Annotated in this window: 214 protein-coding genes and 2 pseudogenes (2 of these 216 cut by a window edge); 135 read left to right on the forward strand and 81 right to left on the reverse strand. The window is 66.9% G+C overall.

Annotated features, from left to right (window positions below):
* Together A9K58_RS06300 and A9K58_RS06305 are read left to right on the forward strand one after the other, a co-directional pair.
* Window positions 1–1,360: the 3' portion of a sugar porter family MFS transporter gene (locus A9K58_RS06300; protein WP_065198549.1), read on the forward strand. Its footprint begins 50 nt before the window's first position; the window shows 1,360 of its 1,410 coding nt (coding positions 51–1,410); its start codon lies beyond the left edge, outside the window; it ends in the stop codon at window positions 1,358–1,360.
* A complete protein-coding gene (locus tag A9K58_RS06305) occupies window positions 1,357–3,915 on the forward strand; it encodes a glycoside hydrolase family 3 protein (protein ID WP_196769162.1) in 2,559 nt (852 codons plus the stop codon). Before A9K58_RS06300 ends, A9K58_RS06305 begins: the two co-directional genes overlap by 4 nt.
* 70 nt (window positions 3,916–3,985) lie before the next feature.
* Here A9K58_RS06305 and A9K58_RS06310 read toward each other — a convergent pair whose 3' ends face one another.
* Window positions 3,986–5,044, reverse strand: coding sequence for a LacI family DNA-binding transcriptional regulator (locus A9K58_RS06310; RefSeq protein ID WP_065198550.1), 1,059 nt, complete (start codon window positions 5,042–5,044; stop codon window positions 3,986–3,988).
* A 93-nt stretch (window positions 5,045–5,137) separates the two neighbouring features.
* On the opposite strand from A9K58_RS06310, the gene A9K58_RS06315 reads away from it, so the two are divergent.
* The 9 genes from A9K58_RS06315 (at window position 5,138) to A9K58_RS06355 (ending at window position 19,756) form a co-directional block, all read left to right on the forward strand.
* Entirely contained in the window at window positions 5,138–7,312 is a 2,175-nt protein-coding gene (locus A9K58_RS06315; protein WP_065198551.1) for an alpha-glucuronidase family glycosyl hydrolase, read from the forward strand.
* A complete protein-coding gene (locus A9K58_RS06320; RefSeq protein ID WP_065198552.1) occupies window positions 7,309–9,288 on the forward strand; it encodes a sialate O-acetylesterase in 1,980 nt (659 codons plus the stop codon). Before A9K58_RS06315 ends, A9K58_RS06320 begins: the two co-directional genes overlap by 4 nt.
* Before the next feature lie 80 nt (window positions 9,289–9,368).
* A complete protein-coding gene (locus A9K58_RS06325; protein ID WP_065198553.1) occupies window positions 9,369–11,039 on the forward strand; it encodes a glycoside hydrolase family 43 protein in 1,671 nt (556 codons plus the stop codon).
* The gene (locus A9K58_RS06330; RefSeq protein WP_081283989.1) at window positions 11,039–13,735 is read left to right on the forward strand and encodes a glycoside hydrolase family 3 protein; all 2,697 of its coding nucleotides are present in this window, start codon (window positions 11,039–11,041) and stop codon (window positions 13,733–13,735) included. The genes A9K58_RS06325 and A9K58_RS06330 overlap by 1 nt, the downstream gene beginning before the upstream one ends.
* 58 nt (window positions 13,736–13,793) lie before the next feature.
* Window positions 13,794–15,278 (forward strand): MFS transporter, encoded by a 1,485-nt coding sequence (locus A9K58_RS06335; RefSeq protein WP_065198554.1) that lies wholly within the window; start codon window positions 13,794–13,796, stop codon window positions 15,276–15,278.
* A gap of 17 nt (window positions 15,279–15,295) precedes the next feature.
* The gene (locus A9K58_RS06340) at window positions 15,296–16,333 is read left to right on the forward strand and encodes a glycoside hydrolase family 43 protein (RefSeq protein WP_065198555.1); all 1,038 of its coding nucleotides are present in this window, start codon (window positions 15,296–15,298) and stop codon (window positions 16,331–16,333) included.
* A complete protein-coding gene (locus A9K58_RS06345; RefSeq protein WP_065198556.1) occupies window positions 16,323–17,168 on the forward strand; it encodes an aldose epimerase family protein in 846 nt (281 codons plus the stop codon). Before A9K58_RS06340 ends, A9K58_RS06345 begins: the two co-directional genes overlap by 11 nt.
* 503 nt (window positions 17,169–17,671) lie before the next feature.
* Window positions 17,672–18,235: a hypothetical protein gene (locus tag A9K58_RS06350; RefSeq protein ID WP_155760444.1), complete on the forward strand. Its 564-nt coding sequence runs from the start codon at window positions 17,672–17,674 to the stop codon at window positions 18,233–18,235.
* 21 nt (window positions 18,236–18,256) lie between these two features.
* Window positions 18,257–19,756 (forward strand): hypothetical protein, encoded by a 1,500-nt coding sequence (locus tag A9K58_RS06355; protein WP_065198558.1) that lies wholly within the window; start codon window positions 18,257–18,259, stop codon window positions 19,754–19,756.
* A 189-nt stretch (window positions 19,757–19,945) separates the two neighbouring features.
* On the opposite strand, the gene A9K58_RS06360 is transcribed toward A9K58_RS06355, so the two are convergent.
* From A9K58_RS06360 to A9K58_RS06375, 4 genes are all read right to left on the reverse strand, one after another.
* Window positions 19,946–20,713: a DUF2238 domain-containing protein gene (locus A9K58_RS06360; RefSeq protein ID WP_081283990.1), complete on the reverse strand. Its 768-nt coding sequence runs from the start codon at window positions 20,711–20,713 to the stop codon at window positions 19,946–19,948.
* A 66-nt stretch (window positions 20,714–20,779) separates the two neighbouring features.
* Window positions 20,780–21,229 (reverse strand): DUF6691 family protein, encoded by a 450-nt coding sequence (locus A9K58_RS06365; protein ID WP_065198560.1) that lies wholly within the window; start codon window positions 21,227–21,229, stop codon window positions 20,780–20,782.
* Entirely contained in the window at window positions 21,226–21,666 is a 441-nt protein-coding gene (locus A9K58_RS06370) for a YeeE/YedE family protein (RefSeq protein WP_065198561.1), read from the reverse strand. The genes A9K58_RS06365 and A9K58_RS06370 overlap by 4 nt, the downstream gene beginning before the upstream one ends.
* Window positions 21,663–22,523, reverse strand: a complete 861-nt coding sequence (locus A9K58_RS06375; protein WP_331250475.1) for an MBL fold metallo-hydrolase — start codon at window positions 22,521–22,523, stop codon at window positions 21,663–21,665. The genes A9K58_RS06370 and A9K58_RS06375 overlap by 4 nt, the downstream gene beginning before the upstream one ends.
* Before the next feature lie 257 nt (window positions 22,524–22,780).
* Here A9K58_RS06375 and A9K58_RS06380 point away from each other — a divergent pair, with 257 nt between their 5' ends.
* Window positions 22,781–23,092: an ArsR/SmtB family transcription factor gene (locus A9K58_RS06380; protein WP_065198740.1), complete on the forward strand. Its 312-nt coding sequence runs from the start codon at window positions 22,781–22,783 to the stop codon at window positions 23,090–23,092.
* A gap of 110 nt (window positions 23,093–23,202) precedes the next feature.
* A complete protein-coding gene (locus tag A9K58_RS06385; RefSeq protein WP_065198562.1) occupies window positions 23,203–23,493 on the forward strand; it encodes a hypothetical protein in 291 nt (96 codons plus the stop codon).
* Window positions 23,494–23,564: 71 nt separating this feature from the next.
* On the opposite strand, the gene A9K58_RS06390 is transcribed toward A9K58_RS06385, so the two are convergent.
* On the reverse strand, window positions 23,565–24,167 hold the full coding sequence (locus tag A9K58_RS06390; protein ID WP_081283991.1) for a DUF4142 domain-containing protein: 603 nt from the start codon (window positions 24,165–24,167) through the stop codon (window positions 23,565–23,567).
* A gap of 371 nt (window positions 24,168–24,538) precedes the next feature.
* Here A9K58_RS06390 and A9K58_RS06395 point away from each other — a divergent pair, with 371 nt between their 5' ends.
* A complete protein-coding gene (locus A9K58_RS06395) occupies window positions 24,539–25,270 on the forward strand; it encodes a hypothetical protein (RefSeq protein WP_065198563.1) in 732 nt (243 codons plus the stop codon).
* 122 nt (window positions 25,271–25,392) lie between these two features.
* Here the strand turns inward: A9K58_RS06395 and A9K58_RS06400 are convergent, their stop codons facing one another.
* Together A9K58_RS06400 and A9K58_RS06405 are read right to left on the reverse strand one after the other, a co-directional pair.
* Entirely contained in the window at window positions 25,393–25,749 is a 357-nt protein-coding gene (locus A9K58_RS06400; protein WP_065198564.1) for a hypothetical protein, read from the reverse strand.
* 455 nt (window positions 25,750–26,204) lie between these two features.
* Complete coding sequence (locus A9K58_RS06405; protein WP_065198565.1) at window positions 26,205–26,960, reverse strand: tetratricopeptide repeat protein; 756 nt, start codon at window positions 26,958–26,960, stop codon at window positions 26,205–26,207.
* 169 nt (window positions 26,961–27,129) lie between these two features.
* Between A9K58_RS06405 and A9K58_RS06410 the strand changes: the two genes are divergently transcribed.
* Both A9K58_RS06410 and A9K58_RS18980 read left to right on the forward strand, forming a co-directional pair.
* Window positions 27,130–27,840, forward strand: a complete 711-nt coding sequence (locus A9K58_RS06410; RefSeq protein WP_065198566.1) for a hypothetical protein — start codon at window positions 27,130–27,132, stop codon at window positions 27,838–27,840.
* A gap of 295 nt (window positions 27,841–28,135) precedes the next feature.
* Window positions 28,136–28,411: a hypothetical protein gene (locus A9K58_RS18980; protein ID WP_081283992.1), complete on the forward strand. Its 276-nt coding sequence runs from the start codon at window positions 28,136–28,138 to the stop codon at window positions 28,409–28,411.
* Window positions 28,412–28,465: 54 nt separating this feature from the next.
* Here the strand turns inward: A9K58_RS18980 and A9K58_RS06415 are convergent, their stop codons facing one another.
* Entirely contained in the window at window positions 28,466–29,332 is an 867-nt protein-coding gene (locus A9K58_RS06415) for an ImmA/IrrE family metallo-endopeptidase (RefSeq protein WP_065198567.1), read from the reverse strand.
* A gap of 20 nt (window positions 29,333–29,352) precedes the next feature.
* On the reverse strand, window positions 29,353–29,673 hold the full coding sequence (locus A9K58_RS06420) for a helix-turn-helix domain-containing protein (protein WP_065198568.1): 321 nt from the start codon (window positions 29,671–29,673) through the stop codon (window positions 29,353–29,355).
* A gap of 658 nt (window positions 29,674–30,331) precedes the next feature.
* On the opposite strand from A9K58_RS06420, the gene A9K58_RS19695 reads away from it, so the two are divergent.
* Window positions 30,332–30,502, forward strand: coding sequence for a hypothetical protein (locus A9K58_RS19695; RefSeq protein ID WP_196769163.1), 171 nt, complete (start codon window positions 30,332–30,334; stop codon window positions 30,500–30,502).
* 370 nt (window positions 30,503–30,872) lie between these two features.
* On the opposite strand, the pseudogene A9K58_RS06425 reads toward A9K58_RS19695, so the two are convergent.
* Window positions 30,873–31,826: pseudogene (locus A9K58_RS06425) on the reverse strand (site-specific integrase); the annotation flags it as partial.
* Between the two features lie 8 nt (window positions 31,827–31,834).
* Here A9K58_RS06425 and A9K58_RS06430 point away from each other — a divergent pair.
* Window positions 31,835–32,752, forward strand: a complete 918-nt coding sequence (locus A9K58_RS06430; RefSeq protein WP_065198569.1) for a DNA-binding protein — start codon at window positions 31,835–31,837, stop codon at window positions 32,750–32,752.
* Between the two features lie 79 nt (window positions 32,753–32,831).
* On the opposite strand, the gene A9K58_RS06435 is transcribed toward A9K58_RS06430, so the two are convergent.
* Window positions 32,832–33,290 (reverse strand): DUF3693 domain-containing protein, encoded by a 459-nt coding sequence (locus tag A9K58_RS06435; RefSeq protein ID WP_065198570.1) that lies wholly within the window; start codon window positions 33,288–33,290, stop codon window positions 32,832–32,834.
* 163 nt (window positions 33,291–33,453) lie between these two features.
* Here A9K58_RS06435 and A9K58_RS06440 point away from each other — a divergent pair, with 163 nt between their 5' ends.
* The 9 genes from A9K58_RS06440 to A9K58_RS06480 all read left to right on the forward strand — a co-directional run bounded on the left by A9K58_RS06440 (window position 33,454) and on the right by A9K58_RS06480 (window position 39,201).
* Window positions 33,454–33,693 carry a hypothetical protein gene (locus A9K58_RS06440; RefSeq protein ID WP_065198571.1) on the forward strand — a complete coding sequence of 80 codons (240 nt, stop codon included), beginning with the start codon at window positions 33,454–33,456 and terminating at the stop codon, window positions 33,691–33,693.
* Window positions 33,690–33,860 (forward strand): hypothetical protein, encoded by a 171-nt coding sequence (locus tag A9K58_RS19445; RefSeq protein ID WP_155760446.1) that lies wholly within the window; start codon window positions 33,690–33,692, stop codon window positions 33,858–33,860. Before A9K58_RS06440 ends, A9K58_RS19445 begins: the two co-directional genes overlap by 4 nt.
* Window positions 33,850–34,599, forward strand: coding sequence for a replication endonuclease (locus A9K58_RS06445; RefSeq protein WP_231109262.1), 750 nt, complete (start codon window positions 33,850–33,852; stop codon window positions 34,597–34,599). Before A9K58_RS19445 ends, A9K58_RS06445 begins: the two co-directional genes overlap by 11 nt.
* Window positions 34,600–34,672: 73 nt before the next feature.
* Entirely contained in the window at window positions 34,673–34,969 is a 297-nt protein-coding gene (locus tag A9K58_RS06450) for a hypothetical protein (RefSeq protein WP_065198572.1), read from the forward strand.
* Between the two features lie 249 nt (window positions 34,970–35,218).
* Window positions 35,219–35,449 (forward strand): hypothetical protein, encoded by a 231-nt coding sequence (locus tag A9K58_RS06460; protein WP_231109263.1) that lies wholly within the window; start codon window positions 35,219–35,221, stop codon window positions 35,447–35,449.
* Window positions 35,450–36,123: 674 nt separating this feature from the next.
* Complete coding sequence (locus tag A9K58_RS19830) at window positions 36,124–37,017, forward strand: virulence factor TspB C-terminal domain-related protein (protein WP_231109264.1); 894 nt, start codon at window positions 36,124–36,126, stop codon at window positions 37,015–37,017.
* Entirely contained in the window at window positions 37,017–37,337 is a 321-nt protein-coding gene (locus tag A9K58_RS06470) for a DUF2523 family protein (RefSeq protein ID WP_065198576.1), read from the forward strand. Before A9K58_RS19830 ends, A9K58_RS06470 begins: the two co-directional genes overlap by 1 nt.
* Entirely contained in the window at window positions 37,334–38,518 is a 1,185-nt protein-coding gene (locus tag A9K58_RS06475; protein WP_065198577.1) for a zonular occludens toxin domain-containing protein, read from the forward strand. Before A9K58_RS06470 ends, A9K58_RS06475 begins: the two co-directional genes overlap by 4 nt.
* Window positions 38,515–39,201, forward strand: coding sequence for a TraX family protein (locus A9K58_RS06480; protein ID WP_065198578.1), 687 nt, complete (start codon window positions 38,515–38,517; stop codon window positions 39,199–39,201). Before A9K58_RS06475 ends, A9K58_RS06480 begins: the two co-directional genes overlap by 4 nt.
* Before the next feature lie 562 nt (window positions 39,202–39,763).
* Here the strand turns inward: A9K58_RS06480 and A9K58_RS06485 are convergent.
* Window positions 39,764–40,117, reverse strand: a complete 354-nt coding sequence (locus A9K58_RS06485) for a DUF3653 domain-containing protein (protein ID WP_021201811.1) — start codon at window positions 40,115–40,117, stop codon at window positions 39,764–39,766.
* Window positions 40,118–40,223: 106 nt separating this feature from the next.
* Here A9K58_RS06485 and A9K58_RS18995 point away from each other — a divergent pair, with 106 nt between their 5' ends.
* Together A9K58_RS18995 and A9K58_RS06490 are read left to right on the forward strand one after the other, a co-directional pair.
* On the forward strand, window positions 40,224–40,694 hold the full coding sequence (locus tag A9K58_RS18995) for a DUF3653 domain-containing protein (RefSeq protein WP_231109265.1): 471 nt from the start codon (window positions 40,224–40,226) through the stop codon (window positions 40,692–40,694).
* A 67-nt stretch (window positions 40,695–40,761) separates the two neighbouring features.
* Window positions 40,762–41,196, forward strand: a complete 435-nt coding sequence (locus tag A9K58_RS06490) for a hypothetical protein (RefSeq protein ID WP_065198579.1) — start codon at window positions 40,762–40,764, stop codon at window positions 41,194–41,196.
* Window positions 41,197–41,289: 93 nt separating this feature from the next.
* Here A9K58_RS06490 and A9K58_RS06495 read toward each other — a convergent pair whose 3' ends face one another.
* The 11 genes from A9K58_RS06495 to A9K58_RS06540 are packed head-to-tail and all read right to left on the reverse strand — an operon-like array spanning window position 41,290 to window position 47,397.
* Window positions 41,290–41,916, reverse strand: a complete 627-nt coding sequence (locus tag A9K58_RS06495; protein WP_065198580.1) for a TraX family protein — start codon at window positions 41,914–41,916, stop codon at window positions 41,290–41,292.
* A complete protein-coding gene (locus tag A9K58_RS06500; RefSeq protein WP_065198581.1) occupies window positions 41,913–43,115 on the reverse strand; it encodes a zonular occludens toxin domain-containing protein in 1,203 nt (400 codons plus the stop codon). Before A9K58_RS06500 ends, A9K58_RS06495 begins: the two co-directional genes overlap by 4 nt.
* Before the next feature lies 1 nt (window position 43,116).
* Complete coding sequence (locus A9K58_RS06505; protein WP_065198582.1) at window positions 43,117–43,428, reverse strand: DUF2523 family protein; 312 nt, start codon at window positions 43,426–43,428, stop codon at window positions 43,117–43,119.
* 2 nt (window positions 43,429–43,430) lie between these two features.
* On the reverse strand, window positions 43,431–44,951 hold the full coding sequence (locus A9K58_RS20120; protein ID WP_331250473.1) for a virulence factor TspB C-terminal domain-related protein: 1,521 nt from the start codon (window positions 44,949–44,951) through the stop codon (window positions 43,431–43,433).
* 44 nt (window positions 44,952–44,995) lie between these two features.
* On the reverse strand, window positions 44,996–45,226 hold the full coding sequence (locus tag A9K58_RS06515; protein ID WP_065198583.1) for a major capsid protein: 231 nt from the start codon (window positions 45,224–45,226) through the stop codon (window positions 44,996–44,998).
* 8 nt (window positions 45,227–45,234) lie between these two features.
* Window positions 45,235–45,438: a hypothetical protein gene (locus A9K58_RS06520; RefSeq protein WP_065198584.1), complete on the reverse strand. Its 204-nt coding sequence runs from the start codon at window positions 45,436–45,438 to the stop codon at window positions 45,235–45,237.
* Window positions 45,439–45,441: 3 nt separating this feature from the next.
* Window positions 45,442–45,705, reverse strand: coding sequence for a G5P family DNA-binding protein (locus tag A9K58_RS06525; RefSeq protein ID WP_231109266.1), 264 nt, complete (start codon window positions 45,703–45,705; stop codon window positions 45,442–45,444).
* Complete coding sequence (locus A9K58_RS06530) at window positions 45,702–46,754, reverse strand: replication initiation factor domain-containing protein (protein ID WP_065198585.1); 1,053 nt, start codon at window positions 46,752–46,754, stop codon at window positions 45,702–45,704. The genes A9K58_RS06525 and A9K58_RS06530 overlap by 4 nt, the downstream gene beginning before the upstream one ends.
* Window positions 46,744–46,866 (reverse strand): hypothetical protein, encoded by a 123-nt coding sequence (locus A9K58_RS20040; RefSeq protein ID WP_260808590.1) that lies wholly within the window; start codon window positions 46,864–46,866, stop codon window positions 46,744–46,746. Before A9K58_RS20040 ends, A9K58_RS06530 begins: the two co-directional genes overlap by 11 nt.
* Window positions 46,856–47,140, reverse strand: a complete 285-nt coding sequence (locus A9K58_RS06535; RefSeq protein ID WP_065198586.1) for a hypothetical protein — start codon at window positions 47,138–47,140, stop codon at window positions 46,856–46,858. Before A9K58_RS06535 ends, A9K58_RS20040 begins: the two co-directional genes overlap by 11 nt.
* On the reverse strand, window positions 47,137–47,397 hold the full coding sequence (locus tag A9K58_RS06540) for a hypothetical protein (protein ID WP_065198587.1): 261 nt from the start codon (window positions 47,395–47,397) through the stop codon (window positions 47,137–47,139). The genes A9K58_RS06535 and A9K58_RS06540 overlap by 4 nt, the downstream gene beginning before the upstream one ends.
* A 126-nt stretch (window positions 47,398–47,523) precedes the next feature.
* On the opposite strand from A9K58_RS06540, the pseudogene A9K58_RS20175 reads away from it, so the two are divergent.
* Together A9K58_RS20175 and A9K58_RS19840 are read left to right on the forward strand one after the other, a co-directional pair.
* Window positions 47,524–47,883 (forward strand): annotated as a pseudogene (locus A9K58_RS20175) (DUF3693 domain-containing protein); the annotation flags it as partial.
* Window positions 47,884–48,142: 259 nt separating this feature from the next.
* Window positions 48,143–48,517 (forward strand): hypothetical protein, encoded by a 375-nt coding sequence (locus tag A9K58_RS19840; RefSeq protein ID WP_231109270.1) that lies wholly within the window; start codon window positions 48,143–48,145, stop codon window positions 48,515–48,517.
* 56 nt (window positions 48,518–48,573) lie between these two features.
* On the opposite strand, the gene A9K58_RS06545 is transcribed toward A9K58_RS19840, so the two are convergent.
* Window positions 48,574–49,053 carry a GNAT family N-acetyltransferase gene (locus A9K58_RS06545; RefSeq protein WP_065198588.1) on the reverse strand — a complete coding sequence of 160 codons (480 nt, stop codon included), beginning with the start codon at window positions 49,051–49,053 and terminating at the stop codon, window positions 48,574–48,576.
* A 152-nt stretch (window positions 49,054–49,205) separates the two neighbouring features.
* Entirely contained in the window at window positions 49,206–50,339 is a 1,134-nt protein-coding gene (locus tag A9K58_RS06550) for a pectate lyase family protein (protein ID WP_155760453.1), read from the reverse strand.
* A 325-nt stretch (window positions 50,340–50,664) separates the two neighbouring features.
* On the opposite strand from A9K58_RS06550, the gene A9K58_RS06555 reads away from it, so the two are divergent.
* Window positions 50,665–51,162, forward strand: a complete 498-nt coding sequence (locus A9K58_RS06555) for a YciE/YciF ferroxidase family protein (protein ID WP_065198589.1) — start codon at window positions 50,665–50,667, stop codon at window positions 51,160–51,162.
* Between the two features lie 36 nt (window positions 51,163–51,198).
* Here A9K58_RS06555 and A9K58_RS06560 read toward each other — a convergent pair whose 3' ends face one another.
* Both A9K58_RS06560 and A9K58_RS06565 read right to left on the reverse strand, forming a co-directional pair.
* The gene (locus A9K58_RS06560) at window positions 51,199–51,933 is read right to left on the reverse strand and encodes a DNA-formamidopyrimidine glycosylase family protein (RefSeq protein ID WP_065198590.1); all 735 of its coding nucleotides are present in this window, start codon (window positions 51,931–51,933) and stop codon (window positions 51,199–51,201) included.
* Entirely contained in the window at window positions 51,926–52,363 is a 438-nt protein-coding gene (locus A9K58_RS06565) for a BLUF domain-containing protein (RefSeq protein ID WP_065198591.1), read from the reverse strand. Before A9K58_RS06565 ends, A9K58_RS06560 begins: the two co-directional genes overlap by 8 nt.
* Before the next feature lie 300 nt (window positions 52,364–52,663).
* Between A9K58_RS06565 and A9K58_RS06570 the strand changes: the two genes are divergently transcribed.
* On the forward strand, window positions 52,664–52,972 hold the full coding sequence (locus A9K58_RS06570; protein ID WP_065198592.1) for a KGG domain-containing protein: 309 nt from the start codon (window positions 52,664–52,666) through the stop codon (window positions 52,970–52,972).
* 83 nt (window positions 52,973–53,055) lie between these two features.
* On the opposite strand, the gene A9K58_RS06575 is transcribed toward A9K58_RS06570, so the two are convergent.
* The 5 genes from A9K58_RS06575 to A9K58_RS06595 all read right to left on the reverse strand — a co-directional run bounded on the left by A9K58_RS06575 (window position 53,056) and on the right by A9K58_RS06595 (window position 56,873).
* Entirely contained in the window at window positions 53,056–54,546 is a 1,491-nt protein-coding gene (locus tag A9K58_RS06575; protein ID WP_065198593.1) for an FAD-dependent oxidoreductase, read from the reverse strand.
* A 95-nt stretch (window positions 54,547–54,641) separates the two neighbouring features.
* Entirely contained in the window at window positions 54,642–54,869 is a 228-nt protein-coding gene (locus tag A9K58_RS06580) for a hypothetical protein (RefSeq protein ID WP_065198594.1), read from the reverse strand.
* A gap of 45 nt (window positions 54,870–54,914) precedes the next feature.
* A complete protein-coding gene (locus A9K58_RS06585; RefSeq protein ID WP_065198595.1) occupies window positions 54,915–55,823 on the reverse strand; it encodes a manganese catalase family protein in 909 nt (302 codons plus the stop codon).
* A gap of 31 nt (window positions 55,824–55,854) precedes the next feature.
* Window positions 55,855–56,376 (reverse strand): ferritin-like domain-containing protein, encoded by a 522-nt coding sequence (locus A9K58_RS06590; protein WP_065198596.1) that lies wholly within the window; start codon window positions 56,374–56,376, stop codon window positions 55,855–55,857.
* A 149-nt stretch (window positions 56,377–56,525) separates the two neighbouring features.
* A complete protein-coding gene (locus A9K58_RS06595; RefSeq protein ID WP_155760447.1) occupies window positions 56,526–56,873 on the reverse strand; it encodes a hypothetical protein in 348 nt (115 codons plus the stop codon).
* A gap of 195 nt (window positions 56,874–57,068) precedes the next feature.
* Here A9K58_RS06595 and A9K58_RS06600 point away from each other — a divergent pair, with 195 nt between their 5' ends.
* Window positions 57,069–57,461 (forward strand): response regulator, encoded by a 393-nt coding sequence (locus tag A9K58_RS06600; protein ID WP_065198597.1) that lies wholly within the window; start codon window positions 57,069–57,071, stop codon window positions 57,459–57,461.
* 24 nt (window positions 57,462–57,485) lie between these two features.
* Here A9K58_RS06600 and A9K58_RS06605 read toward each other — a convergent pair whose 3' ends face one another.
* The 4 genes from A9K58_RS06605 to A9K58_RS06620 all read right to left on the reverse strand — a co-directional run bounded on the left by A9K58_RS06605 (window position 57,486) and on the right by A9K58_RS06620 (window position 60,212).
* Entirely contained in the window at window positions 57,486–57,896 is a 411-nt protein-coding gene (locus A9K58_RS06605; protein WP_065198745.1) for a BLUF domain-containing protein, read from the reverse strand.
* Between the two features lie 135 nt (window positions 57,897–58,031).
* The gene (locus A9K58_RS06610; protein WP_065198746.1) at window positions 58,032–58,460 is read right to left on the reverse strand and encodes a BLUF domain-containing protein; all 429 of its coding nucleotides are present in this window, start codon (window positions 58,458–58,460) and stop codon (window positions 58,032–58,034) included.
* An 82-nt stretch (window positions 58,461–58,542) separates the two neighbouring features.
* Entirely contained in the window at window positions 58,543–59,040 is a 498-nt protein-coding gene (locus A9K58_RS06615; RefSeq protein ID WP_065198598.1) for a hypothetical protein, read from the reverse strand.
* An 8-nt stretch (window positions 59,041–59,048) separates the two neighbouring features.
* Window positions 59,049–60,212 (reverse strand): zinc-dependent alcohol dehydrogenase, encoded by a 1,164-nt coding sequence (locus A9K58_RS06620; RefSeq protein WP_065198599.1) that lies wholly within the window; start codon window positions 60,210–60,212, stop codon window positions 59,049–59,051.
* Window positions 60,213–60,359: 147 nt separating this feature from the next.
* On the opposite strand from A9K58_RS06620, the gene A9K58_RS06625 reads away from it, so the two are divergent.
* From A9K58_RS06625 to A9K58_RS06645, 5 genes are all read left to right on the forward strand, one after another.
* Window positions 60,360–60,548: a hypothetical protein gene (locus A9K58_RS06625; protein ID WP_065198600.1), complete on the forward strand. Its 189-nt coding sequence runs from the start codon at window positions 60,360–60,362 to the stop codon at window positions 60,546–60,548.
* A gap of 88 nt (window positions 60,549–60,636) precedes the next feature.
* Complete coding sequence (locus A9K58_RS06630; RefSeq protein WP_065198601.1) at window positions 60,637–61,275, forward strand: DUF6766 family protein; 639 nt, start codon at window positions 60,637–60,639, stop codon at window positions 61,273–61,275.
* 3 nt (window positions 61,276–61,278) lie between these two features.
* Window positions 61,279–61,866, forward strand: coding sequence for a cysteine hydrolase family protein (locus A9K58_RS06635; RefSeq protein WP_065198602.1), 588 nt, complete (start codon window positions 61,279–61,281; stop codon window positions 61,864–61,866).
* Window positions 61,867–62,034: 168 nt separating this feature from the next.
* Window positions 62,035–62,664: a response regulator transcription factor gene (locus A9K58_RS06640; protein ID WP_065198747.1), complete on the forward strand. Its 630-nt coding sequence runs from the start codon at window positions 62,035–62,037 to the stop codon at window positions 62,662–62,664.
* Between the two features lie 173 nt (window positions 62,665–62,837).
* Window positions 62,838–64,988, forward strand: a complete 2,151-nt coding sequence (locus A9K58_RS06645; protein WP_231109269.1) for an ATP-binding protein — start codon at window positions 62,838–62,840, stop codon at window positions 64,986–64,988.
* On the opposite strand, the gene A9K58_RS06650 is transcribed toward A9K58_RS06645, so the two are convergent.
* The 8 genes from A9K58_RS06650 to A9K58_RS06685 all read right to left on the reverse strand — a co-directional run bounded on the left by A9K58_RS06650 (window position 64,989) and on the right by A9K58_RS06685 (window position 73,604).
* Complete coding sequence (locus A9K58_RS06650) at window positions 64,989–65,744, reverse strand: SapC family protein (RefSeq protein ID WP_065198603.1); 756 nt, start codon at window positions 65,742–65,744, stop codon at window positions 64,989–64,991.
* 110 nt (window positions 65,745–65,854) lie between these two features.
* Window positions 65,855–66,127, reverse strand: a complete 273-nt coding sequence (locus A9K58_RS06655; protein ID WP_065198604.1) for a hypothetical protein — start codon at window positions 66,125–66,127, stop codon at window positions 65,855–65,857.
* Window positions 66,128–66,328: 201 nt separating this feature from the next.
* On the reverse strand, window positions 66,329–68,365 hold the full coding sequence (gene fusA / locus A9K58_RS06660; protein ID WP_065198605.1) for an elongation factor G: 2,037 nt from the start codon (window positions 68,363–68,365) through the stop codon (window positions 66,329–66,331).
* A gap of 446 nt (window positions 68,366–68,811) precedes the next feature.
* Complete coding sequence (locus tag A9K58_RS06665) at window positions 68,812–69,561, reverse strand: hypothetical protein (protein WP_065198606.1); 750 nt, start codon at window positions 69,559–69,561, stop codon at window positions 68,812–68,814.
* A 64-nt stretch (window positions 69,562–69,625) separates the two neighbouring features.
* Window positions 69,626–70,387, reverse strand: coding sequence for a heme ABC transporter ATP-binding protein (locus A9K58_RS06670; RefSeq protein WP_065198607.1), 762 nt, complete (start codon window positions 70,385–70,387; stop codon window positions 69,626–69,628).
* Window positions 70,384–71,427 carry a FecCD family ABC transporter permease gene (locus A9K58_RS06675; RefSeq protein ID WP_065198608.1) on the reverse strand — a complete coding sequence of 348 codons (1,044 nt, stop codon included), beginning with the start codon at window positions 71,425–71,427 and terminating at the stop codon, window positions 70,384–70,386. Before A9K58_RS06675 ends, A9K58_RS06670 begins: the two co-directional genes overlap by 4 nt.
* Window positions 71,424–72,470, reverse strand: coding sequence for a heme/hemin ABC transporter substrate-binding protein (locus tag A9K58_RS06680; protein ID WP_065198609.1), 1,047 nt, complete (start codon window positions 72,468–72,470; stop codon window positions 71,424–71,426). Before A9K58_RS06680 ends, A9K58_RS06675 begins: the two co-directional genes overlap by 4 nt.
* Before the next feature lie 129 nt (window positions 72,471–72,599).
* Window positions 72,600–73,604 carry an alpha/beta hydrolase gene (locus tag A9K58_RS06685; RefSeq protein WP_065198610.1) on the reverse strand — a complete coding sequence of 335 codons (1,005 nt, stop codon included), beginning with the start codon at window positions 73,602–73,604 and terminating at the stop codon, window positions 72,600–72,602.
* A gap of 284 nt (window positions 73,605–73,888) precedes the next feature.
* On the opposite strand from A9K58_RS06685, the gene A9K58_RS06690 reads away from it, so the two are divergent.
* A complete protein-coding gene (locus A9K58_RS06690) occupies window positions 73,889–74,263 on the forward strand; it encodes a hypothetical protein (RefSeq protein WP_065198611.1) in 375 nt (124 codons plus the stop codon).
* 134 nt (window positions 74,264–74,397) lie between these two features.
* On the opposite strand, the gene A9K58_RS06695 is transcribed toward A9K58_RS06690, so the two are convergent.
* The 3 genes from A9K58_RS06695 to A9K58_RS06705 all read right to left on the reverse strand — a co-directional run bounded on the left by A9K58_RS06695 (window position 74,398) and on the right by A9K58_RS06705 (window position 79,094).
* On the reverse strand, window positions 74,398–75,783 hold the full coding sequence (locus A9K58_RS06695) for a replication-associated recombination protein A (RefSeq protein WP_065198612.1): 1,386 nt from the start codon (window positions 75,781–75,783) through the stop codon (window positions 74,398–74,400).
* A gap of 78 nt (window positions 75,784–75,861) precedes the next feature.
* Window positions 75,862–76,500, reverse strand: coding sequence for an outer membrane lipoprotein periplasmic chaperone LolA (gene lolA / locus A9K58_RS06700; protein ID WP_065198613.1), 639 nt, complete (start codon window positions 76,498–76,500; stop codon window positions 75,862–75,864).
* 233 nt (window positions 76,501–76,733) lie between these two features.
* On the reverse strand, window positions 76,734–79,094 hold the full coding sequence (locus tag A9K58_RS06705; protein ID WP_065198614.1) for a DNA translocase FtsK: 2,361 nt from the start codon (window positions 79,092–79,094) through the stop codon (window positions 76,734–76,736).
* Window positions 79,095–79,327: 233 nt separating this feature from the next.
* Here A9K58_RS06705 and trxB point away from each other — a divergent pair, with 233 nt between their 5' ends.
* Together trxB and A9K58_RS06715 are read left to right on the forward strand one after the other, a co-directional pair.
* Window positions 79,328–80,299: a thioredoxin-disulfide reductase gene (gene trxB / locus A9K58_RS06710; RefSeq protein WP_065198615.1), complete on the forward strand. Its 972-nt coding sequence runs from the start codon at window positions 79,328–79,330 to the stop codon at window positions 80,297–80,299.
* A 101-nt stretch (window positions 80,300–80,400) separates the two neighbouring features.
* Entirely contained in the window at window positions 80,401–81,525 is a 1,125-nt protein-coding gene (locus A9K58_RS06715; RefSeq protein ID WP_065198616.1) for a GNAT family N-acetyltransferase, read from the forward strand.
* An 84-nt stretch (window positions 81,526–81,609) separates the two neighbouring features.
* Here A9K58_RS06715 and A9K58_RS06720 read toward each other — a convergent pair whose 3' ends face one another.
* Window positions 81,610–82,878: a hypothetical protein gene (locus tag A9K58_RS06720; RefSeq protein WP_065198617.1), complete on the reverse strand. Its 1,269-nt coding sequence runs from the start codon at window positions 82,876–82,878 to the stop codon at window positions 81,610–81,612.
* 73 nt (window positions 82,879–82,951) lie between these two features.
* Here A9K58_RS06720 and aat point away from each other — a divergent pair, with 73 nt between their 5' ends.
* Together aat and infA are read left to right on the forward strand one after the other, a co-directional pair.
* Entirely contained in the window at window positions 82,952–83,692 is a 741-nt protein-coding gene (gene aat, locus A9K58_RS06725) for a leucyl/phenylalanyl-tRNA--protein transferase (RefSeq protein ID WP_065198749.1), read from the forward strand.
* A gap of 86 nt (window positions 83,693–83,778) precedes the next feature.
* Window positions 83,779–83,997: a translation initiation factor IF-1 gene (gene infA / locus A9K58_RS06730; protein ID WP_005409596.1), complete on the forward strand. Its 219-nt coding sequence runs from the start codon at window positions 83,779–83,781 to the stop codon at window positions 83,995–83,997.
* A 274-nt stretch (window positions 83,998–84,271) separates the two neighbouring features.
* On the opposite strand, the gene clpA is transcribed toward infA, so the two are convergent.
* Complete coding sequence (gene clpA / locus A9K58_RS06735; protein WP_065198618.1) at window positions 84,272–86,557, reverse strand: ATP-dependent Clp protease ATP-binding subunit ClpA; 2,286 nt, start codon at window positions 86,555–86,557, stop codon at window positions 84,272–84,274.
* A 138-nt stretch (window positions 86,558–86,695) separates the two neighbouring features.
* Between clpA and A9K58_RS06740 the strand changes: the two genes are divergently transcribed.
* A complete protein-coding gene (locus tag A9K58_RS06740; protein ID WP_065198619.1) occupies window positions 86,696–87,508 on the forward strand; it encodes an APH(6) family putative aminoglycoside O-phosphotransferase in 813 nt (270 codons plus the stop codon).
* Between the two features lie 100 nt (window positions 87,509–87,608).
* Here A9K58_RS06740 and clpS read toward each other — a convergent pair whose 3' ends face one another.
* Window positions 87,609–87,935, reverse strand: coding sequence for an ATP-dependent Clp protease adapter ClpS (gene clpS, locus A9K58_RS06745; protein WP_065198620.1), 327 nt, complete (start codon window positions 87,933–87,935; stop codon window positions 87,609–87,611).
* 116 nt (window positions 87,936–88,051) lie between these two features.
* Between clpS and A9K58_RS06750 the strand changes: the two genes are divergently transcribed.
* The 8 genes from A9K58_RS06750 to A9K58_RS06785 all read left to right on the forward strand — a co-directional run bounded on the left by A9K58_RS06750 (window position 88,052) and on the right by A9K58_RS06785 (window position 93,489).
* A complete protein-coding gene (locus A9K58_RS06750; protein WP_065198621.1) occupies window positions 88,052–88,525 on the forward strand; it encodes a hypothetical protein in 474 nt (157 codons plus the stop codon).
* Window position 88,526: 1 nt separating this feature from the next.
* Complete coding sequence (locus tag A9K58_RS06755; RefSeq protein WP_065198622.1) at window positions 88,527–88,988, forward strand: NUDIX hydrolase; 462 nt, start codon at window positions 88,527–88,529, stop codon at window positions 88,986–88,988.
* A complete protein-coding gene (gene mnmA, locus A9K58_RS06760) occupies window positions 88,985–90,127 on the forward strand; it encodes a tRNA 2-thiouridine(34) synthase MnmA (RefSeq protein ID WP_065198623.1) in 1,143 nt (380 codons plus the stop codon). Before A9K58_RS06755 ends, mnmA begins: the two co-directional genes overlap by 4 nt.
* A complete protein-coding gene (hflD, locus tag A9K58_RS06765) occupies window positions 90,124–90,738 on the forward strand; it encodes a high frequency lysogenization protein HflD (RefSeq protein ID WP_065198624.1) in 615 nt (204 codons plus the stop codon). Before mnmA ends, hflD begins: the two co-directional genes overlap by 4 nt.
* Window positions 90,739–90,954: 216 nt before the next feature.
* Window positions 90,955–92,145: a methyl-accepting chemotaxis protein gene (locus A9K58_RS06770; RefSeq protein ID WP_065198625.1), complete on the forward strand. Its 1,191-nt coding sequence runs from the start codon at window positions 90,955–90,957 to the stop codon at window positions 92,143–92,145.
* 98 nt (window positions 92,146–92,243) lie between these two features.
* Complete coding sequence (locus A9K58_RS06775) at window positions 92,244–92,459, forward strand: hypothetical protein (protein WP_065198750.1); 216 nt, start codon at window positions 92,244–92,246, stop codon at window positions 92,457–92,459.
* Window positions 92,460–92,571: 112 nt separating this feature from the next.
* The gene (locus tag A9K58_RS06780) at window positions 92,572–92,904 is read left to right on the forward strand and encodes a hypothetical protein (protein WP_065198626.1); all 333 of its coding nucleotides are present in this window, start codon (window positions 92,572–92,574) and stop codon (window positions 92,902–92,904) included.
* 78 nt (window positions 92,905–92,982) lie between these two features.
* Window positions 92,983–93,489 (forward strand): hypothetical protein, encoded by a 507-nt coding sequence (locus tag A9K58_RS06785; protein WP_065198627.1) that lies wholly within the window; start codon window positions 92,983–92,985, stop codon window positions 93,487–93,489.
* A gap of 124 nt (window positions 93,490–93,613) precedes the next feature.
* Here A9K58_RS06785 and A9K58_RS06790 read toward each other — a convergent pair whose 3' ends face one another.
* On the reverse strand, window positions 93,614–96,373 hold the full coding sequence (locus A9K58_RS06790; RefSeq protein WP_065198628.1) for a bifunctional diguanylate cyclase/phosphodiesterase: 2,760 nt from the start codon (window positions 96,371–96,373) through the stop codon (window positions 93,614–93,616).
* Between the two features lie 131 nt (window positions 96,374–96,504).
* On the opposite strand from A9K58_RS06790, the gene A9K58_RS06795 reads away from it, so the two are divergent.
* Together A9K58_RS06795 and A9K58_RS06800 are read left to right on the forward strand one after the other, a co-directional pair.
* The gene (locus A9K58_RS06795; protein WP_065198629.1) at window positions 96,505–98,607 is read left to right on the forward strand and encodes a sensor histidine kinase; all 2,103 of its coding nucleotides are present in this window, start codon (window positions 96,505–96,507) and stop codon (window positions 98,605–98,607) included.
* A gap of 4 nt (window positions 98,608–98,611) precedes the next feature.
* The gene (locus A9K58_RS06800) at window positions 98,612–100,384 is read left to right on the forward strand and encodes an EAL domain-containing protein (protein WP_065198630.1); all 1,773 of its coding nucleotides are present in this window, start codon (window positions 98,612–98,614) and stop codon (window positions 100,382–100,384) included.
* Window positions 100,385–100,428: 44 nt separating this feature from the next.
* On the opposite strand, the gene A9K58_RS06805 is transcribed toward A9K58_RS06800, so the two are convergent.
* The 4 genes from A9K58_RS06805 to flgA all read right to left on the reverse strand — a co-directional run bounded on the left by A9K58_RS06805 (window position 100,429) and on the right by flgA (window position 103,106).
* Complete coding sequence (locus A9K58_RS06805) at window positions 100,429–101,649, reverse strand: ATP-binding protein (protein ID WP_065198631.1); 1,221 nt, start codon at window positions 101,647–101,649, stop codon at window positions 100,429–100,431.
* A gap of 85 nt (window positions 101,650–101,734) precedes the next feature.
* Window positions 101,735–102,073, reverse strand: a complete 339-nt coding sequence (locus tag A9K58_RS06810) for a flagella protein (RefSeq protein WP_065198632.1) — start codon at window positions 102,071–102,073, stop codon at window positions 101,735–101,737.
* Window positions 102,070–102,375: a flagellar biosynthesis anti-sigma factor FlgM gene (gene flgM / locus A9K58_RS06815; RefSeq protein ID WP_065198633.1), complete on the reverse strand. Its 306-nt coding sequence runs from the start codon at window positions 102,373–102,375 to the stop codon at window positions 102,070–102,072. The genes A9K58_RS06810 and flgM overlap by 4 nt, the downstream gene beginning before the upstream one ends.
* Before the next feature lie 74 nt (window positions 102,376–102,449).
* On the reverse strand, window positions 102,450–103,106 hold the full coding sequence (flgA, locus tag A9K58_RS06820; protein ID WP_065198634.1) for a flagellar basal body P-ring formation chaperone FlgA: 657 nt from the start codon (window positions 103,104–103,106) through the stop codon (window positions 102,450–102,452).
* 206 nt (window positions 103,107–103,312) lie between these two features.
* On the opposite strand from flgA, the gene A9K58_RS06825 reads away from it, so the two are divergent.
* The 65 genes from A9K58_RS06825 to A9K58_RS07145 all read left to right on the forward strand — a co-directional run bounded on the left by A9K58_RS06825 (window position 103,313) and on the right by A9K58_RS07145 (window position 173,028).
* A complete protein-coding gene (locus A9K58_RS06825) occupies window positions 103,313–104,257 on the forward strand; it encodes a chemotaxis protein (protein WP_065198635.1) in 945 nt (314 codons plus the stop codon).
* 146 nt (window positions 104,258–104,403) lie between these two features.
* Complete coding sequence (gene flgB / locus A9K58_RS06830; protein WP_065198636.1) at window positions 104,404–104,799, forward strand: flagellar basal body rod protein FlgB; 396 nt, start codon at window positions 104,404–104,406, stop codon at window positions 104,797–104,799.
* A 3-nt stretch (window positions 104,800–104,802) separates the two neighbouring features.
* Window positions 104,803–105,210, forward strand: a complete 408-nt coding sequence (gene flgC / locus A9K58_RS06835; RefSeq protein WP_065198637.1) for a flagellar basal body rod protein FlgC — start codon at window positions 104,803–104,805, stop codon at window positions 105,208–105,210.
* A 23-nt stretch (window positions 105,211–105,233) separates the two neighbouring features.
* Window positions 105,234–105,917: a flagellar hook assembly protein FlgD gene (locus A9K58_RS06840; protein ID WP_065198638.1), complete on the forward strand. Its 684-nt coding sequence runs from the start codon at window positions 105,234–105,236 to the stop codon at window positions 105,915–105,917.
* Window positions 105,918–105,948: 31 nt separating this feature from the next.
* Window positions 105,949–107,172, forward strand: coding sequence for a flagellar hook protein FlgE (flgE, locus tag A9K58_RS06845; protein WP_065198639.1), 1,224 nt, complete (start codon window positions 105,949–105,951; stop codon window positions 107,170–107,172).
* A gap of 32 nt (window positions 107,173–107,204) precedes the next feature.
* Window positions 107,205–107,954, forward strand: coding sequence for a flagellar basal body rod protein FlgF (locus tag A9K58_RS06850; RefSeq protein WP_065198640.1), 750 nt, complete (start codon window positions 107,205–107,207; stop codon window positions 107,952–107,954).
* Window positions 107,955–108,055: 101 nt separating this feature from the next.
* Window positions 108,056–108,841, forward strand: a complete 786-nt coding sequence (gene flgG, locus A9K58_RS06855; protein ID WP_065198641.1) for a flagellar basal-body rod protein FlgG — start codon at window positions 108,056–108,058, stop codon at window positions 108,839–108,841.
* 22 nt (window positions 108,842–108,863) lie between these two features.
* The gene (gene flgH, locus A9K58_RS06860) at window positions 108,864–109,556 is read left to right on the forward strand and encodes a flagellar basal body L-ring protein FlgH (RefSeq protein WP_065198642.1); all 693 of its coding nucleotides are present in this window, start codon (window positions 108,864–108,866) and stop codon (window positions 109,554–109,556) included.
* Between the two features lie 2 nt (window positions 109,557–109,558).
* Window positions 109,559–110,695 carry a flagellar basal body P-ring protein FlgI gene (locus tag A9K58_RS06865; RefSeq protein ID WP_407070823.1) on the forward strand — a complete coding sequence of 379 codons (1,137 nt, stop codon included), beginning with the start codon at window positions 109,559–109,561 and terminating at the stop codon, window positions 110,693–110,695.
* Between the two features lies 1 nt (window position 110,696).
* Window positions 110,697–111,896: a flagellar assembly peptidoglycan hydrolase FlgJ gene (gene flgJ / locus A9K58_RS06870; protein ID WP_065198643.1), complete on the forward strand. Its 1,200-nt coding sequence runs from the start codon at window positions 110,697–110,699 to the stop codon at window positions 111,894–111,896.
* Window positions 111,897–111,904: 8 nt separating this feature from the next.
* Complete coding sequence (gene flgK, locus A9K58_RS06875) at window positions 111,905–113,785, forward strand: flagellar hook-associated protein FlgK (RefSeq protein WP_065198644.1); 1,881 nt, start codon at window positions 111,905–111,907, stop codon at window positions 113,783–113,785.
* Window positions 113,782–114,984 (forward strand): flagellar hook-associated protein FlgL, encoded by a 1,203-nt coding sequence (gene flgL / locus A9K58_RS06880; RefSeq protein ID WP_065198645.1) that lies wholly within the window; start codon window positions 113,782–113,784, stop codon window positions 114,982–114,984. The genes flgK and flgL overlap by 4 nt, the downstream gene beginning before the upstream one ends.
* 453 nt (window positions 114,985–115,437) lie before the next feature.
* Complete coding sequence (locus tag A9K58_RS06885; RefSeq protein WP_065198646.1) at window positions 115,438–116,655, forward strand: flagellin; 1,218 nt, start codon at window positions 115,438–115,440, stop codon at window positions 116,653–116,655.
* 71 nt (window positions 116,656–116,726) lie between these two features.
* Complete coding sequence (locus A9K58_RS06890; RefSeq protein ID WP_065198647.1) at window positions 116,727–117,917, forward strand: flagellin; 1,191 nt, start codon at window positions 116,727–116,729, stop codon at window positions 117,915–117,917.
* Between the two features lie 83 nt (window positions 117,918–118,000).
* Window positions 118,001–119,170, forward strand: a complete 1,170-nt coding sequence (locus A9K58_RS06895; protein ID WP_065198648.1) for a flagellin — start codon at window positions 118,001–118,003, stop codon at window positions 119,168–119,170.
* Between the two features lie 442 nt (window positions 119,171–119,612).
* The gene (gene fliD, locus A9K58_RS06900; protein WP_065198649.1) at window positions 119,613–121,031 is read left to right on the forward strand and encodes a flagellar filament capping protein FliD; all 1,419 of its coding nucleotides are present in this window, start codon (window positions 119,613–119,615) and stop codon (window positions 121,029–121,031) included.
* Window positions 121,032–121,166: 135 nt separating this feature from the next.
* A complete protein-coding gene (fliS, locus tag A9K58_RS06905; RefSeq protein ID WP_065198650.1) occupies window positions 121,167–121,583 on the forward strand; it encodes a flagellar export chaperone FliS in 417 nt (138 codons plus the stop codon).
* The gene (locus A9K58_RS06910) at window positions 121,580–121,873 is read left to right on the forward strand and encodes a hypothetical protein (RefSeq protein ID WP_065198651.1); all 294 of its coding nucleotides are present in this window, start codon (window positions 121,580–121,582) and stop codon (window positions 121,871–121,873) included. The genes fliS and A9K58_RS06910 overlap by 4 nt, the downstream gene beginning before the upstream one ends.
* The gene (locus tag A9K58_RS06915) at window positions 121,870–122,448 is read left to right on the forward strand and encodes a PilZ domain-containing protein (protein ID WP_065198652.1); all 579 of its coding nucleotides are present in this window, start codon (window positions 121,870–121,872) and stop codon (window positions 122,446–122,448) included. The genes A9K58_RS06910 and A9K58_RS06915 overlap by 4 nt, the downstream gene beginning before the upstream one ends.
* Window positions 122,449–122,540: 92 nt before the next feature.
* Window positions 122,541–123,173 (forward strand): response regulator, encoded by a 633-nt coding sequence (locus A9K58_RS06920; RefSeq protein WP_010485918.1) that lies wholly within the window; start codon window positions 122,541–122,543, stop codon window positions 123,171–123,173.
* Between the two features lie 319 nt (window positions 123,174–123,492).
* The gene (rpoN, locus tag A9K58_RS06925) at window positions 123,493–124,902 is read left to right on the forward strand and encodes an RNA polymerase factor sigma-54 (RefSeq protein ID WP_065198653.1); all 1,410 of its coding nucleotides are present in this window, start codon (window positions 123,493–123,495) and stop codon (window positions 124,900–124,902) included.
* A gap of 14 nt (window positions 124,903–124,916) precedes the next feature.
* Window positions 124,917–125,294 carry a response regulator gene (locus A9K58_RS06930; RefSeq protein ID WP_065198654.1) on the forward strand — a complete coding sequence of 126 codons (378 nt, stop codon included), beginning with the start codon at window positions 124,917–124,919 and terminating at the stop codon, window positions 125,292–125,294.
* A complete protein-coding gene (locus A9K58_RS06935; RefSeq protein ID WP_065198655.1) occupies window positions 125,291–126,796 on the forward strand; it encodes a sigma-54 dependent transcriptional regulator in 1,506 nt (501 codons plus the stop codon). The genes A9K58_RS06930 and A9K58_RS06935 overlap by 4 nt, the downstream gene beginning before the upstream one ends.
* A 186-nt stretch (window positions 126,797–126,982) precedes the next feature.
* Window positions 126,983–127,399 (forward strand): hypothetical protein, encoded by a 417-nt coding sequence (locus A9K58_RS06940; RefSeq protein ID WP_065198656.1) that lies wholly within the window; start codon window positions 126,983–126,985, stop codon window positions 127,397–127,399.
* 317 nt (window positions 127,400–127,716) lie between these two features.
* Window positions 127,717–128,082, forward strand: coding sequence for a flagellar hook-basal body complex protein FliE (gene fliE, locus A9K58_RS06945; RefSeq protein ID WP_014037113.1), 366 nt, complete (start codon window positions 127,717–127,719; stop codon window positions 128,080–128,082).
* A 13-nt stretch (window positions 128,083–128,095) separates the two neighbouring features.
* Window positions 128,096–129,742 carry a flagellar basal-body MS-ring/collar protein FliF gene (gene fliF / locus A9K58_RS06950; protein ID WP_065198657.1) on the forward strand — a complete coding sequence of 549 codons (1,647 nt, stop codon included), beginning with the start codon at window positions 128,096–128,098 and terminating at the stop codon, window positions 129,740–129,742.
* 7 nt (window positions 129,743–129,749) lie between these two features.
* A complete protein-coding gene (gene fliG / locus A9K58_RS06955; RefSeq protein ID WP_065198752.1) occupies window positions 129,750–130,736 on the forward strand; it encodes a flagellar motor switch protein FliG in 987 nt (328 codons plus the stop codon).
* Window positions 130,733–131,374, forward strand: a complete 642-nt coding sequence (locus A9K58_RS06960) for a FliH/SctL family protein (protein WP_065198658.1) — start codon at window positions 130,733–130,735, stop codon at window positions 131,372–131,374. The genes fliG and A9K58_RS06960 overlap by 4 nt, the downstream gene beginning before the upstream one ends.
* A complete protein-coding gene (locus A9K58_RS06965) occupies window positions 131,371–132,756 on the forward strand; it encodes a FliI/YscN family ATPase (protein ID WP_065198659.1) in 1,386 nt (461 codons plus the stop codon). Before A9K58_RS06960 ends, A9K58_RS06965 begins: the two co-directional genes overlap by 4 nt.
* Window positions 132,757–132,759: 3 nt before the next feature.
* Window positions 132,760–133,227 (forward strand): flagellar export protein FliJ, encoded by a 468-nt coding sequence (gene fliJ / locus A9K58_RS06970; RefSeq protein WP_065198660.1) that lies wholly within the window; start codon window positions 132,760–132,762, stop codon window positions 133,225–133,227.
* Complete coding sequence (locus A9K58_RS06975; protein ID WP_065198661.1) at window positions 133,227–134,405, forward strand: flagellar hook-length control protein FliK; 1,179 nt, start codon at window positions 133,227–133,229, stop codon at window positions 134,403–134,405. Before fliJ ends, A9K58_RS06975 begins: the two co-directional genes overlap by 1 nt.
* A 168-nt stretch (window positions 134,406–134,573) precedes the next feature.
* The gene (locus A9K58_RS06980) at window positions 134,574–135,089 is read left to right on the forward strand and encodes a flagellar basal body-associated FliL family protein (protein WP_065198662.1); all 516 of its coding nucleotides are present in this window, start codon (window positions 134,574–134,576) and stop codon (window positions 135,087–135,089) included.
* Between the two features lie 10 nt (window positions 135,090–135,099).
* Window positions 135,100–136,104 carry a flagellar motor switch protein FliM gene (gene fliM / locus A9K58_RS06985; protein WP_065198663.1) on the forward strand — a complete coding sequence of 335 codons (1,005 nt, stop codon included), beginning with the start codon at window positions 135,100–135,102 and terminating at the stop codon, window positions 136,102–136,104.
* A complete protein-coding gene (fliN, locus tag A9K58_RS06990; protein WP_005409543.1) occupies window positions 136,101–136,436 on the forward strand; it encodes a flagellar motor switch protein FliN in 336 nt (111 codons plus the stop codon). Before fliM ends, fliN begins: the two co-directional genes overlap by 4 nt.
* Window positions 136,433–136,852 carry a flagellar biosynthetic protein FliO gene (fliO, locus tag A9K58_RS06995; protein ID WP_065198664.1) on the forward strand — a complete coding sequence of 140 codons (420 nt, stop codon included), beginning with the start codon at window positions 136,433–136,435 and terminating at the stop codon, window positions 136,850–136,852. Before fliN ends, fliO begins: the two co-directional genes overlap by 4 nt.
* A gap of 1 nt (window position 136,853) precedes the next feature.
* Window positions 136,854–137,633, forward strand: coding sequence for a flagellar type III secretion system pore protein FliP (gene fliP, locus A9K58_RS07000; protein WP_065198665.1), 780 nt, complete (start codon window positions 136,854–136,856; stop codon window positions 137,631–137,633).
* Window positions 137,634–137,691: 58 nt separating this feature from the next.
* Window positions 137,692–137,961, forward strand: coding sequence for a flagellar biosynthetic protein FliQ (locus tag A9K58_RS07005; RefSeq protein ID WP_005413254.1), 270 nt, complete (start codon window positions 137,692–137,694; stop codon window positions 137,959–137,961).
* A gap of 13 nt (window positions 137,962–137,974) precedes the next feature.
* Window positions 137,975–138,766, forward strand: coding sequence for a flagellar biosynthetic protein FliR (fliR, locus tag A9K58_RS07010; protein ID WP_065198666.1), 792 nt, complete (start codon window positions 137,975–137,977; stop codon window positions 138,764–138,766).
* 251 nt (window positions 138,767–139,017) lie between these two features.
* Window positions 139,018–141,153: a putative bifunctional diguanylate cyclase/phosphodiesterase gene (locus tag A9K58_RS07015; RefSeq protein WP_065198667.1), complete on the forward strand. Its 2,136-nt coding sequence runs from the start codon at window positions 139,018–139,020 to the stop codon at window positions 141,151–141,153.
* A 150-nt stretch (window positions 141,154–141,303) separates the two neighbouring features.
* Window positions 141,304–142,434, forward strand: a complete 1,131-nt coding sequence (gene flhB, locus A9K58_RS07020; protein ID WP_065198668.1) for a flagellar biosynthesis protein FlhB — start codon at window positions 141,304–141,306, stop codon at window positions 142,432–142,434.
* Between the two features lie 44 nt (window positions 142,435–142,478).
* Window positions 142,479–144,539 (forward strand): flagellar biosynthesis protein FlhA, encoded by a 2,061-nt coding sequence (flhA, locus tag A9K58_RS07025; RefSeq protein ID WP_196769169.1) that lies wholly within the window; start codon window positions 142,479–142,481, stop codon window positions 144,537–144,539.
* A gap of 145 nt (window positions 144,540–144,684) precedes the next feature.
* Window positions 144,685–146,301, forward strand: a complete 1,617-nt coding sequence (gene flhF / locus A9K58_RS07030; protein ID WP_065198670.1) for a flagellar biosynthesis GTPase FlhF — start codon at window positions 144,685–144,687, stop codon at window positions 146,299–146,301.
* Entirely contained in the window at window positions 146,288–147,175 is an 888-nt protein-coding gene (locus A9K58_RS07035; protein WP_049426835.1) for a MinD/ParA family ATP-binding protein, read from the forward strand. The genes flhF and A9K58_RS07035 overlap by 14 nt, the downstream gene beginning before the upstream one ends.
* Window positions 147,172–147,915, forward strand: a complete 744-nt coding sequence (locus A9K58_RS07040; protein WP_065198671.1) for an RNA polymerase sigma factor FliA — start codon at window positions 147,172–147,174, stop codon at window positions 147,913–147,915. The genes A9K58_RS07035 and A9K58_RS07040 overlap by 4 nt, the downstream gene beginning before the upstream one ends.
* Window positions 147,916–147,972: 57 nt before the next feature.
* Window positions 147,973–148,365, forward strand: coding sequence for a chemotaxis response regulator CheY (gene cheY, locus A9K58_RS07045; protein ID WP_065198672.1), 393 nt, complete (start codon window positions 147,973–147,975; stop codon window positions 148,363–148,365).
* Entirely contained in the window at window positions 148,365–148,970 is a 606-nt protein-coding gene (locus A9K58_RS07050; RefSeq protein ID WP_065198673.1) for a protein phosphatase CheZ, read from the forward strand. Before cheY ends, A9K58_RS07050 begins: the two co-directional genes overlap by 1 nt.
* Window positions 148,971–148,972: 2 nt before the next feature.
* The gene (locus A9K58_RS07055) at window positions 148,973–150,802 is read left to right on the forward strand and encodes a chemotaxis protein CheA (protein WP_065198674.1); all 1,830 of its coding nucleotides are present in this window, start codon (window positions 148,973–148,975) and stop codon (window positions 150,800–150,802) included.
* Between the two features lie 101 nt (window positions 150,803–150,903).
* Window positions 150,904–151,644, forward strand: a complete 741-nt coding sequence (locus A9K58_RS07060; protein ID WP_065198675.1) for a flagellar motor protein — start codon at window positions 150,904–150,906, stop codon at window positions 151,642–151,644.
* A 1-nt stretch (window position 151,645) separates the two neighbouring features.
* On the forward strand, window positions 151,646–152,659 hold the full coding sequence (motD, locus tag A9K58_RS07065) for a flagellar motor protein MotD (protein WP_065198676.1): 1,014 nt from the start codon (window positions 151,646–151,648) through the stop codon (window positions 152,657–152,659).
* A gap of 4 nt (window positions 152,660–152,663) precedes the next feature.
* Entirely contained in the window at window positions 152,664–153,446 is a 783-nt protein-coding gene (locus tag A9K58_RS07070) for a ParA family protein (RefSeq protein ID WP_065198677.1), read from the forward strand.
* Window positions 153,443–154,690 carry a chemotaxis protein CheW gene (locus tag A9K58_RS07075; protein ID WP_065198678.1) on the forward strand — a complete coding sequence of 416 codons (1,248 nt, stop codon included), beginning with the start codon at window positions 153,443–153,445 and terminating at the stop codon, window positions 154,688–154,690. The genes A9K58_RS07070 and A9K58_RS07075 overlap by 4 nt, the downstream gene beginning before the upstream one ends.
* A 286-nt stretch (window positions 154,691–154,976) precedes the next feature.
* A complete protein-coding gene (locus tag A9K58_RS07080; protein WP_065198679.1) occupies window positions 154,977–155,285 on the forward strand; it encodes an STAS domain-containing protein in 309 nt (102 codons plus the stop codon).
* The gene (locus A9K58_RS07085) at window positions 155,282–155,647 is read left to right on the forward strand and encodes a response regulator (RefSeq protein ID WP_005409521.1); all 366 of its coding nucleotides are present in this window, start codon (window positions 155,282–155,284) and stop codon (window positions 155,645–155,647) included. Before A9K58_RS07080 ends, A9K58_RS07085 begins: the two co-directional genes overlap by 4 nt.
* Window positions 155,648–155,692: 45 nt before the next feature.
* The gene (locus tag A9K58_RS07090) at window positions 155,693–157,681 is read left to right on the forward strand and encodes a chemotaxis protein CheA (protein WP_065198680.1); all 1,989 of its coding nucleotides are present in this window, start codon (window positions 155,693–155,695) and stop codon (window positions 157,679–157,681) included.
* Between the two features lie 380 nt (window positions 157,682–158,061).
* Window positions 158,062–160,314, forward strand: a complete 2,253-nt coding sequence (locus A9K58_RS07095; protein WP_065198681.1) for a methyl-accepting chemotaxis protein — start codon at window positions 158,062–158,064, stop codon at window positions 160,312–160,314.
* Window positions 160,315–160,571: 257 nt separating this feature from the next.
* A complete protein-coding gene (locus A9K58_RS07100; protein WP_065198682.1) occupies window positions 160,572–161,045 on the forward strand; it encodes a hypothetical protein in 474 nt (157 codons plus the stop codon).
* 3 nt (window positions 161,046–161,048) lie between these two features.
* The gene (locus A9K58_RS07105; RefSeq protein ID WP_065198683.1) at window positions 161,049–163,241 is read left to right on the forward strand and encodes a methyl-accepting chemotaxis protein; all 2,193 of its coding nucleotides are present in this window, start codon (window positions 161,049–161,051) and stop codon (window positions 163,239–163,241) included.
* A 155-nt stretch (window positions 163,242–163,396) separates the two neighbouring features.
* On the forward strand, window positions 163,397–164,170 hold the full coding sequence (locus A9K58_RS07110; protein ID WP_065198684.1) for a flagellar brake protein: 774 nt from the start codon (window positions 163,397–163,399) through the stop codon (window positions 164,168–164,170).
* Window positions 164,171–164,296: 126 nt separating this feature from the next.
* Entirely contained in the window at window positions 164,297–164,788 is a 492-nt protein-coding gene (locus A9K58_RS07115; RefSeq protein WP_065198685.1) for a chemotaxis protein CheW, read from the forward strand.
* Window positions 164,789–164,924: 136 nt separating this feature from the next.
* Window positions 164,925–165,308, forward strand: coding sequence for a hypothetical protein (locus A9K58_RS07120; RefSeq protein ID WP_065198686.1), 384 nt, complete (start codon window positions 164,925–164,927; stop codon window positions 165,306–165,308).
* A gap of 100 nt (window positions 165,309–165,408) precedes the next feature.
* Window positions 165,409–167,784 (forward strand): methyl-accepting chemotaxis protein, encoded by a 2,376-nt coding sequence (locus A9K58_RS07125; protein ID WP_065198687.1) that lies wholly within the window; start codon window positions 165,409–165,411, stop codon window positions 167,782–167,784.
* Window positions 167,785–168,232: 448 nt separating this feature from the next.
* Window positions 168,233–170,458 (forward strand): methyl-accepting chemotaxis protein, encoded by a 2,226-nt coding sequence (locus A9K58_RS07130; protein WP_065198688.1) that lies wholly within the window; start codon window positions 168,233–168,235, stop codon window positions 170,456–170,458.
* Between the two features lie 37 nt (window positions 170,459–170,495).
* Entirely contained in the window at window positions 170,496–171,365 is an 870-nt protein-coding gene (locus tag A9K58_RS07135; protein ID WP_065198689.1) for a CheR family methyltransferase, read from the forward strand.
* A complete protein-coding gene (gene cheD, locus A9K58_RS07140; protein ID WP_014037083.1) occupies window positions 171,362–171,958 on the forward strand; it encodes a chemoreceptor glutamine deamidase CheD in 597 nt (198 codons plus the stop codon). The genes A9K58_RS07135 and cheD overlap by 4 nt, the downstream gene beginning before the upstream one ends.
* Entirely contained in the window at window positions 171,955–173,028 is a 1,074-nt protein-coding gene (locus tag A9K58_RS07145) for a protein-glutamate methylesterase/protein-glutamine glutaminase (protein ID WP_065198690.1), read from the forward strand. The genes cheD and A9K58_RS07145 overlap by 4 nt, the downstream gene beginning before the upstream one ends.
* A gap of 138 nt (window positions 173,029–173,166) precedes the next feature.
* Here the strand turns inward: A9K58_RS07145 and acnB are convergent, their stop codons facing one another.
* Genes acnB through A9K58_RS07160 form a run of 3 tightly spaced genes read right to left on the reverse strand, consistent with a single transcriptional unit; the run spans window position 173,167 to window position 176,428 of the window.
* Window positions 173,167–175,758, reverse strand: a complete 2,592-nt coding sequence (gene acnB / locus A9K58_RS07150) for a bifunctional aconitate hydratase 2/2-methylisocitrate dehydratase (protein ID WP_065198691.1) — start codon at window positions 175,756–175,758, stop codon at window positions 173,167–173,169.
* Between the two features lie 40 nt (window positions 175,759–175,798).
* Window positions 175,799–176,197 (reverse strand): type II toxin-antitoxin system VapC family toxin, encoded by a 399-nt coding sequence (locus A9K58_RS07155; protein WP_005416402.1) that lies wholly within the window; start codon window positions 176,195–176,197, stop codon window positions 175,799–175,801.
* 6 nt (window positions 176,198–176,203) lie between these two features.
* Window positions 176,204–176,428, reverse strand: coding sequence for an AbrB/MazE/SpoVT family DNA-binding domain-containing protein (locus A9K58_RS07160; protein WP_065198753.1), 225 nt, complete (start codon window positions 176,426–176,428; stop codon window positions 176,204–176,206).
* A 302-nt stretch (window positions 176,429–176,730) separates the two neighbouring features.
* Here A9K58_RS07160 and acnA point away from each other — a divergent pair, with 302 nt between their 5' ends.
* The gene (acnA, locus tag A9K58_RS07165; RefSeq protein ID WP_065198692.1) at window positions 176,731–179,484 is read left to right on the forward strand and encodes an aconitate hydratase AcnA; all 2,754 of its coding nucleotides are present in this window, start codon (window positions 176,731–176,733) and stop codon (window positions 179,482–179,484) included.
* Between the two features lie 147 nt (window positions 179,485–179,631).
* Here the strand turns inward: acnA and A9K58_RS07170 are convergent, their stop codons facing one another.
* Window positions 179,632–181,182 (reverse strand): BCCT family transporter, encoded by a 1,551-nt coding sequence (locus A9K58_RS07170; RefSeq protein WP_065198693.1) that lies wholly within the window; start codon window positions 181,180–181,182, stop codon window positions 179,632–179,634.
* A gap of 169 nt (window positions 181,183–181,351) precedes the next feature.
* Between A9K58_RS07170 and betI the strand changes: the two genes are divergently transcribed.
* From betI to A9K58_RS07195, 5 genes are all read left to right on the forward strand, one after another.
* A complete protein-coding gene (gene betI, locus A9K58_RS07175) occupies window positions 181,352–181,942 on the forward strand; it encodes a transcriptional regulator BetI (RefSeq protein ID WP_065198694.1) in 591 nt (196 codons plus the stop codon).
* Window positions 181,943–181,981: 39 nt separating this feature from the next.
* Window positions 181,982–183,454: a betaine-aldehyde dehydrogenase gene (gene betB / locus A9K58_RS07180; protein WP_065198695.1), complete on the forward strand. Its 1,473-nt coding sequence runs from the start codon at window positions 181,982–181,984 to the stop codon at window positions 183,452–183,454.
* A 101-nt stretch (window positions 183,455–183,555) separates the two neighbouring features.
* A complete protein-coding gene (betA, locus tag A9K58_RS07185) occupies window positions 183,556–185,238 on the forward strand; it encodes a choline dehydrogenase (RefSeq protein ID WP_065198696.1) in 1,683 nt (560 codons plus the stop codon).
* 226 nt (window positions 185,239–185,464) lie between these two features.
* Window positions 185,465–187,141 (forward strand): long-chain fatty acid--CoA ligase, encoded by a 1,677-nt coding sequence (locus A9K58_RS07190; protein WP_065198697.1) that lies wholly within the window; start codon window positions 185,465–185,467, stop codon window positions 187,139–187,141.
* A 160-nt stretch (window positions 187,142–187,301) separates the two neighbouring features.
* On the forward strand, window positions 187,302–188,174 hold the full coding sequence (locus tag A9K58_RS07195) for a crotonase/enoyl-CoA hydratase family protein (RefSeq protein ID WP_065198698.1): 873 nt from the start codon (window positions 187,302–187,304) through the stop codon (window positions 188,172–188,174).
* A 77-nt stretch (window positions 188,175–188,251) separates the two neighbouring features.
* Here A9K58_RS07195 and A9K58_RS07200 read toward each other — a convergent pair whose 3' ends face one another.
* The 7 genes from A9K58_RS07200 to prfB all read right to left on the reverse strand — a co-directional run bounded on the left by A9K58_RS07200 (window position 188,252) and on the right by prfB (window position 199,311).
* Window positions 188,252–190,426, reverse strand: a complete 2,175-nt coding sequence (locus tag A9K58_RS07200; protein WP_065198699.1) for a response regulator — start codon at window positions 190,424–190,426, stop codon at window positions 188,252–188,254.
* A complete protein-coding gene (gene rpfG, locus A9K58_RS07205; protein WP_065198700.1) occupies window positions 190,423–191,568 on the reverse strand; it encodes a cyclic di-GMP phosphodiesterase response regulator RpfG in 1,146 nt (381 codons plus the stop codon). Before rpfG ends, A9K58_RS07200 begins: the two co-directional genes overlap by 4 nt.
* Before the next feature lie 199 nt (window positions 191,569–191,767).
* Window positions 191,768–193,279: a lysine--tRNA ligase gene (gene lysS / locus A9K58_RS07210; RefSeq protein ID WP_065198701.1), complete on the reverse strand. Its 1,512-nt coding sequence runs from the start codon at window positions 193,277–193,279 to the stop codon at window positions 191,768–191,770.
* Window positions 193,280–193,441: 162 nt separating this feature from the next.
* A complete protein-coding gene (locus tag A9K58_RS07215) occupies window positions 193,442–195,097 on the reverse strand; it encodes an acetolactate synthase large subunit (RefSeq protein ID WP_065198702.1) in 1,656 nt (551 codons plus the stop codon).
* A 63-nt stretch (window positions 195,098–195,160) separates the two neighbouring features.
* The gene (locus tag A9K58_RS07220; RefSeq protein WP_065198703.1) at window positions 195,161–196,546 is read right to left on the reverse strand and encodes an NAD-dependent succinate-semialdehyde dehydrogenase; all 1,386 of its coding nucleotides are present in this window, start codon (window positions 196,544–196,546) and stop codon (window positions 195,161–195,163) included.
* 704 nt (window positions 196,547–197,250) lie between these two features.
* The gene (locus tag A9K58_RS07225; RefSeq protein WP_065198704.1) at window positions 197,251–198,033 is read right to left on the reverse strand and encodes a helix-turn-helix transcriptional regulator; all 783 of its coding nucleotides are present in this window, start codon (window positions 198,031–198,033) and stop codon (window positions 197,251–197,253) included.
* Window positions 198,034–198,185: 152 nt separating this feature from the next.
* Window positions 198,186–199,311, reverse strand: a protein-coding gene (gene prfB, locus A9K58_RS07230) for a peptide chain release factor 2 (RefSeq protein ID WP_155760449.1) whose coding sequence is annotated in 2 segments (ribosomal slippage) — window positions 198,186–199,235 and window positions 199,237–199,311 — 1,125 coding nt in all. Because the reading frame shifts where the segments join, the coding sequence is not laid out codon by codon here.
* A gap of 178 nt (window positions 199,312–199,489) precedes the next feature.
* On the opposite strand from prfB, the gene A9K58_RS07235 reads away from it, so the two are divergent.
* A complete protein-coding gene (locus A9K58_RS07235) occupies window positions 199,490–200,230 on the forward strand; it encodes a M48 family metallopeptidase (protein WP_065198705.1) in 741 nt (246 codons plus the stop codon).
* Between the two features lie 81 nt (window positions 200,231–200,311).
* Here A9K58_RS07235 and A9K58_RS07240 read toward each other — a convergent pair whose 3' ends face one another.
* Window positions 200,312–203,218: a VIT domain-containing protein gene (locus A9K58_RS07240; RefSeq protein ID WP_065198706.1), complete on the reverse strand. Its 2,907-nt coding sequence runs from the start codon at window positions 203,216–203,218 to the stop codon at window positions 200,312–200,314.
* Between the two features lie 191 nt (window positions 203,219–203,409).
* Window positions 203,410–205,167 carry a single-stranded-DNA-specific exonuclease RecJ gene (recJ, locus tag A9K58_RS07245; RefSeq protein WP_065198755.1) on the reverse strand — a complete coding sequence of 586 codons (1,758 nt, stop codon included), beginning with the start codon at window positions 205,165–205,167 and terminating at the stop codon, window positions 203,410–203,412.
* Between the two features lie 156 nt (window positions 205,168–205,323).
* On the opposite strand from recJ, the gene A9K58_RS07250 reads away from it, so the two are divergent.
* On the forward strand, window positions 205,324–206,364 hold the full coding sequence (locus A9K58_RS07250) for a DUF1176 domain-containing protein (RefSeq protein WP_065198707.1): 1,041 nt from the start codon (window positions 205,324–205,326) through the stop codon (window positions 206,362–206,364).
* Window positions 206,365–206,424: 60 nt separating this feature from the next.
* Here the strand turns inward: A9K58_RS07250 and A9K58_RS07255 are convergent, their stop codons facing one another.
* The 8 genes from A9K58_RS07255 to A9K58_RS07290 all read right to left on the reverse strand — a co-directional run bounded on the left by A9K58_RS07255 (window position 206,425) and on the right by A9K58_RS07290 (window position 215,835).
* Entirely contained in the window at window positions 206,425–207,342 is a 918-nt protein-coding gene (locus A9K58_RS07255) for a phosphoglycerate mutase (RefSeq protein WP_065198708.1), read from the reverse strand.
* 4 nt (window positions 207,343–207,346) lie between these two features.
* The gene (gene greA, locus A9K58_RS07260; RefSeq protein WP_475282632.1) at window positions 207,347–207,811 is read right to left on the reverse strand and encodes a transcription elongation factor GreA; all 465 of its coding nucleotides are present in this window, start codon (window positions 207,809–207,811) and stop codon (window positions 207,347–207,349) included.
* Window positions 207,812–207,819: 8 nt separating this feature from the next.
* The gene (carB, locus tag A9K58_RS07265; RefSeq protein ID WP_065198710.1) at window positions 207,820–211,062 is read right to left on the reverse strand and encodes a carbamoyl-phosphate synthase large subunit; all 3,243 of its coding nucleotides are present in this window, start codon (window positions 211,060–211,062) and stop codon (window positions 207,820–207,822) included.
* A gap of 148 nt (window positions 211,063–211,210) precedes the next feature.
* Window positions 211,211–212,338, reverse strand: a complete 1,128-nt coding sequence (carA, locus tag A9K58_RS07270; protein WP_065198711.1) for a glutamine-hydrolyzing carbamoyl-phosphate synthase small subunit — start codon at window positions 212,336–212,338, stop codon at window positions 211,211–211,213.
* Window positions 212,339–212,664: 326 nt separating this feature from the next.
* Entirely contained in the window at window positions 212,665–213,396 is a 732-nt protein-coding gene (gene dapB / locus A9K58_RS07275; RefSeq protein WP_081283998.1) for a 4-hydroxy-tetrahydrodipicolinate reductase, read from the reverse strand.
* A 68-nt stretch (window positions 213,397–213,464) separates the two neighbouring features.
* Window positions 213,465–213,719 (reverse strand): DUF6587 family protein, encoded by a 255-nt coding sequence (locus A9K58_RS07280; protein ID WP_065198713.1) that lies wholly within the window; start codon window positions 213,717–213,719, stop codon window positions 213,465–213,467.
* Window positions 213,719–215,584 (reverse strand): ferrous iron transporter B, encoded by a 1,866-nt coding sequence (gene feoB / locus A9K58_RS07285; RefSeq protein ID WP_065198714.1) that lies wholly within the window; start codon window positions 215,582–215,584, stop codon window positions 213,719–213,721. The genes A9K58_RS07280 and feoB overlap by 1 nt, the downstream gene beginning before the upstream one ends.
* Complete coding sequence (locus A9K58_RS07290) at window positions 215,581–215,835, reverse strand: FeoA family protein (protein WP_065198715.1); 255 nt, start codon at window positions 215,833–215,835, stop codon at window positions 215,581–215,583. Before A9K58_RS07290 ends, feoB begins: the two co-directional genes overlap by 4 nt.
* 119 nt (window positions 215,836–215,954) lie before the next feature.
* Here A9K58_RS07290 and A9K58_RS07295 point away from each other — a divergent pair, with 119 nt between their 5' ends.
* From A9K58_RS07295 to yeiP, 5 genes are all read left to right on the forward strand, one after another.
* Window positions 215,955–216,743 carry an enoyl-CoA hydratase/isomerase family protein gene (locus tag A9K58_RS07295; RefSeq protein ID WP_065198716.1) on the forward strand — a complete coding sequence of 263 codons (789 nt, stop codon included), beginning with the start codon at window positions 215,955–215,957 and terminating at the stop codon, window positions 216,741–216,743.
* A gap of 2 nt (window positions 216,744–216,745) precedes the next feature.
* Window positions 216,746–217,147, forward strand: a complete 402-nt coding sequence (locus A9K58_RS07300; RefSeq protein WP_065198717.1) for a VOC family protein — start codon at window positions 216,746–216,748, stop codon at window positions 217,145–217,147.
* The gene (locus A9K58_RS07305; RefSeq protein WP_065198718.1) at window positions 217,144–218,037 is read left to right on the forward strand and encodes a hydroxymethylglutaryl-CoA lyase; all 894 of its coding nucleotides are present in this window, start codon (window positions 217,144–217,146) and stop codon (window positions 218,035–218,037) included. Before A9K58_RS07300 ends, A9K58_RS07305 begins: the two co-directional genes overlap by 4 nt.
* 96 nt (window positions 218,038–218,133) lie before the next feature.
* Complete coding sequence (locus A9K58_RS07310) at window positions 218,134–218,904, forward strand: SDR family oxidoreductase (RefSeq protein WP_065198719.1); 771 nt, start codon at window positions 218,134–218,136, stop codon at window positions 218,902–218,904.
* 45 nt (window positions 218,905–218,949) lie between these two features.
* Complete coding sequence (gene yeiP, locus A9K58_RS07315) at window positions 218,950–219,516, forward strand: elongation factor P-like protein YeiP (protein WP_065198720.1); 567 nt, start codon at window positions 218,950–218,952, stop codon at window positions 219,514–219,516.
* 164 nt (window positions 219,517–219,680) lie between these two features.
* Here the strand turns inward: yeiP and A9K58_RS07320 are convergent, their stop codons facing one another.
* From A9K58_RS07320 to A9K58_RS07335, 4 genes are all read right to left on the reverse strand, one after another.
* Entirely contained in the window at window positions 219,681–220,370 is a 690-nt protein-coding gene (locus tag A9K58_RS07320) for a COG3650 family protein (RefSeq protein ID WP_065198721.1), read from the reverse strand.
* An 83-nt stretch (window positions 220,371–220,453) separates the two neighbouring features.
* Window positions 220,454–220,846: a nuclear transport factor 2 family protein gene (locus A9K58_RS07325; protein ID WP_065198722.1), complete on the reverse strand. Its 393-nt coding sequence runs from the start codon at window positions 220,844–220,846 to the stop codon at window positions 220,454–220,456.
* Window positions 220,827–223,976: a multidrug efflux RND transporter permease subunit gene (locus A9K58_RS07330; RefSeq protein ID WP_065198723.1), complete on the reverse strand. Its 3,150-nt coding sequence runs from the start codon at window positions 223,974–223,976 to the stop codon at window positions 220,827–220,829. Before A9K58_RS07330 ends, A9K58_RS07325 begins: the two co-directional genes overlap by 20 nt.
* 35 nt (window positions 223,977–224,011) lie before the next feature.
* Window positions 224,012–225,160, reverse strand: a complete 1,149-nt coding sequence (locus A9K58_RS07335; protein ID WP_065198724.1) for an efflux RND transporter periplasmic adaptor subunit — start codon at window positions 225,158–225,160, stop codon at window positions 224,012–224,014.
* 129 nt (window positions 225,161–225,289) lie between these two features.
* Between A9K58_RS07335 and A9K58_RS07340 the strand changes: the two genes are divergently transcribed.
* Window positions 225,290–226,006, forward strand: coding sequence for a response regulator (locus tag A9K58_RS07340; RefSeq protein ID WP_196769164.1), 717 nt, complete (start codon window positions 225,290–225,292; stop codon window positions 226,004–226,006).
* Window positions 226,006–226,846: the 5' portion of an ATP-binding protein gene (locus A9K58_RS07345; RefSeq protein WP_065198726.1), read on the forward strand. The gene runs 236 nt beyond the window's last position; 841 of the gene's 1,077 nt are visible here — the first part of the coding sequence; its start codon is at window positions 226,006–226,008; its stop codon lies beyond the right edge, outside the window. The genes A9K58_RS07340 and A9K58_RS07345 overlap by 1 nt, the downstream gene beginning before the upstream one ends.

Genomic DNA, 226,846 nt, shown 5'->3' on the forward strand with positions numbered 1-226,846 from the left:
CAGTGTGGTCGCGACGATCGGGGGTTTTCTGTTCGGGTTTGACAGTGGCGTCATCAACGGCACCCAGGATGGCCTGCATCAGGCCTTCCGGTCCGGCGAGTGGATGCAGGGCTTCGAGATCGCCTCGATGCTGCTGGGTTGCGCGGTGGGGGCGTTCAGTGCCGGAAGGCTGTCCGACTCGCTCGGGCGGCGCAACGTGCTGATCCTGTCGGCAGTGCTGTTCCTGCTGTCGGCTCTGGGCGCGGGCGCGGCGGCCTCGTCGGCCTGGTTCATCGTGGCGCGGGTGGTGGGCGGCTTCGCAGTGGGTGCTGCCAGCGTCATCTCGCCGGCCTACATTGCGGAAGTGGCGCCGGCCCGCTACCGCGGGCGGCTTGCCACGGTCCAGCAGATCGCGATCATCAGCGGGCTGACGGCGGCCTTCCTGTCCAACTATCTGCTGGCCGCTGCGGCCGGCGCCTCCACCGAACCACTGTGGGGTGGCCACGCGGCATGGCGCTGGATGTTCTGGATGCAGGCGGTGCCATCACTGCTGTTCCTGCTCCTGTTGCTGGCCATTCCCGAGAGCCCGCGCTACCTGGTGGTGAAGCGGCGCAAGGAGGATGCGCTGCGCGTCCTCACCCGGCTGCTTGGCGACGGCAAGGCACGCGCCACGCTCGATGAGATCGAAGCATCGTTGTCCAGCGACCACCATCGCCCGCGGCTGTCCGATCTGCGCAGCAGGGCGACCGGCCGGATCCGCCCGATCGTCTGGGTCGGCATCGGGCTGGCGAGCTTCCAGCAGTTGGTGGGCATCAACGTGGTGTTCTATTACGGCGCGGTGCTCTGGCAGGCGGTCGGGTTCTCGGAGAACGACGCGCTGCTGATCAATGTCCTGTCCGGCGCCCTGAGCATCGGTGCCTGCATCGTTACCGTCCTGCTGATCGATCGCATTGGACGCAAGCCGTTGCTGTGGGTGGGTTCGGCGGGCATGGCGCTGTCGCTGGCGCTGGTGGTGGTGGCCTTCGCCAGCGGCTCGCTGGCCGGCGGGCACCTGCAGCTGCCGGGGCGCATGGGCACGCTGGCGCTGGTGGCGGCCAATGCCTACGTCGTGTTCTTCAACCTGTCCTGGGGCCCGGTGATGTGGGTCATGCTGGGCGAGATGTTCCCCAACCAGATCCGCGGATCGGCACTGGCGGTTGCCGGCGCCGCGCAATGGACCTCCAACTTCGCCGTGACGGTGACCTTCCCGATGCTGCTGGCGGCGGCCGGGCTGGCGGCCACCTACAGCATCTATCTGGTGGCTGCGGTGATCTCGATCTTCTTCGTGGTCCGGTATGTGCACGAGACCAAGGGCAAGGAACTGGAGCAGATGGAGGGATGAGCACCATGACATCGCATGATTCCGCATGCCGTGGCGCCGCGCTCGCGGTCGTGCTGGTGCTGGCATTGGCAGGCTGCAAAGATGGGCAGGCACCTGCACGCCCTGCCGCCACCGCGACCGATCCCTGGCCGCAGGTGGCCTGGCCGCTGGCCGAGGATGCCGACCTGGAGAAGCGCGTCAGCGGCCTGATGGCCACCATGACGGTGGAGGAAAAGGTCGGCCAACTGGTGCAGGGCGATATCGCCAGCATCACTCCCGACGACGTGCGCAGATACCGCCTCGGCTCGATCCTGGCCGGTGGCAATTCCGATCCCGGCGGCCGCTACGATGCCTCGCCTGCCGAGTGGCTGGCGCTGGCCGATGCCTTCTACGACGCCTCCATGGACACGTCGAACGGGGGCAAGGCGATCCCGCCGCTGTTCGGTATCGACGCCGTGCATGGCCAGAGCAACATCGTGGGCGCCACCCTGTTCCCGCACAACATCGGGCTGGGGGCCACGCGCAACCCGGACCTGCTGCGCCGCATCGGCGAGATCACCGCGCTGGAGACCCGGGTGACCGGCATGGAGTGGACCTTTGCACCGACCGTGGCGGTGCCGCAGGATGATCGCTGGGGACGCGCCTACGAGGGATACTCCGAATCCCCGGCGGTGGTAGCCAGTTTCGCCGGTGCCATGGTGGAAGGCCTGCAGGGCAGGATCGGCTCCCGCGAGTTCCTGGATGGCCGCCACGTGATCGCCTCGGTGAAGCATTTCCTCGGTGACGGTGGCACCACCGACGGCAAGGATCAGGGCGACACCCGCATCAGCGAAGTGGACCTGGTGCGGATCCACGCAGCAGGCTACCCGCCGGCGATCGCCGCCGGGGCGCAGACGGCGATGGCCTCGTTCAACAGCGTCAACGGCGAAAAGATGCACGGCCATCGACGGTATCTCACCGATGTGCTCAAGGGGCGCATGCATTTCGGCGGTTTCGTGGTGGGCGACTGGAACGGCCACGGACAAGTCAAAGGCTGTACGACCACCGATTGCCCGGCCGCGATCAACGCCGGCCTGGACATGGCAATGGCCTCGGACAGCTGGAAGGGCTTCTACGAAAGCACGCTGGCCGCAGTGAAGGCCGGCACGATACCCCCGGAACGCCTGGATGATGCGGTGCGCCGCATCCTGCGCGTGAAGTTCCGGCTGGGCCTGTTCGAGGCCGGCCGGCCTTCGACACGGGCAGTCGGCGGCCAGTTTGCGTTGATAGGCGCGCCTGCGCACCGCGCGGTGGCACGGCAGGCGGTGCGCGAGTCGCTGGTGCTGTTGAAGAACCAGGACGGCATCCTGCCGTTGTCGCCGAGGCAGCGGATCCTCGTGGCCGGCGATGGCGCAAACGATGTCGGCAAGCAGGCCGGCGGCTGGACGCTGAACTGGCAGGGCACCGGGACAACCCGCAAGGACTTCCCGAATGCGGAGTCGATCTACGAAGGCCTCGCGCAGCAGGTCACGGCTGCCGGCGGTGAGGCGGTGCTTGCCATCGACGGCGCCTACACGAAGAAACCGGATGTGGCCGTAGTGGTATTTGGCGAGGATCCGTATGCCGAGTTCCAGGGGGACCTGCCAACCCTGGCCTACAAGCCGGGCAACGACTCGGACCTGACACTGATCCGGCGGCTCAAGGCGGAAGGCATTCCGGTGGTCGCGGTGTTCCTGAGCGGGCGGCCGCTGTGGGTGAACCGCGAGATCAACGCCGCAGACGCGTTCGTGGCTGCATGGTTGCCCGGTTCGGAGGGCGGCGGCATTGCCGACGTGCTGCTGCGGCGTCCCGACGGAAGCGTGCAGAATGACTTCAAGGGCACCCTCAGCTTCAGCTGGCCCCGCACCGCAACGCAGTATGCAAACAACGTTGGCCAGAAGGACTACGCCCCGTTGTTCGCCTTCGGCTTCGGCCTGACCTACGCCGACAACGGCAACCTGGCTGCGCTGCCGGAGGTGTCGGGCGTGACGGGCAACGAAGGCGTGGCCGGCGTGTTCTTCGCACGGGGTGATGCCGGCCCGGGGCTGGCGCTTCGGCTGGAGGATGGCGCCGGGCAGGGCATGACCGTGACCAAGGTGCCGGATGTCCTGGAGGGTGGACGGCTGAACGTCAGCGGCGTGGATCATCTGGCGCAGGAAGACGGGCGCCGCTTTGCCTGGTCGGGCAGGGGCCTGGCCGTGGTCGCGCTGCAATCACACACGGCGCTGGACCTGCAGCGCGAGAGCAACGGCGATCTGGTGCTGTTGACCACGCTGCGCGTCGACGCCGCACCGCGTGGCGGGGCGTGGTTGTCCGTAGGCTGCGGCACTGGCTGCTCGGCGCGCATCGCTATCGGGCCGACGCTGGCTATGTTGCCTGCCCATCAGTGGACGCGTGTTGGCGTGCCCCTGAAGTGCCTGGCCGCTGCGGGCGCGAATGTCGGTGCGCTGGATCGCCCGTGGGCAATGGAAAGCGCGGACGCAATGACGGTGTCCGTTTCACGCGTCGCCCTGGGTGCATTGAACGAGGCCGAGATCATCGTCAGGTGCGATGCATGACCGTTGCGCGCCACGCCGCAACAGGTTCCGCGCCCCGCGGGCAGGCCCGGGCATGAGCCTGCGTCGCACGCTATCGCCGCTGGGGGGGCGTCGCCACCGAGTCGCGCATGACCAGGCGGTGCGGCACGACATGGTCGCGCAGCACGGGCGTGCTCTCGGCGGTACGGCGGATGTTGCGCAGCAGGATGTCGACGGCCGCGTTCGCCATGGACGCGATCGGTTGGTGGATCGTGGTGAGTTCCGGCCAGACCGTGGTCGCGGCCGAACTGTCGTCGAAGCCCACCACCGACAGGTCGCGGGGAACGTCCAGGCCGCGGCGGTGGGCTACGGAGATTGCGGCGGCGGCCATGTCGTCGTTGCTGGCGAAGATGGCCGTCGGTGGGCGCCGATGGGACAGCAGCTTCTCGGCGGCGGCAAGCCCGGAGCGGTACGTGTAGTCGCCCTGCTGGACCAGGCTGGGTTCCACCGCCAGCCCGGCTTCGCGCAGGGCGGTAACGAAGCCGTCGTAACGGCGTGCGCTTGCGCTGAGATCCCTGCGTCCACGGATGAAGCCGATGCGGCTGTGCCCTTGCTGGATGAGGTGCTCGGTCATTTCCTTGCCGGCACTGAAGTCATCGATGCGGACGCAGGAAATGGCATCGCTCAAACGCCCGGACGCGATGGCGACAACGGGGACGCCGGCCTTGACCAGTTCGCTCACGGCGGCCTGCGATTCGCACAGGGGAGGGGGCAGGATCACTCCGTCGACGCGGCCGGCCAGGGCCCGCGCGGCAATGCGCTCGGTTTCGGCGTCCAGGTTGTCCCAGTAATCGATGACCAGCTGGAGCGCGGAGCTGGAGGCGACCCGCAACAACCCCACCAGCAGCTCGCGCAGGTAGGCACCACTGGGATTGGTATAGATCAAGGCGATGCGCGTGTGCTGCGCGGCGGCCAGGGAACTGGCGGCCAGGTTGGGCGTGTAGCCCAGCTCGCGCACGGCCCGCATCACGCGCTCGCGGGTGGCGTCGCGGACGTTGCCCTGGTTGATCACCCGCGACACGGTCATCGGCGAAACGCCGGCAAGGGTCGCTACCTCGGCGATCGTCACGCCCGCAGTCTTGCGGCGAACCGATTTCTTCGGCTTGTCCAATACACGATCCCTTTGTTCTTGGTGGCGCTGCTGTGCAGGGGCGGGAAGCGGGGAATGGAGCAGCCTGGCGCCGCTGACAGTCTACCCGGGCGAATGTTAACGCCGTTGCGCCGCGCTGTCGGCACGCGGCTGGCAACGCTCCTCGCACTACTGGCGTGCGTGGGCGGCGTGCGGGCGGAAGACGGTTATGCACTGTGGATGCGCTACGTGCCGGCCGCGCCAACGCTCGCAGGCAGCTATCGCACGCAGCTGGGCGGCATTGTCGCCCCGGACCGGACACCTACCCAACGTGCTGCCCGCGATGAACTGGCACGGGGCCTTGCCGGCCTGCTCGGCGCGACGCCACCACCGCGCCGAACCGTTACCGGCGGCCACGCGGTGGTGCTGGGCACGCCGCACTCCTCGCCGCTGGTTGCCGCCTACCGGCAGGAGATCGATTCGCTGGGCGACGACGGTTACCTGCTGAAGCATGTCCGCAGTGGAGGACGTGAGCTGCTGCTGGTAGCCGCACCCCGGGACATCGGGACCCTCTACGGGGTGTTCCATCTGCTGCGGCTGCTACAGCAGGGGGCATCGCTGCACGGCCTGGACGTGCGCGAGTCGCCACGGGTCGCGTTGCGGGTGCTCAACCACTGGGACGACCTGGACGGCCATGTGGAGCGCGGATATGCCGGACGCTCCCTGTGGGACTGGCAGACGTTGCCGGAATGGCGTGACCCACGCTACACCGACTACGCGCGCGCCAATGCCTCGGTGGGCATCAACGGCACCGTACTGAACAACGTCAACGCCAGTGCGCTGAGCCTTGCGCCCGCCTACCTCGCCAAGGCAGCCGTGTTGGCGGATATGTTCCGTCCCTACGGCATACGCGTGTACCTGAGCGCGCGCTTCAGCGCTCCCATCGAGCTGGGCGGCCTGGCGACGGCTGATCCGCTGGATCCGCAAGTGCAGCGCTGGTGGCGCGGCAAGGCCGAGGAAATCCACGCACTCATTCCGGATTTCGGTGGCTTCCTGGTCAAGGCGAATTCGGAAGGACAACCAGGCCCGCAGGACTATGGCCGTTCGCATGCCGACGGTGCCAACGTGCTGGCCGACGCGCTGGCGCCGTACGGTGGGGTGGTGATGTGGCGTGCCTTCGTCTATTCGCACGCGGTGCCGGAAGACCGTGCCACGCAGGCCTACACCGAGTTTGCCGGACTGGACGGCGCGTTCCGCCCGAACGTGATCGTGCAGGTGAAGAACGGGCCGATCGACTTCCAGCCCCGCGAACCGTTCCATCCGCTGTTTGGCGCCATGCCGCGCACGCCCTTGATGATGGAGTTCCAGATCACCAAGGAGTACCTGGGTTTCGCGACGCACCTGGTGTACCTCGGGCCGCTCTATGAAGAGGTGCTGCAGGCGGACACGCACGCACGGGGTGAAGGCTCCACCGTGGCCCGGGTGGTTGACGGCTCCCTGGAAGGGCACGCGCTGACCGGCATGGCCGGTGTCGCCAACGTCGGGAATGATCGCACCTGGAGCGGCTCCCACTTCGACCAGGCGAACTGGTACGCCTTCGGGCGCCTGGCCTGGAACCCGCAGCTTTCCGCCCGCGACGTCGCCGCAGAGTGGGCAGCGATGACGTTCTCGCCCGATCCCGGCGTGGCAGGCCCGATCGTGGAGATGATGATGGCCTCGCGCGAGGCCGCAGTGGATTACATGACCCCGCTGGGCCTGCATCACCTCATGGCACGCGGCCATCACTATGGTCCCGGGCCCTGGGTGGACGGCGGGCCGCGTGCGGACTGGACATCCGTCTACTACCATCGCGCGGGCCGCGATGGCGTGGGTTTCGATCGCACCGCAGGCGGCAGCAACGCGGTGTCCCAGTATGCGCCGGCGGTCGCGCAGCGCTATGGGGCGCTGGCGCAGGTTCCGGAGTCGCTGTTGTTGTGGTTCCACCACGTGCCGTGGGAGTACCGCATGCGCTCCGGGCGCCCCCTGTGGGATGAACTGGTGAGCCGCTACTCGCGGGGCGTGCGCCAGGTGCAGTCCATGCAGGCGACCTGGGCCCATCTGCAGGGCAGGATCGACCGGCAACGCCATCAGCACGTTGCGTCGTTCCTGCGCATCCAGCAACGCGAGGCGCAGTGGTGGCGCGATGCCAGCGTGGCGTATTTCCAGTCGGTGAGCGGGCGGCCGTTGCCGGCCGGAGAGGCACCGCCGCCGCACCCGCTTTCGTATTACCAGGCGCTGCAGTTTCCTTCGGCACCGGGAGATGGGCGATGAGCAGGATCAGATGGCTGGGTGGCGCGGGACTGCTGGCCGCCCTGGCGTGCTTCGGCACGCCCGCAGCCGCGCAGGCTCCGGTGCGGTTGCTGCATCCGCTGTTCCAGGATCACGCGGTCCTGCAGCGTGATCAGCCGCTGCTGCTCTGGGGCCGGGGAACGCCGGGAGAGATCGTAGCGGTGGCCTTTGCGTCGCAGGCAACCACCGTGCGCGTGGATGCCGAAGGCAACTGGCGGGCATCGCTGCCACCCACCGCGGCAGGCGGGCCGTATACGCTGGACGTCCGGGCCGGCAACGCCCGCCAGGTCGTGCGTGATGTCCTGGTGGGGGACGTGTGGCTGTGCTCGGGGCAGTCGAACATGGAACTGCCTGTATGGCGCACGCTCAACGCCAGCAGCGAGATCGCGTCGGCCACGCTGCCGCAGATCCGCTTGTTCAACGTGCCGCAGGCGGCGAACGTTACGGCGCAGCCGGTATTCCAGAGCGACGTCACCTGGACGCCGGCGTCGCCCGACACCGTGCGTGGCTTCTCCGCCGCCTGTTTCTACTTTGCGCGCGAGTTGCAGCGCACGGTGGCCGTGCCGATGGGGCTGGTGCAGGCTGCGTGGGGCGGCTCGCGGATCGAGGCGTGGACCAGTGCCGCAGCGCTGCGCACGCAGGCGGGCATGGCCGAGCCGTTGGCCGTACTTGCGCAGTACGCCACCGACCCTGCGGCGGCTCGCGCCCGTTGGGGCCGCTACTGGCAGCACTGGTGGACCACGCGCAGTGGGGCGGTACCGGGCGATGCGCCGTGGCTTCCCCGTGACGGCGATAGCGGGTGGCACGCTGCCCCGGCGAGGCTGGGCGCATGGGAGCGGTGGGGCGTGCCGGAGCTCGCCGACTACAACGGCATGGTCTGGTACCGCACGCAGGTCACGCTGACCGACGCACAGGCAGCGCAGGGCGCGACGCTTGCGCTTGGGGCCGCCGACGAGATGGACATGACCTGGGTGAACGGGGTGGCGGTGGGCAGCCAGTACGGTGCTGGCGAAAGGCGCTATCGGTTGCCGGAAGGCCTGTTGAGAGCCGGGTCCAACTCGGTCGTGGTGAATGTGCTGGACACTTACGGCGAGGGTGGGCTGGCGGGCCCCCCGAATGCACACGCGCTGCACTTCGACGACGGCCGCCGCGTGGCCCTGGATCCGGCGTGGCAGTACCGGGTGGCCCCGGGCGGGCAGGCGCCGCCGTTCGCGCCCTGGCACGCGGCTACCGGGCTTTCGACGCTGTACAACGGCATGATTGCGCCGCTCGGCAGCCTCGGCCTGCGCGGCATGCTGTGGTACCAGGGGGAATCGAATACAGCCGACGGAGCCGCTTACGCGGAACGGCTGCGGGCGCTGCGCGACGACTGGCGGCGCCAGTTCGGCGTGCGGTTGCCGCTGCTGGTGGTCCAGCTGGCCGGCTATGGCCAACCGCCGCTGGCCCCGGCGGACAGTGGCTGGGCGCAGGTACGCGAGGCGCAGCGGCGCGTAGCAGCGGAAGACCCGCACAGCGGCCTTGCCGTAGCCATTGATATTGGTGACGCCTACGACATCCATCCGCCGAACAAGCAGGAGCTGGGACGCCGCCTGGCCCGTGTGGTGCGCCACCTCGTATACGGCGAACCGGCGGTGGCGCCTTCCGGGCCGAGGGCGGTAAGCGCATGGCGCGCGCACGACGGCGTGGCAATCAGCTTTGCGGACGTCAGCGGCAGCCTGGCGGCGATCGGTGCGACGCGTCCCGTGGGTTTCGAACTCTGCGACGCCGATGCCCGCCACTGCGACTATGCCGACGCCGTTCTGGACGAGACGCGCGTCGTGCTGCGCAGTCCCCCGGCGGGACCTGCGGCACGCGTCCGCTACTGCTGGGCCGATGGTCCGGTGTGCACGCTGCGCGACAGCAGCGGCGCGCCGGCGGGCCCGTTCGAACTTCCCGTTTCCGATGCCGAGGCCCGATGATGATCCTGCTTCCTCTGCAGTCTCCGCCCGCTGCACGCTGGACCGGGTTGCTGCCCGTGGTGTGCCGGCGGCTGGCGCCAATGCTCCTGCTGCTGGCAGCAGCCACGCAGGCGCAGGCGACCGGCGCCGCGCCGCCGGTGTACTTCGACTGGTTCGAATACAGCGGTCACGATGCCGCCTTCGAAGCTCCGCTGCCGGCCGGCCACTACCGCAACCCGATTCTGGCCGGATTCCACGCGGACCCGAGCATCGTGCGTGCGAACGGCAAGTTCTATCTGGTCAATTCCAGCTTCACCTACTTCCCGGGTATTCCGGTCTTCGAGAGCGCCGACCTGGTGCACTGGAAGCAGATCGGGAACGTGATCGATCGCCCGACGCAGCTGGACTTCGATGGCCTCAGTGTGTCACGCGGCATCTTCGCACCCACCATCGAATACCATGCCGGCACGTTCTATGTGGTCACTACGGCGACCGACAGTGGCGGCAACTTCATCGCCACTGCGCGTGACCCGGCGGGCCCATGGTCCGATCCGCACTGGTTGCCGGGCATCGACGGCATCGATCCGTCGCTGTTCTTCGACGACGACGGCAAGGTCTACCTGGTCAACAATGACGCGCCGCCCGGCCCAGCGCGCTACGACGGCCATCGTGCGATCTGGATGCAGCAGATCGATCTGGCCGCGTTCAAGCCGGTGGGGCCGCGCCGGGTACTGATCGACGGCGGCGTGGAACCGTCGAAGAACCCGATCTGGATCGAAGGGCCGCACATCTACAGGCGTGATGGCTGGTACTACCTGTCCGACGCCGAAGGCGGCACCGGGCCGCAGCATTCCCAGGTGGTGCTGCGCAGCCGCGATGTCTGGGGGCCCTACATTCCGTATGCCGGAAATCCGATCCTGACCCAGCGCGAGCTGCCTGATGACCGGCCGCTGCCGATCACCAACGCCGGGCATGCCGACCTGATCGAAGGCCCGGATGGCTCGTGGTGGGCCGTATTCCTGGCGAGCCGCAATTACCAGAAGCGCCACTACAACACCGGCCGGGAAACCTATCTGCTGCCGGTGCAGTGGCGCGACGGCTGGCCGCAGATCCTGCCTGCCGACCAGCCCATTCCCTACATCGCCAAGGCGCCTGGCTGGATGCAGGGCGAGGCCTCGCAGGCACCGTCGACCGGCAACTTCACCGAGCGCGACACCTTTGACGGCCCAACGCTCGCTCCAGGCTGGCTGCGCGTGCGCGTGCCCCGGCAGACGTGGGCAGACCTGGCCTCGCGGCCCGGCCTGCTGGCCATCCATCCGTTGGCAGAGGACCTGGATACGCTGCGCAATCCCGCCTTCCTGGGCCGCCGACAGCAACACCTGCGCTTCGAGGCCAGTACCGGGATGACCCGCCCTGGCGCAGGCGTCGCGGCTGGACTGGCGGCCTTCCAGAGCGAAGCGTACTGGTACTTCCTCGGCGTCCGCAGCCTGGGCGGGGACCGCGTGGCCGTCTTCCTCGAAGCGCGCGATGGAGGGGGCATCACGCGCACGCTGGCGGTGCAGGAAGTGGACTCGCTGCCGGAGCTGCGCCTGAAGATCGCCGCCGACGAAGGCAGCTATGCGTTCTCGTTCGACAGCGGCGACGGCCGTGGGTGGCAGGCACTGGCACGCAACGTGGACGGCACCGTTCTCAGTACGGATCGTGCAGGCGGCTTCGTGGGCGCCCTGCTGGGACCATTCGCGCGCGACGAGCGCGCCGGGAGGAGCAAATGATGGCATCGACGTTCTCCGTTACCACCGCGCAGCGCGGCCCGGCACGTTGCGCGCTGTCCGTGTGCGCGTTGCTCCTGCTGGCCGGCGGCGTGTCGGCGGGCACGCCCAAGGGCTGGCTGGACGGCACCGCCACCTTCGAGCAGCGCGCCGCGGCGCTGGTCGCACAGATGACCCTGGAGGAGAAGGCCGCGCAGATGCAGAACGCTGCGCCGGCCATCGAGCGCCTCGGAGTACCGGCATACGACTGGTGGAATGAAGGCCTGCATGGCGTGGCGCGGGCAGGGCAGGCCACCGTGTTTCCGCAGGCCATCGGGCTGGCGGCGACCTTCGATGTGCCACTGATGGGCGAGGTCGCCACGACCATCAGCGACGAAGCGCGTGCCAAGCATCACCAGTTCGTGCGCGACGGCGCGCATGGCCGTTACCAGGGCCTGACGTTCTGGTCGCCCAACGTCAACATCTTCCGTGACCCGCGCTGGGGCCGGGGCCAGGAAACCTATGGCGAGGATCCGTTCCTCACCGCGCGCATGGGCGTTGCGTTCGTGCGTGGCCTGCAGGGCGACGATCCGGTGTACCGCAAGCTTGACGCGACGGCCAAGCACCTGGCGGTGCACAGCGGCCCGGAGGCGGACCGTCACCACTTCGACGCACGCCCGAGCAGGCGCGACCTGTATGACACCTACCTGCCGGCATTCGAGGCGCTGGTGAAGGAGGGCGATGTGGATGCCGTCATGGGCGCCTACAACCGCGTCTACGGCGAATCCGCCAGCGCCAGCCGGTTCCTGCTGCGCGATGTGCTGCGACGCGACTGGGGCTTCAAGGGATACGTGGTTTCGGACTGCTGGGCGATCGTCGACATATGGAAACACCACCGGATCGTCGCCAGCCGTGAAGCGGCTGCCGCGCTGGCCGTCAGGAACGGTACCGAGCTCGAGTGCGGCCAGGAATACGCTACGCTGCCCGCGGCGGTGCGCCAGGGCCTGATCACCGAAGCGGAGATCGACGACGCAGTGACACGCCTGTTCACCGCACGGATGCGCCTGGGCATGTTCGATCCACCGGAGCGCGTGCGCTGGGCGCGCATTCCAGCGTCGGTCAACCAGGCCCCGGCGCACGACGCGCTGGCCCTGAAGGCCGCACAGTCCTCTCTGGTACTGCTGAAGAACGATGGCGTGCTGCCACTGTCGCGCGATCTCAAGCGCATTGCCGTGGTAGGCCCGACGGCCGACGACACCATGGCGCTGCTCGGCAACTACTTCGGCACGCCGGCGGCGCCGGTCACGATACTGCAGGGCATACGGGATGCAGCAAAGGGCATCGAGGTGCGTTATGCGCGCGGCGTGGACCTGGTGGAAGGACGCGACGATCCCGATGCGACGCCACTGATCGAGGCGGCGTTCCTGCGGCCCGCGCCCGATTCACCGGAACGCGGGCTGCGCGGCGAGTACTTCCGCACGGCCGACCTGTCCGGAAGCCCCGCACTGGTCCGCACCGACGCACAGATCGGTTTCCGCTGGGATCGGGGTTCGCCGACCGACAACCTGCTTGCGCGCGGCGAAGCGGCACCGGGGCAGGGCATTCCCGCCGACCGTTTCAGCATCCGCTGGCGTGGCCAGCTGCTGCCGCCGGTGTCGGGCCGCTACCGTATCGAGGTGGCCGCCGACGACGGCTTCCGGCTGGTCGTGGACGGCAAGCGCGTGCTGGATCATTGGCAGAACCGCGATGGAATGCATGCCGACGGCGTCGAGCTGGACCTGCAGGCCGGACGCGCCTACGACCTGACCCTGGAGTACTACGACGACCAGCGCGACGCGGGCGTGCGGCTGGGCTGGCGCATGCCCGGCGCCAAGCCCCCGTTCGAAGAGGCGCTCGATGCCGCCCGCGACGCCGACGTCGTGGTCTTCGTCGGTGGCCTGACCGGCGATGTCGAAGGCGAGGAAATGACCGTCAACTATCCCGGTTTCGCCGGGGGCGATCGCACCGATCTTCGCCTGCCGGCGCCGCAGCGTGCCCTGCTGGAGGCGCTGCACGGCACCGGCAAGCCCGTGGTGATGGTGCTCACCGGTGGATCGGCGCTGGCGGTGGATTGGGCCCAGGCGAACCTGCCGGCCATCCTGATGAGCTGGTACCCGGGGCAGCGCGGCGGCACGGCGGTGGGCCAGGCACTGTTTGGCGACATCAATCCTGCGGGCCGGCTGCCGGTCACGTTCTACAAGGCCGACCAGGCGCTGCCTGCATTCGACGACTACCGCATGGAAGGCCGTACCTACCGCTACTTCCGCGGCACCCCGCTGTTTCCGTTCGGTCACGGACTGTCCTACACCCGGTTCGACTACCGGAACCTCCGCCTCGGCGCGGCCACGATCACCCCGGATGGACGCCTCGACGTGCAGGTCGAGGTGACCAATTCCGGCCCACGCAGCGGCGACGAAGTCGTGCAGCTCTACGTACGACGCGCGCAGGGCGGCAGTGCGGAGGCCAACCAGGAACTGCGCGGCTTCCAGCGCATCCACCTCGCCGCTGGCGAGCGGCGTACGGTGTCCTTCGAGCTGGACGCCAAGCAGGCCCTGCGGCATTACGACGAGGCGCAGGGCCGTTACCGAGTGCCACCCGGACGCTACGAGATCCGGATCGGGGGTTCCAGTGCCGACGCCCGCGTGCGTGCCCCGTTCACGGTGGAGGGCAGGCGTGACTGATCCAGGTACCGCTCCTCTACCTTCTTCCGTCCAGCCCTCCCCGCAGGACCTTCGCTGCATGGCACGCACTGAAAATGCTCTCACGGTCCGCGAAAAGCTCGGCTACAGCCTGGGCGATCTCGCAGCAAACCTGATCTTCCAGACGCTGATCACCTACCTGGCGTTCTTCTACACCGATGTCTACCGCCTGCCTGCGGGAACGGCGGCGACCCTCATCTTCGTGATCGGCCTGCTCGGCGCCTTCGTGTTCACGCCCTTGATCGGCATTGCGGCCGATCGCACCGCGACGCGGTGGGGCAGGTTCCGGCCGTGGATCCTGTGGACTGCGGTTCCGTTCGGTGTCCTGTCGCTGCTGGCGTTCAGCACGCCAGACCTGGGGGCGCGCGGCAAGGTCATCTACGCCGCCGCCACTTACGGCCTGCTGATGGCGGTGTATGCAGCGAACAACCTTCCGTACTCTGCGCTCAGTGGCGTGCTGACCGGCAGCATGGCCCAGCGCAACAGCCTGTCGGCCTACCGTTTCGTGGCGGTGATGATCGCCCAGTTCATCATCCAGGTGCTGCTGATGCCGCTGGTGCTGATCCTCGGCGATGGCGACCGGGTGCGTGGCTTCGAACAGGTGATGACCGTGTTCGCCATTGCCGGGACGGCGTTCTTCCTGATCACGTTCTTCACCACGCGCGAACGCATCGTGCCCACCCGCGAGCAGACCGGCGGTGTCCTGCAGGACCTTTCGGATCTGCTGCGCAACCGGCCCTGGCAGGTGATGCTGGCACTCACGGTGCTGGTGTTCATCAACCTGGCGTTGAAAGGGGGCACCTACATCTACTATTTCCAGTACTACATGAGTGAAGCCTCGTTGGCCCGCTTCCTCGAGGCGTCGGGCTTCAATGGACTGGTCAGGGCGCTGAACCTGGCGCTGGGCAGTGCCGGGCTCTCTGGATTCACCTGGCCGGAGGATGCGGCGACCTCTGCATTCAGCCTGTTCAACGCCTGTGGAATCATCTGCATGATCCTGGGCATCGGCGTATCGCGCCGGCTGGCCGACCGCTTCGGGAAGCGCGACGTATTTGGTGGCGCACTGTTTGTCTCGACCCTGTTCCTGCTCGCCTTCTACCTGTTCCCGCCGACGGCGGTCGGGGTAGTGTTCGGCGCGTTCATGCTGCACGGCTTCTGTTACGGCATCACCATCCCGCTGCTGTGGGCCATGATCGCCGACGTGGCCGATTACTCCGAGTGGAAGAACCACCGTCGCGCCACGGCGATCATCTTCTCGGCGATGCTGTGCGGCCTGAAGATCGGCCTCAGTGTCGGCGGCGCGCTGGTTGCCGCCATCCTTGCGCGCTACGGCTACCAGGCCGGCGTGGCGCAGCAGCCTGCGGTGGTGGTCGAAGGCATCCGCCTGACGGTGAGCATCTACTGCTCCATCCCGTTCCTGGTCGCGGTCGCGCTGTTGTTCTTCTACGAGATCGACAAGCGTACGGAAACCCGCATCGAGCAGGATCTCCAGCTGCGCCGCCGTGTTGCCAACGCCTCCATGTAACCCCCAGGACGATGACCATGATCGACCCCCTTCCCGGCGAAGGCCGCCGGGCCGACGAAGCCACGCTTGCGCAACTCGCGGAACGTGCCATTTCCCAGCCCCTGGTGACCCACATCTACACCGCCGATCCCTCCGCGCACGTGTTCGAGGGGCGCCTGTACATCTATCCGTCGCACGACATCGACGCCGGCCAGCCGTTCGATGACGAGGGCGGGCACTTCGGAATGCAGGACTACCATGTGCTGCGCATGGACACGCCGGGAGGCGTGGCCACCGATTGCGGCGAGGTGCTGCATCTCCGCGACGTTCCGTGGGCCCACCAGCAGATGTGGGCACCGGACGCCGCCTGCCGCGAGGGCCGCTATTACCTCTATTTCCCGGCCAAGGATGCCGACGGCCTGTTCCGTATCGGCGTTGCCGTGGGGACGCGCCCGGAAGGGCCGTTCAGTCCCGAACCCGAACCAATGGACGGGACCTATTCGATCGACCCGGCGGTGTTCGAAGACGACGACGGCAGCCATTACCTGTACTTCGGCGGCATCTGGGGAGGGCAGCTGCAGAAATACCGCGACAACCGCTACGACGCGGCGCACCCGGAGCCTGCGGGCGACGCACCGGCGCTCGGCCCGCGCGTGGGCCGCCTGGACCCGTGCATGACCCGGCTCGCCGAGCCCACGCGCGAGGTACGCATCCTGGACGAGCACGGGCACCCCCTGCGCGCCGACGATCATGCGCGCCGCTTCTTCGAGGGGCCCTGGTTGCACAAATACCAGGGGCGGTACTACCTGTCCTATTCCACCGGCAACACGCACCTGCTGTGCTATGCGGTAGGCGACAGCCCCTATGGACCGTTCACCTATGCCGGCGTGATCCTCACCCCGGTGGTGGGCTGGACCACGCACCACTCCATCTGCATGTTCGATGGCCAGTGGTACCTGTTCTACCACGATGCGCTGATGTCCGGCGGCATCACCCATCTGCGCTCGGTGAAGTGCACGCCGCTGCACATGGAGGCCGACGGCAGCATCCGTACCGTGCATCCCTATGGCGCCTGAGCACCTGCGGCCGGTGGACGATGCGCGGGCGCCGATGCCCGCCGGAACACTGCATGTGTTGGGGTCGGGCCCGCTGCAGGTCACGATTGCGCCCGCCGCCGGCGGGCGCATCGCACAGATCCGCTACGAAGGCGTGGACTGGCTTGTCGGCGAGGACGAGGGTGGTCCGGCAGCGATTGCCTGGGGCTGCTACCCGATGGTCCCCTGGGCCGGGCGCATCCGCCAGGGACGCTTCAGCTTCGACGGCAGGCCGTTCGTGCTGCCGTCGAACTTCGGCGCCCACGCGATCCATGGCGTGGGTTTCTCGCGGCCGTGGCACATCGACCGGCTCGACGCGGAGCGCGCCACGCTTTCTCTCGATCTTCCAAGCGACGGCTACTGGCCCTTCGGCGGCGTGGCGACGCAGGCGATACACCTGCAGGCACACAGCCTGCACCTGCTGCTCTCGGTCCAGGCTGGCGCACGGGCCATGCCTGCGGCGCTGGGCTGGCACCCCTGGTTCCGCAAGCCGGACCGGTTGCTGTTCCACCCTGACGCGATGTATCCACGGGACGGGGAGGGCATTGCCACCCTGCCACGGGTGCCACCCGCCCCCGGTCCGTGGGATGACTGCTTCATCGCAGGCGGTGACCTGGTGCTGGTACGCGCCGGGCAACGCCTGCGGCTGCGCTCGGATACCGACCATTGGGTGGTCTACGACGGCGCCGCGCATGCGACCTGTGTTGAACCGCAGAGCGGCCCGCCCGATGCCTTCACCCTGGCGCCCCGTCGCCTGGAGCCGGGCCAGCGGCTGGACCTCTCCTTCAGGCTGGCGTGGGAAGCGGACGACGCCTGAGCCTGCCCAGGCATTTGCCGCGCACCCCATCGCGCGGCTGCGCCACGCAGACCGCTCCGGTCCATGCCGTTGGCGCCCATCGCGGGCTGGGTGCGCGCCAGCCGGCCGGCATACGGGCCAGCCTGGCCAGGATGCAGGGATCGTCACCCAGCGCCGAGCCGAACCGGCGGTACCTTCGCCCGGTCATTGCGCCGCTGGGCTGCTGCATTGCCGGGTGTCACGGTCCAGCCGCCCGGCAATGGCCTGCGGACTGATGTCGCCGGCGCGGTTGATGAGCACGATGACGGTCCGCACCGGGCACGATCAGCCCGGTGCCTGCGGCGAGCAGTGCAGCACACAGGTGGCGGCGGGTCGGGTCATGCGGAATGGGCGGTTTGCCGGTCGTCTCCGTAGCGGGCGATGGGAGCGCGACGGCACGGGCAGGTGCCGGTTCGCACGTTGCGGGCAGAGGATGGGAAGTGTAGGGTCTGATCGCCAGCAGAAGGAGGTTGCGGATGCGGACCATGGGATTGGCAGCAGTCTTGGCGCTCGCCGCGTGCGCCGGGCCGAGCGCCGGGCAGGACGGGAATGCCGCAGCGACGGCGGCTGCCGTGCGCGAGGGGAGCCGGCCGTCGGCCCCACAGGACGAATCCCCCGCATCCGTTCTGCCCGGATCAATGGGCGGAGCGTTCGCAGGCGCGTGGGCGTCCTGCGAGGGTGCGGCATCGCCTGAAGAATGCAGCCGCTACCTGCTGGTGCAACGCGGCGAACGCATCTGCGGGACCTGGTCCTATGTGGCCTCCGGGCAGATCTATGAAGGCCGGGTGATTGCCCGCGCAAGCACACGGACTCTTGCACGGCGCACGCAGATCTGTGGCCGGCCAGGCTCCGAGACCGATACCGAGTGCGCGGATGGCTGGCAGGCGATCGACAAGCCACTGCAACTCTGTGATGGCAAGCTCAGTGACATGGCCGGCGCCGATGGCGCCTGTTTCGCGGATTACGAATCGGTGCCCGCAGCAGAGGCCGAGCGCACGGCGCTGGAAACCCAGCCGTGGCTGCAGGCCTGCCTCGCCGCGGACCCGTAACGACCGACAAGGAGGTGGAGCATGACCAACCGGAACCCGCTTACCGGGAATGAGCTGCGCGCGGCGGCGTACTTTGCCGTCGGTGTTACGTCCGAAGGCAGCATCGGCGGTCGCGACGTGGCCTACCGGCTCAGTTTCGCCGGCAATGTCGCCGCCAACGGGCGCATGGAGCCCGTGGCGAACAGTGGCTACTCGTTCGGCACGTTGCAGATCGATGTGGGACAGCATCCTGAAGTGGCACGCGACCTGCTGGATGGCTACCAGGCGTGGGCTGCCAACCAGCCTGGTCACGCCGGGCTCGCGCTGGGCCCGCGCCAGTATGAAGCGACCCTCACGTCACTGCAGCGCACCGGTCGTGAAATGCGCGCGGCCAATGCGGTCGACATCGATCGCGCGCCGATCAACCGTTTCCTGGCCTCGGATGAGGGGCGCACCTTCGTCCATCGCCTGGATACCGAGCACGTCAATGGGGTGACCGCGACGGACTCGGTCGTTGGCAATCGCGACTCCGCGCTGGAGCGGCTGCAGCGCACCGACCTGTACCGCAACGCCACCGGCGACGACCAGGCCAAGCTGGCCGGCATGTTCATGAAGCTGCAGAACCAGGCGGGGCAAGGGCGCTGGCCCGGCCTGCTGGATCGCGTGGAGGCCGGCAGCCTGGCATCGCCCGCAGAGGTGAAAACCGCGATCGATGAGCTGCTGCCGAATCTGCGCAACGGTGATCCGGACTACCTCCAGAGTGGCGCAGACAACACGCTTCGCGGAATCAGTGTGCTCAACGCGCTGCGCGGTGCGGATGCGCAGAATCCACTCGCCAGCGCCTGGGCCCATGTCGTGGAGGATCCCTTGATGGGACCGGTCGCCGCGCACCAGCCCAACGCCGCACATCCCAACCTGGGCCATGAGTACGATCTGGTGCGGTCCATGTTCCTGACGCCGGAGCAGTCGCGGCGTTTCATTACCGCGCTCGACCACGGCGGCGCACTCGCCGAAGGCAATCCTGCGCGGCAGGCGGACGGCAGCCGCCAGGCCGGTTTCCACGTCTCAGGCAATGACTTCGTGCACTGGGGGCGCAGCGGACAGGGGCAGGCCTTCATTGGTGGGCAGTGGCGCAGCATCCATGCCGACGACCTTACCCGGGTGCGCAACAGTGATGGCAGCACCACGCTCAGCATCAACGAGCATGGGCAGCGATCGGTGCTGCTGCGGGTGGATCCACGAACGCCCGCACTGCGCGCGGATGCGTCCACCGAGGGCGCAACCCCGCATCGGCTGGCGAGCGATGACCACCGCGCCGTCACCGGAACAGCGGCATTCGGCAATCCGCATCTGAACGCCATGGTGGACGCTGCGCGGGCCGGTGACGACGTGGGGGAGCGCCGGGCGATGGAAGGGCTGACGCGCTCGGCGGATGGGTTGGCCTTCGCGCAGCGGGGGGCAGAACACGCCGCAGCCCGTTCGGCGGACGCGCAGCGGCCTGGCCAGCAGGCGCCGGAGCAGGCGGGCATCGAGCGGGGCTGAGCGGAGCATCACCGAGCGCACGCGCCCGGGGCTACCCGGGTGCCCCCTGCAGCACTAGGCTGCCGCCAAAGGCGGCGAGCATCACGGCGATGCTGCACCTGAGCGCATGGCCACGCTCCACACGGCCGGCGCAGTGCCGGTCTTTGCCTGCAAGGCTGCGCCCTGCACGGGTGCGCGGGTTGATCTGGATCAGGATTCCGGTCCGGACCGCTGCGAACGGCCCTGGGCGAGGCGTGGTTCCGGGGCCGGCCCAGCGCTGTGTCGTGTACGCCAGCGCCGTGCCACCATCGAAACGGCCACGCTGATCACTGCACCCAGGCTGGCGAGGGCCATGTCCTTGTGTGCGTCCCAGACATCGCCCTGGATGCCGAGATAGGCCATGCCCAGGTCCTGGTCGACAACCATGACCGCGGCCCATTCCAGCAGTTCGTAGAGCGTCGACGTTGCTGTGATGAACAGGAAACAGATGAAGTCCATCATCATCGGGCCGGCCTGGACCCGGCGTGCCATCAGCTCCCTCACTGCAGGCAGCACCAGCACGCCATAGAGAAAATGCACCAGCCGATCGAAGTGGTTCCGGTCCCAGCCCATCAGGTCGCCCAGCGAATGGCCGGTGATGGCGCGGGTCCAGGCCTCGTAAGGCACCTCGGCATAGGTGTAATGCGCCCCCAGGCTGTGCAGTGACAGGAAGGCCAGCAGGGCCAGATTGACAGGGGGGCTGAAGGGCCGCTTGCGCTGCACCCATACCAGGAAGGGCACGCTCACCGCCGTCAACAGATTCTCCAGAAACCAGTCGCGCGGATACTTCGGGTGTATGGCCGCAATCAACCAGACGCCGGCGAAAACCGCCAGGCAGCGCAGGGCGAACCGTCTATGCCGACACCAGCGGGGTTCAGGACTGGCCATATGCTGACCGGCGGTGCAGGGAAGGGAGGGCGGTTGGGTGAAGGATGCCATTGAATTGCCCACGTGTGCGGCAATGCCGGCGGCTTCCAGTCGCAGGCCGCACCCTCAGGCACTGCGTCACTGAGCGGGACCGCGGTGCCCCGCGCCAGCGGCGCCCCCGGGACGATGCAGGAATCCATGCAGCAGCACGCCGGCGACCATGGCGGTGGCGAAGACCAGCGCGAAAGGCTGGCCGGTACCCAGCAGCGCGATCGCCGGGCCGGGGCATACCCCCGCCAGCCCCCAGCCCACGCCGAACACGGCTGCGCCGGCAACCAGGTTCCGGTCGATCGTGCGATTGCGGGGCACATGCAGCGATGCAGCAAGCACGGGCCGCCCGCGAACGCGCATCCATCGGTAAGCCGCAGCGGACGGGATCAGGGCGCCCGCCATCACCAGCGCCAGGGACGGGTCCCAGGCCCCGGCAACGTCAAGGAAGGCAAGCACGCGCGCCGGGTTGGCCATATCGGAAACGAGCAGCCCGAGCCCGAACAGCGCACCGCAGAGGAACGCCGCCAGGCGGATCATGGCCCGCCTCCGGCAACCGTCCGCACCAGGGTGGCGGTGGCCATGCCCATCAGCATGAACACGACGGTGGCCACCACGGACCGAGGCGAGGCCCTGCCGAGGCCACAGACGCCATGCCCGCTGGTACAGCCGGCACCGAGGCGGGTGCCGTAGCCGACCAGCAGCCCGGCCAGCACCAGCACCATCGTCCCGTCTGCGGAGAGCGCGGGCAGTGGAATGGGCTTGACCGCCAACGCCAGGCCTGACGCCGTGGCCAGCCCAGCCAGGAACAGGGCTGCGAGCCCGCGTCCACCGTCGCCGGGCAGGCCCAGCGTCCTGGCAAGCAGGCCGGAGATCCCAGCGATGCGTCCGGCCAGCACGAGATAGGCCCCGGCGGACGCACCGATCATCAGGCCACCGAGGAGCGGCCAGTACCATGGCAAAGGGGAGGGCGTCATAGCAGGTCCACCGGCAGCTTGAGATAGCGCACGCCGTTATCCTCGGGGTCGGGCAGGTGACCGGCGCGCATGTTGACCTGCACGGAAGGCAGGAGCAGGCGTGGCATCGGGAGCGTCGCATCCCGCGCTTCCCGCATCTCCACGAACTGGGCTTCGGTGACGCCCTCGTGCACGTGCACGTTGGCCGTCCTTTCGGCGCCGATGGTGGTTTCCCATGCGAACTGGTCGCGGCCGGCGGCCGTGTAATCGTGGCAGAGGAAAACACGGGCCTCGTCCGGCAACGCCAGCAGCCGCTGGATCGAGCGGTACAGCTGGCGCGCCGAACCCCCGGGGAAATCGCAGCGGGCGGTGCCGTAGTCGGGCATGAAGAGCGTGTCTCCGGGAAACACGGCGTCTCCGATCACATAGGCCAGGCATGCAGGCGTATGGCCGGGCACGTGCAGCGCCATCGCCTGCAGATTGCCGATGCTGAAGGTGTCGCCATCAGCGAAAAGGCGATCGAACTGGCGGCCATCGCGCTTGAACCCGGTGCCTGCATTGAAGATCTTGCCGAAGGTCTCCTGCACGGCAGTGATGTGCTCGCCGATGGCCAGTGCACCGCCCACTTGTTCCTGCAGCCAGGGCGCCGCCGAGAGATGGTCGGCGTGCGCGTGGGTTTCCAGCAGCCACTGCACCTGCAGGCCTTCCTTGCGCACGTGGTGCAGCAAGGCCGAAGCCGACTCGGTCGAGGTGCGGCCAGCAGCCATGTCGAAGTCAAGGACGCTGTCGATGATGGCGCATGCAGGTGAAGAGGGATCGCGCACGACATGGCTGGCCGTGAAGGTGGCCGGATCGAAGAATGTCTGCACCTGTGGCAACGGCGCGCGCCCGGCGCGGGCGTCGCCGACGATGCGGGCAGCCCCTTGCAGTGAGTCATCTGCGGCTACGGATGGGTTCACGGAGCTCTCCGGCGGGTGGACTGGTTATAGGGTACATAGTTGCGTAAATTATGAAACTATAGAGATCATGATAGAGTGCAGCGGCGCCGCTGGGGCGTTTTCCTGGCACAACCACAGCGCCCATGATGTCCGCACCCGTCACCCGTCCCGCATTCACCCCGGCCGACCTTGCCGCCATGAAGGAGCGCGTGCCCGAAGTAGCCGAGCTGCTGCGCTTCATGGCCACACCCTCGCGCCTGCTGCTGCTGTGCCAGCTCGCCCAAGGGGAAATGACCGTGGGCGGCCTGGAAGAGGCCACCGGCATCCGCCAGCCGGCGCTCTCCCAGCAACTGGCCGAATTGCGCCAACGGCAGCTGGTGGCCACCCGGCGCGAATCGCGCTCGATTTTCTATCGCATGGCCGACCCGCGCGTCGCGGCGCTGCTGGCCGCGATGCATGGCATTTTCTGCACCGACGCGGCATCCGCCGAGCCATTGCCCAGGCGATAGCCTTGGCGATCCGGACGTGATCCGCCGCACTCCATCGCGGCCGGCAGCGACGCGCAGCCCCCTCGCGATACCATCCTCCAGACACTTCAAACAGGGAAGACGGACCAGCCATGGATGACATGCCGAAACGAAACAACAGGGTTCAACGCAAGGACGGGTTCCCGTGGAAGAGCATCATTGCCGTGGTGGTGATCATCGGCATCGTCCTGGCGGTGGCCGAGATGGGTCGGGTGGAGCGGCAATACCGCGAGCAGGCCAACCGCCAGGCGCTTGAGGCCATGCAACGGGTGCTCGAGGGCCAGGAGCCCGTGGTCCGCCCCGCCCAGGATACGCTGCAGGGTAGCGCGGCCGAACCGACGACGCCGGAGTCACAGGCACCCGCCCCCGTCGAAGGGAAGTAGCGGAATGCTCTGCTGCAAGGCGGACTACAGCCTGCTGCCTCTGCTGCTGATGACGTTCCCGATGTGTTTGGTCAACGCTGTGCTTCCGCGGCCTTGCCCGTCATCTGTTCCAGCAGTTGCTGGGCCTGCTGCAGGTGATCGGCCACATGGGTGCGGGTGGTCTTCAGGAAATCGCTGACCGCAGCGTCATGCGCGGCCGGTATCAGCGAACTGTCCAGTGCCCGCAGCGCTGCCTGGTGATCACGCACCATGGTCTTCAGGTAGGCACCGTCGAATGCGGCTCCCTTGGCCTGTCGCAGCATGGCCAGTGTCCTGGTCGCCTCCGCTGCCTTGGCCTTGGCCGGCGGAGCCATGACGTCTGCCTCCCATCTGGCCAGTTTCAGGTTGTTGTCGGTGTGCTCGTCGATCATGTGCTGCGCATAGCGTTGAGTGCGCGCATCGCTGGCCTGGGCGACTGCCAGGCGCCCGGCGTTGATCTCGCCGGTATTGATGGCAGAAAGCACGCCCAGCGCCGATGCCTGGGCGCTGTCCGCGCCCTGGGATTGCCGCAGTTGCTGGGGCTGCTCGGTGGCGGACGTCGAGGGGGTTGGCTGTGATTGGGCGCCAGCCAGGGCGGGCAGCGCCAGCGCGGCGCCGAGTGCGGCGGCAAGCGGGAATGCAGGGGCAAAGCGCATGACGGTGCCTCCATGGGAGAGCTGCCAGCGTCGCGCAGGCCCGGCGATGCGGGCGAGACGCCGGGGTCACGACGATGAAGAGGGAAGCGGGGGCAGCCGTGACGCGCCGCTAACAGGCTGCGGGTTGCTGGCGAGCGGGTGCATAGGTATGCCGTGCTGCAGGCGCTGCATGAGGAGAAGGCGGCCGGCATCTGCCGCGTGACCTGAAACGCCATGGATGCGTCCGTCTGCCCCTTGGGCATCAAGGCTATGGATTGCCCAAGGCGAGCTTGCCGATATGCATTGCGCTCCCGATCAACCCATGGGCATCGGCGCGGCACCTCGGCTAGGATGTGGCAACCCGGCAGCCATGCCGGCGGGGCGGGGGCGCAATGGACATGCAGACCGGGGGCGGACCTGATTCGCCAGGACAGACCCATCCACAGGAACTCACCTTTCACTGGATTTACCAGCGGGTGCAGGCCCTGGCTGAGCACAGCATCTACCCGAAGGCGGGCAGGGTGGAAACGTGGTCGTTTCGTGCCGGCTGGGTTGCTGCCGGCATCGGCATCCTCTGCAGCCAGCTTCCAGAGCGGTGGCTGCCGCTGAGCGTCGCGCTGCTGGTGGTGCGGCTTTGCCTGGCGGTGGAGGTGGGTGGCTTCGTGGTGGGCGGCTTCCTTGCGGCCGGACGGGGAATCCGTCAGTTCACGCAGCCGCGGTTGTCGCATGCGAAGGAAATGGATTTCGAGTTTTCCCGCTGGCATGCAGTGGTCACCGAGCTGCGCAACTTCCCCAGGATCGAGCGCGAGCGCCGCCTCAAGTATGCCAGCCACCTGCGCACCACTATGATCGAGCGCATGGGTTTGATGTACGGCGGGCTGCAGCACCTTGGGGCCTTCCCATTGCTGATCGCGCTCTACCTGCAGTTCCGCGGATGGAAATGGGGCGACTGGGCCGGCGCCTTCGACGTCGGAGTGGTGGGCGCGTTCCTGATCTACATGTTGGTACTGCTGTACCTGGCAGGCTGGATGTTGATTGGCCAGCGCACCCGGCTGGATACCTACGTCGCTCTGCTGGAGGCCTCCACCCGGGAGCCCGAGCCGTCGCAGCCCGCACCGCTGTAGAGCCGAGCCATGCTCGGCTATCGCTCTCCAGCACATCAGGAACTGGACGTCCCGCCGTGGTCGGGCCTCTACCAGCTGCATCGCCTGGCGGCGCACACGCCGCCCCGGTAGTACCGCGCCACTCAGCCGTCTGGCTGCAGCCGTATGCTGGCGTGCGCGGTGAGTCCCACGCCTGCCATGATCAATCCCTCCATCACCCGCGGGCCGACGTACTGCTCCAGTTCGCCGTTCTCGCGGGCACGCTGCGCGGCCAGCAGGATCTCCAGCACCACGCGCAGGCCGGCCAGCGCGCAGTCGGTATCTGCCAGGGCGATGCGTCGGCCCGGCAGCTGATGGCGCTCTGGCCAGGGCTGGCCATCGGAGGCGGCCCCGGCGCCGATGCTGTGCAGCAGGGCAATGAGCGTGTTTGGATCCAGCACGGATCCGTTCGCGGGCGCGTCGTGGATCGAGTGCGGGGAAGGGGCGGAGGGCTGGGTCATGGCTGGGCTCCCTGCGTGCATGCAGAAGCCGCCACCGATAAAGGTGGCGGACGGTGCGAGGTTCGAAACCCGGTGTTCGCTAAACCGGCAGGCACAAGGCCTCCACGCACCGCCCGCCATAGCCGGCCGACGGATTGCCAGCCGGCACCACACGGGGTGATGCCGGCTGGCAAGCGTTTACTTCAGCGAACTACCGGGGTTTCGAATCCCGGCCACCGGTTTCCGGTGGCACGCAAAGGAATACGCCTGGCTGTACGCGATGCCAATGCAGTAATGCTGATGCCGACACCACTTTCAACATTTTCAGAATCGTTGCATGCGGCGCAATGAGGCTGGAGCCTTGCGCTGCAAAGCTATCGGCCATGTCGTTGGTGCAGGGCCGCGGACTGTCGGCATCCGCCCGGCCGGGCTATGGGTGAGGCGGATGCGACATGATTGGCAAACGCTGCCAGGCGTCAGTTGCCCTTCATCGCGGCCTTGCTCCGCTCCAGCCAGGCGGCATTGTGGCTGCGCGCGTGGCGCGACCAGTGCCGGGCATCGTCGATGATGCTGGCGAACAGGCTGCGGGCCTTCTCACGGTCAGCGGGCTGCGGCTGTGCCATCAGCCATTCGGCGTACAGGCAGCGAGCGGCCGCATCGTTTCCGCAGTCCACGGCACGCTCGAACGCGGCGCGGGTGCCGGGCGACCGGGTGGCTGCCAGTGCCTGCGCGTACAGCAGGGTCTGTTCCGGCTTGCGGCGCACATCCGGATGGCGGGCGAACAGGCCGTCCAGCGTCTCCGCCGCCAGCGCGGCATCCCCGGATTCAAGCCGAGCGCGCGCCAGGCCGTTCAGGATGTAGGGGTCGTCACCCAGCGGAGAACTGGCCGCCTGCTCAAGCAGGGTTCTGGCCTCCTCGGCCTGGCCGGCCTCCAGCAACGCCATGCCCAGGCGAAGCCGGTTCTGCACGGTGGGCGTGCGCGCCAGTTCGGCGCGCGCGTTGCGCAGGTCCTGGCCCGGGTCCATCAGCTGCTTGGCCGAGCGGACAACCTGGCGGGCGCCACGCGAATGGCGGACTTCCGGGAAGTAGATCGCCAGGAAGTAGACGATGCTGCCGAGCAGTGGGAAGGAGAAGAGCAGGATGAGCCAGTAGAGGCTCTGGCCCGAGCGGATGGCGTGCACCGCGAAGTAGATGGCTGCCAGTACGTGGAGCCCGATTCCGATATAGGGCATGTGTGCCGCCTCGTCCGTGTGAGGGTTGGCACTATAGTGGGGGAGGGGTGGGGCGCCAATGGGGCGGCGCATGATCCGCCGTGACGCGTCACGTTAATTCCGTTGGACTCTGCGGGGCGGTGCGCTGCGTGCCACTATGTGGCGGGGTTGCATCGATGGAAGGGGATACATGGAACGTACACAGAAGACGCTAACGATGGCTGATGTTGCTGGATGGGGTTCGGCGCTCGTCACGTTCGGATTGATTCAAGGGGCCTTCTATCTGAAGGCGTTTTGGGGGCACTTCGGCCTGGATCCCTTTCAGTTTGTTGCGGTAAGCGAGCTTGCGCTTGCAGGGCTTGCGGGGATCGGCATGGTGTTATTCCTCATGCTGCTGGCCTCGCTGTTTGGCGGCTGGGTGGAGATGAAGGTCACGAGCGGCAGCTCCAAAAGCAAGCTGTTCGCATGGCTGTTTCCAGTGCTTTTCTTCACTGCCCTAGGGCTGCTGCTTTGGTGGTCGAACACGTGGCCTCTTCTGATAGGGGTTCTTCTGACGGTCATCTGTGCGTTGATCGTGCATCTTTCACCGGTGGTGCCCATCGCAGTGAAAGATTCCCCTTGGCTGATCTACGCCTTGGTGATGCTGGTCTACGTCTCGATAGCGTCAGGCATGCTTGGCTCCCAGCGTGCCGAGAAGATTTCCTCTGGCGGCGGCAAGCACGTCACGGCTGTGACTGTTGATGGAAAGGTGCAGGGCGACCTAAGCCTGATTGGTCGTCTTGGTGACAGCTATGCACTGTGGGACCCGGCGCGGAAGGCTACAGTGCTTGTGCCTGTTGGCGACGTTGGGAGGTTGGAGATTCTGCGAAAGGGCGTGATTCCTGTTCCGGCAGCCCAGTAGGGCTGGATCTCGGAAGCGCCAAGCTGAGAGTGGCAGTGCACTTCAGTACGGGGAGTAGCGATAAGGATGATTTATCGAGGGTAGGGCCAGTGTCGTCTCGCAACGAGAAAGGACATTCACCTACCCGCGAACTGGCCTCCTTGCTAGCGAAGCTACGTCCCCTTACGATCCCGCGCGTGCCAGAATGGCAACCTCCAGGGTGATGCATTATGGGTAAAGTCGTAGCCGGCTGCGAGGTCGACCTGGCATTACTTTCGGCGGAGTTGTGACTCGTTACAGGACTTCGGGAGGAAAGATGGATCTGTTTACGAAGAATGGTAAGCCTCTGCAGGTGCGCGGGGAGTTTGTCTACAGCCGCTCGGGCGCAGTGGTCGGCCGCATCAAGGGCGAGCGTGTTTTTGGCCCGGACGGGAAGTATGTGGGCTCCATTGTTAAGGATCGCCTGATTTACCGGTCTACTCATAGCGCAGCAATCAGCTCGCCGTTCTCCCGGGCAAGCCGTGCCGGCACCGCTAGGGCGAACCGGGCAGGCTCGGCCTCTTGGGGCGATGAGCCGACCATTCCCGACTAGGCAGGTCTTATTTTCAGGTCGAACCATCGTGCCGATGGGTGCAAGGACAGGTGCCTAACGCAAATCTATCCGAGGAGCCCACACCTTTGACCCCCTAGGCAGCACCAGAAGCGTCAGGGTGTAGTCAAACTGATCAGCACTGATTTTCATTTCCTTAAGACTGAGCCCTTCCTCTGCATGCTTGAACCAAGCGCGTGCGGGTAGCTCCACGCCCAATCGGTCGTGCACTACCTGACCGTTAGCCGCCAAGGTATCTTCGCCGATGGCGATTACGCTCTGCCGTGCACGGAAGAATGCGCCGCCAGCCCGTGCCGATCGGCTCGAGACCGACCAGTTGATGAAACCATCGGTGTGAGAAATGAGCACAGCGCACTGATCGGTGTGGTCGATCCAGCGCAATGCAGCAGCAGTTAGCGATACGCCATATCGATCGGCGCAGTCGGCGAGGGCCTCAAAGTCGGCACCGTCCTGTGTGCTCTGGCGGAAGTCATCCAGGGGCATCAAAAGCGTTGCCGCAAAGGCGTTGGCCTGGGCTTCCATAGACGCCTCCTGCTCCGTCAGACTCACCATGTCTTGCGTTGCGCACCGAAAGTCGAGGCGATCTTTTCGATGCAGCAAGTAGTGGCCAAGCTCGTGAGCTTGCGTAAAGCGAATGCGACCAGGGGATTTCAATGTCTGGTTGTAAAGCAGCATCCATCTGCTGCACGTGTCGTTGGCGAAAAGTGCACCTTCAAAGGACCTGATGTCGGCCGGTTCGACGTCAGTGATGGGGTCGTCCCAGTGAAAGATCTCCGCCGCCCCCTTGGCCAAAGCCACGACATCAACTGGAAAGCGGGGGTCTCCGTGGGCCTCCGACAGGATGTTGAGCAAGTGCGTCAGACGGTAGGCAGCTTTAGAGGGAGTGAGCACATCAGCATTCATCGGCCAATCCTTTGGCAAAGTTAGGACTTCTTGAATGTTTCCATGATCCTGCGCATTTGCTCCTTGGCGGTTGCGTCAAGTTCGCCGTAGTTCCTAAAGAACGCTTGGTCCAGATGGCGCTCCTCAGGACTTGTTGCCTCCTCATCCAGGAAATAGGACACATCCATGGAGAGCGCCTTTGCTAACGCAGCGAGCTTTTCGACCGAGGGGCGAGGGGACTCTCGGTTCTCCAATTCCCACAAATAGCTCTTACTCATGCCAGCGGCGTCAGCGAGCGAGTCAAGCGTAAATCCCTTCTCTCGCCTTAGGTTCTTGATTTTATTGCCAAAAATAGTGGACATCGACGGTTCCTTGAAGGCCGGCACAGCGCCAAGTGCCACTATACCGAACAAAAGCTTTGACAGGAGCGAACGATACGGGCAAGATCGCTTTGAAGTTCGCTATGCCGAACAAAAAATATCGCTATAAAAACGTGACTCAGTTCACATTTCACCAGAGGGCTGTGCTAGAGTCCAACGCAAAAGGGCCCGACCGCAAGGTCGAGCCCAAGATATAGGGGGTTCCAATTTTTTCAACACAACATGCAGTGGCTTTGAAGGTCACTGCATGGAGCTAAAAACCCCAACTGCAAGGCGTTCAGCCGGCGGGGTCTTCAAGATTGGCTGCCTCGTAAACAGCCGTAAAAGTATAGCGCGCTCCCAAAGAGTGTCAATACACCAGTCTTGAAGTTGTTGGATGAGCGCCCTCAACCAAGAGGACAAACGGCCGTGTCTAAAACGACCGCCACCCCTCGTCCTGGCTACAAGCTTATCTTCCGGGCAGTGATCACCTTGAAGAATGGCAAGAAGCTCCACGCTTCTGCCGCGGGCTTGAAGGCTTGGCCGATCTGGGTTCCTGACGTGTAGTCAGGTGATGTGCGGGGCAGCGATGCTGCCCCGCCTTCAGCGGCCAGGGCCAGTCGCCTCTTGTGCTTTTCTTCCTCAACTACCGAGAACTTCAATGGCTACTAACCCACCGAAAGGCGACGGTCACCGCAATGGCGCGGTGCGCAACCGGTCGCAAACCCAGACACCAGCTGGCAATTTCGTCAAGCGCGACACGGGCACCGGGCGCTTCATAGACGTCAAAGCGGACAAGACGCCTTTCAAGGGCGTGCGCAAGGAAAAGTAAGTGGCGGTCGGTGGTGCTGAGGCGCCACCGATCTCTTAACTGCTATCGATTTTAGGAGAAGCGCTTTGCCGAACTTCATCATCAACCAGAACGCCCAGGCCAACGGCGATCACGAAGTGCATAACACCACTACAGGGTGCGCCTTTATGCCACTGGCAGCCAACCAAATCAGCCTAGGCTCTCATGTCACATGTTGGCAGGCTGTGGCTGATGCCAAAGCCCGATGGCCGCAGAGTCGCATCAATGGGTGCTATTACTGCGCCAATGCGTGCCACACCAGCTAATGTCTCAATCAGAGTGCCGGCATCTAGCCGGCACTCCTTCCGGGCGATCGCTTAAGGTCGTTGATCGAGGAAAATCTCAAGGTCCCTTATTCATCCTCCAATAGACGTGCAGCTGGGTCGGCTGTTGCGCCGCCTGTTTGGAAGTACCCAACGACACTAGCGACCGACCGGTGCTCAGTCAGCTGCATGATCGCCGGCAGCGCCACGCCTTGGCGGCTGGCCTCGGTCACAAACCCTGACCGCAGGCTATGCCCCCCAAAATCCCCCTCCAGCCCGGCCAGACGCGCTCTCCGCTGGACGATCTCACCGACGGCGGCCGGGGAGAGGGCAGGACCGACTCGATTCTTCCAAAGTCGCCGGAAGATCGCCCCTTCGGTGAGGCCTGAGGCCTCCAACCAGTCCTGGAGGGCAAGGGCGGCCCGATCCAGCACCGGCTTATCCGGGGTCGAGGTAGCCGTAACCCCGGCCTGCTGGGTCTTGCTGTGCTCCAGCCTGTAGATGTAGCCCGCCTCGCCAATCCGGCGCAGGTCGCGGAGGTCGGCAGCGGCGATCTCGCTGCGCCGGCGGCCACCACTGGCAAACCCGAAGCAGAGTAGGGCGCGATCCCGAATTCCTTCCAGGCTGTCGTCGCAAGTGGCCAACATGGCCTCCAGCTCGGCCAGGGTGATCGCAGTCTTCTTGCGTGGGCGCTCGCCGCGTTTAACTGCGGCCCGCGCCGCGCGGCTGAGCACGGTGCGAATTGCAGGCTGCTCGCAGGGATTGGCCACGTGCTTGAGCCGGTGCGCAGTGGACAGCACGGCAACGCGATGGCGCACCGTGGCCAAGGTCCACGGGCCGACCTTGGCTTTGAGGCCAGCGGCCACCAAGGCCTGGTCGACGGCTGGTGGAAGTTCCCAGGCCAATTCGCCGTCGGTCGAGCGACGCTGTACGTGATCGACTACGAACTGGAGCACGGTGGCTTCGGGTACCGGCAAGGTCAACTCGATGCCGTAGCGCGCCGCGTGCCAGCCGGCCCAGTAGCGCAGGGCGCCGGTACAGGAGACTTCGCATGGCCCGCGGCATCACCGAATCTGACGTTCACACCTCCGCCGACGAGCTGGTAGCCAAGGGCGAGCGACCAACCGTTGGGCGAACCCGGGCTCACTTGGGGACCGGCTCTCCGAACACCGTCACTCGCTGGCTGGGGACGTGGTGGAACCGGCTCGGCACGCGCCTGCAGCCACGGCGTTCGGATTTTGATGACGCACCAGCTGTGTTGGCGGAACTGGCTGGGCAATGGTGGGAGCTGGCGCTGAAGCACGCTAGGGAGGCGACTCTTCGAGAGTTCGCAGAGACTGAGCTGTCGCTGGCTACCCAACGTGATGCACTGGATGCCAGGTCACGAGTTGTGGCTGATGAACTGAGTCAAATGCGCTCAGAGCGGGCCGCTATCGCCGGCGAACGCCTTGTTAGTACGCAAGCTACAGAACTGGAGCGACTGGTCGATCAGTTGCGCCTGCAGATCTCAGGGCTCACGGAGCAGCGGGATCTCGAGCTTCGGAGAGCCGATCGATCTGAGGCAGCAAGACAGCAACTTGATGCCCTGCTCAATGAAACGCTGGAAACGGCGAAATCTGAGCGAGAGGACTGGACCGAGTACGTCAGATCTGTCGAGAATCGAACGCTCAGCGAATTGGATCGATCTCGCCAGGAGGCGAAAGATCTCCAGACTCAACTCAACAATCAGGCTAAAGCCCAGAGGGAAATTGAGGAGCAGCTACGCAAGGAGTTGCATCCAGCCCAATCTGCAGCCATCTCGGCCGGTCAAGCTACTGATGTTCTCCGGGGCAGATGCGAGGCCCTTGAACAGCAACTCAGCAGCCTGCGACAACTTCCGGCGCAGCTGGAGGCAGCCTTTAAGCGGAATGCACGGAAGGAGGCGGCCCCAACGTCGCGCCCACGGCGGCAGAGCCCGAGGTCGACGTGAGCGTAACCGCCCAGGACAGCCGACACATACTTGCTTACTTAGGATCGTGTCCCTGAGTGCCTCAAAATTCTCAATAGAATCAAAAAGGGGCACGATCCTGAGCAAAAGGACAAGAACCAAGAAAACTGACACCATTGCCATGCGGAGCCGACAAAGCCAACGACGGACCGATACGGAATTTCGCATAATGTATATCGTGCAAGGCGTTACCTGGCTGCGGCATTGCCTGGACGTCATGGGGCAGGGCGAACCCAACTGCCAGCATCAGCGCCATTGCGGTCGCCGCCAGTCTCTTCCAGAAGTGTCGCTCCGGCGAGGTTTGGGCCTCTGACTTCATGATCTGGATTGCCGCTTTCTCCGGCTGCGGATGCCCTTGAATCTTCAAGCATTCCGCGACAACCCATACCTGGGGAACACGCTTCCCGGTGCGGTAATGAGAAATGGCGCCGTCAGAAATTCCGAGCTTCGGCGCGAGCTTCGCAAAGCTCTCAACGCCTGCTGCTTGTCGGGTCTTCTCGAAAAACTCTACCCAGTCCATGACCGTCTCCACCCGTTGACTACGGGCGAAGACTACAGGTGTTGACGGCTACGGGTGTAGCCGGTTATGGTGCGCCCCATCGACTACGCCTGTAGCCGATACCCCCGGTCGGCACCCCAAGGCCGCCCGGGGGCCCCTTGGGGCTTGGGGAGGGGTAGGGCACATGGACGCACTTGTTCTCGCCGTGCTGCTGGGGTGTATCGCAGCCGTGTCGTTGGGGTTGGCTAAATTCGTGACGTGGTGTGTTGATCGGCGTGCGTTCTCCGCTGGTCGCGCTGCACGCGAAAGCGAGTTCATTGCTCAGTCGGTCACTGACCTGCGCCGTCTGGAAATCGAAGCTACGAAGCGCGGCAACCTGCTTGCCGCGGCCGAGCTCGCTGACGAACAGGAGCGCGTCGCATGAGCAGGTACCCGTCATTCGCCGAGCTGGCGGAGTTCGATATGGGCCTTGCGGCACTCGCTGCCTTTGTGGCCGTGGTACTCGGGTTGGCGATCATTTCCATAGTCATTGAGCAGGCGTGGCTGGCACTTCGTCACTGGTTCAAGCGGCGGAAGGGCGATGGCCGATGAACAGTCATTTCCCCAACAGTCCGTGCTACCTGTGCGGGGGCAGCCTACAGATCCTCCGAGCATCGGATGCGACGCTGAACTGCTGCACCAGCTGCGGCACGTTGATTACCAAGCGCAGGGATACGCCGAGCTACTCCAGCGCGTTCCCTGGCAACAATTTTGGACGCTCACGTTCAAGCTCAGTAAGACCAGTCGAACAGGCGGTATGCACGAGGAAGCGGCTGATAAAGCGTTCCGCTACTTCGTCAGCTGCCTCAACCGCAGCATCTACGGTCCCAAGTGGGCATCGCGCTGGCACGGCGGCATTCAGTGGGCACGCGGGCAGGAGTTCCACCGCGATGGCCGCCTCCACTTCCACGCCGTTGCAGCTGCACCTACCGATGACCTTAACCGTCTCGCCAGCCGTTACGAGTGGCACGAATGGTGGTACCGGGAGTTCGGTCGTAATCGGATCGAAGCGCCGCGCAGCCAGGCAGACATTACCGGCTACGTAAGCAAGTACGTCACGAAAGGTGGTGTGGTCGATTTCTCGCGGAACTTCGGGGCATGGAACCCACCGCCCATCGACTACACGCGCCGCCCAGAGCAAGACGCCTTGATCGCAGGCGACAGCAACACGCGATCCGACAGGCCAGGGCGATACCTGGTCACCGGGCGGACTGATGCAAGCATCGCGCAACGGGGCAATAAGCGGTCCACCACGTCTCCCTGCGGGGGGGTAGGGGGGGACTTAGCTTGACCCCACAGTACCGCCCGAAGTTTGCCAACGACGAAACGACAACGCTAATCAAATAGACCAAGGAATCGAACCCATGAACGCTCCGAAGATCACGATCAATACCGCCGTCGAAACCCGCACCGTGACCACCAGCAAGGGCATGCAGAAGCCGATCTACAGTCAGCGTGCAACGCTCGAAACCGAAGCCATGCGCATCCAAATCGAAGTCGAAGTCGATGGCCTGGATAAGGGCTATCCGGTTGGCGCGGTGAAGGAGTGGGACCTCACCACGGACCTGGTGCCGGGCCGCTTCGGTGTGGAGCTCGCTCGCCGCATGACCTTGGTTGATCCGGTAGGCGTGAAGGCGCAGCCGGCTAACAAGGCGGCCTAATCATGTCCGGCCCGGCACCTCTCTACGTGGTCGGTTGCGCTGCTGAGAACGTGCAGCAGGACGGCACGTGCTCGGTGCCGGTCTGGATGCCATACCACCAGCCAATTCTGCCTCCCCTGGATTTGGCCGATGGGACCCTCGTTTCAGGAGCGATTGTTTTGTCCTGGGCGATTGGGTTGAAGGCGCGCCTCGTATTCCGCGCTGCGCGCATAGGGGTCTACTGATGACGAGGAAACCGCAATGAAGCACATGAACACCCTGCGCCGTTTTGGCGCCTCCACCCTCACCAAGATCGGCACCGGTGCCGGTGCCCTGGCCGCATCGGGCGCAGCCCTGGCCTCCGGCAGCACCTCGCCCGGCGCAGCCATCGCTGCCGAGGTCGCGAAGGGCAACGCAGACATGGCAATCGTGATCGGCGCCATCGCCCTGCTGCTCGGCATCTTGGTCGTGTGGGCGTACACCAAGCGGGCCGCCAAGTAACGCCGTGCAACGCGGAGCAGGGGGCGCGCGGAAACGTTCGCCCCCTTTTTATTGGGAGAAGGGATCATGGGCTACTTCGTCATCGTGGCTATCTGTGGTGCATGCTGGCTCGCGTTCGAGGGTCTGTAATGAACTGGTTAGCGCGTGTTCTTGCCAGGGCATTGGTACGGCGAACCGTCTACGCTTTCATGGCGCAGATAGTGCTGTTGTCAGCGTGTGCCGTCGTAGGAAGGGCGGAGGCGGCGAACTGCGCTTCGTACGACGACATGTGTACAGACGGGAATGCGCAATCTCTCGCGGCGGCCTGGGGCGGCGCGCAAGCGCGTTGTATCGCCACTGTTGGCCCTGAGGGCATAGCGCAGTCGAACGTTACCAGTAAGACTGTTGAAGGAACTGGGCGGGGCTACTTCACAGTGAAGGCGGCATGTACGTTTCGGGGGAATGTCATAACGGATGTCGTCCCGGCATTTCCGGATCAGGCGAGGTGGTATTACACAAGAGGATGTTCGTCTGAGCCCAGTAAGGTCACGCCGTTCTTTCCGCCCTCGGGATCCGTGCGCTGCGTGAATGGCTGCGAGGTTTCGTACCGTGATAATGGCGATGACACAACCACGTATTCGCCTAACGGCAGGACATGTGAGAAGAAGCCGGATTGCGATGCCCAAGGTAAGAACATGGTGTGGAATGCCATGCTTGGCGTGTGTCAGCCTGTTGAGCCCGAGTGCCCGGCTGGCAAGGTGAAAGTTGGTAATGCCTGCATTGATGAAAAGCCATGCCCGGATGGTATGGCTCTGGTCAATGGATCCTGCAAGAAAGAAGACAATGAGTGCCCGGCCGGCATGATTCGCAGCCCCCTGGGCAACTGCATCCCAGGCGATGGTCAGTGTGCTCAGGGTGAGGTGCGCGGGCCCGATGGCACGTGTAAACGTGACAGTGACAATGACGGTGACCCTGACCCGACCGGTCCCGATGATCCCGAGACATTCAGCGGTGGCGACGCCTGCAATGCACCGCCTTCGTGTAGCGGTTCTCCGATCATGTGCGGACAGGCCCGCATTCAGTGGCGCATCGACTGCAATACACGTCGAAATAACAACATCAGCGGCGGGCACTGCTCGCAGTCGGGCATGCCCGTCTGCACGGGTGAGAAGTGCAATGCGATGGAGTACGCCGGACTGCTGATGCAGTGGCGTTCTGCATGCGCGCTTGAAAAGATGGCGGGCGAGAAATCGGATACGCCTGGCTCCAGCAAGACGGATGCGAACGGGAACGGTGTGCCTGATGCGCTGGAGGGGAGGGGGGAGGTGACGGGGGTCGGCGACAACGCGGCAGATATCGCTAGCGCCAAGAAGTGGGGCATCGGGCTTTCGACGGACAGCCTTGATACCAGCAACATGTTCGGCGGTGCTGGAACGTGTCCCGAGCCTCCCGCGATCACGATCATGGGCAAAACGGTTACTTCGGCGGATTTCCCCCACTTCTGCCGTATTGCCGCAATCCTTCGCGCATTGATCCTGATTTTTGGTGCCTACTCCGCGATTCGAATTCTCATGGGAGGCCTTTTCTGATGGGCATGATCTCTGACTGGATTACAGATGCAACAACATCGCTGGTCGGCAAGCTGAAGGATGCTGCGGCCGGGCTGGTGGGCAAAGGGCTTGCGACTTTCGGCTTGACCACGGTCACCTTCAATGCGCTATTGCCCAAGCTCAAAGAGTTCGTCATGCAGTTTATTGGCGGAATCGACGGTCCCGCATGGCAGATGCTCAACTATCTGGGTGTCGGCATTTGTTTCTCAATGATCTTCTCTGCATTGACGGTTCGCATGGCTTGGAAAATCTTCATTGTTCCCAAGGCTGTCGCTGACCAGCTGGGGGCGGGCTCATGATCTATTGGTATACCGGCCAACCCGGACACGGCAAGACGCTTCACGCCATCGAGCGCCTGCTTGAGTTCAAAGACCAGGGGCGCATCGTATACGCATGCAACATTCGCGAGTTTGACTACGCGAAGACTGGCGTTTTGGAAATGACGCCGGAGCAGTTCCGTGACTGGCCTAACTTCTTGCCTGATGGCGCGGTCGCCCTGGTCGATGAGGCGTATGAGCACGGCATGCTTCCTAAGCGGCCAGCCGGTGCGAAGGTTCCACACCACGTGGAGCAACTTGCCAAGCACCGGCACAAGGGCTTGGACTTCATTTTCGTAAGCCAATCCCCCGACAAGCAGTGCGATCAGTTCGTGCATGACCTGATCGAGCGCCACGTACATGTGCGCCGCCGCTTCGGAACGAAGTTCGTGCACCTCCGCGAGTTCGATAGGTTCGAGGCTCGGGCCGAGAAGGCGACGCCTCTGACGATCAAGCGCAAGACGCTCCCGACGCGTCCGATGGGCATGTACAAGTCTACTGAGCTCGATACCACCGAGCGCAAGATTCCCTGGTATTACATCGCGCTACCGGTTCTCGCCGTAGTTGCGGTGGTGATGCTGTACGTGGCGTTCGGGCGAATGGACAAGCGCATGAGCGGCGGCGACCTTCCCGCGCCAGGTAGTGCCAGTGGCGCCAGCGCTCCGCGCGACGGAGCGTCAGCGACGGCGGGCGGAGCGGTGGCGGCAAAGTCGGCACAACCGTTGAAGGATTACGTCGACAAGTTCCTGCCGCGTGTCCCATCTCAGCCCTGGAGCGCGCCTGTATACGACGATGCGCTCAGTGTTCCCAGCGAGCCGCCGCGCGTTTTCTGCATGTCGTCGCTCGGTGGCGAGAATGGTCTCGGTGGTCACGACGAACCCAGCTGCAATTGCGTGACGGAGCAGGGCAGTCGTTACGACCTGGACGAGCCGACGTGTCGTTACGTCGCCCGGCGCGGCCAGTATGAGCCCTATCTGCCTCGGCGTGAGAACAGGCTTGTGGATGGTCAGACGCAGATCAATCGCGCCCTGGATCAGATCGAGCAGCGGGGGCAGGGCGTAGCTATTGAGCGGCAGCCTCGCGCAATGGGGAGCTTTCCCGAGTCGCCACCGATCCCGACAAGCAGCTATATGACAACGCCAGCGGGGGAGAATCGGCTATGACCAGTGGCGGGCGTGAACTGCTCAAATGGCTCGCTCTGGTGCTGATGACCGGCGATCACGTTGTGACGGCGTTTGGCTTGGGTCACGTGCAAGTCGTTTCCCAGCTCGGTCGGGTTGCGTTCCCCGTGTTCGCCCTGGTCATGGCTTACAACCTGGCGCAACCTGGCGCCGATGCGGGGAAGTCTGCTCGGCGCCTGGCACTTTGGGGCTTGGTTGCCACTCCCGCGGCTGTGCTGGCATTCGGCCAGGCGTTGCCGCTCAATGTGCTGCTGACGTTCGCCGCCGCGGCCGGCTGCATATGGGCCATGGAACGCCGTCAATGGGCGCTGGCTGCGCTGCTATGTATCGTGGCTCCCGTTGCCCTTGACTACGCTTGGCCCGGCGTATGGCTCGTTCTGGCGGCCTGGGCGTGGTTCAAGAATCATGGAAGGCGCACGCACTTCCTGCTGGGCTCTTGGGACTGGCGTCGCCAACGCCTCTACCTGGTGCTGCCGATCTGGGTATGGGCTTGCATGGGTCTGCTCTGCCTCTACAACGGGAACGGTTGGGCGTTGTTGGCCCTGCCTGTCATCGTCCTGGGCGAACTACCGGCACGGATTCCTCGATCAGGCCGGGCCTTCTACGTGTATTACGTGGGCCACCTGGCAATTTTGGTCGTGCTTGCGGCTATAGTCGGTGCATGAGCAGATTCTTCGACCTGCATTACTGGTTTGCCTGGTGGATGGACCGGGCGTTCAAGCGACGCTAGCCTTGTCGGAGTAATCAAACCTGACAGGGGTAGGGTATGGATATCCGCGCTGGCTTCCTTTTCGTACTACTGGCATTCGCTTTTCCCGCCGCAGCGCAGCTGCAGTCGGCTACCGGCCCCAGGCCGAAGCCTCTCCCGGCGGCCCCGAAGCCTGCTTACAACTCGATGTCAAAGACCACCACGCCGCTCAATTGTCACGAATTGGCCTGGCCGAACCACCCGCACCCGGGCGTAAAGACGTACTGCGAGCACCTCGAAGCCCGTCTGCTTTCAGATGAGGCGCGCCGCGCCGGTCGCCCTGGTCCTTCCGACAGCGTCGTCGTGCTCCCTTCGCTCGGGTCCGAAGCTTCCAAGCGCTCTGGACTCGCCTGTATTGGCGGCCAAGCTTTCCGAAAGCTGTCAAACGGATGGGAACAGGTTTCTTCGCCCGCAGGCGGCTGGCAACGCTGCCGCGAGCAGTGACCGGGGTGTAGGGGCAGCGCCCCTACGGAAACGCTTCACACGCGCTGGCGAGGCCTCGGCCCCTGTACTGGCAGGACTGCCGTCACTGGATCGGCGTCAGGGCCAGCCATCACCCTGGACAACCGCCGTTGGCGCCGTGCCATCAATGTGGCCACGTCGATCACTTCCGCGGAATCCATTGTGCTGGAAGGCTTCTCGGTGGGCGCCGATCGCAACTGCGCCATCATCCGGCGCCATTCCTGTGCTTGGCAGGCGGTGAGCGACAGCCAGGCCAGATCCTGCGGTTCCAGCTCGCGGCCTTCGGGCGTAATCAGGCGGTCGCCGAGGAAAGAAAAACCGGCCCAAGGGCCGGTCAAGTCGATACGGTGGTGCGGGTCGAACTCAATCATGCCGCGATCTCATCCTTGGCCGGGGTTCCAGGTCGCAGGCAAGAGCCGAGCCAGAGGCCCAGGCATTGCCAAGCGGAAGAGACGAACGCTCGGATTCGGCCCACCCATGATTTCGCATAATGTATATTATGTTCGCGAAGCTCCGGGGCTGGCTGGCACGTCTCTTGCCTCGCCCTCTGTCCCTGTTGCGGCATGGAGCCTGATTGTGCGTGATCGGAACCTAACCGGCCCTTGGGCCGGTTTTTCGTTTAGGGCTGGCCGACTGGTCACCCCCGAAGGCCGCGAGCTGGAACCACAGGATCTGGCGTGGCTATCGCTCACTGCTGCTCAAGCTCAGGAATGGCGCCGGATGATGGGCCAACTCCGCGGCAATCCTCGATCGGGACACCCTCGAAACCGTTGCAGCACTGAGGCTGCCAGAAACAGCTTCCCTGCAGTGCCGGCTGACGTGATCGAGGTGGCCACCTTGATGGCCCGCCGCCAAGAGCGGTTGTCCAGGGTGATGGCTGGCCCCGACGCCGAACCGCCAGCAGCAGTCCTGCCGGTACCGGGGCCGAGGCCTCGCCAGCGCGTGTGAGGCGCTTCCGTAGGGGCGCTGCCCCTACACCCCGGCTAGAATGCGCGCAGGACGCCTTGGGGGCCGTATGGAACGCGAACGACCGGACTACCTACAACCCATCCCGCGCTCGCGCTGGGAGTTCCCGTGGCTCGGCCTATGGGCCGTTCTACTACTCGGCATGGCCGCTGCCGGAATCTGGCTGCATCTACAAACGGGCAACGCTTGGAACGAGCGGTTCCAGAAGCAGGACGCCTCCCCAAAGCCCGTGCAGCACGCTGCGCCGTCGCAGCCGACGACGGCGGGTAACGACAGGTTCATGGCTGAAATCAGAGCGCGGCGCGAACTTGCGGAGGCCGAAGCCAAGATGGCGGAAGCAAGACTCAGAGAAGTTGCAGCAGAACGTGCTGCGGCAGGTCGATCAACCTCCGCGAAAAAGGATGAGTACCGCTGCATCAACGGAATCGCGTTCCGGCGCATTCCTGGGGGCTGGGAGAACGTGCCGGGCGACACCTGCCAGTAGGCACTTAGTTCTTCTGGCGCGCCTGCTGACGTGCGAACGCCCGATCCATCCATCGGGCAACCCAGTAGTGAACATTGAGGTAGTCGCGCAGGTTCATGGCCGCAGTATAGGCACCAGCAGCCCAATGCATGCAAGGTGTGCGACGTAGTAACCGTAGAAAGCCCAGCGGCCACGCGGCACAGGCCACACCAGCCGAGACAGGCCCAGCGCCACCGGGATCGCCGCCAGCGCCCAGAGGTTGCCGTTGAACCAGCAGATCGCCGCGAACGCCGGGACCAGTAGCCAGTACTGCCGCCGCCGGAAGGCCAGCCATGCCAGCAATACGAACCCTACCCCAGCCCATTGGTAATCCACGAATGCCGACGGCACCGCCGCGGCGAATGCCAGAACAACCCACCTGCGCTGGCCGGCCGCATAGATGCCAGCGGCGCACAGGGCGAAGGTGAGCAGGATGTTCAACGGCAACCAGTACCCGAACGCCAAGGCGTGAACCGGCTGTGCGATCAATCCCCAAGCGCCGAGCCTCCGCACCGACTTGACCGCGTCGGCGCCGGGCTGCGCGAGGTTATAGGCCATCACCAGCGCGAACAGAGGGAATGCCACCCTGCCCGCCTCGCTTAGTCCAGCCACGTAACCGCCGTAGATGACCTTGGCGACATGGTCACACGTCATGAGAACGACGGCCAGCCACTTCAATATCTCACGTGCGCTGCTGGTCATAGCTTGTTCGGTCCCGGCGCAGTGGTCATGTAGCTATCGGTTGGGAACGACGGCGACTCTGGAAAGCTCCCCATGGCCCGCTCTACGTGCTGCACTACGCTGCCCGCCAGCCCCACCGATTCGACCTGGCGCGGCTGGCTTGCGGCCTCAAAGCGCTGGTCACGCCGATCTTCTGGCCGTTCCCGGTACGGGTTATAGACCGGCCCATTCCGGGCGAGCGTGCGGCACTCTGGCTGGCTCAGTTCGTACGCCGTCCCCTGCTCGGTAAGGCAACGACAGCTCGCCTCTTGGCGCACGCCCTGCGCGTCCAGCCCTTCCATGGATGACATGCACACCAGCTGTGGGTCAGATCGCGCCTGACGATCATCGAATATCGGCGCAGTCCAGGGCATCGTGCTGATGCGCGGAAGATGGTCCTTTGCATAGGCAGCGGCTGAGGGCCAGCGCGGAGCGCCTTCCTTACGCGATCCACCGCCCGGTGGCGAAGGGGCCGCATCGGCTAACGCCGATTGCGTCCCTTCTTTGCCCACGCCATCTGTAAGCGCAGATGGGACGAGAGAACGGTAAGCCATATAGGCGCAGACAGCGCCAACGACGATCACTGCCGGAAGCAGCAACACCCTGAGCGGGATTCGTGCTTTGATCGTGTGAACCTCGGCGGATTTGTACTGTCCGAACACCTGCGAGGGCAGTAGCCGCGTGGTGCGCTGGGCCATGTCGCGCTTCGCAAGTGACTTGATTTCCTCGTTGAGTTCGCCCCAGCGATAGACGTCAAGCATCTTCGTTCCGAAGCGCCGCACCACGTGCGAGTGAGCGCCGATCAGACCACGCACGAACGGATAGAGCTGGTTCGGCTGCTGCGTGGTCCACACGAAGTCCAGGCCACGGTGGCGGTGTTCGGCCAGTTCCAACACGTGCCGGGGCGTCTGCTGTCGCGTGGCATCATGAAGATGGCCGAACCACTTCCATGCCTCGTCCACGAAGATCAATGACCCGTCAGGAATGACGTATTTGCCCTCGGCGTCCTTGTCGTTCCAGCTGCGCGCATCATCGAGCACTGTGGCAAGGCCGGGATCAAGGCCATCGATGCCGATAGCGAAAATCGGGCGAGTCGCCGCTTTTGCTTCCGCAATAAGGCGCTCCATCATGAGCGCAGTTTTGCCGTTGCCGGGCTGGCCGGTGAACAGTTCGATAGGCATGTCAGGTCCGCTTCGTCAGGAACGTCTTCGCGGCACCGACAGCGAACTTAGCCGTCACAGCGGACGCGATCATGGTGCACGCCACATCGAATTTCATGATGCCTGCATAGGACACCAGCAACGCGCCCCACTCGCCTCCCGGCGCACCGGCACGCATTGCGTCTTCCATCTGGCTGATCCATGGATCCACAAGGAACTCATTCGTCGCCCAGGAAATGCCGAGCCAGACCATCGCCTCTGCCACCCATGGGCCCCACTTCGAGCGGAACAGCGCAGCGAGCGCGGTCAGCAACGTGCTGATGAGCATTGGCATGGTTAGGCATCCTTACTGGCGATGATTCGGAGGCAGAACAGCGCGGCGAGGCCCACAACGAAGTAGCTGCCAAGGCCGAGCCACCGGCACAACGGCGTAGTGTCGAACGCAATGGTTCTACCCATGACCTCAATCGCTGGCGGTTGCGGGCATCCCCTGCCCCAGCCGTAACCCGAAGCGTCAGGCCGCGTTGGCTGTCCACTGTTCGGGGCCCACACGTCGGACGCTGGCCGGTCGGCAGGCGTGGTTACAGATCCACCTGTGCCGGTCAGAGCGTCACGAATCGCCTTGACGTCCCCGCTTTCGCCGCCGCCGTTGCCCTGGGCCATCTTTTCCAACGCACACGCGGACCTCCACTGCATCAACAAGGCGGAGTACTCCATCGCGTCACATTTCTCGCCGGTGCATACCGGCATTGCCGCGCAGGTACCACCTGCGACGTTTCGATTCTTTCGGGTATTGCAGTCGATACGCCATTGGATGCGAGCCTGCCCGCACATGATTGGCGAGCCACTGCACGCAGGCGGTGCACTACAGTCATCGCCTCCCGAGAACGACTCCTCGTCGACCGGATCCGGATTCCCGTCGCCATCGCTGTCGCGCTTGCAAGTGCCGTCCGGGCCACGCACCTCACCGGCGGCACACTGGCCGTCCCCGGGCAGACATTTCCCGTCAGGCGAGCGCACTTGGCCGGCAGGACATTCGTTTTCCTTCTTCTTACACGTCCCGTCAGGCTGCTGAGCCATGCCCTCGGGGCACGGTTCTGGAGCGCACTGCCCCAAGGAATTCGGCTTCGCGCCATTAGGGCAGTCCCCACTGGGAGGTTCGCAGACTCGCAATACCGCGTTCCAGTAATGTCCAGGCAGAATGTCACATGCCTTCTTCTGATCGTCCGGACAGGTTTCACCACCTGGCATGCCTTGCCACGTGTACGTACTATCCGCATTCTGAAACCAGCGACCATCGCAACCGTTTCGGCAGCCATAGCTACCGGATCGAGCGCCACCACTGAAGGAGGACCACGGCCCCTGCCCCGTGTAGGAAGGCTCCGCCTCACAGCCCTTCGCGTAGTACCAGCGCGCTTGCTCGCCCGGCGGCGCTGGCGACACATAAGTGACAACGTTCCCGTTCAAAAGGCACTCCGCCTTGACAGTGAAGTACCCCCTGCCCGCACCTTCCGGCATCTTGCTCGGCACATTGCCGCCCGCGCGGCCATTAGGCCCGGCAACCGCTACACACTTCGACTGGGCCCCGCCCCACCCTAACGCCCCCTGCTTGGCCGCGCCCTCGGTGCACTGCTCATCGTAAGAAGCGCAGGCAGCGGCATGCGCACGCCCGGAGAAGCACCAGCCTACAAGCGCGGCAACGAGGAGTATCGCTACTCGCCGAATGATCGCGGAAGCGAACACGCGTACCACCCAGCGCATCAGCTGAAATCCACGAAGATGATCGCGCAGGCCACCAGCCATGCGCAGAGCCAGATCCACCCTTCCATCCCAAGCCCCCTGCCCTGTCCAGGGCATTGAAAGACCGGGGGGAGGGAGTCGGCCCTGCCCCCCGGTTGCCGTTACATCGCGCGGCGCACCCACTTGTAGACCTTGACGCCGACCAGCACCATCAGCACCGCGGCGCCGATCTGACCGACCGGGCCGAGCGCGCCGTTGATCGCCGTGACCACGGGACCCACGTCCACGCCACCACCACCCGACGCGAATGCCGGAGCCGACACCAGTGCGGCGGTGACAGCAGCCGCCAGCGCGGCACGCTTGCCCTTCAGGGCGTTGAACATCTTGTGCATGTGTCCTCCTAGGACTGTTCGATTTTCTTGCGGATGAGCCGGAACACATACGCGACAGCCCACAGCAGCGCGATCTTTGCGCCGATGGCCTGTGCATCCTCAATCGACAGTTCCGGCAGTAGTGCCGGTTGAGGAATCCAGATCACAGCCGTGCAGGTCCCCGTGGCCGTGTCCAGGTCGGCTTCGCGGCACGCGGGGATCAGCACGGCCATGGATTACGGCTTCGCCTGGACGGCTGCGGCCTTCGCCTGCAGCGGAACGAGATCCACGTAGCGCTTCAGGATCAAGTCGCCGTACTGGCTCAGCGCGAAGGACTGGGGATCAATGTCGTACTCGCCCGGCGGGTACGGCGGGCGCGAGCCGAGACCGACACGGAACGGCAGCTCGAAGCCGTTGCCGAAATCGAGGCCGACCATCTGGGAGCGGATGATGGAGTTGGTCTTGCTGTTGTGCCGCTCTTCGACGGCGGCGGACTTCACACGGCAAATGGGCATAGTTCTTCCCTCACGAAACGATGGAGTGCGTCACCCTTGGCAATACCGCGAAAACGTCCGGGGTGACCGTCACGGACGATGCGGGCCTCGCAGAAGTCGGACCATGAATCTCCGAACGCTCCGCGCAGAACACTGAGAGCCGGGCCTACCTGGCGCTCCATCCAGAGCACCATTGCCTCGGCAGAAACTTCGACGTGCTTCCGGATCGTGCGCAGCCGTGTGCACACGCCCTTGATGAGATCGTGCAGCGCGCTGTACGAGCCGCGCAGGTACGCACCCGGGTTCAGCAGCACATCCAGCGGGATTTCCATGTGCTTGCCGTACAGGCGCACTTCGGCGCGCACCCAGCGCGAGGACGGCAGGCCCTCGGCCTTGCCTTTTTCGTACACGCACAGTTCCTTGTGACCTTTGCCGCCGACGTACAACGTGCAGCCGGTGTTATGGCCCTCATCGGAAATGAAGCGGTGACGCGGCGGGCAACCGCCTTCGGTGAAGCCGCCCTGCGCAGCAACCTCGCGGAGCGCATGCACGTCCAGGCGTTCGCCTTCGTAGTCGTCGTGCGCGCAATCAACGCGGGTGATCTTGGCGTCGAGCATGGAGCACTGCTTGTAGACCTGCACCCAGTTGCGGACCCACTTGCAGCCCATGCCGGTCAGGCTTAGGCATACGGTGCTCTTCTTGCCGCCGATACCAACGCGACCAACGACCTCATTTTCCCGGTCGATCAGCACCGCCGACTGCTCGTAGAAGTTCCAGTTCTTCTCCCGAATCGCACCGGCAACAACCTCGCCACGGAAGCCGAAGATGCGGAACAGCAAGAGATCCAGCTTCTTGCAGTTCACTTCTTCAAGGGCGGAGAGCGGGACCACAATGGTCAGGTAGTCGACGATTGCGTCCTGCTGACCCTTTTGGCCCGTGTTACTCCCCGGGCCAATCTCCGCCGCCCTTCGCCCCTTTTCACCGGGCGAAAGCGGGGAAAAGCCCCCTGCCCCGCCCTCTACAGCCATCCGGAAGCGAGCGCGATCAACGGCCATTGCGCCCCCCTTTGCCGCGCAGGGCGAACACCAGCGACCAGTAAAGGCCGGTAAGCAGCACGCCGCCCAGCACGAAAACAACAAGCGGCTCACGCAAGAACTCAGCGAACATCGGCGGCCTCCCGCTGCTCGGCGTAGTTGGCGGCGGCCAGCAGATCGCCGCGCTTGGTGGCAGCGATTTCGGCCTGATAGAGGGTTTCGTGATCGGGGGTCCAGCCCGTTGCGGCCAGTTCGGCGCGTGCCTGGGCTATCAAGGCCGCTTCCTTGGCGCGCCGGACCGCGGCACGGTCACGCCGGTCGAGGCACCACGAAACCAGCTTGGCGCTACCAATCGAAACGGCCACGATGGCCGCCAGCAGCACGAAGGCAATGAACGGATCGATCATGCTGGCAGCCTCGGACTCTGATGACGCAGGCACGCGAGCCGCGAGCGATGGCACCTGGCATCGGGAGCGAACCAGCCCTCGCCGACCCAACGAAGGTTGTCGCCGGACAGTCGCGTGAACTCGAAGCCCCTGCACTGCGGGAAGGTGCGCTGCCCGACCGGCAGTGCGCTCAGCTTGTCGTGGAAGGTTGCGATGAAACGCGCCAGCTTGCGCGCCTCGCGGTACTCAGCGGCCCATGCCGCACGTGTGGTGTTCATGCCCAACCCCCCTGCCCCAAGCCCCAAGGGAACCCGCCAGCGGCCTTGGGGTGCCGGTGGCGGGGTGTTTGTCGATTGCCAAACACGGGCGAATGTATAGTGGCTACCTAACACCATGTCAACCGGATGCCTAACATGACCGCCGTCGCCGATCTTCTTGACAAAGTGAAAGAGGCCTGTTCCATCCCGTCTGACAACGCTCTCAGCCAGAAATTGGGAGTAACCCGTGCTGTGGTGAGTACGTGGCGCAGCGGCGGAACGCCAATGTCCGATGAGCGGATTGCGCAGATTTGCGCCATGGGAAAGCTAGATGGCCCGCTGTGGATCGCGATGATCCATGCCGAGCGTGCGCAGACTCAGACCGAGCGTGCCCTATGGCGTTTGATGCTGGACCGGATCAGCGCGGCGGCTGCGGTCGTCGCGCTGGTAGCGCTGTCGATGCCAGGTCTAGCAAACGCAAAAACCGCCCAAATTCAGGCGGTTAGCGGTGCCGACAACGGCGGTATGTATATTATGTTCTCTACGGCACCCGGGGCGCTTATTGCCTCGGCACCCAACCCTGCTTTGGCATCGTGCCTGATCCCTGATCGATGCGTGTCGTTTGGCAACCCCGCAAACCCGTGTGCCACCTGCAGCAGAACTCCCAGGCCAGGGCCAGAACGCCACGACCCCGTGCGAGGCGTTGCGTACGAGCGGCGCGCCCTGCACCATGCCTACAATGCGCGCAGGACGCCTTGGGGGGCGCATGGAACGCCAACGACCGGATTACCTGGAACCGATCCCACGTACGCGCTGGGAGTTTCCGTGGCTCGGCCTGTGGGCCGTGCTCCTGTTGGGCATGGCCGGTGCTGGAATTTGGCTGCATCTCAAGACCGGAGATGCTTGGAATACTCGATTCAAGGGCGCGACAGCACCATCCGCCGCGGCCGCTCCCATCGAGCCATCAACAGCAGAAATTGATCCGAGTCGTCAGGTGCCTATCGCAGAGATCCGTGCACGCAGAGAACAGGCAGAACGCGAAATCCTGCAGCACCGCGCCGGGATTCGCTGCATCGGCGGCATTGCGTTCCGGCGCATATCGGGTGGATGGGAGAACATTCCCGGCCGGAAATGCTCGTGATGCGTCACGATAATTCCCGGGCAGGGCCGGGCGGCTTCACGAAATATTCCCTCGCATTACAGGAAGCGGTGCATGACATGGACATCGACCAAGCCGAGATCACGATGCCGGAATGCCTTCGGCACCGTGCCGACGACGGCAAAGTCCAGCTTGCGATACAGGGCGACCGCTGAAGTGTTGGTGCTGACCACGTAATTGAACTGCATGGCAAGGAAGCCCTCCGCCCTTGCCTGCTCCAGGCTGTGTTCAACCAGGGCCCGGCCAATGCCGCGGCCTTGTGCGGGCGGATCGACCACGTAGGTCGCGCTCGACACGTGCGCACCCAGGCCCGGGAAATTTGCGCCCATCCTGTACATGCCGGCCACCCGCGAATCCACTACGGCCACGTACGCTGCCTGTGCCTGGAACCAATGGTTGCGAAAGGTCTCGGCCTCGAAGGCGCCGGCAAAAGGAAGGGTGTCCCCTGCGGCGATGGCGGCCCTGAAGATGGCCAGCATGGTGTCGAAGTCGCGCGGGTTGGCGGGGCGGATATCCATGCGCGTGCTGGCGAAGTGACGTAGCGGCCAAGCGGACACTAGCAGAATCCGGCCCGGGCGTACCTGCAGTCCCCTGCCCCATCACCTGGATGGCGTCGGGCCCGCACGGCCGGGGGTGCGGGCCCAGGTTGAGGTGCGCTGCGCGCCCCGGTTCAAAGCTTGCCAGCGCCTGCCTTGGCCAGGACGTCAGAGGCTACCTGCGCGGCGTTCAGCGGGATATAGCTGTAGGGCGGCGTCCATCCAACGTTCCGGTCCCAGCTGCACACCAGGCTGCCGCCATTGAGGATCGAGCCGTCGTCACGGTACACCGTGCCGCCGTAGTTGGCAGCGATCTTGTCGCAACTGCTGACGCCAGCCAACTGGAATACGTTCGATTCGGAACGAATCCTGGATTCCTTGCCGACACCATGCGCGTACACGAACGGGTAGACGGCATGGCTGGTACTGCCCACGTGGTAGTTGTTGTACAGGTGCACCTGGCCAAAGCGTACCCGCGGGCCGCGCGAGCCGATGTTCTCGAACAGGGTGTTGTGGATGGTGACCTTCAGCTTTCCGCTGTCCTTGCTGCCGGCACTGTCACTGGAGCCGATCAGGTTGTTCTTCTCATGCAGCCGGAACACCGAATAGGAAATCGTCACGTAGTTCGCCCCGTTCTTGACGTCCATCGCGCCGTCGTGATGCTGCTTCGGCCGGCCGTTGGCCGAGCCGTTCTGATCGTCGGTCCGGCGGCCGTCGGTGAAGGTCACGTGATCGACCCAGACATTGCTGGCACCGTCCACGGTGAGGCCGTCGAACTCCGAGTTCCAGTTGCCGGCGCTGCCATCATCCGGGTCCCAGACTGGCTGCGGGTCCCAGGGGTTCTCGATGGTCAGGTTGCGCACGATCACGTCGTTGGCCTTGATCATCACGTACGCTTCGCGCAGCTCGGCCGTGGTGCCGACGCCGATCAGCGTGGTCTGCGCGGGAATGTCCAGCCGTCCCCTCGCCTTCATGTCGGCCGTACTGGTGTAGGGCTGGCCTTCGCTCATGTCGATGATGCCATTGATCCGGACGATGCGTCCGCCGCTGCCGACGCTGGCCTTCAGTGCGGCCTTCAGGGCCGCCGCGCTGGACACAGTGAATACCGCCGATGCCGCCGCTGCCGAGCCACCGCGGGTGCCACCATTCTGCGTGGCCCAACCGCTGCTGGCGACCTCGCGGCTGCGATCCGACTGCGCGTGTGCAGGAAGCCCGGCCGCCAGCATCAGCGTGGCTGCCAGCCACAGTCCAGGCATGGGTGTCTTCATCATGGTCGATCCTTGTCGAGTGCGCCCGCGTCATGGGGCACTGCGATCCTCCGCCCGGATCGCGCGGCATCGACTGGATTACGGCGGCTCTGCGACGATCTGCGTGTACGGTCACGGATTGCCCCGTTTCGCGCGGCACTGTCTGCGGCAAGACAGCACGACAGTGCGCACTGTCTCCGGGCTGCCTCGGCTATTCGCGGGACAGGCGCGTAAAGGCACTGCATAGGTGGACGCGTTGCATCCGCATGGATCCATCACGGAAGCTGGGCCTGGTTTCAACCCGATGCTCGATAGCCTCATGGCTCCCCTCAACGTGGAGCCACGCATGGCCATCAAGACCGCAGAAGACCTGTTCATCCATGAACTGTCGGACATCTACAGTGCCGAGAAACAGCTGACCAAGGCCCTGCCCCGTCTGGCCCGTGCGGCCGAAAGCCCGGACCTGGCGGTGGCCTTCGAGACCCATCTGGAGGAAACCCAGGGCCAGGTCGAGCGCATCGATCAGGTCGTGGAAATGCTCGGCATCCGCCTCAAGCGCATCAAGTGTGCCGCGATGGAGGGCTTGGTCGAGGAAGGCAAGGAAGTGATCGACAGCATCGACAAGGGGCCGGTGCGCGACGCCGCGCTGATCGGTGGCGCGCAGAAAGTTGAGCATTACGAGATCGCTGCCTACGGCACCATTGCTGCGCTCGCCAAGCAGTTGGGCTACAAGGACGCCCTGCCCCTGCTGCTGGAAACGCTGGAAGAAGAAAAGGCCACCGACGAGAAGCTGACGCTGCTGGCAAAGGGCGGTGGCAACGCGAAGGCTGCGCAGGCGGCCTGACACGAGGCAGGAGGCCGGCCGCCACGGACGGCGGCCTCAGGGGCCGTACAGAACCTGGTCATCGGGGCAGAAGAACGTGCGGCGCCGGGTCCTGCCCATGTGCAGCTTGCTTATCGGCCCGCCACACAACGGGCATGTCCGTCGCGTATGCACCTGCCAATGCTGTTTCAGCTCGAAACGGCGCTTCCATTCCAGGAAATCAAAGCTGTAGGCACGGGCCTGTTCGATCAGCGCGGACAGCTTTCGCGGCGCCAGGTCGCCTACGCGCGTGCCGGGGTGCACCCGGATCCGGAACAGCACTTCGTTCTTGATGATATTGCCGACGCCGGCAAATACCGCCTGGTCCAGCAGGGCGTCGCAGACCATGACACCGGGCATGGCCTTGAGCTTGCGCCGGGCCAGCTTCGGGTCCCAGGCGTCCGCCATGACGTCCCCGCGCCAGTCATAGACCTCATCCAGCGGCTGGTCGATCAGCCGAACCGAGCAGGCATAGAAATTCAGTTCGCCATTGTCCAGGCGCAACGACACCCGTGCTGGGCCAGGCTTGCGTTCATCGATGCGCCAGCTACCGAACAGCATCAGGTGGATGCGCAACGTCTGCTGGCCGAATTCGAGCAGGAAGTGCTTGCCCCAGCTGCGAACTGCCTTGACCCGACGCCCGCGCAGGGATGACAGATCGACGCGGCTGTTGCCTTCCACATGCTGGACCACGTGCCCCTTGAAGTGGCTGGCCGCCTCACGCAGCAGGACGATGGAAGGACCCTCAGGCATGTTCGCCCTCCACTGGCAGCGCCTGCACCATGGCCTGCAGGCAATCGAGGGCGCTGCTTCCGTTGCCGGGCGTACCTGCACTCCGCACGAAACCGGTCCAGTCGGAGATGGCGACCTTGGCCAGGGCGAGCTGATCGACCCGCACGCTTCGCATCCACCACTGCGGGAACTGGCGGCGCCCGATCCTGCCACGATTGAGTTCGACCACGCCGCTGTGGCTGCTGGCGGCCAGGATCCGCGCGTAGGCGGCGTTGATGCCCGGTTCCGGTCCTTCGATGTACTGCAGGAAGCGTGTGCCGTCGAACAGCAGGACGCCGGTGACTGCGGCGGACTCATTGAACTTCAGCGCGTCGGCCACGAGGCGCCGCATGCGCTCGCCGGACAGGTCCAGAGCGGCTTCACTTGCATAGGCAATCGCACGAAGGGGCATGGCATCACCAGCTGTTGCAGACAGCTCTACCTTAATCTTCGCGGCCAAAGGCCCGGTGACCCCGGTGTGGACGCGATGTCCAGTCGCGCACGCATCCTTCGGCAGTGCGTTGACGGCGCTGCCTGTTGCCCGCCGCATCCGGGCGTTACGGGCGCGCGGACACCTCCGCGTAGAGAAAGCATGAGGAATCGTGGCGCCGCATCTGACATGCCGTTGGCGGACGAGCCACCGCGGGCTAGCGGCGGATCTGGAAGATGGTCCCTGCCGTCGACATGGCGGTTCAACCCAAGGAGACCTTCCATGGCCAACCAGAACCAGAACCAAGGCAACAGCAACCGCGGTTTCGCTTCGATGGACGAGGACAAGCAGCGCGAGATCGCCGCCAAGGGCGGGCGCGCTGCGCACGAATCGGGCAACGCCCACGAATTCAGTTCGGAAGAAGCCCGCGAGGCCGGCCGCAAGGGCGGCGAAGCGGTGAGCCAGGACCGCCAGCACATGGCTGACATCGGTCGCGAAGGCGGCCAGAACAGCCGTGGCGGCAACCAAGGCGGCGGGCAGCAACAGCAGCAGCGCGGCGGTGGCAACAACCGCGGCGGCCAGCAGCGCTGACCCATAGCAGGCCAGCGCATCGGTGGCCGGGTGGGCGGACCTGGAGTCCGCCCACCCCTTTTTTCATCCTCCCCGCGCGGTAATCATGGCCGGTGCGGCGCCAACCCCGTGCGTGCGGGTCCTTCCAGCAGCGCGCCCGTGGCACTGAAACGGCTGCCGTGGCACGGACAGTCCCAGCTCTTCTCCAGTCCGTTCCATTGCACCAGGCACTTCAGGTGCGGGCACACGGCCGACATCACATGCAACCTGCCTTCCTCGTCGCGGTACACGGCGCACCGTTGGCCACCGTGTTCGACGATCGCCCCGCTGCCCTGTGCAATGTTGCCGGCCCCGGCTGGAAGGCTGGCCAGCCGATCCCCCAGCATGTGACGCGCCACCGTTGCATTGCACCGCGCCCAGCCGGCTGCGGACCGCATCGGGGTGAACCGCAAGGGACTGAACAGCCGGGCGGCATCGGATTCGACGCCCTGGATCGCCTCGCTGATCACCTGCGCGGCAACGCCTGCCCAGGTGAGGCCATCGGCACCGAAGCCCGTGGCAACCCATACGTTGTCGTGCGCGCTGCCTCCGATGAACGGCAGCCGATCGGCCGATCTGAACTGCTGCGCCGACCATGACAGGCTCGCGCCAGCCAGCGTGAAGTGCCGGCACGCCTCGTCAGCCAGTTGGCGCTGTGGATCGCGTGCCGGTGCTTCGCCGGCACGGTGCGATTCACCGACGAGCACCAGCCAGGGCTGCCCGTCACTGTCCTTGGCAGCGCGCAGCGAACGACGCTGGTCACCGATCCAGTGGATGCCGGGCTCCGGTGGCGCGACCACCGGCGCTGCGAATGCGTGCTCGCGGTACGCCTCCATTTCCGCCTGCACCAGGTTGAACCCGGCGGGCGAGTGCGTAGCCAGCACGAAGTGATCCGCACGCACGCGGCCGCCGGTAGTAGTGGCCACGCCAGCCGATGCATCGAGGTCGAGCAGCGTGGTGTGCTCGAACAGTCGCACGCGGCCGGACAGCTGCCCGGCCAGCCCACGGCAGAACGCCGCTGGATCCAGCTGCGCCTGTTGAGGGATGCTGAAGGCATGGGCCAGCGCGAATGGCAAGCCGGATTGTCGATGAAGGCATGCCAGGCCGACACGCGCGTAGGCCTGCAGTTCACGCTCGAACTGCGCGATTGCACTGCGTTCGTGGCCCTGCACGCCATACTGCATGGGCACCCGGGCGAAATCGCACTCGAGCGCAAAGCGGTCAACCAGCGCCTCGATCGCGTGCACCGCCTGGGCGCGCAGGCGCACCACCTGGGAAGCCACCTCCACGCCCCAGCGGCCCACCAGGTCAGCCATGCCGGACACCGGTGCATACAGATTGCCGGTGGAAAGGCCGGTATTGCGCGCGGCGATGCGCCCAGCGTCGATCACCACCACGTCCAGCCCGCCATCTGCCAGCCGCGCTGCGGTCAGCAGGCCGGTGATGCCGGCCCCGGCCACCAATACCTGTGTACGAAGATCACCGGACTGGGCCGGGTAGCTGACCGGGGCTGCACGATGCAGCCAGAGGCTGTGACGGGCCGCGAGCGCGTTCATTCGTATCGGTGTCCATGCAGGTCAATTTGTTCTTTATGGCGCAGCCACGGGTGAAGCACCGGTCGCGCGCCCGTATACGCCGCGTCGCGCGCCACTCAACACAGGAACCGGCGGCACCACTCGGCCTGGCCGCTGCGCAGGTGCAGCTTGCCGGTACGGCGCAGGCAGTGGGCGCGGGCGCGCGGATCGGCCCCCAGCGCGATGTAGCACAGGGCCTCGTCAAGCAGGGCCATGAAGGCGGTTTCGTCCAGCATGGTGGCCCAGACTGGCAGCCGCTGGTCGAGCTCCTGCATCATCCGGTCGATTTCATCGGTACTGAACATTGGATCATCCCGATGGGCCCGGCACGCGCCGGGCCCCGCGAGGAATCACGGTTCGCGCGGCGGAACATCCAGCGCCCCGGCACCGGGGCCAGCCCCCAGCTCCGCGCCGGTGGTGGGTCGCGCCTCGGGATCGGACAGGGTGCGCAGGGTCATCGCCTGCACGGCCGCCTGTTCGCGCGCGTCCAGCCCGACCGAGGCGCTTCCGTCGCCGCCATCCACGGCCCACTGGGCATCACGATCGCTGACCCGTTCCCAGAGTTCGCCACTGTTCCAACTGCCCTGCAGGTCACCGGATCCATCGTCCTGCGAGACGTCCATGTACAGGTCGGTGTACGCCGGATCGCCGGGCAGCTTGCCTGGCGGGAAGTTGGGCTGGATGCTGTGCAGCGCCTTCTCGAATGACTTCATGTGCGCGATCTCGCGGGTCATAAGGAAGCGCAGCGCATCCTTGATGCCCGGATCATCGGTGATGTTGATCAGCCGCTCATAGACCAGCTTGGCGCGCGCCTCGGCCGCGATGTTGGAGCGCAGGTCGGCGGTCGGGTCGCCGATCGAATCAATGTAAGCCGCCGTCCACGGCACGCCACTGGAATTGACCAGCGCAGGGCCGCCGCCATACAGGATCTGCCCGGTATGGCTGGTGCTGTTCTGGCCAAGCAGGCGCATGTCCTCGGCTTCGGCCAGGGCCTCGGACTGGATGGCCTTGGGACCCCGGTTGAGCATGGCGATGATCGTGCCGATGATTTCCAGGTGGCCGATCTCTTCGGTGGCGATGTCCATCAGCAGGTCCTTGCGCCCCGGGTCGCACTCGCCCAGGCCCTGGGTGAAATAGCGCATGGCTGCCGCCAGCTCGCCCTGCGGGCCGCCAAACTGCTCGAGCATCAGGCTGGCCAGCTGCGGATTCGATTCGCGCACGCGTACGGTGTACATCAGCTTCTTGTGATGGAAGAACATGGGATCTACCTCCGATGGCGGGCGCCGGGCTTCAGCGCTTGGCTTCCACGCCCGGCGTCTCGTCACGATCAAGGAACGCACCCACCAGGCGATCCTGGTGATCCTCAAGCCAACGCGCCATTGCGATCTCTTCCTGCAGGATCTGGCCGCAGACCGCGGCGATATCGGTGGCGCCGGCGCGCTCGGCCGCGATCACCAGGGCGCGGTAGGTGGCGATCTCGGTGTTCTCGAAGCCGAACGACAGGCCGATGCCCTTCACGACTTCATCCTCCATCATGCTGTTGCCGGCCGCATGGATCGCCGCCGTCATGCTGGCGAACAAGCCCTTGGTGGTCGGCACGCTGCCGCCCAGTGATTCAATGCATTCGCGCAGCGAGGCCGCCTGCTGCTGGGTCTCCTGCACGTGCTGGCCGATCCGGGCAGCCAGTTCGGGATAGTTCTCGATGCGCGAGGCCATGGCCTTCATCATGGTCTCCGCCTCCTGCTCCATCGCATGGGCATCCTGCAGCCACTTCAGCAGGCGTTCGGTGCGGGTACTGTTCTTGTCTGTCATCACGACCTCCGGTGCGGGCGAAATGCCTCCGGAGCCATGCTGGGCGCAGGGCAGTCAGCGCAGGGTCGGCGTTCCCGGCCGAGTGCGCATGCGCGGCGCACGCCATGCTGATGCCACACTAACAGCGCCGCGCGTTGCCGGCGGAGTACTCAGCGGTTGGCGTGCGCGGCCGCCGACCGGGTGCCACGCGTGGGCCGCCCCGCGCTGCCGCCGTCGGCAGCGCCGGCGCTGGCGCTGGACAATGCCTGCAACACGCGATGTTCCGCGCGGTGCTGTGCGCCATCCAGGTCCACCACGTAAACGAACCGCCCGTCGAACCTGGGCTGTGTACTGTCCAGTCCTTCGTCGGCCTGCATGGCCCGTTTCAGTGACTTCGTCCAGGCCCGCGACGGTACCTGGTCGAGCTCGACAACGATCGCGGTACTGCCGCAGTCCAGCGGCATGCTCTCCACGCGCAACACGCGCGGCAACGACCTTCCACCTTCATTCATGCTCATGCCAGGGCTCCATTGATCGAAGACGCCGGCAGTATCCACGCCGATCGCCAACGTCCCGTCAACGCAGCAACGCTCTGCGTGCACGCTGCATCCACGACGCGCGGCCGCCTTCGCGCCGGCCTGACAGGATCCAGCCGGCGCGCTCATGCGCGCCGGTGGACACTGCAATTCCGTTGGTTACAGAGGCAACAATCCATGCAGCCCGCCCCAGGCAGACACCGGTGCAACCTGCTGCTGGTCGAGGACCAGCTCGATCTGGCCGAACTGATGGAGCAGGCCCTGCAGGACGGCGGCGATTCCGTCAGCCACGCGTACAGCGTCTTCGACGCGATGGGACTGCTGGAACGCAGCCACTTCGATGTTGCCGTACTCGACATCGAACTCCGCGACGGCGTGGTCTTTCCGGTGGCGGATCGCCTGGCCGAGCTCGGCGTCCCCTACCTGTTCGTGTCGGCCGTGTATGACCAGATGGTGCCGGTCAGGCATCGGCAGGCACCCTTCGTCGCCAAGCCGTTTCCCATCAGGCTCCTGCAGCAGGCAGTACGGAGCCTGGCCAGTACGCGCGGCTGTGCGCGGCGCGACCATTGACCCGATCCCGCCGGGCGCCGGTCGTCAGCAGCCTATGCCGCTGACGTGCGGCGCCACCACGGCCGTCAGTTGTTGCAGGGCACCGCAGCGGGACAGGCCGTCCCAGTTTCCGTGCGCGACGCCGCGCACCTCTGCCGGTTCCACCGGCAGCAGGCGCATCGACCAGTACGGCATGACACGCGCACTGATACGGCCGCGCCCCAGTTCAACCAGTTCGCGATGGCTGCGTGCCGCGAGGATGCGGCTGTACACCACGTTGATGCTGTCTTCCGGCCCTTCGATGTACTGGAGGAAACGACGTCCATCGTAAAGAAGCACTCCCGTCACGCCGGCTTCGAAGTTGAAGCGGGCAGCACTCCTGGCGAGGCCATCCACATGATCGGCAGACAGCCACGGTATCGCCTCGCTTGCGTAGGCGATCGCTCGGAGAGGCATGGTCATTCCTTAGCGCGCAGGCAGTTCCTGCCATTGCAGGATGCGCCGGGTGCTGTAGGCCGCCATGAGTGTGCGGCGCCAGCCGCTCGCCCTCCCCTCAGGCGCCGCGCACGCTGCGCTAACCCCGGCCTTGGATCAGGCGGCGCGCACGTGCGGTTCGACAATGGCCAGCAGTTGGGCCATCGCGGTGGCATCGGCCTGGTCAGTGGCGGCACGCTGGATGAAACTCGCCCAGTCAGCGCGGGCGATCTGGCGCAGGTCCTCCGGTGTGACCGGCAGGCAGCGCATGGGCCAGAAAGGCAACCGGCGCTGCCCTACCCGGCCGCGTGCCAGTTCAATGATGTCGCCATGGCTGCTTGCGCCGCTGACCCGGGAGAACGCCACGTCGAGCCCGTCCGGAGGGCCTTCCATGTATTGGAGGAAGCGCAGGCCATCAAACAGCAGCACGCCCGTCACGCCGGCGCTGCGGTTGAAACGGACGGCATCGGCCACCAGCGCGTCCAACTGCCTGCGGGGCAGTGCGCGGGCGGCTTCGCTTACATACACGATGGCTCGGTTCGGCATGGATGGCGTGCGCTCGATGCGAGCACCCAACGCTACCCCGGTGAATGTTCATGCGCTGTCTACACCTTCGATGAACGGGCCGTCATTCCGCCGCTGGCCGCCGCGCCGCAAGGCAGCGGCGGAGCTCCCGCAGCCAGGGAAGCACGGTCAGCAGCCCCGCTGGAGCCAGGATGAAGACCCACGCCGGCCAGTCAGCCGGTTGCCAGCCCAGCGTCCATCCGGGTTCCGCCTCCCGCCCGATCCACAACAGGAACAACCACGGCACCACGTCCAGCACACTGTGCACGTGCTGCTCGGCCGGACTGATCCGGCGACGTCCCTCCGCAGCGGCCGTGTCCAGGTAGCCGGCCACCGCATGCACGCTCACCAGCACCGCCAGCAGGGCCACCCGTCCGTAGTTCGCCTCCAGCGCCAGCCACGCGAGTGCCCCGGCCCCGATCAGCAGCAACTGCACGCCATGCAGCGTGCTCTCGCGCAGCCCCGATGAATGCGCCAGATCCGAGCGGCGATGGAAGTGGAAATCCAGCGCACCGGCCCCAAGCCACAGCAGGTACAGGCCGCCGGCCGCCAGTCCGTTCATGCCGGGCCTCACGGTGTCAGCACGATCTTGCGGCAGTCGTCGTCCTTGGCATCGAACATGGCGTAGCCCTGCGCCGCGTCGGCCAGCCGCATGCGGTGGGAAATGATCCCGCCCGGATCCAGCCGGCCCTCCATGATGGCAGTCAGCAGCTCCGGCATCAGCCCCTGCACATGCGTCTGTCCCATCTTGAATGTCAGGCCCTTGTCGAACGCGTCTCCCAGCAGGAACCCGTGGATGAAACCGGCATACACGCCCGGGATGCTGACGATGCCACCCCGGCGCACTGCCGCGATGCACTGGCGGATGGCCACGCCGCTGCTGCCCTCCAGCTTCACTGCCGTCAGTGCCGCCTCCAGCGCACTGCCCTCGGCTTCGAACCCGACGGCCTCGATGCAGGCGTCGACTCCGCGGCCACCGGTCTGGCTGACGATGTAATCGGCGGGATCCTCGATTTCGCGGAAATCGATGGGTGTCACGCCAAAGGCGCGCTGCGCATAGTCCAGGCGATAGCGGAGGTGGTCGACCATGAAGATCGTTTCCGCCCCCAGCAGGCGGCAGCACGCAGCGCTCATCAATCCCACCGGGCCGGCGCCGAAGATGGCCACGGTCGCCCCCGGTTTCACCCCGGCGTTGAGCGCGGCCTGGTAGCCCGTGGGCAGGATGTCGGACAGGAACAGCACCTGTTCGTCGGCGATGCCTTCGGGAATCCGCAACGGGCCGATGTTCGCCTTCGGGACACGCACGAACTCCGCCTGTCCACCGGCCACGCCACCGTAGAGATGGCTATAGCCGAACAGCGCTGCAGGCGGCAGCAGGCCCTTCGGGTTCAATGCGGCACCCCTGCCGGAATTGGTGGTTTCGCAGGCCGCATACTCGGCAAGCCGGCAGTGGAAGCACTCGCCGCAGGCGATGACGAACGGGATGACGACCCGGTCGCCTGGCCGCACCCGGGTGACGGCACTGCCGACCTCTTCCACGATGCCCATGAATTCGTGGCCCAGCACATCGCCGTCGTGCAGGTCCGGAATCTTCCCGCGGTAGAGATGCAGGTCCGAGCCGCAGATCGCGGTGGCGGTCACCCGCAGGATCAGGTCATCGTCGGCGGCCAGCACCGGGTCGGGGACAGTCTCGACGCGCACATCCTTGCGCCCGTGGTAGGTCAATGCCTGCATCGCACGTCTCCGCGGAACGGGACGCCAGCATCGCAGGCCGCCCATGCCCTGAGGGTGACCGCGTGGTGTGCGCGGCGTTCATTCGCCGGCCTCGCCACGTTAACCCGTGCGGGCGCAGCCTTGCAGGCCCCGCTGCAGGAGACCGCAATGAACGACAAGCTGCCCTTCAATCCGACCGTCGACGTGGATGACCAATCCAAGGCGCATACACCCGACAAGCGTCGCAACGATCACGCCCGGTGGAAGGAGCACGACATGCCCGATGACGGCGGCGGCCCCAAGGCGACGCCCGAAGACTACGAGCGGACGGATCCGGACCCCACCGGCAAACGCTGAGTCCGCCTCACATGCCGGATGCGCGGGATTCACGGCCGCACCAGCAGGCTGCAGGAAACGCATCCGGAACCCCCGTGCGAGGTGTGGCATGTGGAAACGCAATGGTCTTTCGCTGGTACTGCTGGTCCTGACCCTGCTGTTCATCACGGGCCAGGCGCTGGCCGGCCTGCAGGTGCACAACCAGGAACTGGTCCAGCATGGCCGGGCGCCACTGGACCTGTGGCATTACCTGGGCAGCGGGCACTTCGTCAGCGCCACGTTCGAAAACTGGGAAAGCGAGTTCCTGCAGATGGGCATGTACGTGCTGCTGACAGTCAGCCTGCGCCAGCGTGGCTCGGCCGAGTCCCGTCCGCTGGATCCCGCGCAGGAGCATGAACGCATCGATCCCGGCCCCGCGCCATGGCCGGTCAGGCGTGGCGGCCTGTGGAAACGGCTGTACGGCCACTCGCTGGCGATCGCCTTCGGCGCGCTGTTCCTGCTCAGCTTCGGCCTGCATGCCGCAGGCAGCTGGCGGGCCGAGCAGCTGGAACGGCAACTGCAGGGCCTCCCGCCGCCCGGCTTCCTCGAACACCTCTGCAGCAGCACGTTCTGGTTCGAATCAATGCAGAACTGGCAGAGTGAATTCCTGGCCGTGCTGTCGCTTGTGGTGCTCACCATCTTCCTGCGCCAGAAGGGCTCGCCGCAGTCCAAGCCGGTCCAGGCCCCGCACGCGCAGACGGGAGACTGACCGATGCCGCGCGAGGCCGCCACCGCATTGCTGGTCATCGACATGTTCAGCCGCTTCGACTTTCCCGATGCGGCCGCCCTGGCGCCGCTGGCCGAGCGGGCCGCCAGGCAGATCCGCCGCCTGCGCGATCATTGCGATGAACACCACTGGCCGGTGATCTATGCCAATGACAACTTCTCGGACTGGAAGCGTGACTTCCGCCAGCAGGTGGAGCAATGCCGGCAGGACGGCGGCCCGGCGGCGCGCATCGCCACGGTGCTTGCACCGGTCCCCGGGCACTATTTCGTGCTCAAGCCCAAGCACTCCGCGTTCCTGGCCACACCCTTGCCGATCCTGCTCGCCAAGCTGGGGGTCCGCCGCCTCTGGCTCAGCGGGATGACCGCCGATTCCTGCGTACTGGCCACGGCGCTGGATGCGAATGCCCGCGAGTACGACATCACCATTGCACGCGAGGCGGTCGCCGCCCTGCCCGCCAGGAAGCGGCATGCACTGGACCTGCTTGCCGCATCCGGTGCCGCACAGGTCATGCCGGTGTCGCGCCTGCTGGCGGGCCCGCGGTCGACCGCAGGGAACGGCGCGCATCGACGCTGAGCACACCGCCGCGCAATTCATTACACCAATGAACGCGCGCGGACTGATCGACTCCGAGCATCGCTTCTTAGGAATAATCGCAAAATTCGAAGTAATTCGATGCCCACTGCGACAGCAGCGCCAGAATGAGCGCCACGCCCCTCGTTGGCGCTGATCACCTCCCCGCGCATGAATGGATTTCCTCCTGCACCGCGCCGGCTGCGCCTGGCGCTCCTGGATGACCACGAAGTCGTCCGCCGCGGCACCGCGCTGCACCTGACCCGCGACGTACGTTTCAGGATCGTCGCCAGCCATGCCCACAGCGATGGATTCATCGCGAGCCTGCAGCAGGTGCCGGTCGACGTCGCCATCATCGACCTGACCCTGGCACGCGGCGACCGCAGCAGCGCCGAACTGGTGCCCCTGTTGCGACAATTGTTCCCGCGCATGCCGCTGCTCGCCTTTGCCACGTGGTCGCCTGCCACTCGCGTCAAGGAGCTGATCAACGCCGGGCTCAGCGGCTTCGTGGGCAAGGCCGAGCCCCTGGACATGCTGTCCGAGGCCATCGTGCGCGTGTTCCAAGGGTTGAGCCGCGTCCCGCCCGATTGCCTGCTTCCGGCCGACTGCGAGGAACTCAGCCGTAACGAACGCGAGGTGCTGGATCTGTTGCTGGCCGGACTGACCGTCTCTGAAATCGCACTGCGCCGGCATCGAAGCGTGAAAACCGTCAGCACGCAGAAGGTTGCCGCGTTGCGCAAGCTGGGGCTGCGGAGCGCGGCGGAAATCTACGCAATGCGCCCGCAGACGGAGTCATCGTGAGGGGCAGCCTGCCAGCACATCGGCGGACCTCGTTCGTCCTGCTGCTGGCGCTGCTCCTGCTCCCGGCGGCGTCGGCGGAGGACGTGCGCTCGCACCGCTGGGCAGCGGGGAGCATCGTACGGGTCGCAACGAACCCGGCACTGCGCCCGCTCCCCGCCGAACTGGCCCGGTCGATGCCACTGCCGACGCTGGCTCACGGTTATGCCGGACTCGTGGCCCGCCATGCCCGGCTGCAGTTCGTCGATCATCCCTACCCGACCACCGGCGCAGCGATTGCTGCCGTCTGCGCACGGGAGGCCGATCTGGTGCTGGTGGTCGGCAACCCCGGGCATCCACCGCCCCCCTGCCCCGGGATGGTGGCCTCGCCCCGCTTTCACGGTGGCAAGACGGTGCTGGCCGGGCGGCCAGGTGAGTGGCTGCCGCGCGACATCAACGACTTCAACGGCCGGGTGCTCGCGGTCGTCGAAGGCGGGCCCTACGCAGGCTGGTTGCGCGCGCATCATCCGCAGATCCAGCTGCTGCACCGGCCAGACCGGCATGCGGCGCTGGCAGCGGTCATCGCCGGCCACGCCGACGCGGCGGTTGGCGTTGAGACCACGCTTCGCCCCATGGTGCGTCGCTACTTCCCGGGCGAGCTTGACCTGCATCCTGTCGACTCCGCCTTTTCCACCGATCTGCGGCTGCTGGCACGCCGCGATGACATCGAGCTGCTGGAACGCATCCAGCAGGGATTGCAGCGGATCACGCTGGAGGAACACGCCAGCCTGTTGCAGCGCTGGGCCGGGCAGATGCTGCCGGAGCCGTTCGGCCGCGCTTTGCACTGGATACGTACCCCCCAGCCCTGGTGGCACCTTGCGGTACTGGCGCTGGTGGCAACGCCGTTCCTCCTGCTGCCCTCGATGCAGTACGCGATCACCCGCGCCTGCCGCGGACAGGCCCGGGCGATCGGCATGCTCAGCCATGAGATACGCAACGCCGCGCAGGCCCTGCTTGCCTCGGTCCGCCTGCTCAGGCAATCGCCGGGGCCGGCGCGGCAGGACCAACTGCTGGCAGCGGCCGACGCCGCCGGCCATTCGCTGCGCAGCCTGCTCGACCGGTCACTGGACTTCTCGCGCCTGCAGAGTGGCACCTTCCAGTCCGATCCCAGGCCGTGCGACCTCACTCAGCTCTGCAGCCAGGCGATTGCTGTCATTCGCCCGCAGGCCGAACTGAAGGGACTGCAGGTGCATCTCGAAGTCCCCCGGCATCCCTCGCTGTGGCTGCACCTTGACCCGGATGCACTGCGCCATATCGTCGACAACCTGTTGGCGAACGCACTGAAATTCACCGACGCAGGGAGCATCCACCTGCGGGTGCGGCTTGTGCCCGGCGCACGCCCCCAGCAGCTGGTCCTGGATGTGATTGACAGCGGCATCGGCATCGGCAGCGCGCGGATGGCCTCCATCTTCGAGCCCTTCCAGCAGGGCGCCGAAGGCGGGGAACGTGGCGGCAGTGGCCTCGGACTGGCCATCGCGCGTGAGCTCGCCGTCGCCATGGGCGGTGCCCTGACCGTTCACAGCGTGCGTGGACGCGGCAGCCGCTTCACGCTGCGGGTGCCTGTGCGCGCAGCCACGCCGGGGCCACGCCGCCCGGACACGGCCCGCCGCCCGGGCATGCCGCTCGCGGGCCTGGAACTGCTGCTGGTCGAAGATCACGCGCTCAACCGTCACCTCATTGCCGGGCAACTGCAACGCCTGGGCGCCGACGTGCTGGCACTGGCCGATGCCGCCAGTGCGATTGCCGAGCAGGCACGCCGGCCACGCGCCGCCGTGCTTCTGGACATCGGCTTGCGCGGAATGGATGGGTATGCCCTCGCCCGCCGCCTCAGGCGCGACGCCCAGGGGCCACTGAGGTTGATCGCGCTGTCCGCGCACACGGGCCGGAGGCACGCGATCCGATGCAGGCAGGCAGGTTTCGACGCCGTGCTGACCAAGCCGCTGCGTACAGGGGTGCTGCTGCAGGTGTTGGGCCTGTCGCCCGAAGAGGCAGAAATCCTTGACGCCCCCACGACGCCGGATCCGGCCTATGCGGTAGACATTGCAGTGGAACTGGGCGAAATCGACCGTGCCCTGGCAGAGGCCGATGCGGAGCGGGTCCGCCACCATGCACATCGACTGCAGGGCACGCTGCAGTTCTGCGGCGCCGTGGAGCAGGCCGGCATCGCAGCCGACCTGTGGGCGCTGGCGCGCCTGGACTCACCCGACTGGGCTGGCGCACGCCACCTGCTGGCGTCACTGCAGCGCTGGCACGGCGACCTGGCCCAGGCCCCCATGCCAGCGCCCTGATCACGCGGCCAGGCGCTCGACCTGGCGACGGGTCAGGTCGTTGAAACGGCCCAGCGACATCAGGTGCTGATGGATCAGCGCGAGCCAGCCGCTACGGTGCCATTCGACCACGGTCGCTTCCGGCAGCGCGACGAACTTCTCGACATCCACGACCTGGAAGCCATTGAGGTTGAACTCGCGACCGTCGGGGGTACGCACCGTGGCGTTGCGCTCCACCAGCAGGCCGTTCTCGATCAGGGCCTTGGAGAAGGCCTGGGTCTGCTCATGCTCGCGGGTGAACTGCCCGCAGAATTCCAGCGCCTGCTGCACCAGTTCGGTGGCCTTGCCATCGACGAACAACGGCTGGCCCTCGTCGCCGCCCTTGACCACGCGCGGGCTCGCTTCATCGATGCCCAGCAGGAAGTCGTTCTCCGCGCCCGTATCGATGAAGATGAAGGGATGGCGGCGCAGGTAGGCCGGGATATAGGCCTCGTCCTCCCACAGCCCGTCCTTGATGAACAGGTTCTGGTCGGAGACGCCCACGGCGGCCATCGGCACAGCGGTCGGGCCAGCGAACAGGATCGGGAAGTGGTGCAGCGCCAGCGAGAACTCGCCCAGCACCAGCGGAATCGCGTTGTTGCCCGCGGCAAACTCGAGCTTGCCAGGCAGGATGCGCAGGTCAGCGTGCACATCGGCCTGCAGCGGCACCGGACGGGTATAGAACAGGGGGGCGCCGCTCTGCGCCGCTTCGGTGGTGGTGTCGCGGGTGGTGGTCATCTTGGAAACCGTTCGATCATGCGCGCCTGCCATCCCGGGCGCGCCAGCGGGAACAACCTGAATCCCGCATTATCAACAAGCTCGACGACAACGGCCAGCCCGACGCCGGACTACTTCAGCTGCAGGGGGTAGCGCTGCCAAAGCACGTGGACCAGGAACCCGGCCAGTTCAGTATCGCGGGCACTGATCGCCGCCCGGATCTTGTCCAGCAGCACCATGTCCGAACAGGAGCGCACGTCCGCATGGTTGGCCTGGCCTGCCCTGCGCGCACGGTAGCGCGCGGCCCGCTGCGCGTCGCTCATTGCGTACCCGAACTTCGGCGGACGGCCGCGCTTTCGCGGCAGGGTCAGCTCCAGGGTTCCGGGGTCTTTGTCATCACGCATGGCGGGTGCGGGCGGCGGCGGGCATCGGGGGGTGCGCAATTTATCGTGAGGCATCACTTTAATCCAGCCTTTTCTGCATGTTTTGTTGCAATGCAATACAGGAACCACGCGTGCCTGCCGCAGATCCGGCCTGCATGGATACACCGACCCAGTCAGCGGCAGAAAAAAAGGGAGCCCGCGTACGGGCTCCCCTGTCCTTCTTCATGCAGCGCGCACCGGCTCATAGCCGTGCAGATGGGCTTCACTGCTGGCCCGGCCCTGGCTGAGCGACCGCAGCGACGTGGTGTAGCCCACCAGCTGCGCAAGCGGCGCAAAACCGCTCACTTCCGCCCGGCCGTCCTGGTCGTCGATGCGGGCCACGCGCCCGTGGCGGCGATTGAGGTCGCCGACCACATCACCCACCGACGCCGACGGCGAATGCACCGTCACCGCCATCACCGGCTCCAGAAGCTGCGTGCCACCTTCTGCCAGCGCCGCCTTGACCGCTTCGGCACCGGCGCGGTGGAACGCCATCTCCGAAGAGTCCTTGGCATGGGTCTGTCCATCGACAAGGCTGACCTCGATACCGACGACCGGATGCCCCTGCGGGCCTTCCGACAGCGCGGCACGCACGCCTTTCTCGACCGCGGCAATGAAGCTGCGGGGAACCACACCGCCGACAATCCGGTCATTGAACACCACCTGGTCATCTTCGCGCGGCGATACGTCCAGCACCACGTGCGCGAACTGGCCCTGGCCACCGCTCTGCTTGACCACGCGCCCGACCACGCCGGCCACTGCACGCAGGGGCGTCTCCTGGTAGGCCACGCGCGGCGCACCCACCGCCACGTCCACCTTCCATTCGCTGCGCAGGCGCTCGACCATGACCTCCAGGTGCAGCTCGCCCATGCCCCAGACCAGGGTCTCCGCCGTCTCGCGGTCGGTCTCGACCCGGAACGAGGGATCTTCCTGGGCCAGGCTGGCCAGGCCCTGCGCCATCCGGATCAGGTCGGCCGCACGTGCAGGCTCCAGCCGCCAGGCCAGTACCGGCGCCTGTGCCTGGATGCTCTCCAGGCGCAGCGGCTGCGCACGGCCACTCAGCGTCTCGCCGCTGACCGCGTCCTTCCAGCCCAGTACCGCGACGATGTCACCGGCCACGGCCTGTTCGATGTCATGGGTCTGGTCGGCCTGCACCCGCACCAGCCGGCTGACGCGCCGCCCCTGTGGATGCTGCGAACTGGCTATGGCCTCGCCCACCTTCAAGGTTCCCGAGTACAGCCGCACGAAACTCAACGCGCCGTGCTGCTGGTGGGTGATCTTGAACAGCAGGCCGGCCAGCGGACCGTCCGGATCCGGAGGCAGCACCACGTCGCCGCTCTCGCCCTCAGCGGTCACGGCAGGACGGTCCAGCGGCGACGGAAGGTAGTCGACCACCGCGTCGAGCAGCGTTTCGATGCCTTTGTCCTTGAACGCAGCGCCGGCCAGCACGGGCACGCCCGCACCCGCCAGCGTCGCCCGTCGGATCGCCGCGCGCAGCGCCTCAGCATCGATCACGCGACCTTCCAGCCACGCATCGGCCAGCCTTTCGTCATGATCGGCCACGGCCTCGACCAGCGCCTCGCGCTGCGACTGCCACGCCGCGCGCATGGCGTCGTCCCAGGCGGTGATCGTGGCCACGCCATCGTCCTGCCAGTGCAGCACGCGCTCGTCGACCAGATCGACCCATCCGTTGAACGCGCTCTCGCTGCCCAGCGGTACGCCCAGTGCCCATGGGCGCGCCTGCAGCTTGTCCCGCAGCTGTTCCAGCACGCGCTCGAAGGAAGCGCCGACACGATCCATCTTGTTGACGAAAGCGATCAGCGGCACGCGATGGCGACGCGCCTGGCGCCACACCGTCTCGGACTGCGACTGCACGCCATCCACGGCCGAAAACACCGCTACGGCACCGTCGAGCACGCGCAGCGACCGCTCCACTTCAATGGCGAAGTCGATGTGGCCGGGGGTATCTATCAGGGTCAGCCTGTGCGGCGGCAGGTCGCGCGGCGCCCATTGCGCCTGCACGGCGGCAGCGCCGATGGTGATGCCACGCTCGCGCTCGATCGCCGAGAAATCGGTGGTCGCATTGCCGTCGTGCACTTCGCCGACGCGGTGGATCTCGCCGCTTTTCCAGAGCAGGCGTTCGGTCAGCGTGGTCTTGCCGGCGTCGATGTGGGCAATGATGCCGAGGTTGCGGCGGCGGGAAAGGACTTGGGTGTTCATGAAATGGGTTCCTGCAAAGCCAACTTCGGGGGCCGCGCACCCCGGTTGGCGACAGGGCGCGCGGCTAGCGTTCGGTCTCGGCGATCTGGTGCATGGCACGTTCTCCTTTGCAGTACTGGGTAGCGTCGGCTGGGCAGAGTCGACTGTCAGTCGACTCACAAGAAACAGAAACGAAAAGAGCGCCCCAGGGGGCGCTCTGTCGAAGGTCCATCGATGGCCGTATCAACGACCTCGGGGGGCTCCAGGCAGACACGCCCGCTCCGCGCTTGCGCGGGCCAGGGTGAAAAACTTCAGGAGCGGCATCCGGTTCATGGGCGCATTCTAGACCTGCCAATCCGGCGCGCAAGTGAATATTGCGCACATGAATGGAACGATGAAGCCGACAATGATCAGGGTCAGATCCCTTTGCCAGGGCAAAAGGATCTGACCCCTCCCCCCGTCAGCCCTTACTTGCAGCCATGCAGCCTGCGGGCCTCGGCCACCGTGGCGGGCTGCTCGTCCCCCAGTGATATCCAGCCCTTCAGGGACATCGCCGGATCCATGCGCGCCTGCTGCGGACCGCCATGGATCACCACCTCGGTCCAGCTGCCGACCGGCGCAAGTTCGGACAGGCGGGCCGCCTGGTCATCTTCGGTGCTGAAGGTGTCGTCCGTCGCTGCGGATGCTGCATTGTTCACGGTTGCGGTCTTGCGCGCGCGGATCCGCAGCGCGCCGTCGCCCATTCTCTGGGTGGCCACGTCATAGCGCTCCACGCCATAGGCCCAACTGCCCTCGCCCGCACGACGGGTCTCGCTGCCATCATCGGCGACCGCGACGCTCTCGCCGGCCAGCCCGGCCACGGCCGCGACCGATCCCTGCCCGGCCATCAGCGCCTGGTAGGCGATCATCTGCCGCTGCTCGGTGGTCAACGACCCGGCATCCACCTTGCCGGGCGGGATCTTCAGGTACACCGCCCGCTCGCACAGCGCCAGCACCTGTTGATCGTCCCAGCTGACCAGCATCTCGCCATTGGCGAAGCGCTGCGTCTTCATCACGGCCACCGGCGCGGTTGCGCCCCGCGAGTGCCGCGTTTCGATCGACGAGGCTCGTTCGGCCTCGTCCATCGGCGTCACCGGGGAGGTCGGCGCGGCGTTGGCGGTGCATGCGGAAACAACCATGGCGGCCACCAGTACACCGCACGAAACGGTACGGATCATTGCATCAGTCCATTGAAGAAAAACGAAGGCGCCATGATACCGATGGCGCGATGCAAAATCCGTTTCAGGTCACCACCACCAGCGGCACCCCGCGCCGCGGATGCTCCAGCACGACCACATCCTGCTGGTAGACCCGCTGCAGGTTGTGCTCGGTCAGCACCTGTTGCGGCGTGCCATCGGCCGCCACCTTGCCGTGCTCCAGCAGCACGATGCGGTCGGCATAGCCTGCGGCCAGGTTCAGGTCGTGCAGCACCACGATCACGCACGCCCCGGCCTTGGCACAGGAACGCACACTACGCAGCGTGCGTTCCTGATGACGCAGATCCAGCGCAGCCGTCGGCTCGTCCAGCAGCAGCAACGGCGTGCCCTGCGCCAGCACACGCGCGAAGGTGGTACGGGCGGATTCGCCACCGGACAACTGCTGCACCTCACGCAGGCGCAGCGCCTGGAGCTCGGCGGCATCAAGCGCCGCTTCAACCCGGGCATCGTCCGCGGTGGGATCGGGAGGATGCGGCAGGCGTCCCATCGCCACCACCTCTTCCACGCTGAAGGCGAAGCGCACGCCATGTTCCTGCGGCATCACCGCTCGCTCACGCGCCAGCGGCCCGGCCCTGTAAGCGGCCAGCGGCCTGCCCAGCAGGCTCACTTCCCCCGCATCGGCACGCAGGTCACCGGCCGCCACCGCCAGCAACGTGGACTTGCCCGCACCATTCGGCCCGACCAGGGCGGTGACGGTGCCTGGCGCGAATGCCAGTGAAATGCCATGCAGGATCTCGCGCTGCTGGCGGCGCACCACCACCTCGTGCAGCTTCAGCAGCACACTCATGGCGCGGCCTTGCGGCGCTGCTGCAGCACCAGCCAGAGGAAGAACGGTGCACCCAGCGCAGCCGAGAACAGGCCCAGCGGAATCTCCGCCGGCGGGTCGAGCGTGCGCGCCGCGGTGTCGGCCATCACGATCAGCAGCGCACCGAGCAGGCCGGACAACGGCAACAGCCAGCGATGCCCAGGGCCGACCAGCAGGCGCGCCACGTGCGGCACCACCAGGCCGACAAAACTGATCGAGCCGGCAAACGCCACGGCCGCACCCACCAGCAACGCACTGAACGCTACCAGGCGGCGGCGCGTGCGGGTGACGTCCAGCCCGAGGTGCTGCGCCTGGCGCTCGCCCAATGCCAGCATGTCCAGTGGCGTTGCCAGCTGCTGCAGTGCGAACACGCCGATCACGAACAGCGGCGCGACCGCCGCCACATCCGTCCAGTTGGCGCGTGCCAGCGAACCCATCTGCCAGAACACCAGTGACTGCAGTTCGCTTTCGCTGGCCACGTAAGTGAGGAAGCCGATCAGCGCCGAGCAGAACGCCGCCATCGCGATTCCGACCAGCAACAGCGTGGCGTTGCCGCTGCCCTTCCCGGGCCGGGCCAGCGCATAGGTCAGGCCGATCGCCAGCGCCCCCCCGACGAACGCGGCCACCGGCACCAGCCAGCCGGCCGCCCCGGCGGCACCTAGCACGATGGCCGCGACCGCGCCCAGCGCTGCGCCCTGGCTGACCCCGACGATGCCGGGATCGGCCAGCGGATTGCCGAACAGGCCCTGCAGGCTGGCACCGGCCATCGCCAGCGACGCGCCCACCATCGCGCCCAGCAGGGCACGCGGAATGCGCAACTGCCAGACAACGGCGAGGTCGCGGCTGCTCACCACCTGCGGATCGAGCAGGCCCAGCTTCACCGCCAACGCCTGCATGACCTCCAGCGGCGGCAGCCGCAGCGGGCCCACGGCGAACGAGGCCAGCACCGCCCCCGCCAGCGCCAGCACCACCACCATCAACATCGTCCGGCCGCGACGGCGGCGCCGATCCGCCGGACTCATGCCTTCGGCAACGCCGCCAGGGCCTTGGCCAGCGCCACCGCACCCGCACCGGAACCGACACTGGTGTACTTCAGCTGCACATCCGGCATCACCCAGACCCGGTTGGCCTGCCCGGCCGGCGTCTGCTTCAGCGTCGGGTACGACTTCCACAGGCCGTCGGCGCCGCCAAACAACTGCAGGTCATGCTCGGTCACCAGGATCACCTCCGGTGCCGCGGCAACCACGCCTTCATTGCTCAGCTGCGAGTAGTTCTTCACCCCCGCCTCGGTGCCGATGTTGATACCGCCGGCCAGTGCGATCAGCTGCGCCGACGCGCTGTCGGCACCTGCAACGGTCGGTGCGCCACCGGCGCCGGTCGCGGAAACATGGACCACGCGTGGTGCATGGCCCAGGCCCTTGCCAATCGCTGCAGCCTCGTCGAGCTGGCGCTGCACCTGTGCGGCAAGCGACTGCCCTGCCCCGGCCAGCCCCAATGCTGCGGCGACCTTGCGTACCTTGTCCGGCGCCGGCTGCAGGTCATCGATGACCACTGCTGGCTCGCCCACTTCGCGCAGCCTTTTCGCCAGCTCGGTGTGGCGGCGCAGGCTGTTGCCGAGGAACAGCGAGCCCTGCAGGCTCAGCACGCCCTCCACGCCGGTGGTGCGGTTGAACAGGAACCGGTGCGGCGCAGCCAGGCCGGCCGGGGTGGTGGTGTTGGTCGGCGCAGCGAATACCTGCCCGCCCAGGCCCAACGCCTCGATCACCGCGATCACGTCATCGCCACCGGCGATGATGCGGCGGGTATCGGCCACTTCGACGTCGGCGCCATCATCGGAATGCACCCGCGCCGGCAGCGCGGCCTTCTGGTCGTGCACGGCGGGTATCCCGGTGCCCGCAACGCGCTGCCAACCGGCCGGCAATGCGGCTTCCGCGGAAGCCGCTGTGGCGGAAGGTCCGGAAGCCTTGGTGGCATCGGAGGGAACCGGCGAGTCACCACAGGCGGCCAGCGCCAGCGACAGGGTCATCGGGAGCGCGCACAGGCGCAGACGGGACGCGATGTTCATGGACGTTTTCCTTGCAGGCAGTGCGACGCGTCTCGCACGTCGTGTGCCCTGCTGTTTCGGGGTGGGGGGCGTGCTTCGGGCCTCGGCGCTACGCGACGTGTCCGGGGTCGCACGACGATGGATGCGACCTCATTCGATCGCGCTGCCCGCGCTGCGGTCGGTAACGCCGTAGAGCTCATGCAGCGCAGCGTGGAACGATGCCGGCAGCATCGGACCATGGCCGAGGCCGGGGAACTCGCGGTACCGCACGCTCAGCCCTGGCACTCTCGCCAGCCGTTCGGACAGCTGCATTGCTGCATCCGGCGTGGCACCACCGATGCGGCGCAGGTGCGCGACCACGCGCGGGTTGCTCATGTCACGCGCGCCGCGGTCACCGACACGCTCCGCGCCGCCCAGCATCAGCCACACGTTTGCCGGCTGGCCATGCACGTTCTGCACGAACTGCTGTTCCGCATCGCCCAGTGCTGCCCCCTGGCTCCACCACAGCGACGGACTCGCCGCCAGGTAGGACTGGAACGCTGCCGGGCGGGTGTAGAGCGCGTTTAGCACGAACAGGCCACCAAGCGAGTGGCCCCACAACGCCTGTTGCTGCGTATCGATGCGAGCGCGACGCTCGACTTCCGGCTTGATGCGGCGCTCGATCATGTCGAGGAACGCTGCGGCGCCACCACCGACCGCCCGGGTGCTGCCGCTCTCGTCATCGGAACGATCGATCCACGCAGTGTAGTCGCGGGTACGCGCCTCCGAATCGATCCGCAGGTCGTTGTCGTAGCCGATCAGCACCAGCACCGGCGGCGCCTTGCGCGCGGCCAGTTCGGCCAGCAGCGGCTGGTCCAGCACCATCGCCACCGCGTTGCCGTCCAGCGCATACAGCACCGGCAAGGGCATCGGCCCGGCCTGGGCCGGAATCGCGACGTTCACCCGCCAGCGGCGTTGCCGATCCGGGCTGTCCACCACGAAATGCTCGAATCGATAGCTGGCCGCAGGCTCATCGAGCACGGTATGGCCGATCTTCTGCAGCGGATTGCGCTGCTGCGCATGGGCATACGGAGTGGCCAGCAACAAACCCATCATCAAGGCGACCAGGCCGTGGACCAGCGGGCCACGGTACGAAGGCGGAATGGAATGCTTCATCAGCGGGGCAGGCGCGGCCGCAAGGGCCACCTGTACACAAGGGACCGCAGTCTAACTCAAACGCGAATGATTATCACATCGATCATGGATGTCACGCTGCACATCACCGCCACACCTGGCCGGATGCGCATGCCATGGCAATCTCCTATTTTGCCGCCCGACGGGGCATTGGATCGCCCCGGTTCCGACGCACCCGCAGACGGCGGCCATCCAGCCGTAGTCCGGGGTGTGTTCCTCTGCGCCATGACCGCCCTGGGATTGGATCCCATGATTGTGAGAACACCTTGAAGCACACCGCACTGATCACCCTCGCCCTCGGCCTGCTCGCACCGTTGGCCGCCCACGCCGCACAGGATCTGCCGACGCTTTACCAGGCATTTGAAGAGGCCGGCAACTCGTCGCTGGGCATGGAAGAGCTCAACCAGACCGTGACATTCACCGCCGTGGCGCTGGGCGTTTCCAGCAATCTCGCGGGCGAACCGCTGGTCGAGGCCGGCGACGACCAGGGCAATGTCATGGCCCGCCTCACGTCCTCCGACGACCAGCAGGCGGCCAAGCTGGGCGCGCTGGAAGAAGGCGCGAGCTTCACCGCCAGTTGCACGCTGCAGTTCAGTTCGGGCACGGACTACCTGTCCTTCGGCGACTGCACCCTGAAATAACGACGAAGCCGGCTGGCCGCCGGCTTCATTTACCTGCCCTGTAGAGTCGAGCCACGCTCGGCTGCTGCTTCTGGAGGTGCTGATGGCCCGGTCCAGAGCGAAGTCGAGCATGGCTCGACTCTACATAAGCTGGGTCAGCGGCCTTTTGCCGCCCGCGCTGCTTCGCGCTCGGCGCGCAGCCGGTCCAGCTTTTCCTTCAGCTTGATCTCCAGGCCGCGCGGCACCGGGTAGTAGTACACCCGTTCGCCCATCGCATCCGGGAAGCCAGTCTGGTCCAGCGCGATGCCACCTTCGGCATCGTGGTCGTACTGATACTCGGCGCCGTAGCCCAGCTCCTTCATCAGCTTGGTCGGCGCATTGCGCAGGTGCAGCGGCACCTCTTCGGTACCGCTCTGGCGCACATCGGCCTTGGCCTGGTTGAAGGCCGCGTAGCCGGCATTGGACTTGGCGGTACTGGCCAGGTACAGCACCAGCTGCGCGAAGGCGAGCTCCCCCTCCGGACTGCCCAGCCGCTCATAGATGTCCCACGCTTCCAGCGCCATGCTCTGGGCACGCGGATCGGCCAGGCCGATATCCTCGATGGCCATGCGGGTCAGGCGGCGCGCCAGATAGGACGGATCGCAGCCGCCATCGAGCATGCGGGTCAGCCAGTACAGCGCGGCATCCGGGTTGGAGCTGCGTACGGACTTATGCAGCGCCGAGATCTGGTCGTAGAACTGCTCGCCGCCCTTGTCGAAGCGACGGGTACGATCGGCCAGTACCTGGGTCAGGGTCTGCGGGGTGATGCGACCGCCCTCCCCGCCCGCCAGTTCGGCGGCAATCTCCAGCAGGGTCAGCGCACGGCGCACGTCACCGTCGGCGGCAGTGGCGATCTCCAGCAACAGCTCGGGGGCGACCTCGATGCCTTCTGCGCCAAGGCCGCGCTCGCGATCCCCCAGCGCACGTTCCAGCGCCTCGACGATATCGGTCGGCGACACCGCTTCCAGCACATGCACGCGGCAGCGCGACAGCAGCGCCGAGTTCAGCTCGAACGACGGGTTCTCGGTGGTGGCGCCGACGAAGAGGATGGTGCCGCGCTCGATATGCGGCAGGAAGGCATCCTGCTGTGCCTTGTTGAAACGGTGCACCTCGTCCACGAACAGCACGGTGCGGCGGCCCTCGGCGAAGCGCTGCGCGGCCTCGGCCAGCACCTGACGCACTTCCGGCAGGCCGGACAGCACGGCGGAGATGGCGCGGAATTCGGCGTCGGAATACTCGGCCAGCAGCAGCGACAGCGTGGTCTTGCCACAGCCCGGAGGACCCCACAGGATCATCGAGTGCACGCGACCGGATTCGACCGCGCGGCGCAGCGCGCTGTCCGGCGCCAGCAGGCGCTTCTGCCCGACCATTTCGTCGAGGGTGCGCGGGCGCATGCGCTCGGCCAGCGGGCGCAGGTGTTCCCGATCGACGCTCAGCAGATCGGGGCCGGGGAAGGAAGTGGAGCGATGTCTTGGCACACGCGCATTGTACCGCGAGAGCATGCCAACCAAGGTTGGCACCCACCAGCGCCGAGCCGGGACCGGTAGTACCGGCCGCTGGCCGGCACTACCGATCCGCCATCAATTACCGATGACGTCGGTGCCCCGGGGCGGGGTGAAGCTGAAGGTGCCGGCGGCGAAGCCCGGGTTGCGCTTCCAGCCGCTGAAGCTGATCACGGTGCGCTGGCCGACGGCGTCGGTGATTTCCATCTTCGCCAGGCCCTGGGCGTTGAAGCCCAGCGCGGCGTACTGGAAGCTGGCTTCGGTATCGCGCTTGGGCGACAGCGAAAGCCACTGCAGGCCCTCGCGCGGTGCGGCCTCCTCGCTGAGGTCGTACTGCTGCTCCAGCAGTGCGGGGTTGATCAGCGCGGTCAGCGGGCTGTTCTGCTCTTCCTTGCCCTGTTCGCGCACGGTGGCCTGCTCCAGGTCCGGTTCGTACATCCACACCTTCCTGCCATCGGCCACGATCAGCTGCTCGTGCGGACGCACGTATTCCCAGCGGAACAGGCGCGGCGCCGACAGCGCCACGCGCCCGCTGGTCGATTCCTTCACCTTGCCGCGGTTGTCGAACACCTGCTGGCTGAACTGGCCGTCCAGGCCCCTCAGGCCACTGGTGAAGCTCTTCAGGTCGTCGCGGGCACCAGCCCAGGCGCTGCCGGCGACGGCGCACGCCATGGCCAGGGTGGTGGTGGCAAGGAAACGGCGGTAGCGGAAGTTCATGCGGGAATCCTGTGGGCGCGGACGCCAGGAAAGATGGTGGCCAGTGTGCCCGGAGAAACATGAATGGGCGATCAGGGCGACATTATGCCGCCGCGCACGTGTATCGGCGATTCAGCCAGCGGATGCCGGCCGCCGCCTGCACAGCATCTGCCGACGGAAGCCCGCCGCAGCGGCCCTGCCGATGCCGGCATCCACGCGCTTGTTACTCGGGGTGCATGCACCGGTTGCGCCGCCTACTTCGGCGGCGGCGGCGCCAGCACCGTGCGGTCGCCATTGTGCTCGGGCGCACTGACCACGCCGGCCGCTTCCATGGCCTCGATCAATCGCGCCGCGCGGTTGTAGCCGATCTTGAGCCGGCGCTGCACGCCGGAGATCGAGGCGCGACGGGTCTCGGTGACCACCCGCAGCGCCTCGTCATACAACGGGTCGGACTCATCGCCGGACGAGCTGTTCTCGGGCAGGCCGGTGGCGCCGACGACCACGCCGTCACCCATGGTCTGCACTTCGTCCAGCACGCCGTCGATATAGTCGGCCGGGCCCATCGCCTTGAGATGCTCGACCACGCGATGCACTTCGTCATCGGACACGAACGCGCCGTGCACGCGTTCGGGCAGCGCGGTGCCGGGCGGCAGGTACAGCATGTCGCCGTGGCCCAGCAGGGTTTCCGCGCCGGACTGGTCGAGGATGGTGCGCGAGTCGATCTTGGAGCTGACCTGGAAGGCGATGCGGGTCGGAATGTTGGCCTTGATCAGGCCGGTGATCACGTCCACCGACGGGCGCTGGGTGGCCAGGATCAGGTGGATGCCGGCCGCACGCGCCTTCTGTGCCAGGCGTGCGATCAGCTCTTCGACCTTCTTGCCGACGATCATCATCATGTCGGCGAATTCGTCGATGAAGATGACGATGAACGGCAGCGTCTCCAGCGGGCGCGGTGCCTCGCCCAGCTCGGGATTGGGCTTGAACAGCGGGTCCATCAACGGCTGGCCCGCATCCTGGGCATCCTTCACCTTCTTGTTGAAGCCCGCCAGGTTGCGCACGCCAACCGCGCTCATCAGCTTGTAGCGGCGCTCCATTTCGGCCACGCACCAGCGCAGGCCGTTGGCGGCCTCCTTCATGTCGGTGACCACGGGTGCCAGCAGGTGCGGGATACCCTGGTAGACGCTCAGTTCGAGCATCTTCGGGTCGATCATCAGCATCCGCAGGTCTTTCGGCGAGGCCTTGTACAACAGGCTCAGCACCATGGCGTTGACCGCCACCGACTTGCCCGAACCAGTGGTACCGGCCACCAGCAGGTGCGGCATGCGCGCCAGGTCGGCCACGGTCGGGCGCCCTGCGATGTCCTTGCCCAGCGCCAGCGTCAGCACGCTGGACGCCTTGTCATACTCCTTCGAGCGCAGCAACTCGGAGAGGAAGATCATCTCGCGGGTGACGTTGGGGATTTCCAGGCCGATCACCGACTTGCCCGGAATGACATCGACCACGCGCACCGACTTCACCGACAGGCCGCGGGCGATGTCCTTGTCCAGCGAGCTGATCTGGCTGACCTTGATGCCCGGCGCCGGCTCGATCTCGAAACGGGTGATGACCGGGCCCGGATAGGCCCCCACCACCTGCGCGTCAATGCGGAAATCCTTCAGCTTGAACTCGATCTGCCGTGACAGGGTCTCCAGCGTTTCCTCGTCATAGCCCTTCGGCTGCGGCTTGGGATCATCCAGCAGGGCCAAGGGCGGCAGATCCGAGCCGTCGCCATTGACGCCGCGGAACATCGGAATCTGGTTGTCGCGTTTGGCCCGATCGCTCTTCTCGATCACGGGTTCCGGACGCGGCTCGATCTTCACCGGTTCGCGCTTGGCCCGCACCTCGGCATCGGCCTTGCGCACTTCCTGGCGCTCCTCGCGCATCACCCGGCTCTGCTTCCACTCGGTGACTTCTTCCTTCTTGCGTTCCAGCAGGGGGGCCAGCGCCATCACGCCACGGCCGATCCTCTCCATCACCAGGAACCAGGACAGGCCGGTGGCCAGCGTGATCGACGCCAGCAGCAGCACCAGCACGAACAGGTTGGCCCCCAGCGCGCCGAAGCCCACCGTCAGCGAGTTGCCCACCAGCTTGCCGAGGATGCCGCCGGCACTGGCGACATCGCCACTGAACAGGCGCACGTGCAGGAAGCCGGTGCCGGCGATCAGGAAGCCGACCAGGCCTACCAGGCGCAGCGCCGGGTCCAGGTCGTTCTCGCCCTTGCTCTCGCGCTTGAGGCCGAACATCGCGATCCACGCCAGCGCGCCCAGCACCACCGGCAGCAGGAAGGCCACGTAGCCGAACAGCTGCAGCAGCACGTCGGCGATCCAGGCACCTGCACGCCCGCCCAGGTTGTGCACCGGCGCGACCACGCTGCCGGTATGCGACCAGCCGGGATCGGTCGCGGAATACGTGAACAGGCTGGCCGTCAGGTACAGCAGGGCCGGGGCGATGGCGATCAGGCCCAGGTCGCGCCAGAGGCGCTGGCGGCGGGGATTGTCGGTCGCCGCCGCCGCGGCCGTGCGACGTGACGCCTTGCTGTCGTCGGACTTGGAGCGTTCGGGGACCTGCTTCGCCACCTTAGACCATACCTTTGGAATGCGCTGTTAGTGATTGATAATAAACGAGACGGCGTCAGTTTTCAGTTATGCCTCATTCGGCGGGGCGTCCAGGGTGCCGGAACCATCGCTGGACGACGGCGTTCCGTTCATCGGCTTGAATCGCCCTGCCCCAGCCGCCACTCTATGACCTGCCGAGGATGCTGCGCAAACTTCGCCAGCGCCTTGTCCCATCTACCTTTTCGCGAGTCTACATGAGCACCAGCCTGCCCTCCCGCCACCAGCGCCTCGTCATCCTCGGTTCCGGACCGGCCGGCTGGACCGCCGCCGTCTACGCCGCCCGCGCCAACCTGAAGCCGGTGGTCATCACCGGCCTGCAGCAGGGCGGCCAGCTGATGACCACCACCGAGGTGGACAACTGGCCGGGCGACGCCCACGGCCTGATGGGCCCGGACCTGATGGCGCGCATGCAGGCCCACGCCGAGCGCTTCGAGACCGAGGTCATCTTCGACCATATCCATACGGCCGATCTGTCGCAGCGCCCGTTCAAGCTGATCGGCGACAGCCACGAATACACCTGCGACGCGCTGATCATCGCCACCGGCGCCACCGCCAAGTACCTGGGCATCCCCACCGAAGAGACCTTCAAGGGCCGCGGCGTCTCCGCCTGCGCGACCTGTGACGGCTTCTTCTACCGTGACCAGGACGTGGTCGTGGTCGGCGGCGGCAACACCGCCGTGGAAGAAGCCCTGTACCTGTCCAACATTGCCCGCAAGGTCTACCTGGTCCACCGCCGCGACACCCTGAAGGCGGAAAAGATCATGCAGGACAAGCTGTTCAAGAAGGTGGCCGAAGGCAGGATCGAGACCGTCTGGCACCATCAGGTGGAGGAAGTGCTGGGCAACGACGCCGGCGTGACCGGCGTGCGCGTGAAGTCCACCCTGGACGGCAGCACCCGCGACATCGACGCCCACGGCTTCTTCGTGGCCATCGGCCACCATCCGAACACCACCCTGTTCGACGGCCAGCTGGCGATGAACAACGGCTATCTGGAAATCCGTTCGGGCCTGGGCGGCAACGCCACCCAGACCTCGGTGGAAGGCGTGTTCGCCGCCGGCGACGTGGCCGACCAGCATTACCGCCAAGCGATCACCTCGGCCGGCTTCGGCTGCATGGCGGCATTGGACGCCGAGCGCTACCTGGATGCGCAGGGCAAGGCCAGCTGAGAGGCGAACCCGTTTCTGTAGCGTCGAGCCATGCTCGACCCAGGCAAAAGGCCGACGCCAATGCGTCGGCCTTTCTGTTTCATCTGCCCTATCCTTTCCCCATGCCCTCCCCCTGCTTCCTCGACGCTCTGCAGTCCATTCCCGCCACTGACTGGGATGCCCTGCACGACGGCCAGAACCCGTTCGTCAGCCACGCCTTCCTCTCGGGCCTGGAACAGCACGGCTGCCTGCGCGAGGACTGGGGTTGGCAACCCCGGCATTTCACACTATGGGAAGGGAGCACCCTGATCGGCGCCATTCCGGGTTACCTGAAGACCAACTCGCACGGCGAGTTCGTGTTCGACCACGCCTGGGCCAATGCCTATGCCCGCCATGGCCGCGACTACTACCCGAAGTGGCTGGGTGCGGTGCCGTACTCGCCGGTCACCGGGCCGCGCCTGCTGGCCCGTCACGATTCAGAGCGCGCAACGTTGCTGTCGGCGTTGCGTGCTGCGCTGCCGGCGCTGGACGTATCGTCGGCCCATATCAACTTCCACGGTGCCACGGAGGAGGCGCTGTTCGGCGATGACTGGCTGCTGCGCGAGGATGTGCAGTTCCAGTGGCAGAACCCCGGTGACTGGGCAACGTTCGAGCAGTTCCTAGGCGCGATGGACCACAAGCACCGCAAGAACATCCGCCAGGAACGGGCCAAGGTCGCCCGCCAGGGCATCACCTTCCGCGTGGTGCACGGCGACGACGCCAGCCGCGCCGACCTGCAGGCGATGTACCGCTTCTACCTGCAGACCTTCCTCGAATACGGCAATGCCCCGGCGCTGACCGAGGCCTTCCTGCGCCATCTGGCCATTTCATTGGGCCGTGGACTGGTGCTGTTCCTGGCCGAGCAGGAGGGCCAGCCGATTGCCGGCGCACTTTGCCTGCGCGGTGGCAACACCCTGTACGGCCGCTACTGGGGCGGCGCTACCCTGCCCGGCCTGCACTTCGAGGCCTGCTATTACCAGGGCATCGAGTACTGCCTGCGCGAAGGGCTCACCCGTTTCGAGCCCGGCGCGCAGGGCGAACACAAGCTGGCTCGTGGTTTCCTGCCAACCCTGGTGCGTAGCCGGCACTGGGTGGCCGACGCGGACTTCGCCGAGGCGCTGCAGGACTGGTGCCGGCAGGAGCGGCGCGATGTACGGCGTTACCAGCAGGAGCTGCAGGGGCATGGGCCGTTCCGCGCCGGACCGTAGCGCCGGGCACGGTCCACCCGGAGGTGCCCGCGGGCCGTGCCAACAAGGTTGGCCCCTGCCAGAACGATGGCGAGGACGCCGCGCTCAGGTGCATTGCCAGAAGTGGGCGCTGACCCGGCATCCTGCGCACCAGAACGTATAGAGCATGCCGCCGCTGCCCCACAACAACGTGCCTTCGGCCTTGGTCGGCAGCGTCGAATCCAGCTGCATCACGAACGGCATTTCTTCGCCGCAGTCGATGCACGCCGGATACCAGGCACCCTGCACCCAACTCGGTGCACCACCCACGCGCGACAGGTTCTGCCGATGGTTGGACTGGCCCCAGTCCTGCTGCCGCCAGCGCGTGCAGTCCATAGCGGCCAGGCCCACGTCGGACGGCAGCAGGTCACCGCTGTCGGTAGGCGTGGCAGGCACCTGCAGATACTGGCCAGGGTGGCAGCTGGGCAGGCCAGCGGCATCGTGGCGATAGAAGCGCACGGGCGGATCTTCCCAGCCGCAGCAGTCCAGGCACAGGCCGAGTGTGATTCCGCCCACCGCGCCCGGCTGCAGCGCGGCGGCGTCAGTCTGCAGCAGCCGTTGCAGCGGCGCATGGCAGCTGCCACACAGCGCCTCCAGCAGTCCGCCCATGCGCCCCGCGTGATGCACCTGCCCGCCATTCCAGGTGGGGTGCAGGCGCCAGATGCGCTGCCGCCAACCGGGCGCGTCGGCCAGTTGCGCACGATGCTGCTCACGGCCGAAACGGACGTGTAGTGGACGTTCACCGTGCAGGCGGCGCGGCTGCGGGCCGTCGGCAACGCCGGCCCAGTGCGCCCAGACCCCAGCGTCCCGTTGCCCCCAATCGGCGAGGTACCCCCGGGCGACCGGGTAGGTCCTGGGCTGGGCGGCGAGCAGCAGCGCCTCCGCCCTCGCCATCTCGCGATCATCGTCGGCCTCGGCCAGCGCCTGTGCCCAGCGCTCGGCCAATGCAGGCGGCAGCGCCTGCCACACCTGCGTGGCCAGCCGCACCTTGCCCTCACAGGCCATCGCCAGCAGTGCGTTCCAATCGTCCTGCAGCACCTGCGGCGCCTGGTAGCTGGCGAACTCCAGCACGCTGGCCAGCAACTCTCCGCGCTCGCCGTCCCGGTAGCGGCGCCACGCGTCTGCGCACAGCGGCGGCACGCTGTCGTCCGGCAACAGATCCAGCGCCATGTCGAGCAAGGCCGAACCGGGGGAGCGCCGCACCAGCGCCTGCCGCATCAGCTCGCCCAGCTGCTGCGGCGCTTCACTGGCCAGCGCCAGCAGCATGCCCTGGCTGTCGGTGCGCGTGCGTGGGCTGTCGTGCACATCAAGGATGGCAACGATCGGGTCGCTCATGCGGGCACTCCCTGCCAAGGAGACGTGATGGTGCCAGACATCAGCCATCGGCAGCACGCCTACAATGCGCAGCATGACCCGCCAGCTGCCCTGGCGCCTGGCCGACGCGCCGGACGCGCCCTTCCCTCCGGCCGAGACCGCCTTGCGCCAACCCGACGGCCTGCTCGCGGTGGGTGGCGACCTGCACCCTGTACGCTTGCTCAACGCGTACGCCGGCGGCATCTTCCCGTGGTTCAGTGACGGCGAGCCGATCCTGTGGTGGTCGCCGGACCCGCGCATGGTGTTCCGTACCGACGGCGTGCACCTGTCCAGCCGCTTCCGGCGCCAGCTGCGCGGCAGCGACTGGGAGGTCACCGCCGATACCGCCTTCCGCCAGGTGATGCGTGCCTGCGCGACGGCGCCGCGCCCCGGCCAGGACGGCACCTGGATCAGCCCTGCCATGATCGAGGCCTACAGCCAGCTGCACGACCTCGGCTTTGCCCATTCCGTGGAGGTCTGGGATCGGCAGACCCTGGTCGGCGGCATCTACGGGGTGGCGATCGGCACCGTGTTCTTCGGCGAGAGCATGTTCAGCGGCGCCAGTGGCGGCTCCAAGATCGCGCTGGCTGCACTGGCGGCTACCCTGCGTGGCTGGGGCTGGCAACTGATCGATGCTCAGGTGGAAAACCCGCACCTGCTGCGGATGGGTGCTGAGCATCTGCCACGCGCAGCGTTTCTCGACCACGTGCGCCAGGCGGTACGCCGCGATGGCCGCGTGGGGCCCTGGACCCGGGCAGTGGGCCGCCTGCCGGCACGGCGCCTGGCCGGGGGTTAACACAAACTTTGCAAGCGGCGCCGGTCGCGCGTAAAATACTGCGCCTTAGGCCCAGCGTGGCCGTTTTCTGAACCGCACAGGACTACATGTCGAAAGACGATTCCATCGAGTTCGAGGGCACCGTCAGCGAGACGCTGCCGAACACGACTTTCCGCGTCCGCCTGGAAAATGGGCACGAGATCATCGCCCACATTTCCGGCCGCATGCGCAAGAACTACATCCGCATCCTCACCGGTGACCGGGTCAAGGTTGAAATGACCCCGTACGACCTGACCAAGGGTCGTATCACCTACCGCATGAAGTAAGCGGCCGGCGCATCGCGCCACTTCGACAAGGCCGGCCTTGGCGGCTGGCCTTTTGTCATGCCTGGAATCCAGCGATGGCGGAGGCCATCGTTGGCCGGACTCCCCGGCGCGCGCGGCAAGGCTCCCGGCCCCCGGCCGATGGCGGATCAAGCCGGGCGGCGGGGCCACGCCCGGGAAAGAGGCCCAGCCGTACCGACGGCAGCGCTGTACATGGCAAGGGCGGCCGAAGCGGCCCCTGTCATTTCAGGCCTGCCGAGCCGGGCCCAGGGTCAGCTCATTCCACCGTGACCGGCAGCAGGCGCTCCGGCTCGGCCTGGGTCTCGACCACCAGCTCGTCGTCGCGGACGTCGATGCTGACCTTGCCGCCGTTGACCAGCTTGCCGAACAGCAGTTCGTCGGCCAGCGGACGCTTGATCTTGTCCTGGATGACGCGCGCCATCGGGCGGGCACCCATCAGCGGATCGAAACCATGGTGCGCCAGCCAGTCGCGGGCCGTCGGGGTGGCCGACAGGCTCACATGCTTCTCCTGCAGGCGCATCTCCAGTTCGATCAGGAACTTGTCGACCACGCGCAGGATGTGCTCGAAGCCCAGCGCCTGGAACTGCACCACTGCGTCGAGGCGGTTGCGGAATTCCGGGGTGAAGCTGCGGCGGATGGTCTCCATCGCATCGGTGGCATGGTCCTGCCTGGTGAAGCCGATCGAACGCCGGGAGGCCTGTGCCGCGCCGGCATTGGTGGTCATCACCAGCACCACGTTCTTGAAGTTGGCTTCGCGACCGTTGGTATCGGTCAGCACGCCCCGGTCCATCACCTGCAGCAGGATGTTGAAGATATCCGGGTGCGCCTTTTCGATCTCGTCCAGCAGCAGCACGCAGTGCGGCGTCTTGACGATCTTCTCGGTCAGCAGGCCACCCTGGTCGAAGCCGACGTAGCCCGGAGGGGCACCGATCAGGCGGCTGATCGAATGCGGTTCCATGTACTCGGACATGTCGAAACGCACCAGCTCGATGCCCAGCTGCAGCGCCAGCTGCTTGGTCACCTCGGTCTTGCCGACACCGGTCGGGCCGGCGAACAGGAAGTTGCCGATCGGTTTCTCGGGGTTGCCCAGGCCCGAGCGGGCCAGCTTGATCGCCGAGGACAGCGTCTCGATGGCCGGATCCTGGCCGAAGATCACCATCTTCAGGTTGCGCTCCAGGTGCTGCAGCACGTCCTTGTCGGTCGCGCTGACCTGCTTGGTCGGGATGCGCGCCATCTTGGCCACGATCGCCTCCACTTCCTCGACGTCGATCAGTTCCTTGCGCTGGTCGTCCGGCAGCAGGCGCTGGCGGGCCCCGGCCTCGTCGATCACGTCGATGGCCTTGTCCGGCAGCAGGCGGTCGCCGATGTGCTTGACCGAGAGGTCGACCGCAGCCTGCAACGCCTCGTCGGAATAGGTCACGCCGTGGTGCAGTTCGTACTTGGACTTCAAGCCCTGCAGGATCTCGTAAGTCTCGCCGACGGTCGGTTCGACGATGTCGATTTTCTGGAAGCGGCGGGCCAGCGCCCGGTCCTTCTCGAAAATACCGCGGTATTCCTGGAACGTGGTCGAGCCGATGCAGCGCAGCTCGCCGGAGGCCAGCGCCGGCTTGATCAGGTTGGAAGCGTCCATGGTGCCGCCCGAGGCTGAACCGGCACCGATGATGGTATGGATCTCGTCGATGAACAGCACCGCGTTGGGGACCTTCTTCAACGCGGTCAGCACGCTCTTAAGGCGCTTTTCGAAGTCGCCCCGATACTTGGTGCCGGCCACCAGCGCGCCCAGGTCGAGCGAAAAGATCACCGCGTCGGCCAGCACCTCAGGCACCGAGCCTTCGATGATGCGCCGGGCCAGCCCCTCTGCGATGGCCGTCTTGCCCACCCCGGCTTCACCGACGTACAGCGGGTTGTTCTTGCGGCGGCGGCACAGGACCTGGATGGTGCGTTCGATCTCGTCGGCACGGCCGACCAGCGGATCGATGCGTCCCGCCCGGGCCTGTTCGTTGAGGTTGCTGGCAAACTCGGTGAGGGCATCCCCCTTCGGTTCGCCCTCCCCCGCCTCGGCACGGCCTTCACCGTCGGGGGAAGAAGAGGGCTGCTCGCCTTCCTCGCCCAGCTTGGCGATGCCGTGGGACAGGTAATTGACCACGTCCAGCCGGGTGACGTCCTGCTGGTTGAGGTAATAGACAGCGTGCGAGTCCTTCTCGCCGAAGATGGCGACCAGCACGTTGGCGCCGGTGACCTCCTTCTTGCCGGAGGACTGCACGTGGTACACGGCTCGCTGCAGCACGCGCTGGAACCCCAGTGTCGGCTGCGTGTCACGATCGTCATCCTCGGCCAGGCGCGAGACGGAGGCCTCGATGGCCTGCTCCAGCTCCTGGCGCAGGCGCTCGGCGTCGGCACCGCAGGCCTTCAGGACCGCCTGGGCGGACGGGTTGTCGAGCAGTGCCAGCAGCAGGTGTTCGACCGTCATGAACTCATGCCGGGCCTCACGGGCGCGCTTGTAGCACTGGCCGATGGTGTGTTCGAGGTCTTTGCTGAACATGGATTACTCCGGCGGCAGATGGAGACAATATGCGGCCTGACTACGCGATTTCCATCACCCTAGCGGATTGCTGCGTTCAGATGGCGTTAGCAGTCGGGATCGCTTGATCTTCATTCACTCCAGGTCCTACCCGCCACCATGAGCGAACCCTACCTGAGCCGCTGGCGATTGCGGCGTGACGGTGACGCCGTCCAAACGCCCCACGCCCGGCTCTGGCCGGTGCTGACCGCCGCCGGCGAGGCAGCAATGCTCAAGGTCAGCAGCGAACCCGAGGAGCAGCACAGCCACCGCCTGCTGCGCTGGTGGGATGGCGATGGCGCGGCCCGCCTGCTGGCCCACGAAGGCCCGGCGATCCTGATCGAACGGGCCCATGGCGACTCGCTGCGCCGCCACGCCATCGCTGGCGCGGACGATGCCTGCACCACGATCCTGTGCCAGGTCCTGCAGCGGCTGCATCGGCCTCGGCGTGACCCGCCCAGCGACCTGGTCCGCCTGCACACATGGTTCGCCGACCTGCTGCTGCCAAGGGCGCCGCTGCCGCCACTGCTGGAACAGTGCAGGTCACTGGCCGGGACCCTGCTGCAGGAGGAACACGAGATCCGGCCACTGCACGGCGATCTTCATCACGACAATGTGCTGGACTTCGGGGCACGGGGTTGGCTGGCCATCGATCCGAAGCGGCTGCTCGGCGACCGGGTATTCGATTACACGACGCTGTTCAGCAATCCCGACCTGTGTGGCCCCGGCATCCACGTGGCGACCCGGCCGGAGCGGTTTGCCGCGCGCGTAGAACAGGTGACCTCGCTGGCCGGCATCGAGCGCACCCGCCTGCTGCGTTGGGTCGCTGCCAGCGCAGGGTTGTCGGCGGTGTGGTTCCGCGATGATGGCGACCCAGCGGATGTGGACGAATCGGTCGCGAGGATGGCGTTGCAGGCGCTGGCTGAAGCGTGATCCAGCTGTAGAGCCGAGCCCACGCTCGGCTGCTCTGACAGCGATCTGGATGCCTGCACGAACAGCAGCCGGGCATGGGCTCGGCTCTACAAATGACCGATCAGGCCTTTTCCATCGTGCACAGCAGCGGGTGCTGGTTCATCCGCGAGTATTCGTTGACCTGGGCAACCTTGGTCTCGGCGACCTCGCGGGTGAACACCCCGCAGACACCCCGGCCGCGGGTATGCACGTGCAGCATCACCTGCGTGGCCTTGTCCAGGTCCATGCTGAAGAACTGCTGCAGCACATCCACCACGAAATCCATCGGGGTGTAGTCGTCGTTGAGCAGCATCACCTGGTAGAACGGCGGCGGCGCCACTTCCGGGCGCGCAGGTTCCACGGCAATACCGTGCTCGTGATGGGATTCGGGAGAGGACTCATGGGGCATCCACCCATTATAGAGTCTAGCGCCGGCCTGCGCCGGCCCGCGGTGGATTGGACGCCGCGCACGCCCGCCGTCACAATTACGCCTTCCTTCAACCACCCACGTTTCACAGGATCTTCATGAAAAGGACCCTTCCCTCCGCCCTGCTGATCGCTCTGGCCGCCTCCGGTTCCGCAGCCGCCGCGACGGATGCCGACAAGTCCGTGGCCCGCCACCTGGACAAGCTCGGTTATACCTACGAGGTCGACGAGGACGGCGACTACCGCATGGTGTTCGACGTTGAAGACGATCGCACCCAGATGGTCTACGTACGCTCGGCGGTGGAGGATTTCGGCACCCACAACATCCGCGAGATCTGGTCCCCGGGCTACAGCACCAAGAGCAAGCAGTTCCCGGTGGCGGTGGCCAACCGCCTGCTGGAGGATTCCCAGGATGCGAAGATGGGGGGATGGGTCAAGCAGGACACCACCGCCATGTTCGTGGTGAAAATCGACGCCGACGCGACCCCGGAGCAGCTCAGCGACGCCATTGATGCGGCCATCCGCACCGCCGATGCGATGGAGCTGGAACTGACCAAGAAGGACGAATTCTGAATTGAACGCCACGCCGGACCTGCGCTGGGCACCGCACGCTACCGTCGCCACCGTGGTGGTCGACGGCGGCCGCCTGCTGCTGGTGGAAGAGACCATCGATGGCCGCCAGGTGCTGAATCAGCCGGCGGGCCACCTCGAGCCGGGCGAGAGCCTGGCCGAGGCCGCGCTGCGCGAGACCCGCGAGGAAACCGGCTGGACGGTACAGCTGACCCATTTCATCGGCTGCTACCAGTGGACCGCAGGTGACGGCACCCCCTTCCTGCGCTTCTGCTACGCCGCGCGGCCGGTCTCGCACGACCCGGCGCAGCCGCTGGATACCGGCATCGACCGTGCACTGTGGCTGACCCCGGCCGAACTGCAGGCTGCCGGCGAACGCCAGCGCAGCCCGCTGGTCTGGCAGGTGGTGGCCGACTATCTCGGTGGCCAGCGCCATCCGCTCGCCCTGGTCCGGGAGGTCGCATGAGCGCCCCGCGTGTGATGGTCGGCGTCTCCGGCGGCGTTGATTCCTCGGTCGCCGCCTGGCGGTTGGTCCAGCAGGGCGAGGCCGTGGCCGGGCTGTTCATGCAGAACTGGGCCGACGACGGCAGCGGTGACTGCCGCGCCGAGGACGACCGCCGCGACGCGGTGGCCGTGTGCGGCTTGCTCGGCATCCCGTTCCACTTCCGCGATTTCTCCAGCGAGTACTGGCAGGGCGTGTTCGAGCATTTCCTGGCCGAGTATGCTGCCGGCCGCACGCCGAACCCGGACGTGCTGTGCAACCGCGAGGTCAAGTTCAAGCACTTCCTGGATGCCGCTCGCGAGCTGGGCGCCGAGCGCATCGCGACCGGCCACTACGCACGGGTGGCCCAGCGCGGCCACCAGTGGCTTCTGCTGCGGGGCGCCGATCGTGCCAAGGACCAGAGCTATTTCCTGCACCAGCTGGGCCAGGAACAGCTGGCCGCGACGCTGTTCCCGATCGGTGACCTGGAGAAGAGCGATCTGCGCCGGATTGCGCGTGACGTCGGCCTGCCGACCCATGCCAAGAAGGACTCCACCGGCATCTGCTTCATCGGCGAACGCGACTTCCGGGAGTTCCTCGCCCGCTACCTGCCGGCCCGGCCCGGCCAGATCATCGACCCCGCCGACGGCAGCGTGATCGCCGAGCATCCGGGTGTGTTCTATTTCACCCTGGGGCAGCGCGAGGGCCTCAGCATCGGAGGCGTGCGGGGCCGCCCGGCTGCGCCGTGGTACGTGGTCGGCAAGGACGTGGCCAGCAACGTGCTGTACGTTGACCAGGACCGCGACAGCCGGTGGATGATGTCCAACCGCCTGCACTCGGAAACCGCGCACTGGATTGCCGGCTCCCCGCCTGCACGGCGCTTCGAATGCACCGCGCAGACCCGCTACCGCCAGCCCGACGAGCCGTGCTCGGTCGAGGTGCTGGACGATGGCAGCCTGCGGGTGAGCTTCGCCAACCCGCAGCGCGCCGTGACCCCCGGCCAGTCGCTGGTGCTGTATGACGGTGATGTATGCCTGGGTGGCGCGGTGATTGCTGCCACCGATGCGCCGCTGGAACAGCGCCTGCGCACCACCCCCTCCCCTTTTGAGGTATTCGCTGCATGAGTTTCACCGTCGACGACCGCGTCCTGGCCCTGGCCGGCATCGCCCAGGCCCTGCAGCAGGTACGCCGCATCGCCGATACCGGCCATTCCGATGCCGCCGCCGTGCGCACTGCCGTGGACAGCGTGTTCCGTGTCGATGCGTCCTCGCCGCAGGCGGTGTTCGGCGACCGCCATGCATTGAAGTCAGGCCTGCGCCTGCTGCACAACTACTTCCGCAGCCAGGGCCAGGACCCGATCCTGCCCAAGCTGGCCCTGTCGGTGCTGCAGCTGGAGCGCCGCTTCGTGCAGGAGGGCGCCACCGTGAACAAGGTCGCCGCCGGCATCGAGCGTGCCGAGCGCCAGGCGGCGGAACTGGGTGACAGCGCCCACCCGGACGTGCTGGCCACGCTTGGCGGCCTCTACGCGGACACCATCAGCCACCTCAAGCCGCGGGTGATGGTCCAGGGCAACCCGCACTACCTGGGCCAGGCCGGCGTGGTCGCCGAGATCCGCGCCCTGCTGCTGGCCGCGGTTCGCTCGGCGGTGCTGTGGCGGCAGTTGGGCGGCAGCTACTGGGATTTCCTGTTCAGCCGCAAGGCCATGATCGAGGCCGTGGACCGGCAGCTGGCCTGAGGGTGGGGTCAGAGCCCTTTTCCATGGAAAAGGGATCCGACCCCGTTGCTGCCTGCCCAAGGGGCCGGGTCCCTTTCCTGCTCGGGAAGGGCTCTGACCCGAAGCCTCCAGAGCGCCGGAAAACCAGCGCATTCAGAATGCATTTCGAAACACATCGACGTTAAAGAGAAAGGGGGTACGGCCGATACATCCTCCGTGCACCTCCCGAGAACGTCCATGTACTCACGCATTTTCATCCGTCTGGCCGCCCCCCTGGCCCTGACCCTGCTGCTCCCCTTCGCCATCGGTTTCGAATGGCCGGCTGCCCTGCGCTGGGCAATCCTGACCACGATGACGCTGAGCTGGCTCGGCTTTGCCTGGTGGGCCGCCCGCAGCCAGGCGCATCGTTCGCCGGAACAGGCCCGCATCCTGCGCGAGCAGGACCAGCTGCTGACCGAACTGCGCAGCTTCGTCGGCAACGAAATCGAGGGTTCGCGCGGGGAAGTGGAACGTGCCCGCGACCTGATCCGCCAGGCCGTCTCCAGCCTGGGTGGCAGCTTCGATGCGATGAACCGCAAGTCGCGCCAGCAGAGCCAGGCACTGTCGCGCATCGTCGACCGCGCCGGTGATGAAGGCAATGCCGGCCTCGACGTCGCCCGTTTCGCCCAGCACGCCAGCCATCGCATGGAACAGCTGGTGGAAGCACTGGAACAGGTCAGCGGCCAGAGCAGCACCACCGTGCAGCACATCGACCAGATGGCACAGCACCTGGATGGCATCTTCGCGCTGCTGGAAGACGTCAAGTCGATCGCCGACCAGACCAACCTGCTGGCACTGAACGCCGCCATCGAGGCCGCGCGTGCCGGTGAAGCCGGCCGCGGCTTCGCGGTGGTCGCCGACGAAGTGCGCAACCTGTCCGAGCGCTCGACTACCTTCAACGAGCAGATCCGCAAGCTCGCGCACAGCTCCAAGGATGCGATCGCCAAGGTTCGCGAGACGGTCTCGCACATGGCCTCGCGCGACATGGACCGCTCCCGCGAAGCGCGCCAGGAGGCGGCGGCGATGCTCGACAATGTCGCGCAGATCAACGCCTCGCTGGGCGACGGCATGCGCGAAGTCTCCGAGTGCGCCCGTGCGATCGATGGCAGCGTGGCCGAAGCCGTGCGTGCCCTGCAGTTCGAGGACATCGCCACCCAGGCCCTGGGCGGCGTGCACACCCACCTCGATCGCCTGACCGCCATCAACCGCGAGGCGGTGGCCCTGCAGGAACTGCTGCATCGCAACGGCGGTGTGTTCGACGAAGAGATCGCCACCGCCCTGCAGCGCACCGGCAACCGCCTGCGCGAACTGCGCAGCGAATGGGAACGCCCGCCGCACAAGCCGGTCGCCCAGCAGAGCATGGGCGCTGGCACCGTCGAGCTGTTCTGACCCTGATGTCCGCTGCCGTCGCCGGCAGCCCGCAGGGCCCCGGTTTGTCCGGGGCCCTTGCCAGCGACCCGCCGTTGGATGCCCCTGCGCCGCGAACCATGACCCTGATCCGCGCCCTGCCCTCCCTCAGCGACACCGGGCGTCCGCGCAACGCGAGCGTGCGGGAGCAGCTGCAGCAGCTGGAAGACGTCGCCCGCGGGGAACTGCGCGATCTTCAGCAACTGGCCGATGCGCGCCCTGCCCCGTCGCATGCGGGCGAGGAGCTGCTGGGACTGGCGTGGGACCTGGGGTTGGATGGTGAAGCCCTGAAGTAGATCTGCTCCATGCGTGGAACGGTTTGACTGCCCTCCGTTCCAGCCTCATGGCATGATTCGCGCATGCTACCTACGGCTGGACACGGAGTGTCGTTGCATGAGCGTTGTATCCATGACCTGGACCGGGTTTGCCGCCATGCTGCTCATTGCCGTGTCGTATGGCTGGCGCTGCGCCTACTCCACGTTGCGGCCGGCCCGGCACAGGCCTGTCACGTTCCTGTTCGGCGGCCTGTTCTTCCTGCTGGTGGCTCTTGCTTGCAGCTGGATGGCAGCGACCGCCATCAGCACCGGGCACGCCCACCTCAGCCATCGCCACTACGGCACGCTGGATGCGTGGCGGGATACCGAACCGATGCTCTTCTGGTTGTGCATTGCGATGGAGTACTTGTCGGGACTCTTCATCTGCAGCTACGCCATCGCCCTCGTCGCGTTGATGGACCGGTAGACCCTGCACGCCTGAGTCGGCAGGCTGGCTGCCAGAACCCATGTGGCAGAATGCCCTGGTCCCACTCATGGAAGACCGATGGCCATCACCCTGATTGCAGTGCTGCTGATCGAGACCGCCCTGTTGATGACCTGGGTGGCCGGCTATTTCCGCTGGGGCATCATCCTGTTCAATGAGCGCATCGCGGCATCGCCGGCTCTCCAGGCCCGGCTCTCGCTGGGCAGCCTGGAACGCGACCTGCCGCAGGACAAGTGGCTGCGGCTGGCCTTCCATGCGCTACCCGACGGCAGCATGGCGTTCCGCGAGAGCTTCGCGCCAAGCTTCGGCCTGCGCTACTTCCCGGTAATGCGCGGCCGCATCGTGCCCAACACCCGGCGGCATGAGGTGCGGGTGATCGGGATGTGCAGCTGGTTCGTGGTGGTCCTGTCGCTGCTGCTGTTGCCGCTGGTGGCGGTGCGCCCGATGGCGGCGCCGATGCTGCTGGTGCTGCCGCTGTTCCTGGCCAGCTATCTGATCCAGAAGCGGCGCTATGCCGCCATCGTCGAGGCGCTGCGCATGCAGTTGAAGGCGGAGTTTCCAACGTAGATCCACGCCGTGCGTGGATGATCGCGAGCGCCAGGGCATCCGTGCCGACCAACGGTCGGCACCCACCAGAGCTGGGCGCACCAGAGTCAGGCCACACCGGGCCGGCATCTGCCAGAGCAGGTTCTCAGCGGACCAGCACCGCTTCGCCGCTGGCGTCGGTGCGCATCGGTACCGGGTGCTGCTGGCGGAGCCATTGGGCCAGGTCGCGCGGGCTGAGCGGGCGCGAGTACAGGTAGCCCTGGATCTCGTCGCAGCCCTGGCGGCGCAGCATGTCCTCTTCCTGGTGCGTTTCCACACCTTCGGCCACCACCTTCATGCCCAACGCGTGGCCCAGGTGCACGATGGCCTGGGTCACTTCGGCCGTACCCGAATCATGCAGCATGCCCTGCACGAAGCTGCGGTCGATCTTCAGGCGGCCAACCGGGAAGCGGTTGAGGTAGTGGAGATTGGAGAAGCCGGTACCGAAGTCGTCCACTGCCAGTGGCACGCCATGCCGCTCCAGCACGTCGAAGCAGTGGCGAAGCACATCGGTGTCACGGATCAGCGCCGATTCGGTCAGCTCAAGCTCCAGCCGCTGTGGCGGCCAGCCATGGGCATGGCAGATTTCGATCACGCGCTCGGCGAAGCCGCGGTCCCGCAGCTGCACGGCCGATACATTCACCGCAATGCGGTTGAAGCGCAGGCCAGCACGGTCCCAGGCAGCGGCCTGGCGGCAGGCCTCACCCAGCACCCAATCACCGATCCGCACGATTTCGCCGCATTTCTCGGCAATGGGGATGAACTCGGCCGGACTGCAGTAGCCGACGCCAGGCCGATGCCAGCGCAGCAGCGCCTCGATGGCCGGCGGCTCGCCATGGTGTGCATGCAGCAGCGGCTGGTAGGCGAGGCTGAACTCGTCGCGTTCAATCGCGCCGTGCAGCGCGTGCTCGACCTCCAGCCGGCGCTGGATGCGCGCCAGCGCATCCTGGCTGTAGTACTGGTAGGTGTTGCGCCCAGCCTCCTTGGCCGCGTACATCGCTGCATCTGCGGCACGCAGCAGGGAATCAAAATCGGCCTGCGCGTCGCCCAGCATCGCGATGCCGACGCTGGCGCCAACCTTCAGCGTGGTGTCGCCACGGCGCAGCGGTTCGGCCAGCGAGGCGATCAGCTTGCGTGCCACATGGCCGGCATCTTCCGGTTCCGCCAGGTCGCGCAGCACCACGATGAATTCATCGCCACTGAAGCGGCCGAACAGGTCGTTGTTGCGCAGGTTCTGGTGCAGGCGCGTAGCGGCGGCTTTCAGCAGGGCGTCGCCGGTGGCGTGGCCGAAGCTGTCGTTGATGGTCTTGAACCCGTCCAGGTCGATGAACAGCATCGCCAGCGAGGTACCGCGATCGCGCGCTTCCTCGATGGCCTCTGCGGTCTGCTCGCCCAGCAGCACGCGGTTGGGCAGGCCGGTCAGCAGATCGTAGTGGGCCAGCAGCTCGATGCGCTCGTTGGCTTCGCGCTCGCGGGTGATGTCACGGAACAGCACCACGAAGCGTGGCGGCAGCCCATCGCGGCGATCCAGCTCGATCAGCACCTGCACCCACACGCGCAGGCCGGACTGGCGGTAGAAGCACAGGTCCAGCTGCTCGGGCAGCCCGCCGCCGGCAATCCGGCCCAGCGCCGCCTCGAAGGCGTTGCGCGAGTCCTCGGTATACAGCGCCAGCGCCTGGTCAAGGGTAATCGGCTCCTTGCGCAGGCCGTGGATGCGGTAGCACTCCTCGGTCCACTGCATGTGGCGGGTCTGCACTTCGATCTCGCAGCCACCAATCCGGCCCAGCGCGGAGACCCGGTTGAGCAGTTCGGTCCGCCAGCGGATCAGCGCGTCGGTCTGGTGCTGCTCGGTGATGTTCTGCACCTGGCCCAGCAGTCGTTTCGGCTGCCCGGCCCTGTCCAGCAACGGTTGCATCCACAGCCGCAGATGCTGCGAGGGCTCGGTGCCACGGGTCAGTTCCAGCTCGAGGTCGGCGGCGCGGCCATCACGCCACAGTCGCCGCCACGCCGCGCGCAGTGCGCCGCGCGATCGCGGGTGCAGCTGCTTCAGCCAGCGTCGCTGGCCGGGCACGGCCCCCTGCTCCAGCGCAAGCAGCGAACGCAGCTCCGGCGACCACCAGAAGTGGCCGCTGTCCGGGTCGAACGACCAGCTCCCCATGCTGGCGATGCGCTGCGCCTCGATAAGATGCAGCTGCTGCTCCTGCAGCAGGGCTTCCAGCTGCTTCTGCTGTTCCATGTCGGTATGCGTGCCGACCATGCGCAGTGGCTGGCCGTCAGCGGTGCGTGCGACCACGCGGCCGCGCCCCAGCACCCAGCGCCACTGGCCATCGGCCTGGCGGAAGCGGAACTGCGCGCTGTACTGCTCGCTAGACCCGCGCAGGTGCTGATCAAGCGCGTCGCGCACCCGCGCGACGTCTTCGCTGTGCACCCGTGCCAGCATCCCGGCAGCGCCATCATCGGCCAGAGCTGGCGTCCGCGTCACGTGGTCGCGGGGAATGTCCCAGTCCCACAGGCTGTGGCCTGCACTGTCGAGGGCCAGTTCCCAGCGCCCTCCCCCTTCGACCGGCACCGGTTCGGGGACACTCAAGGTGAAGGCCAGCAGGTTGCCGTCGCCATCGTGCACCGCGCGCAGGTGGCCGTCGTAGTGGCCGCGCGGACCGCCAGGCAACGTGCAGGCGACCAGGCCGCCATCGGCCGCAAGCAGGCGCAGGTCTTCCAGCATCGGCGCGTACGCGGCGACCGTCGCGGGCAGGCCGTGTTCGCGCGCAGCCGGATTGGCCGCCAGTGGCCTGCCCATGCGGTCGACGATGACCAGCGCCGACGCGAGCGGGTGCTGCAGCAGGCTGGCGATGATCCCTTGGTCCACGCGATCTTGCTCCGGATGACTCGCCCGTCAGCGGGGCACGCAGTGGTTAGCGGCGCCGGTGACGGATAATTGAGTGGCCAGGGCACACCCGCGCGGTAAGATGGCCGGCGCCCCTTTCCCGCTCCCTGTCCATGCCTGCAGAACCGACCGGCAACGCCCCTGTTCCCGACCCGCGGATGGCCCAGGCGCTCAGCCGCGACCGGCGGCGGGTGGTGCTGGCTTACCTGGCGATGGCGCTGGCCTGGATCATCTCCACCGACAGCGCGGTGCGGGCCCTGGTGCCCGATCCACAGCAGGCTGCGCTGTGGCAGGGCCTGAAGGGCTCGTTCTTCGCCGTGGCCAGTGCTGGCCTGCTGTATTTCCTGCTGCGCCCGTTGGCCGAGCACGCGCTGCATACGCACGCGCGCCAGCAGGCCTCGGAACTTCGCCTGCGGCAGATGTTCGAAGGCAACCCGGGCCCGGTGCTGGTCTACGACCTGGACACCCTGGCCATCCTTGACGCGAACCCCGCCGCCTGCAGTGCGTTCGGCTGGGATCGCGAGGCGCTGCTGGAACAGACCATCAACGTGCTGTGGCCGCCCGGCCAGGATCAGGCCCTGCAGACCAAGCTGGAGGCGATCCGGGAAGCACCGGAGCAGCTGTGCATCCTGCGTGCCCAGCTGCAGCTGCGCGATGGCAGCCTGCGGCACATGGAGCTGCGTTCCAACGCGATCAGCTACGACGGCCACAACGCCCGCTTGTTGATCGCAATCGACCGCACGGCCGAGGACCTGGCCCAGCAGCGACGCGACCAGGCGCTGGCGCGGGTCGAGGAAGCCCATGAGCTGGCCCGCATCGGTGCGTGGGAGCTGGATCCGTCGACCGGCCTGGGCCGCTATTCCAAGCAGGTCTACCACTTGCTCGGCCGCCGGCCGCCCGAAGCACGACGCTGGCACCGCTTCGACGAGCTGCTGGTGCCGGCCGACCCCGCCACCGCAGGCCAGACCGAACAGCTGCTGGCCGAGCTGTGCTGTGGCGAGCCGGTGCAGGTGGACGTCCTGCTGCCACTGCTGTCGATGGATGGCCGGGCGCTGATGGTCCATCTGCGCGCCACCAGCGGTCTCGACGAGGCCGGCCGCAGCCGCGTGCTGGGAACCCTGCAGGATGTGACCGAACGCGAGCAGTCGCGACGCCTGCTGCGCGAACGCGAGGAGCAGTTCCGCGAACTGGTGCGGGTGCTGCCCGATGGCGTCGTGATCCTTTCCGACGAACACGTGCTGTACGCCAATGCCTGGGCCGCCAGCCTGTTCGGCTATGGCGGCCATGCGCTGCTCGGCGAGCCGCTGTCGGCGCTGGTCGCGCCGGAAGATCTGGCGCGGGTGCGCAACCAGCTGAACGCCGGGCAGCCGCTGCTGGGGCCCGGCCACAGCCGCGTGGTCGCGATGCAGCGCGCCGATGGCCGTCGCTTCCATGCAGGGCTGTCGGCGGGCGGAGTCCGCTATGGTGGCCGCGACTGCACCCTGCTGATCGTGCGCGACCTCAGCGATGCCGAGCGGACCCGCAGCGCCCTGGAAACGAGCAACCGCGAACTGCAGGCGATGGCGGGCCGCCTGTTCTCGCTTCAGGAGGACGAGCGCCGGGCGATCTCGCGCGACCTGCACGACGACATCGGCCAGGCGATTACGGCGATCAAGCTGTCCGCCTGTGCAGCGCAGGACGAGGATGACCCGCAGCGCCGTGGCGAGGACCTGGCCCAGATCGTCAGTCTGGCCGACACGACCGTGGCCAAGCTGCGCGACATCTCGACCCTGCTGCGCCCGCCGCAGCTGGACGCACTGGGCCTGGAGGCTGCCCTGAGCTGGCAGGCGCGCGTGCTGTTCCGCTCCTCGCCCGTGCAGCTGCTGGCGGGAATCGAGCCGTTGCCACACCGTCCGGACACCAGCATCGAACAGGCCTGTTTCCGCATTGCGCAGGAAAGCCTGACCAACGTGCTGCGCCATGCCCGTGCCAGCCAGGTGGAGCTGCTGCTGCAGGATGCCGGCGAGCACGGGCTGCACCTGCAGATCCGTGACGACGGCGAGGGCTTCGACCCCGAGGGTCCACGTGGCCTCGGCCTGATCGTGATGCGCGAACGCGCACAGAGCGTTGGGGGCCACGTACGGATTGAATCCGCGCACGGCGAGGGCACGCTGATCGACGTCCATCTTCCCTACCAGGCGGCCAGCGTGGCCGCCGTCGAGTCACCGGAATACTGAGCCTATGTGGAATCCCAACCTGCCCCCGGTCAGCATCGACGACGCTCCCGACCGCCTCGGCGCGGGCAATCCCGAGCTGCAGGCGATGGTCGCTGAAGCGGCCTCGGGCGGCACTGCGCTGATGCTGATGCATGTGGACATCGACCACTTTGCTTCGGTGAACGAGAACATGAGCGCTGACGTCGGCGACCAGGCGCTGGTGCTGGTGGCGCAGCGCCTGCAGTCCTACCTGCGCGGGCGCGGCAAGCTGTGGCGGCACGGCAGCGACGAGTTCCTGATCGCGGTGCCGCGCACCACCGACGTGCCGCTGCCGGAGGACTTCGCCGAGGAGATCCGGCAGCAGATGGAGCTGCCGCTGTCGGTGCTGCCGTACACGCTGTTCATGACCGGGAAACTGGGCGTGAGCCTGTGCCCGGAACATGCCAGCAATGCCTCGCGCCTGCTTGACCATGCCGAGGACGCGCTGTACCAGGCAGCCCGCGAAGGTGGCAATGCCGTGCGCATCCATGCGGTTGATACCCCGCCGAGTGCCCACAGCGAAAGCATCATCGCCCGCCAGATCGTCGACGCCATTCCCAATGGCGAGCTGAAGCTGCGCTACCAACCCCTGGTCAGCGCCCGCGACGGGCATGTGGTCGGCATGGAAGCGCTGCTGCGCTGGCAGTCGCCGACCCTGGGCATGCTGGTACCGGAACGCTTCATGCGCACCGCCGAACGACTCGGCATCATCGTGCAGATCGGCACCTGGGTTCTGGAAGGGGCGCTGAAGCAGGCCCGCCTGTGGCGCGACCAGGGCTTTGATGACTTTACCATCGCCGTGAACGTCTCGACCCTGCAGCTGTTGCGGCCGAACTTCTTCGCCGAGGTGATGTCACTGATGCAGACGGCCGGTGTGCCGGCGCACATGCTCACCCTGGAGATCAACGAAAGTGCGCTGACCAACAACGTCAATTTCGTGCACGAGACGCTGGCCAACCTGCGCAATGAAGGCATCAGCCTGAGCCTGGACAATTTCGGAACCGGTGATTCCAGCCTCAGCGCGCTGGTGCGCTACCCGGTGGACAAGCTGAAGATCGACCGCAGCTTCATCAAGAGCGCGCCGGCCGGCAACCGCGAGGCGGCCATTGCCCGCGCGATCATCGCCATGGGCCACCAGCTGGGCATGACGGTGATCGCCAACGGCGTGGAGTCGCAGGCGCAGCTTGGCTTCCTGCGCCGCAACGACTGCGACGTGTTCCAGGGCTACCTGTTCGGCGAGCCGATGTCGGCCGATGCTGCCGGCATGACCCTGCGCCGCCGCTACCTGCGCCCGGAGGCCTTCGCCGAGACGCGCCCGGACCGCACGCTGTTGCTGCTGGACGACGAAGAGAACGTGCTGCGCTCGCTGGTGCGCCTGTTCCGCCGCGATGGCTACCGCATCCTGGCCGCGGGCAACGTGCGCGATGCGTTCGACCTGCTGGCGATCAACGACGTGCAGGTGATCCTGTCCGATCAGCGCATGAGCGACATGAGCGGAACCGAATTCCTGGGCCGGGTGAAGATGCTGTACCCGGACACGATCCGCCTGGTGCTGTCCGGCTATACCGATCTGAACACGGTGACCGACGCGATCAACCGCGGCGCGATCTACCGCTTCCTGACCAAGCCATGGAACGACGACGAGCTGCGCAAGCACATCCACCAGGCCTTCCGCACCTACGAGGAGCAGCGCCGCAGCAACGCCGGGCCAACGCCGGTGGAAAGCGGGGATGGCGGCGAGGACCGGCCATTACGGTGACCCACCTGTAGAGTCGAGCATGGCTCGACTCTGCAGAGCCGCAGTCAGCGCGGCTGCTTCACCGGCAGCACCACGCGGAAGCGCGAGCCCACGCCCGGCGTGCTGTCGAGATCGATGCGGCCGTGGTGCTTGTTGATGATGCTGTAGGAGATCGACAGGCCCAGGCCGGTGCCACTGCCCACCGGCTTGGTGGTGAAAAAGGGGTCGAAGATGCGCTGGCGGAGTTCCGGAGAAATGCCGCCGCCGCTGTCTTCAAACTCGACCCAGACGTGGTCGCCGTCCACGCCGGTACGCACGGTGATGGTGCCGCGCTCGGCAATGGCGTGGCCAGCATTGAGCAGCAGGTTCATGTAGACCTGGTTCAGTTCCGACGGCAGGCATTCCACCAGCGGCAGCTGGCCGAACTCGCGCACCAGGGTGACCTTGTACTTGAGCTCGTTCCAGATGATGTTGATGGTCGACTCCAGCCCGGCGTGCAGATCGACCAGCTTCCACGACTCGTCACGGCCGGAATAGGAGAAGTCCTTCAGGTCGCGCACGATGCGCGTCACGCGCTCGATCCCTTCGCGTGATTCGGCCATCAGCTGCGGCAGGTCGCGGCTGATGAAGTCGATGTCCAGGCGGTCACGGATATCGTCGATTTCCGGAATCAGGGCCTTCGGGTCCGGCGCGCGCAGGGCGCGTTCGTAGGCCTCGATGACGGTGAACAGGCTGCGCAGGTACTCCTGCAGGCTGCCCAGGTTGGAGTGCACGTAACCGATCGGGTTGTTGATCTCATGCGCAACACCGGCGGCGAGCTGGCCGATGGAGGCCATCTTTTCCGACTGCAGCAGCTTTTCCTGGGTGCCGTTCAGGCGCAGGTAGGCCTGGCGCAGTTCGGCGTGGCGCTGCTGCAGCTCACGCTCATAGTCTTCCTGACCTTCGATGTGGCGGAACAGGGCCAGGAAATGCCCCTGGCCGGCCAGGCCATGGTGGTACAGATGGGCGATGACCACTCCCTCGCCGAGGGGCAGGCTGCCATTCCAGTGACCATGCTGGCGGGCGTGTTCCAGGGCATCGGGAGGCAGCAGTTCGCGCAGGCGCTGCGGCGGCGGCGGCCCTCCCTCCTGCCCGTTCGCGAGCAGGCTCTGTGCCGCTGGGTTGGCCAGGGCCACCCGGCCATCGTCGGTGAACAGCAGCAGTCCCTCGCGCAGGCGCTCGAACAGCGCCTGCAGCACCGGTTGCGGCGGGAGGGGAGCGGTAACCAGGGCGTTGGCAGCGGACACGGCAACTCGGGACGTTGGAACAGGCGCCCAATATACGCCGTCGTGCAGCCAGGTTCAGCCCGCAGCAGACAGCGGGCCGCAGGAGTCAGGCCACGGCGAGCGGTCGCCGCGCGGTGACGGTGTGAGCCTGCCCCCTGGCGTCGTAAGCAGACGCGTCTTCGCTGCGGCCCAACTGGCGGAGTGCCCAGTTGACCTCCCGGCGCCGCCGCGACAGCAGCACGCCATTGGCGCGGTTGCGCTCGGCCAGCACCTGCAGCTCCTCGCCCTGCCCTACCGGCGGCGCGCCTTCCAGCGCCCGCAGCGCTTCCAGCTTGGCGCCGGTCGCCCGGATCAGCGCGTGCACGTCGTGCTCGACCAGTGCCTGGCGTTCAACCTCCAAGGCCTGGGCCAGGCGCTGCAGCGGCTCGCTCATCGCCGCAGTCATCCGTGCAGCTGCTGATCCAGTTCAAGCATGCGCGATGCGATCGCGTCCGGATTGATCCTGTAAGTGCCGTTCTGCAGTGATTCGCGCACGGCAGCCACGCGCCGGTTGTCGATCGCCGGGGCGGTGGCCAGTTCGCGCTCGATGGCCTGCAGATGGGTGGCCTCACCGGTCAGGCGCAGGCTGTCGGCCGCCTCGACCGGGCGCGCCGGCACATCGCTGCTGACGCCGGGCTTGCTGGCCGGGCTCGTCACGCTGCGCAGTGCCTGTGGGGCCTGCAGATTGCCGTCGATTTTCTGGCTCATGGGGTGTCCTGGGGTTGCCGTACTGAAGGGATAACGGCCACATGACCGTGATCTTTAGGGATATTTTCGGTAACTCAACGCGCCACGATTACGTCACCGGCGGCATCGACCGTGCCCTGCACGACCCGGCGCGACGACAGGTTCTCTACCGAGACCCGTTCATTCTCACCGGCGTCGCCCATCGCGCGGCCCGCAATTCTCACCTCGACCGCGCCGCGGCGCGAGACCAGGGCCACACTGTCTCCCCTCTTGATGAGACGCTGTGCGACCAGGTCGTTGTTCGACAGCAGCGCACCGGCCTGCAATGGACGCCGGGCAATGCGGCCGATCGCTGCATTGGGATCAGACAGCACCGCACCGGCAATCCGGGCAGCATCGCGCTGGGCAGTGGTGATATCGGCGGCGGCGAGGGTTTCTCCAGCACCGATTCCGCGGTTGAGCACCAGCACGGTCTGGTTGCGCCGCACCTTCACAGGCACGAAAAGCCGCCAGCCCCCCGCATCGGGACAGCTGACCTCCACCGTGGTGTTGGCGGTGGGTTGCACCTGCAACGCACCGCCACATTTCGGCAGGCGCAGCGCATCGGCCACCTGGGCCTCGCCCTCGCTGCCGGGTGGCAGCGTGGACAATGCCGCCGCGCGGATGCTGGCGACCGGCTGCCAGTCGGCAGCAGTCGCCCACGGCGCGGCCATGGCGAGCGCGATGGCGAACAGATATGTGACCCGGCGCATGGCGCCTCCCTATCGATGAAGACCTGGCCCTCGTGCTTGCAAGCGCTGTGCCAGAGGCCGGGCTGGCCCCTGCAGCGTCGAGCCATGCTCGACCTGCGTGTTGGGAGCAGAGCGGCCGAGCATGGCCCGACGCTACTAAGCAGTGCGGACCACGCGGGCGATAGAGCACCCTCAAGTTCCGCCGCTGCGACGCCGATACAGCAGCCATGTCCCATGACCTGCTCAACCGGATCGACCAGCGGACCCGACTGGCCGGCCACAATCGCCTGGCGCTGCTGCTGTTCCGTCTCGGTGGACGCCAGCTTTTTGGCGTCAACGTCTTCAAGGTGCAGGAAGTCCTGCGCCGCCCGGAGCTGTTCCAGGTGCCCGGCCTGCCGAGCCAGTTCGCTGGCGTGGCCGATGTCCGCGGCCGTTCGGTACCGGTACTGGACCTGGGCCTGGCCATCGGCCACCCCGAGCGTGAACCCGATGCGGACACCGCGCCTGGCTACCTGGTGGTGACCGAGTTCAACCGATCGATCCAGGGCTTCCTGGTCAGCGGCGTGGAGCGTATCGTCAACATCGCGGTGGAGGACATCCACCCGCCGCCGGAACTGGGCGCCGAGTCCAGCTACCTGACTGCGGTCACCCGCTTCCAGGGCGAGCTGATCCAGGTGATTGACGTGGAAAGCGTGCTGGCCGACATCGCCCAGGTGCGCGGCGAGGCGGTGCTCGACCCGGCCATGGCGATGCCGGCCGATGGCCCGCAACTGCAGGTGCTGGTGGTGGACGACTCGCGCGTGGCCCGCCAGCAGATCCGCAGCGTGCTGGACCAGCTGGGCGTGGGCGCCACCCTGCTCTCCGACGGCAAGCAGGCACTGGACCACCTGCTGCAGATCCACGCCTCGGGCGAGAACCCGGCCGAACGCTACGCAATGGTGATCTCGGACATCGAAATGCCGGCGATGGACGGCTACACGCTGACGACGGAAATCCGGCGCCACCCGGGCCTGGCCGGCCTGTACGTGCTGCTGCACACCTCGCTGTCGGGCGTCTTCAACAACGCCATGGTCGAGCGCGTCGGCGCCAACGCCTTCGTCGCCAAGTACTCGCCGCACGAGCTGGCCGATTTCGTGCTGGAGCGCCTGCGCAAGGTCGCGTTGGCGGCCTGAGGCCCTCTCCTGTAGAGCCGAGCCCATGCCCGGCTTGTGCGGCGCCTGAACGAAAGGCAGCCGAGCATGGCTCGGCTCTGCAGGATCGCGCGCACTTTGGCACACGCCTTGCAGCTTCCCGGGCAACGTTCCCGTGGGAGTGCACCGTGCGCAACCTGATTACCGACTACCTGGGCGTCCACGCCCAGGCCATGCCGTTGCGCGAACAGCGGATGAAGCTGATCGCCAGCAACCTCGGCAATGCCGACACGCCCGGCTACAAGGCCCAGGACCTGGACTTCGATGCCGCCCTGCGCCATGCCCAGGGGCAGGACGCCAATGGCCTGATGGCCACCACCCATGAGCAGCACTACGAGATCAGTAGTGGCCTGAACCCCTTCCAGGTCGCGCGTGAAGGCGTGCAACCCAGCCTGGACGGCAACACCGTCGATCCCGATGCCGAGCGCGCCGCCTATGGCCGTGCCGCGCTTGAGTACCGCGCCTCGCTCAGCTTCGTGGAGAGCAAGGTGCGTTCCATGCTGACCGCGATCACGGGGCAATAAGCCATGAGCAACCTGCCGATCTTCGACATTGCCGGCTCCGCACTGCAGGCGCAGTCGGTGCGCATGAGCACCATCGCCTCCAATCTTTCCAACGCCGACACCGTCGCCGGTTCCGCCGACGCCGTATACAAGCCACTGGAGCCGATCTTCCAGGCAGTCACCAGCAAGGAAGATCCGAACATCACCTCGGTGAAGGTCAAGGAGATCACCCAGAGCGAGGCGGCGCCGATCAAGCGCTACGAGCCGGGCCATCCGCTGGCCGATGCCGATGGCTACATCTACCAGCCTGACGTCGACCCGGTCGCGCAGATGGTCAACCTGATCTCGACCTCGCGCAACTACCAGGCGGGCGTGGAGATGTTGACCACCGCCAAGGAACTGGCGCTGGCCACCTTGACCATGGGCCGCTGAGGCCTGCCGTACCGGACACCGTCATGACCACTGCCGTCAACAACCAGACCAACCAGGACGTCTACGCCGCGCTCGGCCTGAACGCCCCCAACAGCAACGCCACGAAAAAGAAGAACACGCTGGACCAGGCCGATTTCCTGCGCCTGATGACCGAGCAGCTGCAGCACCAGGATCCGCTGAAGCCGATGGACAACACGCAGATGGTCGCGCAGATGGCGCAGATGTCCACCGTGCAGGGCATCACCGATCTGAACACGACGGTGAAGGGCTTCCAGGAATCGATGACCAGCGACCAGGTGCTGCGGGGCGCGGCGCTGGTCGGCCACCAGGTGCTGGTGCCATCGGAGAAGCTGGTGCTGGAGAAGGAAGGCAGTGTCGAAGGCACGGTAGCTGCACCGTCGGCCGGCATCATCACCGTGGACATCACCGACGCCAACGGCGCCAAGGTCACCTCGCTGAGCGTGGAAGCCAAGGCCGCCGGTGAAACGGCGTTCCAGTGGGATGGCAAGGACGCCAACGGCAAGCGCGTGGAGCCGGGCAAGTACTCGGTCGTCGCCAACCACGTCGACACCGCTGGCAAAAGCACCAAGCTGTCCACCTACGTACAGGCCCCGGTGGAGAGCGTGACCGTCGGTTCCGACGGCCTGTACCTGAACCTCAAGGGCCTGGGCACGGCCCCGATCGACTACGTGCTCCGCGTCAGCTGAGCCGCACATCCGCATCAACCAGGAGCATCCCATGGGCTTCAATGTCTCGCTGTCCGGCATCAATGCCGCCAATACCGACCTGAGCGTCACCGCCAACAACGTCGCCAACGTCAACACCACCGGCTTCAAGCAGTCGCGCGCCGAGTTCGCCGATCTGTTCGCATCGACCAGCTACGGCCTGTCGAAGAACCAGACCGGCTCGGGCGTGCGTGTCTCCAACGTCGCCCAGCAGTTCATCCAGGGCCACAACGAGCAGACCGGCCGCAGCCTGGACATGGCCATTTCCGGTGAAGGCTTCTTCACCATGAACATGAACGGTTCGCGCGTGTACTCGCGCGCCGGCAACTTCCAGACCGATGCCGCCGGCTACGTGGTCAACCCGCAGGGCGCGCGCCTGCAGGTGTTCGCCCCGAATGCAGATGGCACCAACTTCGATGCCGGGCGCCTGGTCGACCTGCAGTTGCTGACCACCGACAGCCCGCCGAAGCAGACCAGTGAAGTGAAGGTCGGCTTCACCCTGCCTGCGAACGCCAAGCAGCCGACGGTAGCCACGTTCGACCCGACCGACTCCAACAGCTACAACCACTCCAGCGGTGGCATCACCGTGTACGACTCGCTGGGCGTGAGCCACATCCAGGTGTCGTACTTCGTGAAGGGGGCCAATCCCAACGAATGGACGGTCCACAACTATGTCGACGGCCAGCCAGCCGGCGCGGCGACGACCCTCGCGTTCGACAACGGCGGCAAGCTGACCAGCCCGGCCGATGGCAAGATCAGCCTGGGCACGTTCACCCCGACCACCGGTGCAGGCCAGCTCAACATGACGCTGGACGTCGGTGGCTCGACCCAGTACGGCGAGAAATTCGCGCTGCGCAACACCCAGCAGGACGGCTATGCCGCGGGCAAGCTCAACGAGATCACCGTATCGGAAACCGGGGTGGTCTATGCGCGATATTCCAACGGCGACGACAAGCCGCTGGGCCAGGTGGCCCTGACCACCTTCAACAACATGCAGGGCCTGGAAGCGAAGGGCAACAATCTGTGGGTGGAGACCTTCGAGTCCGGCACGCCGCGCACCGGCATGCCGGACACCTCGAACCTGGGCAAGATCCAGGCTGGTTCGCTGGAAGCGTCCACCGTCGACCTCACCGAGCAGCTGGTCAACATGATCACCGCGCAGCGCAACTTCCAGGCCAACGCGCAGATGATCACCACCCAGGACCAGATCACCCAGACCGTCATCAACATCCGTTGATGACCGGCTGACCCTGTCACGGAACTCCCCGCATGGATAAAGCCCTCTACGTGGCGATGACCGGTGCCCGCGCCTCCCTGCAGGCGCAGGGTACGCTGAGCCACAACCTCGCCAACTCTGACACCCCCGGCTTCAAGGAAGCGCTGGCCAACACCGAAGCCTTCCCGATCCGGGGCCCGGGCTTTGCTTCGCGGGTGGATGCGCTGCACGTCGACGCCGGCTTCAACCGCCGGCCCGGGGCGCAGCACATCACCGGCAAGCCGCTGGACCTGGCCCTGCAGGACGGCACCTGGCTGGCCGTGCAGTCCAGCGATGGCAGCGAGGCGTACACGCGTGGCGCGGCGCTGTCTGTCACTCCGAACGGCCAGTTGGTGACGTCCAGTGGCCGTGCGGTGCTGGACGACAACAACAACCCCATCGCGATCCCGCCCTACCAGGCAATGGAGATCGGCGCGGACGGCACGATCTCGATCATCCCGCAGGGGGAAGGCCCGCAGACGATGGCGCAGATCGGCCGCATCAAAGTGGTGGAGGCCCCCGACGAGCGCCTCGAGCGCGGGCTGGATGGCCTGTTCCGCAACACCGATCCGCAGCAGCCGTTCGCACCGGCGCAGGGCACTGCGGTGCACAGCGGCCAGCTGGAAGGCAGCAACGTCGATGCCGCCGGTGCGCTGGTACAGATGATCCAGCTGCAGCGCCAGTACGAAATGCAGGTGCAGGTGATCAAGCACGGCGACGACAACGCGCGCAGCGCCAACAGCCTGCTGCGCCTGGGCAGCTGACGGAATCCTGGCGCCACCGTGGGGCTGGCGCTGGCACACCCCTTGCACCTCCATTTACAGGGGCCGCGTCGCGGCCGGCTTGACCAGACAGGACAGCGAAGATGAACCAGGCATTGTGGATCGCGAAAACCGGACTGGATGCGCAGCAGATGCGCATGTCGGTGGTTTCCAACAACCTCGCCAACACCAACACCACCGGCTTCAAGCAGGACCGTGCCAGCTTCGAGGACCTGCTGTACCAGCAGGTGCGGCAACCGGGTGGCGCCTCCTCGGCGCAGACGCAGTTGCCCACCGGCCTGCAGCTGGGCACCGGCGTACGCGTGGTGGCCACTGCCAAGAACTTCGAACAGGGCAGCCAGCAACAGACCGGCCGCGCGCTCGACGTGATGGTCAACGGCCGCGGCTTCTTCGAAGTGCAGATGCCGGACGGCAGCTCGGCCTACACCCGCGATGGCTCGTTCAAGATCAACCAGGACGGTGAACTGGTTACCAACAGTGGCTACCCGGTGCAGCCGGGCATCCAGATTCCCGAGGGCGCGCAGTCGGTGACCATCGGCAGCGACGGCACCATCAGCGTGAAGTTGGCTGACAACGCCGCCTCGGTGGAAGTGGGCGCGCTGACCCTGACCGACTTCGTCAACCCGGCGGGCCTGCAGGCCCGCGGCGAGAACCTGTTCCTGGAGACCACCGCCTCCGGCCCGGCGCAGAACGGCAACCCCGGCCTCAACGGCCTGGGCACCGTGGTCCAGGGCGCGCTGGAAGGCAGCAACGTCAATGTGGTCGAAGAGCTGGTGTCGATGATCGAGACCCAGCGCGCCTACGAAATGAACGCCAAGGCGATCTCCACCACCGACTCGATGCTCGGTTACCTCAACAACAAGATCTGACCGGCCCAACCGGGAATCCGCCATGTCGCCCCATTCCAACTTCGCCCGCACTGCTCTTGCCTGCACCGTGGCCGCCCTGCTCGGCGGCTGCGTGATCGCCGGCGACGTGCGACCTTACCCCGCGATGGCGCCGATCCAGCCGATCATGCCGCCGCAGGCCGCCCCGACCGCTGGCGCGATCTACGCCGCCGGGCCAAGCCTGCAGCTGTACTCCGATCGCCGAGCGCGCGATGTCGGTGACCTGCTGACCATCACCCTGCTGGAAAACACCACCGCGCAGACCAGTGCCAATACGGCGACGGAGAAGGAATCAAACCTGAGCCTGGGCACCCCGTCGATCTTCGGCGCGGCGGTCACGCTGGGTGGCAAGGACATTCTCAGCGCCAGCGCGAAGGGGTCCCGCGATTTCACCGGCAAGGGCAACAGTGCGCAGAGCAACCGCCTGCAGGGCAACGTCACGGTGACGGTGATCCAGCGCCTGCCCAACGGCAACCTGGTCGTGCAGGGACAGAAGAACCTGCGCCTCAACCAGGGCGATGAACTTGTGCAGGTGCAGGGCATCGTGCGCCCGGGCGACATCAGCCCGGACAACACCATCCCGTCCAGCCGCGTGGCCGAAGCGCGCATCGTCTACGGCGGCCGTGGCCCGGTTGCGCAGTCCAACGCAATGGGCTGGCTGAGCCGATTCTTCAACTCCGGCCTGACCCCGTTCTGAGCATGGCCATGAACATCCCATTCCGACATTTCGTGCAGCGGTGCGTGGCACCGCTTTGCTGCGTGATCCTCCTCATCGCCGCGAGCCCGGCCAGCGCCGAGCGCATCAAGGACCTGGCCCAGGTCGGCGGTGTGCGCGGCAACGCCCTGGTCGGCTACGGCCTGGTGGTCGGCCTGGACGGCAGCGGTGACCGCACCAGCCAGGCACCGTTCACCGTGCAGAGCCTGAAGAACCTGCTCGGCGAACTGGGGGTCAACGTGCCGCCCAACGTCAATCCGCAGCTGAAGAATGTGGCGGCCGTGGCAATCCACGCCGAACTGCCGCCGTTCGCCAAGCCCGGCCAGCCGATCGACATCACCGTGTCTTCGATCGGCAACGCGGTGTCGCTGCGGGGTGGCTCGCTGCTGATGGCACCGCTGCGCGGTGCCGATGGCCAGATCTACGCCATCGCCCAGGGCAACCTGATCGTCGGCGGCTTCGGCGCGCAGGGCAAGGACGGTTCCCGGGTGTCGGTCAACGTGCCCAGCGTCGGCCGCATTCCCAACGGCGCCACCGTTGAACGTGCCCTGCCCGACCCGCTGGCCAACGGCGGCGAAATCACCCTGAACCTGCACAACAACGATTTCACCACCGTCTCGCGCATGGTCGCTGCACTCAACAATGCCTTCGGCGAAGGCGCGGCACGCGCAGTCGACGGTGTCACCGTGGCGGTCACCGCGCCGGCCGACCCGGGCGCACGCATCGGCCTGCTGGCACGCATCGAGAACCTGGAACTGACCCCGGGCAGCGCCCCGGCCAAGGTGGTAGTCAATTCGCGCACCGGCACCGTGGTGATCGGCCAGCAGGTGCGGGTCGGGCCCGCGGCGATTTCGCATGGCTCGCTGACGGTGACCATCCAGGAAAGCACCAACGTCAGCCAGCCCAATGCATTGTCCGGTGGCCGCACGGTGGCCAGCCCGCAGTCGACCATCACCGCCACCAACGATGGCAGCCGCATGTTCAAGTTCAACGGCGGCACCACCCTGGACGAGATCGTGCATGCGGTGAACGCCGTGGGTGCGGCCCCGGGCGATCTGATCGCGATCCTGGAAGCGCTGAAGCAGGCCGGCGCATTGAGCGCCGAGCTCGAGGTGATCTGACATGCGCATCACGCCTGCAATCGATCTGCATCCAGCACAGCAGAACGACCCGGCCAGGATCGACAAGGTCGCTCGCCAGCTGGAAGGCCAGTTCGCGCAGATGCTGGTCAAGAGCATGCGCGACGCCAGTTTCGGTGACGCGCTGTTCCCCGGCGAAAACACGATGTTCCGCGACATGTACGACCAGAAGATTGCCGAAGCGATGACCCGCGGCAAGGGGTTGGGCCTGTCGGGCCTGATCGCGCGCCAGCTGTCCGGGCAGGCCGCCGAGGGACCGGCGCTGGATACCCGCGTCAACCCGGCCAGGGCCAGCCGCGCCTACGAACTCAATGCACCTGCCAGGCCGGCGCCGTCGCTGCCGCTGGAAGACAGCAGCCAGGCCATGCGCGTGCTGCAGCAGATGGCGGCCGGCGCCCGGCAGGGCGCGCAGGCGGCGCTGGCACCGATGGAGCAGGCGCTGGACCTGATCGCCGGGCGCGAGAGCAGCCGCATGCACCACGCGCTGGGTACCGACGATCCGTATATCGACAGCCTGCAGGGCGAGGACTGGGCGGCCAGCAACGATCAGTGGGCGGCCACCGCCAGCAATCGCGGCACGGCGATCAGCCCGGGCGATGCGGCGGCCACCCGCACCGCCGTCGCTCGCCTCGGCGCGCACACCCCGGAGGGTTTCGTGGCCAGCATCTGGCAGCACGCTCAGAGCGCCGCCAGGGAGCTGGGCGTGGACGCCCGGGCCCTGGTCGCCCAGGCGGCGCTGGAGACCGGCTGGGGCAAGCGCCATATCACGCATGCCGACGGCAGCACCTCGCACAACCTGTTCGGCATCAAGGCCACCGGCTGGAACGGGAAGCGTGCCGTGGCCGGCACCCATGAGTACGTCGATGGCGTGCGCCGCAACGAGACGGCCAGCTTCCGCGCCTACAGCTCCCCGGCCGAAAGCTTCGCCGATTACGTGCGCCTGCTGAAGAGCAGTCCGCGCTACCAGCAGGCCCTGCAGGCCGGAACCGATGTGCAGGGCTTCGCCCGCGGCCTGCAGCGCGCCGGCTATGCCACCGACCCGCGCTACGCCGCCAAGATCGCTGCGATCGCCGGTGGCCCGACCATCGCGCGCGCCGTGGCCGCGGTCGCCGACGCCGGCTCGCGCCTTGGCCAGACCTTCGCCAGCACCGCCACGGCGGGGCTGGGTCTCACCCGTCGTTGAGGAACTCAATGTCCAGCGTACTTTCCACCGGCACCGGTGCCCTGCTCGCTTTCCAGCGTGCGTTGGCGACCACCAGCCACAATGTGGCCAACCTCAATACGCCCGGCTACAGCCGGCAGAAGGTCGACTTCGCCACCGCCGACCCGCAGAACTATGGTTACGGGACGGTCGGCAACGGCACCCGCATCGCCGACATCCGCCGTACCGCCGACCAGCTGGCGATCTCGCGCCTGCTCGACAGCAGCGGTGAACTGGCCCGCCTGAAGCAGCTTTCAGGCATGGCCGACCGGGTCAACGCACTGTTCTCCGATGCGGCCACCAACGTCTCCGGCGTCTGGTCCAACTTCTTCGATTCGGTCAGTGGGCTGTCCTCCAACGCCGCCGGCACGGCCGACCGCCAGAACATGCTCGACGCAGGCAGGACGCTGGCCAATCGCTTCGGGCAGCTCAACACGCACCTCAACAACCTCAACAGCGAGGTCAACAACGGACTGTTGGCCGGCGCCACCGAGGTCAACCGCCTAGCGCAGGAAATCGCGCAGATCAACGGCGCCATCGGCACCAATCTCGCTACCGCCGCGCCCGACCTGCTCGATCGCCGCGACCAGCTGATCACCCAGCTGATCGGCTACACCGGTGGGACCGCTGTGATCCAGGACGGCGGCATCATGAATGTCTACACCGCCGGCGGCAATGCACTGGTGGTGGGGACCACGGCGACCAGGGTTACCACCGTGGCCGATCCGTACCAGCCCGAGCGCCTGCAGTTGGCGCTGGAAACCCAGGGCAACACCATCCGCCTCGACCCGAAGGCGGTCGGCGGCCAGATCGGTGGCCTGCTGGAGTTCCGCGACACCGTGCTGACCCCGGCCCAGGCCGAGCTGGGCAAGCTGGCGGTGGGCCTGGCCGAGAGCTTCAACCAGGTGCACCACCAGGGCGTGGATCTCTACGGCCAACTGGGCGGCGACTTCTTCAACATCGGCAACCCGCGCGTCACCGCCAACAACAGCAACACCGGCAACGCGACGCTGAGCGCCACCTATGGCGACCTGGGCAAGCTGGACGGGCAGAACGTGGTGCTGCAGTTCGATGGCAGCAACTGGAAGGCCAGCCGCGCCGACACCGGCGCCAGCCTTCCGCTGACCGGCACCGGCACCGCCGCCGACCCACTGGTGATCAATGGTGTTTCGTTGGTGGTCGGTGGCACGCCGGCGGCTGACGACCGCTTCCTGCTGCAGCCGACGGCGGGCGTCGCCGGCAGCCTGGAAATGGCGATCACCGATCCCTCGCGCATTGCGGCCGCCGCCGCAGTCAAGGGCGCGGCGGCCACCACCAATACCGGCACCGGCAAGCTGAGTGGCGTCACCGTCACCGATTCGGCCAACCCGAACCTGCGCAATCCGGCAGCGATCGTATTCACCTCGGCCACCACCTACACCGTCGATGGCGGCCCGCCGCAGACCTACACGCCCGGCCAGACCATCAGTGCCAACGGCTGGAGCTTCGTGCTGGACGGTGCGCCGAAGACTGGCGACACCTTCAACATCACCCCGACCCCGGCCGGTTCCTCGGACAACAGCAACGCCACCAGGCTGGCGAAGGTAGAGAGTGCCAAGGCCTTCAACGCCGGCACCGTCACCCTGAACGGTGCACTGGGCGGCCTGACCACCCAGGTCGGCGCCGCAGCACGTTCGGCCGAATACTCGCTGGAGGCGCAGCTGGTGATCAATGACAAGGCTCAGGAAGCACGCGACGAGGTGTCCGGAGTGAACCTGGACGAGGAAGCCGCCGACATGCTGCGCCTGCAGCAGGCCTATCAGGCCGCCTCGCAGCTGATCTCCACCGCCGACAGCATGTTCCAGACCATCCTGGGAGCCGTCCGTCGATGAGCAGCCGCATCTCCACCAGCATGATGTTCAACCAGTCGGTGTCGCTGATGATGGCCAAGCAGGCCAGGCTCAGCCACCTGGAGCAGCAGATCGCGACCGGCAGCAAGATCGTCAGCGCCAAGGACGATCCGGTCACGGCAGGCGCCGCCGTCGGCCTTGACCGCAGCCTGGCCGCCCTGGAGCGGATGAAGCTCAACGCAGGCAACGTGCAGAACCGCCTGGGCGTGCAGGAGAACACCCTGGCCCAGGTCAACGACCTGATGGCGCGGGTCAACGATCTCACCATCCAGGCCAGCAATCCGGCGTTGGGCGCGGCCGACAGGAAGACACTGATCACCGAGTTGAACCAGATCCGGGACGGCCTGCTGTCGCTGGCCAATGCAGACGACGGTACCGGGCGCTATGTGTTCGGTGGCACCAACGATGGCGATCCACCGTTCGCCAGGATCAACGGCAAGGTGGTGTACCGTGGCGACCAGACCCAGCGCGAGATCGAAGTCGGCCCGGACACCTACGTGCACGATGCCCTGCCCGGCAGCGAAATCTTCCTGCGCATCCCCACCGGCGACGGCTTCGTCGATGGCAGCGCCGCCGCCGGCAATACCGGCAACGGCGTGCTGACCAACATCACCCGCGACGGCAGCAGCAGCTGGAACGGGCAGTCCTTCAGCATCCGCTTCAATGCTGCCGACCAGTACGAGGTGCTGGACGGCGCCGGCAATGTGACCGGCACCGGTACCTACAAGGCCGGAGACAGCCTGGAGGTGGACGGCGTGCGCCTGCAGATCACCGGTACACCCGCCGCCGGCGACAGCTTCAGCGTCAAGCCATCGGCCAGCCGCGACATCTTCGACACCATGGACAAGCTGATCGCCGCGCTTGACGCCGACACCGGTACTCCGGCGAAGATCGCCGCCCAGCAGAACGAGCTGCAAAGCGCACTGCGCGACGTGGCCCGCGCGTCGGATCGGATGATCGATGCGCGTGCAGCGGGCGGGGCGCAGTTGAAGGCGCTGGACAATGCGGCCGACATGCGTGAATCCAACAGTGTGACGCTGAAGACCACGCTGTCGCAGATGCGCGACCTGGACTACGCGGACGCACTGAGCCAGTACCAACTGCAGAGCACGGCGCTGCAGGCCGCACAGACGATCTTCTCGCAGATGCAGTCCATGTCGCTGTTCAACAAGATCGGCTGACGCGCCCCCGCGTCCTCCCGGAAAGGCCGCGATGCCCTGCATCGCGGCCTTTTTCGTTTCCAGCGGCCGGTACCGCTGCACTCACCGGGCATGGCCGGGCGCGGCCCCGCATTCCGGCACCAGCGCGTGCAGGTTCTGCTGGCACCGGGCCGTGGCCGCGGACGTTCCGCGATTGCCCATCAAGCCCACTGCGGCCCCGCCGATACCTTCAGCGGCACTGAGCGGGCATGCCCGGGCGCCCCATCCGGGCCGCCCGGACGGGCCCTCCAGGGGGGACCTCCCCGGATACGCAGCCTCCAGCAACGAAATGCGGATTCATCGGATTTCACGGCTAAAGGTTGTTGACAAAGCGCCGTTATTCATTTGGCAACGGCGAAGCACACAGCCACACAAAAAAACAGGCGGCGCTTCGCTCCATTCACCAACGGGTTCCAAATAAGAGGAGACGACCCCATGGCACAGGTAATCAACACCAATACGATGTCGCTCAACGCTCAGCGCAACCTGAGCACCAGCGGCAGCTCGCTGGCCACCACCATCCAGCGCCTCTCGTCCGGCCTGCGCATCAACAGCGCGAAGGACGACGCCGCAGGCCTGGCGATCAGCGAGCGCTTCACCACGCAGATCCGCGGCCTGGACGTGGCCATCCGCAACGCCAACGACGGCATCTCGCTGGCCCAGGTCGCCGAAGGTTCGCTGAGCGAAGTCGGCAACAACCTGCAGCGCATCCGTGAACTGGCCGTGCAGTCATCCAACGCCACCAATTCGGCCAGCGACCGCAAGGCGCTGCAGGCGGAAGTGACCCAGCTGGTTTCGGAAGTGGACCGCGTCGCCAAGCAGGCCGACTTCAACGGCACCAAGCTGCTGGACGGTTCCTTCACCAGCCAGCTGTTCCAGGTCGGCGCCAACGCCGGCCAGGCCATCGCCATCAACAGCGTGGTCAACGCCAAGGCCGACGCGCTGGGCGCCGCCACGTTCGCCAACGCCTACACCGGCACCGCGCTCGCGGCCGACAAGGCCACCGCTGACACGACCTACTCCGGCCTGCAGATCACGGTGACCCCGCCGGGTGGCACCGCCACCACCGTCACCATCAGCGACTTCACGGTCAAGGCCGGCGAGTCGATCACCTCGGCCACCGCCGCCGCGATCAACGGCAAGTTGGGCGAGACCGGTGTGATGGCCTCGGTCAATGCCGGCGTGGTCAGCCTGGCGTCCATCAAGGACGGCCAGACCTTCGCCCTTGGCGTCAGCGCGGCGGTGCCGCCCGCAGGCATCACCGCGGCCACCCTCGCCGGCCTGGGCCTGACCGAAAACGGCACCGACGGCGGCACCCTGACCGGCGCAACGGCCAGCTTCGTGGAAGACCTGGACGTCACCACCGCTGAAGGCGCGCAGAAGGCACTGTCGATCGTCGACAAGGCCCTGGAATCGGTCAACAGCGTCCGCGCCGACCTGGGCGCGATCCAGAACCGCTTCACCTCGGTGGTCGCCAACCTGCAGACCTCCTCGGAAAACCTGTCCGCCTCGCGCAGCCGCATCCGCGATACCGACTTCGCCAAGGAAACCGCCGAACTGACCCGCACCCAGATCCTGCAGCAGGCCGGCACGGCCATGCTGGCCCAGGCCAACCAGGTACCGCAGAACGTGCTCAGCCTGTTGCAGCGCTGACGCGAGCCGCCCCCGCGCACGTCGGGGGCGTCTGACCCAACTCACGTGCAACCGCTCAAGGACCTCTCCTCATGGCACAAGTCATCAACACCAACACGATGTCGTTGAATGCTCAGCGCAACCTGAGCACCAGCGGCAGCTCGCTGGCCACCACCATCCAGCGCCTGTCCTCCGGTTCGCGCATCAACAGCGCCAAGGACGACGCCGCCGGCCTGGCCATCTCCGAGCGCTTCGGCACCCAGATCCGCGGCACCGACGTCGCCATCCGCAATGCCAACGACGGCATTTCGCTGGCCCAGGTCGCCGAAGGTTCGCTGACCGAGATCGGCAACAACCTGCAGCGCGTCCGCGAGCTGTCGGTGCAGGCCGCCAACGCCACCAACTCGGCCAGCGACCGCAAGGCCCTGCAGGCCGAAGTGACCCAGCTGGTCTCGGAAATCGACCGCGTCGCCAAGCAGTCGGACTTCAACGGCACCAAGCTGCTGGATGGCTCGTTCTCCAGCCAGCTGTTCCAGGTCGGTGCCAACGCCGGCCAGGCCATCGCCATCGACAAGACCATCGATGCCAAGGCCAATGCCCTGGGTGGCGCCAAGTTCGATACCAACTCGCTGGCACTGGCCGACCCGGGCGCCAACGCCGACTTCAAGGTCACCGGCCTGCAGATCAATGGCGTCACCATCGCCGACGTCGATGTCAAGCAGGGTGCCGACGCCGCTGCTACCGGCAAGGCCTCCCGCGAGGCGCTGGTGACTGCCATCAACGCCAAGATCGGTGAGACCGGCGTCTACGCCGAGGTCAATGGCACCGCCGGCGTGACCCTGACGTCGGTCAAGGACAGCGTCAACGCCGATGGTTCGTTCAAGGCCATCACCGCATCGGTGGGCACCTGGACCGGCGCTACCGCACCGACCTTCACCGCCACGCTGGCGACCGCCGCGCCGGCGTCCAAGTTCGCCAGCGATCTGGACGTCAGCACGGTCAAGGGCGCACAGCAGGCGATGGAAGTGGTCGACAAGGCCTTGAGTGCGATCAACAGCACTCGTGCCGACCTCGGCGCCGTGCAGAACCGCTTCACCTCGGTGGTCGCCAACCTGCAGACCTCGTCGGAAAACCTGTCGGCGTCGCGCAGCCGCATCAAGGACACCGACTTCGCCAAGGAAACCGCCGAACTGACCCGCACCCAGATCCTGCAGCAGGCCGGCACGGCCATGCTGGCCCAGGCCAACCAGGTGCCGCAGGGCGTGCTCAGCCTGCTGCGCTGACCGCCTGATCAACCTCCGTGCGCCGCGATGATGCGGCGCACGGGCCCTGGAACACGCTCCACCCTCGCCAAAGGAAACGCACCATGGCACAAGTCATCAACACCAACACGATGTCGTTGAATGCTCAGCGCAACCTGAGCACCAGCGGCAGCTCGCTGGCCACCACCATCCAGCGCCTGTCCTCCGGTTCGCGCATCAACAGCGCCAAGGACGACGCCGCCGGCCTGGCCATCTCCGAGCGCTTCGGCACCCAGATCCGCGGCACCGACGTCGCCATCCGCAATGCCAACGACGGCATTTCGCTGGCCCAGGTCGCCGAAGGTTCGCTGACCGAGATCGGCAACAACCTGCAGCGCGTCCGCGAGCTGTCGGTGCAGGCCGCCAACGCCACCAACTCGGCCAGCGACCGCAAGGCCCTGCAGGCCGAAGTGACCCAGCTGGTCTCGGAAATCGACCGCGTCGCCAAGCAGTCGGACTTCAACGGCACCAAGCTGCTGGATGGCTCGTTCTCCAGCCAGCTGTTCCAGGTCGGTGCCAACGCCGGCCAGGCCATCGCCATCGACAAGACCATCGACGCCAAGGCCAACGCCCTCGGTGGCGCCCAGTTCGCCACGGCCACTGCAGCCGTCACCGGTGCCGACGACGTTGATACCGCTGTTGCCGCGTTCACCATCACCGACAGCAAGGGCACCGTCGTCAACTTCGACGCGATGACCGTGAAGAGCGTCGGCGATGCGGCCGCCAACACCGCGGCAGCCGGCAAGGCCGTCGCAACCGCGATCAATGCCAAGATCGGCGAGACCGGCGTCTATGCCGAAGCCGACGCGGCCGGCGCGCTCACCCTGACCTCGGTCAAGGACAGCGTCAACAATGCCGGTGCCTTCACGGCCTTCAGCAGCACCATCGCCGGGTTCACCGCAGGTGCCGCGCCGACCGCCCAGTTCGCCGACAAGATCGACGTGTCCACCGTGAAGGGTGCACAGCAGGCGATGGAAGTGGTCGACAAGGCCCTGAGTGCGATCAACAGCACCCGTGCCGACCTCGGCGCCGTGCAGAACCGCTTCACCTCGGTGGTCGCCAACCTGCAGACCTCGTCGGAAAACCTGTCGGCGTCGCGCAGCCGCATCAAGGACACCGACTTCGCCAAGGAAACCGCCGAACTGACCCGCACCCAGATCCTGCAGCAGGCCGGTACGGCCATGCTGGCCCAGGCCAACCAGGTGCCGCAGGGCGTGCTCAGCCTGCTGCGCTGATCCACGGCAAGAAGGCGCCGCTACCGTCGGTTCGACCCGACGGTAGCGGCAACCCGGAAGCCACGGTGCACGAAGGCGCGGGCCATGCCCGGCCCGGGATCACTCCCGAACCGGCCTGGCATCGCCCGCTCCTGCGGACTTCTCTTTCAGCGCTGTACCTTTGACTGTACGTACCGGGCGGCTTCGTCTCCCCCCGATTGTCAGTGGCCTGATCCCTCCCCTGCATTGGGGGAGGGTTTTTTGCAGGCTTCCGGCAGCCCGCGGTGAACTTCCCCGCACCCTGCCCCAGCCCTCCTGCAACCCGCGTGCCAGAACCTGCGCCAGAGCACTGGCACGGCACATGCATCAACGAAGTCCTCAAGACCCCGCGGCGCAGGCCGCTATTTTCGTTGACGACGGGCCACCGTACGGCGGACGGGCCCGGATACCCAGGAGAAACAACGTGGCAGACTTTGGATATGGTGGCATCGGCTCGGGGCTGGATATTTCCAGCATCGTCAGCCAGCTCGTCGCGGCTGACCGCAAGCCGGCCGACAACGCGCTGAACCTGCAGCAGTCCAAGGCCAAGATGCAGCTGTCGTCTATCGGCACCGTCACGGCGGCGTTCGACAAGCTGAAGACGGCGCTGACCGCGCTGAAGGCCACCACTGCCTTCGATACGCGGACCGTCACCGCCACCGGCAAGGCCGGCCCCAACAATGCCGATGATGTCCTGACGGCATCGGTGGCCCTGTACGAGGTGGGCACGACCAAAGCGGCGGCCTCCAACGGCACGCACGTCGTCGAGGTGAAGTCCCTGGCCACGGCGCACAAGCTGATTGCCGACACCTCGGTGCCCAAGACCGATACCTTCGGCGCCGGAACCTTGACGCTGACCGTTGGCGTCGGCGACAAGGCCAGGACCATGAACGTGGAGGTGGAGGACGGCGACACGCTGACCACCATCCGCAACAAGATCGACGCCGCCGGCCGCAAGGAGGGCGTGCAGGCCACGTTGATCAGTTCCGGCGACAACCAGTACCTGTCAATCGCCCAGGAGAAGACCGGCGCCGCCAACGCGATCAAGCTCGAATACGGCGGCAGCGATCCGAAGCTGGGCGCGCTGGTGGGCAGCCTGAAGCAGAACACGCCCGCGGCGGATGCGGAACTGACCATTGATGGCGTCACCGTGGTCAGCGCCAGCAACACCGTCGCGGATGCGGTCCCGGGCCTGACCCTGAACCTGAAGGTGCCCGGCAAGAGCACCGTGGTGATCAGCACCGATACCGCTGCCGCGACCAAGGTGATGCAGGAATTCGTGACCGCCTACAATGCGGCGATCGCAGCGATCAATACCGAAACCCGGTACGACGCCAAGACCAAGGAGGCGGCCACGCTGACCGGTGATGCGCAGATGCGCGGCGCCTCCAGCCAGTTGCGGTCCATGATGTCGGGCGTGCTGAAGGACCTCTCCGCGGAAGGCCTGGATCCGAAGACGCTGGGCCTGCAGACGCGCGGCTACCCCAACGCCGACGGCAGCCTGGTGCTGGACACCACCAAGTTTGCCGCCGCGCTGGCCAGCCAGCCGGAAAAGATCCGCTCGGCGATCACCGGCGACACCGGTGGTGCGGGCAGGCTGTACACCATGGTCGACGGCTATGTCAGCACCACCACCGGCAAGGAAGGCGCATTCGTTGCGCGTACCAAGGGCCTGAATTCCACGCTCGACAACATCGACAAGCGCCGCAAGGACCTGGATACGCGCATGAAGAACGTGGAAGAGCGCTACAAGAAACAGTTCCTGGCGCTGGACAGCCTGATGGGCAAGCTGCAGCAGAGCAGTTCGTCGCTGCAGCAGCAGCTGGCCCAGCTGAACCGCTGATCCAGCGAAGCACGGGGTGCAGCGCTCAAGTTTGGCGTGCGGCGCACCGATAACGGACGCAACAGCCATCATCGCCGTGCCGCCGGCCGCGATCCCCACGATCAACCGGCGGCGCCCGCGCAAGGAGAATCACGAATGTACGGTTCCAGCCGTCAGTATGCCGAGCAGTACCGCCAGGTGGGAGTGACCAGCGCGGTCGCCGACGCCGATCCCCACAAGCTGGTGGCGATGCTGCTGGCCGGCGCGCTGGAGCGCGTGCGGCGCGCCCTGGCCAGCCTCGACCGCGGCGACCAGGCCGGCAAGGGCAAGGCGATCGGCGAAGTCTGCGCCATCGTCGGCCACCTCAATGGATCGCTCGATCACGAGGCCGGGGGCGAAATCGCCGGCAATCTGTCGGCCCTGTATGACTACGTGCTGCAGCGCCTGACCGAAGCCAACCTGCACAACGACCGCGCCGCCCTGGACGAATCCCTGCAGCTGCTGGGCGAGATCGACAGTGCCTGGAACGCCATCCCGCACGAACAGCGTCGACCGGCGGCGGTGGCACCATGAATCTGCACGCGCTGCACGCCCAGCTGGATGCCTTCGAGAAGGCACTGGACGATGAGGCGCTGGACCAGGCCGGCATCCTGCTTGACGGCCATGACAGCGCCCTGCATGCCCTGCTCAGCCAGTCGCTGGGCCCGGCCGACCAGGCGCCGCTGCAGGCGCTGTTCGAGCGCCAGCAGAGCCTGTTGGGCCTGCTGCGCCACCGCCGTGACGCAGTCGCCGCGCTGATCAATGATGGCCAGCGCTCCCTTCGCGCGGCGCATGCCTACCTGCAGGCAGAATCGCTGGCATGAACCCACTGCCGACCACGTCGCTGCACCACCCCGCCGAGAGCGAGCTGTTCGACGAAACACTCAGCTGCGAGCTGGCCCTGCCGGCCGAGTTCCAGGCAGGCAGCGCCGCCGGCCGTACCAGCAGCGCCGAGGGCCTGCTGCGCAGCCTGGCACTGGTCGAAGACAGCCGCGCCGACGAACACGACGAACGCAGCGAGACGACCCTGCAGTTGCAGCGGTTGGAAGCCAAGCTGGACCTGGCGATGGTGTTGCTCGGCCGGCTGGTGCGCCAGCAGGGCCAGGCACTGGCCCTGCGCCCGCTGCGCTGGTCGCGCCGGGGCATCCGCCTGCAGCTGGGTCCGCGCAGCGGCGCCAGCCCGGGCCAGGCCGGGTTGCTGCGCCTTCAGCCCAGCGACTGGTTGCCTGACCACATCGATCTGCCGGTGGAGGTGATTGCCGAAGTGGCCGACGGCAGTGGTGGCCACTACCTCTGGCTGCGCTTCCAGCGCCTGGGTGACGGACTGGAAATGGCCATGGAGCGCCATCTGTTCCGCCTGCATCGCCGCCAGGTCGCCGAGGCGCGCCGGGCCCGCTGATCGCGACCACCCCCGGAGGAACGGGCGACGCTTGGCGCACCCGTTCAGCTAAGTTAAGGTGGACGCCCCTACCTGGACCTGCTTGCGTGCCTGTGCGAGTTCTCATCGTCGACGATCACACCCTCGTCCGCGCCGGCCTGGCGCGGTTGCTGCAGGGGTTTGCCGACGTGCAGCTCGTCGCCGAAGCAAGCAACGCTGAGCAGGCGCTGCAACTGGCCCTGCAGCACGCACCGGACGTCGTGCTGATGGACCTGTCGCTGCCCGGCCGCACCGGACTGGAAGCCCTGAGTGACATCCGCTTGCGTGCCCCCGGCACCCGCGTGGTGATGATGACCATGCATGACGACGCCGCCCACGTGCGCGACGCGCTGGACCGCGGCGCGGTCGGTTTCCTGGTGAAGGATGCCGCGCCGCAGGAACTGGAACTGGCGCTGCGCGCCGCACACGCCGGCCAGGTGTTCCTGAGCCCGCAGATCTCGGCCAAGATGCTGGCACCGATGCTCGGCCGCGAAAAACCCACCGGGATTGCCGCGCTGTCGCCACGCCAGCGCGAGATCCTGCGTCGCATCGGCAAGGGCGAGAGCAACAAGGAAATCGCCGCCGATCTCGGCATCAGCGTCAAGACGGTGGAGACCCATCGCGCGCGCATGATGGAATCGCTGGGCTGCCGACGCGCCAATGATCTGTTGCTGCTGGCCGCACGCCACCAGCACGAGCTGGAGTAACCGCCGGTATCGGGGTCAGATCCCTTTCCCGTGGAAAGGGATCTGACCGCGCGACACCCTGCGTCGGCGACGAAATCCCGTCACCCCGACAGTCCCTGACAGGAATCCGTACCCCGGTCGCCACGCGCCCAGCGGCTTCGCCACGACAAATCAATGACCTGGCGGCGCATTTCGTCAATTTCCCGCGCCGGTGTAGGGAATACCCCTACACCCTGTCGGGATCTCCACGAAAGCCCTCAGGAACCCCCCGATTCCGCGCGTGCCGGATCAGAAGCAAGATGCGTTCCACAGGGCGCCGGGGAGGCGCCGGGGAACCGCGATGAAGGCTGCACTCTCGGCCCAGCTGGGCCAACAACTCCATCTCACGCCGCAGCTGCTTCAGTCGATCCGGCTGCTGCAGCTTGACGGGCTGCATCTGGAACAGGAAATCCAGCGCCTGCTGGACTCCAATCCCCTGCTGGAAATCGAAGAGGCCGAAGCGCCCGTCGCCGAGCCCACCGATGCCGCTGCCACGGCCCTGGAGACGGCGGCCTTTGATGAACTCCCCGAATCCTCGATGTGGGACGTGGCCGGTGCCAGCTGGCAGGACGGCGATGACGACCGCATGGCGCGCATCGCCGCCGGTGAATCGAGCGACCCACAGCTGCGCGTGCTGCAACGCCTCTCGCTGGACATGGACGACCACGCGCTGGCCGTCGCCGCGTTCTGGCTGGACCAGTGCGACGAAGCCGGCTACCTACAGGCCCCGCTGGCCCAGCTGCAACGGCTGGCCAGTGCCCAGTTCGACCTTGCCACCGAGGGCGTGGAAACCATCCGCCAGCAGCTGCTGCATGGCGAGCCGGCCGGCATGGCTGCACAGGACCTGCGCGAAGGCCTGCAGGCGCAGCTGCGCAGCCTGCATGGCGTGGTACCTGCCCGGCATCTGGCCGCACGCATCCTGGATGGCGCTCTCGAGGCGCTGGCCGCGCATGACTACGCCGCCCTCGCCCGCCAGCACGATGCCGAGATCGACGACGTCCGTGAGGCGGTTCGGCTGATCCTCTCGCTGCAGCCGCGGCCCGGCGACGACCTGTTGCCGGAACGCAACGCCGTAGTGGTGCCGGACGTGGTCGCCTGGCACGCGGACGGCCAATGGAAGGTCGCACTGAACCCGGCCACCAGCCGTCGCGTCTCGATCAACAGCCAGTACGAACAGGCACTGGCCGACTGCAACGACGCCGCACCGGCACTGCGCGACCTGCTGCAGGAAGCGCGCTGGTTCAGCCGCGGCCTGTCGATGCGCTACGACACCCTGCTGCGCACCGCACGGGTGATCGTCGAGCGCCAGGCCGCGTTCTTGGTCCGGGGCGAGGAGGCCATGGCTCCCCTGACCCTGAAGGAGGTAGCCGAGGAAATCGGCATGCACGAGTCCACCGTCTCGCGCATCACCACCGGCAAGTTCCTGCAGACCCCGCGCGGCACCTTTGAACTGAAGCACTTCTTCGCCGTGCGCCTGGAAGGTGCCAGCGTCTCCGGCCAGGCGGTCAAGGCCATGGTTCGCCGCCTGATCGATGCTGAACCGGCCGGCCGGCCGCTGGCCGACGAGGCCATCGCCGGCCTGCTGTCACGCCAGGGGGTGAACATTGCCCGCCGAACCGTCGCAAAATACCGAGAACAACTGGATATCGCCCCGGCCCGCGAACGGCGCCGGCTCAGCGCCAGGCAACCCCAGCTGGCCCGGGTGGGCTGAAAAGGATGTTGGACATGAACAAGCTCACGGTCCTGCTGGTCGATGACCACGAGGGTTTCATCAACGCGGCGATGCGCCATTTCCGCAAGATCGACTGGTTGCAGATCGTCGGCAGCGCCGGCAACGGCCTGGAAGCGATCGAGCGCTCCGAAGCGCTGCGCCCGCAGGTGGTGCTGATGGACCTGGCCATGCCGGAGATGGGCGGCCTGCAGGCCACCCGCCTGATCAAGTCGCAGGACGATGCGCCGTACATCGTGATCGCCAGTCACTTCGACGACGTCGAACACCGCGAACATGCGTTGCGCGCCGGCGCCGACAACTTCGTCAGCAAGCTGTCCTACATCCAGGAAGTCATGCCGATCCTGGAAGGCCTCAGGGAGGATCGATCATGAGCGAATCACGCATCCTGGTGCTGGACAACGATGCCGTACGCGCGGAGCGCACCGTTTCCCTGCTGGAATTCATGGACTTCAACCCGCGCTGGGTGTCCGATGCGGCCGATTTCGACCTCGCCCGCCAGCGCCAGAGCGACTGGATGGCAGTGATCGTCGGCCACCTGGACGACAGTGCAGCCAGCACCGCGCTATACCATTGGCTGGGCGGCAGCCGCCTGGCACCGCCGGTACTGCTGGCCGACGGCGATGCCGCTGCGTTTGCCCAGCAGCATGGGCTGCACGAAGCCAACATCTGGCCGCTGGAGGCGCCGCTGCGCCATGCGCAGATGGAAGCGCTGCTGCGTCGCGCCAGCCTCAAGCGCCTGGACGCCGAGCACCAGGCCGGCGCTGTACAGGACCAGGGGCCGACCGGTAACGGCCCGGCGGTGACCGCGCTGCGCACGATGATCGAGCAGGTCGCTGCGTTCGATACCACCGTGCTGGTGCTGGGCGAATCCGGCACCGGCAAGGAAGTGGTATCGCGGGCGATCCACCAGCGCTCGCCGCGCCGCGATGGCCCGTTCGTGGCAATCAACTGCGGCGCCATCCCGGCCGATCTGCTGGAGAGTGAACTGTTCGGCCACGAGAAGGGCGCGTTCACCGGCGCACTGACCGCGCGCAAGGGGCGCTTCGAGATGGCCGAGGGCGGCACCCTGCTGCTGGATGAAATCGGCGACATGAGCCTGCCGATGCAGGTGAAGCTACTGCGCGTGCTGCAGGAGCGCAGCTTCGAGCGCGTCGGTGGCAACCAGACCATCCGCTGCAACGTACGCGTCATCGCCGCGACCCACCGCGACCTGGAAACCCGCATCGCCGAGGGCAAGTTCCGCGAGGATCTGTTCTACCGGCTCAACGTGTTCCCGATCGAAGTGCCGGCGCTGCGTGAACGCCGCGAAGACCTGCCGGCGCTGGTGGAAACCATTGCCGTGCAGCTGGCCCGCACCGGCCGTGGCGAAGTGCGCTTCACTCCGGAAGCCCTGCAGGCCCTGGCCGGCTACGAGTGGCCGGGCAATGTGCGCGAACTGACCAACCTGGTCGAACGACTGGCGGTGCTGCATCCGGGCGCCTCGGTGCGCGTGCAGGACCTGCCGGCCCGCTATCGCGGCGATGCCGCGCTGGCAGCAGCGGCCAGCCCGGCACCGGCCCAGCGCGCGCCCAGCGAAGAACGCCTGGACCTGCGCAGCTTCTCGTTCCACACCCCGGGCAGCGGCAACCAGCCAGTGCTGGAGCACGGCATCGCGGTCAACCGCCCGGCGGCACCGGCGGCGCTGCCCGACGACGGCCTGGACCTGCGCAACCACATGGCCAACATCGAACTGGGCCTGATCAACGAAGCACTGGAACGCACCCAGGGCGTCGTCGCCCACGCCGCCCAGCTGCTCGGCCTGCGCCGCACCACCCTGGTGGAGAAGCTGCGCAAGTACGGTATCGAACGCGAGCAGGCCGAACTGGCCGGCTGAACCGCGCGCCCCTCATCAAGGGGACACCGACGCCCGGGCAAGCCCGGGCGCCGGTGTTCTTGGCGCGCGGGGTCAGATCCCTTTCTGCAGGAAAGGGATCTGACCCCTTCTGCATTTGCACGTTTTCCTAAAGACAACGCCACCGCAGTGCGGAGCATGGCAAGAACACTCCAAGGAGGTTCCACCATGCATCGCCTCAGCCTGCTCGCCGCCCTGCTCTACCCGGCCATGGCCACCGCCGCCAACTGCACCCTGCCCGCCACGCTGGACCAGCGCCAGTTCACCAACCTCAGCGACCCGCTGTACGCGCCGGACAACCCCAACGCCGGGCGCATGGTGCAGCTCAGCTTTGCCGGCAGCCAGTACGTGCTGGACATCCTCGGCACTGACCTGCGCATCGGCGGCAGCTACCGCTACCAGCGCCTGGCCCCGCATATCGCGGAAATCCAGATGACCGAAGCCCACCCGGCCGGCCCCGCCCACTACACACTGCTGCTGACCTGCCAGAGCGACCACCAGGGCCGTTTCATCTACACCCAGCACGAGGGCCCCATCGCACCGCGCCAGCGCCAGAATTCCGGTCGCTGGACCCTGCAGCCATAGGCCAGAAAACCGACGCCGGATAAATGGCGCCACCAATCGGGGTCAGAGCCCGTTGCGTTGCAACGGGATCCGACCCCGTGCCGACCAACGGTCGGCACCCACCATCAGCAGCAGGTTCCAACAGATCGCGGCCACCTCGCCACCCCACGGATAGCCCGATTTTGACGTTGATGTTGACGTTGCTTCGGCGGGTGCAGGGCGCAGCCCTGCCAGCCGTCCCCCCAACCCTCACTTCACTGAATCGAAAACCGGTTTCGGCACGGCGCTTGCACTGGTTCCAGCAGACAACCCCATCCCTGTTTCTGGAACCGTTGCAGATGTCCCACTCCGTCACTTCGATCCTTTCGCAGATCCGCTCCTATCAGACCCAGATGGGACAGCCGGCGCTCAACCCGCTGGGCGAAACGCCGCGCAGCAATGCCCTGCCGGGCACAGTGCTGGATGCGCCGCAGGTGCAGCCGGCCAGCTTCACCGAGACCCTGCGTGGTGCGATTGCAGGCGTCAACGATGCGCAGCAGAAGTCCGGCGCCCTCGCCAAGGCCTTCGAAATGGGCGACCCCAGTGCCGACCTGGCCAAGGTGATGGTCGCCTCGCAGCAGTCCCAGATCGCCTTCCGCGCCACCGTGGAAGTCCGCAACCGTCTCGTCCAGGCCTACCAGGACGTGATGAACATGCCGCTGTAAGGAACAGAGACGCATGGCACTGACGCTCTCCAAGGACAGCCTGAACGCCGAGAAGGCCGGGCAATGGTTCGACCGCCTGCAGAGCCTGCAGGTCACCCGTCGGCTGGGCCTGATGGCGATGATCGCGGTGGCGGTGGCGGCAGGCTTGTTCGTGTTCTTCTGGTCGCAGAAGCCGGGCATGGTCCCGCTGTACACCGGCCTGGACCAGAAGGCGACCGCTGAAGCGACCGACCTGCTGCGCGCCGCGCAGATTCCGTTCGCACTCGACTCCGCCACCGGGGGCATCACCGTGCCGGAAAAGAACCTGCACGATGCGCGCCTGAAGCTGGCCGGATCCGGCCTGACCGACAGCGGCAAGCTCGGCTTCGAACTGATGGAACGCGACCCGGGTTTCGGCGTCAGCCAGTTCGTGGAAAGCGCGCGCTACCAGCACGCACTGGAAACCGAGTTGTCGCGCACCATCAACACCCTGCGCCCGGTGCGCGATTCCCGGGTGCACCTGGCCATCCCCAAGCCCAGCGCCTTCACCCGACAGCGCGACGTCGCCAGCGCGTCGGTCACGCTGGAACTGCGCGGTGGCCAGCAGCTGGAGCGCAGCCAGGTCGACGCCATCGTGCATATGGTTGCCGCCAGCATCCCTGACCTGGCACCGGAGCGGGTGACCGTGGTCGACCAGAGCGGGCGCATGCTCAGCGTCAGCGACCCCAACAGCGAAGCGGCAGTCAATGCCGCCCAGTTCGAGCAGGTGCGCCGCCAGGAAACCTCGTTCAACCAGCGCATCCGCGAACTGCTGGAACCGATGACCGGTCCCGGCCGGGTCAATCCGGAGGTCAGCGTCGACATGGATTTCTCGGTGACCGAGGAAGCCCGCGAGCTCTACAACGGTGAACCGCAGAAGCTGCGCAGCGAGCAGATGAGCGAGAACACCACCAGCACCCCGGGCCCGCAGGGCGTGCCTGGCGCAACCAGCAACAGCCCGCCGGGCCAGCAGGCCGCGCCGGCCACCGCGCAGGCGCCGACCGAAAGCAGCAGGAATGCGACCCGTAACTATGAGCTGGACCGCACGCTGCAGCACACCCGCCAGCCGGCCGGCCGCATCAAGCGCGTATCGGTGGCGGTGCTGGTGGACAACGTGCCGCGTGCCGGTGCCGACGGCAAGGTCAGTCCGCAGCCGCTGTCGGCCGCGGAACTGACCCGCGTCGAGGCCCTGGTCAAGCAGGCCGTCGGTTTCAACGCCGAGCGTGGCGATACCGTGTCGGTGATGAACGCACCATTCGTGCGCGACACCACCCCGGTTGAAGGCCCGGCCTGGTGGGAACTGCCCTGGGTGCACGATGCCGGCCGCATGCTGCTTGGCGCGGTGGTGGTGCTGGCGCTGCTGTTCGGCGTGCTGCGCCCGGCGCTGCGGGCGATCACCGGCCAGAACAGGAAGGACGACATGCAGGCAATGGAACCGCAGGTCGCCGACGTGCAGCTGGTGGATGACGATGGCACTCCGCTGCCGGTGCTGGGCAACGACCGCGCGAGCCTGACCGGGCCGGACACCTTGGCCCTGCCGGTGGATTCATATGAGGAACGACTGAGGATGGCGCGTGAAGCCGTGAAGACCGACTCCAAGCGCGTGGCCCAGGTGGTCAAGGGTTGGGTGGCCAATGACTGAGGCACCCCTGACCGGCGTGCAGCGCGCTGCCGTGCTGTTGCTCTCCCTGGGCGAGCTGGATGCGGCCGAAGTGCTGCGCCACATGGAGCCCAAGGAGGTGCAGAAGATCGGCATCGCCATGGCGACCATGACCGACATCACCCGCGAGCAGGTGGAACGGGTAATGGACCAGTTCAGCCAGGAGCTGGGCTCGAAGACGTCGCTGGGCGTGGGCTCGGACGACTACATCCGCAACATGCTGGTGCAGGCGCTGGGCAGCGAGAAGGCCGGCAACCTGATCGACCGCATCCTGCTCGGCCGCAACACCACCGGCCTGGATGCACTGAAGTGGATGGACCCGCGGGCGGTGGCCGATCTGGTGCGCAACGAACATCCGCAGATCATCGCCATCGTGATGGCACACCTGGAAACCGACCAGGCCGCCGACGCGCTCAAGCTGCTGCCCGAGCGCACCCGCGTGGACGTGCTGTTGCGCATCGCCACCCTCGACGGCATTCCGCCGAACGCGCTCAACGAGCTCAACGAAATCATGGAGCGCCAGTTCGCCGGCAACCAGAACCTGAAGTCGTCGAACATCGGCGGCGTGCAGTGCGCGGCCAACATCCTCAACTTCATGGACAGCGGCCAGGACCAGGCGATCCTGGGCGAGATCGCGCGCATCGACGCGCCGCTGAGCAACCGCATCCAGGACCTGATGTTCGTGTTCGACGACCTGGTCGACCTGGACGACCGCGAGATGCAGCTGGTGCTGCGCGAGGTCAGCGGCGAGCGCCTTGGCCTGGCCCTGCGTGGCGCCGACATCAAGGTGCGCGACAAGATCACCCGCAACATGTCGCAGCGCGCGGCGGAAATCCTGCTGGAAGACATGGAAGCCCGTGGCCCGGTGCGCCTGTCCGACGTGGAAGGGGCGCAGCGCGAAATCCTGGCCATCGTCAAGCGCATGGCCGATGAAGGCACGGTCACCCTCGGTGGCAGCGCGGAGGCCATGCTGTGAGCAACGTTGTGCGCTGGCTCGCCCCGGACCTGCTGGCCCAGCCCGAACCGCTGCTGGAGCACGAGGACGCGTTCGAACCCACCGAGCCGGACCCGGAGCACGTGCCGGAGCCGCCGCTGCAACTGCCCACCCTGGAGGAGATCCAGGCGATCCAGGACAGCGCCGAGAAGGAAGGGTTCGAGCATGGCCACGCCGAGGGCTACGGCCAGGGCCAGGCCGAGGTGCGTCGCCTCGCAGCACAGATCGAGGGCATCCTCGACAACTTCAGCCGGCCGCTGGTGAGGCTGGAGAACGAAGTGGTCGGTGCACTTGGCGAACTGGCGGTGCGCATCGCCGGGGCGCTGGTCGGTCGCGCCTATGAGGCCGACCCGGCACTGTTGGCGCAGCTGGTCGGTGAAGCGATCGACGCGGTAGGCGGCAGCAACCGCGAGGTCGAGGTGCGCCTGCATCCGGACGACATCGCCGCCCTCGCCCCGCTGCTGACCCTGTCGCCGCAGCAGCGCCTGGTGCCCGATACCAGCCTCAGCCGTGGCGACCTGCGCGTGCACGCCGAGGCCGTGCGCATCGACGGCACCCTGGAGGCCCGCCTGCGCGGCGCGCTCGATGCGGTGATCCGCCAGGCCGGAGCCACCGCATGACCGCCGGACCGCAACTGACGCCGCCACCCGCCGACTGGGCCATCGCCCGCAACCTGCGGCTGGCGCGTCGCCTGGACGGCCTGCGCGTGGATACCGCGCATGGCCGCGGCCTGATCCGCGAAGGCGTGCTGCGCCGCGCGGTCGGGCTGACCCTGGAAGCGGTCGGCTGCGAGGCACCGCTGGGTGCCAGCTGCAAGGTCGAAGTGGTTGATGGCGGCTGGGTCGATGCCGAAGTGGTCGGTTTCGCCGGCGAGCGAACCTACCTGATGCCCAGCGCCGAACTGCACGGCCTGTTGCCCAACGCCCGGGTGGTGCCGTCGGCGCGCCGCGGTGGCGTGGAAGTGGGCGAAGGCCTGCTTGGCCGCGTCATCGACAGCGATGGCGTGCCGCTGGACGGCAAGGGCCCGATCCGCGCCGAGGGCCACGTCGGCATGGCCGGCGTGTCGATCAATCCACTGGCACGCGAACCGATCACCCAGCCGCTGGACGTGGGGGTGCGCGCCATCAACGCGCTGCTGCCGATCGGTCGTGGCCAGCGTGTGGGCCTGTTTGCCGGCTCCGGCGTCGGCAAGTCGACGCTGCTGGGCATGATGACCCGCTATACCGCCGCCGACGTGATCGTGGTCGGCCTGATCGGCGAACGTGGACGCGAAGTTCGCGATTTCGTCGAGACCACGCTGGGCGAGGAAGGCCTGCGCCGAGCGGTGGTGGTCGCCAGCCCGGCCGACCGTCCGCCGCTGGCGCGCCTGCATGGCGCCTATCGCGCCACCGCGATCGCCGAATGGTTCCGCGACCAGGGCCTGAACGTGCTGCTGCTGATGGATTCACTGACCCGTTTTGCCCAGGCCCAGCGCGAGATCGGCCTGTCGGTCGGCGAACCGCCCACGACCCGCGGCTATCCGCCGTCGGTGTTCGCCAAGCTGCCGGCGCTGGTCGAGCGCGCTGGCAACGGCGCCAAGGGCCGTGGCTCGATCACCGCGTTCTATACGGTACTGACCGAGGGCGATGATCCACAGGATCCGATCGCCGACGCCGCGCGCGCCATCCTGGATGGCCACATCCTGCTCTCGCGGCGCGTGGCCGACAGCGGCTTGTACCCGGCCATCGACGTTGAATCGTCGGTCAGCCGCGTGGTCACCGAAATCGCCGACGAACCGTGGCGCCTGCGCATCCGCAAGCTGAAGCGGCTGGTCTCGGCCTACTCGGCCAACCGGGACCTGATCGCCATCGGTGCCTACCAGCGCGGCAACGACGCGGCCACCGACGAAGCCCTGGAACGCTGGCCGGAAATCATGGAGTTCCTCGGCCAGGACGTTGCCAAGGCCGCAGATCTCCCGCACAGCCAGGCGGCGCTGCAGCGCCTGGTGGAACATGAGAGTTGAGCCATGAACCAGTCCAAGCGCATCGATCCCCTGCTCAAGCGGGCCCAGGAACACGAGGACGCGGTCGCCCGCGACCTGGCCGAACGCCAGCGCGTGCTCGACACCCATCTGTCGCGCCTGGACGAACTGCGCCGCTATGCCGAGGAGTACGCCAACGCCCAGATGGCAGCGACCAGCCCGGCACAGCTGCTGAACCGCCGCGCGTTCCTCGACCGCCTCGACAGTGCGGTCGAACAGCAGCAGGCCACGGTCAACGGCAACCGCGAAAAGGTGGAGGCCGAGCGCGCCCGCCTGATCCTGGCCAGCCGTGACAAGGCGGTGCTGGAACAGCTGGCCGCCAGCTACCGCGCACAGGAGAAGGTGGTGACCGACCGTCGCGACCAGCGCGAGATGGACGACATTGGTGCGCGGCGTGCACGCCTGGCGCAGGCCGAAGACCAGGACGGCGCCGAGCAGGGAGGCCGCTCGTGATGCCCGCCCCGCTCGCCGGCAGTGCCAACACGGCCACGCCCGCCACCAGCAACAATGCCGCGCGTGCCCCACGCAGCGACAGCGGCAAGGACTTCAGCCAGCTGCTGCAGGGCGACGCGCCCACGGCACCCGGCCCCGCCAGCGGCGCCGCTCCGCCGACACCGCCCCCCTCTTCCACGCCGGGCCAGCCGTCGACCGCCAGCAGCGACGGCCAGGCACCGGGCGAACGTAACGTGGACGCCGAGGCGACAACGGCTGAGACGCCGCCGCTGCCGCCCGCTGCCGTGGCCCCGGCTGGACCCGGCACCGACAAGGACAAGCCCGCCGCGACCGAGGACGCCCCGTGGCCTCCGTTCGGCCTCGCCGGCCTGGTGCTGGCGACGCCCACGGCTGCCGATCCGGTCGCCGCTCAATTCACAGCATCTGCGCCATCGCTGGACAGCGATGGCACGGCGCGGGTGGCTACACCCGCAACGAACTCGGCACTGCCTGCAGCCGCCCCGGCAACCGCAACCGCCGCCCCACCCGCGGCGGCCGACAGCAGGCCGGCGGCGAACAACGCTGGCGATGCCACCGCGCTGCCATTGCCGGAGATGATCCTGCCCGGCAGGCACAGCGAGCGTGGCGAGGGTAGCGATCCGGCCACGGCCGGGGACCGCCTCACCGCACCGCTGCTGCATGCCCCGGGTGCGGCGGCCGTACAGGACCTGAAGGCCGCGCTCGCCACCGGCAATGCCATCTTCAATGGCGAACCCACGCCGAAGCCGGTGCTGGGTGACGAAGGCTTCGACCAGGCCATCGGCGCTCGCCTGGGCTGGCTGGCCGAGCAGAAGATCGGCCACGCCCACATCCGACTGAGCCCGGATGACATGGGCCCGGTCGACGTGCGCCTGCAGTTGAACGGCGACAAGGTGCACGCCAGCTTCAGCAGCCCGCACGTGGAGGTGCGCCAGGCGCTGGAAGGCAGCCTGCCACGCCTGCGCGAGCTGCTGGGCGAACAGGGCTTCCAGCTGGCCCACGCCGATGTCGGCCACCAGGCACCCGGCGGTGATGGCAACGCGCCGGGACGGCCCGGTGGCGGCGGCATGCCCGGCGACGGAGAACCGACGCCGGGCGACAGCAGTGTGTCGTCCGCGCAGTTGATCCGCCAGCGCGGATTGCTGGACGCGTACGCCTGACAGGCGCGCCAAGTAGGGTTCGCCCCTGCCAGTATCGCGTTGGTGGGTGCGGAGCTTGCTCCGCACGGCCCCACCGGCACCCCGACGGAATTCCGCCGCACCCCTCTGCCCTGCGTTCGGCACGCCCCTTGCATATCCCGGTGAAGCAACCCTCAGGAGCTTCACCCCGTGGCCGCAGCCGCTGAAAAAACCAAGAAGACCGCCGAGAAGGACAAGGCCGCCAAGCCGCGCAGTCCGATCCTGATCACCGCACTGGTCGCCGTGCTCGCCGCCGCGGCGGCCGGTGGCGGCGTCTGGTTCTTCACCCAGTCCAAGCACGACGACAAGAGCGCACAGGCCCCGAAGACGGCCGCCACGCCCGCACCGGCCCAGTATTTCGCGCTGGACCCGGCCTTCGTGGTCAACCTCAACGGCCCGATCGACGGCCCGCGCTACCTGCAGCTGGAAGTGCAGCTGATGACCCGCGACCCGCTGGCGCTGGAGGCGATCAAGACGCATGCGCCGGCCATCCGCGCTCGCCTGCTGATGCTGTTCTCGCAGGTCAGCCCCGACCAGATCGCCGACGTCGCCGGCAAGCAGAAGCTGCAGGCCGCGTCGCTGGCCGAGGTGCAGAAGGTGCTCAAGGCCGAGACCGGCAGCAATGGCGCCGACGATCTGTTGTTCACCAGCTTCGTGACCCAGTAAGGGCCCGCCGATGAATGACCTGCTGTCCCAGGACGAGATCGATGCCCTGCTCCATGGCGTGGACAGCGGCGCGGTCGAAACCGAACCGGAACCGCCGTCAGGCGAGGCCCGCTCGTATGACTTCGCCAGCCAGGACCGCATCATCCGCGGTCGCATGCCGACCCTGGAGATGGTCCACGAGCGCTTCGCGCGCCTGTGGCGCATCGGCCTGTTCAACCTGATCCGCCGCTCGGCCGAGCTGTCGGTGCGCGGCATCGAGCTGATCAAGTTCAACGACTACATGCACTCGCTGTATGTGCCGACCAACCTGAACCTGATCCGCTTCAAGCCACTGCGCGGCACCGGCCTGATCGTATTCGAGCCGACCCTGGTATTCGCCATCGTCGACAACTTCTTCGGCGGTGACGGGCGCTACCCCACCCGCATCGAAGGCCGCGAGTTCACCGCCACCGAAATGCGGGTGATCCACCTGCTGCTGAAGCAGACCTTCGCCGACCTGCGCGAGGCCTGGGCGCCGGTGATGGACGTCGACTTCGAGTACATCAACTCGGAGATCAACCCACACTTCGCCAACATCGTGACCCCGCGCGAGTACGTGGTGGTGTGCCGGCTGCACGTCGAACTCGACGGCGGTGGCGGCGACATCCACGTCACCCTGCCGTACTCGATGCTGGAGCCGATCCGCGAACTGCTCGACGCCGGCATCCAGAGCGACCGCAACGACCGCGACGAAAGCTGGGGCCGGACCCTGCGCGAGCAGCTCAACATCGCCGAAGTGACCTTGTCCAGCGTGCTGGCCAGCAAGCGCATGACCCTGCGCGACCTGACCCGGCTGAAGGTTGGCGATGTACTGCCGATCGAGCTGAACCCGCAGGTGCCGCTGTGCGTGGAGAACATCCCGGTGTTCACCGGCGAATTCGGCATCGCCAACGGCATGAACGCCGTGAAGATCACCGCTACCCATCCGCCGGGCAGCCGCCCGCGCGTACCCGTCATCCAGGAAGACCCGCAATGAACGATATCGACGCCCTCGAACCGACCCCGGCCCAGTTCAGCAGCCTGCAGGCCGATGAGGCCAACGGCCCGGACCTGAACCTGGACGTGATCCTCGATGTGCCGGTGACCCTGTCGCTGGAAGTCGGTCGTGCACGCCTGCCGATCCGCAACCTGCTGCAGCTCAACCAGGGCTCGGTGGTGGAACTGGAGCGCGGTGCCGGCGAATCGCTGGACGTGTTCGTCAATGGCACCCTGATCGCCCACGGCGAAGTGGTGGTGATCAATGACCGCTTCGGCGTGCGCCTGACCGATGTGGTCAGCCCGAGCGAGCGGATCCGGAGACTGCGTTGAGCCTGCTGGCCTCCACCCTGCTGGCGGTCGGCAAGACCGCCGCCCCGATCGGACCGCAGGTCGGCCAGCACGCGGCCGCCGCACCCAGCCTGTTCGGCGCGGTGCTGGCGCTGCTGGCGGTGCTGGCGCTGGTGATCGGCCTGGGCTGGTTGCTCAAGCGCCTGCCCGGCAGTGGCTTCCGCCCGGCCGACGGCATGAAGCTGGTGGCCAGCCTCAATGTCGGTGCCAAGGAACGGGTGGTGGTGGTGGAAGTCAACGGCCAGCAACTGCTGCTGGGCGTCACCGCCGGCGGCATCAACACCCTGCATACCCTGCCCGAGCCGCTGCCGCCGCCGGCACCGGTGCGCGTGCCGGACTTCAAGAACCTGCCGAATTTCGCCCAGCTGCTGCAGCAGCGGCTGCGCAAGGAACCCTGACATGCGTGTCACCCGTACCCGTCTCGCCACCCTGATGCCGTGGCTGTTGCTGCTTGCCCTGTGCCTGTTGCCGGCGCTGGCATGGGCCGCGCCCGGCGCACCGTCCACCCCGCTGCCGGACGTCAACGTCGGCAAGATCGGTGGTGCGCCGGTCAGCCTGCCGCTGCAGACCCTGCTGCTGATGACGGCGATCACCCTGATCCCGTCGATGCTGCTGGTACTGACCTCGTTCACCCGCATCATCATCGTGCTGGGCCTGCTGCGCCAGGCGCTGGGTACCGGGCAGACGCCCTCCAACCAGGTGCTGCTGGGCCTGGCCCTGTTCCTCACCGCGATGGTGATGATGCCGACCTGGGACAAGGCCTGGAGCGCCGGCATGGCGCCCTACCTCAACGGCGACATCGACTTCCAGACCGCCTGGACGCTGACCACGCAGCCGCTGCGCGGCTTCATGCTGGCACAGATCCGCGAGACCGACCTGATGACCTTCGCCGGCATCGCCGGGCATGGCACCTACTCCAGTCCCGACGCGATCCCGTTCCCGGTGCTGGTCGCCTCGTTCGTCACCAGCGAACTGAAGACCGCCTTCGAGATCGGCTTCCTGATCTTCATTCCGTTCGTGATCATCGACCTGGTCGTGGCCAGCGTGCTGATGTCGATGGGCATGATGATGCTGTCGCCGATGCTGGTGTCGGCGCCGTTCAAGATCCTGCTGTTCGTGCTGGTCGATGGCTGGGTGCTGACCGTAGGTACGTTGGCGGCCAGCTTCAATCCGGCGTGATATCCCCCGTAAGCGCAGTCGAGCATGGCTCGACTCTACAAAAGCAGATGGAACCCGAATGTCTCCCGAACTTGCCCTGACCGAACTGCGTGGCGGCCTGATCACCGTGTTGTGGGTAGCCGGCCCGCTGCTGCTGACCGTGCTGGTGGTCGGCGTGGTGGTCGGTGTCGTGCAGGCGGCCACCCAGCTCAACGAACCGACCATCGCTTTCGTCGCCAAGGCGGCGGCGCTGACCGCGGTGCTGTTCGCGCTGGGCAGCCTGCTGATCGGCCACCTGGTGGAATTCACCACGCTGCTGTTCCAGCGCATTCCGCACCTGATCGGCTAGGGCGCGCGCTTCGATGGACGCCGCGACACAGATGGCGGCCGACGGCCTGCAGGCTTTCGGCATGATCGGCACCGTGCTGTGGACCCTGCTGCGCGTCGGCGCGGTGGCCATGGCCATGCCCATGGTCGGCACGCGCGCGGTTCCGGCGCGGGTGCGCGTGGTGCTGGCCGGCACCCTGGCCATTGCGCTGGCTCCGCTGTTGCCGCCGGTGCCGGACTGGACCGGCTTCGATGCCGCCACCGTGTTGACCATCGCCCGCGAACTGGCCATCGGCGTTTCCATCGGATTCCTGCTGCGACTGGTGTTCGAGGCGGGCGCGGTGGCCGGCGAACTGGTCGCGCAGGGTACCGGACTGGCCTTCGCGCAGATGAGCGATCCATTGCGCGGTGGCACCTCGGGTGTGATCGGACAGTGGTTCTACCTGCTGTTCGGCCTGCTGTTCTTCACCGCAAATGGCCATCTCGCGTTGATATCGCTGCTGGTGGACAGTTACCGGGCGCTGCCGATCGGTGCGCCCCTGCCCGACCCGCACGCCTTCTTCAGCATCGCCCCGACCTTCCTGCTCACCGTGCTGCGTGGTGCACTGACCCTGGCCCTTCCGCTGACGGTGGCGATGCTGGCGGTGAACCTGGCCTTCGGTGTGCTGGCGCGTGCCGCCCCTGCGCTGAATCCGATCCAGCTGGGCCTGCCGGTGTCACTGCTGCTGGGCCTGTTCCTGCTGGCGCTGCTGGCCGGCGAAATGGGGCCGCCGGTACAGCGTCTGTTCAACGCTGCCTTCCAGGCTGCGGACGCGGTCACACACTGACCCGATGCATTTGTTTCTGTAGAGCCGAGCCCATGCTCGGCTGCCTTCGGCAGGAGCGGCAGCCGAGCATGGGCTCGGCTCTACAGGGGCGGAATTTCACGCATGGGCGCTTGAAGTTGCCCCCGGTCTGCGCGTTACAGTGAACGCGCGGCAACCGGGGGGATGCCGCACCTGGCCGGCGCCCGCGCCGGCCTGCCTCATGCATGCCCCGCCGTAGTTTCCGTCGACAGGCAGGTCCGGGAGGCTGATGAATGCTGGTAGGCACGTACAACCCGTGGCTGGTTGCCGTCTCATTGCTGGTGGCGGCACTGGCTTCATACACGGCGCTCGCCATGGCCGGGCGCACGGTCACCGCCCCCGGCAAGGGCGCGGCCTGGTGGTGGCGCCTTGGCGGGGGCTTCGCCATGGGCCTGGGCATCTGGTCGATGCATTTCATCGGCATGCTCGCCTTCAGCCTGCCCATCCCGCTGGGCTACGACCTGCCGATCACCCTGCTCTCGCTTGCGCTGGCGATCGCTTCGTCGGTATTCGCGCTGTGGCTGGTCTCGCTGCGCACGCTGCCACACCGCCACCTGGCCGGCGGTGCCCTGCTGATGGGCGCCGGCATTGCCGGCATGCACTACGTGGGCATGGCCGCAATGCGCATGCGACCGGGCATCGATTACCACCCCGGCTGGTTGCTGCTGTCGCTGCTGGTGGCCGTGGCCGCCTCGTGGACCGCGCTGTATGTGGCTTTCCGCCTGCGTGCACGGCACACCCGCGTCGGTAACCGGCTGCTGGCGGCCAGCCTGCTCGGCCTGGCCATCGTCGGCATGCACTACACCGGCATGGCCGCCGCGCGCTTCCCGCAAGGCAGCATCTGCGGCGCGGCGGTGGGCGATGGCCTGCAGAACGAATGGCTGGCGATGCTGGTGGTGGTGCTGACCGTCGCAATCCTGGCGGTGGTGCTGGTGGTGTCCTGGCTCGACCAGCGGGTGGAAGCGCAGCTGTTGCGCCTGCGCAATTCGATGCTGAGCACGTCGCTGACCGATGCCCAGCAGGAACTGACCCAGGCCGCGCTGCATGACCCTCTGACCCGCCTGCCCAACCGCCTGCTGCTGCAGCGGCGCATCGTGCAGGCGCTGGCCGAAGCCGAACAGAACGGCAGCCGCTTCGCGGTGATGTTCATGGACCTGGACGGCTTCAAGCAGGTCAACGACGCTTATGGCCACCAGGCCGGGGATGCCCTGCTGGTGGCGGTCGCCGAACGCACCCGCCAGCTGCTGCGCCCCAGCGACATGCTGGCGCGCCTGGGCGGCGACGAATTCGTGCTGGTGGTCCGCATCGAGCACGACGAGGACCTGCCCACCCTCGCCCGGCGCATCCTGCAGGCGGTGGGCAGCGGCCCGCTGCTGCCGGACAACGAACTGCAGGTGAGCGCCAGCATCGGTGTGGCGATCTGCCCCGATCACGCCGCCAGCGAACGGCAACTGATGGCCTTCGCCGACGCGGCGATGTACCAGGCCAAGGAATCCGGGCGCAATGCGTTCGTGCTGTTCGCCGACTGGATGAACGACAGCGCCGAGCAGCAGTTCCGGCTGCTGGCCGACCTGCGCCGTGCGATCGGCAGCGAGCAGCTGTTCCTGCACTATCAGCCGAAGATCCGCGTGGCCACCCAGAAGGTGGCCGGTGCCGAAGCGCTGATCCGCTGGAAGCACCCGGAGCACGGGCTGATCCCACCGGACCGCTTCATCCGCCTGGCCGAACGCAGCGGCGCGATCAACGAGATCGGTCGCTGGGCACTGGACCAGGCCTGCCAGCAGCTGCGGCGCTGGCGCGACGCCGGGCATGAAGGCTGGTCGATGTCGGTGAACCTGTCGCCGGTGCAGTTCAGTTCGCCGCACCTGCTGCAGGATGTGCGAGAAGTGATCGAACGCTACGACATTGCCCCGCGCCACCTGGTGCTGGAGATCACCGAAAGCACGGTCATGCGCGATACCGATACCAGCCTTCGCCTGCTGCAGGCCCTGTCGGCGCTGGGCGTGGGCATCTCCATCGATGATTTCGGAACCGGCTATTCCAGCCTGCTGTACCTGAAGCGGCTGCCGGCCACGGAGATCAAGATCGACCACGCGTTCGTGCGTGACCTGGAACACAGTGCCGAGGACGTGGTGATCGTCTCGGCCATCGTGGCGCTGGGCCATGCACTGGACATGGACATCGTCGCCGAGGGCGTGGAAACCGCCGCGCAGCGCGCCTACCTGGAGCGCCTGGGCTGCGACTTCCTGCAGGGGTACCTGCTCGGTCGCCCGGTCGACGCGGCGCGCTTCATGCAGCTGCATGACCTGCCCCGGCCGCGGATGGAACTGGCGCAGGGCCCACCGACCGGCGGCGGCGCTCCCCGGTAGAGCCGAGCCCGTGCTCGGCTGCGGTAGGCGCCAGGCACGAAGCGCAGCCGAGCGTGGGCTCGGCTCTACAAGACCGGCCGTCGGTCGCACCACGCCATGCGTGGAACGGTTCTTGCACGCACCCAGGCATCTCCTGCCCCAGTGCCCGTGATGTCCGAGAACGAATCCGCCGGCGAAAAGACCGAACAACCTACCGAAAAACGCCTGCGCGACGCCCGTGAACAGGGCAACCTACCGCGCTCGCGCGAGCTCGGGACGGCCGCCGTGTTCGGCGCCGGCGTACTGGCGGTGATGGCCATGAGCGGCTCGATCGGCCGCGGCGCCAGCGCCTGGATGAAGCACGCGCTCAGCCCGGAACAGAGCCTGCGGCAGAACCCGAAGGAGCTGTTCGGTCACTTCGGTGACCTGCTGCTGCAGTTCATGCTGGTGATAGCGCCGCTGGTGCTGGTCTGCCTGTTGGCCAGCTTCGTCGCGCCGCTGGTGATGGGCGGGCTGCGCTGGTCGGCCAAGGCGATGATGCCCGACCTCAACCGCATGAACCCGATGAGCGGGCTCAAGCGCCTGTATGGCCCGGAGGCCTTGGCCGAGTTCACCAAATCGCTGCTGCGCGTGGCTTTCGTCGGTGTGGCTGCCGGCCTGGTGGTGTGGACCGGCTTCGACACACTGCGCGGGCTGATCCACCGCCCGCTGGAGACCGCCATCACCGACGGCCTCGGCTTCACCCTGCGCCTGCTGCTGGCCACCGCCGGCGCCATGCTGGTGCTGGCCGCCATCGATGCCCCGTACCAGCGCTGGAACTGGATGCGCAAGCTGAAGATGACCCGGGAAGAGCTGCGCCGGGAAATGAAGGAAAGCGAGGGCAGCCCCGAGGTAAAGGGCCGCATCCGCCAGCTGCAGCAGCAGATGGCCAACCGCCGGATGATGGAAGCGGTACCGACCGCAGACGTGGTGGTGGTCAACCCCACCCACTACGCGGTGGCGCTGAAGTACGAGGGCGGCTCCATGAACGCGCCCACGGTGGTCGCCCTGGGCGTGGACGAGACCGCCCTGCGCATCCGTGAAGTGGCCGACGGCAACAAGGTCGCCATCGTCTCCGCCCCGCCTTTGGCACGCGCCTTGTATCGGGAAGGCCAACTCGGCAAGGAAATCCCCGTGAGACTGTATTCGGCCGTCGCCCAGGTCCTGTCCTATGTCTACCAGCTGCGCGCCTGGCGCACTGGCCCGATGCCGGACGCACCGCACATCCAGGTGGATGAATTCGGCAAGGGAGGCCGCCCGTGAGCGCCCAGCCGTCCGCCGGATTCAATACCCGCCGCGCCCTGGAAATGATCCGCCAGGGCCTCGGCGCGCCGCTGATCGTACTGGCCCTGCTGGCTATGGTCGTGGTGCCGCTGGCCGCGCCGGTGCTCGATGCGTTGTTCACCTTCAACATCGCCATTTCGCTGATGGTGCTGTTGGCGGTGGTCTACGTGAAGCGCCCGCTGGACTTCACGATCTTCCCGATCGTGCTGCTGATCACCACCATGCTGCGGCTGGCCCTGAACGTGGCCTCCACCCGCGTGATCCTGCTCAACGGCCAGAACGGCCACGACGCCGCCGGCAAGGTCATCGCTGCCTTCGGCGAATTCGTGATCGGCGGCAACTATGCCGTCGGCATCGTGGTGTTCGCGATCCTGACCATCATCAACTTCGTAGTCATCACCAAGGGTGCTGGCCGCGTCTCGGAAGTGACCGCCCGTTTCATCCTGGACGCGATGCCCGGCAAGCAGATGGCGATCGATGCCGATCTCAACGCCGGCCTGCTGACGCGCGAGGAAGCCAAGGCCCGCCGCGAGGAAGTCCGCGAGGAAGCCGATTTCTATGGTGCGATGGATGGTGCCAGCAAGTTCATCCGCGGCGATGCCATCGCCGGCATCCTGATCCTGTTCATCAACATGCTCGGCGGTCTCGCCGTAGGCGTGCTGCAGCACGGCATGCCGTTCGGGCAGGCCGCTGCCACCTATACCCTGCTGTCAATCGGTGACGGCCTGGTGGCACAGCTGCCGGCGTTGCTGGTCTCCAGCGCGGTCGCGATGCTGGTCACCCGCGCCTCGCGCTCGCAGGACATGGCCCAGGCCATGACCGGGCAGGTGTTCGGCCAGTACCGCGCGCTGGCGATCACCGCCGGCATCATCGGCCTGGTCGGCCTGGTGCCGGGCATGCCCAACGTCGCTTTCCTGACGCTGGCGTCGATCCTCGGCTTCATCGCCTGGAAGCTGTACCGCAAGACCCGCGCCCCGGCCGCCGATGCCGCTGCAGCGGGCAAGGACCCCGCCGCGCTCAACGCCCTCGGCCGCCCGGCCGCACCGGCGCCCACCGCCGAACTGAGCTGGGACGAACTGCGCCCGGTCGATCCGCTGGGCCTGGAGGTCGGCTACCGGCTGATCCCGCTGGTGGACAGCAACCAGGGCGGCGAGCTGATGGCGCGCATCAAGGGCGTGCGCCGCAAGCTGACCCAGGATGTCGGCTTCCTGATCCCGTCGGTGCACATCCGCGACAACCTGGAACTGCCTGCCAACGGCTACCGCGTGCTGGTGCACGGCGTGCCGGTGGCCACCGCCGAGATCCATCCGGACCGCGAGCTGGCACTGGACCCGGGCAGCGCGCTGGGCAGCCTGGAAGGCATCGCCGGCAAGGATCCCGCATTCGGCCTGGATGCCACCTGGATCCAGCCCCACCAGCGCGCACAGGCCGAAACGCTGGGCTACACCGTGGTCGACCCGGCCACCGTGATTGCCACCCATCTCTCGCACCTGATCCGCGAACACGCGCCAGAACTGCTCGGCCACGAAGAAGTACAGCAGCTGCTGGCCAATCTGGCCAAGAGCGCACCCAAGCTCGTCGAAGATCTGACGCCGAAGGCATTGCCGCTGTCCGCCGTGGTGCGCGTGCTGCAGAACCTGCTGGTCGAGCGGATTCCAATCCGCCAGCTGCGCAAGATCGCCGAAGCCTTGGTCGAGCACGCACCTGGCAGCCAGGACCCGGCCGTGCTGACCGCCGCCGTCCGCGCCGCGCTGGGCCGCTTCATCGTGCAGGAGATCGCCGGAATGTCGGCGGAGCTGCCGGTGTTCACCCTCAACCCGCAATTGGAACGTGTCTTGCAGGAGTCCACCCAGGGCAACGGCGCCGCGCTGGAACCCGGACTCGCCGAGCGACTGCACCAGAGCCTGGCCGAATGTGTCAGCAAGCAGGAGGCCCGTAACGAGCCTGCAGTCGTGCTGGTGCCTGGTCCGGTGCGCGCCGCGCTGGCGCGCCTGGTCCGCCACAGCGTTCCGTCGCTGTCGGTGCTGGCCTACAGCGAAGTGCCGGAGGACAAGCGCCTGAAGCTGGTCGGAACGATCAGCTGACGCCGCCCGACGACGCGCCAGAAAACAGACACCACTTCCGATCCAACGCAACAGACAGACACCAAGGGGAACCCGCACCGTGCAGACCACCGACCACCCGAGTTCCCCGACCGCCACCCCGCCGTCTCCGTCCCGTGACCACAGCATGAAAATCAAACGATTCGTCGCCGCCGACATGCGCTCGGCCATGAACCTGGTGCGCAAGGAACATGGCCCTGATGCCGTGATCCTGTCCAACCGCCGGATCGAGGAAGGCATCGAGATCGTCGCCGCCGCCAACTACGACGAGAGCGCCGTGCAGCGTGCACTGGAAGCCTCGCGTCGTGACATCGCTCCGCCGCCGGTGCCGAAGCCGCGCACCGCCGCCGATGCGGTGATTGCTGCGGTCACCCGCCGCCGCAGCAGCACCCCTGCGCCGGAACCGGTCGCCGCCACCACCTCGGCCGTGGCCGCCCTCGCCCGCGCCGCAGTCGGCGCCACCGGCCGCACCCTGGACAGCGCCGACGAGATCGTGCCGACCCGCGGCAGCAGCGGCTTCGCCGCCACCCTGGCGCGTGCCGCCGTCAACGAACCGGCGCGGCCGGAACCGGGCTTCGCCGCGTTCGCCGAAGCCATCGTCGCACCGGCCACCGCCGTACCGGCCAACCGCGCACGCTTCCAGATCGATCCGCCGCACGACGCCCATCACGAAAACATGGCGCCGCCGCTGCAGCCGCCGCCGCTGCCGACCGCTGCCGTCGCCGACGCGCCGCCGGCCAACGCCACCAGTGAACCGGCGTTGGCCGATGCCATCGCCGGAACCACGCCGCAGCCTACCCTCGCTCCGGCCCCGGTGCTGACCGTGGTCGCGCAGGACGACGCCGAGATCCGCCATCTGCGCCAGGAAGTGGCCGGCATGCGCCAGGTGATCGAGCGCGAAATGAACCGGTTCACCGATGAGCGCCTGCGCGGTAGCCCGGTGCGCGCCACCGCCCTGGACCTGATGGACGAATACGGCTTCGATGCGGGCCTGGCCCGCGACGTCGCCATGCAGATCCCGCTGGAAACCGAAGCCCATCGCGGCCGCGGCCTGATGCTGGGCCTGATCTCGCGCAAGCTGCCGATCGCTCCGGCCGACCCGCTCGAAGAAGGCGGCGTGATCGCGCTGGTCGGCCCGACCGGTGCCGGCAAGACCACCACCATCGCCAAGCTGGCCTCGCGTTTCGCCGAAAAGCACGCGCCGCGTGACGTCGCCCTGGTGACCACCGACACCGCCCGCATCGGCGCCCGCGAACAGCTGTACGGCTACGGCCGCCAGCTCGGCATCGCGGTGCACGAGGCCAACAGTGGCACCGACCTGGACCAACTGCTGGAACGCCTGAAGGACTACAAGCTGGTGCTGATCGACACCGCGGGCCTGGGCCCGCGTGACCGTGCGCTGGCCGCCCAGTTGCAGTGGCTGCGCGCTGCGCGCCAGGTGCGCACCCTGCTGGTGCTGCCGGCCAATACCAGCTCCGGCGACATGGACGAGGTGGTCCGCCGCTTCGGCGCCGCCAATCTGCAGGGCCTGGTGCTGAGCAAGCTGGATGAGACCGGCCGTTTCGGCAACGCACTGTCCGTGGCCGTGGACCACGCCCTGCCGATCACCTGGGTAACCGACGGCCAGGACGTGCCGGAGGACCTGCACCGGGCCAGCGCGGCCAACCTCGTACTTCGCCTTGAAGATTTGCGCCGAGCGGCCGATATGCCCTGCAACCCGGAGTTGAACCATGCCGTCGCGTGAGTACGCCAAGCTGACCAAGACCTTCCCGCTGTCGGCCACCCGCAGCGAGCCGCTCGGCCCTGTGCGCACCCTTGCCGTCACCGGCGGCAAGGGGGGCGTGGGCAAGACCAATGTGTCGGCCAACCTGGCCGTGGCATTGGCCGGCATGGGCAAGCGCACGCTGCTGCTGGACGCCGACCTCGGCCTGGCCAACATCGACGTGATCCTGGGCTTGAACCCCACCTTTACGCTCGCCGACCTGGTCGCCGGCCGCTGCTCGCTGGACGACGTTATCGTCGAGGGCCCGAATGGCGTGCTGGTGGTCCCGGCCGCATCCGGCCGCCGCCACATGGCCGAACTGGCCCCTGCCGAGCACGTCGGCCTGGTCAACGTGTTCTCGGAGCTGGAACGCGAACTGGACATCATGGTGGTGGACACCGCCGCCGGCATCACCGACGGCGTGCTGACCTTCTGCCAGGCCGCACAGGACACCGTGGTGGTGGTCTGCGACGAGCCGGCCTCGATCACCGACGCCTATGCGCTGATCAAGGTGCTGTCGCGCGAACGTGGCGTCGACCGCATCCAGGTGGTGGCCAACATGGTCCGCGACCCCAATGAGGGCCGCGTGCTCTACGAAAAGCTGACCCGTGTCTGCGAAAAGTTCCTTGCCGACGTCTCGCTGAACTACCTGGGCTGCGTGCCGCAGGATGACTGGCTGCGGCTGTCGGTGCAGCGCCAGCAACCGGTGGTGAAGGCCTATCCGTCCAGCCCGGCGGCACTGGCGATCACCGAGATCGCCCGGCGCACCGCACGCTGGCAGGCACCGACCGAACCACGGGGCGGGGTCGAATTCTTCCTCGAACGCATCCTCAAGCAGCGCGGGGTGGCGGCATGAAAGGCGCAGCCCAGTACAGGGAAGTCCAGCGTGCGGCGGCCAACGAGGTCATCGCCCAGCATTCGGACCTGGTGCGGCGCATCGCCCACCACCTGGCCGCACGCCTGCCGGCCAGCGTCGAGGTCGACGACCTGATCCAGGCCGGCATGATGGGCCTGATCGAAGCCTCGCGCAGCTACGACGCCGACCAGGGAGCCTCGTTCGAGACCTATGCCTCGATCCGCATCCGCGGCTCCATGATCGACGAGATCCGCCGGGGCGACTGGGTGCCGCGCTCGGTGCACCGCCGCGCGCGCGATGCGGCCGCCACCATCCGCCGCCTGGAACAGAGCACTGGCCGTGCCGCCAGTGCCACCGAAGTGGCCGCTGCGATGGAGATGCCGCTTCCCGAGTACCTGCGCCTGATGGAAGACGCCGCGCGTGGCCAGGTGCTCAGCCTGGAATCGCGCATTGAAGACCAGGGCGAGCTGGACACCGTCGCCCAGGGTGGCCCAACCCCGCAGCAGGTACTCGAGCGTGGCGAGTTCGGCCGCGAGCTGGGCAAGGCCATCGGCCTGCTGCCGGAGCGCGAACAACTGGTGCTCTCGCTCTACTACGAGCAGGAACTGAACCTGAAGGAGATCGGTGCGGTGCTCGGCGTGAGCGAATCGCGGGTCTGCCAGATCCACGGCCAGGCGGTGTTGCGCCTGCGTGGACGATTGAAGATTTTCGAGGCCGCAGATGCAGGCCTCGAAGAATGAACATGCCCGAGGTGGCTGCCCCCGGCTGCCCGGAATGAACAACAAAGGAACTCTGCTTTGAACAAGAACATGCGCATCCTGATCGTCGACGACTTCTCGACCATGCGTCGCATCGTCAAGAACCTGCTGGGCGATCTGGGCTTCACCAACACCGCCGAAGCCGAGGACGGGCATGCTGCGCTGTCGCTGCTGCAGAGCCAGCCGTTCGATTTCGTGGTCACCGACTGGAACATGCCGGTGATGACCGGCATCGAACTGCTCAAGGCGATCCGCAACGATGCCAAGCTGAAGACCCTGCCGGTACTGATGGTCACCGCCGAAGCCAAGCGCGAGCAGATCATCGAAGCGGCGCAGAACGGCGTGAACGGTTACATCATCAAGCCGTTCACCGCGCAGACGCTGGAAGAGAAGCTCGGCAAGATCTTTGAACGCCTGGCGGCCAGCGCCTGATGGATACCACGGTCGACAAGAGCGCCCTCGCCCTGCGCCTGCAGGAAGCCCTGGACGCACTGGAGTCCGGTGACGAAGCCGGGTGGCGGCAGCGCATCGACGGACTGGTCGCGCTGCGCACGCAGCCGATGATGAGCGGCCTCTCGCGGCTGGCGCGTGAGCTCGGCCAGGCGCTCGGTGAGCTGCCGACCGTGCCCAGCGAAGCCGGCGAGCTGGACGATGCCTGCGCACGCCTGGATCACGTGGTCGCCATGACCGAACAGGCCACGCACCGCACCCTGGACCTGGCCGAGGAATGCCGCAGCTTGACCGAACAGCTGCGCGCCGACGGCCTGCAACCGGGCCAGGACGCGCAGCTCGAGCGCATCCGCCATAACCTGACCGAGATTGCCCTGACCCAGAGCTACCAGGACCTGACCGGGCAGATCATCCGCTGCGTGGTCGGCATCGTCCGCCGCGTGCACGAAGGCTTCGGCGCGCTTGGCCTGCCACCGGAGCAGCATCGCACCGGTCCGGAACTGGCCGGGCCGGCACTGAAGGGACTGGACCGCCACGCGGTTTCGCAGAACGACGCCGACGACCTGTTGTCGGATCTGGGGCTGTAAGCATGAGCGCGGTATCCGACGACATCACCGCCGATTTCATCATCGAGGCGCAGGAGATCCTGGATCGCCTCGGCGAACAGCTGGTGTCGCTGGAGCAGGCACCGCAGGACAGCGAGCAGCTCAACGCGGTATTCCGCGGCTACCACACGCTCAAGGGCGGCGCCGGCTTCCTCGGCGTCACCGCCATGGTCGAGCTGTGCCATGCAGCCGAGGAAGCCCTGGGGGCGGCCCGCGCTGGCCAGGCCGTGTTGCAGCCCCATCATTTCGATGCCGCCCAGCAATCACTGGACTACCTGCAGTCGATGCTCGACGCAGTGTCGTCGGGCACCGAACCCGGCTATGCACCGCCGGACCTGATCGCACAGTTCGATGTCCATGGCGGCGGCACCGCGGTACCGGTGGCCGCCGCTGCGCCCGCTGCTGCCGGCAGCGACCTGATCACCGACGACGAGTTCGAGGCCCTGCTCGACCAGCTGCACGGTGGTAAAGCGCCGACCGCCGTCGCGCCGGCCACCAAGGCCGACGACGGGCTGATCAGCGAAGACGAATTCGAGGCCCTGCTCGACCAGCTGCACGGTGGCGCCGCGCCGGGTGCCAGGCCGGTCGCCGCCGCACCGCCGCCCCCGGCACCCGCGGCACGGCCGCCCGCACCCGCGCCTGCGGCCAAGCCGGCCACCAAGCCGCTGGCCGAGGCCGAACACACGGTGCGCGTGGACACCAAGCGCCTGGATGCGATCGTCAACCTGATCGGCGAACTGGTGCTGTCACGCAACAGGCTCAAGACCCTGCGTGCGCGCCTGCGCGACGAGGAGCTGGACCGCGCCGTATCCACCCTGGACATCGCCACCGCGCGCCTGCAGTCGGCGGTGATGCGCACCCGCATGCAGCCAGTGGGCAAGGTGTTCTCGCGCTTCCCCAAGGTCGCCCGCGACGTCGCCCGCTCACTGAAGAAGGAAGTGGACCTGGAGCTGATCGGTGCCGAGACCGAGCTCGATCGCAACCTGGTCGAGGCCCTGGCCGACCCGCTGGTACATCTGGTCCGCAACGCCATCGACCATGGCGTGGAAATGCCCGACCTGCGCGAGGCGCAGGGCAAGCCGCGGATGGGCCATGTGCGGCTTTCGGCACAGCAGGAAGGCGACTACGTCAGCATCGAGGTGCAGGACGATGGCGCAGGCATCGACCCGGAGAAACTGCGTGCGAAGGCGCGCGAGAAGGGCCTGATCGATCCGGAGGCCGCCGCCCGCCTGAGCAGCGAGGAATGCCTGCACCTGGTGTTCCTGCCTGGCTTCTCGACCAAGCAGCAGGTCACGGATATCTCCGGCCGCGGCGTCGGCATGGACGTGGTGCAGTCGCGCATCCGCGAGCTGAGCGGCCAGATCCAGATCCAGTCGGAACTGGGCCGTGGCAGCCGCTTCCTGATCCGCGTGCCGCTGACCCTGGCGATCCTGCCGACCCTGCTGGTGCAGGCCGGCGAGGATGTCTATGCGCTGCCGCTGGCGCGCGTGATGGAGGTGCTGCACGCGCCGCGCACCTCGCTCGGCTGGTTCGACGGCCGCGCCGTGCTTGACCGCCGCTCGCACACCCTGCCGCTGGTCGATCTGCGCCAGTGGCTGGATGTGACGCCCGCCACGTCGACCCTGCTGACCATCGTGGTGCTGCAGGCAGGCGAAGCACGCTTCGGCCTGGTCGTGGACCAGGTCCGCGGGCGCGAGGAAGTGGTGATCAAGCCGCTGCCGAAAGCCCTGCGCGGCCTGCGCGGCTATGCGGGTGCCACCTTGATCGGCGATGGCCGCATGGCGCTGATCCTGGACGTGGATGGACTGCGCTGAAGCGTGCCGGGCAGAGCCCGGCGACCCGAAAACTGTGACTGCCGTCTGTACGCGATCTGCCGGTGTCTCAAGTCCCATTCATATACGCCGATACCGGAACCATGGATAGACTCAGCCTCATTGGACTCTTCCTCGCCCTGGCCTCCCTGGTCGGCGGCAGCATCCTCAAGGGCGCCGGCCTGGCGTCGTTGTGGTCGCCTGCGGCATTCGTGATCGTCATTGTCGGTACGGTCGCCGCGATCCTGCTGCATACCTCGCCGATCGTCTTCAGGCACGCGTTCAAGATCGTGCGCTGGGTCGTGCGCCCGCCGCACAGCGACCGCCGCGCCCTGATCCAGCAGATCGTCGAATGGAGCAACATCGCCCGCCGCCAGGGCCTGCTGGGGCTGGAATCGCAGGTGGAGGCGCAGCAGGATCCGTTCCTGCGCAAGGGCCTGCAGCTGCTGGTCGACGGTGTTGAACCCGAATCGATGCGGCACATGCTGGAGATCGAACTGGGCAGCCAGGAACACCAGGACCAGGCCGGCGCCAAGGTCTTCGAAGCGATGGGCATCTATGCGCCGACGCTCGGCATCATCGGGGCCGTGCTCGGCCTGATCGCGGTGATGAAGAACCTGGCCGACCCGAGCAAGCTCGGCCACGGCATTGCCGCCGCGTTCACCGCCACCATCTACGGCATCGCCTCGGCCAACCTGCTGTTCCTGCCGATCTCGGCCAAGCTCAAGAGCGTGATCTCACACACCACCCGCGACCGCGAAATGGTCATCGAAGGCCTGATCTCGATCGCCCAGGGCGAGAATCCGCGCAACATCGAAACCAACCTTTCCGGCTTCCTGCACTGACATGGCCCGCCGCAAGCACCACGAAGAGCACGCCAACCATGAAGCATGGGCGATCCCCTATGCCGACCTGATGACGCTGCTGCTCGCCTTCTTCGTGGTCATGTACGCGATCTCCTCGGTCAACGAGGGCAAGTACCGGATCATGGCCGACGCGCTCACCGATGCCTTCGGTGGCGCGCCGCGCACGATCAACCCGGTGCAGGTCGGCAACAAGCAGGTGCAGGGTGGTGGCTGGGACAGCCCATCGGTGATCAAGTCCGGCACCAGGATCGGCCCGTCCGCACCGGCGCCATCGCACGACCCCACCCTGCTGCCGTCAATGGCCTCGCAGATGCGCGTGCCGGTGTCAGTGCACAACCAGGAACAGATCGCGCGTGCCGAGCGCCAGCTCAACAGCATCGCCGACCGCCTCACCGCCGCGCTGGCACCGCTGATCGACCGCGGCATGATCAGCGTACGCCGCACCGAACTGTGGATCGAGGTCGAGATCAACAGCGACATCCTGTTTCCCACCGGTTCGGCTGCGCTGGACGCGCATGCGCGCGGAACGCTGGCCAGCCTGGCGGGCGTGCTGCGCGACGTGCCCAACAGCGTGCGGGTGGAAGGCCACACCGACAACGTGCCCATCGCCACGGCCACCTTCCCGTCCAACTGGGAGCTGTCGGCGGCGCGCGCCGCCAGCGTGGTGCACCTGTTTGCCGACCAGGGCCTGCAGCCGTCGCGGCTGGCGATGGTTGGCTATGGCCAGTTCCGCCCGCGCGAAGCGAACGACAGTGCGCAGGGCCGCAACCGCAACCGGCGGGTCATGGTCATCATCCTGGCCGACACCACGCACGCCGTGGACCCGCTGGGCCAGCGCCTGAATGCGACCAACGGCGCCACCGGCAGCAGCTCCGGTCACGTTGCTGCAACGCCGGCGATCGCCCCGCCTTCCCCTCCCGCACCGGTGACGTTGCCACCGGTGCCGGCTGGCAGCCATGTTGGCGCCGCCGTTCCCCCGGCAATGAAGGAGTAGACCGATGCGCATCTGGGCAATCGCCAACCAGAAGGGCGGAGTCGGCAAGACCACTACCACCCTCGCCCTTGGCCGCGGCCTGGCCGCACTGGGCCATCGCGTGCTGCTGATCGATCTCGATCCGCACGCCTCACTCAGCCGCGCCTTCGGCGTGCCGGTGGATCCACCGCCGGCCGGCGTGCTGGAACTGTTCGGCACGCCACCGGCCGAACTGGCCAGCCTCTGTCGTGCCAGCAGCATCCCGGGGCTGGACCATGTCTGCGCACAGTCGGCGCTGGCCACGCTGGAGCGCCGCAGCGCGAACCAGCCCGGCCTCGGCCTGGCCCTGCAGAACGCACTGGCACGCCACCAGGGCCAGCACGACTACATCCTGCTGGACTGCGCACCGACCCTTGGCCTGTTGATGATCAACGCACTGGCCGCCGCCGATCGCCTGGTCATCCCGACCCAGGCCGAGCCGCTGGCCCTGCACGGACTGGAAGGCATGGTCCGCACCGGTGAAATGGTCGAACGCTCGCGCCGCCGCCCGTTGCCGACGTCGATCCTGCCCACCCTGTTCGATCGCCGTACCCGGGCTGGCAACGAATCGCTGCGCAGCATGCAGGACCGGCACGGTGCCCGTGTCTGGGAAGACGCAATTCCGATCGATACCCGCGTCAGCAACGCTGCCGGCCTGGCCCTGCCGAGCGTCGGCGGTGACTATCCGGGCCGAGGCCTGGCGGCCTATCGCCGAGCCCTGAACTGGATCCTGCGCGAAGATGCCCGCGCCCTGGAGCAGGCGGCATGAACAGCACCGGCGTACTGGACGATTATCTTGACGAACTGTTGGGTGAAGCGCTCGCCCCCGCCGCAGCGCCAACGGGCATGACCGGTAGCGCAGCGGCCAGCGAACGCGAGCCCACCTGGGATGACCTGCCACCAGAAGTGATCTACGAAACGGAAACCATCTCCGCCCCGGCCGAGGACAACGCCGCACTGGACGCCGCCTTCGAGGCGGCCGCCTGCGCTGGCGCCGGGCCATGCCCGGCGGGTGCAGCGGCGATCGAACGCGAGCCCACCTGGGACGACCTGCCGCCAGAAGTGATCTACGAAACGGAAACCGTCTCCGCCCCGGCCGACGACAACGCCGCACTGGACGCCGCCTTCGAGGCGGCCGCCTGCGCTGGCGCCGGGCCATGCCCGGCGGATGCAGCGGCCAGCGAACGCGAACCGACCTGGGACGACCTGCCCGACGACGTCATCCACGAAGCCGCCTCCGCCAGCGTCACCGCACCGCCCGGACCGGAGCCCACCTGGGATGATCTGCCGGACGAAGTGATCTACGAGACCGATGCGGCTGGCAGCCATCACCTCGCCCACACTGACAGCCCCGGCCTGCAGGCCGCCTTCGAAGCTGCTGCGACCGGTGAGGATGTACCTGCGCCGCCACCAGCCGTGATCGCAGCACCGGTCCCGCCGCCGCGTGGCGCATCGGCGCGCGCCGCCGTGCCGCCGCCACGGGTGGCCGTGGATGCCCCGGCGGGCAACCGGCCCGGCAGCTGGCAGGAACTGCAGGCACAGGCCCACGCGCCGGCCAGCAGCCCGCATCCGCAGAATCGTCGCGCCGGTGAGCGGACCTCGCGCTGGTTGCGCCTGCGCTGCGGTACCCAGGCCTATGCGCTGGAGCTGCTGAAGGTGCAGGAAGTGGTGCTGCCAGTGCCGCTGCTGCCGTTGCGCGGAACAGCCCCTGCCATGCTCGGCATCATGAACCTGCGCGGGCAGGTGGTTCCGGTAATGGATCTGGGCCTGCACCTGGGCGCGGCTGCCGCCGAAGAGGACGCACAGACACGGATCGTGGTCCTGGAAGAGGACGGCGAGATCATCGGCCTGCGCGTGTCGGCGGTGGAAGACGTGGCCAACCTTACCGATTCACAGATCGAGCCACCCGATACCGCGCGCATCTGCCAGATTTCCAATGATCTGTTCCGCGGCGTGGCCCGCATCAGCCAGCGTCCCATGATCCTCCTGGACGCCACCCGGCTGTTGAGCTGATTCGAAAAAAAGGGGACGGAGGGGATTAAGTCGCAAGTGGCTCGGCCTTTGCGCCGGCGCGTTGCCTGTCGGGGACGCAAGGAGTTGATCCCTTGGATCAACACCTTCCGTCCGCACTGCGCGGTCGCCGTTGCCGAGGGGGGCTGCAGTAGAGCCAGGTCGATTGCGACTTAATCCCCTCCGTCCCCTTTTCAACAGCGACCGCATCGGCGCACCGCGCCGATTCCCCTAAAGAACCCCACCAGGGTGCCGTTATGGATCACGGAACCGTTTGTCCGGAGCAACGATGAGCACTGTCGAACTGGGTGGGGATCTCGGCATCGAGGGCACCGCCGAGCTCAAGAACCGCCTTGCCCCACTGCTGGAGCAGGCAGGGGAGCTGACCCTGGATGCGAGCCAGGTCGCCCGCATCCACACGGCTGCCGTGCAGGTGCTGTGCGCATTCGTGCACGCGCGCCGCGAGGCCGGCCTGCGCACCGGCTTCCACGGTTGCACCGCAACCTTCCGTGACGCCGCGCGCCTGCTGGGCGTCACCCAGGCCCTGGGCCTGGACGTAACCCATGACAACCTGAAATCTGTGGAGAACGCTGCATGAGCGCACGTATCTTGGTGGTGGACGATTCGGCGTCGATGCGCCAGATGGTTTCCTTCGCCCTCACCTCGGCCGGCTTTGCCGTCGAAGAAGCCGAAGACGGCGCGGTCGCGCTCGGTCGTGCCAAGGGCCAGCGCTTCAATGCGGTGGTCACCGACGTCAACATGCCGAACATGGACGGCATCGCCCTGATCCGCGAACTGCGCCAGTTGCCGGACTACAAGTTCACCCCGCTGCTGATGCTGACCACCGAATCGGCCGCCGACAAGAAGTCCGAAGGCAAGGCCGCCGGCGCCACCGGCTGGCTGGTCAAGCCGTTCAATCCCGAGCAGCTGGTCGCCACCGTGCAGAAAGTGCTGGGCTGATCGCCCCACACCGCTCCCCCTCTTCGCCTCCGGACCACCACCGCCATGAGCCTGGACCTGCAACGCTTCCACGCCACCTTCTTCGAAGAGAGCCGCGAGGGCCTCGACGCGATGGAAGCTGGCCTGCTGGCCCTGGAGTCGGGCCAGCAGGACGCGGAAATCATCAACTCGGTGTTCCGCGCCGCCCACTCGATCAAGGGCGGTGCCGGCACCTTCGGTTTCGATGCGATCGCGGGCCTGACCCACGTGCTGGAGACGCTGCTCGATGAGTTGCGTGCCGGCAAACGCGCGCTGGAAGGCCATGCCGTCGATGCCATGCTGTCCTCGGTGGACGTGCTGCGCGCGCTGCTGCGCGAAGCCGAACATGGCCAGGCCGCCGATCCTGCTGCCGTTGCTGCGGTGAAGGCGCGCCTGGAAGCGGTTCTCTCCGGCCAGGCCGCGCCGAGCGCCCCGGCAGCTGCAGCGGCCAAGGCCGACGATACGCCCGAAGGCTGGCAGATCGGCTTCACCCCGGCGCCATCGCTGTTCATGAGCGGCAACGACCCGTTGCGCATCATCCGCGAACTGGAACACCTTGGGTCGCTGCAGGTCGCCGCGCGCATGGAGCGCCTGCCGGCCTTCGCCCAGCTCGACCCGCTGGAGGCCCACCTGGCGTGGGACCTGGGCCTGGTCGGCAAGGTGCCGCGCAGCAGCATCGAAGACACCTTCGCCTGGGTGCTGGACGACTGTGAACTGGACATCCGCCCCGCCGCACCGCCGAGCCTGGCCACCCAGGCACCGGCCACGCCAGGGCCTTCCACACCGGCAGCTACGGCTGCGGCTCCGGCCCCGGCGTCTGCCAGTACCACCACCAGCCAGGAAGCCGAAACCTCGATCCGCGTCAGCGTCGACAAGGTCGATGCGCTGATCAACCTGGTCGGCGAACTGGTCATCACCCAGGCAATGCTCAAGCAGGTCTCGCATGCGCTGGATCCGGTCCATGCCGAAAGCTTGTTCGCCGGCCTGGACCAGCTTGAACGCAATACCCGTGACCTGCAGGAAGCGGTGATCGGCGTGCGCATGCTGCCGGTCGATGCGGTGTTCCGGCGCTTCCCGCGGCTGGTCCGCGACCTGTCCAGCCGCCTCGGCAAGCAGGTCCGCCTGCGCACCGTCGGCGAAGGCACCGAGCTGGACAAGGGCCTGATCGAGAAGATCGCCGACCCCCTGGTGCACCTGGTACGCAACTCGATCGACCACGGCCTGGAAATGCCCGATGTGCGTCGCGACGCGGGCAAGGACGAGACCGGCACGATCACCCTGGCCGCTTCGCACCAGGGCGGGCACATCGTCATCGAGGTCAGCGACGATGGTCGTGGCCTGGACCGCGCGAAGATCCTGGCCAAGGCCACCGAACGTGGCCTGGCCGTTCCGGACAACCCGACCGATGCGCAGGTGTGGGACCTGATCTTCCAGCCCGGCTTCTCCACCGCCGAGGCAGTTACCGACCTGTCCGGTCGTGGTGTCGGAATGGACGTGGTCCGCCGCAACATCCAGGCGCTGGGTGGCGAAGTGCAGATCGAAAGCAGCCTCGGCGCGGGCACACGCACCCTGATCCGGCTGCCGCTGACGCTGGCCATCCTCGATGGCATGACCGTGGCCGTATCCGGCGAAACGCTGATCCTGCCACTGGCCTACGTGCTGGAAGCGTTGCAGCCGCAGCCTGAGGACATCCGCAGCATGGCCGGCGAGGGCCGCGTGCTGCGCGTGCGGGGCGAGTACCTGCCGATCCTGTCGCTGAGCGAGTACTACGGCTACGGTAACCGCGCACCCGGCAGCGAATCGCTGGTGGTGGTTGTCGAAGGCGATGGCCAGAAGATCGCGCTGGAAGTGGACGAACTGGTCGGCCAGCAGCAGGTCGTGGTCAAGAACATCGAGAACAACTACCGCCGCATCGGCGGGGTCTCCGGTGCCACCATCCTCGGCGATGGCCGCGTCGCGCTGATTGTCGACATCGGCGGCCTGGTGCGCTCACTGCGAATGCCACAGGCCGCCTGATTCATCCTGCAACGCTGAGTACAACCGCCGCCCTCCGGGCGGCGGTTTTTGTTTGTGCGCGCGCTGCCAAGGGATCAGATCCCTTTCCCGCGGAAAGGGAGCTGATCCCAACCCACGGCTTCCTCCATTCCGTGAACTCCGTCGGCACGATGGTTTCGACGGAAACCACGTCGCCGGCGCGCAATCCCCGCTACGACTGGATTTTCGGCCGCTCCTCCCTACGCAGTCGAATGTGATCTGCATCCATAAAGTCCGCCGGGACCGCGCCGCTATTTCGCTGTGACGGCCGTCACCGAACCTCACCGGGCACCCCGTTTCCGCCGCACTCATCCCAGCCGACGTAACGACGCCGGCCCCCCTTGCACCCTGGAGCACCCTGCATGAAGTGGTTCCACGATCTGCCCATCGCCCGCAAGCTGGCCGTGGGGTTCACCCTCACCACGCTGATGACCCTGGTCCTCGGCGTCTTCGCCCTGCTGCGCCTCAGTGAAGCCAACCGGCAGCTGGGAGAAATGGCCGGCAATGACATTCCTTCGGCCCGGCACCTGGGAGAAGCCCGCTCGCAGCTGGGTGAATTCCGTACCTATGAGCTGGCCCAGCTGAGCATGCTTGACCAACCGGAAAAGGTCGCCGATTACAATACGCGCATGGACACCACGGCCCGGACCGTGCGTGACGAACTGGCCGCCTATTCGGCATTGCCGGCACAGGCCCGGGAACGCGAACTGTACCGCGCAGCCAGCGCACAGCTGGACCGCTATTTCGCCGCCAACAAGGCCATGCGCGAGGCCGTGGCTGCCGGAGACGGCGTGCTGGCCCGGCAGATTTCCGATGAACAGTCGCGCCCTGCACGCCGCGACCTGTTCACCGCACTGAAGGCACTCAGTACGCACATCGCCGGGTTGATGGAAGGCAAGATCGCTGCGGCCAATGCCACCCACCGCAACAGCAAGATCGCCATCATCGGCTGCATCGTGCTGCTGTCGCTGGTGGCGGCCGCCCTGGCCACGGTCATTTCGCGCGCAGTCACCGGTCCGCTCGGCAAGGCCGTGCTTGCGATCCAGGCCGTCGCCCGCGGCGACCTCAGCGTCAGCAGCCAGTCCAGCAGCAAGGACGAGGCCGGCCGGATGCTGGCCGCTACCGGCGAGATGACCGCGATGCTGCGCCGTTTCTCCGAGCAGACCCAGCTGATGGCACAGATGCATGCCGGCCCGGACATCAGCCACCGCATTCCGGAAGACTTCCCGGGCGTCTACGGCCAGCTGGCCAGCGGCATCAATACCGTGATCTTCGAACACCTCGACGCGATCCGCGATGCCATCGACGTGCTCAACCAGTACGCCATCGGCAACCTTGCACCGGACGCGCGCCGCCTGCCCGGCAGCCGCGCGATCCTGCACGAATCGATGGATGCGGCCAAGGCCAGCCTGCTCGCGATCAATACCCAGATCCAGCACCTGGCGGCGGCGGCCGCCGCCGGCGACTTCAGCCAGCGCGGCGACGCGGAGCGTTTCCAGCATGACTTCAAGCTGATGATCGAGCACCTCAACACCATGATGCAGGTCGCCGACAGCAATCTTGGCCAGCTCTCGCAGCTGTTGTCGGCCATCGCCGAGGGCGACCTGACCGCGCGCATGCAGGGCGACTACCAGGGCGTGTTCGCGCGCATGCGTGACGATGCCAACACCACCGTCACGCAGCTGACCCGGATCGTCAGCCAGATCCAGGCCAGTGCCTCCAGCATCACCCTGGCCGCCGGCGAGATCGCCTCGGGCAACAGCGACCTGTCGCGCCGCACCGAGCAGCAGGCCGCCAACCTGGAGGAAACCGCCGCGTCGATGGAGGAACTGACTTCCACCGTCCGCCAGAACGCCGAACATGCCCGCCAGGCCAACCAGCTCGCCATCGGCGCGCATGGCGTCGCCTCGCAGGGTGGCGAGGTGGTCGGCCAGGTGGTCACCACCATGTCGGCCATCGAAGCCTCGTCGAAGAAGATCGCCGAGATCATCAGCGTCATCGACGGCATCGCCTTCCAGACCAACATCCTGGCCCTCAACGCCGCCGTCGAAGCCGCCCGGGCCGGCGAACAGGGCCGCGGCTTCGCCGTGGTCGCCAGCGAAGTACGCACGCTCGCCCAGCGCTCGGCCGCTGCGGCCAAGGAGATCAAGGGCCTGATCGATGATTCGGTCGGCAAGGTCAACGACGGCTCGGCGCTGGTGCACAAGGCCGGCGCCACCATGGGCGAGATCGTCGCCTCGGTGCAGCGCGTGACCGACATCATGGCCGAGATCTCCGCCGCCTCGCAGGAGCAGTCGGCCGGTATCGAGCAGGTCAACCAGACCGTGGTGCAGATGGACGAGACCACCCAGCAGAACGCCGCGCTGGTGGAGGAAGCCACCGCCGCCGCGCGTGCGATGGAAGAACAGGCCGTGCATCTGAGCGAAGCCGTGGCCCGTTTCCGGCTTGCTTCCTCGAACACCGGCGCCGCAGCACCGGTGCACGCGGCGGCATCCTCGGCGCCGCGCAGGGCGGCCGCCGCGCCGGTACCGGTCGCCAAGGCGGCGCCCGCACGCACGCAGCGTGCGGCGGTACAGCCGGCGCTGGCAACAGATGGGGATTGGCAGGAGTTCTGAAGCGGCGACCGGCCAAAGCCGCCCTCACGATAGGCGGCTCCCTGGCTGGGCCACGACCGGGGCCGGACCCGCTTCTGCAATGACGCAGTCCGGTCCTGCCATCCCCGAGTTGCGGAGCTGCGGCGGCCCCGGCCAGCCGCCGCAGGCACCTCATTCCGTCACACTTTCACCACACCACTGAAGCAGTTCATTTAATTTCGTTTCAGATCCCGCCATCGCTCGCCGCTATCCGGTCACGGTCCTACGCGAGCGAGCCCATGCCAGCCAGCACCGATTGTCCTGACACACCCACGCCCCGCTGGCGCACGCTGGCGGCACCGGCGCTGCTGGCCCTCTGGCTGGGCTGGACCCTGCCCGCACTCTGGGCCCAGGCAGCGGGCCGCGCCACTCCTGCCAGCGACTGGAATGCCGGGCAGATCCTCGCGCAGCTGCCGCCCGGCCTGCTTGCCGACAGCGGGCGCCAGCCCCTGCTGCTGCGCTCGCCTTCGTCCTGCGGCTGTGCCAGCGCACCGGCCTTGCCGGCCGGCCTCAGTGTCCGTGCCGGCACGCCCTCCCTGCCCTTTGAATGGCTGGTGCTGCACGAACAGCGCCTGGTCTATGCAGGCCCTGCCGTGCTCGCACCTGCCTGCGGCGGAAGTCCGTTGGCCGCTACCCATCTCGTCACCCAGCTGCTGCGGGGCGCTCATGCGCCCGTCGTGCTGTCCGACCATTGCCCATGCCACAAGGAGTAGCGCATGCACGCCCCGAACCTTCCTGCCAATGCCCCAGCCCAGCACGCTTCACCGCCCTTCCTTCGCGCGATGTCGGCAAGTGCCGACCGCCTGTTCCTGGTAGTCAGCGGTGGGCTGCTGCTGGTCTCGCTGGGCCTGGCTTTTCATGGCGGCCAATGGACACCCTGGTTGGCGGTCTCGTTGCCGGCCATGCTGGTCACGGCTGCACAGATCCAGCTGCAGCCCGGCAGCCGCCTCAGCCGCTGCACCGTCGCCCTGGCCTGGATGGTGCTGTCAGCCACGCTGATCCACCAGACCCACGGCCAGCTTGAAACCCATTTCACCGTGATCGTGCTGATCGCCCTGCTGCTGTACTACCGCGACTGGCTGCCGATCGTGGTCGCCGCCACGGCCATCGCCGTGCACCACGTGGTGTTCTACGCACTGCAGGTGCGTGGCCTGCCCTACCCTGTCTTCGCCGCCGGCAGCGGCCTCGGCGTGCTTGCTCTGCATGCACTCTATGTCGCCGTTGAAGCCACGCTGCTGTCCGTGATGGCGATCCAGATGCGCCGCCAGCTGCTGCTGCTCGGCCATGATCCGCAGCAGCTGGCACAGCTCGCGCGCGGCCTCGCTGACGACCAGCCCCTACCGGAATCACTGCAGGCCAGCCAGTTCCCACGCGATTCGCTGGCGACCGCCCTCGTCCAGGCCGGCAACCGGCTGCTGCAGCGCCGCGCCCGGGAACAGATGGCCGCGGCCGAATCACTGCGCATCCGCACCGCACTGGACGACGTCACCACTCACGTGATGATCGCCGATCGCGAACGCAACATCGTCTTCGTCAACCGGCCACTGCGGCAGATGCTGGCAGCCGCCGAGGCCGACCTGCGTCGCGACCTGCCACAGTTCAGCGCCGCCGACCTGATCGGGCGCAACATCGACATCTTCCACCAGAACCCGGCCCACCAGGCCCGGCTGCTCGATGGGCTCGCCGGCACCTGGCGTGCGCAGATCCGCATCGGCGGCCGCTGCATGCGCCTGATCATCAACCCGATCATCGGCGAAGACGGCCAACGCCAGGGCTTCGTGGTCGAATGGGCCGATCGCACCGCCGAACTCCAGGTGGAGGAAGAGCTTGGCCGCATCGTCGAGGCCGCCGCGCAGGGCGACTTCAGCGGCCGGGTCGGGATTGCCGGCAAGGACGGCTTCTTCCTCCAGCTGGCCGAGCGCCTCAACGGCCTGCTCGATGCCAGCGCCTACAGCATCGAGCAGATCTCCCAGCTGCTGTCGGCGCTGTCACGGGGCGACCTGACGGCGCACATGCAGGGCGATTTCCAGGGTGTCTATGCGCGCATCCGCGACGACGCCAATGCCACCGTCGCCGAACTGACCCGGATTGTCGGCCGCATCCAGGCCGCATCCACCCGCCTCACCGGCGCCGCCACGGGGCTGGCGCAGGGCAATGACCATCTCGCCAGCCGCACCGAGCAGCAGGCCGCCAGCCTGGAAGAAACGGCCGCGACGATGGAGGAACTGACCGCCACCGTGCGCCAGAACGCCGAACATGCGCGCCAGGCCAACCAGCTCGCGGTGGGCGCCGCCGACGTTGCCGGCCAGGGCGGCGCCGTGGTCAGCCAGGTGGTCAGCACCATGTCCGCCATCGAAGCCTCGTCCAAGAAGATCGCCGAGATCATCGGCGTCATCGACGGCATCGCCTTCCAGACCAACATCCTGGCCCTGAATGCCGCTGTCGAAGCGGCTCGTGCCGGCGAGCAGGGCCGTGGCTTCGCCGTGGTCGCCAGTGAGGTACGTACCCTCGCCCAGCGTTCTGCGTCCGCCGCCAAGGAGATCAAGGGCCTGATCGACGCCTCGGTCGGCAAGGTCGACGAAGGTTCGGCGCTGGTCCGCCAGGCCGGCACCACCATGGGCCAGATCGTGAGTGCCGTGCAGCAGGTCAACCAGATCATGGGCGAGATCTCGGCCGCGTCGCAGGAGCAGAGCGCAGGCATCGAGCAGGTGAACCAGAGCATCGCGCAGATGGATGCCAACACCCGCCAGAACGCCACGCTGGTGGAAGAATCCACCCACGCCACCCAGGACATGGCCGAGCAGGCCAACCTGCTGGCTGCCGCGGTAGCGCGCTTCCACCTGCATGAGGGTGACGGCAATCCGGCGGTGATGCAGCGGGTGCGGCAGCTCGCCGGCGTCGGGCCCTGACCTGGCCGGCCTGGGCGAACCAGCGCGTCCAGGCCGGCCCGTGCGCCGCCGGGAAATCCGGAGAATCCAGCGCTACATAATTCCGCAACGCGGCCGATATCCCCATCGAGCCTCGTGCCCGTGCGCGCTGGCGCCCGCCCCTGACCACAGATGCCATGTCCGACGGCAATGACCCTGCAGCGCATGATGTCCACGCGGCCGACGCTTCCGACGAACGCTTCCTGGTCCGCAATCCCCGCCAGCTGCGCCAGCTGCTGCGCTCGCTGATCGACCAGCGCTCATTGATCAACGCACATATCGACGGCCGCGACCAATCTTTCCCGACCGCACTGCTCGCTCTCGACGAGGATGACGACACCCTGCTGCTGGACGGCAGCCCGCAGGAGGCCTGCAACCGTGCCGCCGAGCAGGCCGGCCACCTGCTGTGCTTCGCCCAGCTCGAGCGGGTCCTGGTGCGCTTCCGCCTGCACGCGCTGCAGCGGCTGGACAATGACGGCCATGTGGCCTTCCGCGCGCCCCTTCCCGAGGAGTTGGTGCACCTGCAGCGCCGCGAGCTGTACCGGCTGGAGACGCCGGTCACCGACTCACCGCAGCTGCTGCTGGACGCGGGTGCCGCCGCCGCCGAGCCACTGTCGATGCGGGTGGTCGACATCAGCGGCGGCGGGCTCGCCGTGATCGTCCCCATCGACTGCGCGGTGTTCAGCCTGCAGCGACGTTACCCGGCCCGGCTGTCGCTGCCCGATGGACCGGACCTGGACATCGAGCTGGTGACCTGCAACCTGCTGCCGCAACGGCAGCCCAACGGCATCGAGGTCAAGCGCGTGGGGATGCGGTTCGAGACCCTGCCACGCGGCGCCGACAGCGCCATCCAGCGCTACATCCTGCGCATCGACCGCCAGCGCAAGGCCCGCCGCAACGGTGAGCTGTAGGCAGCGCCGGGCCATGCCCGGCACAGGCGTGGACGCCCGGCCCAGCCGCTGTCGCATCTAAAGTCCCTCCCGGCGGCGCCGATATCGAGCGTGACACCGGGACTTCCGGCGGACCAGGACCCCTCCATGAATGACAAGACCAGTTCCACCGCCAGCGCCGGTGGCGAGTTCCTCAGCTTCACCCTTGGTGCCGAGCACTATGGCGTGGACATCCTCAAGGTGCAGGAAATCCGCGGCTACGACGCCGTCACCCGCGTACCGGATGCCCCGGACTACATCAAGGGCGTGATCAACCTGCGCGGCACCATTGTTCCGGTCATCGACCTGCGGCTGAAGCTGCGCCTGGACAACGCCCGCTACGATGCGTTCACCGTGATGATCGTGCTGAACGTGGATGACCGCGTGGTCGGCATCGTGGTCGACAGCGTCTCCGATGTGATCCCGTTGTCGGCGGAGCAGATCCGTCCCACCCCCGAATTCGGTGCTGCGGTGGATACCCGTTTCATCTCCGGCATCGGCACCCATGACGAACGCATGCTCATCCTGCTCGATATCGAGACCCTGCTCGACAGCGCCGACATGGGCCAGGCCAGCGTGATCGAAGACGCCGCCGCCTGAGCCGGCGGACCTGCTTCACGTTCTGGACACGTCGCCCTTCAGTTCCCCCAGGCGGTGCCGATAGGGGGACAGAAGCCGGTCGCGCTGGAGCGCGCAGGACCGGCCCGACCGTCACCATCCCCGGAGATACACCCCGATGAAGTCCCTGCTTGCGTTCGTTTCGGCTGCTGTCCTGGCCATCACCGCGTCCCCGGCTGTTGCGCAGTCGGCCGACATGATTCCACCGGAGCTGGCACCCCGTTCGGTCGGCAAGGACGGCATGGTCTGCGGCAAGGTCGAAAAGGCCCGCTACGCGGAAGGCTCCGAAGGCCAGCCGACCTTCCTGTACATGGGCGGCGCCTTCCCGCGCCACACCTTCTCAGCGCGCATCGCCGGCGAGAACCGCGGCAAGTTCTCCTTCCCGCTGGAAACCCTGGAAGGCAAGACCGTGTGCGTGATCGGCAAGATCCAGCGTGACGCCTCGCGCGCGGAAATCGAGGTCAGCTCGCCGGCCGGACTGAAGCTGGCCAATATCAAGTAATCCGCTGTCCGTCGAACCGCGCCGGCCCTGCGGTCGGTGCGGTTCCTGCTGCAACCGGGCCGATGCCCGGACGCGTCTGCCTTAGGAGATCGCAACGCCCATGCCGTGGATCAACAACCTGAAACTGATGCCGAAGCTGCTGCTGACCTTCGGCGTGCTCCTGCTGGTCATGTTGCTGCAGGGTATCGTCGCCTACCGCGGCCTGTACTCACTCAACAACGTCACCACCGAACTGGCCGGATCGCGCATGGAAAGCATCCGCATGGCAGGCGAGATGCGCGGCATGCTGGGCGAGTACCGCAACGCGGCCTACCAGCAGCTGATCCGGGCCAGCGACGACGTCAAGGCGGACGCGCGCAGGCAGGCCGGCGAACTGCGCACCCACATGGACGAGTCGATCAAGGACTATCCAAAGCTGGTGGACAACGCGCAGCAGAAGAAGCTGTTCGATACCTTCGCCAAGGAATGGAAGGAGGCACTGGCCTCCTATGACAGCGTCACCGAGATGCTGGAGCTGGACCTGCCGGACGACGCCATCGATACCTTCGTCGGCGAGACCCGCACCAAGCACCGCAAGGCCGCCTCCGCACTGGAGGCCTTGATCGCCGAAGACAACCGCTTGGCCCGCGCCTCGCGCGAAGCCGCCGAAACCACCTATTCGGCCTCGGCGGTGCTGATCGTGATCGCCCTGCTGGGCGGCGCCGCGCTCGGCCTGGTGCTGGTCTGGCTGTTTGCCCGCGCGCTGGTCGGCAGCGTCCGCGGTGCCGTCTCGGTCGCCAACGACGTGGCCGGCGGCAAGCTCGATGGGCACATCGACGTCAGCCGCCAGGATGAAGTCGGCGAGCTGATGCAGGCGATGCAGCGCATGCAGCGCGACCTGCGCGAGCGTATCGAGACCGACCAGGCCATCGCCCGCGAGAACCTGCGCATCCGCACCGCGCTGGATTACAGTTCGACCGGCGTGTACCTGACCGATACCAGCAACACCATCGTCTATGCCAACCGCGCGCTGCAGCAGACACTTCTCCAGTACCAGGATGAGATGCGCCGTGAGCTGCCGGACTTCGACGCGCAGGCATCGCTGATCGGCAGGCCGCTGACGGTACTCGAGCATCGCGGCGAAATGGACCAGGCCCTGCTGGGCAACCTGAAGGCGCACGGCGTGGCGCGTCGCCCGATGCAGTATGGTGACGCCCAGTTCGCCCAGGTGGTCTCGACCATCCGCAACGATAGCGGCGACACGGTGGGCCACGTAGTGGAGTGGCGGGACCGTACCCAGGAAGCCCAGGTCGAGGCTGAAGTCGCCCGCGTGATCGCCCAGGCTGCCGCGGGGGACCTGTCCGGACGCATCAATACCGGCGACAAGGAAGGCTTCTTCCTGCAGCTCGCGCAGCAGATCAATGGCCTTCTCGACGCCAACGCCGGCAGCATCGAACAGATCTCCGGCCTGCTCGCCGCACTGTCCCAGGGCGACCTGACCGTGCGCATGCAGGGCGACTACCAGGGCGTGTTCGCGCGCATGCGTGACGACGCCAATGCCACTGCCGCCCAGTTGAGCGAGATCGTCACGCGCATCAAGCAGTCCAGTCGTGCCATCAGTTCGGCCGCCGGCGAGATCGCCTCGGGCAACAGCGACCTGTCGCGCCGCACCGAGCAGCAGGCCGCCAACCTGGAGGAAACCGCCGCGTCGATGGAGGAACTGACTTCCACCGTCCGCCAGAACGCCGAACATGCCCGCCAGGCCAACCAGCTCGCCATCGGCGCGCATGGCGTCGCCTCGCAGGGTGGCGAGGTGGTCGGCCAGGTGGTCACCACCATGTCGGCCATCGAAGCCTCGTCGAAGAAGATCGCCGAGATCATCAGCGTCATCGACGGCATCGCCTTCCAGACCAACATCCTGGCCCTCAACGCCGCCGTCGAAGCCGCCCGGGCCGGTGAACAGGGCCGTGGCTTCGCCGTGGTCGCCAGCGAAGTGCGCACCCTCGCCCAGCGCTCGGCTGCCGCCGCCAAGGAGATCAAGGGCCTGATCGATGATTCGGTCGGCAAGGTCAACGACGGCTCGGCGCTGGTGCACAAGGCCGGCGCCACCATGGGCGAGATCGTCGCCTCGGTGCAGCGCGTGACCGACATCATGGCCGAGATCTCCGCCGCCTCGCAGGAGCAGTCGGCCGGTATCGAGCAGGTCAACCAGACCGTGGTGCAGATGGACGAGACCACCCAGCAGAACGCCGCGCTGGTGGAGGAAGCCACCGCCGCCGCGCGTGCGATGGAAGAACAGGCCGGTTACCTGAGCGAGGCCGTGTCGATCTTCGTGGTCGACGAAACCGAGGTTGCAAGCGCCCCGCGCACTGCCGCTCCGGTCCCGCGCACGGCCGCACCGGCCGCAGCGGCCCCGGCTGCAGCGCCGGCCCGCCGCACCGCCGGCGGTCGCCCGATGGCCACCGAACTGGCCGACGGAGACTGGCAGGAATTCTGATTCCTGCCTGACCTGCTGGACGAAACGCCCTGGCCTTGCGCTGGGGCGTTTTCGTTTCCGGGGCAGGCGGATATCCAGCCAACGGCGGAGCCCCCCCGGGATGGGCTGTGCAGGCTGCGGCGCAGAGAGCTCCCTGCAGGCTCGGGCGCGCCTTGCTCGTGTGCGCTGTCCCGCGCACGCGGCAGGGCTGGGGTTGGGCCTCCCGCCCAATCCGTCCGAGGCATGCCCGGGACTCTTCCCGCACTCCGTGACGAACGCCCCCCCTCTGTTGCTGTTGCTTCAGAAGCCTGCGGCGCGCAGCCCCGCGGCCGCCACCGCAAGGCAACCTGAATCTGTTCGGACACCGCAGCTCAATCCGCTGCCTCCGCCGCCGATAACGAAACTGTCACGGCGCGTTCCGCCGCGACCGGCCAGGCGCCGCCCGCCAGACCCGAACCGGTCCTGCTCGATGAATCTCCTGCATCGCTGGCAACACTACTTCAGCAATCTTTCCGTGCGGCGCAAGCTCAATCTGCTGACGCTGCTCATCGCGCTCGGGGTGATCGCGCTTTCGGTGATCGCCGCGCGCATGCAGTACCTGGATCTCAACGAAACCCGCAGGGCCTCCCTCAAGACCCAGGTCGAACTCACCTACGGCATCCTCGGTCACTACCACGGCCTCGCCGCCCGGGGCGAGCTCACCGATGCCGCCGCCCGCCAGGCCGCGCTTGACGCACTGGCACGCATGCGCGCCGACCATGACACCTACTACTACAGCGTCTATGACACCCGATACCGCGTGCTGATGCATCCGTTCCGCAAGGATCTGATCGGCAAGGACATGAAGGACTTCCGCTCCGAGGATGGCGTGCGGTTGTTCCATGACCTGGTCGACGTCGCACGCGCCGGTGGCGGCGTGGTGTCCTACAAGTGGGCCAAGGCCAATACCGAGGGCCTGTACGACAAGGCGTCCTATGCTGGCCTGTTCGAACCCTGGCAATGGGTGGTCAGCAGCGGCGTCTACATGGACGATGTGCAGAAGCAGGCGCTGGTCTTCACCGGCATCATGACCGTCTCCGGCGGGCTGCTGGTGCTGATCGTGCTGGTCCTGAGCTGGATCATCGGCAATCGCATCGCGCGGCCGCTGAAGCAGGCCACCGCAGTCGCCGAAGGCATCGCCGTCGGCAAGCTGGACAACCCTATCGGCCCGCAGCCGCATGACGAGCCCGGGCGCCTGCTGCACGCGATGTCCGGCATGCAGCAGCAGCTGCATGCGGTGATCGGTGCCCAACGCGAGATGGCTCGCCGCCACGAGGGCGGCGAACTGAGCCATCGCGCCGATGCCAGTGCCTTCCCTGGCGAATACGGGCTGATGGTGCAGGAGACCAATGCCCTGGTCGACAGTCACGTGCAGACCCTGCACGACGTGCTGGACGTCGTGCAGCAATACGCCATAGGCGACCTCAGCCGCGATGTCGCGCGCTATCCGGGCGAGAAGGCGGCGATGACCACCATCGTCGACACGGTCAAGGCCAATCTTGGCCGCATCAACGCCGAGATCAGGCATCTGGCCAGCGCCGCAGCGGCCGGCGACTTCAGCCAGCGCGGCGACGCCGAGCGCTTCGATCATGATTTCCGCCTGATGCTGGAGAATCTCAACGCGATGATGGCCGTCAGCGATGAGAACCTGGGAAAACTCTCGCAGCTGTTGTCGGCCATCGCCGAGGGCGACCTGACCGCGCGCATGCAGGGCGACTACCAGGGCGTGTTCGCGCGCATGCGTGACGATGCCAACACCACCGTCACGCAGCTGACCCGGATCGTCAGCCAGATCCAGGCCAGTGCCTCCAGCATCACCCTGGCCGCCGGCGAGATCGCCTCGGGCAACAGCGACCTGTCGCGCCGCACCGAGCAGCAGGCCGCCAACCTGGAGGAAACCGCCGCGTCGATGGAGGAACTGACTTCCACCGTCCGCCAGAACGCCGAACATGCCCGCCAGGCCAACCAGCTCGCCATCGGCGCGCATGGCGTCGCCTCGCAGGGTGGCGAGGTGGTCGGCCAGGTGGTCACCACCATGTCGGCCATCGAAGCCTCGTCGAAGAAGATCGCCGAGATCATCAGCGTGATCGACGGCATCGCCTTCCAGACCAACATCCTGGCCCTCAATGCCGCCGTCGAAGCCGCCCGGGCCGGTGAACAGGGCCGTGGCTTCGCCGTGGTCGCCAGCGAAGTACGCACCCTCGCCCAGCGCTCGGCTGCCGCCGCCAAGGAGATCAAGGGCCTGATCGATGATTCGGTCGGCAAGGTCAACGACGGCTCGGCGCTGGTGCACAAGGCCGGCGCCACCATGGGCGAGATCGTCGCCTCGGTGCAGCGCGTGACCGACATCATGGCCGAGATCTCCGCCGCCTCGCAGGAGCAGTCGGCCGGTATCGAGCAGGTCAACCAGACCGTGGTGCAGATGGACGAGACCACCCAGCAGAACGCCGCGCTGGTGGAGGAAGCCACCGCCGCCGCGCGTGCGATGGAAGAACAGGCCGCGCAGCTGGCCGACGCAGTCGCGATCTTCCGCCTCGACAGCCAGGTCGCCATGGCAGTGAAGGCGGCGGTCGCCCAGGCCGCGCCGGCATCGCATCGGCGCGGCGCCGATGCGGCCGTCCTCGTCGCCAGCAGCACTGACTGGCAGGCATTCTGAGACCCACCCGCGGTGGCTCCGGCCACCGCCTCCGCCGATGGACACGTCCCCCGTGCAAAGTCCTACCCCGATCGTCACCGGCCCGCGCGAGTTCGAGTTCGCCGACCGTGATTTCCGCCGTGTCTGCGACCTGATCTACCAGCGCGTGGGCATCGCCCTCGCCCCGGCAAAGCGCGACATGGTGTATGGGCGCCTGTCGCGCCGCCTGCGCACGCTCGGCATGCGCAGTTTCCAGCAGTACCTGGACCATCTGGAACAGGAAGACGGTGATGAGTGGCAGGCGTTCACCAACGCACTGACCACCAACCTGACCTCGTTCTTCCGCGAGCCGCACCACTTCGACAAGCTGCGCGAGGAACTGCAGCAGCGCGCCAGCCGTGCACCGCTGCTGCTGTGGTCGTGCGCTGCCTCCACCGGTGAGGAACCGTACTCGATGGCGATCACCGCCTGCGAGGCGTTCGGTACGCTGAAGCCGCCGGTACGCATCGTCGCCACCGACGTCGACACCCAGGTACTGGCCACCGCCGGCCGGGGTGTCTACGCCATCGATCGCGTCGCCAACCTCGATCCGGACCTGCGCCGACGCTACTTCCAGCGCGGCAGCGGCCCCAACGAGGGCCAGTGCCGCGTCCTGCCCGCACTGCGCGAGCTGATCGAGTTCCGCCCGTTGAACCTGCTTGCCCCACGCTACGACGTCGGCGGCCCCTTCGATGCGCTGTTCTGCCGCAACGTGATGATCTACTTCGACAAGCCGACCCAGCGCGCCATCCTCGGTCGCCTGGTCCAGCACCTGGCCGATGACGGCCTGCTGTACACCGGCCACTCGGAGAACTACCTGCACGCCGCCGACCTGATCCAGCCCTGCGGTCGCACCCTGTACCGCCGCGCGGCAAAGGCCGGCGCATGAATGCTTCGCTGCGAACCGACGATGTGATGCGCTATCAGGATGCGCGCTTCCAGACGATTGCCGCCAAGCTGCTGCCGACCCAGTACCTGGTGGTCGATGACACCACCGCGCTGACCACCACGCTGGGCTCCTGCGTGGCCGCCTGCCTGCGCGACCCGGTACTGAAGATCGGCGGCATGAACCACTTCCTGCTGCCGGAAGGCAATGCCGGTGACGGCGCGCCCGCGCGCTACGGCAGCTATGCGATGGAACTGCTGATCAACGACATGCTCAAGCGAGGCGCCCACCGCAAGCGCATCGAAGCCAAGGTATTCGGCGGGGCCAACGTGCTGAAGGGCTTCACCAGCAACCCGGTCGGCACCCGCAACGCCGAGTTCGTGCGCCAGTACCTGCAGGCCGAGCACATCCCGATCATCGCCGAGGACCTGTGCGGCATCCATCCGCGCAAGATCTGGTTCTTCGCGGACACCGGCCGCGTGGTGGTGCAGCGCCTGCCGCATGCGCATGAGGCTGAAGTGGCCGCCACCGAATCGGCGGTGCGTGCGCGCCTGTCCAAGGCCCCGGTCACCGGTGGCGTGGAGCTGTTCGAATGACCTTCACCGGCAACGCCCCCTGCCGGGTCCTGATCGTCGACGACTCCGCCGTCGTGCGCCAGATGCTCACCGAGATCCTGTCCAGCGATCCGGCCGTCGACGTGGTCGGCACCGCTGCCGACCCGCTGCTGGCGCGCGAGAAGATCAAGCGCCTGGCCCCGGACGTGATCACGCTGGATGTGGAGATGCCGCGCATGGACGGGCTGGCGTTCCTGGAAAACCTGATGCGGCTGCATCCACTGCCGGTGGTGATGATTTCCTCGCTGACCGAGCGCGGCGCCGATACCACGCTGCAGGCCTTGGCACTGGGCGCGGTGGATTTCGTCTCCAAGCCGAAGCTGGACGTGGCGCGCGGCCTGCAGGCCTACGCCGACGAGATCATCGCCAAGGTGAAGATGGCAGCGCGCTCGCGGGTGCGGCCGCTGGTGCGCGCCGCCCCACCGAAACTCACGCTGGACGCAGCGCCCACGATGCGCCCGGCCGTACCGCATTTCCGCACCACCGACCGGCTGATTGCGATTGGCTCTTCGGCCGGCGGCACCGAAGCGCTGCGCGTGGTGCTGGAAGGCATGCCTGCCGATGCACCCGCCGTGGTGATGACCCAGCACCTGCCGGCCAGCTTCAGCAGCGCTTTCGCCGAGCGCCTGGACCGACATTCGGCGATGGCCGTGCGCGAGGCCAGCGACGGCGAAGCCGTGCTGCCCGGCCACGCCTATCTGCCGCCCGGCGGCAAGCACCTGCGGATCATCCGCGATGGTGCGCGCTGGCGCTGCCGCGTCGACGATGGCCCGGCGGTCAACCGCCACAAGCCGGCGGTGGACGTACTGTTCCGCTCGATCGCACAGAGCGCAGGCAGCAACGCCATCGGCGCCATCCTCACCGGGATGGGCGATGACGGTGCACGCGGCCTGCTGGAAATGCGCCAGGCCGGTGCCCCGACGCTGGTGCAGGACGAGGCCACCAGCGTGGTCTGGGGCATGCCGGGTGCAGCGTTCAAGCTCGGCGCGGCCGAGGAACAGGTGCCGCTGGAGCGGATTGCCGAGCGGCTGCTCGCCCTGGCCCGCGGTTGATGCGACAGCCGTAGAGCCGAACCAACGCTCGGCTACTTTGCGGGCATCGCTCCAACACGTCGAGCGTGGCCCGGCTCTACACAGCATCACGCAACAAAAAACCCCCGGCTTTCACCGGGGGTTTTCATTTTCACCGCGTCAGGCAGCGACCGTGCCGGCCACGTCCTGGTATTCCTCGATCTGGTCGAAGTTCATGTAGCGGTAGATCTCCGCACCATTGGCGTTGATCACGCCGATGTCCGCCATGTACTCCTCCTTGGTCGGGATGCGGCCCAGGCGCGAGCAGATCGCCGCCAGTTCCGCCGAACCCAGGTACACATTGGTGTTGCGGCCCAGGCGGTTCGGGAAGTTGCGGGTCGAGGTCGACATCGCGGTGGAGCCTTCGCGGATCTGCGCCTGGTTGCCCATGCACAGCGAGCAGCCCGGCATTTCCATGCGCGCACCCGCGCTGCCGAAAGTGCCGTACACGCCTTCCTTGGTCAGCTCCGAAGCGTCCATCTTGGTCGGCGGGGCCACCCACAGGCGGGTGGGAATATCACGCTTGCCTTCCAGCAGCTTCGCCGCCGCACGGAAGTGACCGATGTTGGTCATGCACGAGCCGATGAACACTTCGTCGATCTTGGCGCCAGCGACTTCGGACAGGGTCTTCACGTCGTCCGGGTCGTTCGGGCAGGCCACGATCGGCTCGTGGATATCGGCCAGGTCGATCTCGATGACGGCAGCGTATTCGGCGTCGGCATCGGGCTCCAGCAGCTGCGGATTGGCCAGCCACGCCTCCATCTTCTCGATCCGGCGCTGCAGCGAACGCGGATCCTGGTAACCCTCGGCGATCATCCACTTCAGCAGGGTGATGTTGCTGGTCAGGTACTCGATGATCGGTTCCTTGTTCAGGCGCACCGAGCAACCGGCGGCCGAACGTTCGGCCGAAGCGTCGGACAGCTCGAACGCCTGTTCGACCTTCAGGTCCGGCAGGCCTTCGATTTCCAGGATGCGGCCGGAGAAGATGTTCTTCTTGCCAGCCTTGGCCACGGTCAGCAGGCCCGACTTGATCGCGTACAGCGGAATGGCATTGACCAGGTCACGCAGGGTCACGCCCGGCTGCATCTTGCCCTTGAAGCGCACCAGCACCGACTCCGGCATGTCCAGCGGCATCACGCCGGTGGCCGCAGCGAAGGCGACCAGGCCCGAACCGGCCGGGAACGAAATGCCCACCGGGAAACGAGTGTGCGAGTCGCCACCGGTACCGACGGTGTCCGGCAGCAGCATGCGGTTGAGCCAGCTGTGGATCACGCCGTCGCCCGGACGCAGCGAGATGCCGCCGCGGGTGGAGATGAATTCCGGCAGCGTGTGGTGGGTCTTCACGTCCACCGGCTTCGGATAGGCGGCGGTGTGGCAGAACGACTGCATCACCAGATCGGCCGAGAAGCCCAGGCAGGCCAGGTCCTTCAGCTCGTCACGGGTCATCGGGCCGGTGGTGTCCTGCGAGCCCACCGAGGTCATCTTCGGTTCGCAGTAGGTGCCCGGGCGCATGCCCTGGCCTTCCGGAAGACCGCAGGCACGGCCGACCATCTTCTGCGCCAGCGAGAAGCCCTTGCCGGTGTCGGCCGGCTGCACCGGCAGGCGGAACAGGTTGGCCGGGGCCAGGCCCAGCGCTTCGCGCGCCTTGCCGGTCAGGCCACGGCCGATGATCAGCGGAATGCGGCCGCCGGCGCGCACTTCGTCGAACAGCACGTCCGACTTCACCTGGAACTCGGCGATCACCTCGCCGTTCTTCAGCGCCTTGCCTTCGTACGGGCGCAGCTCGATGACGTCGCCGTGCTCCATCTTCGACACGTCCAGCTCGATCGGCAGCGCACCGGCATCTTCCATGGTGTTGTAGAAGATCGGCGCGATCTTGCCGCCCAGGCACACGCCACCGGCGCGCTTGTTCGGGATGAACGGGATGTCGTCACCGGTCCACCACAGCACGCTGTTGGTGGCCGACTTGCGCGAGGAACCGGTGCCGACCACGTCGCCAACGTAGGCGACCAGGTGGCCCTTGTCCTTCAGCGACAGGATCTGCTGGATCGGGCCGCGCTTGCCGTCTTCTTCCGGAGTGAACGGCGCGTCGTCACGCTTGTTCTTCAGCATCGCCAGCGCGTGCATCGGGATGTCCGGGCGGGTGGTGGCGTCCGGGGCCGGCGACAGGTCGTCGGTGTTGGTTTCGCCCGGCACCTTGAACACGGTGATGGTCAGGCTCTGCGGCACTTCCGGCTTGCTGGTGAACCACTCGGCATCGGCCCAGCTCTGCAGCACGGCCTGGGCGTTGGCATTGCCGGCCTTGGCCTTTTCCTGCACGTCGTGGAAGGCGTCGAATACCAGCAGCGTGTTCTTCAGGCCGTTGGCGGCGATGGCGCCGACGCTGGCATCGTCCAGCAGCTGGATCAGCGGCGCGACGTTGTAGCCGCCAAGCATGGTGCCCAGCAGTTCGGTAGCACGCTCCCGGCTGATCAGCGGGTTCTGCTCGCTGCCCAGGGCAATCGCCGCCAGGTACGAGGCCTTGACCTTGGCCGCGTCATCGACGCCGGCCGGCACGCGGTGGGTCAGCAGGTCGAGCAGGAACTCGGCCTCGCCCTGCGGCGGATTCTTCAGCAGTTCGATGACATCGGCCGTCTGCTGCGCGCTCAGCGGCAGCGGCGGGATGCCAAGCGCAGCGCGCTCGGCGACGTGGTGGCGGTAGGCTTCCAACATGACAACTCCCGGGTAATGCGATTTAAGGATTTGGGTGGGCTCAGGCGTGCGGCACGATCAGCTTCAGGCCCTTGAAGTAGTCGCGGTAAAACGTGTCGTTCCAGGTGATCAGGCCGTCGCACTGCAACAGTGCGTGGGCGCCGACCATGAATTCATCCAGGCTGCGGCGGCTGCCGCCGCGCTGGCGATGGCGGCGGTGCATCTCGCCGGCGCGCAGGGCCGATTTGGCCTCCATCGGGTTGAAGTGCACGCCCATCTCTTCCAGTGCTTCCAGCACCTCGGCACCGCCTCGCAGCGACGCGCAGACTTCGGCCAGGGTCGCGCCGCAGACCACCACGCGGCCGCCCACCAGGCTCTGCCTGAGGATGGCTTCAACCGCGTCGGCCTGCGGGCCATTGCTGAGCAGCTCGACCAGCACCGGCGAATCGACGGCGATCATCACGGATCAGCCCTCGTCGCGTACCGAGCGCACGGCCGCATCCGAGGATTCGAAGCCGTCCAGCGCGAACTTGCCGCGCGCCCGTGAAATGGCATCGTCCACACTCTTGCGCAGGATGATGCGGCTGCCATCCAGCTCGACCTTCAGCAGCGTGCCCTTGGTCAGGCCGAGGGCATCACGCACCGCCTTCGGCAGGGTGATCTGTCCGCGTTCCGCAACAGTGGCTTCCATCAGCAGGCCCTCCAAAGTATGCACAAATTATACATACTTTCCCTGGCATACTTCCACCCTGAACAGGACAGGCAGCCCGCCAGCCCTTGCCTCGCAAAGGATCGGCCACAAACGTGACATACGCCATACACCTCCCGCTGTAGTCTGGAACCGATGCCGCAGGCCGGCCCGCCCCGGATGAATCCATTCAGTCCGGGGTTCATACTGGAGCCACCGGGGCCGCAAGGCCCGCGGCGACCGCAAGCAGGTGCGTGTCCATGCACGCACCACTGCAAGCCATCCGCAAGAAGGAGTTACCCCGCATGAGCGATTCGTTCTCCACCCGCAGCCAGCTGAACGTCGGCGGCAGGACCTACGACTACTTCAGCCTGCCCGCGCTGGGCCAGCGCTTCGATATCTCCCACCTGCCCTATTCGATGAAGATCCTGCTGGAGAACCTGCTCCGGCACGAGGATGGTGGCATCACCGTCGGCAAGGACCACATCGAGGCCGTGGCCCGCTGGAGCCCGGCCGCCGAGCCGGACACCGAAATCGCCTTCATGCCCGCGCGCGTGGTGCTGCAGGATTTCACCGGCGTGCCCTGCGTGGTCGACCTGGCCGCAATGCGCGATGCCGTCGTCAAGCTCGGCGGCAAGCCGGAGCAGATCAACCCGCAGATTCCCTCCGAACTGGTCATCGACCACTCCGTGCAGGTCGACGTGTTCGGCAAGCCCGACGCGCTGGACCTCAACGGCAAGATCGAATTCCAGCGCAACCAGGAACGTTACGGCTTCCTGCGCTGGGGCCAGAAGGCCTTCGACAACTTCAAGGTGGTGCCGCCGAACACCGGCATCGTCCACCAGGTGAACCTGGAGAACCTGGCGCGCGTGGTGATGACCGCGCAGAAGGATGGCAGGGAGATTGCCTATCCCGACACCGTGTTCGGCACCGACAGCCATACCACCATGATCAACGGCATCGGCGTGCTGGGCTGGGGCGTGGGCGGCATCGAAGCCGAGGCCGCCATGCTCGGCCAGCCGTCGTCGATGCTGATCCCGCAGGTGGTCGGCTTCAAGCTGACCGGCAAGCTGCCCGAAGGCGCTACCGCCACCGACCTGGTGCTGACCGTCACCCAGATGCTGCGCAAGCTGGGCGTGGTCGGCAAGTTCGTCGAGTTCTACGGCGACGGCCTGCAGCACCTGCCGCTGGCCGACCGCGCCACCATCGGCAACATGGCACCGGAATATGGCGCCACCTGCGGCATCTTCCCGGTCGATGCCGAATCGTTGAGCTACCTGCGCCTGTCCGGCCGCAGCGAGGAGCAGATCGCGCTGGTCGAGGCCTACGCCAGGGCACAGGGCCTGTGGCACGAGCCCGGCAGCCCGCACGCCCAGTACAGCACCACGCTGGAGCTGGACATGGGCACGGTGAAGCCGTCGCTGGCCGGTCCCAAGCGCCCGCAGGACCGCGTGCTGCTGGAAGACGTGCAGAACAACTACCGCGAAGCACTGGTCGGCATGACCGCCAACCGCGACAAGCGCAGCGATGATGTCTCCTCGTTCGTCAACGAAGGCGGCGGTGCCGCAGTCGGCAACGAGCAGCTGGCCAAGGGCTTTGCCGACATCGAGATCGAAGGCCGCAAGGTGCGGCTGAAGGACGGCGCCGTGGTCATCGCCGCCATCACCTCGTGTACCAACACCTCCAATCCGGCGGTGATGATCGGTGCCGGCCTGCTCGCCCGCAACGCGGCCGCCAGGGGCCTGAACCGCCAGCCATGGGTGAAGACCTCGCTCGGCCCGGGTTCGCGCGTGGTCACCGATTACCTGGAAAAGGCCGGTGTACTGAAGGAACTGGAGAAGATCGGCTTCTACGTGGTCGGCTATGGCTGCACCACCTGTATCGGCAACTCCGGCCCGCTGCCCGTCGAAGTCAGTGCCGGCATCGCCGCCGGTGACCTGGTCGTGACCTCGGTGCTGTCGGGCAACCGCAACTTCGAGGGCCGCGTGCACCCCGAAGTGAAAATGAACTACCTGGCCAGCCCGCCGCTGGTGGTGGCCTATGCCATTGCCGGCACCACCGACATCGACCTGACCACCCAGCCGCTGGGCACCGGCAGCGATGGCCAGCCGGTGTACCTGCGCGACATCTGGCCGAGCAACAAGGAAATCGGCGACGTCATCGCCGCCACCCTCGGCCCGGAGATGTTCAAGCAGAACTACGCCGATGTGTTCAAGGGTGACACCCGCTGGAACACCATCGCCTCGCCGGACGGCAACCTGTACGAATGGAGCGACGCCTCCACCTACATCAAGAACCCGCCGTACTTCGATGGCATGACCATGCAGACCGGCAGCATCGACGACGTGCACGGCGCGCGCGTGATGGGCCTGTTCGGCGATTCGATCACCACCGACCACATTTCCCCGGCCGGCAACATCAAGAAGGACTCGCCTGCGGGCCGCTTCCTGCAGGCAAGGGGCGTGCAGCCGGCTGATTTCAACAGCTACGGCAGCCGCCGCGGCAACGATGACGTGATGGTCCGCGGCACCTTCGCCAACATCCGCATCAAGAACCTGATGTTCGGTGGCGAGGAAGGCGGCAACACCCTGTACTACCCGGCCGGGGGCGGCCAGCCGGAGAAGCTGGCGATCTACGATGCGGCCATGAAGTACAAGGCCGACAAGGTGCCGCTGGTGGTGCTGGCCGGCAAGGAGTACGGCACTGGTTCGTCGCGTGACTGGGCAGCCAAGGGTACCCTGCTGCTGGGGGTGAAGGCGGTCATCGCCGAGAGCTTCGAGCGCATCCACCGCTCCAACCTGGTCGGCATGGGCGTGCTGCCGCTGCAGTTCCGCAACGGCGAGAATGCGCAGACCCTGGGCCTGGACGGTTCGGAAGTGATCGACATCACCGGCCTGCAGGACGGCGCCAGCAAGCGCGCCACGGTCACCGCCACCAGGGCCGATGGCACGAAGAAGACCTTCGAGGTGTCGGTGATGCTGCTGACCCCTAAGGAAGTCGAGTACTTCCGCCACGGCGGCCTGCTGCAGTACGTGCTGCGCCAGCTGGCAGCCAAGTAACGGCGCGGTTGCGTCCGATTGAGCAATGGGCCGGATCCTTGCGGATCCGGCCCATTGCGTTTGCGATGCCCCCTGTAGAGCCGAGCCTGCGCTCGGCTGCTTCTGCGCCAACAGCAGCCGAGCGTGGGCTCGGCTCTACAGAGGCGCTCACCGCCGCGGTGCATCCGGATCGGTGCGCAGCGCCTTCAGCAGGCCCCACATGTAGAACGCCAGGGTGAATGAGAACGGCAGGCCGCACAGCACCACGGCCGTCTGCATGGCACTGAAATTACCGGCCAGCAGCAGGCCGATGCTGGCCACGGTGATGCCCACCGACCAGAACACGCGCAGCCAGATCGGCGCATCGTGGCCATCCTCCACGCCGTCATCGACGCGGCGGGTGCACAGGTTGGCGATCATCAGCGTGCCCGAATCGACCGGAGTCAGGAACAGCACGAAGCCGATCACCACCGCGGCACCGGCCACGTAGGGCGCGCCAGGCAGGTATTCCAGCAGCTTGAACAGCGTCATCGCCGCATCGTGCTGCGCGACCTCGCCCAGCACCGCCTGGCCATGGTTGAGCACCAGGTCGATGGCGGTATTTCCGAAGATCGACAGCCACGCCAGGGTGAAGCCGAGCGGGATCAGCAGCACCCCCAGGATCACTTCGCGGATGGTGCGGCCGCGAGAGATGCGCGCCACGAAAAGACCCACGAACGGCGCCCAGGCGATCCACCATGCCCAATAGAACAGCGTCCACGAACCCATCCACTCACGGCCTTTCGGGTCGTTGAGGTACATGTCGAAGCTCTTGCGCACGAAGGCGCCGAGGTAATCGCCGGTGTTCTGGATCAGGCCGTCGAACAGGTGCAGGGTCGGCCCGGCTACCAGCACGAACAGCAACAGGACGCACAGCAGCCGCACGTTGAGATTGGACAGCCAGGCGATGCCCTTCTCCACGCCGGCAACCACGCCAATGGTGGCCACCGCCATCATTACCAGCACGATCGCGACCAGCACCTGCGGCGTATCCGGGATATGGAACAGATAGACCAGTCCGGACTGCACCACCAGCGCACCGATGCCGAGGTTGGTCACCATCGAGATCAACGTGGCCAGGATGCCAAAGCCATCGACCATGTCGCCGATGCGGCCATGGATGCGCTCACCGAACACCGGATACAGCGCCGAGCGCAGCGCCAGCGGCAGGTCGCGCCGGTAGGCGAAGTAGCCCAGCGCCACGCCCACCAGCGCGTAGAGCGCCCAGCCATGCAGGCCCCAGTGCAGGAAGGTCAGCACCATCGCCTCGCGGCCGGCGGCCACGGTCCCGCCGGGCTGCCCGGGTGGGTGGAGGAAATGGTCCAGCGGCTCGTAGGCTCCGTAGTACAGCAGCGCGATGCCGATGCCGGCCGAGAACAGCATCGAGACCCAGGCGACGTAGCCGAAGGCCGGCGACTCCTCGTTGTGGCCCAGGCGGATGCGGCCATAGGGAGAGCACGCCAGCCACAGCACGAAGCCCAGGCACAGCACGATCAGCAGCATGTACCACCAGCCGAAGGCGGCCGACACTTCGGCCTGGGCCCACTGCAGCCAGTGCTCGCTGGCCTCGGGGTAGACAACGGTGAGCAGCCCGAGGATGCCGATCGACACCGAAGAACTGAGGAAGACAAAGCGGTTCAGGCGCAGGGGCGAACGCGTGGGATGAGCCAGGGCAGACATGGGGTCGTCTCATCAGTCCGGGGGAGCACATGGGCGGGGCCGGACCGGAAAACCGGGCCCATGGCGTGGGGCGCGAGCGCATCCTAGGGTTTATTGATTGAACGTTCAATCAATAAAAAGCATAATGACTGTCAGCCCGATCCTTCGGGTCGCAATCCGTGGAGAGACAATGCCGAAGAAAGGCGTGGAACCGGTACGGCGCGAACAGCTGATCCGGGCCACTTTCCAGACCATCGACGAGATCGGCATGGCCGATGCGACCGTCGCCACCATCGCGAAGAAGGCAGGGCTGTCCAGCGGCATCGTCGCCCACTACTTCGGCGACAAGGACGGCCTGCTCAATGCTGCAATGCGGCAGATCCTGCGCGAGCTGAAGCAGGCGGTCGCCCGCTGCCGTGCCGACGCCGGCGAAGACCCGCGCGCGCAGCTGCGCGCCATCGTCGATGGCAACTTCGATGACAGCCAGATCAACGGTACCGCGATGCGCGTCTGGCTCACCTTCTGGGCCGCGAGCATGCACCAGCCGGAACTGGCCCGGCTGCAGCGCGCCAACGACCAGCGCCTGTTCTCCAACCTGTGCCACCAGTTCAACCGCCTGCTGCCCCACCCGCAGGCCCGCCTCGCCGCCCGCGGCCTGGCCGCGATGATCGACGGGCTGTGGCTGCGCGGCAGCCTGGTCGGCGGCCAGTTCAACGCCGAGAAGTGCCGTCGCATCGCCTACGGCTACATCGACTTCCAGTTGCAGGCTGCCGCGCTATAAGCGCCCCAGCACCCCGCCCCCTTCCAAGGAGTACGCCCCATGACCGCCCTGCCCGTCCAACAGCTCTACATCCACGGCCAGCGGGTCGATGCCACCAGCGGCAAGACCTTCAAGACCGTCAACCCGGCCACCGGCGAGGTGATCGCCGAGGTGCAGGTCGCCAGCCAGGCCGATGTCGAGCGCGCCGTTCAGAGCGCGGCCGAGGGCCAGAAGGTGTGGGCGGCGATGACCGCCATGGAGCGTTCGCGCATCCTGCGCCGCGCCGTCGAGATCCTGCGCCAGCGCAACGACGAACTGGCTCACCTGGAAACCCTGGACACCGGCAAGGCGCTGGCCGAAACCACCACGGTGGACATCGTCACCGGAGCCGACGTGGTCGAGTACTACGCCGGCCTGGCCACCGCCATCGAAGGCATCCAGCTGCCGCTGCGCGAATCGAGCTTCTTCTACACCCGCCGCGAGCCGCTGGGCGTGGTCGCCGGCATTGGTGCCTGGAACTACCCGATCCAGATCGCCATGTGGAAGTCGGCCCCGGCGCTGGCTGCCGGCAATGCGATGGTGTTCAAGCCCTCCGAGGTCACCCCGTTGACCGCGATCCGACTGGCCGAGATCTACACCGAAGCCGGCGTGCCGGCCGGCGTGTTCAACGTCGTGCAGGGTCCGGGCCGCGAAATCGGCCAGTGGCTGACCGAGCACCCGCTGATCGAGAAGATCTCCTTCACCGGCGGCGTCGCCACCGGCAAGAAGGTGATGGCCAGCGCCGCGTCCTCGTCGCTGAAGGAAGTGACCATGGAGCTGGGCGGCAAGTCGCCGCTGGTGATCTGCGATGACGCCGACCTGGACCGCGCCGCCGACATCGCGGTGATGGCCAACTTCTTCAGCTCCGGCCAGGTCTGCACCAACGGCACCCGCGTGTTCGTGCCGCGCAGCATGCTGGCCGCATTCGAGGCCGCCGTTGTCGAGCGCGTCAAGCGCATCCGCATCGGCGACCCGATGGACGAGGCGACCAACTTCGGCCCGCTGACCAGCTTCCCGCATATGGAAAACGTGCTGCGCTACATCGAGAGCGGCAAGACCGAAGGCGCCCGCCTGCTGACCGGCGGTGGCCGTGCCACCGAAGGTGCGCTGGCCAACGGCGCCTACGTGCTGCCGACCGTGTTCTCCGACTGCCGCGACGACATGACCATCGTCAAGGAAGAGATCTTCGGGCCGGTGATGAGCATCCTCGCCTACGACGACGAAGACGAAGTGGTGCGTCGTGCCAACGACACCACTTTCGGCCTCGCCGCCGGCGTGGTCAGCAAGGACGTCAGCCGCGCCCACCGCATCATCCACCGCCTGGAAGCCGGCATCTGCTGGATCAACACCTGGGGTGAATCGCCGGCCGAAATGCCCGTCGGTGGCTACAAGGAATCCGGCGTCGGCCGCGAGAACGGCATCTCGACCCTCGGCCACTACACCCGCATCAAGTCGGTGCAGGTGGAACTGGGCGACTACGCCAGCGTGTTCTGACCGGCGCGCCCCGAGCCCGCCCCATCGCCCGGCCGCCGCGCCGGGCCGACATTCCGCCGGGACGTGTGCATGCAGCGCGCCCCGGCCTGCAGGAGACACCCATGAGCACCCACAACGAGTACGACTACATCATCATCGGCGCCGGTTCGGCCGGCAACGTGCTGGCCACCCGCCTCACCGAAGATGCCGATGTCAGCGTGCTGCTGCTGGAAGCCGGTGGCCCGGACTACCGTTTCGACTTCCGTACCCAGATGCCGGCCGCACTGGCCTTCCCGTTGCAGGGCAAGCGCTACAACTGGGCATACAAGACCGATCCCGAGCCCTTCATGAACAACCGCCGCATGGACTGCGGCCGTGGCAAGGGCCTGGGCGGCTCGTCGCTGATCAACGGCATGTGCTACATCCGCGGCAACGCAATGGACTACGACAACTGGGCGAGCATGCCGGGCCTGGAAGACTGGACCTACCTGGACTGCCTGCCCTACTTCCGCAAGGCCGAAACCCGCGACATCGGCCCCAATGACTACCACGGCGGCGACGGCCCGCTGCGCGTGACCACGCCGAAGGCCGGCAACAACGAGCTGTTCGCTGCGATGGTAGAAGCCGGCGTGCAGGCCGGCTACCCACGCACCGACGACCTCAACGGCTACCAGCAGGAAGGCTTCGGCCCGATGGATCGCACGGTGACCCCGAAGGGCCGTCGTTCCAGCACCGCCCGCGGCTACCTGGACCTGGCCAGGCCACGCCCGAACCTGACCATCGTCACCCATGCGCTGACCGACCGCATCCTGTTCTCGGGCAAGCGTGCGGTGGGCGTGCAGTGGCTGCACAACGACCAGCCGCAGCGTGCGACCGCCCGCCGCGAAGTGCTGCTGTGTGGCGGCGCCATCGCCTCCCCGCAGATCCTGCAGCGCTCCGGTGTCGGCCCGGCCGACCTGCTGCGCGGCCTGGACATCGACCTGGTGCACCACCTGCCGGGCGTCGGCGCCAACCTGCAGGACCACCTGGAGATGTACCTGCAGTACGAGTGCAAGAAGCCGGTGTCGCTGGCCCCGGCGCTGAAGCTGTACAACCAGCCGGCGATCGGTGCCGAGTGGCTGTTCCTGGGCACCGGCATCGGCGCCAGCAACCAGTTCGAGGCCGGCGGCTTCATCCGCAGCGACGCCGAATTCGACTGGCCCAACCTGCAGTACCACTTCCTGCCGGTGGCGATCAATTACAACGGCTCCAACCCGATCAAGGCGCACAGCTTCCAGATGCATGTCGGCTCCATGCGCTCGCCCAGCCGCGGCCGCATCCACGTGCGCTCCAAGGACCCGCGCGAACATCCGAGCATCCTGTTCAACTACATGTCTCACGAGCAGGACTGGCGCGAATTCCGCGCGGCGATCCGCATCACCCGCGAGATCTTCGCGCAGCCGGCGCTGGCCCCGTACAGCGGCCGCGAGATCTCGCCGGGCAGCGCGCTGCAGACCGATGCGCAGATCGATGCGTTCGTGCGCGAGCACGCCGAGACCGCCTACCATCCTTCGTGCTCGAACAAGATGGGCCATGCCGACGACCCGATGGCGGTGGTCGATGGCCAGGGCCGCGTGCACGGCCTGGAAGGCCTGCGCATCGTCGATGCCTCGATCATGCCGCAGGTGGTGACCGGCAACCTCAACGCGCCGACCATCATGATGGCGGAGAAGCTGGCCGACGTGATCCGCGGCCGCACGCCGCTGCCCCGCAGCACCGCACCCTACTACAAGGCCAACGGCGCACCGGTGCGCAAGCAGGGCTGAACGCATCGCACAACCCGGAATGCCCGCCGGTCAGGGCCCGGCGCTGCCTGGCACACCGTGGCTTCGGCAGCGCCGGGCCGCGTCCGGCGGTGTTTGACGTTATTGCACAACCCGCCCCAGGCGCCCCCTTCGCGTTTTCCCTACGGCGGGGTATGCTGCAATGACCGGTCGTTGCCGATACGCTCAGCGCCGGACCCTAATACACCACGATTCCTGGAGGGGGAATATGAGTCTGGATCGTCCCTGGCTGCAGAGCTATCCGAAAGGCGTTCCCGCCGAAATCGACGTCAATGAATTCCATTCGGTAGCTTCGGTCTTCGACGCTTCTGTTGCGAAATTCCGCGACCGGCCCGCCTACTCCAGCTTCGGCAAGGTATTGACCTACGGTGAAACGGACGCACTGGTGAACCAGTTCGCGGCCTACCTGCTGGGCGAGCTCAAGCTCAAGAAGGGCGACCGCGTGGCCCTGATGATGCCCAACTGCCTGCAGTATCCGGTCGCCACCTTCGGCGTGCTGCGTGCGGGCCTGACCGTGGTCAACGTCAACCCGCTGTACACCCCCCGCGAACTCAGGCACCAGCTGGCTGACGCTGGCGTGACCGCACTGGTGGTGGTCGACAACTTCGGCAACACCGTCGAGCAGGTCATTGCCGATACCCCGGTCAAGCACGTGATCACCACCGGCCTGGGCGACCTGCTGGGTGGCAAGGGCGCGATCATCAACTTCGTACTCAAGTACATCAAGAAGATGGTGCCCAATTACCACATCAAGGGTGCCGTGCGCTTCAGGCAGGCGCTCAAGCTGGGCAGTCGCCACACGCTTCCGAAGGTCGAGATCGACCACGACGATATCGCCTTCCTGCAGTACACCGGCGGCACCACCGGCGTGGCCAAGGGCGCAATGCTCACCAACCGCAACCTGATCGCCAACATGCAGCAGGCCTCGGCCTGGATCAGTGCATCGGGCATCGAGATGGGCAAGGAGTGGATCATCACCGCCCTGCCGCTCTACCACATCTTCGCGCTCACCGCGAACGGCCTGGTCTTCATGAAGTTCGGTGGCTGCAACCACCTGATCACCAACCCGCGCGACATGAAGGGCTTCGTCAAGGAGCTCAGGTCGGTACGATTCACCGCGATCACCGGCGTCAACACGCTGTTCAACGGCCTGCTCAACACGCCGGGTTTCGATACCGTCGACTTCTCGTCGCTGAAGGTCACCCTGGGCGGCGGCATGGCGGTCCAGCGTGCCGTGGCCGAGCGCTGGAAGAAGACCACCGGCGTGACCCTGGTGGAGGCCTACGGGCTGACCGAAACCTCTCCGGCGGCCTGCATCAATCCGCTCACCCTTTCCGAATACAATGGCTCGATCGGCCTGCCGATCCCGTCGACCGATGCCTGCATCAAGGACGACAACGGTACGATCCTGCCATTGGGCGAAGTCGGCGAGCTCTGCATCAAGGGCCCGCAGGTGATGAAGGGGTATTGGCAGCGCCCGGAGGAAACAGCCAAGGCCATCGACGCCGATGGCTGGCTGCATACCGGCGACATGGCGAAGATGGACGATCGCGGATTCTGCTACATCGTCGACCGCAAGAAGGACATGATCCTGGTGTCCGGCTTCAACGTCTATCCGAACGAAGTGGAAGACGTGATCGCCATGATGCCGGGCGTACTGGAGGTCGCGGCGGTCGGCGTGCCGGACGAGAAGTCGGGCGAAGTGGTCAAGGTCGTCATCGTGAAGAAGGACCCGAACCTGACCGCCGAGATGGTCAAGGAGCATGCCCGGGCCAACCTCACCGGCTACAAGCACCCCAGAATCGTAGAATTCCGAAAGGAACTGCCGAAGACCAATGTCGGCAAGATCCTGCGCCGCGAACTGCGCGACACGCCCGCCCAGTAAGGGTTTTCGGCAATCTGGACGGCTTGGGCCCGGGACGGGAACGCTCCGGGCCTTTTCGCATGCGCCACCGCAGAGGCGGTGTAGCATCGCCGCGTGTGTGGACCGTCCGGCCCGCCGGCCACCCACCCCTCTCTGCGGGCCGCACGTCGAGGACCCTTCCATGAGTACCATTGAAAAGCTGCCCGTCAGCGGCGCCCCCTTCGCCACCATCCGCACCGAGGACAGCGACGATGGCGCCGCCCACTGGCTGTTCATGCATGCCGACGCCGGCACCGGCATCCGCCCCTGCTGCCGCAAGGACATGCTTGACGAGATGTGGGCCTACATGAGCGCCATCACCCGCAGCCCGGCGGAGCGCCACGCCGGCAGGCTGCGTCATTTCGTACTGGCATCCGATGCCGCCGCGTACAACCTGGGGGGCGACCTGGACCTGTTCACCCGGCTGATCCGGGAAGGCAACCGGGACCTCCTGCTGACCTACGCCCAGCGTTGCGTGGAAGGCGTCCACCACCTGCATACCGGCTTCGGCGGCGACATCCGCTCCATCGCGCTGATCCAGGGCGATGCGCTGGGCGGCGGCCTGGAGATGGCCCTGGCCTGCCACACCATCGTGGCCGAGGAAGGCAGCGGCCTGGGCCTGCCAGAGGTGCTGTTCGGCCTGTTCCCGGGCATGGGCGCCTACTCCTTCCTGTGCCGCCGGGTGTCTCCGCACCTGGCCGAGAAGATCATCCTCGACGGTCGCGTGTACAGCGCCGAGGAGATGCACGCGATGGGGGTGGTCGACGTGCTGGTGAAGAAGGGCGAGGGCCGCGCCGCCGTCGAGGACCTCATCCGCCAGCAGCAGCGCATCCCACAGTCATACCTGGCGATGAACGCCGCACGCGCCATCGCCCAGCCCGTCGGCTATGACGAACTCCTGGAGATCACCAAGGTCTGGGTCGATTCCGCCCTGGCCCTGGGCGACCGTTCGTTGCGCACCATGGATCGCTTGATCAAGGCCCAGACCCGTCGCGCCAGTCTCGACGCGGCCTGACTCTCCCTCCCCCAGAAGGGTTCAAGCCCGGTTGGCCACCGGGCTTTTTTTCGCCTGCCGCCCTGCCTGCCCCGGAGCTAGCGCTCGCGATCATCGGCAGCGCCGCGCAGCCGACGCTCGGCCCGCGCATCGAGCGCGCGGCGGCCTTCCTTGATCGCGTCCTGCAGGATCGCTACGCGCTGCCGCCATTCGGCCTTGAGCTGCCAATCGGCCATCCGCATCAGTTCGCCCGCGCGGTTGGCGGCCCGCATCAGGCCGAGATTGCTGGCCACCCCCTTGATCGCGTGGGCCTGCTCGCGGAACACCTCCCACCGGGCACCCTCGCCGGCCTGCTCGGCCTTGCCCATGCAGCTGGCAGCGTCTTCCAGGCATTGGCGGATGAACTCGCGCTCGAAGCCATCCCCCATGCCCAGCGACGCCAGTTCGTCCAGCACGCTGCTGTCGAGCACGCCATCCTGCTGCAGGACCGACGGCCTCACCACCGGCGGCGCAGCGCTTCTCAACTGCGCATTGCTGGCGATTTCGGCCAGGGTATCGAGCAGCCGCACCGCCACCACCGGCTTGGCCAGGAACGCATGCGCGCCGGCCTGCGTACAGCGCTGGATCGCCTCGGGAGTGACATCGGCGCTGAGCACCAGCACCGGCGTGCGTGGACCGCCACCGGCCTGCATCACCCTCAGCTCCTTCAGCATGTCCAGCCCACTCATGCCCGGCATGTGCAGGTCGACGATGACCGCATCGAACTCGCTGCCCGCCAGGGCATCCAGCACGGCTTCGCCACCGTCGACGCACAGCACCCGATGGCCTGCCTTCTGCAACAGGCGCTGCAGCACCATCCGGTTCGCTTCGTGGTCGTCCGCCACCAGGATCTGCATGCTGCGCACCCGCGCGCGATGGCGCAGGAAGGGATCCGCGAATGCGATCACGTTGCCGCCCGCGCCCGCCTCCTCGGACGGTGCCACGGACGGCACCGCGCCGGGGACCCTCGGCTGCGGCGGCGCAAACGGAAGTTCCACCCAGAAGTGGCTGCCCCGGGGCGGATTATCCAGGTAGCCGATCTCGCCCTCCATCGCCTCGACCAGGCCTTTGGCGATGGTCGTGCCCAGGCCGGTGCCCTCATGGCGCCGGGCCATGCTTACATCAGCCTGTTCGAAGGCATCGAACAAGCGCGCCCGCATCGCCGGGGGCACACCGATGCCCGTGTCGAAGATGTCAAAGCGCAGGCGCACCGCCCCGCTGGTATCGGCGTGTACCACGCCCACCCGCATCTCGACCCGGCCGTGGTCGGTGAACTTGACGGCGTTGCCCGCCAGGTTCAACAGGATCTGCCGCAGGTGCCCGACATCGCCACGCAACCGCGCCGGGACCCCGTCGGCGACCTTCACGCGATAATCAAGGCGCTTGGCCTTGGCCTGTGGCAGCAGGATCAGGCCAATGGCCTGGATCACGTCAGCCAGGGCGAAATCCTCGGCGACCACTCGGAGCTTCCCGGCCTCGATGGCCGAGATGTCCAGGACCTCCTCGACCAGCGCCAACAGGCTGCGGGAGGACGCCTGGATCGTGTTCAGGCACTCGCGCTGCTCATCGTCCAGGCGCGTGGTTGCGAGCACCTCGGTCATGCCGTTGAGGCCGTTCAGCGGAGTCCGGAACTCATGGCTCATGTTGGCCAGGAAGCGGCTCTTGGCCTCGCTCGCGCGGCGTGCTTCGGCCATCGCCTCGGTCAACTGCCGCAACAGCGTCGAGAAATACAGGGGCACCGCCGCCAGCCCAAGCCAGAGCCCGATCGCCAAGCGGAAATTCTGTTGCCAGTACGCCGTGAGCAGCACGGTACAGCCGAAGCTGGCCATGGCCATCGCCACCGCCACGTACAGGTAATGGTTGCCGAAGCGCATGCCGTTGCCGACCGTGACCCACATCACCACGATGTAGACCCAGGCCAGGGGTTCGCCCATCTGCACCATGCCGGCGGCAATCAGGCCGTAATCGGCCAGCATGCCCAGTACCCGGCGCGGATCGGAACGTTCCGGCCGCCACAGCAGCCAACCGAACAGCAGCAGCGACAGGCTCAGGCCGGTCAGCACGATGGCCAGCACGCCCACGTACTGCCCGTGCGGCAGATCGTGGCGCGGCGCCGGCAACAGCACGTACCCAAGGATCAGGCTGATCAGGACGATGCGGACGATCTGCTGGCCGTGCTCGCTGTCCTGGCGCTGGGACAGGCGCAGCCGCAGTTGCGCCAGCAGGCGTTTCACGCGCCCAGCCCCGGGCGCGCCGAGGCGACCGAATGCTCGGCGCAGATCAGTTCAAGCTGCTCACGCCCCTTCATCAGCGCGTCCACGCAGCGCGGATCGAACAGTCGGCCACGCTGGGCATAGAGATAGGCCAACGTGGCTTCCAGGGTCCAGGCTTCCTTGTAGGGACGCGGCGAGATGAGCGCATCGAAGACATCGGCCACAGCGACAATGCGCGCTTCCAGCGGGATCGCTTCGCCGACCAGGCCATCCGGATAGCCGCTGCCATCGAAGCGCTCGTGATGGCGCAGCGCGATCAGCGCACCCACCTGGATGAAACGGTTCTGGCTGCCACTGAGCAGCTCGTGGCCGATACGCGGGTGCCGGCGCATGATCGCCAGCTCCTCGTCGTTGAGCTTGCCCTGCTTGAGCAGCACCGCGTCTGGAATGGCGATCTTGCCCATGTCGTGCAGCGGTGCCGCCATTTCGATCAGCCGCACGTCCTCTTCAGGCAGCCCCAGCTGATCGGCGATCAGGCCTGCAACGCGCGCCATGCGCTCGAGGTAGGCGCTGGTGCCGGCGTCACGGAACTCGATCGCCCGGGCCAATCGCGACAGAGTCTCGCGTTCGCGCTCTTCGACCTCGTGCATGCTGGCCAGCAGCCGTTGTTCCAGCGACAGCGCTCGCTGCTTCACGTTCTCGCTCTGCTGGCGCAACTGCAGCAGGTTGAAGCAGCGCGCACGCAGCTCGCGCGGCCGGATCGGCTTGACCAGGAAATCGATGACACCCGCTTCCAGCGCCGCTTGCCGGATCGGTTCGTCGCCAACCACCGTGACCAGGATCACCGGAATGTCACGGTGCTTGGGCAGGCGGCGGAAACGGCGGGCAAACTCCAGCCCATCCATCTCCGGCATGCGGTAGTCAAGCAGCAGCAGATCGACCGGATGCGCCTCGCACCAGGCCAATGCGGCCAGCGGATCACCAAAGTCATGCACGCTCAGTTCTGGCGCGATGTCCTCGATGACATGGCGCAACATCGTCCGCGCGGACGTCTGGTCATCAATAATGACGATGTTCAACGCGTACTCTGCCTGGTTTCTCGACCATGCTGGATCATCAGCAGGCGAGGATACCCTGCCGCTGCGAACGCTCGCACCCTGCATCGGCGTGACTCCCGTGTCGTGCATCCCGGTTCATGATCGTCGTCACAGCGTGAAGCGGATTCTCCGCGCTGCGTACTCCCCTGCCGCCGATCAAGCCATAGCCGACGTCAAGGACGTGCATTAACGATACGCCGCGTGCGGGAGGCGTCAATCGCGCCGTCTCATTTCGCGACGGCGCGCACAAACGGGCTCGAAAGCCTCAGTGCTCCGGACGCATGTACGGGAACAGCAGGACGTCCCGGATCGAGCTGCTGCCGGTCAGCAGCATCACCAGGCGATCGACACCGATGCCGAGGCCGCCGGTCGGCGCCATTCCATACTCCAGCGCACGGATGTAGTCGGCGTCGTAGTGCATCGCCTCGTCGTCGCCCCCTTCCTTTGCCGCCACCTGGGCCTGGAAACGCTGGGCCTGGTCTTCCGGGTCGTTCAGCTCGGAGAAGCCGTTGGCCAGCTCCTTGCCATTGACGAACAGCTCGAAGCGGTCGGTATAGCCCGGATCGTTGTCGTTGGCACGGGCCAGCGGCGAGACCTCCACCGGATGGTCGGTAATGAAGGTCGGCTGGATCAAGGTGTGCTCGACGGTCGCCTCGAAGATCTCCAGCAGCAGCTTGCCCCAGCCGTACGACGGCTTGACCTTGATCTTCAGGCGCTCGCAATGGCGCAGCAGCGCCTCGCGGTCGGTGCAGTCGGCCGCCGAGATTTCCGGGTTGTGGTGGCGTACCGCTTCGTCCATGCGCCAGCGGCGGAACGCCGGACCCAGGTCGATCTTCGCCCCCTCCCACTCCACCTCGGTGCTGCCGTTGACGGCCTTGGCCACGTCACGGATCACGCCTTCGGTCAGGTCCATGATTTCATTGTACGTGGCATAGGCCTCGTACAGCTCCATCATGGTGAATTCCGGGTTGTGGCGGGTGCTGACGCCTTCGTTGCGGAAGTTGCGGTTGATTTCGTACACCCGCTCCAGGCCGCCCACGGTCAGGCGCTTGAGGTACAGCTCCGGCGCCACGCGCAGGTACAGGTCCAGGTCCAGCGCGTTGTGGTGGGTGGTGAACGGCTTGGCTGCCGCGCCGCCGGGGATGTAATGCATCATCGGCGTTTCGACTTCCAGGAAGTCGCGGCTGTCCAGCCATGCGCGCATGGCACGGATGATCTTCGAGCGCTTGATGAAGACCGCACGTGACTCGGGTGTCACGATCAGGTCGACATAACGCTGGCGGTAGCGCTGCTCGACGTCGGCCAGGCCATGCCACTTGTCCGGCAGCGGGCGCAGCGACTTGGTCAGCAGGCGGATCGATTCGGCCTTGACCGACAGCTCGCCGGTCCGGGTACGGGTCAGCCCACCCTCGACGGCGATGATGTCACCCACGTCCCAGCCCTTGAAGGCGGCATACGCTTCGCCCAGCGCTGCACCCTGCAGGAACAGCTGGATGCGGCCGGACTCGTCCTGGATCTGCGCGAAGCTGGCCTTGCCCATGATCCGCTTGGCCATCAGGCGGCCGGCCATCCTTACCTGGCGGCCGCTGCCTTCCAGCGCCTCGGCGGTCCACTGCTCCGCATCGGCGAACTCTTCCTGCAGGCGCCCCGCAAAGTCCTCCCGGCGGAAATCGTTCGGGTACGCGATGCCCTGCCCACGCAGCGCTTTGAGTTTCTCACGGCGCTCGGCGATCAACTTGTTTTCGTCGACGGGGGGGGTATCGGTGGCTTCGCTCATGGATCTGCGGAAATCATGTAGTGGTGGGGGATGTCACGCCCGGCGCAGCCGGCCCCACAGCATACCAAAACCGCCCTGCCCCGGCCCCGCCGCCGCCTGCCCCGGTAGTCGCCAACCTGGGTTGGCGGTCCCTGTATCGACCAAGGTCGGCACCTACCGGAGCTATCGGATCGATGCCTGGCCGTTCCCCGGGAACGCCTGCCGCAACTCGTCCACCAGCACCCGCTGGTTCTCCGAATAGTCGACCGGCACCGACACCAGGTGCACCCCGCCCTCATCGAACGCCGCTTCCAGGGTCGGGATGAACTGCTCGATCGCCGTCACCTCGTGGCCCTTGCAGCCATAGGCCTCCGCGTACTTCACGAAATCGGGATTGCTGAAGGTCATGCCGTAGTCGGTGAAGCCATCGACCGCCTGCTTCCAGCGGATCATCCCGTAGGCGCCGTCGTTGAGGACCAGCACCACCAGGTTCAGGCCCAACCGGCGCGCCGTCTCCAGCTCCTGGCTGTTCATCATGAAGCCGCCGTCGCCGCACACCGCCAGCACCCGTCGCTGCGGGTACAGGATCGAGACCATGATCGCCGACGGCAGGCCCGCGCCCATGGTCGCCAGCGCGTTGTCCAGCAGCAGCGTATTGGCCACCTGCGTGCGGTAGTTGCGGGCAAACCAGATCTTGTACATGCCGTTGTCCAGCGCCACGATGCCGTCCGGCGGCATCACCTTGCGAACGTCGTGCACCAGCCGCTGCGGGGTGAAGCCGGCCTCTTCGGCGCGATCGGCCAGATGCTCGAGGATGGTCGCGCGCAGCGGCAGCAGCGCAGCCGCGTTCGGCACCGCGCCTTCGATGCGGTCGGCCAGCTGGGTCAATGAACGGCCGATATCGCCGATCACTTCCACCTGCGGGAAGTACACCTGCTCCACCGCCGCCTGCGAGTAGCCGATATGGATCACCGTCGGCCCGCCCGGACGCATCACGAACGGCGGCTTCTCGGTGACCTCGTGGCCAATGGTCACGATCACGTCGGCCTGGTCGATCGCCATGTGCACGTAGTCGCGCTCGGTCAGCGCTGCGGTGCCCATGTACAGGCCCGAACCGCCGGCCACCGCGCCCTTGCCCATCTGCGTAGTGAAGAACGGGATGCCAGCGCGCAACACGAACGCCGACAGCGCTTCACTGGACTGCGGCCGCGACGCCGCCGAGGCGATCATCAACAGCGGGCGCCTGGCATTGCGGATGATCTCCGCCGCGCGGTCCAGCGCCTCGGGGCCGGCAATCGGCCGCTCCACCGCATGCGGCGGAATCAGGGCTGCGCCCTCGACCTCATCGGCAGCGATATCCTCCGGCAGTTCCAGCAGCACCGGGCCCGGGCGCTCTTCCTGGGCAACACGGAAGGCCTCGCGGACGATGGTCGGGATGGTGCGCGCGGAGACGATCTGCCGTGCCAGCTTGGTCAGCGGCTTCATCGTGCTGACGATGTCGACGATCTGGAAGCGCGCCTGCTTGCTGGCGACGATGCCCTTCTGGCCGGTGATCATGATCACCGGCCATGCGCCGAGCAGCGCATAGGCGGCGCCGGTGGTGAAGTTGAGCGCACCCGGGCCGAGCGTGGCCAGGCACACGCCCGGCTTGCCGGTCAGGCGGCCATAGGTGGCCGCCATGAATACCGCTGCCTGTTCGTGGCGGGTGATGACCAGCTCGATGCTGGAATGCCGGAGCGACTCGACGACGTCGAGATTTTCTTCGCCGGGGATGCCGAAAATGCGCTCGACGCCTTCGTTCTCAAGCGCGGCGACGAGCAGGTCTGAACCCTTGGACATGGGAGTGCCGTCCTTTTCGCTGGACTGGTGATGGATCGTTGCAGGAAGGATGAAAGCCGCGCGTCAATGCTTGTCGAACCACACCGTCTGCGCGTTGACGAATTCACGGATACCGAAATGAGACAGCTCGCGGCCAAAGCCGCTCTTCTTCACGCCGCCGATCGGTACGCGCGGGTCGGAGGCGGAGAAGCCGTTGACGAACACCCCGCCGGTCTGCAGCCGTCGCGCCAGCTGCATGGCACGGGCGCGGTCGCCGGTCCACAGGTTGCCGCTGAGGCCGAATTCGCTCTGGTTGGCCAGTTCCACCGCATGGTCGGCATCGCGGGCACGGCTGATCGAGGCCACCGGTCCGAAGGTCTCGGTGTCGAAGGCCTGCATGCCCGGCGCCACGCCGGCCAGTACGGTGGGCGCATAGAACGCGCCCGGCCGGTCCAGCTGGTGACCGCCGACCAGCAGCTGCGCGCCAGCGTCCACCGAGGCACGCACCTGCGCGTCAAGCTGTTCCAGCAGGTCCTGGCGAGCCATCGGGCCGATACGGTTGCCCGGGTCACGACCATCACCGACCGTCAACGCCTGCACCTTCTGGCAGAACTTCGCGACGAAGCGGTCGTATACCGGGTCTTCGACGATGATGCGCTTGCCGGCGATGCACACCTGCCCGGTGTTCTGGAAGCGCGAGGCCACCGCCGCCTCGACCGCAGCATCGAGGTCGGCGTCGGCCAGCACGATGAACGGATCCGAGCCGCCCAGCTCCAGCACCACTTTCTTCAGCGCCTGCCCGGCCTGGGCGGCGATGCTGCGGCCGGCCGCCACGCTGCCGGTCAAGGTCACCGCGGCAATGCGGTCATCGGCGATGGCGCGGCTGGTGCCCTCGCGGCTGATGTTGGCCGCGATGAAGGTACCTTCCGGCAGCCCGGCATCGCGCCAGGCGGCGTCGAGCAACTGCGCGGTGCCGACGATGTTCTCGGCCGGCTTCAGCAGGAAGCCGTTGCCACCCATCAGGATCGGCACGGCCGCGCGCATCACCTGCCAGTACGGGAAATTCCACGGCATGATGCCCAGCACCACGCCCAGCGGCAGGTAGGACACGTAAGCCTTGTCGTCGGGCACCTGGGTCGGTTCGTCGCGCAGGAACTGCGCACCGTGGTCGGCGTACCAGTCGCACAGCACGGCACACTTCTCGATCTCGGCCAGTGCCTCGGCCTGGACCTTGCCCATTTCGGCGGTGGCCAGCGCGGCCAGTTTCTCACGGTCGCGGCGCAGTACCGCGGCCATTGCACGCAGGACCTCCGCGCGCTGTTCGAGGCTGCTGGCGCTCCAGGCGGCAAAGCCGGCCTGGCCGCGCTCGAGGATCGCGTCCAGCTCGGCGTCGGTGGCGAAGGGATGGCTGGCGATCTGCTGGCCGGTGGCCGGATCGCGGGAAATGGCGGTGGTGGGGGCAGCGGACATGCAGGGCTCCGGGTGTCTCGACAACGGGCGGTGGCCCGTCTCCTGCACAGGAATGTGGACCCGTTCGGCCGAGGCAACAAGGCGTCTGCTTATCCTGTGACCTGCACTTACCTGCCTGAATGGGGGTGGGTGCCGGCAGGGCCGTGCCCTGCACCCGCAGAGGCAACGGCAACAGCCGAAGCAACAGCAACAGCGGGCTATCCGTGGGATGGCGGGGTGGGTCCAGTTGCGGGAGACGCCGTAAACCCTTCCATGGGGGCTTGGCCGCGGCATCCATGCCGCGGACACTCCCGCAACCGCGCCCACCCCGCCTTCGACAGAGTTCTGCGATCTGTCGGGACGGCGCTCTGCGTTGCTGTTGGTGGGTGTCGACCTTGGTCGACACAGTAGATCCACGCCATGCGTGGATGACTCATTCGATATCTGAAAGAAAGATCGTGTCGACCAAGGTCGACACCTACCAACAGCCGCACGGAACAAAGCCGCAGTTGCCAACAGCCGCGCGAAATCTGTCTGAGGTGGGGTGGTGTGGGTTGGCAGGACCGTTGGCGCCATGGATGGCGCCATCGAGCCCCCATGGACGGGTTTACGGCGTGTCCTGTCAACCCACACCACCCCGCCATCCCTCGGATAGTCCGCTGTTGCTGTTGCCGTTGCTGTCGCTTCGGCCTCTGCGGGTGCAGGGCGCAGCCCTGCCGACCAACCTACCTACGCGGCAGGTAAGTCACCAGGGAAAGATCGTGCCGGCTCTCCGGCACCAGCGCCACGTACTGCAGGTCCAGCAACCCGCGCGTGGGATGGTTCAGCTTCTTCGCGCCTTCATCGAACCGACGCACGTCGTGCTCCGGCCACCACTGGCGGAACTCCTCGCTGTGCGCCGCGATGTCCTCGACCAGCGCCAGGAACGGGGTCTTGTCCGGTGCCTGCGCCATTGCCGCGCGGAAGCCTGCCAGCAGGCCGCGGGTCATTTCTTCCCAGTTGAGGATCAGCGTGCGGTACGGCGGGTACAGGAACATCAGCCGCAGCGTGTTGCGCTCATGCGGCGCCAGTTGGCTGTAGTCCACGAACAGATCGGCGATGGCCGGGTTCCAGGCCAGGATGTCGAAGCGGGTGTTGCGCACGTAGGCCGGGATCGGCTGCATCGCGTCCACCAGCTGGCGCAGGCCGTCGGTCACGCTCTCATCCGGTGATTCCAGCGGCACGCCGTAGCCGGACAACGCGAACGCGTACGCGCGCTCGTCGTCGCTCATCCGCAGCACCCGCGCCAGGCGCTCCAGCACCTCGGGCGAGGCACGCACTTCACGCCCCTGCTCGATCCAGGTGTACCAACTGACACTGACGCCGATCGCCAGCGCCACTTCCTCACGCTTCAGGCCCGGGGTACGCCGGCGCCCGGCCGGCAGGCCGAGCGTGGCGGGGTCTACACGGGCGCGGCAGGCCTTGAGGAAGCCGCCCAGTTCCTTGCGTTCACTTTCGCTGCGCATCATCGGCGCACCCTACCCTTTGTAGCGTCGAGCCATGCTCGACGCATCTGCTAGCCTGCGAAAAGCAGCCGGGCATGGCCCGGCTCTACAGAAGGCCGGTTCGGCCACCCTTGGCGTTGCGCACGAAGCCGATGATATCCGCGCAGGCGCGTCGATCAGGCATCGGCACGCTTGGAGCCGGCCTCCAGGCCAGCCTTCAGGCTGGCTTCGACGAACTCGTCGAGGTCGCCGTCGAGCACCTTCTGCGTATCCGATCGCTCGATGCCGGTACGCAGGTCCTTGATGCGGCTCTGGTCCAACACATAGTTGCGGATCTGGCTGCCCCAGCCAATGTCGGACTTGGTGGCTTCCACCGCGTCCTTCTCGGCGTTGCGCTTCTGGATCTCCAGCTCGTACAGCTTGGCCGCCAGCATCTTCATCGCGCGGTCGCGGTTGGCATGCTGGCTGCGCTCGGTCTGGCAGGCCACCACCACGCCACTGGGGACGTGGGTGATGCGCACGGCCGATTCGGTCTTGTTGACGTGCTGGCCACCAGCACCGGAGGAGCGGTAGACGTCGGTCTTCAGGTCCGCAGGGTTGATGGTGATGTCGATGTTGTCGTCGATTTCCGGCGATACGAACACCGAGGTGAAGCTGGTGTGGCGGCGGTTGTCCGAGTCGAACGGCGACTTGCGCACCAGGCGGTGCACGCCGATTTCGGTCTTCAGCCAGCCATAGGCAAAATCGCCTTCCACGCGGAAGGTCGCGGATTTGATGCCCGCCACTTCGCCACCGGACACTTCCATCAGCTCGGCCTTCCAGCCGCGGCTTTCGGCCCAGCGCAGGTACATGCGCAGCAGGATTTCGGCCCAGTCCTGGGCTTCGGTGCCACCGGCACCAGCCTGGATATCGACGAAGGCGTTGGCGCTGTCCATCTCGCCGGAGAACATGCGCTGGAACTCCAGCTTCTCCACGTGCGACTGGTACTTGTCCAGGTCGGCGACCACGGCCAGCGCCGTCTCCTCGTCCTGCTCGGACTCGGCCAGCTCCAGCAGTTCGGCGGCATCACCCAGGCCTTCCAGCACCGAGGCGATGCCGCCCACGGTCTTGTCCAGGCTGGCGCGCTCGCGGCCCAGGTTCTGCGCGTACTCGGGATTGTTCCAGACGTCGGGGCTTTCCAGCTCCCGCGTTACTTCTTCAAGACGCTCTTTCTTGGCGTCGTAGTCAAAGATACCCCCGAAGCGACAGCACGCGATCGGTCAGATCGGTGATGCGCTGGCGGACAGGATTCAGTTCGATCATGTCGGCGGTCGTGCAATCAAATGATGACTGCCAATGATACCGCAGGCCTCCCGTCCCCGGCGAGGCAGGCAGGGGCACGGGCCCTGCGCGAGACGGCACCGGGCGATCCCGGTAGACTTGCCGGCCGCCGCGGGAACAGGGGCCACGCGGTCCATCCCAACCCAGGAGCACCACTTCAATGACGATCACGCGTTCCACCCTGTGCCTGGCTGCCTGCCTGCTGGCTGCCAATGCCTCGGCCATCGACCTCAAGGGCCTGACCGACACCGGCATGAAGGCCGGCAAGGCGCTGACCCTGTCCGACGCGGAAGTTTCGGCCGCCGCCGACCAGGCCTGCGCCTACATGGACGAGAACAACCAGGTGGCGGCCGGCAACGATCCGTATGCGCAACGCCTGGCCAGGATCACCCAGGGCCTGGCCAACGAAGACGGCCTGAACCTGAACTTCAAGGTCTACCGCACCACCGATGTCAATGCCTGGGCGATGGCCAATGGCTGCGTCCGCGTCTACACCGGCCTGATGGACATGGCCAGCGACGACGAAGTGCGCGGTGTGATCGGCCACGAAATCGGCCACGTAAAGCTGGGCCACAGCAAGAGCAGGATGCGCACGTCCCTGCTCGCCTCCGCCGGCCGCGAGGGCCTGGCCGCGTCGGGCAACGGCAGCCTGACCCAGCTCAGCCAGGGCCAGCTCGGCGAGCTGGCCGAGGGCTTCGTCAACGCCCAGTTCTCGCAGAAGGAAGAGAGCGCGGCCGACGAGTACGGCTATCAGTTCATGAAGCGCCACAGCCATGACCCGGCCGCCCTGGCCAGCATGTTCCGCAAGCTGTCCAGCGAAGGCGGGCTGATGTCCTCGCACCCGGGCTCGGAGGCCCGCGCCGCGCGCATCGACGCGATGATCAAGAAGGACAGGAAGTAAGCCACCAGTGGGCGGGCCGCCAGGCCCGCCTGCCCATCCGCCGTCGGCCGCGCCGCGCATTGCAGCCCTGCGCGCCGTGCGCTAGCGCACCTCGAACTCGCCCACCAGCACGGTTTCGGCGCGGTCCTTCAGCCGCATCGTGACCATCTGGTCCTTCTGCTTGGGCGTGCCCCAATGGGTGGTCAGGCGCAGCATGAGCGTGGTGGCACCGGTCACCAGCTGCTGGCGGCTGCCGAAGTAATTCGCCTCCACCCTGTACCTGCCGGGCTTGGCGTTGCGCAGCGAGAACTGCTCGGGACCATAGCCGCCGGTGAAGTCCTGTGACATCTGCCCACCCTGCCAGGTCAGGCGGTTGCCGTAGTACGCGCGCTCGCCGTTCGGGTCGGTCACCCACAGGTCCATGTCGCTGTTGTCGGCATCCCACGACAGCACCACGCGCAGGTCCAGTGGCATCGCCTGCAGCAGGCGCGGGTCGATGCCGCGGGTATCCAGCCGGGGCGTGCTGCGTGCCACCAGGTTGGTCAGTTCATCCAGTGCGATCAGCGCGATGCCATCGAAACGGCTGTCCCACGGTCGCACCACCACCTGGTACAGCGGCGCCAGCGCCTGCTGCGGCTTGCCGGCCGCTGCCAGCGCGAGGCCCAGGTCGCGGAAGCTCTGCGGTTCCTCCTGGCCCATCGCCAGCACCTGCTCGAACACCGGCACCGCCAGTCCGGGCGCGTCGGCCTGCATCAGCCGATAGCCCAGCACACGCAACAGGTGGCGGTTGTCCAGATCCATCTCCGCCAGGTTCGACAGCACCCGCAGCGCCAGTTCGCGCTGGCCCTGCTCCAGCAGCAGGTCGGCCACGTCGAGGAAGAACGCGCTGCTGTCGGCGTGGGCATCGCGCTCGGCCAGGTAGCGGTCGTAGAGCTGCGATGGCGGGCCCTGGCGCAGGCGCCGGGCGATGGCCGAGTCCGGCTGCCATGCTGCCAGCTGGATGCCGAGCTGGCCGTCGTTGGCGGCCGCAGCGGTATCGGCCGCGCCAGCGGTGACCACAATCGAATCCAGCGCACTGTTCGATGCGGATGCCGCGCGACGCGCGCTGCCGGCCTGCACGCGCTGCTCTGCCGGCGCGGCCATCGGTGCAGGTGCAGGCGGTGCCGCAGGGGCCGGCGCGGCGGGCATCGCCATCGGCGCCGACTCCACCGCGCGGCCGGCGGACGCCACTTCCAGTGCCCCTCCTTTCAACTGCGGCGGCGCGCCTTTCGGCCAGTTGCGGCTCCACCACTGCTGGCGTTCCTTCCAGCGTGCAGCAACCTCATCCAGCCGCTGGCGGTCGGCGGCGGCGCGATCCGCCACCTGTCGCGCGAACCGGGCATCGTACTCGGCGCGCAGGCCGCCCGCCGGACGGATCGCATAGCGCAGGTAATCCTCCAGCGTTTCCAGCACGATCAGCGAGGTGTCCGGCCCGACCAGGCCAAACTGCTGCGACAGGCGCTGCATGGCCTCGCGGTTGCCACGGCGGTCGGCGCCCAGCTGCCGCAGCCGCGCCTGGGCCCACAGGCCGGCCAGCAGTTCACCATCATCGCTGTGCCGCGTCGCCGGCAGCGCTTCCCACTCGCCGCCATTCACGCGCACTCGTATCGGCGCACCGTCCGCGGCAAGGCGCGCGTGCAGCCACAGCCAGCCGTCGGTTTCACTGCGACGGTCGATCACCACGTCCTGCACGCCCCGGCCCGCATCGAGCTGCACATCCGGCGGTGACGACAGCAGTTCGCGCGCGGCCGCGTCGACATCTTCACCAAGAGCAACGAAGCGACCGCCATGGGCCTCGCTCCAGCCACGCAGGCGCACCGAATCGGTGCGCGCACCGGCGCTGCTGACGGCGAACAGGCGCTGCTCCGGTGCCAGCCCCGGCAGCACTTCCGGCCCGTAGGTCAGCAGGCCATCGCTGACCAGCAGGTATTCCTTCACCGTCGGCTGCGCCTGCCACTGGGCCAGCGCGCTGGCGCCGTCCGGACGTACCGCCTGCAGCGCGGCACGCAGCTCGTTCCAGCGGCCGGCGCGGACGCGGAAGCGACGCACCGGCTCGGCCTGGTCGCGCAGCACGGTCAAGGCCACCGTGCCATCGCCCATCGCGGCGAAGTAGCGGTCCAGCAGCGCGAACTCGCGGCTGCGATCGCGATGCCCCGACGAGCCCGAGCCGTCCCACAGCAGGCCGATCTCGCTGGGCGGCGTGCGCGGCCTGCCGCGGACCGCCACCGGGAGCTGCGCCAGCAGATAGTGGCCATCCTGCCAGGGCGCCACCTGCACCTGTGCCTGGCGCGCAGCGGGGAGGGTCCACTGCAGCTGTGCAGGCAACTGGGCGCCCCGCCCCTGCCACTGCAACTGGCCCGCGTGGATGCGGAACGGAGCCGTCCCCGCGGCGGCCGCGCCGGGCGCGTGCAGCTTCAGTTCAACCGATTCCGCACCGGCGGCAAACTGCAACGGCAGCGTCCATTGCCAGGCCTGCCCCGCAAACGCCAACGGCTCGCGCAGTACCAACTGCACCCGGCGGCTGCCGCCGGCCGGCAGCGGATAGATGCGCAGCCGGAACTGATTGCCGGCCGTCTGTTCCAGCAGGCCCGGGTCGACGCCGCGCCGGGCGATCTCCTCGAACACCTGGCGGCCGCGGTCCTTGGGCACCGGCACGGCGTCGCGCAGTTCGCCACCGATGTCCAGCGCGAAGCCAGTGATCTGCTGGCCCTCGGCCAGTGGGAACTGCAGCTCGCCCTCCAGCACCCGCCGGTTGGGGTTGCGGAATTCCAGGGTGATGCGGGTCTGGGCGATACCGGCCTGGACCTCGCCTTCGATGCGGGCTTGTTGCAGTTGAACCGGCTGTTCTGCCGCCGCCGCAGTCAGCAGGGGGCGCGGCGGCACCAGACGCACGCTGCGAGGGGTCTGAGCGCTGGCGGACGAGGCCAGAAGCGCGAACAGGAACAGCGTGCAGTATCGGACCAAGGCCATGACAGGCTCCAATGGGAACGTGGACTCTTGAACGCATGGCGTGGCAGAACGGGGTTGCGCCCGCACTGGTCCTGCCATGCATCCCTGTCCCCCGCCCGCACCATGGGAACCCTCGAAAAAAGGGGACGGAGGGGATTAAGTCGCAAATGGCAAACAAGGCAAAGGCGACTTAATCCCCTCCGTCCCCTTTTTCAGGCTGGCAGGCAGTGCTCGACGATCAGCTGGATGGCACCGCCGCCACGATAGTCATCGCAGGCCAGCCGATAGGCCAGATGCACGTGACGGCCGGGCGCGTTGCCATGCCAGCCGCCGAAATGGATCGCATTGATCGTGCCGGGCACGCCCGGCAGGCGCAGCTCCAGCTTCAGGTGGCGCTCCTTGAGCACGCGCCAGTTGGCCACTTCGAAGTGGCCGTCGAACAGCGGCTCCGGGAAGCCCTGGCCCCACGGCCCGGCAAGGCGCAGTGCATCGGCGTGGCGGTGGTCAAGCTCGTCGGCGGCCAGTTCGCCGTCACTGAGGACCTGCTGCTGCAGCGCCGCCGGGTCGAGCATTTCCAGCACCACGGCGACGAAGGCGGCCTTGAAGTCATCAATATGATCAAGCCGCAGGCTGAGGCCAGCTGCCATGGCGTGGCCGCCGAAGCGTTCGATCAGGCCCGGATGGCGCGCATCGACCAGCGCCAGCGCGTCACGGATGTGCAGCCCGGGAATCGAGCGCGCCGAGCCACGCAGGGTGTCGGCGCCGGGTTCGGCCGGGGCGAAGGCGATCACCGGGCGATGCAGGCGATCCTTCATCTTCGACGCAACCAGGCCGACCACGCCCGGATGCCAGTCGGCATCGAACAGGCAGGCCGCCACCGGCCGCTGCCCGGCCAGGTCCAGCACCACGCGGGTCAGCGCCTGTTCCGCGTCATCGGTCATCGACTGCTGCACGGCGCGGCGTTCCGAATTGATCTGTTCCAGCGTCTGTGCGATTTCGCGCGCCTGGCGCGGGTCTTCGGTCAGCAGCAGCGCAATGCCCAGCGCCATGTCTTCCAGCCGGCCCGCGGCGTTCAGGCGTGGGCCCAGTGCAAAGCCGATGTCGGTGGCAGTCAACCGCGCGGCGTCGCGGCCGCTGGCTTCGATCAGTGCACGCAGGCCGACACAGCCCTGCCCCGCGCGCAGGCGGCGCAGGCCCGCGCTGACCAGTGCCCGGTTGTTCGGATCCAGCGCCACCAGGTCGGCGACGGTGCCCACCGCCACCAAGTCCAGCAGCGAGGTCAGGTCCGGCCCCTTGCCATCGGCAAAGACGCCGGCCTCGCGCATCTGTCGGCGCAGCGCCATCAGCACGTAGAAGATCACGCCGACGCCAGCCAGCGACTTGCTGGGGAAGGCATCGCCGTCCAGATTGGGATCGACGATGACATCGGCTGGCGGCAGCTGAGGACCGGGAAGGTGATGGTCGGTGACCAGCACCTGCCAGCCACGTGCCTTGGCCGCGGTCACGCCCGCGTGGCAGGCGATGCCGTGGTCGACGGTGACCAGCAGGTCCGGCTGCAGCGCGGCCAGTTCCTCCACCAGCGACGGCGACAGGCCATAGCCGTGCACCATGCGGTTCGGCACCGCGTGGAAGACATGCTGCGCGCCGAGCATGCGCAGGCCACGCACGCCGACCGCACAGGCGGTGGCGCCATCGCAGTCGAAATCACCGACCACAAGGATGCGCTTGTCGTTGGCGATGGCTTCGATCAGAAGACCCACCGCATCATCGATGCCGGTCAGCAGTTCGGGCGCATGCAGGTTGCCCAGTTTCGGCAGCGCCAGTTCCGGCGTGTCCGCTCCCCGACTGGCATAGAGACGCGCCAGCAGCGGCAGCGTGCCCTCCGGCCAGTTGCCGGGCACGACCGCATCGCGGCGGCGGATCATCGGCGTATCAGAGGCGGGCTGCACAGCATCGGCGGCAAGGGACATCGGCATCGCCGGGAGACGGAAGACGCCTTCATGATAGCGCGGGGTCGGAGACGGGGTCAGATCCCCCTTCAGGCAGAGGGATCTGACCTCGCCCAGGCATTTGGATTCCGCCGCCACATCTTCCATGCTTGCCTGCCCTGAAACGGACGTCCATCGATGCACCGCACCCTGCTGACCACGCTGCTGGCGCTCGCCGTGGCCCCGGCCGCCTACGCCGCCACGCCGGAGCCCAAGGCAGGGGTCGAATTCGAATACAACGACTGGTCCCTCGCCTGTGACAACACCGGCACCTGCCGCGCGGCCGGATACAGCCCGCAGGATGCGGGCAACCTGCTCAGCCTGATGCTGGAACGCGCCGGTGGCCCCGGCACGCCGGTCATCGCACGGCTGCGCAGTGGCGAGGATGGTGAAAGCCCGACGCCTGTCGGCACGCTGCGACTACGCTTGAACGGCAACGACCTGGGCCCGGTACGGGACACCGGCGAGAATGAGGAGGTGGTGCTCACACGGGCGCAGACCGATGCGCTGGTTTCCGCCCTGCCCCGCGCGGCGCGTGTTGAAATCATCGATGGCAGGAACACGTCGTGGCCGATATCCGACATCGGCGCGGCGGCCGTACTGCTCAAGATGGACGAGGCACAGGGCCGGCTGGGTACGCCGGGTGCGCTGGTGCGGCGTGGCGACAGGGCCGAAGCGAGCGTCCCTGCGGCATTGCCGGTGCCAGTGATCATGCGCGGCACGCTGGTGGCACCGCGTGCCGCGGACGCGGCGCTGGCGAAGGCACCGGGCCTGCGCAAGGCACTGATCGCCAGCCTGCCGAAGGCGGATGAGTGCGGGCGCCTGAGCGATGGCGAGGAAGATGAGATCGAGATCCAGCGACTGGACACCCAGCATGTGCTGGCGAGCACCCGTTGCTTTATGGGTGCCTACAACTTCAGCAGCGGCTATTGGGTGGTGCAGGACAAGGCACCATACGAGGCGCGCTTCGTCACTTCCGATGCGGAGGACTTCGATCGCGATGACGCCACGTTGAGTGGCCGCTTTCGTGGGCGCGGCGTCGGCGACTGTTTCTCCGGCCACGACTGGGTCTGGGATGGAGCGCGTTTCGTCAAGAGCAGGCAGTTCACTACCGGACAGTGCCGGGGCGTTGCGGGCGGGCATTGGACGCTGCCGACGGTGGTCAGCGAGGTGAGATGACACCAGCCGAGCATGGGCTCGGCTCTACAGTAGATCCACGCCATGCGTGGATAGCCCCACTCAATCGTGGAGCTGGCGTGGCTTCTTCCAGAACTGCCAGCGCTGGCCGCGGTCCAACTGGAACTGCAGGCCGTCCTCGAAGTCCAGCACCAGCCGCTGCAGCTCGCCACGCTTCAGCGCAGCCAGCAGCGGGCGGATCGCATCGTTGCCGAGCTGCTGCAGCGAGCGCAGCTGGCGCAGATCAACCAGTGCATCCACCGCCTGTTCGCCATCCACGGCGACGCCAGCCGCCAGCGCCAGGCCCTGCAGCAGTGCGTCACGGCTGCGCACCTGCGCGTGCGGCGTGCTGACCGATACCGGCATCACGCCACCGCCCCAGAACCACAGCGAATTGATCGGCTGCTGGCCCTGCGCGGCGCGCTGCTGGTTCCAGGCATGGTTGTGCAACAGCACCTGCGCCTCTGTCATCAGCGCCCGCCAGCGGCGGCCGTCCTCGCCGTCCGGCAGGTGCGAGAACAGGTCATCGCCGAGCACCTCGTCCGGGCTGTCGAAGTCCGGCAATGCCAGGTCGATCGGAAGCCGCAGGTACCAGCGCGAGGGATCCGGCGCGTCGAGCACGAAGCCGGCATCGGCGAACAAGGGCTGCAGCACCGGCAGCAGCGCCAGGCTGTCGGCCAGCGTCGGCCGCAGCGTTTCGCCATGGGCCATCATCCGTGCGCCGTGCATGTCCGGCACCATGCAGGCCGGATCCGCACGCAGCCAGCTGGCGCCAGCAGCATCGCCGACGTCGCGCTGGCGGGTCAGTGCGGCCACCGGCCACTGCGGCGCCGCAACCGTGAAATGGCGCGACAGCTGCGCGCGTTCGCCCGGTGCGACCGGCACCGCCGTGGCGCGGCCGAGCGCACGCGCCACCTCGTCCGGCAGCGCAGCCACGGCAAAGCGGCTGCGTGGCGGCAACAGCAGGGTCGCCGTTGCCACCCGGTCAGTCCACGTAGCTGACGCTGACGATCTCGTACTCGCGCTGCCCGGCCGGGGCGTCGATCACGATCGAATCGCCTTCCAGCTTGCCGATCATCGCGCGCGCCACCGGCGAGGAAATGGCGATCAGGCCCTGCTTGATGTCCGCTTCCAGGTCGCCGACGATCTGGTACTTCTTCTCTTCGTCCGTTTCCACGTCGGCCAGGGTCACGCTGGCGCCGAACACCACCTTGGAGCCGGCATTGAGCTTGCTCACGTCGATGATCTCGGCGTGCGACAGCTCGCCCTCCAGCTGCTTGATGCGGCCTTCGATGAAGCCCTGCTCCTCGCGCGCGGCATGGTACTCGGCATTCTCCTTCAGGTCGCCATGCTCACGCGCCTCGGCGATCGCGGCAATCACCTTCGGGCGCTTGACCGACTTCAGGTGTTCCAGTTCGTCGCGCAGCTTCTGCGCGCCCTTCATCGTGATGGGGGCTCTCATGCATTCAACTCCTTGTGCAGCTCCTGCAGCGACCAGACGGGGCCGGTGCCGCGGAATTCCAGTGAATCCACCAGCGCCTTGGCGCCGGCAATGGTGGTCGAGTAGGTGACGCGATGCTGCAGTGCCTCGCGGCGGATCGAGAACGAGTCGTTGATCGCCGAACGACCCTCGGTCGTGTTGACGATGTAGACGATCTCGCCGTTCTTGATCGAGTCGACGATGTGCGGACGGCCTTCGACCACCTTGTTGATGATCTCGCAGTCCATGCCGTGCTGCTGCAGCCACGCGGCGGTGCCACGGGTGGCGACCAGGCTGTAGCCTCGCGCCAGCAGCGCCCTGGCCACCGGCAGCACGCGCTTCTTGTCCGGATCGCGCACCGAAACGAAGGCCTTGCCGACCGGCGGCGCCTTGATGCCACCGGCCTCCTGCGCACGCGCGAAGGCGGCGTTGAAGGTCCGGCCCACGCCCATCACCTCGCCGGTGGAGCGCATTTCCGGCCCAAGGATCGGATCGACGCCCTGGAACTTGGCGAACGGGAAGATCGCTTCCTTCACCGAGTAGTAGTCCGGCACGATTTCCTTGGTCGCCCCCTGCTCGGCCAAGGTCTTGCCGGCCATGCAGCGGGCGGCGATCTTGGCCAACGGCATGCCGGTGGCCTTGGACACGAACGGCACGGTGCGCGAGGCACGCGGGTTCACTTCCAGCAGGTAGATGGTATCGGCACCTTCATCGCTGGTCTGGATCGCGAACTGGGTGTTCATCAGGCCGACCACGTTCAGGGCCTTGGCCAGCTCCACCACCTGGCGGCGCAGCTCGGCCTGGGTTTCAGCCGACAGCGAGTACGGCGGCAGCGAGCACGAGGAATCGCCCGAGTGCACGCCGGCTTCTTCGATGTGCTCCATCACGCCGCCGATCAGGACGTTGCCCTGGGCATCGGCAATGATGTCGACGTCGCACTCGACGGCGTTGTCGAGGAAGCGGTCCAGCAGCACGGGCGAATCGTTGGACACCTTCACCGCGTCGCGCACGTAGCGGGCCAGGTCAGCTTCGCCGTAGACGATTTCCATCGCACGACCGCCCAGCACGTAGCTCGGGCGAACCACCAGCGGGTAACCGATCTCGCGGGCCAGCAGCAGGGCTTCCTGGTCGTTGCGGGCAATGCGGTTCGGCGGCTGCTTCAGGCCCAGCGTGTCGACCAGCTGCTGGAAGCGCTCGCGGTCCTCGGCCAGGTCGATCGAGTCCGGGCTGGTGCCGATCACCGGCACGCCGTTGGCTTCCAGCGCGCGCGCCAGCTTCAGCGGGGTCTGGCCACCGTACTGCACGATCACGCCCTTCGGCTGTTCCAGTTCGACGATCTCCAGCACGTCTTCCAGGGTCAGCGGTTCGAAGTACAGGCGATCGGAGGTGTCGTAGTCGGTCGACACGGTTTCCGGGTTGCAGTTGACCATGATGGTTTCATAGCCATCCTCGCGCAGCGCCAGTGCCGCGTGCACGCAGCAGTAGTCGAACTCGATGCCCTGGCCGATGCGGTTCGGGCCACCACCCAGGATCATGATCTTGTCGCGGTTGCTCGGTTGGGCCTCGCACTCGTCCTCGTAGGTCGAATACAGGTAGGCAGTGCCGGTGGCGAACTCGGCGGCGCAGGAATCCACGCGCTTGTAGACCGGGCGCACCTTGTGCGCACGGCGCAGGGCGCGGATGGCCGCTTCATTGGTGCCGGTCAGCTGCGCCAGGCGTGCGTCGGAGAAGCCGGCACGCTTCAGCCTGCGCAGGCGCGCAGCGTCCAGCGCATCGATGCCATCGGCGGCGACCGCCGTTTCAGCTGCGATGATTTCCTCGATCTGGTCCAGGAACCAGTGGTCGATGAACGACAGAGCGTAGATGTCCTCCACACTCATGCCGGCGCGGAACGCGTCGGCGACGAAGAACAGGCGCTCCGGGCCTGGCGCCTTGAGCTCGCGGCGCAGGGTCTGCAGGTCTTCTTCGTTGGCCAGGTCCAGGCCGGTCGGGTCGAAGCCGACCTTGCCGGTCTCCAGGCCACGCAGGGCCTTCTGCACGGACTCCTGGAAGGTGCGGCCCATCGCCATCACCTCGCCCACCGACTTCATCTGGGTGGTCAGGCGCGCGTCGGCGGCCGGGAACTTTTCGAACGCGAAGCGCGGGATCTTGGTGACGACGTAGTCGATCGCCGGCTCGAACGAGGCCGGGGTCAGGCCACCGGTGATCTCGTTCTTCAGTTCGTCCAGGGTATAGCCCACCGCCAGCTTGGCCGCGACCTTGGCGATCGGGAAGCCGGTGGCCTTGGAGGCCAGTGCCGAGGAACGCGACACGCGCGGGTTCATCTCGATCACGACCACGCGGCCGGTCTTCGGATTGATGCCGAACTGCACGTTCGAACCACCGGTATCGACGCCGATCTTGCGCAGCACGGCGATGGAGGCGTCGCGCAGGCGCTGGTATTCCTTGTCGGTCAGGGTCTGGGCCGGGGCCACGGTGATCGAGTCACCCGTGTGCACGCCCATCGGGTCGAGGTTCTCGATCGAGCAGACGATGATGCAGTTGTCCGCAGTATCGCGGACCACTTCCATCTCGAACTCCTTCCAACCCAGCACCGACTCTTCCACCAGCACTTCGGTGGTCGGCGACAGCTCGAGGCCGCGGTTGACGATCTCGACCAGCTCCTCGCGGTTGTAGGCGATGCCGCCACCGCTGCCGCCCAGGGTGAAGCTCGGGCGGATGATGGTCGGGTAGCCGACGCGGGTCTGGATCTCCAGCGCTTCGTCCAGGGTATGGGCGACGGCGGCGGTCGGGCATTCCAGGCCGATCTCGCTCATGGCCACGCGGAACAGCTCGCGGTCTTCGGCCATGCGGATCGCTTCGCGCTTGGCGCCGATCAGCTCGACGTTGTACTTCTCCAGCACGCCGTGGTCAGCCAGGTCCAGCGCGCAGTTCAGCGCGGTCTGGCCACCCATGGTCGGCAGCAGCGCGTCCGGGCGCTCCTTGTCGATGATCTTCTCGACGGTCTGCCAGTTGATCGGCTCGATGTAGACGGCGTCGGCCATCTCCGGATCGGTCATGATCGTGGCCGGGTTGCTGTTGACCAGCACTACGCGGTAACCCTCGTCGCGCAGGGCCTTGCAGGCCTGGGCACCGGAGTAGTCGAACTCACAGGCCTGGCCGATGACGATCGGGCCGGCGCCGATGATGAGGATGGTCTTGAGGTCAGTGCGCTTGGGCATTTTCTTCTCTAAGTCAGTACAGCGTGACAAGGGGGTGATCGCACGCTGTCGATCAGGAATCTTGAACCGCAACGCCGCGCCGGGGGCAGCAGCATTGCAGGGGCTTGCGGTCCATCGCGACGCCACCGGCAGGACGGTGGCGTACTGATCACGCCTTGGCCTGCTCCATCAGCACCACGAAACGGTCAAACAGCGGACCCACGTCATGCGGGCCCGGCGAGGCTTCCGGATGGCCCTGGAACGAGAACGCCGGCACGTCGGTGCGGGCAATGCCCTGGTTGGTGCCATCGAACAGCGAACGGTGGGTCACGCGCAGGGTCGGCGGCAGGGTCGCTTCATCGACGGCGAAGCCGTGGTTCTGCGAGGTGATCATCACCCGGCCGCTGTCCAGGTCCTGCACCGGGTGGTTGGCGCCGTGATGGCCGTGGCCCATCTTGATGGTCCGCGCGCCCGAAGCCAGGCCCAGCAGCTGGTGGCCCAGGCAGATGCCGAAGGTCGGGATCTTCACGTCGATGAAGGTCCTGATCGCTTCGATGGCGTAGTCGCATGGTTCCGGGTCACCCGGGCCGTTGGACAGGAACACCCCGTCCGGCTTCAGCGCCAGCACTTCGGCGGCCGGGGTCTGGGCCGGCACCACGGTCACTTCGCAGCCGCGCTCGGCCAGCATGCGCAGGATGTTGGTCTTCACGCCGAAGTCGTAGGCCACGACCTTGAACCTGGCCGGCACGCTGACGAAGGCATTGGCATCCAGGTCCAGCTGGCCCTCGGTCCAGGTGTAGGTCTTCCCGGTGGTGACGACCTTGGCCAGATCCATGCCCTTCAGCCCCGGGAACTTGCGGGCGGCTTCCAGCGCCTTTTCCACGTCGATGTCGCCGGCCATCAGCGCGCCGTTCTGGGCGCCGCGCTCGCGCAGGATGCGGGTCAGCTTGCGGGTGTCGATGCCGGCAATGGCAACCACGCCGCGCCGGATCAGCCAGTCCTGCAGCGACACCTGGCTGCGCCAGTTGCTGGGACGGCGCGGCACGTCGCGCACGATCAGGCCGGCCGACCAGACCTTGGTGGCTTCATCATCCTGGTCGGTCATGCCGGTGTTGCCGATATGCGGATAGGTCAGCGTGACCATCTGCCGGGCGTAGGACGGATCGGTCAACACTTCCTGGTAACCGGTCATGGCGGTGTTGAACACCACCTCACCGACGGACAGGCCGGGCGCGCCTACGGATTCGCCCTCGAATACGGTGCCGTCTTCGAGGACGAGGATTGCGGCTTGGGTCACGGGAATCTCACTTTGGCTACCGAGGGGGCTGCCGAAGTCACGCCTGCGCTTCACGGAAATCCGGTTGCAAAAAAGCGCGGACGTGCGGTGCGGGACCGGTCCGGCTTTCGTGATTCGGCGAGTGCGAATTGTAGCGCCGCCGGGGCGCCCGCGCCAGCAGTTGTCACGCTGGATGAACAGGCGATTGCACATTCATTTCAATACGCCTGCGTGTGCAAAGCGGTGGCGCCGGGGTCGGATCGCTTTTCCTGCCGGAAAAAGGCGCTGACCCATCGGCGGTTCGGGGTCAGGGCCCTTTCCGATGGGAAGGGATCCGGCCCCACGGGTCAGCCCGCCGGCCCATCCAGCAGATCGCGCACCCGGTAGCTGCCCACGGCCCGGCCGTGCAGCTGGCGGGCGGCAAACAGGGCACCGCGGGCGAAGATGTCGCGATTGGTGGCCCGATGCACCAGTTCGATGCGCTCGCCCGGCCCGGTGAACTGGACCAGATGCTCGCCGACGATGTCTCCGGCACGCAGGCTGGCGTAGTGCGGCGCCGCCCCACCCCGCTGCGCGGCCGCGCCCAGGCTCAGCGCGGTGCCCGAGGGCGCATCCTTCTTCTGCGTGTGGTGCGATTCGACGATGTCGCAGTCCCAGCCGGCCAGCGCCTGGGCCGCGCGCTCGACCAGTTCGTCCAGCACCGCCACGCCCAGGCTGAAGTTGGAGGCCCAGACCAGCGGGATCTTCGCCGCCGCCGCCTCCAGCGCCCGCCGCTGCTCGCTGGAGATCCCGGTGGTGCCCGACACCAGCCCCGCGCTACGTTCCACGCATAGCGCCAGCATCGGGTCGAAACCTTCCGGCAGGCTGAAATCGATCGCCACGTCGAACGCCGGCGCACCGGGCAGCTCGCTGGCAGCAAAGAACGGCACACCGTCGACCACGCGCTGGGCCGGAGCACGGCCGGTCACCGCGGCCACGACCTGCAGGGTTTCGGGTTGTGCGGCGGCCAGCCGCAGCAGGGCCTGGCCCATGCGCCCGGAAGCGCCATGAATGAGCAATCGCAAGGGAGTCTGGTTCATCCACGCAGGCTAGCGGCGCATGCTGGATCCAGCAAGAGCGCTGGATCCACGCCATGCGCGGGCAACGATCAGTGCTGCTTCGGCCGGTTCGGCCCACAGCTGTCACAGCCGCCACATGCGCCACCGCCACCGACGGCGGGCGGCGCGATCTTCCGCCCCCACGCCTGCATCCAGGGCGGCCGGGCAGGCTTGAGCAGGACCAGTGCCAGCGTGCCACGCAGCCGGCGCACGGTACCTGGAAACTGCTTCTTCAATACCACCCAGGCACTGACCAGCACGGCCACCGCGATGATCAGGTATTGCAGCAGCAGTCCACTGTCCATCAGCCGCCTCCCAGCGCCCGGGTCACCTGGTAGGTGATCAGCGCAGCCACGTACGCCGCTGCGAACAGGTACAGCGCGGCGAAGCCCATCTGCTTCCAGGAATTGGCCTCGCGCTTGATGGTGGCCAGCGTCGAGATGCACATCGGGGCGTAGATGTACCAGACCAGCAGCGACAGCGCCGTGGCCAGCGACCAGCCGTCGCTGATCAGCGGGGTCAACGCCTGGCTGGCAGCATCGTCATCGGCTGCCGACAGGGCGTACACGGTGGCCAGCGATGACACCGCCACCTCGCGCGCAGCCAGGCCCGGGATCAGCGCGATGCAGATCTGCCAGTTGAAGCCCAGCGGTGCGAAGAACACGGCCATCGCATGACCGATCTGGCCGGCGTAGCTGTAGTCGATGGCCGGCATCGTGGCACCGGCCGGAGCCTGCGGAAACGACAGCAGCACCCACAGCAGGATGGTCAGTGCCAGGATGATGCCGCCGACGCGCTTGAGGAAGATCATGCCGCGCTCGTACAGGCCCACCGCCAGGTCACGCACGTGCGGCAGGCGGTACGACGGCAGCTCCAGCATCAGCGGATGCTCGCTCCTGTCACGGCGCCACTTCTTCATGATCCACGACATCGCCAGCGCACTGAGAATGCCGGCGGCGTACAGGCCGAACAGCACCAGGCCCTGCTGGTTGAACACGCCCCACACGGTCTTCTGTGGAATGAATGCACCGATCAGCAGCGCGTACACCGGCAGGCGCGCCGAGCAGGTCATCAACGGCGCCACCAGGATCGTGGCCAGGCGGTCTCGCGGGTCCTGGATACTGCGCGTGGACATGATGCCCGGCACCGCGCAGGCGAAGCTGGACAGCAGCGGGATGAATGAGCGGCCGGACAGACCGGCGGCGGCCATCATGCGGTCCAGCAGGAATGCCGCACGCGGCAGGTAGCCGGACTCCTCCAGCACCAGGATGAAGAAGAACAGGATCAGGATCTGCGGCAGGAATACCACCACGCCGCCGACACCGGCGATGATGCCGTCGGTCAGCAGGCTGGCCAGCGGACCCTCGGGCAACACGCCGCCGACAAACTCCCCCAGCCAGGCAAAGCCGGCCTCGATGCCGTCCATCAATGGCGTCGCCCAGGCGTACACCGCCTGGAAGATCAGGAACATCACCACCGCCAGGCTGATCAGGCCGAACACCGGGTGCAGCAGCCAGCGGTCCAGCGCGTCATCGATCTTCGCGGTCCGCGCCGGCATGCGCACGGCCACCGACAGGATCTCGCGCACCTTGGCGTGATAATCAACACCGCCTTCCAGCCCCGGCACCGGTGCATCAAGGTGCGGGACCATCGCATCAAGACGCTCGACAAGGGCCCTGGCCCCCTGCTTGCGCACTGCCACGGTCTCGACCACCGGCACGCCCAGTTCGCGCTCCAGCGCGGCCACGTCCACCTGGATGCCGCGGCGCTGGGCGGCATCGACCATGTTCAGGGCCACCACCATCGGCTTGCCCAGCTCGCGCAGTTCCAGCGCGAAGCGCAGGTGCAGGCGCAGGTTGGTGGCATCGATCACGCACAGCAGCACGTCCGGCGCCGCCTCGCCCGGGTAGAAGCCCCGGCACAGGTCGCGGGTGATCGCTTCGTCGAGGCTGGCCGGCTGCAGGCTGTAGGCGCCCGGCAGGTCGAGCACGGCGAACTCGCGTCCGGATGGCGCGCGCAGCCGCCCTTCCTTGCGCTCGACGGTAACACCGGTGTAATTGGCGACCTTCTGCCGGCTGCCGGTCAATTGGTTGAACAGCGCGGTCTTGCCGCTGTTGGGGTTACCGACCAGCGCGATGCGCAGCGGACCGGTGGTGGCACTAGCAGTCATGCATGTCGTTCCTGTGGCGCAGCGTCGATCACGACGCGCTTGGCTTCGCTGATCCGCAGAGCGAACCGGGTAAACCCGACCTGCACCAGCAGTGGCTCGCCCCCCACCGGCCCCTTGGCCACAAGGCGCACCTCCTCCCCCTTGACGAAGCCCAGCTCGCGCAGGCGTCGGGCGATCGCATCGTTGGCATGAAGGTCCTGCACGGACTCGACCAGGGCCGGGGTGTGCAGCGGCAGTTCGGACAACGTCATCTAGCGAGGTCTCTGCTGGATGTAAATGGTTCTCGATTCTAACATTCCCGCGTCGCGTCATGGCCCATGACCAATGGCCCGCTATGATCCATACAGGTATGGAGTGACCCTGGAATCCCATGAACGATGCTTTGCAGATCGAGCGCAGTGGCGCCGTCCTCACCCTCTGGCTGAACAGGCCGGAACTGCACAACGCCTTCGACGCCGGCCTGATCGCCCGGTTGACCGCCGCACTGGAGGCTGCCGGCCACGATGACTCGGTGCGCGCCGTGGTGGTGGCCGGCCACGGTGCCTCCTTCTCGGCCGGTGCCGACCTGCAATGGATGCGCGGCATGGTGGCCGCCAGCGAGGCGGACAACCGCGAGGACTCGCTGGCGCTGGCGCGGCTGATGCGTACCCTTGACGAGCTGCCCAAGCCCACCCTGGCCCGTGTCCACGGCGCCGCCTTTGGCGGCGGGGTCGGCCTGGTTGCCTGCTGCGACATCGCCATCGCCAGCAGCGCGGCCCGCTTCGGCCTGACCGAAAGCCGCCTCGGGCTGCTGCCGGCGGTGATCTCGCCTTACGTGGTCGAGGCCATCGGGCCGCGCCAGGCCCGCCGCTGGTTCGCCACCGGCGAGCACTTCGACGCCGATACCGCATTGCGGATCGGCCTGGTCCACCAGCTGGTGGAGCCGGAACGGCTGGATGAGGCCGTGCAGCGCCAGCTGGCCCTGCTCGACAAGGCCGGGCCGATCGCGTCGGCGTCGGCCAAGAAGCTGGTGCGGCGGGTCTGCGACAGCCATGACCGCGATGCCCTGGACCGCGATAATGCCGCCCTGATTGCGCGCCTGCGGGTCTCCGCCGAGGGCCAGGAAGGCCTCGGCGCCTTCCTCGACAAGCGCGCCCCCCAATGGGTCACGGAAGCCTGAACATGCTCGATCATCTTGGTTTGACCAGCGCCGACCTGGCGCGCAGCAAGACCTTCTTCCTGCAGGCACTGGCGCCCTTGCAGATCGGCGTAGTGATGGAAGTGACCGCCGAACAGACCGGCGACCACGACCACATCGGCTTCGGCAGCGACGGCAAGCCGTACTTCTGGCTCGGCAATGGCGGCACCCCCAGCCACGGCGTGCATGTGGCCTTCGCCTGCGCCAACCGCGCGCAGGTGGACGCCTTCCATGCCGCCGCGCTCGCCGCCGGCGGCCGCGACAACGGCGGGCCGGGCCTGCGCCCGTGGTACCACCCCGATTACTACGCCGCCTTCGTGTTCGACCCGGACGGCAATAACATCGAGGCGGTCTGCCACCGCCCCGCCGATGGGGCGGCCGCATGAGTGATTACGTCCGCATCGTCGAGGTCGGCCCCCGTGACGGCCTGCAGAACGAACAGCAGTCGGTGTCCACCGCCCACAAGATCGAACTGATCAACCGCCTCTCGGCGACCGGCCTGCGCAGCATCGAGGCGACCAGCTTCGTCAGCCCAAAGTGGATTCCGCAACTGGCCGATGCCGCCGAAGTCTACGCCGGCATCCAGCGCCGCCCCGGCATCCACTACCCGGTACTGGTGCCGAATGAACAGGGCTACGACCGCGCCCGCGCGGTCGGCGTCGAGGAAGTGGCGGTGTTCACTGCCGCGTCCGAGGCGTTCAACCGAACCAACACCAATGCCGGCATCGACGAGTCGCTGGCCCGCTTCGAGCCGATCCTGCGCCGCGCCGCCGCCGATGGCGTGCGCGTGCGCGGCTACGTCTCCACTGTGCTCGGCTGCCCCTACCAGGGCGAGGTCCCACTGGCCGACGTGGTACGGGTGGCGCGCGCCCTGCACCAGATGGGCTGTTACGAAATCTCGCTGGGCGACACCATCGGCGTCGGCACCCCACGCAAGGCACGGGCGATGCTGCAGGCGGTCGCTGCCGAGATTCCGATGGAGGCATTGGCCGTGCACTTCCACGACACGTATGGCCAGGCCGTCGCCAACATCGCCTCCTGCCTGGAAGAAGGCGTGCGCGTGGTCGACAGCGCGGTGTCCGGCGCGGGTGGCTGCCCGTATGCCAAGGGCGCAAGCGGCAATGTTGCCAGCGAGGACGTGGTCTACCTGCTGCAGGGTCTGGGCCTGGACAGCGGAGTGGACCTGCCGGCGCTGGCCGAGACCGGCCGCTGGCTGGCCGGCCTGCTCGGCCGCGCCACCGCCAGCCGTACCGGGCAGGCACTGGCGGCCGTTTGATTGCCCGCTGCGCCGCCCCGCGGCGGCGCAGTGCACAACGGCGGGCAGCACGGCTTCCGTTAGAATCGGCGGTTCTCGAACCTGCAGGACCGTGCAATGCAGCTGTCTTCCGTACGTGCCGTGATCACTGGCGGCGTCTCCGGCCTCGGCCTGGCCGTGGCCGAACACCTCGTCGCACAGGGCGGCAAGGTAGCCTTGTTCGACCTCAACGACGACAAGGGCGCGGCCGCCGTTGCCGGCCTGGGCGCCGATCGGGCCCGCTATTTCAACGTAAACGTCAGCGATGAAGCAGCCGTGGCCGCGGCCATCGACCACGCCCACGCTTTCCTCGGCGGCCTGAATGTGGCCATCAACTGTGCCGGCATCCTTGGCGCCGGCCGCGTGCTCGGCAAGGAAGGCCCGATGCCGCTGGCAGGATTCCAGGGCACGGTCATGGTCAACCTGGTCGGCAGCTTCAATGTCGCCAAGGCCGCGGCCAATCGCATGCAGCACAACGATCCCGGCACCGACGGCGAGCGTGGCGTGATCGTCAACACTGCCAGCATCGCCGCCTACGAGGGCCAGATCGGCCAGGCCGCGTATGCCGCCAGCAAGGGCGGTGTCGTGTCGATGACGCTGCCGATGGCGCGCGAACTGTCGCGATTCGGCATCCGCGTCAACACCATCGCTCCGGGCGTGTTCTGGACGCCGATGGTCGACGGCATGCCCGAAGCCGTGCAGCAGTCACTGGCCGCTTCGATTCCGTTCCCGTCGCGGCTGGGCAAGCCGGAAGACTTCGCCAGCCTGGTCGGCTTCATCCTCGGCAACACCTATCTCAACGGCGAGACCATCCGCCTGGACGGCGCTACCCGCCTCGCTCCGAAGTGATTCCCCCGGGCGCCGGGAAGGCGCTCCCCCTGACAGACACACACCATGAAAGCCAGCGACATCAAGAAGGGCAACGTCGTCGAATACAACAACGGCGTCTACCAGATCCGCGACATCGAGCGCAGCTCGCCACAGGGCCGCGGCGGCAACGTGCGTTTCCGCTTCATCATGTACAGCGTGCCGGGCGGCAACAAGCTCGACGCCAGCTTCGACGCCGACGACAACCTGGTCGAGGTCGAGCTGCTGCGCCGCCAGTCCACTTATTCGTACAAGGATGGCGATGCCTTCGTGTTCCTCGATGACGAGGACTACACCCCCTACACCCTGGATGCGGACGTGATCGGCGATGACGCCGGCTACATCACCGACGGCCTGACCGGCATCTACGTGCAGGTGATCGACGAGCAGCCGGTCGCCATCCAGCTGCCGGCATCGGTGGTACTGGAAGTGATCGAGACCCCGCCGGAACTGAAGGGCGGCACCGCCACCAAGCGTCCGAAGCCGGCCAAGCTCAACACCGGTATCGAAATCATGGTGCCGGAGTACATCGCCAACGGCGAGCGGGTGCTGGTGAACACCGCCACCGGCGAGTTCGCCGGTCGTGCCGACTGAGCGCCCCACCCGGGTCGTCTGCCTGTCCCTGCCTGCGGCGCGTTCGCCGCGGGCAGCGGACAGCGCATTGGTGACGGCAGTCGTGTAGAGCCGAGCCCATGCTCGGCTGCCGTGCCTGCCCCGCGCGCAACGCAGCCGAACGTGGGCCCGGCCCTGCAGATGACTTACTGTTTCGCGCCGAAATTGCCGCAGCCGTGGTACTGGCGGGTACCGACGGTCAGCATCACCTTGGCTTCGAACGCCTCGCCACTCATGTCGTCCTGGCAGGTGGTGCGCTGGAAGCTCAGCTTGACGTCGGTACCATCGGACGCCTTCCCGCTCCAGCCATCAGCCCCTTGGGTGGGCTTGGCCACGTCGAAACGGCGCTCGCCATAATCCACTTCCACCTGCAGGCCCGGCGCATCGCCGTCGACGATCGCAAGCCAGCCGGGTTCATTGCCGGTTGCACGGAACGCGGCATTGCCGGCACTGCCATCACCTTCGGCGGCTTCCACCGCATGGCACTCGCGTTCCGCCTCGCCCTTCAGGCTCAGCAGGCCGTCATCGCGGCCCCTGGTCCAGAAGCTGTTGCCTTGGCCATCGCCGTACTTCGCGCCGGATGCCGCACGCTCGGAGGTCATGGAGAGGGTGCGTTCGCCGATCACCACCGTGGCCGCATCCCCGCCGTTGAAAGTGGCGCGCACGCTCAGGTCACCACACTGATAGGTGGTCTGGCTGCCACCCTCGCTGCTGGCGCTCGGTTGTGGCGCGGCAGGCGGGGCGTCGCTGCCGCCCGCAGCGGGTGCCTGGGTCGGCTGGCACGCAGCCAGAACCAACCCAAGGGAGGCTGCCAACAGACTGGGAACTACACGCATGGCTCGACTCCTTGTCGACACTACAGAGATGCTCGACCCTACCACCTGACGGTGAGCGGGGCCTGAAAGCGGCCTGACCGCGCTTACGCGGCCAGCACCGCCATCGCCAGCAGCTGTGCGCCGCTTCCGCCGGAGCTGCAGGTCCACACCCGCAACAGGCGCAGTTCCAGCTCGCGCTCCCGGTCCTGCTGCCGCACGGACAACCGCACGTCGCTGGACAGCAACGCCAGGCGGCCACACAGCAGCGTTTCCACCGCGCACGATTGCAGGCTCCGCACCTGCAGGTTTCCTGCCAGCCAGTCGCCCAGCCATGGCAGATCGAGCATGCGCCCGCCCTGCCCGTCCATCATGAACAATGCCGGCGATACCAGCACGCTCAGCGCATCCTGGTCATGCTCCAGCAGCGCCGTGCACAAGCGCTGCTCCAGCGCCATCAACTGCCGCGCGTGCAGATCTTCAACGATGTTCCGTTCCATCCACGATTCCTTCCGGCATCGGCCGGCGCCTGCGCAGGCATTGCGCGATCCACCGCCACGCGCCCTGCACCACTACATAGAAGACCGGCACGAAGAACACCGCCAGCACGGTCGCACTGACCATGCCGCCGAATACACCGGTTCCAATCGCCTGCTGGGTTTCCTTCGACGCGCCCTGCGCCAGCATCAGCGGCACCACGCCCAGCGCGAACGCCAGCGAGGTCATCACGATCGGCCGCAGGCGCAGCCGCGCCGCTTCCAACGCGGCCTCGACCAGGCCGCGGCCCTGCTGCTGCAACTGGCGGGCAAACTCGACGATGAGGATCGCGTTCTTCGCCGACAGCCCGATCACGGTGATCATGCCGACCTTGAAGAACACATCGTTGGGCATACCGCGCAACAACACGGCAGCAACCGCACCGAGCAGGCCCAGTGGCACCACCAGCAGCACCGCCAGCGGGATCGACCAGCTCTCGTACAGCGCCGCCAGCACCAGGAACACCACCAGCATCGACAACAACAACAGCCATGGCGCCTGTTGCCCCGACTCGCGCTCCTGCAGCGACTGGCTGGTCCACTGCAGGGCAAATCCGGATGGCAGCTTCTCCGCCAATCGCTCCATCTCCGCCATGGCCTGGCCGGTCGATACGCCGGAAGCCGGTGCACCGGACAGGTTCAACGCTGGGAAGCCGAGATAGCGCTGCAGTTGCAGCGGCGCCTCGGTCCAGCGCGGGGTCACCAGTTCGGACAGCGCCACCATGCCGCCTTCGCTATTGCGCACGTACAGCCTGAGCACGTCATCCAGCTCCATCCGGTGCGGCGCGTCGGCCTGCAGGATCACCTGCTGCAAGCGCCCCTTGTTGGGAAAGTCGTTGACGTACTGCGAGCCCATTGCTGCCGACAGGGTGTTGCTGATGTCGCTGAAGCCCACCCCCATCGCCTCGGCCTTGGCACGGTCGATGTCCAGCTGCACGCTGGTGCCGGCCGGCAGGCCATCGGCATGCACCTCCGACAGCAATGGGCTGGCCTCGGCCAGCTTCAACAGCTGCTGCAGCGCCGCGCGCAGTTCCGCCTGGCTCTGCCCGGTGCGCGCCTGCAGGGCCAGCGAGAAGCCGGACGACCGGCCAAGGCTGTCGATGGCCGGCGGCATCACGCTCATGACTTCACCCTCGGCGACCGTGGACATTGCCTTCTGCGCGGCCTCCACTTCACCGGCCGCAGTGGCACCTGCGCGCTCGCCCCAGTCCTTCAGCATGGTGTAGGCCAGCGCCGCGCTCGGGCCGGACCCGGAGAAGCTGTAGCCAAGGATCGACTGGTTGGAGCCGATGCCCGGCCGCGAGGCCACGTGCCGTTCGTAGGTTTCTACCACCGCCAGCGTGCGTTCGGCCGTCGCTTCGGCTGGCAACTGGATCGAGGTCATGAAGTAACCCTGGTCCTCTTCCGGCAGGAACGCGCCCGGCAGCCAGTGCAGGCCCAGCAGCAACGCCGCCACCAGTGCGGCGAACACGCCCATCACCCGCCCGCTCCGCTGCAGCACCGAGGCCACGCCGCGCTGGTAGCGCCCGGTCATCTTCCCGAAACCACGATTGAATGCACCGAACAGCCCGCCACGGCCATGGTGCCCACGCGTGTTCGCGCGCAGCAGGGTCGCGCACAGTGCCGGCGTCAGGCTCAACGCCAGCACGGCCGAGAACAGGATCGACACCGCCATCGCCACGGTGAACTGGCGGTAGATCGCACCCACCGAACCGCTGGCCAGCGCCATCGGAATGAACACCGCGGTCAGCACCAGGGTGATGCCGATCACCGCGCCAGTAAGCTCGCCCATCGCCTTGATGGTGGCCTCGCGCGGTGGCAGCCCTTCTTCGGCCATGATCCGTTCCACGCCCTCGACCACCACGATCGCATCGTCGACGATGATGCCGATCGCCAGCACCATGCCGAACATGGTCAGCACGTTGATCGAGAAGCCCAGCGCCAGCATCACCGCGAACGTACCCAATAGTGCGATCGGCGCGACCATGGCCGGAATCAGCGTGTAGCGCCAGTTCTGCAGGAACAGGTACATCACCGCGAACACCAGCAGCATCGCTTCCAGCAGCGTCTGTACCACCTTCTGGATCGAGATCTTCACGAAGGGTGCGGTGTCGAACGGGATGCTCGACTCCACCCCTCGCGGCAGCAGCGGTGCCAGTTCGGCCATGCGCTCGCGCACCGCAGCGGCGGTACGCACCGCATTCGCGCCCGGGCGCAGCTGTACACCGGCAGCGGTGGCCGGATGGCCATCCTCGCGGGTGCCCCAGGCATAGCTCTGCGCACCCAGCTCGACGCGGGCGACGTCACCCAGCACGACGCGTGAACCGTCGGCCCCTGCGCGCAGCACGATGGCCGCGAACTGTTCCGGCGTGGACAGCTGGCCATCGGCACTGAGCGGCACGCTGATGCGCTGGCCCGGCACGCTTGGCGAATCGCCGATGCGCCCCGGTGAGATCTCCAGGTTCTGCTGCTCGATGGCGGCGGCCACGTCTCCCATGCTCAGCCCGTAGCCGGTCAACCGCGTCGGATCCAGCCACACGCGCATCGCCTGCTCGGCGCCGAACAGCTGCACGCGGCCGACACCCTCGATGCGGCGCAGCTCTTCGATGATGTTGCGTGCCATGAAGTCCCCCAGCGCCGCCTCGCTGACGCTGGCATCAGGCGAACGCAGGCCAACCAGCATCAGGAAGCCGGAATCGGCGGCTTCCACGAACAGGCCGTTCTGGCGCACGCTGCGCGGCAGGCGCGGCTCGATCGCCTTGATCCGGTTCTGCACGTCCACCTGCGCCAGCTCCGGGTCGGTACCCGGCTTGAAGGTCGCAGTGATCGAGGCTTCGCCGGAGGTGTCCACCGACGATTCGAAGTACAGCAGGTGCTTGACGCTGGACAGCTCGCGCTCGATCAGGCCGACCACCGCATCATTCAGCGTCTGCGGGCTCGCACCCGGGTAGCTGGCGTAGATGCTGACGCTGGGAGGTGCGACCGCCGGATACCGCTCCACGGCCAGGCGCGGGAGCGCCAATGCGCCGGCCAGGATGATGAAGATCGCCAGGACCCAGGCGAACACCGGGCGATCGATGAAGAAACGTGCCATTTTGGATTTTCCTGGAGGGGCCGGCCCGGGGGGCCTCAGCCCTTGCTGCCGGCCTGCATTGCACCGGCGCCGGCGACCGGCCCCTGCCAGTCGCGCGCATCAACCGCTACGCCCTCCTGCAAGCGTTCCTGGCCTTCAACCACTACCCTTTCACCCGCCTTCAGGCCGGTGCGCACCAGCCACTGGCGGTCGACGCTGCCATCGACCTCCAGCGTGCGGATCACCGCCTTGCCGTCGTTGGCGATCACCCACGCATAGGCCTGCCCGCCGGCGCTGCGCAGCACGGCCTGCTGCGGTACGGTCAACGCAGTGGCCGGGGCACCACGTGGTACCCGTGCGCGTACGTACATGCCGGGCAGCAGCTGGCGATGCGGATTGCCGACCAGGACGCGAAGGATCACGTCCCCGGTGCGCGCGTCCACGTTGATTCCGGAGAACAGCAGCTGGCCGCGCTCGGCGAGCGGCTGGCCGGCCGGGCCGATGATCGTCACCGGCAGCTCACCGCGTCCGGCAGCACTGCGCTGCAGCGACGCCAACTGCGCGGCGGGCTGGCGCACGTCGACGTAGACCTGGTCGATCTGCTGCACCACGGCCATCGGCTCGGCATCGGCAACGCCGACCAGCGCACCTTCGGTGACCAGTGCCTGATCGATGCGGCCGGCAATCGGCGCGCTGACCGTGGCGTAGCGCAGGTCGAGCTGGCGACGGGCGAGGACCGCGCGTGCCTCGTTCACGGCCGCACGCGCCTGCACGTACTCGGCGTCCGCGTCATCGCGCTGCTGCTGGCTGACCGCTTGCGCGGCGGCCAACGCATGCAGGCGCTGCGACTGCACGCGGCTGCGGGCCAGCGCGGCTTCACTGCGCTGCAGCGCGGCGAGCGCCGAATCGACGTCGGCCCGGAACGCCGCCGGATCGATCTGGAACAAGGGTTGTCCGGCACTCACTTCGGCCCCCTGCTCGAACAGGCGGCGCTGCACGATGCCACCCACCTGGGCGCGGATCTGCGCGGTTCGGACGGCGGCCACGCGGCCAGGCAGTTCGTCATCGCGCTGCACCATCCGCGGGCCGGCGGTAACCACGCTGACGCGCGGTGCAGGATCGGGAGTGGCTTCGGGGGGGGAACAGGCCGTCGTGGCCAGGGCGAGGGCCGCGATCAACGCGACCGGAGTCCTGAAGGTTCTCATTGCTGTGCACAATGCCGCGCAGGCGGCGGATAGGTTCTGAGGCGCGCAGTGTGCGCGGCGATGATGGGGTTTCGATGGAGGGAGTGTGGAGATACGATGGAGGCAAGCACCTTGAGGCTCCGCCCCTGCATGCATGCCGCCCCTGCCCTGGCCGCCCTCGTCCTGATCGTCGAGGACGAGGCCGAGATCGCCGATATTCTCACCGCCTATCTGGAACGCGAAGGACTGCGCACACTGCGCGCCGGCGATGGCCACAGCGCGCTGGACCTGCACCGCAGCGCCCGCCCCGACCTGGTCCTGCTTGACGTGCAGCTGCCGCGACTGGACGGCTGGAGCGTGCTGACCCAGCTGCGCCAGCGGGGTGAGACGCCGGTGATCATGCTGACCGCGCTCGACCAGGATCTGGACAAGCTGACCGCACTGCGGATGGGCGCCGATGACTACGTGGTCAAGCCGTTCAATCCCGCCGAAGTGGCTGCACGCGTGCGCGCTGTACTGAGGCGTACGCTGCGTGCCTCGCGCGTGGATGCACCGAGCGCGCTGCGCGCAGGCCCGCTGCTGATCGATCCGGCCACCCATGCCGTGCATGTGGAAGGCGACGGCTACAGCCATGAAGTGCTGCTCACCCTGACCGAGTTCAAGCTGCTGCACTGCATGGCGCTGGCGCCGACCCGCATCTTCAGCCGCAGCGAGCTGATGCATGAATGCCTGCCTGAAAGCGAGGCGCTGGAGCGCACCGTCGACAGCCATGTCAGCAAACTGCGCCGCAAGCTGGACGAGGTCGGCCTGCTCAATGTGCCCGCCAGCGTGCGCGGCGTCGGCTACCGGTTGATGGCCGACCGCTGATGGGCACCCTGCGCCGTTCTGGATTGAGCCGTCATATCATTGTGTCGATGTCGCTGATGGTGATCGGCGTCATCGTGATGATGATCCTGTCGTCATGGCTGCTGTACGCCGTGCTGGTCGAGTTCTTCCCCGGCAGCACCGAGGAACCGGAGAGCTGGCTGCCGACCGGGCCGGAGCTGGCGTGGATGGTCGGGGTGATCCTGACCGGACTGGCACTGGCCATTGCCGCCTCCTTCCGCCTGGCCCATCGCATTCTCTCGCCTCTGAACTCGCTGGTGGACAGCGTGCGCGCGCTTGCCAGCGGCGATCTCAGCGCGCGAGCCAGCGTCGAGGAGAACTCCCCAGGCGAAGTAGCTACGCTGGTCGAGGACTTCAACGCGATGGCGCGCCGCCTGCAGCACATGGAGAGCGAACGCGCAATGTGGCATGCCGCCATCGCGCACGAGCTGCGCACGCCGGTGACGGTCCTGCGCGGCCGCCTGCAGGGGTTGGCCGAGGGCGTGTTCCATCCCGACGAGTCGCAGTTCCGCAGCCTGCTGGCCCAGGTTGAGGGGCTGTCACGCCTGATCGAGGATCTGCGCGTGCTGAGCCTGGCCGACAACGCGCGGCTGGACGTGCGCCGCGCCCGTACCGACGTGGTGGCCGAAGTCCATTCGGTGATGACCCTGGTCGACCCGCAGTTCCGCGCCGCCGGCTTCGTGCTGGAGCTGGAAACCAGCCGCGAGGAACACGACGCACACTGCGACCCCACCCGTCTGCGCCAGGCCCTGCTGGCATTGCTGGAGAACGCGCGGCGCTACGCCAGCCCGGGCAGGGTGCGGATTGCGGTGCACGACACAC

It is taken from the genome of Stenotrophomonas maltophilia (assembly GCF_001676385.1).
GTDB classification, from domain to species: Bacteria; Pseudomonadota; Gammaproteobacteria; order Xanthomonadales; family Xanthomonadaceae; genus Stenotrophomonas; species Stenotrophomonas maltophilia_J.

What these genes read in the sequence shown, in the direction of transcription:
- A9K58_RS06305 (WP_196769162.1), top strand. Translation starts at nt 1,357, where the DNA reads ATGAGCACCATGACATCGCATGATTCCGCATGCCGTGGCGCCGCGCTC.
- A9K58_RS06315 (WP_065198551.1), top strand. Translation starts at nt 5,138, where the DNA reads ATGTTAACGCCGTTGCGCCGCGCTGTCGGCACGCGGCTGGCAACGCTC.
- A9K58_RS06320 (WP_065198552.1), top strand. Translation starts at nt 7,309, where the DNA reads ATGAGCAGGATCAGATGGCTGGGTGGCGCGGGACTGCTGGCCGCCCTG.
- A9K58_RS06325 (WP_065198553.1), top strand. Translation starts at nt 9,369, where the DNA reads ATGCTCCTGCTGCTGGCAGCAGCCACGCAGGCGCAGGCGACCGGCGCC.
- A9K58_RS06330 (WP_081283989.1), top strand. Translation starts at nt 11,039, where the DNA reads ATGGCATCGACGTTCTCCGTTACCACCGCGCAGCGCGGCCCGGCACGT.
- A9K58_RS06335 (WP_065198554.1), top strand. Translation starts at nt 13,794, where the DNA reads ATGGCACGCACTGAAAATGCTCTCACGGTCCGCGAAAAGCTCGGCTAC.
- A9K58_RS06340 (WP_065198555.1), top strand. Translation starts at nt 15,296, where the DNA reads ATGATCGACCCCCTTCCCGGCGAAGGCCGCCGGGCCGACGAAGCCACG.
- A9K58_RS06345 (WP_065198556.1), top strand. Translation starts at nt 16,323, where the DNA reads ATGGCGCCTGAGCACCTGCGGCCGGTGGACGATGCGCGGGCGCCGATG.
- A9K58_RS06350 (WP_155760444.1), top strand. Translation starts at nt 17,672, where the DNA reads ATGGGATTGGCAGCAGTCTTGGCGCTCGCCGCGTGCGCCGGGCCGAGC.
- A9K58_RS06355 (WP_065198558.1), top strand. Translation starts at nt 18,257, where the DNA reads ATGACCAACCGGAACCCGCTTACCGGGAATGAGCTGCGCGCGGCGGCG.
- A9K58_RS06360 (WP_081283990.1), bottom strand. Translation starts at nt 20,713, where the DNA reads ATGGCATCCTTCACCCAACCGCCCTCCCTTCCCTGCACCGCCGGTCAG.
- A9K58_RS06365 (WP_065198560.1), bottom strand. Translation starts at nt 21,229, where the DNA reads ATGATCCGCCTGGCGGCGTTCCTCTGCGGTGCGCTGTTCGGGCTCGGG.
- A9K58_RS06370 (WP_065198561.1), bottom strand. Translation starts at nt 21,666, where the DNA reads ATGACGCCCTCCCCTTTGCCATGGTACTGGCCGCTCCTCGGTGGCCTG.
- A9K58_RS06380 (WP_065198740.1), top strand. Translation starts at nt 22,781, where the DNA reads ATGAAGGAGCGCGTGCCCGAAGTAGCCGAGCTGCTGCGCTTCATGGCC.
- A9K58_RS06385 (WP_065198562.1), top strand. Translation starts at nt 23,203, where the DNA reads ATGGATGACATGCCGAAACGAAACAACAGGGTTCAACGCAAGGACGGG.
- A9K58_RS06390 (WP_081283991.1), bottom strand. Translation starts at nt 24,167, where the DNA reads ATGCGCTTTGCCCCTGCATTCCCGCTTGCCGCCGCACTCGGCGCCGCG.
- A9K58_RS06395 (WP_065198563.1), top strand. Translation starts at nt 24,539, where the DNA reads ATGGACATGCAGACCGGGGGCGGACCTGATTCGCCAGGACAGACCCAT.
- A9K58_RS06400 (WP_065198564.1), bottom strand. Translation starts at nt 25,749, where the DNA reads ATGACCCAGCCCTCCGCCCCTTCCCCGCACTCGATCCACGACGCGCCC.
- A9K58_RS06405 (WP_065198565.1), bottom strand. Translation starts at nt 26,960, where the DNA reads ATGCCCTATATCGGAATCGGGCTCCACGTACTGGCAGCCATCTACTTC.
- A9K58_RS06410 (WP_065198566.1), top strand. Translation starts at nt 27,130, where the DNA reads ATGGAACGTACACAGAAGACGCTAACGATGGCTGATGTTGCTGGATGG.
- A9K58_RS18980 (WP_081283992.1), top strand. Translation starts at nt 28,136, where the DNA reads ATGGATCTGTTTACGAAGAATGGTAAGCCTCTGCAGGTGCGCGGGGAG.
- A9K58_RS06415 (WP_065198567.1), bottom strand. Translation starts at nt 29,332, where the DNA reads ATGAATGCTGATGTGCTCACTCCCTCTAAAGCTGCCTACCGTCTGACG.
- A9K58_RS06420 (WP_065198568.1), bottom strand. Translation starts at nt 29,673, where the DNA reads ATGTCCACTATTTTTGGCAATAAAATCAAGAACCTAAGGCGAGAGAAG.
- A9K58_RS19695 (WP_196769163.1), top strand. Translation starts at nt 30,332, where the DNA reads ATGGCTACTAACCCACCGAAAGGCGACGGTCACCGCAATGGCGCGGTG.
- A9K58_RS06430 (WP_065198569.1), top strand. Translation starts at nt 31,835, where the DNA reads ATGGCCCGCGGCATCACCGAATCTGACGTTCACACCTCCGCCGACGAG.
- A9K58_RS06435 (WP_065198570.1), bottom strand. Translation starts at nt 33,290, where the DNA reads ATGGACTGGGTAGAGTTTTTCGAGAAGACCCGACAAGCAGCAGGCGTT.
- A9K58_RS06440 (WP_065198571.1), top strand. Translation starts at nt 33,454, where the DNA reads ATGGACGCACTTGTTCTCGCCGTGCTGCTGGGGTGTATCGCAGCCGTG.
- A9K58_RS19445 (WP_155760446.1), top strand. Translation starts at nt 33,690, where the DNA reads ATGAGCAGGTACCCGTCATTCGCCGAGCTGGCGGAGTTCGATATGGGC.
- A9K58_RS06445 (WP_231109262.1), top strand. Translation starts at nt 33,850, where the DNA reads ATGGCCGATGAACAGTCATTTCCCCAACAGTCCGTGCTACCTGTGCGG.
- A9K58_RS06450 (WP_065198572.1), top strand. Translation starts at nt 34,673, where the DNA reads ATGAACGCTCCGAAGATCACGATCAATACCGCCGTCGAAACCCGCACC.
- A9K58_RS06460 (WP_231109263.1), top strand. Translation starts at nt 35,219, where the DNA reads ATGAACACCCTGCGCCGTTTTGGCGCCTCCACCCTCACCAAGATCGGC.
- A9K58_RS19830 (WP_231109264.1), top strand. Translation starts at nt 36,124, where the DNA reads ATGGTGTGGAATGCCATGCTTGGCGTGTGTCAGCCTGTTGAGCCCGAG.
- A9K58_RS06470 (WP_065198576.1), top strand. Translation starts at nt 37,017, where the DNA reads ATGGGCATGATCTCTGACTGGATTACAGATGCAACAACATCGCTGGTC.
- A9K58_RS06475 (WP_065198577.1), top strand. Translation starts at nt 37,334, where the DNA reads ATGATCTATTGGTATACCGGCCAACCCGGACACGGCAAGACGCTTCAC.
- A9K58_RS06480 (WP_065198578.1), top strand. Translation starts at nt 38,515, where the DNA reads ATGACCAGTGGCGGGCGTGAACTGCTCAAATGGCTCGCTCTGGTGCTG.
- A9K58_RS06485 (WP_021201811.1), bottom strand. Translation starts at nt 40,117, where the DNA reads ATGATTGAGTTCGACCCGCACCACCGTATCGACTTGACCGGCCCTTGG.
- A9K58_RS18995 (WP_231109265.1), top strand. Translation starts at nt 40,224, where the DNA reads ATGATTTCGCATAATGTATATTATGTTCGCGAAGCTCCGGGGCTGGCT.
- A9K58_RS06490 (WP_065198579.1), top strand. Translation starts at nt 40,762, where the DNA reads ATGGAACGCGAACGACCGGACTACCTACAACCCATCCCGCGCTCGCGC.
- A9K58_RS06495 (WP_065198580.1), bottom strand. Translation starts at nt 41,916, where the DNA reads ATGACCAGCAGCGCACGTGAGATATTGAAGTGGCTGGCCGTCGTTCTC.
- A9K58_RS06500 (WP_065198581.1), bottom strand. Translation starts at nt 43,115, where the DNA reads ATGCCTATCGAACTGTTCACCGGCCAGCCCGGCAACGGCAAAACTGCG.
- A9K58_RS06505 (WP_065198582.1), bottom strand. Translation starts at nt 43,428, where the DNA reads ATGCCAATGCTCATCAGCACGTTGCTGACCGCGCTCGCTGCGCTGTTC.
- A9K58_RS20120 (WP_331250473.1), bottom strand. Translation starts at nt 44,951, where the DNA reads ATGCCCTGGACAGGGCAGGGGGCTTGGGATGGAAGGGTGGATCTGGCT.
- A9K58_RS06515 (WP_065198583.1), bottom strand. Translation starts at nt 45,226, where the DNA reads ATGCACAAGATGTTCAACGCCCTGAAGGGCAAGCGTGCCGCGCTGGCG.
- A9K58_RS06520 (WP_065198584.1), bottom strand. Translation starts at nt 45,438, where the DNA reads ATGGCCGTGCTGATCCCCGCGTGCCGCGAAGCCGACCTGGACACGGCC.
- A9K58_RS06530 (WP_065198585.1), bottom strand. Translation starts at nt 46,754, where the DNA reads ATGGCCGTTGATCGCGCTCGCTTCCGGATGGCTGTAGAGGGCGGGGCA.
- A9K58_RS20040 (WP_260808590.1), bottom strand. Translation starts at nt 46,866, where the DNA reads ATGTTCGCTGAGTTCTTGCGTGAGCCGCTTGTTGTTTTCGTGCTGGGC.
- A9K58_RS06535 (WP_065198586.1), bottom strand. Translation starts at nt 47,140, where the DNA reads ATGATCGATCCGTTCATTGCCTTCGTGCTGCTGGCGGCCATCGTGGCC.
- A9K58_RS06540 (WP_065198587.1), bottom strand. Translation starts at nt 47,397, where the DNA reads ATGAACACCACACGTGCGGCATGGGCCGCTGAGTACCGCGAGGCGCGC.
- A9K58_RS19840 (WP_231109270.1), top strand. Translation starts at nt 48,143, where the DNA reads ATGGAACGCCAACGACCGGATTACCTGGAACCGATCCCACGTACGCGC.
- A9K58_RS06545 (WP_065198588.1), bottom strand. Translation starts at nt 49,053, where the DNA reads ATGGATATCCGCCCCGCCAACCCGCGCGACTTCGACACCATGCTGGCC.
- A9K58_RS06550 (WP_155760453.1), bottom strand. Translation starts at nt 50,339, where the DNA reads ATGAAGACACCCATGCCTGGACTGTGGCTGGCAGCCACGCTGATGCTG.
- A9K58_RS06555 (WP_065198589.1), top strand. Translation starts at nt 50,665, where the DNA reads ATGGCCATCAAGACCGCAGAAGACCTGTTCATCCATGAACTGTCGGAC.
- A9K58_RS06560 (WP_065198590.1), bottom strand. Translation starts at nt 51,933, where the DNA reads ATGCCTGAGGGTCCTTCCATCGTCCTGCTGCGTGAGGCGGCCAGCCAC.
- A9K58_RS06565 (WP_065198591.1), bottom strand. Translation starts at nt 52,363, where the DNA reads ATGCCCCTTCGTGCGATTGCCTATGCAAGTGAAGCCGCTCTGGACCTG.
- A9K58_RS06570 (WP_065198592.1), top strand. Translation starts at nt 52,664, where the DNA reads ATGGCCAACCAGAACCAGAACCAAGGCAACAGCAACCGCGGTTTCGCT.
- A9K58_RS06575 (WP_065198593.1), bottom strand. Translation starts at nt 54,546, where the DNA reads ATGAACGCGCTCGCGGCCCGTCACAGCCTCTGGCTGCATCGTGCAGCC.
- A9K58_RS06580 (WP_065198594.1), bottom strand. Translation starts at nt 54,869, where the DNA reads ATGTTCAGTACCGATGAAATCGACCGGATGATGCAGGAGCTCGACCAG.
- A9K58_RS06585 (WP_065198595.1), bottom strand. Translation starts at nt 55,823, where the DNA reads ATGTTCTTCCATCACAAGAAGCTGATGTACACCGTACGCGTGCGCGAA.
- A9K58_RS06590 (WP_065198596.1), bottom strand. Translation starts at nt 56,376, where the DNA reads ATGACAGACAAGAACAGTACCCGCACCGAACGCCTGCTGAAGTGGCTG.
- A9K58_RS06595 (WP_155760447.1), bottom strand. Translation starts at nt 56,873, where the DNA reads ATGAGCATGAATGAAGGTGGAAGGTCGTTGCCGCGCGTGTTGCGCGTG.
- A9K58_RS06600 (WP_065198597.1), top strand. Translation starts at nt 57,069, where the DNA reads ATGCAGCCCGCCCCAGGCAGACACCGGTGCAACCTGCTGCTGGTCGAG.
- A9K58_RS06605 (WP_065198745.1), bottom strand. Translation starts at nt 57,896, where the DNA reads ATGCCTCTCCGAGCGATCGCCTACGCAAGCGAGGCGATACCGTGGCTG.
- A9K58_RS06610 (WP_065198746.1), bottom strand. Translation starts at nt 58,460, where the DNA reads ATGCCGAACCGAGCCATCGTGTATGTAAGCGAAGCCGCCCGCGCACTG.
- A9K58_RS06615 (WP_065198598.1), bottom strand. Translation starts at nt 59,040, where the DNA reads ATGAACGGACTGGCGGCCGGCGGCCTGTACCTGCTGTGGCTTGGGGCC.
- A9K58_RS06620 (WP_065198599.1), bottom strand. Translation starts at nt 60,212, where the DNA reads ATGCAGGCATTGACCTACCACGGGCGCAAGGATGTGCGCGTCGAGACT.
- A9K58_RS06625 (WP_065198600.1), top strand. Translation starts at nt 60,360, where the DNA reads ATGAACGACAAGCTGCCCTTCAATCCGACCGTCGACGTGGATGACCAA.
- A9K58_RS06630 (WP_065198601.1), top strand. Translation starts at nt 60,637, where the DNA reads ATGTGGAAACGCAATGGTCTTTCGCTGGTACTGCTGGTCCTGACCCTG.
- A9K58_RS06635 (WP_065198602.1), top strand. Translation starts at nt 61,279, where the DNA reads ATGCCGCGCGAGGCCGCCACCGCATTGCTGGTCATCGACATGTTCAGC.
- A9K58_RS06640 (WP_065198747.1), top strand. Translation starts at nt 62,035, where the DNA reads ATGAATGGATTTCCTCCTGCACCGCGCCGGCTGCGCCTGGCGCTCCTG.
- A9K58_RS06645 (WP_231109269.1), top strand. Translation starts at nt 62,838, where the DNA reads ATGCCACTGCCGACGCTGGCTCACGGTTATGCCGGACTCGTGGCCCGC.
- A9K58_RS06650 (WP_065198603.1), bottom strand. Translation starts at nt 65,744, where the DNA reads ATGACCACCACCCGCGACACCACCACCGAAGCGGCGCAGAGCGGCGCC.
- A9K58_RS06655 (WP_065198604.1), bottom strand. Translation starts at nt 66,127, where the DNA reads ATGCGTGATGACAAAGACCCCGGAACCCTGGAGCTGACCCTGCCGCGA.
- fusA (WP_065198605.1), bottom strand. Translation starts at nt 68,365, where the DNA reads ATGAACACCCAAGTCCTTTCCCGCCGCCGCAACCTCGGCATCATTGCC.
- A9K58_RS06665 (WP_065198606.1), bottom strand. Translation starts at nt 69,561, where the DNA reads ATGATCCGTACCGTTTCGTGCGGTGTACTGGTGGCCGCCATGGTTGTT.
- A9K58_RS06670 (WP_065198607.1), bottom strand. Translation starts at nt 70,387, where the DNA reads ATGAGTGTGCTGCTGAAGCTGCACGAGGTGGTGGTGCGCCGCCAGCAG.
- A9K58_RS06675 (WP_065198608.1), bottom strand. Translation starts at nt 71,427, where the DNA reads ATGAGTCCGGCGGATCGGCGCCGCCGTCGCGGCCGGACGATGTTGATG.
- A9K58_RS06680 (WP_065198609.1), bottom strand. Translation starts at nt 72,470, where the DNA reads ATGAACATCGCGTCCCGTCTGCGCCTGTGCGCGCTCCCGATGACCCTG.
- A9K58_RS06685 (WP_065198610.1), bottom strand. Translation starts at nt 73,604, where the DNA reads ATGAAGCATTCCATTCCGCCTTCGTACCGTGGCCCGCTGGTCCACGGC.
- A9K58_RS06695 (WP_065198612.1), bottom strand. Translation starts at nt 75,783, where the DNA reads ATGCTCTCGCGGTACAATGCGCGTGTGCCAAGACATCGCTCCACTTCC.
- lolA (WP_065198613.1), bottom strand. Translation starts at nt 76,500, where the DNA reads ATGAACTTCCGCTACCGCCGTTTCCTTGCCACCACCACCCTGGCCATG.
- trxB (WP_065198615.1), top strand. Translation starts at nt 79,328, where the DNA reads ATGAGCACCAGCCTGCCCTCCCGCCACCAGCGCCTCGTCATCCTCGGT.
- A9K58_RS06715 (WP_065198616.1), top strand. Translation starts at nt 80,401, where the DNA reads ATGCCCTCCCCCTGCTTCCTCGACGCTCTGCAGTCCATTCCCGCCACT.
- A9K58_RS06720 (WP_065198617.1), bottom strand. Translation starts at nt 82,878, where the DNA reads ATGAGCGACCCGATCGTTGCCATCCTTGATGTGCACGACAGCCCACGC.
- aat (WP_065198749.1), top strand. Translation starts at nt 82,952, where the DNA reads ATGACCCGCCAGCTGCCCTGGCGCCTGGCCGACGCGCCGGACGCGCCC.
- infA (WP_005409596.1), top strand. Translation starts at nt 83,779, where the DNA reads ATGTCGAAAGACGATTCCATCGAGTTCGAGGGCACCGTCAGCGAGACG.
- clpA (WP_065198618.1), bottom strand. Translation starts at nt 86,557, where the DNA reads ATGTTCAGCAAAGACCTCGAACACACCATCGGCCAGTGCTACAAGCGC.
- A9K58_RS06740 (WP_065198619.1), top strand. Translation starts at nt 86,696, where the DNA reads ATGAGCGAACCCTACCTGAGCCGCTGGCGATTGCGGCGTGACGGTGAC.
- clpS (WP_065198620.1), bottom strand. Translation starts at nt 87,935, where the DNA reads ATGCCCCATGAGTCCTCTCCCGAATCCCATCACGAGCACGGTATTGCC.
- A9K58_RS06750 (WP_065198621.1), top strand. Translation starts at nt 88,052, where the DNA reads ATGAAAAGGACCCTTCCCTCCGCCCTGCTGATCGCTCTGGCCGCCTCC.
- mnmA (WP_065198623.1), top strand. Translation starts at nt 88,985, where the DNA reads ATGAGCGCCCCGCGTGTGATGGTCGGCGTCTCCGGCGGCGTTGATTCC.
- hflD (WP_065198624.1), top strand. Translation starts at nt 90,124, where the DNA reads ATGAGTTTCACCGTCGACGACCGCGTCCTGGCCCTGGCCGGCATCGCC.
- A9K58_RS06770 (WP_065198625.1), top strand. Translation starts at nt 90,955, where the DNA reads ATGTACTCACGCATTTTCATCCGTCTGGCCGCCCCCCTGGCCCTGACC.
- A9K58_RS06775 (WP_065198750.1), top strand. Translation starts at nt 92,244, where the DNA reads ATGACCCTGATCCGCGCCCTGCCCTCCCTCAGCGACACCGGGCGTCCG.
- A9K58_RS06780 (WP_065198626.1), top strand. Translation starts at nt 92,572, where the DNA reads ATGACCTGGACCGGGTTTGCCGCCATGCTGCTCATTGCCGTGTCGTAT.
- A9K58_RS06785 (WP_065198627.1), top strand. Translation starts at nt 92,983, where the DNA reads ATGGCCATCACCCTGATTGCAGTGCTGCTGATCGAGACCGCCCTGTTG.
- A9K58_RS06795 (WP_065198629.1), top strand. Translation starts at nt 96,505, where the DNA reads ATGCCTGCAGAACCGACCGGCAACGCCCCTGTTCCCGACCCGCGGATG.
- A9K58_RS06800 (WP_065198630.1), top strand. Translation starts at nt 98,612, where the DNA reads ATGTGGAATCCCAACCTGCCCCCGGTCAGCATCGACGACGCTCCCGAC.
- A9K58_RS06810 (WP_065198632.1), bottom strand. Translation starts at nt 102,073, where the DNA reads ATGACTGCGGCGATGAGCGAGCCGCTGCAGCGCCTGGCCCAGGCCTTG.
- flgM (WP_065198633.1), bottom strand. Translation starts at nt 102,375, where the DNA reads ATGAGCCAGAAAATCGACGGCAATCTGCAGGCCCCACAGGCACTGCGC.
- flgA (WP_065198634.1), bottom strand. Translation starts at nt 103,106, where the DNA reads ATGCGCCGGGTCACATATCTGTTCGCCATCGCGCTCGCCATGGCCGCG.
- A9K58_RS06825 (WP_065198635.1), top strand. Translation starts at nt 103,313, where the DNA reads ATGTCCCATGACCTGCTCAACCGGATCGACCAGCGGACCCGACTGGCC.
- flgC (WP_065198637.1), top strand. Translation starts at nt 104,803, where the DNA reads ATGAGCAACCTGCCGATCTTCGACATTGCCGGCTCCGCACTGCAGGCG.
- A9K58_RS06840 (WP_065198638.1), top strand. Translation starts at nt 105,234, where the DNA reads ATGACCACTGCCGTCAACAACCAGACCAACCAGGACGTCTACGCCGCG.
- flgE (WP_065198639.1), top strand. Translation starts at nt 105,949, where the DNA reads ATGGGCTTCAATGTCTCGCTGTCCGGCATCAATGCCGCCAATACCGAC.
- A9K58_RS06850 (WP_065198640.1), top strand. Translation starts at nt 107,205, where the DNA reads ATGGATAAAGCCCTCTACGTGGCGATGACCGGTGCCCGCGCCTCCCTG.
- flgG (WP_065198641.1), top strand. Translation starts at nt 108,056, where the DNA reads ATGAACCAGGCATTGTGGATCGCGAAAACCGGACTGGATGCGCAGCAG.
- flgH (WP_065198642.1), top strand. Translation starts at nt 108,864, where the DNA reads ATGTCGCCCCATTCCAACTTCGCCCGCACTGCTCTTGCCTGCACCGTG.
- A9K58_RS06865 (WP_407070823.1), top strand. Translation starts at nt 109,559, where the DNA reads ATGGCCATGAACATCCCATTCCGACATTTCGTGCAGCGGTGCGTGGCA.
- flgJ (WP_065198643.1), top strand. Translation starts at nt 110,697, where the DNA reads ATGCGCATCACGCCTGCAATCGATCTGCATCCAGCACAGCAGAACGAC.
- flgK (WP_065198644.1), top strand. Translation starts at nt 111,905, where the DNA reads ATGTCCAGCGTACTTTCCACCGGCACCGGTGCCCTGCTCGCTTTCCAG.
- flgL (WP_065198645.1), top strand. Translation starts at nt 113,782, where the DNA reads ATGAGCAGCCGCATCTCCACCAGCATGATGTTCAACCAGTCGGTGTCG.
- A9K58_RS06885 (WP_065198646.1), top strand. Translation starts at nt 115,438, where the DNA reads ATGGCACAGGTAATCAACACCAATACGATGTCGCTCAACGCTCAGCGC.
- A9K58_RS06890 (WP_065198647.1), top strand. Translation starts at nt 116,727, where the DNA reads ATGGCACAAGTCATCAACACCAACACGATGTCGTTGAATGCTCAGCGC.
- A9K58_RS06895 (WP_065198648.1), top strand. Translation starts at nt 118,001, where the DNA reads ATGGCACAAGTCATCAACACCAACACGATGTCGTTGAATGCTCAGCGC.
- fliS (WP_065198650.1), top strand. Translation starts at nt 121,167, where the DNA reads ATGTACGGTTCCAGCCGTCAGTATGCCGAGCAGTACCGCCAGGTGGGA.
- A9K58_RS06910 (WP_065198651.1), top strand. Translation starts at nt 121,580, where the DNA reads ATGAATCTGCACGCGCTGCACGCCCAGCTGGATGCCTTCGAGAAGGCA.
- A9K58_RS06915 (WP_065198652.1), top strand. Translation starts at nt 121,870, where the DNA reads ATGAACCCACTGCCGACCACGTCGCTGCACCACCCCGCCGAGAGCGAG.
- rpoN (WP_065198653.1), top strand. Translation starts at nt 123,493, where the DNA reads ATGAAGGCTGCACTCTCGGCCCAGCTGGGCCAACAACTCCATCTCACG.
- A9K58_RS06930 (WP_065198654.1), top strand. Translation starts at nt 124,917, where the DNA reads ATGAACAAGCTCACGGTCCTGCTGGTCGATGACCACGAGGGTTTCATC.
- A9K58_RS06935 (WP_065198655.1), top strand. Translation starts at nt 125,291, where the DNA reads ATGAGCGAATCACGCATCCTGGTGCTGGACAACGATGCCGTACGCGCG.
- A9K58_RS06940 (WP_065198656.1), top strand. Translation starts at nt 126,983, where the DNA reads ATGCATCGCCTCAGCCTGCTCGCCGCCCTGCTCTACCCGGCCATGGCC.
- fliE (WP_014037113.1), top strand. Translation starts at nt 127,717, where the DNA reads ATGTCCCACTCCGTCACTTCGATCCTTTCGCAGATCCGCTCCTATCAG.
- fliF (WP_065198657.1), top strand. Translation starts at nt 128,096, where the DNA reads ATGGCACTGACGCTCTCCAAGGACAGCCTGAACGCCGAGAAGGCCGGG.
- A9K58_RS06965 (WP_065198659.1), top strand. Translation starts at nt 131,371, where the DNA reads ATGACCGCCGGACCGCAACTGACGCCGCCACCCGCCGACTGGGCCATC.
- fliJ (WP_065198660.1), top strand. Translation starts at nt 132,760, where the DNA reads ATGAACCAGTCCAAGCGCATCGATCCCCTGCTCAAGCGGGCCCAGGAA.
- A9K58_RS06975 (WP_065198661.1), top strand. Translation starts at nt 133,227, where the DNA reads ATGCCCGCCCCGCTCGCCGGCAGTGCCAACACGGCCACGCCCGCCACC.
- fliM (WP_065198663.1), top strand. Translation starts at nt 135,100, where the DNA reads ATGAATGACCTGCTGTCCCAGGACGAGATCGATGCCCTGCTCCATGGC.
- fliN (WP_005409543.1), top strand. Translation starts at nt 136,101, where the DNA reads ATGAACGATATCGACGCCCTCGAACCGACCCCGGCCCAGTTCAGCAGC.
- fliP (WP_065198665.1), top strand. Translation starts at nt 136,854, where the DNA reads ATGCGTGTCACCCGTACCCGTCTCGCCACCCTGATGCCGTGGCTGTTG.
- A9K58_RS07005 (WP_005413254.1), top strand. Translation starts at nt 137,692, where the DNA reads ATGTCTCCCGAACTTGCCCTGACCGAACTGCGTGGCGGCCTGATCACC.
- fliR (WP_065198666.1), top strand. Translation starts at nt 137,975, where the DNA reads ATGGACGCCGCGACACAGATGGCGGCCGACGGCCTGCAGGCTTTCGGC.
- A9K58_RS07015 (WP_065198667.1), top strand. Translation starts at nt 139,018, where the DNA reads ATGCTGGTAGGCACGTACAACCCGTGGCTGGTTGCCGTCTCATTGCTG.
- flhB (WP_065198668.1), top strand. Translation starts at nt 141,304, where the DNA reads ATGTCCGAGAACGAATCCGCCGGCGAAAAGACCGAACAACCTACCGAA.
- flhA (WP_196769169.1), top strand. Translation starts at nt 142,479, where the DNA reads ATGATCCGCCAGGGCCTCGGCGCGCCGCTGATCGTACTGGCCCTGCTG.
- flhF (WP_065198670.1), top strand. Translation starts at nt 144,685, where the DNA reads ATGAAAATCAAACGATTCGTCGCCGCCGACATGCGCTCGGCCATGAAC.
- A9K58_RS07035 (WP_049426835.1), top strand. Translation starts at nt 146,288, where the DNA reads ATGCCGTCGCGTGAGTACGCCAAGCTGACCAAGACCTTCCCGCTGTCG.
- A9K58_RS07040 (WP_065198671.1), top strand. Translation starts at nt 147,172, where the DNA reads ATGAAAGGCGCAGCCCAGTACAGGGAAGTCCAGCGTGCGGCGGCCAAC.
- A9K58_RS07050 (WP_065198673.1), top strand. Translation starts at nt 148,365, where the DNA reads ATGGATACCACGGTCGACAAGAGCGCCCTCGCCCTGCGCCTGCAGGAA.
- A9K58_RS07055 (WP_065198674.1), top strand. Translation starts at nt 148,973, where the DNA reads ATGAGCGCGGTATCCGACGACATCACCGCCGATTTCATCATCGAGGCG.
- A9K58_RS07060 (WP_065198675.1), top strand. Translation starts at nt 150,904, where the DNA reads ATGGATAGACTCAGCCTCATTGGACTCTTCCTCGCCCTGGCCTCCCTG.
- motD (WP_065198676.1), top strand. Translation starts at nt 151,646, where the DNA reads ATGGCCCGCCGCAAGCACCACGAAGAGCACGCCAACCATGAAGCATGG.
- A9K58_RS07070 (WP_065198677.1), top strand. Translation starts at nt 152,664, where the DNA reads ATGCGCATCTGGGCAATCGCCAACCAGAAGGGCGGAGTCGGCAAGACC.
- A9K58_RS07075 (WP_065198678.1), top strand. Translation starts at nt 153,443, where the DNA reads ATGAACAGCACCGGCGTACTGGACGATTATCTTGACGAACTGTTGGGT.
- A9K58_RS07080 (WP_065198679.1), top strand. Translation starts at nt 154,977, where the DNA reads ATGAGCACTGTCGAACTGGGTGGGGATCTCGGCATCGAGGGCACCGCC.
- A9K58_RS07085 (WP_005409521.1), top strand. Translation starts at nt 155,282, where the DNA reads ATGAGCGCACGTATCTTGGTGGTGGACGATTCGGCGTCGATGCGCCAG.
- A9K58_RS07090 (WP_065198680.1), top strand. Translation starts at nt 155,693, where the DNA reads ATGAGCCTGGACCTGCAACGCTTCCACGCCACCTTCTTCGAAGAGAGC.
- A9K58_RS07095 (WP_065198681.1), top strand. Translation starts at nt 158,062, where the DNA reads ATGAAGTGGTTCCACGATCTGCCCATCGCCCGCAAGCTGGCCGTGGGG.
- A9K58_RS07100 (WP_065198682.1), top strand. Translation starts at nt 160,572, where the DNA reads ATGCCAGCCAGCACCGATTGTCCTGACACACCCACGCCCCGCTGGCGC.
- A9K58_RS07105 (WP_065198683.1), top strand. Translation starts at nt 161,049, where the DNA reads ATGCACGCCCCGAACCTTCCTGCCAATGCCCCAGCCCAGCACGCTTCA.
- A9K58_RS07110 (WP_065198684.1), top strand. Translation starts at nt 163,397, where the DNA reads ATGTCCGACGGCAATGACCCTGCAGCGCATGATGTCCACGCGGCCGAC.
- A9K58_RS07115 (WP_065198685.1), top strand. Translation starts at nt 164,297, where the DNA reads ATGAATGACAAGACCAGTTCCACCGCCAGCGCCGGTGGCGAGTTCCTC.
- A9K58_RS07120 (WP_065198686.1), top strand. Translation starts at nt 164,925, where the DNA reads ATGAAGTCCCTGCTTGCGTTCGTTTCGGCTGCTGTCCTGGCCATCACC.
- A9K58_RS07125 (WP_065198687.1), top strand. Translation starts at nt 165,409, where the DNA reads ATGCCGTGGATCAACAACCTGAAACTGATGCCGAAGCTGCTGCTGACC.
- A9K58_RS07130 (WP_065198688.1), top strand. Translation starts at nt 168,233, where the DNA reads ATGAATCTCCTGCATCGCTGGCAACACTACTTCAGCAATCTTTCCGTG.
- A9K58_RS07135 (WP_065198689.1), top strand. Translation starts at nt 170,496, where the DNA reads ATGGACACGTCCCCCGTGCAAAGTCCTACCCCGATCGTCACCGGCCCG.
- cheD (WP_014037083.1), top strand. Translation starts at nt 171,362, where the DNA reads ATGAATGCTTCGCTGCGAACCGACGATGTGATGCGCTATCAGGATGCG.
- A9K58_RS07145 (WP_065198690.1), top strand. Translation starts at nt 171,955, where the DNA reads ATGACCTTCACCGGCAACGCCCCCTGCCGGGTCCTGATCGTCGACGAC.
- acnB (WP_065198691.1), bottom strand. Translation starts at nt 175,758, where the DNA reads ATGTTGGAAGCCTACCGCCACCACGTCGCCGAGCGCGCTGCGCTTGGC.
- A9K58_RS07155 (WP_005416402.1), bottom strand. Translation starts at nt 176,197, where the DNA reads ATGATCGCCGTCGATTCGCCGGTGCTGGTCGAGCTGCTCAGCAATGGC.
- A9K58_RS07160 (WP_065198753.1), bottom strand. Translation starts at nt 176,428, where the DNA reads ATGGAAGCCACTGTTGCGGAACGCGGACAGATCACCCTGCCGAAGGCG.
- acnA (WP_065198692.1), top strand. Translation starts at nt 176,731, where the DNA reads ATGAGCGATTCGTTCTCCACCCGCAGCCAGCTGAACGTCGGCGGCAGG.
- A9K58_RS07170 (WP_065198693.1), bottom strand. Translation starts at nt 181,182, where the DNA reads ATGTCTGCCCTGGCTCATCCCACGCGTTCGCCCCTGCGCCTGAACCGC.
- betI (WP_065198694.1), top strand. Translation starts at nt 181,352, where the DNA reads ATGCCGAAGAAAGGCGTGGAACCGGTACGGCGCGAACAGCTGATCCGG.
- betB (WP_065198695.1), top strand. Translation starts at nt 181,982, where the DNA reads ATGACCGCCCTGCCCGTCCAACAGCTCTACATCCACGGCCAGCGGGTC.
- betA (WP_065198696.1), top strand. Translation starts at nt 183,556, where the DNA reads ATGAGCACCCACAACGAGTACGACTACATCATCATCGGCGCCGGTTCG.
- A9K58_RS07190 (WP_065198697.1), top strand. Translation starts at nt 185,465, where the DNA reads ATGAGTCTGGATCGTCCCTGGCTGCAGAGCTATCCGAAAGGCGTTCCC.
- A9K58_RS07195 (WP_065198698.1), top strand. Translation starts at nt 187,302, where the DNA reads ATGAGTACCATTGAAAAGCTGCCCGTCAGCGGCGCCCCCTTCGCCACC.
- rpfG (WP_065198700.1), bottom strand. Translation starts at nt 191,568, where the DNA reads ATGCAGGGTGCGAGCGTTCGCAGCGGCAGGGTATCCTCGCCTGCTGAT.
- lysS (WP_065198701.1), bottom strand. Translation starts at nt 193,279, where the DNA reads ATGAGCGAAGCCACCGATACCCCCCCCGTCGACGAAAACAAGTTGATC.
- A9K58_RS07215 (WP_065198702.1), bottom strand. Translation starts at nt 195,097, where the DNA reads ATGTCCAAGGGTTCAGACCTGCTCGTCGCCGCGCTTGAGAACGAAGGC.
- A9K58_RS07220 (WP_065198703.1), bottom strand. Translation starts at nt 196,546, where the DNA reads ATGTCCGCTGCCCCCACCACCGCCATTTCCCGCGATCCGGCCACCGGC.
- A9K58_RS07225 (WP_065198704.1), bottom strand. Translation starts at nt 198,033, where the DNA reads ATGATGCGCAGCGAAAGTGAACGCAAGGAACTGGGCGGCTTCCTCAAG.
- A9K58_RS07235 (WP_065198705.1), top strand. Translation starts at nt 199,490, where the DNA reads ATGACGATCACGCGTTCCACCCTGTGCCTGGCTGCCTGCCTGCTGGCT.
- A9K58_RS07240 (WP_065198706.1), bottom strand. Translation starts at nt 203,218, where the DNA reads ATGGCCTTGGTCCGATACTGCACGCTGTTCCTGTTCGCGCTTCTGGCC.
- recJ (WP_065198755.1), bottom strand. Translation starts at nt 205,167, where the DNA reads ATGTCCCTTGCCGCCGATGCTGTGCAGCCCGCCTCTGATACGCCGATG.
- A9K58_RS07250 (WP_065198707.1), top strand. Translation starts at nt 205,324, where the DNA reads ATGCACCGCACCCTGCTGACCACGCTGCTGGCGCTCGCCGTGGCCCCG.
- carB (WP_065198710.1), bottom strand. Translation starts at nt 211,062, where the DNA reads ATGCCCAAGCGCACTGACCTCAAGACCATCCTCATCATCGGCGCCGGC.
- dapB (WP_081283998.1), bottom strand. Translation starts at nt 213,396, where the DNA reads ATGAACCAGACTCCCTTGCGATTGCTCATTCATGGCGCTTCCGGGCGC.
- A9K58_RS07280 (WP_065198713.1), bottom strand. Translation starts at nt 213,719, where the DNA reads ATGGACAGTGGACTGCTGCTGCAATACCTGATCATCGCGGTGGCCGTG.
- feoB (WP_065198714.1), bottom strand. Translation starts at nt 215,584, where the DNA reads ATGACTGCTAGTGCCACCACCGGTCCGCTGCGCATCGCGCTGGTCGGT.
- A9K58_RS07290 (WP_065198715.1), bottom strand. Translation starts at nt 215,835, where the DNA reads ATGACGTTGTCCGAACTGCCGCTGCACACCCCGGCCCTGGTCGAGTCC.
- A9K58_RS07295 (WP_065198716.1), top strand. Translation starts at nt 215,955, where the DNA reads ATGAACGATGCTTTGCAGATCGAGCGCAGTGGCGCCGTCCTCACCCTC.
- A9K58_RS07300 (WP_065198717.1), top strand. Translation starts at nt 216,746, where the DNA reads ATGCTCGATCATCTTGGTTTGACCAGCGCCGACCTGGCGCGCAGCAAG.
- A9K58_RS07305 (WP_065198718.1), top strand. Translation starts at nt 217,144, where the DNA reads ATGAGTGATTACGTCCGCATCGTCGAGGTCGGCCCCCGTGACGGCCTG.
- A9K58_RS07310 (WP_065198719.1), top strand. Translation starts at nt 218,134, where the DNA reads ATGCAGCTGTCTTCCGTACGTGCCGTGATCACTGGCGGCGTCTCCGGC.
- yeiP (WP_065198720.1), top strand. Translation starts at nt 218,950, where the DNA reads ATGAAAGCCAGCGACATCAAGAAGGGCAACGTCGTCGAATACAACAAC.
- A9K58_RS07320 (WP_065198721.1), bottom strand. Translation starts at nt 220,370, where the DNA reads ATGCGTGTAGTTCCCAGTCTGTTGGCAGCCTCCCTTGGGTTGGTTCTG.
- A9K58_RS07325 (WP_065198722.1), bottom strand. Translation starts at nt 220,846, where the DNA reads ATGGAACGGAACATCGTTGAAGATCTGCACGCGCGGCAGTTGATGGCG.
- A9K58_RS07330 (WP_065198723.1), bottom strand. Translation starts at nt 223,976, where the DNA reads ATGGCACGTTTCTTCATCGATCGCCCGGTGTTCGCCTGGGTCCTGGCG.
- A9K58_RS07335 (WP_065198724.1), bottom strand. Translation starts at nt 225,160, where the DNA reads ATGAGAACCTTCAGGACTCCGGTCGCGTTGATCGCGGCCCTCGCCCTG.
- A9K58_RS07340 (WP_196769164.1), top strand. Translation starts at nt 225,290, where the DNA reads ATGCATGCCGCCCCTGCCCTGGCCGCCCTCGTCCTGATCGTCGAGGAC.